Source organism: Streptomyces sp. NPDC055239 (genome assembly GCF_053606205.1).
On the sequence record NZ_JBSGRD010000002.1, the window covers coordinates 227,758 to 457,471 of the forward strand.

The window sequence follows — 229,714 nt, forward strand, 5'->3', positions numbered from 1 at the left end:
CGTATGCGGCTGGTCAGGGCGCCCTGGAGCTGTGTGGCGAGGATCCGGTACTCCGTGTAGGCGCGGTGGTTGTGCAGACCTACCGCGGCCGCGTCGGCGATGGTCTGTGCCAGGCTCAACTCACCGTCGTTGTGCGGGATCCGGGGGGTCTCGGGCATGAAGACGTTGAGCGCGCCGAGCAGGGTCTCGCGCTGCCGCAGCGGTACCGCGTACGTCATTCCGATTCCATGGCGCAGGGCGAGCGAGGTGAACTCCGGCCAGCGGCCCGCGGGTTCGGCCGCCGCGAGCTGAACCGGAGGCACGGGGAGCCCCGTGCCGATGCTCTCCACGCAGGGGCCGCCGCTCTGTTGGACCGCGAGCAGGGCGAGCGCCAGCTCCCTGGGGTGGCCGCCTGCCGCGACCGCGGGCGCGCCCTTGCCCTCGAAGACGACTCCGGCGGCGGACGCGTCGAGAAGCTCCACGGCATGACCCGCGACCCGGCTCAGATAGTGCTCCGGATCGAAGTCGTCGTCCAGGGTGTTCGTGGTCTCCACCAGGACCTGGGCCAGCCGTAATGCAGAGGTGTGATCCCGCATGGTCTCCTCCCCATGAGCACGGCCCCGCGCCCTGCTCGTCTACCCCCGGGTGCGGCGCTGTAACAGCTCTCCAACAGGTATCCGTCCCGGGCGGGCGGGCCTCGTGAGCCGAGAGTACGTATGTCAGGATTGAGAAATCGGACAGTGCACCCAAGGGGGAGTGGATGTACCACAAAAACACCGGCCCCGGTCATCGGATCGCGGCCCGGGGGGTGAAGGTTGCGGCGGCGTTCGCGGGGGCGGCGCTGCTTCTTTCGGGGTGCTCCTCCGATGACGGCAAGGACACGTCGGGGCAGCCGGTCAAGCAGCAGCCGAAGGGATCCGACCCGTACTGGGTCAACCCCGAGGGCAACGCCGCCAAGCAGGTCGCCTCGTACGAGAAGGACGGCAAGAAGGACGACGCCGAACTGATCCGCAAGATCGCCGAACAGCCGGTCCCCGAATGGATCATCCCGGAGAACGCGGAGGATCAGGCACGCGGCTTCACCGAGGCCGCCCAGAAGGCCGACAGGGACGCCCTGTTGGTCCTCTACAACATCCCGCACCGTGACTGCGGTCAGTACTCGGGCGGCGGCGCGGCCGACGGCAACGAGTACAGGAAGTTCATCGACCAGGTCGCCACGGGCATCGGCGACCGCGGTGCCACGGTCATCCTGGAGCCGGACGCGGTCCTCCACATGGTCGACAACTGCACGCCGGAACAGTTCCACGAGGAGCGGTACGACCTTCTCAAGGGCGCCATCGCGAAGCTCAAGTCCCTGAAGAACACCAAGGTGTACCTGGACGCGGGCAACGCGGGCTGGAAGAACCCCGACTCGCTCTGGGAGCCCCTGAAGTGGTCGGGCGTCGAGCAGGCCGACGGCTTCTCGGTCAATGTCTCCAACTTCCAGACCACCGAGGCCAGCACGGAGTTCGGCAAGAAGCTCTCGGCGAAGATCGGCAACAAGCCGTTCGTCATCGACACCGCGCGCAACGGCAACGGGCCTTACACCAAGGGCGAGGACACCTGGTGCAACCCGCCCGGCCGCGCGCTCGGTGAGGCGCCCACCACCAAGACGGACGATCCGCTGGTCGACGCGTATCTCTGGATCAAGCGGCCGGGTGAGTCCGACGGCACCTGTCGCGGTGGGCCCAAGGCGGGGGCCTGGTGGCCGGAGTACGCGCTCAAGCTGGCGCAGGCCGCCAAGTAGAGCCCCTTTAGGGGCGCGAGGAACGGCGCGCTCAGCGCGCGAAAAGCCGCAGTCGCAACTGCCGAGATCCCGGCAGTTGCGACTGCGGCTTCCTTGTGGTTGCTCGCGCCGTTCCCCGCGCCCCTTACGGGGCGCAGTCACCCGCACCGCGCCCACGCGAGCTACGGCACGTGGACCCACTGAGCCTTGCTCGGGGTGCCCTGATCATCCGTGACGAAGAGCATGTACCAGCCGGACTCCACCAGGCTCCGCTTGTCGGGAATCGTCACCGTGACCCCGTCCGCGGACTTCTTCAGGTCGAGGGCGACGGACGTCTGGTCGATGTCGGTGACGTGCGTCGAGGCGCTCGGCCTGATCAGGCGGGCCGTCTTGATGGACGAGGCGTGCTGGGTCTTGTACGTTCCGGACCCGCCGCGCTTGATCTCCTTGGGCCCGTCGGAGAGCTTGGGCTGCGACCCCTGGTACAGATACGGCGGGGTGTAGATCTCGATGCGCTGCTCGAACTCGCCGGGCTTGGTGTTGGCCTTGTCGGCGTAGAGCGAGTCGGAGCCGAAGAACATCACGCGGCCGTCGGGCAGCAGGATCGAGCCCGAGTGGTAGTTGCGGCCGACCTCGGGGTCCGCGACCCGCCGCATGTTGCCGGTCTTGGCGTCGTAGATCCGCGCCTGTTTGATGTTCGAGTCACCGCGTCCGCGGTAGTCCTCCGAGCCGCCGGATATGAGCACCGTGTCGTCGGGCAGGGTCGAGGCCTGCGGGTAACGGGTGCCCTTCTCGAGCTCGGGGCCGTCCTCGAACTTCGGGTTGTCGTCCAGGAGGTCGACGATGCGGGTCTTCTTGCTGGAGTTCTTGGACTCGCCGACACCGCCGCCGCCGACCACCATGTACTTCTGGTCCTGTGCGGGCGGCAGTTCGACCGTGTTGGAGGTCTCGAGGAGCTTCGGGTCGCTCAGCCCCGGAATCCCCTTCCAGCTGCCCTTCTCGTCCAGGTCCCAGGTGCCGGGCTTGCGGCCGACGTCGTCGGGGCCGTAGCCCGCGTTCGATCCCGAGTAGAAGAGCCTGCCGCTCTCCAGCTGGAAGACGGCGGGGTACGTGGGGAACTGGCGGACCTGCTTGGTGTACGTCCACTTCTTGGTCTTGGGGTCGTACAGCTCGTTCTTGCCCGGGACCAGCTGGCCGATCTCGTCGAGGCCGGAGAGGCTGAGCACCTTGCCGTCCGAGAGCGTGGTCAGCGTGGGGTACCAGCGGGCCTCGTTCATCGGGTCGACCTTGATGTACTTCTCGGCGACCGGGTCGAACTCGAAGGCGTCCTTGATCCCCTGGAAGTCCTTCTTGTCCAGGGCGAGCTTCTGCGCGATGCCGTACGTGTTGCGCGTCGCGGCGCCCTTGAGGCCCTGCACGCGGTAGTTGTCCTGCGTGCCCGTCTCGTGCTTGGTGCCGCTCTTCTGCGCTTCCACGTACACCCGGCCGAGGCCCGGTTCGTTGCGCACGAACGCGCCGGTCGCCTTGTCGAAGACCTTCTTCGCGCGCTCGACGACGACCGGGTCCTTGGACACGAACGTTTTGCCGTTCTTCTTGCCGGTGAACCTCGTGCCCGACGGCAGCGTGATCGGATTGTCCGGGTCTTCGTTGTGCACCACCATCAGGCCCCCCGCCTTGGTGGTGTCGCCCTTGAGCTTCTCGTAGCGCTGGGTGCCGCCCGCGATCAGGAGATTGCCGTTCGCCAGCTGGGTGTGGCCGGTGCAGAAGAGGTCGACGGGCGTCTTGATCTTCTTGATGGTGTTCTTGACCGGGTCCCACAGGCGGGTGTCGAACTTCTTGGCGTCGAAGTTCTTCTGGTTGTTGCCGGAGCCGGCGACCAGGAGGATCTTGCCGGTGTGCAGGAGCGCCGCGTGGATCGTGTTCTGGCGGTACTCCTCGGGGAAGTTCACGACCTGCCAGTGGCCGTTGTCGGCCTTGTACTCCGGCTTGTTGATCTTGTAGTCGTGGTACTTCTCCGAACCCACGCGCCACAGCCACGGGCCGTTCATCCCGGCCAGCGCTATGACCACCGCCGCGCCTATCGCGATGCGGCGGGCGCGGCGGCGGCTGGAGCGGTCTTTCATTTCTTACGTCCCCCAAGGGCGATCTGCATGGTCTGGTCGTTCGCCGCCCAGCTGGGTTTCTGCTGCGGGGCGTGCGGCGCCTGCGGAGCCTCTGGGGCATCGTGCGCCTGCGGCAGCTGCGCTGTGGCGTCGAAGCCGTCGCGCTGCTGCGGAACCTTCGCGTGTTGGCCGGTCTGCGGACCCGAAGGACCTGCCCTGTGCTGCGACTTGCGCTTCTTCTTGTCCTGCCGCATGCCCCACCGCCACGCGAAGATCGGCGCGGCCGTGATCAGCAGGGCGAACGTGGCCCAGGTGATCATCGCCGGGTGGACATGGCCGAACACGAACGCGGCGGCCATCGAGCCGCAGAAGACCAGGATGAAGAACAGGTGGATCCGGAACGTGCCGAACAGGGTGTCCGGGCTCGCCGAATCGCCCTTGGGAGTCACCACGAACTTGCTCTTGCGGCGCAGCACGGCGTCGAGCAGGGAGCGTGCGTAGACCGGCGCGGAGAGGGCCGACATCACCATGCCCGCGATACCGCCCGAGCCCTCGGGCTCGTGCGGCGAGACGTTGTGGCGGCGGTTCCAGATGTAGAGGCCGATCTGCAGCGCCGACGCGTTGCCGTACAGCATCAGCCATATCGTCGGGTCGATGTTCACGCCCGATGCGCCCATGCCGAGGAACAGCGCGCAGGAGAGCGCGGCCAGGATCCAGTTCATGGCGGACATCGGGTAGAAGATGACCATCATGGTGTAGTTGAAGAGCCGCCCGGGCGGCAGCGAGAACGGCGCCTTCCAGAACTGCTTGAGGATGGTCTCGTACGTTCCCCGCGACCACCGCAGCTGCTGCGTGAAGAAGTCCGTCCAGGCGTTGGGGCCCTCACCCACCGCGAGCACGTCGGGCGTGTAGACCGACTTCCACTTCTTGCCGGTCCGCGGGTTCGTGGCGCGGTGGATCTCGAAGCCCGTCGCCATGTCCTCGGTGATCGAGTCGTACAGACCGCCGATCTGCTTCAGGGCGCTGATGCGTACGGCGTTGCTCGTGCCGACGAACATCGGGGAGCCGTAGGCGTTGCCGGCGCGCTGGATCAGGGCGTGGAAGAGGAACTGCTGGGACTCGGCGGCCTTGGTGATGAAGTTGTCGTAGTTGCCGTAGACCTGCGGGCCGATGACGAAGCCGACGTTCTCGTCGCGGAAGAAGCCGAGCATCCGCTCGAGGTAGTTGGGCATCGGGACGTGGTCGGTGTCGACCGATGCGAAGAAGTCGTAGTCGTCGCCGTGCGCGTCGAGCCAGGCGTTGTAGTTGCCGTGCTTGGTCTTGGCGCGGTGCGGGCCCTTGCTCATGTTCCACTTCGCCACGCCCTTGCGGGAGAAGTGGTGCACGCCGAGCCGCAGGCAGACTTCCTTGACGGCGGGGTCGTCGCCCTCGTCGAGGAGCCAGACGTGCATCAGGCCACGGTGCCGGATGCGGACCGCGGCCTCCAGGGTCTTCGTCACCATCTCAAGCGGCTCCTTGCCGGGCACGAAGGAGGTGAGGAAGGCGACTCTGGTGCCGGTCTCGGGGACGACGGGAATCGGGTCTCGGGCGACGAGCGTGGCGTGCGCGTTCGAGAGCACGTTCATGCAGCGGAAGAACTCGATCAGACCGATGGATATGAGCATGACTATGTCAAGCGTCGGCAGCCAGTCGTTCGAGACGTAGTCCCGCTTGGTCCAGTGCGTCGGCTGCAGCAGCCAGGCGAGCAGCACAAGGGAGAGCAGCGGCGCCGCGCCCAGCATCAGGGCGGCTCTGATCCGGTGCGGCTCCTGCGAGAGCAGCGAGCGGTACTGCACCTTGTACGGCTTGCTCGGATCAGGCTGCGTGAGCGGCCCCGCGAGACGGCTGTAGTGCTCGTAGTCGTACTTCGGCAGCGCCTTCTTGATACGCCTGAACCCGCCCGTACGATGCGACGGCAACCGCAGTTGGGTCGTCTCTGACGGGTCGTTCGGCCGGGCGCCCGTCGGCGTCGACGTCATGAGTCATCCCCCCGCACGCGGTCGCCCGCGTGTTCGTAGGTCCTTCCGTCCGACCCGGTCCCCCGGCCTTCACGGACGCATCAATGAGAGGCCACCGTCCCCTTAGACATGGAACGGCTACCTTCCGGTTGCATGATGCCCCCCTCGGCATCTATTCGTGAACGGGGCCCCCGCCCCTTCCCCGCAGACTCCGGGCGGGTCCCCCAACTGCCCCGCACCGCACGCCTCATGAGAGCCAATGGCTCCTGCACCAGGTTCTACGGACCTAGCCATGATCGCAAGAGCGAATCATGGTGTTTACCGTTCATACGAGCGATTTGGGTTATCTGTTGCTAACCGTTGCTACCTGTTGAGACGGGAGCGTTCAATCGCGTTCGAATATTACCGAAGTGTTCCCGTATCGCCCGCTCGGCTCGGAGCACATCGCCGGATCGGACCGCGTCAAGGATCTCGCGGTGCTGCCGGCAGGTCACCTTCGGGTCTTGCGGCACGTCCACCAGGTCCGTACGCACCTTGTGGAAGGCGTCCCAGAACGCTTCGAGGACCTCGCCGAGCAGGGGATTGCGCAGACAGCGGTAGAGAGTGGCGTGAAATGCGCGGTCGGTTTCGGTATGGACCGCCCCCGAATGACCGATCCGGTCAATCTGGCCGATCTGCCCGTCATTCTCTGCCGCCTCGGTGTCCATCCGGTTGACGAGGGCGTCCAGTTCGGCCAGATCCGCGTCCGGGATACGGCCCGCGAGACGGGCGATGAGCCCGGTCTCCACGGCCTCCCTCAGCTCGAGGAGCTGAAGCAGGCTGTCCTCGCCGCGGTAGTGGCCCGCCACCGTGCGGAAGGTGAGGCCCTCGATCATGGGGGCCATCGACATGGGTCCGACATATGTGCCGAAACCGTGCCGGATTTCTACGATGCCCATCGCCTGCAGCGCCTTGAGGGCTTCTCGCACGGAGTTCCGACTGACGCCGAGGCGTTCCATCAGTTCGGGCTCGGTGGGCAGAGAGGCTCCGGAGGGCAGCCGCTGGTCGATGATGAGCTTCTTGATCCGCTCCTGTATGTCGCGCGCCATGGCGCAACGGTAGCGGTACGGAGATGGGCGTCGACCCGGCGTGCGACGTGGGTATCGACCCTGCGCGGGAAACACGAAAGCCCCCCGCGTGAACGGAGGGCTTTCGCTGTCTGTGCGCCGTCAGGGACTCGAACCCCGGACCCGCTGATTAAGAGTCAGCTGCTCTAACCAACTGAGCTAACGGCGCCTGCTGACCTGGAGAACTCTACCGGACGCGGGCGGGTGCTCCGGACCACCGGGGGTCCGTGCCCGGGCCTTCGCGGGGGTCTCGCGGGGGCGGCTGCCGGGAGCCGCGGGGCCGTGAATGCGGGGCGGATCCATCATTCGGACCGTCAACATGCGATATCGCGCGACAGTTGAGAAGCTGACGACTGTGCAGATGCGACGCAGACATTCTTTCCTGGAGTGTGAGGGGAATCGCATGGAGGGTGCTTCGGCGGGTGCTCCGGTGGGTGCTCCGGAATTCGAGGAATTCGACCCCGAGAGCGACTGCGACTGTCCCGGATGCATTCACTGGCGACGGACCATGACCCACGCGCTTCCCGTAAGAGAGGGCGGCCACCCGGCGGCGCACGGCGCGCGGCGCGCCCTCGTCATCGCCGCGGCGGCGGGCACGGTGCTCGGTGGCGGCCAGGTGCTTCCGGCGGCGGCGGCCCCCGATGCCGTGCCGGGCGGCCACCACCCCGTGCGACCACCGGGGGCTCCGTCGGACGAGGGCCCGGGGCCCGGCAGTCCCCAGGGCGGCGCGAGTGCGCTGCACGGAGCGCCGGGCACGCCGGGTACGCCGGGTCCCGTGTCGTCGGTGGCGCGGACCACGACGCGGGCCGAGATCCTGGCCCGCGCCCAGAAGTGGGTCACGGCGCAGGTGCCGTACAGCATGAGCAAGTACTGGCCCGACGGTTACCGGCAGGATTGCTCGGGCTTTGTCTCGATGGCCTGGAATCTCGGCGGCAATGAATGGACGGGGAGCCTCTCCTCGTACGCGGTGCGCATTACGAAGAGCCAGCTGCAGCCCGGCGACATGCTTCTCTTCCACAATCCCGCGAACCCCGAGAAGGGGTCGCACGTGACGATTTTCGGCGGCTGGGCGAACGCCGCGCACACGCAATACACCGCGTACGAACAGACGCGTCCGCACGCTCGTAAGCAGACGACTCCCTATGCCTATTGGAGCAATGGGACCCGCTATCTGGCGTACCGCTACAAGGGAGTGAGCGGTGGCGCTCCTGGCGGCGCGGGGCCGAGCACGGGGACGCGCTACCCGGGTGCGGGGTCGTTCGGCCCCGGGGCCGACAACAAGTACGTGACGCAGCTCGGCAAGGCCCTGGTCGGCCGGGGCGGCGCCCGCTACTACAAGTCAGGACCGGGCCCGCGCTGGAGCGACGCCGACCGCCGGGCCACGCAGGCGTTCCAGCGGGCGCAGGGCTGGACCGGCGGGGACGCGGACGGTCTGCCGGGTCGCACGACCTGGTCGTACCTGATGACGGGCAAGGGCCGCGACATCCCGGGCGCCGGAGCGGGCGCGGGCGCGGGCGGGGGCGGGGGCGGCAGCCAGGGCAAGGCACCGGCGTACCCGGGCAGGGGAGTGTTCCGCGCCGGCCAGTCGAGCCCGTCCATCGAGAAGCTGGGCAGGCAACTGGTGAAGAAGGGCTTCGGCAAGTACTACGCCCAGGGTCCTGGCCCCCGCTGGAGCGAGAGCGACCGCCGCAACGTCGAGGCGTTCCAGCGTGCGCAGGGCTGGCGCGGGGCGGCGGCGGACGGATATCCGGGGCCCGAGACCTGGCGGCGGCTGTTCGCGTGAGGTGGCGGTTCGGATGAGACCGAGGCACACATGTGACCAGGTCGCGGATGAGATTGAGGCACGTATGACGCGGAGGCAAGGATGAGTGCGACAGCGGCATCACGGTCACAGACCCCCCAGCCCGAGGAGCCGCAGTTCACCGGCGGCGCCCCGGACACGACCGCCGCCCGTCCGCCGCGCCTGATCCAGAGCGAGGCCACCACCGAGATCCCCATCCACCTGCTCTTCCGCGACGACCCGGCCGACCCCGGGGTGTCCCTTGCGCCCGCCGTGGTGCGGCGCCGCCAGGGCACGGGGGAGCAGCCGCGCACCGCCCGGCGGCCCGCATCGGCATCTGCATCGGCATCTGGATCGACGTCGGTGTCGGCGTATGCGGCCCGGCCCATGCCCGAGGTCGACCCGGCGCTCGGCGAGCGCCCCGCGCGCGTGCTGCCCGGCGCCGTCGGGGCGCTCGGCGGGGCCGCGGGCGTCGCCGGATGCGCGGCAGCGCTGTGGTGGGCGGGGCTGCTGCCCGAGCCGGTGGCGCAAGCGGCCGGGCTGCCCTGGCCGGACGGACACGGCGGAAGCGGGGTAGGCGGAGCGACCGGCGGGACCGGCGGGTACGACGCGTACGCCGGGCTCGGGCTCGCGCAGTGGGCCTCGCTCGCGGGTTCGGGCGCGCTCGCGCTGTTCGGGTTCGGGGGCCTGGCCCGGGGCCGGGTCGGCACGGCGTGGGTGCTCACGCTCTTCGGGCGGTACCGCGGCAGCGTCCGCCGGACCGGCCTGATGTGGGTCAACCCGCTCCTCCTGCGCCGCCGCGTCGACGTACGCCTGCGGCACTGGCGCAGTGAGCCGATGCCCGCGGTCGACCGGGGCGGGGTCGCGCTGCGGGTCGTCGTCCTCGTCGTCTGGCGGGTCAAGGACGCGGCGCGGGCGACGCTCGGGGTCGCCGACCACCAGGAGTATCTGCGCGAGTGCGTCGAGGCGGCGACGGCGCGGGTCCTGTCCCGGCTGCCCGCCGACGCCTTCCACGACGAGACGCCGACCCTGCGCGACGCGGACGCCGTGGGCGACGCGCTGACCCGGATGCTCGCGGCCGAGGCGGAGCCGGTCGGCATCGAGATCTTCTCGGCCCAGCCGACCCGCATCGAGTACGCCCCCGAGATCGCCGACACCATGCGTCTGCGCCGGGTAGCCGCCCTGGACGCGCGGCACCGCGACAGCGTGCTCACCTCGGTGGTGGACTCCGTCGAGGACACGGTGACCCGGCTGACCACCCGCGGCCTCGTCGAGCTCGACGACTACGAGCGCAAGGCCTTGGTCAAGGACCTGACGGTGGCGTTCTATACGGGCCATGGAGACCGATGAGACCGATGAGACCGATGACAGCACCCCCGACCACCACGCCCCCACCCTCGCGTCCCTCGCCGCGGACGCCTGGAAGCTGACCGCTGACCGGCCCCGCACCCTCCTGGGGATCGCGGGGCCGCCGGGCGCGGGCAAGTCGACGTTCGCGCGGGCGTTGGTGGAGGCGGTCGGCGAGGGCGCCGCGTATCTGCCGCTCGACGGGTTCCATCTCTCGAACGATCAGCTGGAGCGCCTCTCCCTGACCTCCCGCAAGGGCTCTGAGCCGAGTTTCGACGTCCGGGGATACGTCGCGCTCCTCACCCGCGTCCTCGAGGACACCGGCCACGACATCTACGTACCGGATTACGACCGCACTCTCCACGAGCCGGTGGCCGCCCGGCACCGCGTCCCGCCGACCGCCCGGCTCGTCGTCACCGAGGGGAACTACCTGGCCTGCGATCTGCCGGGCTGGCGCGACGCGCGGCGGTTGATGGGGGAGTGCTGGTACGTGCGGGCACCTGCGGAGGTACGTCAACTGCGTCTCGTCGAGCGTCAGTTGGCGGGCGGCAGAACGGCCGAAGGGGCGGCAGCGTGGGTGGCGACGAATGACAGCCCCAACGGTGAACTCGTGGAGAAGTCGCGCCGACGCTGCGATCGGATCGTCTCCACTATTGGTATGGACATGTTCAACTACCGCCCATAATCTGGGCTTGGTCTAGACCGCAGTTCCCGCAGTTCCCACTGCATTCACCGCACCACCGCACCCGCGGTGATGCGGTGCCGCGGCGCGCGCACGGCTCACGGAATCCCCACGTTTCCCCTGGAGCGGCAGCATGCGAAACAAGAAGATGTACGCGGCCATGCTCGGCGCCACCACCGTCGGGGCGCTCGCGCTCTCGTCCGGTGGCGCGAGCGGTCACGGTTACACCGACCTGCCCGCCAGCCGCCAGATCAACTGTTCCAACGGCACGGTGAGCGGCTGCGGTTCCATCCAGTACGAGCCGCAGAGCGTCGAGGGCCCCAAGGGCTTCCCGGCTGCGGGTCCGGCCGACGGCAAGATCTGCTCGGCGGGTGTCAGCGGCTTCGACACGCTCAACCAGCCGAAGGCGCCGGGCGGCGGCGCCTGGCCGACGACCAGTGTCAGCGCCGGTCAGAACTACACCTTCCGCTGGCAGTTCACGGCACGTCACCGCACCACCGACTTCAAGTACTACATCACCAAGCAGGGCTGGGACGAGAGCAAGCCGGTGACCCGGGCCGCCCTCGACGCCACCCCGTTCCTCGACGTCCCCTACAACGGCCAGCAGCCGCCCGCCACGCTCTCGCACTCCGGGACGATCCCCGGCGGCAGAAGCGGACACCACGTGATCGTCGCGGTGTGGACGGTCCACGACACGGCGAACGCGTTCTACGCCTGCTCCGACGTCAAGTTCTGAGCAGGGCTTGAGGCTCCGCGGCTCTTCCCCTGGGTAGGTTCTGCGCACACCGTCCGAGACCAGGACGGTGTGCGCAGGACGGCAGTACTGGGGGGATAGCCATGGAGTTCATGTTCTACGCGGTGCCCACGCTCATCGCCGCGGCGATGATCGCGATGGCGGTCAAGGTGGTCAGGCGCTCCCTGGAGCTGCGGCAGGCGTGGTCGAGCGGTCTGACGGCGGAGGCGCGCTGCCTGCGTACGTACACCACGACGAGCCGCAACAGCGACAGTGGCCACACCTCCACGACGCTGCACCACGTCTACGAGTTCACGCCGTCCGCGGGCAGTCCCGTCCGGTTCGAGGAGGGGAACGGCCCCGCGACGACCATCGAGGGCGACTTCGTCACCGTGCACTACGCGGCCGAACGCCCCGAGAAGGCGACGGCGCACGCGCCGAGCCCCGTCAAGAACGCGGTGGGCGCGGTCGGTCTGCTCTGCTTCCTCGGCGTCGCGCTCGTCTTCTGCGTCTTCTTCGTGGTGACGGCGAACGACTTGTTCGGGTCGGATCTCCCGTAGTCGCTCTCCCTATCTGACGGTCCATCAATTATGGTGCGCGGCCATGAAGGCCACCGGGAGTACCGTCGCGGAACTCGTACAGGCTCGCTGGGGCGATCACCGTCCCGGGCTGCGTTTCGATCAGCAGGAGCTGAGCCACCACCAGGTCGCGGCGGGCGCGGCGGCGCGGGCTGCGCTCCTCGCCGATCTGCTGCCGAGAGGCGGCGAACCGCACGTCGGTGTTCTGCTCGACAACACCCCGGAGTACCCCCTGTGGTTGAGCGCGGCGGCGCTCGCGGGTGCGGCGGTGGCGGGCATCAACCCCACGCGCCGGGGCGCGGAACTGGCCCGCGACATCGTGCACACGGACTGCCGGGTCCTGGTCACGGAACGGGCGCACCTGGCGCTCCTCGACGGCCTCGAACTCCCGGGCGTACGCATCCTGGTGACGGACACCGCCGCGTACGCCGAACTGCTCGCGCCCTACGCGGACGCGCGCCCGGAGATATCGAGCGCGGCGACTCCGGCGAGCCGCATGCTCCTCTACTTCACCTCCGGTTCGACCGGAGCGCCCAAGGCCGCGATCTGCAGCCAGGGCCGCCTTGCCGCGGCCGGTCAGTCCCTGGTCAGCCACTTCCGGCTCGGCCCGGACGGCGTCCACTACATCTGCATGCCCATGTTCCACGGCAACGCGGTGATCGCGGACTGGGCGCCCGCGCTCGCGGCCGGGGCCGGGGTGGCGCTGCGGCGTCGCTTCTCGGCTTCCGCGTTCCTGGACGACGTACGGGCGCATGGGGCGACGTACTTCACGTACGTGGGCCGGGCGGTGCAGTACGTCCTGGCCACGCCCGAGCGTCCCGACGACACGGAGAATCCCCTCCTGATGGGCTTCGGCACGGAGGCCGGGGCGGTGGACGCGGCGCGGTTCGAGAAGCGGTTCGGGGTGCGGCTCGTGGAGGGGTACGGGTCCTCGGAGGGCGGGGCCGCGATACAGCGGACGCCGGGGACGCCAGCCGGGGCGATCGGGCGGGCGGCGCCGGGGGACGAGCTCGTGGTGGTGGATCCCGGTACGCGGGAGGAGTGCCCGCCCGCCTCCTTCGCGGCGGACGGGCGTCTGCTGAACGGGGACGCGGCGATAGGGGAGTTGGTGAACAAGGGGCGCACGCCCTTCGAGGGGTACTGGCGCAACACGGAGGCGGACGCGGCACGGCTGCGGGACGGCTGGTACTGGACGGGGGATCTCTTCTACCGGGACGGGGAGGGGTTCCTCTATTTCGCCGGGCGTACGGATGACCGGCTCCGCGTGGACAGCGAGAATCTGGCGGCGGCGGTGATCGAGAACATCCTGGCGCGGTGGGAGGAGGCGGCGGCGGTGGCGGTGTACGCGGTGCCCGACCCCGTGGCGGGGGATCAGGTGATGGCGGCGGTCGCCCCGCGCGAGGGGGTTTCCTTCGACCCCCTGGCCTTCGCCGAGTTCCTGCTCTCCCAGCCTGACCTTGGCACGAAGATGGCGCCTCGCTTTGTGCGGGTGGTGGGGCGGATGCCGGTGACCGCCACCAACAAGGTGGCGCGGGCTGTTCTGCGCGGGGAGGGGTTCCGGTGCGGGGACCCGGTGTGGTGGCGGCCCCGGCCGGGCTCGGGTGGCTATCGCCGCTTCGGGGCGGCGGACGTCGAGACTCTCCTTGACCAGTACCGGGCGCAGGAGCGCGACGGGCTGCTGTGAGCAGCGGGGCGACTCCCCGCGCGCCTCCGCATACCGTGGCCCCATGGTCAGGGAGAGCGTCTGGGTGGGGCTTCGGCGGCGTACGTATCTGGGGAGCAGCGCGCCTTGGCGGGGCGCGGCCTACCTCGCCGGGGGTGTGGTGCTCGGAGTGTTCGTCCTTGTGGGCGGCCTTTTGGCAGCCGTACTCGGTGCCGCCCTCGCCGTCGTCCTCGTAGGGCTCCCGCTCCTCGTCCTCCTGGCCTTCGCAGGTCTTCCCGTCGCCGCACTCGAACGCCGCCGCCTCCTCCTCGTGGACCCCGCGCCTCCCGCCCCCACACCCCACCGCACTCCCGAAGTCCCCGGCATCCCGGCCTGGTTCAAGCTCCGCGTCAAGGAACAGGCCACCTGGCGCGAGCTCGCGTACACCGCGCTGCTCGCCCTCGTCCTGTGGCCCCTGGACCTTCTGATCCTCGCCTGCACCCTGGGCGCCCCCGCCCTCCTCATCGGCGCCCCCGCCCAACTCGCCCTAGACGGCGGCGAGATACGCGCGGCCAAGCTCTGGCTGGTCAGCGACTACCCGCACGCCTTCGCCACGGCCCTGCTCGGCCTTGCCCTGCTCGCCCCGCTCCTCTACCCCCTCGGCGCCTACGCCACCGCCCGAGCAGCCCTCGCCCGACTCCTCCTGGCCCCGCGCGAGGCAGAGTTGACGACCCAGTTGGCGGAAGTGACCCGCTCCAGGGCCCGCCTTGTCGACGCCTTCGAAGCCGAACGGCGCCGGATCGAGCGGGACTTGCACGACGGGGCCCAGCAGCGTCTGGTCGCCCTGACCATGACCCTGGGCCTCGCCCGGCTCGACGTCGCCCCCGAAAGCCCCCTCGCCGCCCAGCTCGCCACGGCACACGACGAGGCGGGGAACGTACTGACGGAACTGCGCGAGCTCATTCGCGGCATCCACCCCCAGGTCCTCGCCGACTACGGCCTCGCCGCCGCCATCGAGGACGCGGCCGACCGCTCCCCGATCCCCGTCGACACCGACCTGGACGGCTTGCCCCGCCTCCCCGAACCTGTCGAAGCCGCCGGGTACTTCACCATCCGCGAGGCGCTCACCAACATCGCCCGCCACAGCGGCGCGCCCCGCGCCCACATCCGGGCCCGCCACGAGCACGAGGTCCTGCGCATCGAGGTGCGCGACGACGGTGAGGGAGGCGCGGACCCCGCCCGAGGCAGCGGTCTGACCGGCCTCGCGGACCGGATCGCGGTACTCGATGGCACACTGACGGTCGCCAGCCCGCCCGGCGGCCCGACCGTCCTGTCCGTGGAGATCCCGTGCCGAGCCCAGCACCGCCCAGCTCTGACCGACTGAGGATCGTCCTCGCCGAGGACAGCGTGCTGCTCCGGGAAGGGCTCGTCGGCCTGCTCACCCGCTTCGGCCACGAAGTGGCAGCCGCGCTCGGTGACGCCGACGGCCTTCGCGCCGCCGTCGAGACGCACGCACCGGACCTCGTCCTCACCGACGTACGCATGCCGCCCTCCTTCCAGGACGAGGGCCTGCGCGCCGCACTCGCCCTGCGCGCCGAGCGACCGGAGCTGCCGGTCCTTGTGCTCAGCCAGTACGTGCAGCGTTCGTACGCCGCCGAGCTCCTGGACACCGGAGACGGCACCGGCGTCGGCTATCTGCTCAAGGACCGGGTGGGCCAGGTCGAGCAGTTCGCCGACGCGGTGAGGCAGGTGGCGAGCGGTGGCACGGTCGTGGACCCGGAGGTCGTACGGCAGTTGATCAGGCGCCGCCGCGACCCCCTCGAACAGCTCACGCCGCGCGAGCGCGAGGTGCTCGGCCTGGTGGCCGAGGGCAGGTCGAACGGCGCGATCGCCGCCGAACTCGTCGTCAGCGAGGCGGCGGTGGGCAAACACATCGGCAACATCCTCGGCAAACTGGACCTGCCGCCCGGGGACGGAACCCACCGCAGGGTGCTCGCGGTCCTCGCGTACCTGCGGGCCTGAGCGGCGCCGGCCCCCCGAACAGGCCGACCTGACGATCCTGACGATCCGTGCAATGGCCATCGGTCGGGTCGATTACGATCCTGAACCATGAGCACGTCAGACCAGACAGAGGCAGGCGACACGCCGGGCTTCACGCCGCGCTTCACCCCGCGCCAGGCCCGGCGCATACGGATCGCCGCGGCCTCGGTGCTTATGGCAGCGGCGGCCGTGGTGCTCGCCGTACGCATGGCGAGCCGGTCGTCCGTCCTGGTCGTGGGGGTGTACGGGCTGCTGCTCGTCCTCTGCGGCCTGGTGATCGAACTCAGCAGGCGCGGAAGGACCAGGCTCGGCAGCTATCTCCTCGCCGCAGGCCTGGTGGCGGCCCTCGTCATGGACTGGGTGGTGCTTGCCTGACCGCAGAACGTGCAAGAAGCCCCTCGCTCGCGCGAGGGGCTTCTCACTGTCTGTGCGCCGTCAGGGACTCGAACCCCGGACCCGCTGATTAAGAGTCAGCTGCTCTAACCAACTGAGCTAACGGCGCCTGGTGACAAGAAAATAATACCTGGTCCCGGAGGGTGCTCAGGACCGTGCCCAGACCGGCGCCCGGGACCGCTGACCTGCGCCCCTAGATCGCCAGCGAGAGCAGCACCGGCGCCGCCCCGCGATTGAGCGTCTCGGCCGCCTCCCGCAGCCGGTGCGCGTGCTCCACCGGCAGGGAGAGGGCCAGGCAGCCGACGGCGGAGCCCGCGGTGATGGGGACGGCGGCGCAGACCGTGCCGACCGCGTACTCCTGGAGGTCGAGGACCGGGACCGTCGCGGGCTGGGCGGCGAGGCGGTTCAGAAGGACTCGTTCGTTCGTGATCGTCCGCGAGGTGAGGCGGGCCATCTTGTGGCGGGAGAGGTGATCCCTGCGCCCGTTCAGGTCCAGCTGGGTCAGCAGGCTCTTGCCGACCGCGCTGGCGTGCGCGGAGGAGCGGAAGTCCACCCACTCGTTGACCGCCGGGGTGGCGGGCCCTTCGGCGCAGTCGGTGATCTTGACTTCGCCGTCTTCGTACCGGCTGATGTAGACGGCCGCGCCGATCGAGTCGCGCAGGCCGTCGAGCGTCACCTGGAGCTTCTCCCGCAACACCTGGTCGCGACGCTGGGCGGCGCCTAGGTGGGTGAGGGAGGGGCCTGTGATGTACGCGCCGTCGGCATTCTGTTCGACGTACGCCTCGCGGCGCAGCATGCGGAGCAGAGTGGTGAGCCGGGGTGCGGGCAGCTTGGTCTGCCGGGCGAGCTCGGCGTCGGTCACGCCGGTGTCGTGCCGGGCGACGATCTCGAGCACTCGCAGAGCGTTCTGCACCGAGTGCTGCGGCGTGGTCGGCTCGTGTTTCAGCGCCACGACTTCCCCCTGCGTGGAACGGTTCCGGACAGTTGGGCTCCGTCCACGATAGCCGCCAAGAGGTCAACATGGAGCGGTTGTTGGCGAGATTCATGCCCCATCTCGGCCCTGTCAGCAGCGACGCGCCACTCTGGCATATGCCAGAGTCATGCCCCCGGATTGAAGTCGGGAGAAAACCTACTCTCGCGTAGCGGTTCGGCCAGGACTGGGTCTCGTGAAAAACGAGGCGGGACCGTGGCCTGACGCCACGGTCCCGCCTCGAACTGATCTTCCCCGCCGCTTACAGCACCGCGGAGAGGAACTCCCTGGTCCGCTCGTGCTCCGGCTCCGTGAAGATCTTCTCCGGTGTCCCGGATTCGATGACCCGGCCCGAGTCGAACATCAGGACCTGGTCCGAGATGTCCCGGGCGAAGTTCATCTCGTGGGTCACACAGAGCATCGTGATGTCCGTGGTGTGTGCGATGTCTCTGAGGACGTCGAGGACGCCGGCCACCAGCTCGGGGTCCAGCGCGGACGTGACCTCGTCAAGGAGCAGCACCTGCGGGCGCATCGCGAGGGCGCGCGCGATCGCGACGCGCTGCTGCTGACCGCCGGAGAGCTGGGTCGGGTACTTGTCGATGTGCTCGGTGAGCCCGACCAGGTCGAGCAGCTCGCGGGCACGCTGCTCCGCCTCGTCCTTGGAGAGGCCGAGCACCTGGACCGGCGCCTCGGTGATGTTGCGCAGGACCTTCATGTTCGGGAAGAGGTTGAACTGCTGGAAGACCATCCCGATGTTCTTGCGGACCTCGCGTATGTACTTCTCGCTCGCCGGCACGAGCTTGCCGTTCTTGCTCTCGTGCGTGAGGTACTCGCCGCCGACCTTGATCGTGCCCTCCTCGGGCTTCATCAAGGTCATCAGGAGCCGCAGGATCGTCGTCTTGCCCGATCCGGATGGCCCGATCAGCGTGACGTGTTTGCCGGACGCGACGGAGAAGTCGAGTTCGTCGAGGACGACATGGCTGCCGAAGCGCTTGGTGACCTTGTCGAAGCGGATCAGCTCGCTGCCGTCCACCGTGGGATTGACGGTTTCGTTGGTGGTGCTGCTGTCAGCGGACAAGGCGACGCTCCAGGACTCGGAGAAGGACGGAAGCCGGGTAGGCAATGAGGATGAAGGCGATACCGACGATGCTGATCGCCTCGTAGGTGAAGGTCGTCTGGGTGAATCCCTTGGCCTCGCCCAGCATGTCCAGGGCGCCGATGGCGGCGATCTGCGGGGAGTCCTTGAGCATGGACACCACGTAGTTGCCGAGGGCGGGGATCACGCGGCGGATGGCCTGCGGCAGGATGATCGCGGTCCAGGTGCGGCGCTTGGGCAGGCTGAGCGCCGTGGCCGCCTCCCACTGGCCGACGGGAACGCCTTCGATGCCCGCTCGGTAGACCTCGGCGGTGTACGTCGAGTAGTGCAGGCCGAGGCCGACGATGCCCGTGGTGAGCGGGGACATCGTGGGGCCGAACTCGGGGACCACGGTGAACAGGAAGAACAGCTGCACCAGCAGCGGAGTGTTCCTGATGAACTCGGTGACGGCCGTCACCGGCCAGCGGATCCACGCCTGGTCGGAGCGCTGTGCGATCGCCCAGACCAAGCCGAGGGAGAACGCGATCAGGGTGCCCCAGGCGAGAGCCTGGAGGGTGACCAGCAGTCCGTCCCAGAAGTGCGGCATGAAGTCTTCGACATTGGACCAGTCCCACTTCACTTGGCACCCCCGGTACCGGTCACGGCGTCGATCGACGACTTGGAGCGCAGCCCGCTGAAGAGGCCGAGCTTCTCGGGCGCCAGGCCGACCCTCGTCTTCGCGTGCCGCTCAAGGAGCCGCATCCCGCGCGTCAGGATGAAGGCGAGGATGAAGTAGACCACCAGCAGCACGGTGTAGACCGGAGCGCTCTCGGCGGTGACGAGCCGCCACAGGTTGCCCGCGAAGGTCATGTCGGCCACCGAGATGAGCGTGACGAGAGAAGTGCCCTTGAGCAGCTCGATCAACAGGTTGTTGAACGGAGGCAGCATCTCGGGCCAGGCCTGCGGGAGCTCGATCTTCCACAGACGCTGTGCCTTGGTGAAGTTCAGCGCGACCCCCGCCTCGCGCTGCGCGACCGGCACGGCGGCAAGGGCGCCACGCACGATCTCTGAGCCGTACGCTCCGTACGTGATCCCGAGGGCCAGCACACCGGCGGCCATCGGCAGGAAGCTGTAGCCGAACAGCATCGGCACCGTGAAGGCCATCCAGAACATGAAGACCAGGGCCGACGTGCCGCGGAAGATCTCGAAGTAGGTCCCGGACAGGAAACGCACGATCCAGAGCGGCGACGTACGCAGCACACCGATCGGGAAGGCGATCACGAAGGCCAGGGCCGCGCTGTAGACCGTGATCTGCACGGTGATCCAGAGACCGGGAAGGAACCACGCCGTGATGAAGTCCGCCGTCATCATCAGGAGGCTCCCTTCACCGGCGGGCACAGATCGTCGAGCGTCAGATCGGTCATCTCGTCCTTGGTGAAGCCGAACTTGCCGACGACCCGCAGCAGTTCGCCGCTCTTCTTCATCTTGTGCAGCTCTTTGTTGAAGGCGTCACGGAGGTTCTTCTCGGAGAGCCGGAAGGCGAATCCGCCCGCGCCGTAGGCGGGCTTGCCGCCCACCTTCGGCTGGAAGGCCTCGGTCACCTCGGCGCGCTTGCTGCCCTTCACCACGTCACGGGTGGTGATGGCGGTGCCCGCGAAGGCGTCGACCCGGCCCTGCTCCACCGCGGCGAGGCCCGCCACGGGGTCCGGCAGGATGAGGATGTCCTTCACTCCCGCGTCCTCCGCGTAGGCGATCTCCGCGTACGCGGTGCCGCTGGCCAGTTTGAGCTTCTTCTTGACGATGTCCTCGTACCGCTTGATCCCGTGCGGATTGCCCTTCTTCACGATGAAGGCATCGAGCATCAGGTAGTCGGGGTCGGAGAACAGCACGCGCGCGCAGCGGTCCGGGTTGATGTACATCCCCGCGGACACGACATCGAACTGCTGCGCCTGGGTGAGCCCCGGTATCAGCGCGCCGAACTCGGTCGGTACGGCCGTCACATGCGGCACACCGAGCCTCGGGAAGATCACCTTGGCGATTTCCGGCGCCTCGCCGGTGACCTCGCCCTGCTTGTCGATATAGCCGAACGGGAGTTCTCCCGCAACGCCGATCCTCACGGTCCCCTTGTCGCGGAGCCGACTCAGCAGATCCCCGCCCTCAACTTTGCCCTCCTCCGGGACCTTGACGCACCCCGCAGCCCCCATAGCTCCGAGCGCCGCTGCTCCTGCGAGCAGGGAGCGGCGGCGAAGCCTGCTGCCTGTGAATCCCTCGTTGTTCTCATGTGGTGGAGCCATGGGCGCGCGGCTACCCGACTCGAAGCAAAATATGCGGGCCAATTTCGGCCCCTGATGCAATCGTTGTGGTCTTGACCCAGGGAGGAGCATGGGACACATGGCAGACCGATTCATCGAAGTCTCCCTCGCCAAGCGGGGAGTTCAGTGCACGGCAAAGCTGCTCGACGACCGGGCCCCTGTGACCTGCGCGGCGGTGTGGGAGGCGCTTCCGCTCAGCGAGGACGTCTATCACGCGAAGTACGCCCGCAATGAGATCTACGCCCTCTTTCCGGCTTTCGCGGACCGCGAGCCGCCCTTGGAGAATCCGACAGTCACCCCCATTCCCGGCGACCTCTGCTATTTCTCCTTCAACGGGACACAGCTGGGCACGCAGTCCTACGGGTACGAACCGGCCGCGGACGTCAAGGCGGGCGCCACGGTCGTGGACCTCGCCCTCTTCTACGAGCGCAACAACCTGCTGCTCAACGGGGACGTCGGCTGGGTCCCCGGCATCGTCTGGGGGCAGGTCGTCGACGGCCTCGACCGGATGGCCGAGGCCTGCAACGACCTGTGGCGCGGTGGCGCGCAGGGCGAGACGCTGAACTTCCGCAGAGCGTAGAGCCCGCCCGTAGCGGCAGGCGGTAGTCAGCCAACGGCGGGCGGCGCGATCTCCGCGCTGCCCGCTTCGTACAGCGCGTGCGCGGCCCGCAGGACGAGCGCGTCGGCGTGCCGCGCCCCCACGATCTGCACCCCGATGGGCAGCCCGTCGCGGTCCACCCCGCAGGGAACGGTCGCGGCCGGCTGCTGCGTCATGTTGAAGGGGTACGTGAACGGAGTCCATCCCGTCCACCGACGATGGCCTGAACCCTTCGGAACCTCCGCCCCCGCCTCGAAAGCGGTGATCGGCAACGTCGGAGTGATCAGGAGGTCGTACGTCTCATGGAAGCGGCCCATGCGACGGCCGAGCTCCATGCGTACGTCAACTGCAGCGAGGTAGTCGAGCGCACTTGACCGGGCGCCCTGCGCACAGATCTCCTGCAGCCCCGCGTCGAGCAGCTTCCGCCGGGCGGCCGGCAGGTGCTGGACCACCCGCGCCGCGCCGCTGAACCACAGGGTGTGGAAGGCCTCCACCGGGTCCGTGAAGTCCGGGTCGGCCTCCTCGACGTACGCCCCCTGCGCCGCGAGGGACTCCACCGCCTGCCGCACCGCGGCGGCGACCGCGGGCCGCACCGCCACCTGGTTGCCCAGCGAGGGCGAATAGGCGATGCGCAGACCGCGTACGCCTCCTTCGATACCCGCGCGGAAGCTGCCCTCCACAGGACCCAGCTGTGACCAGTCGCGCCAGTCCGGGCCGCTGATGACATCCATCAGGAGCGCCGCGTCCGCCGCGTCCCGCGTCATCGGGCCCACGTGCGCCAGCGTGCCGAACGCGGACGCGGGATACAGCGGCACACGGCCGTACGTCGGCTTCAGCGCGAAGATGCCGCAGAAGGAGCCCGGGATCCGCACCGAGCCGCCGCCGTCCGTGCCAAGGGACACCGGCGCCGCGCCGAGCGCCACGGCCGCCGCGCCGCCGCCGCTCGAACCGCCTGCGGTGCGCGAGGGGTCGTACGGATTGCGCGTGATCCCGCTCTGCGGACTGTCCGTGACGCCCTTCCAGCCGAACTCGGGCGTCGTCGTCTTGCCGATGAACACCGCGCCGTGCTCGCGCAGCCGCGCCACCGACGGCGCGTCCTCGTCCCAGGCCCCCGCCGCACTCACGGTCTTCGAGCCCCGCAGCGTCGGCCCGCCGCGCTGCAACAGGATGTCCTTGACCGAGACCGGCACCCCGTCCACAAGCCCCTGCGGCTCACCGCGCCGCCACCGCTCCGTACTCGCCTCGGCCTGGGCGAGTGCCTCGTCGGAGTCGATGCGCACGAACGCGTTCACCGTCGGCTGCACGTCCTGCGCCCTGCGCAGTGCGGCCCGTGTCGCGTCCACCGGACTGAATTCGCCCTTGGAATAGGCGTCGACGAGTTGTACCGCGGTGAGATCCGTGAGCTCGGTCATGCACGCTCCTCAGGGGGAGGGAAGTGGCCCGGAAATGATCAGTGCCCGCATCAGTGCCCGCACGCCCGGGGAATGATCAATTCCCCGGTACATACCCACGTTTCTTGTCGACCACGTTGGACAGGGGCCGACCGGCCGCCCACTCCTCGTACAACTCGACGAACTGCGCGCCCAGTTCATCGCGCCAGCCGACCACGTCGCCGCTCATGTGCGGGGACACGAGAAGTCCCGGCGCCGTCCACAGGGGGCTGTCGTCCGGCAGGGGCTCGTGCTCGAAGACGTCGAGCGCCGCCCCCGCGATCCAACGCTTCGACAGTGCGGCCGCGAGAGCGTCCTCCACGACGAGCGCGCCGCGCCCGATGTTGATGAAGCGCGCCGACGGCTGCATCATGCCGAAGCGCCGCTCGTCGAACATGCCGCGCGTGTCGTCCGTGAGCGGCGCCGCGCAGATCACCCAGTCGGCCCTCGCCATGAGCCGATCGAGTTCGTCGGGGCCGTGGACGCCGTTCCGCGCGCTGCGCCCCACGAGGGCGGTGATGATCCCGAGCCCCTTCAGCATGCGGACGATGGCGTGTCCGATCGGGCCCGAGCCCACGACACACGCGCGCGTGCGGGCAATTCGCTGGGTCTCGCGGTGCTGCCAGGTGCGCTCGTCCTGGAGCTTCAGGGTGCGCGGCAGATCCTTGGCCATGGCCAGGACGAGAGCGGCCACGTACTCGGCGATGGGCTGGTCGAAGACGCCGCGGGCGTTGGTGACCAGCGTGTCGGACTCGGCGAGTTCGGGGCACATCAGGCGGTCCACGCCCGCGCTCGCGGTGTGCACCCAGCGGGGCCTGGGCCCCTCGCCGGGCCAGGCCTGACGCACCGCGTCCGAGAGGAAGTTCCACACCAACAGCACGTCGGCGTGCGGGAGTTGGTCCGCCAGGCTGTCCGCGTCCGCGTGCAGGATCCGGGCGCGCCCTGTGAGGCTGCCGAGGCGGGGCGGCGGGGCGGGGGACGGGGCGTCAAGGACCAGAACGGTTGTATCGGACATCGGATCAGAGGTCGATTCGGACATCGGGGAGAAACCGTTTCGCAATGAGAGTCCGCTTCCCTGAGTTTTGTGTCGGCCAGAGCCGTCTGAGATGCGCGGATTGACCACGCTCGCACCTGAAACTACCTTCGTCAACAGAGGTGCTCTATCACAAGCACCCCACGACTGAGTACGCTCCGTGCGAGGTCGTAGCACACTCTGTAGCGCTTTCTTCGCGCCTTTTGCCCCATCCCGACGTCCCGGCGCGTCGCCGGTTCCGCATCATCTCCCGGCCCCCGGCCGGTCCCTCAAATGCACGCACGCACGAACTTGGGGCCTGCTCATGGACGTCTCCTTCCTTGGCGGACCACACCCTCAACGCGGTGTAGGTGTCGTCGCACCCTTCGATTTCGCACTCGATCGGGAGCTCTGGCGCTGGGTGCCGGACGAGGTCTCCCTCCACCTGACACGAACTCCGTACGTGCCCGTCGAGGTGAGCCTCGACCTGGCACGGCTCGTCAGCGAGCACGAAACGCTCGCCGAGGCGGTGCGTGCTCTGAGCGCCGCCGAACCCGAAGTCCTGGCCTATGCCTGCACGTCGGGCAGCTTCGTCGGCGGCATCGCGGGCGAGCGCGCGATGTGTGAGGCCATGAACCGCGAAGGCGCGGTTTCCGCCGTCACCACATCGGGCGCGCTGCTCGAGGCGCTCGACGATCTGGGCGCGCGGCGCATCGCGCTCGTCACGCCCTACACCTGGTCCGTGACCCAGTCCCTGGAGCACTACCTGGCCGAATCGGGTGTGTCCGTGACCGGGCGCGCCTACCTGGGCCTGACCAGGCACATCTGGAAAGTGCCCTACAAGGACGTGGCCGAGATGGCGCGCAGGGCGGTGCTCGGCGGCGCCGACGCGCTGTTCATCAGCTGCACCAACCTGGCGACGTACGACGTCATCCCGCAGCTGGAAGCAGAGCTGCGGATGCCGGTGATCTCAGCGAACCAGGTGACCATGTGGTCCGCCCTGCGTCGGCTGGGTACCCATGCCGTAGGGCCGTACCAGGCGCTGATCAATCCGAGTGCCAGGCCGGGCGCGGGCCCGGTCGCGGGGCCGGGCGAGCTGCCCGGCGTGGTGCCGGTCGATCCGCCCCAGGGCCTGCCCGAAGGACCACCACCGCTGCCTTGAAGGAGGCTGGAAGTGACGGCACTTGGATTCCTCTATCCGGGTCACTCGGCTGAGGACGACTACCCCCGTATGGAGCAGATGCTGGGGAGCGATGTCCGGCTGCAGGTTGTCCACACCGACATCGGCGAGGACGCGCACCGGGTCGACGCGCTCCTGGAGATGGGATCGACGGCACGGCTCGCCGCCGGGGTCGAGGAGCTGCGCATGTCGGGCGCGGAGGCGGTGGTGTGGGCCTGCACCAGCGCGAGCTTCGTCTTCGGCTGGGAGGGCGCGCACGACCAGGTCCGCGCCCTGGCCAGGGCGGCGGGCCTGCCGGCGTCCAGCACGTCCTTCGCGTTCGCCCACGCGGCACGTGAGGTGGGCGCGGGCAGGGTCGCGGTCGCGGCGACCTATCCGGAGGACGTGGCCGCGCTCTTCGCCACGTTCCTGAAGGCGTCCGGCACGGAGGTCGTCTCGACGCGGGGCAGCGGCATCATCACGGCGGCGGAGGTGGGCACGTGGGGCTGGGAGGAGGTCAGGGCCATGGCCCGCGCGGGCGACCATCCCGACGCCGACGCGGTCCTGCTCCCCGACACGGCACTGCACACGGCGGCGTACGTCCAGGAGCTTGAGCGGGACCTCGGCAAACCGGTCCTGACGGCGAACCAGGTGACGGTCTGGGAGGCCCTGCGCCTGTCCACGCGCAGGGTGAACGCGCCGTCACTGGGCGCACTGTTCACCAAGGAGCCGGTGGTGCAGGTGAGGGAGTAGCCGGGCGCCCGCCCGCAGCGCGGGACGCCCCCGATCCCCGGGAATAAAACGGAGCCACCCTCCTGTTGCCCCCTGCGGAGCAAGAAGACCCGCAAAAGTACGCGCAGCAGGAGGCAGGCCCCCGTGACAGTGGACCCGAGCGACGACATCCGCGGCGACCGGCACGGCACCGCGCCGGTCCCGCTCTCCGTACTGGACCTGGTGACCGTGGGAGCGGGCCGGACAGCCACCGACGCCCTGCGCAAGAGCGTGGAGATCGCCAAGCTGGCCGAGGGCCGCGGCTACCACCGCTACTGGGTGGCCGAGCACCACTCCATGCCGGGCGTGGCCTCCTCGTCCCCGGCGGTCATCCTCGCCCACCTGGCCGCCCACACGGACCGCATCCGCCTGGGCTCGGGCGGCGTCATGCTGCCCAACCACGCCCCCCTCGTCATCGCGGAGCAGTTCGGCACCCTGGAGGCGATGGCCCCGGGCCGCGTCGACCTGGGCCTTGGCCGCGCCCCGGGCACGGACGGCGCGACCGCCGCCGCCCTGCGCAGGACGGACCGCCTGAACGAAGGCGCCGACGACTTCCCGCAGCAGCTCGCCGAGCTGACCCGCTTCCTGGACGACGATTTCCCCGACGGTCACCCGTACGGCCGTATCCACGCCGTCCCCGGTCCCGTCCAGGCCACCTCGCCCGGCGGCGTCCAGTCATCGCACCGCCCGCCCCTGTGGCTGCTGGGCTCGTCCGGTTTCAGCGCCCGCCTTGCCGGAGTCCTCGGACTGCCCTTCGCCTTCGCGCACCACTTCTCCGCGCAGAACACGATCCCGGCGCTCGACCTCTACCGGGAGTCGTTCAAGCCGTCCGCGGTCCTCGACGAGCCGTACGCCCTCATCGGCGTATCGGCGCTCGCGACCGACGAGGAGGGCGAGGCCCGGCGCCAGGTGCTCGCCGCGGCCCTGAACATGGTCCGCCTCAGGACCGGGAAGCCGGGGCTCGTCCCGACTCCTGAGGAGGCGGAGGCGTACGAATTCAGCGAGATGGAGCGGGAGTTCGTCAACAGCTGGAACTCCAACGTCATCTACGGCACCGCCGACCAGGTCCGCACCGGCCTCGACGACCTCGCCAAGCGCACGGGCGCCGACGAGCTGATGATCACGGCCAACGCGCACAGCGGCGAAGTGCGGCTGCGTTCGTACGAGTTGATCGCGGACGCGTACGGCCTGCCGGGCGCGTAGCCGTCACGCCCAGCTCTCACTCGCAATCCTCAACCGGCGGCGAGCAGCGCGGAGATACGATCCGGCGCCACCGGGCGGGAGTACAGCCACCCCTGCCCGGTGTCGCACCCGATCCGCCGCAACCGCGCCGCCTGTGACGTGGTCTCCACGCACTCCGCGGTGACCGTGAGCCCGAGCCGGTGCGCGAGTTGCACCAACGCCTCGACGATGACCTCGTCGGCGGGGTTGATGTGCGCCTCGCCCGCCTCCGCGTCGTACTGGAACCCGCGTACGAACGAGCCGTCCAGCTTCAGGACGGACACCGGAAGCCTGCTCAGGTACGCGAGGTTCGAGTACCCCGTGCCGAAGTCGTCGATGGCGATCCGCACCCCCATGTCGCTGAGCGACTGAAGGGCTTGCAGCGGGCGGCCCGCCGAGCCCATCACCGCCGACTCGGTGAGCTCGAGCTGGAGCAGCTCCGGGGCGAGGCCCGTCTCGGCGAGGATCTCCGCGACATCGGTGACCAGGTCCGAGTCCCACACCTGCCGCACCGCGACGTTGACGCTCATGAAGACCGGCGGCCGCTCCGGGTGGTCCAGCTGCCACTGCCGGGCCTGGCGGCACGCCGTGCGAAGGACCCAGCGGCCCAGCTGCACGATCGAACCGTCCTCCTCGGCAAGGCCGATGAACCGATTCGGCGTGAGAAGCCCGAACTGCGGATGCTGCCACCGCACCAGCGCCTCGACCCCGCGCACCCCGCCGTCCTCCAGACGCACCAACGGCTGGTAGTCGAGGACGAATTCACCCCGGTCGACGGCCGGACGCAGTGAACTCGACAGCGTCTGGCGTGTCATGCGGTGGGCGTTGCGCTCGGGGTCGAAGAGCGTCCAGCGGGCCTTGCCGTCCGACTTCGCCCAGTAGAGCGTCGTGTCGGCGGCCTGCATCAGACACGTCGTCGTGGTCCCGGCGGCGCGCCGCTCCACGACGCCGATCGACGCCGAGACGGAGAGCCGCTGGCCCGACAGGTCGAAGGGCTCCTGCAGTGCCTTGAGCGCCGCGTCGGCGAGGTCGGCCAGCTGGTCCGTGCCCGTCGAGTCCTCCACGAGCAGCGCGAACTCGTCGCCGCCGAGCCGCGCCACCAGGGGCGCCGTCGCTCGGCCGTGGGCGGCCTCGTCGGCGCAGCGCGTGAGCCGCTCCGCGACTGCCGCGAGCAGCCGGTCGCCGACCCGGTGGCCGAGAGTGTCGTTGACCGCCTTGAACCCGTCGAGGTCCAGATAGCAGAGGCCGATACGGCCGGTTCCCGTGTCGTCGTACGCACCCGCTTCGAGGGCGACGGCAAGGCGTTCGAAGAACAGGCTGCGGTTGGCCAGCCGGGTCACCGGGTCGTGCATCTGCAGATGCCTCAGCCGGTCCTGGAGCTCGCGGCGCGCGCTGATGTCGGTGGCGGCGAGCAGCACCGTACGACCGCCGGGCATCGGCGAGACGGTGATCTGGACCCACAGCGAGTGCCCGTCGGGATGTTTCAGACGCCGGGTGCAGCGCAGCTTCGCCTGGCGCCCGCGCAGCACCTCGCGGTACGCGTGCCAGACGCGGGTGTCCGACGCCAGGTCCACCAGATCGGCTGCGAGGCGCCCCGCGAGATCGTCCGGGGCCGCTCCGAGCAGTTCGGCGAGCGCGTCGTTGGCGTCGATGACGAGGCCGTCGCCGTCCACGACGCCGAGGGCGAGAGGGGCGGCAGCGAACGCGGCTCGGTGATCGGGTTGCTGCCCCGGATGGCGACGCTCCGTAGTGGGCGCCTCGGCGAGTTCGGGTGCTGTGACCGCTGTGACAGCTGTGGGCGCTTGGCCTTCAGACGTTCCGTTCACCACTTGCCCCCTCAGTGCAGTTGTTCGGCGAGGCCGGGCCCGCGCAGGAAGGTGTGCCGATCATAGGGGCTGGCCCGACGGCGCTTCCAGCCGCAGCGCGGTACCGCGTGGCGGTCGCGGTCGGCATAGGACAGGCGCATGCCCGGCGTGAGTTTGGCGCCCCGACCGGTGGCAGATCGTTTCTGCTCACCCCGGTACCGCTTCCCTTGCGCCTCAATCTGCTCGGCGACCACTTGTGACGTTCGGTGAACACCCGGCGGGTCGTCGACCACCCGATCGGGTCAGATAAACAGGGCATATGTAAATAAAGCGTCACAAAATGGGTGGGATGCCCCGTAATCCCTGCCCGGAGGTGGACGTGCCGCGTCAGCTACCCCGCTGGGGACTCACCCGTGGAGGGGAGAGATCCCGGCTGCACAGCACGGCCGCCGCCCTCACGTCCTTGACCGCGCTCGCCGCCACGGGGCTCGTCGCGGGCCCCGCCATCGCCCAGACCTCGGCGGTGCCCTGCGCACTCCAGCGCACAGCGGCGCATCACTCGGAGGGCCTGGACACCTGGAACACCGCCTATACGCGCCCGAACCGGACCCTGGACGCGGCGATGGTCTTCCTCTCCTTCCCCGACTCCCCGCCCCGGAGCACCCCCGAGGACCTGGCGGGCGACTACTTCCCCGCCACCAGCCAGTTCTTCGACCGCGCCTCCTACGGCAAGTTCACGCTGCGCCCGCACCCCCAGCGCCAGTGGGTCGAGATGCCGGACTACTCCACCTCGTACGCCATACAGCGCGACTGGAACCCGGCCCGGCGCAGCGCCTATCTGCGGGACGCGGTGGCCGCGGCCGATCCGCACGTCGACTTCTCGCGGTACGACGTCGTCTACTTCGTCGCCGACCCGGACGCGCCCGGTGTCGACTCCGACGCTACGAAGGTCGTCAACTTCGATCGGCCGATGCGTGCCGACGGAGTGGACATCAGGCGCATCGTCACGGTCTTCGAGCGGCATCCGCCGGACCGCAACGTCCTCGCCCACGAGACCGGCCACGTCTTCGACCTGCCCGACCTCTACCACCGGCCGACCGACGGCAAGGGCGACTGGGACACGCACGTCGGCGACTGGGACGTCATGGGCAGCCAGTTCGGGCTCGCGCCCGACCTCTTCGGCTGGCACAAGTGGAAGCTCGGCTGGCTGGACCAGCGGCAGGTCGTGTGTGTGGAGGGCGGGGCGCGGCGGCTGACCCTGGAGCCGCTCGCGGCACGGCCCGCGCGCGGGGGCGTCGGCGGCACCAGGCTGGCGGTCGTCCGCACCGGCCTCGACAGTGCGATCGCCATCGAGGCGCGCGGCGCGGTGGGCAACGACCGGGCGACGTGCAGGGAGGGGGTGCTCGCCTACCGCGTACGCAACGAGGCGCCCTCCGGGGGCGGACCTGTCGAGGTCGTCGACGCCCACCCGGGCTCGGACGCGTGCTGGGGCGACTCGGTGTATCCGCCGCTCGCGGACGCGCCGGTGGGTGCGGGGGAGAGCTTCACGGTGCCGGGCGACGACGTACGCATCGAGGTCGAGGGCCGGACGGCCACGGGGGCGTGGACGGTGAAGGTGTCGGCGGACTGAGCCGGGCTTTCTCCGGTGCCGCCGCCGGTGCCGGTTCCGGTTCCGGTTCTGGGCATGAAAGAAGCCCCCCGCTTGCGCGAGGGGCTTCATTCTGTCTGTGCGCCGTCAGGGACTCGAACCCCGGACCCGCTGATTAAGAGTCAGCTGCTCTAACCAACTGAGCTAACGGCGCCTGCTGACGTCGTAGACCTTAGCACCCTGATCGCCGCCAGGAAAAATCGAAATCCGGACCGCTGAACCGGCCGCCGCACGGGCCGCGCGGACACAGGCCCAGAGCGCCACCTCGGGTCCCGGAAGCCAGGGATGCCGGGCGTCGGGGGCCACCAGCCAGCGCGATTCGAGGTGCCCTTCGAGGCGGCCTGGCAGCAGTGTCTCCCGGTCGTCGTCCACGGCGATCGGCGGCACCGTCACCGCGTCCCCCGTGCCGTGGCAGAGGACGCCGGGCACGGCGCGGCCCCACTCCTCCCACTCCAGGAGCGAGGGCAGCCGCTGGGCGGTGCCGGGGGCGGCGAAGAGGAGCATGCGGCCGCGGTGCGCCGCGACGGGGCCGGATCCTGGGCCTTCCTCCCACAGGCAGTCGAGCATCCGGCGGCCGAAGACCGCCGGGACGCTCACCACGTCGAAGACGGAGCCGCAGGGGAGGACGGCGGGGGCGGTGGGCCGGCTGCGCCAGTGGATGAGGGCGCTGCGCGGATACGTTTCCGCGGAGGCGAGCCAGGCGGCTCCCTCGGTGGTGACGTCGGAGCTGTTCTGGACGCCGGCGGGGGCAGGGCCGGGGTGGAGACGTGTACTGCTCATGGCGAATAGATCTACCGGGGGCCGACGTTCCGATTCTGAGAGTTGCCAGAAACCAGGACACCAGGATGTGGGGAGGAGTACCTTGCCCTCCGCGGCATATGCCCCGTGATCTTTTGGGGGCGCGCGAGGGGGCTGTAGGGAGGCCTGCGGAGGTCTCTGCGGGGGGTCGAGGTGTGGTTACGGGGGTCTTCTGCGAGGGTCCGCGATAAGGCTGCGAGGGTCTCTGTGAGAGGTCCGCGGTAAGGCTTGCGGTGGTCTCTGCGAGGGGGCCGCGAGAGTCCGCGCGGGGCTTGGCCGGGTTTCTCGCGAAGGGCCCCTGGCGGGTGTTTCGCAGGGCCCTCGCACTCCCAGTCCTCGCGTCCCTCAGGCCTCCCGCCTTGTCGGGTCCTCAGGCCTCCCGCCCCGGCGGACCCTCAGGCCTCCGGCCCCGGCAGCTCCTCAAGCCTCCCACCCCGGCAGCTCCTCAAGCCTCCCACCCCGGCAGGCCCTCAGGCCTCCGGGCCGCCGCCGCCCGCACCGGCACCGCGCAGCAGATCCCGGCCGAACTCGACCATCTTCTTCGCGTAGTCCTCGGTCCACTGCGCGCGCTCGGCGATCACGGCGGGCGTGAGGCGGTCGAAGCGTCGGGGGTCGGCGAGCTGCGCGGCCGCGATCGCCTGGAACTCGACCGCCCGGTCCGTCGCGGCCCGGAAGGCGTGGGTCAGCTCTGTGGCCCGGGACAGCAGCTCCTGCGGGTCCTCCATCGACTCCAGGTCGAAGAAGTGCTCCGGGTCGGCGACGGCTTCCGCGGGCTCGAAGAGCAGGGGCGCGGGGCGCATGCGCTGCTCGGTCCGGGACCGGTCGGGCTCCGCCATGGTTCTTCCTCCTCGTACGGTTCTCGGCCGTGGGGGGCCGTCTTCCATTCTCCCCTGCTGCGCAAGGGGGCCCTGTGCCCAGGGCTGCGGGGGCTGTGGGTGCTGCGGGCCTAAGGCCGCCAGGCCACGCGGTGTTCGGACCACTGCGCCCACGTCGACATCATTGCTTCCCAGCCGTCCGGGAACTTCACCGTCACGCCCAGCTGGACCGGTTCCGTCGAAGGGTGGTCGTCGAGCAGTTCGCTGACGCCCGCGCGGCAGACCACGATGCAGGCGTGCCGGTGGCGGGACGCGAGGACACAGAGGCGGCCCGTCTCCAGATGGAACGCGGTGGCGTCCGGGCGCCCCGAGAGCGGGTGAAGGACCACCGTCACATCGAACTCGCGGCCCTGGAGCCGGTTGGCGGTGTCCACCGTGACGTCCGTGACGCCCAGCGCCGCGAGGGACGCGCGCACCGCCGCCGCCTGGTCGCGGTGGGCGGTGCCGACGGCGATGCGGTCGGCCGTCAGGGGAGTGGGGTCCGGGTCGCGCTCCGACGTGGCGGCGCCGCCACGGTCCAGGAGACGCCGGACGACCTGGGCCACCGCGCGCACGGCCTCGGGGTCGGTCCGCGGTGTGTTCCGCGCGGGCAGTTCGAGCAGGCCCCAGCCCGACTCCGCCGCCTCGTCGATCACCCGGTCAGGACCCGAACCGTCCGACGGAACGCCGAAGCCGAGCGTCCTGTCGCCGTGGTCCGTGCCGCTGCGGAAGGGGGTGTACGGATAGAACGCGGCGGAGACCAGCGGGGCCGCCGACGCGGGGAGCCGCCAGGACACCGGCAGGCGGTGCTGGGGCAGTTCGGGGTTGTGCGCGAGCAGCGTCGTCACGGCGCTGGCCGAAGGGTCGTACGCCAGGCCCGCCCACTGTTCGGCGCCCACGATCGAGAACGGGTCGAGCTGGCCGGGATCGCCCACGAACAGGGCCCGCTCGAAGAGCCCGGCGACGGCGAGCAGCGCGTCCGAGCGCATTTGATACGCCTCGTCGACGATGGCGTGCCCCCAGGGCGCGTCGAGCTTGGCGACCTCGACGTGCGCCCACTTCGCGGCGGTCGACACGACGACGTCGAGTCCGGCGAGGTCGCCGACCTTCGTGGACGTACGGACGAAGGGCAGATCGTCCAGGGCCTTGTCGTACGCGTCCGGGTCGCTGCTGTGCAGACGGCCGACCGGCAGCTCGGGGTCCTTCTCGGCGAGCCGCAGGACCAGGTCGTCGACCTGGGCGTTCGTCTGCGCGATCACCATCAACGGGCGTCCGGCCGCCGCCAGTTCGCGGGCCGCCCTGACGACGAGGGTCGACTTGCCCGCGCCGGGCGGCGAGTCGACGACGACACCGCGGTGCGTGCCGTGCAGCGTGTCGTGCAGGATCGCGTCCGTGGCGCGGGTGGCCGCCGCGCCGGGGTCGAAGGAGGCGCGGTCGGCGGAGGCACTGTTGAAGGAGGCGCTGTCGAAGGGGGCGGTGGGACTCACAGGGTGTCCTCCGGCGTCACGGGGTCGGGGCGCTCGGCGGCTTCGCCCGGCGGGCCGCCGTGGGTCCAGGGAGTCTCGTCGGGTTCGGGGAGCTTGGGGCCGCCGCGCTGCTCGTGCTCGAAGAGCGTCCAGCAGATCCGGTCGCCCTTCTCCGGCACGGATCCTGGCTCGGGCTCCTTGCCGCGGCCCATCTTGTCGGTGACGCGGAGGATGACAGTGCCCGCACCTTCGTGGGCGACGAACTCGGCCGTCTGCGGTTTGCCCAGCAGCGAGCGGTACACTTTCGCGCGCTCGGCCAGGTGCGGGTGGTCGTCCGTGCGGACCGTGACCAGGGGGCGCGGCCTTGGACTCTTGCTCTCGCTGTACGCCATGACCACCTCGGTCACCTCGCCCGCGAACGCCTCGCCCGCGAGCCGGCGGCCCGCCATCACCAGGGGGTCGTCGAGTGCTTCCTGGGCATCGAGCCTGGACTGCTCGCGCTCGCGCGCGGCGAGCTTGTTCGCCGCCGTCACCGCGTCGTCGATGCGGGGCTGCGGGGGTTCGCCGGCCGTCACGCGGTCCCGGTGGCCGGTGAACGACCAGCGGTCGCGGGTCCAGCGGTCGGCGGCGTGCGGGGCCTCGGGGAGCGTGCAGAGCGCGTCGAGGCCCCGCCACACCGCGTCCCAGGTGGGGCGGGTCCTGCTCTCGATCAGGGAGCGGATCTCCCGCTCGGCCGCGGCCAGTTCGGCGAGGCGGGTGTCCGCCTCGATGCCGTCCTCGGCTGCGGCGAGGGTGCCGCGCGCGCGGTCGTAGCGCTCGATGGCCGGGGCGAGGAGGCGGTTGTCGAACGCCGGGTCGGTGGCGGGGCCCGCGGGCGGGCAGAGCAGCTGGCCGTCCTTGTCCCGCGCCAGCTCGGCGCGGAGTGCGGCGTCGGCCCCGGAGGTGCCTTCCGGGGCCTCGATCCAGGCGAGCAGGGCGCCCAGGTGCTGGTCCTCGATGCTCGACTGGCCGGTGGCCCAGTGCCGGGAGAGCAGTTCGGTCATGGCGACGAGGAGGGAGGAGCCGGGGACGCGGGCCCGCTCTCCGAAGTGGGTCAGCCAGCGGCCGAGCAGAGGGGCGCGGGGCGGGGCGGGATACGGGGTCTCCGGGTCCTGCTCGGCGGTGCGGCGAAAGCGGGTGGAACGGCCGATGAGCCGTACGAAGTCGATGCCGGCGCGGCTCGGGACGATCAGCTGCGGTGCGTCCGCGCAGAGTTCGACCTCCACCTTGACGCGCTTGCCGGTCTCCGGGTCCTTCTCGCTGCGTTCCGCCGCTTCGACGTCGTCCGCGAAGGTGTCGACGTACTCCAGGACGGTGTCCGCGAGTTGGGCGAGGAAGGTGAAGCGGAGGTCGCGGTCGCGCGGCTGGGGGACGAGGAGCACGCGGGGCGATGTCCGCTCGGTCCCGACGAGCGCACCGAGCGGGGCGCCCGCCTCGCCGGCGGTGATGAGGGGGACGAGGACGAGGGGGCGCTGGGAGAGGTGCCGGTGCCGTGCCGTCGCTCTCGGCTGAGCACGGCCGGTGCTCACCGCTTCCAGGCGGGCCAGGTTGTCGATCAGTGACACGGTCGGGGGGCCTCCATCGTCTGCGGGCCGTACGTGGTTGCCCCGCCGCTTCGCGGCGGGATTTCCCCACCCGCCCACCGGTTCACCCGGCACCAGCCGTTCACGAAGTGCCCCCGCCGGCCAACGCCTCTTCCCGCAGCGCCGCAGCCCTCCGCAGCGCCGCCACCGTCGGGTCAGCCGCGTCGCCCGATGTGCCGTTCGCCGCGGAGAGGACCCCCGTCACCGTCGTCAGGCCGCCCAGTTCGCCCCGCAGCGCGCGGCCCAGGGCCGTCACCGCGTCCTGTTCGCGGGAGCGTTCGCGGCAGTGGAAGGCCAGTTCGCAGGCGGCCAGGCACTCGGGGGCGTAGGTCGCGGGGACCGATTCGACCGCTGCCGTCAGGTCGGCCGCGGGGCGGGTCACGTCGAAGGTGGTGCCCTCAGGGAGCGCCGCCGCGATGTCCTCGATGCGGGTCAGGCGCGCCAACTGGCGCCTGGTCACCGAGATTTGTTTGCGCACGTCGATCGCCGACGCCGTCGGGAGGTTCGAGAAGTCCTTGGGGCAGACCAGGAGCACGTGGTGCCGGACCTGGGGCGCGGGCTCCATGCGGGCCGCCACCCGCTCGAGCGCCAGTGCGTACACCGCGGACTGGCGCGCCGCCGCGCCCACCTTCGCCGCGTCCGCCGAGCCGTCGATCATCGGGAAGGACTTGATCTCGACGACCGTCCAGGTGCCGTCGGGGTGGATCACCACCGCGTCCGGTTCGAGGAAGGCGGGTGTTCCGGCGACGTCCAGGGCCAGCATGGGGTGGTCAAGGAGGGTCCAGCCCTCCGTCGAGGTCGCCTCGCGCAGCGCGAGCGAGGTGCGGGCCGCGCGGCCTTCGGGGCCCACCGCGGCCAGGTCCGGGACGGACGATTCGCCCGGCACCGGCTCTGGACCGCCCCCGAGCCTGCCGTGCACCAGGCGCAGCAGCTCCGCGCCGCCGTCCGCCTTGACCTTCGCCTCGAAGGCATTGCCCCGCATGAACGCGAACTGCGACTGCCCGAAGGGAGCGGGGGAGCCGAGCGACTGCGCGAGGGTCGCCTTGTCCACGCCCGCGCCGTCGAGCAGCGCGCGCCTGTTGCACCCCGGATTCGCGGCGAGAGCCGCGAGGGCGCGTGCGTCGAGCGGCTGAGCGGGGACGTCAGGACCGCGCAGCTCAGCGAGACGCTGTCGCAGCGCTGTCCCCCGCGTCGGCGGATCGGGCACTCGACTCGGCGTGTGGCTCGGCGGGCCGCTGACGCGGCCGGGGAATTCGCTCACCTGTCGAAGTCTGGCACTCGGCACTGACAATTGAGGACTCTGGGGCGGACGAGGCCGAAGACGAGCCCGCGACGGACGCCGCGTTCGATCCGGCCACCACCCCCGACGACGGACGCGCGACCGCCAGCGGCAGCCGCACCCTGGCCTTCACCCGGTCCGCGAGCCGCAGCACGGGCCGTACGAGAAGCAGGCCGACGCCCATCACCACGGCGCCCGCGACCGCGTCGAGGAAGTAGTGGTTCGCGGTGCCCATCACGACGATCGTGGTGATCAGCGGATAGCCCACCGCCGCGACCTTGGCCAGCGGCGAACGCCCGTGGCGCCACAGCATCACACCGCACCACAGCGCCCAGCCCACGTGCAGACTCGGCATCGCCGCGTACTGGTTGGTCATGCCGCCGAGCCCGCGCGGCGCACTCGCCTCGCCGCCCCACCAGCCGTAGTCGCTGTACTGCGCCATGGTGTCGACGAAGCCGTGGCCCGCGCTCAGCAGGCGGGGCGGGCAGGTCGGCAGGAGCGTGAAGCCGACCAGGCCGATCAGGGTTGAGGTCATCAGCCACGCGCGTGCGGCACGGAACTGGACCGCGTGGCTGCGGAAGACCCAGACGAGGATCAGGGGCGTCACCACATAGTGCAGCGACGCGTACCAGAAGTCGGCGGGGACGCCTATCCAGGCATGCTCGGTGAAGAGACGGTTCAGGGGGCTCTCGGCGTTGAGGCGCAGGAACTTCTCCACGCGGAGGATGCCCACGCCATGGTCGACGGCGGTGGACACGTCGCCGCGCGCCAGTAGCCGTCCGGCCGAGTAGAGGGCATACACCACCAGAATCAGCGGCAGCTCCGTCCACCAACGAAGCCGAAGCCCACCGGTGCCCCCGGTGCCCGGTGTGTCCCTCTGCGGCATCCGGTCGTTCCCCCATCCGTTCTTGGTCATGCGGTGTTCGCCGCCGCCTCACCTTACGGCGTGGGCGACAGCGCCCTGAGGCGGTCCCCGGTGGTCTTAGACGCTGAGATCGACGAGCGGGTTGCTCCTTGTGGGCACGGAAGATCGCGTGGTGGGCGCGGATGATCGCGACATCGCGCGTGAGTGATGATGGAGGGTACGGACAGCTGTCTGTCCGCGGAAATCGCTCTATGACAGCTGATGGTCTCCACCGATGGCTGTCGGCTCGGAAAGGCTCGACATGGCACCGCGCATCCTGCTGGCCCGGCACGGACAGACCGAGTGGTCGCTGTCCGGAAAGCACACCGGCAGGACGGACATCCCGCTCCTCGAAGAGGGCCGCGACGGCGCGAAACTCCTGGGTGATCGCCTGCGCCAAGCCCCCTTCGACGGCCTCCCGGACGTCGAGGTGCGCACGAGCCCCCTCTCCCGCGCGCGGGAGACCTGCGAGATCGCGGGCTTCGGGGACCGCGCCACCGTCTGGGACACGCTCATGGAGTGGGACTACGGCTCCTACGAGGGAATGACGCCGGCCGAGATCCAGGACGTGCGCCCCGGCTGGTTCATCTGGCGCGACGGCGTCCCCGGTGGCGAGACCCTGGAACAGGTCACCGCCCGCGCGGACGAGGTGGTGGACTGGGCGCGCGGCGCGGACCGCGATGTCCTGGTCTTCGCGCACGGGCACATCCTGCGGTCCATCGGCGCACGCTGGCTGGGCCTCGGCATCGAATTCGCCGCCCGCATCCGCCTCAACCCGACCTCGATCTCCACCCTCGGCTGGGCCTACGGCGAACCGGCCGTCGAGTCGTGGAACGACACGGGGCACCTGTCGCAGTAGTAGCAGTACTAACTGCCTGTCTATACGACCCGCGGCAATGAAGCATGCCGCTCCAGGAAGCCGCACACCCCCGAGGCCCGCCGGTGCGGAAGCAGCACCCGGGCCGTCGTGGCGAGCATCGACTGGATGCGTGACGACTGCACCTCGTCGAGGAGACCGAGCACCCGCAGCCCCGCCGTCGCCGCCTCGTCCGGGCGGCCCGCGCGGGCCAGGTCGTCGGCGAGCTCGGCGGTGTAGAGGGCGATGTTCCGGGTGAACTGCGGGGTCTGCGCCGATGCCACGCTCACCGCGCGCCGTGCGTGCAGGGACGCCCGGTCCCACTCGCCGAGCGCCGACCAGCACTGCGCCTCCAGGCCCTCCAGCTCGGCGGGACCGTAGAAGCTCATCCACTCCGGGTCGGTTTCCGAAGTGCCGCGGTCGAAGAGGATGTGCGCGCGGGTCAGCGACTGCTCGCAGCCCAGCCGGTCGCCGAGCCCCGCCCAGCCTCCTGCCTCGCGCATCGCGAGGAGCGAGAGCAGCCGCGACGACGCGAGGTGGCGGGCGGCGCGCGCCGCGGCCTGCGACGCCCGCACCGCCTCGCGGGGCCGTCCGGCGTCGCGCGCCAGGAAGGCCGTATTACAGAAGGCGTGTGCTTCCAGAGCCGGATCGGCGGCCATCCGGGCCGTCGCGAGAGCCTCCGCGTAGTGCGAGCGCGCGTCGTCGAACCGGCCCGAGTCGTGCGCCAGCCAGCCCACGGAGATCGCCAGTTCACCGGCGCCCGCGTGCAGCCGGTCCGCCGTCGACTGGCGGGTGGTGCCCGCGTCGAGCAGGGCGTACGCGGTCCGCAGCGGGGCGGAGGCGCGGCGGTAGAGGCCGTCGGCGCCGTGCCGGTCGTCGAGCAGCCGGATCTTGCGTACGGCGGCCTCGACCGCGCTCACCTCGGCCTCGCCCACCCGGCCGCCGCGCTCCGCGGTGGCCTCGGCCGGACTCTGGGCGGCGAGCCCGAAGGGCCCCAAAGAGGCGGCGGCCACGGTGGCCGTGCCGCTCATGAATACGCGACGCCGCACGTCGCTCTCCTCATGGCTCTGGATCTCGTACGGGTCGCACTCGTGCGTTTCGGGGCCGGAAGGCCCGGACGGAGAAGACTCATACAGATGGATCGTGGTGTGTGACACGGGCGCATTGGACTCGGCGCGCGCCCCCCGCCCGCGCACTGTTGACCGGGGTGCGAACCCCAGATCCGTGAGCGTCCGGCCGGGGAACATGTGCAGAAAGACCCGCTCGTAGGCGTAGTTGGGGCAGCGGATCTCCCCTGCCTCGACGCGTCCGACGTAACGGGCGTCGCAGCTGACGCGCTCACCGATGTCGCGAGCTGCCCTGCGGATCACGGCTGCGAACTCGCTCGGCGAGCGCTGACCGCGCAGCCGCCGGAAGCGAACGTTCGCCCGTGGGGACGGAGTTGAGGATGCCATCGGTGACGACGCCATGGCCTGACCCTCTCGTGCGGATCGTGCCGGAGTGCGCCGAATCCTGCGGATACGGCGATGCTGCCCCTGTTCCGGCGAAGCAAGAACGTACCCGCTCTGATAGGGACGGCATGCGGAGTTTGGCTACAAACCGGATATCTCACCCTTGATCTGCCATGAACTGCCATCCTTTGCAGCGGCATTACGCCGTAGCTATTGACGCCGTCCCGCGTTGAACCATGTGGAGAGGGAGCGACGTGGCTTCCGCCCTTGCGAGGAGGGGTCCCCTTGTTGGAGATCGGCGTGGAGAACGGCGAATCGCGGGCATCGCTGACGACGGCACGGCACCTGCCGACCCAGGACCGCAGCGCACCACCACAGCAGGGCATCTGCACCACGGGGCCGACGGAGCCGACGGAACCCACGGACTTCTGCGATCTCGTCACCGTCCCGGCCCGCCAGGGCCTCGAAGCGGTCGACATCCTGCGCCGCGGCGCGGGTGACGCCGTCGGACCCGTCCTGCACGACGGGGGGTGCGACACCCTCGGCTTCCTGGTGCCGCCAGGCACCGCCGACGCCTGGGACCTGCCGGGCAGCGCGTGTACGCAGACCTTCGGCCGCGGCGCCCGCCTGCACGCCGAGCCGGAGCCCGTACCCCCGCCGCCCCCGGTCGCCGGGACCGGCTGGCTCCTTCCCCCCGACGAGACCGATCCGGTCACCGACCCGGCCGTCCTGCGTGCGGCGCTCGGCATGGCGGCCCGCACGATCGAGGCCGCGGACAACTGCCGCTGAGCCCGCGACGGGGGCGCTTCAAGGTGATCGGGCAAGGTCATCGGGCCGCGCCGTCCGCGTGCGCCGATAATGGTTCGATGGCAAGGAACAGGCGATCCCGGGAAGAGGCGCAAGCCGTCGTCGAGAAGGTGGACGGCGGGCTCGCCGAGCTGATGCCCGACCGGGACAGGCCGCGCGCGTGGACGCTGCTCGTGGACGGCGCCCCGCAGTCCCACGTCGACCTCGACGACCCGGCGTACCTCAACTTCGAGTACCAGCGCAGGCTCGGCCATGTCGCCGACCTGGTCGCGCCGCCCGGTAAGCCGATCCAGGCCCTGCACCTCGGCGGCGGCGCCTTCACCCTCGCCCGCTACATAGCCGCGACCCGCCCCCGCTCCACCCAGCAGGTCATCGAGCGCGACACGGCGCTCATCCAACTCGTCCGCCGCGAGCTGCCGTTGGACCCGCAGGCACGCGTGCGCGTGCGTGGCACCGACGCCCGCGAAGGACTGGCGAAGATCGCGGACGGTTGGGCGGACCTCGTCATCGCCGACGTCTTCAGCGGCGCCCGTACGCCCGCGCACCTCACCAGCGCCGAGTTCCTCGGTGACGTACGCAGGGTCCTGAAGCCCGGCGGGTACTACGCCGCGAACCTCGCCGACGGCCCTCCGCTCGCACATCTGCGCGGCCAGCTCGCCACCGCCGCCACGCTCTTCCCCGAGCTCGCGCTGATCGCCGACCCGGCGGTCCTTCGCGGCAAGCGCTTCGGCAACGCGGTGCTCGTCGGCTCCGACGGGCCGCTGCCGATCGCCGAGCTGACCCGGCGCAGCGCGGGGGACTCGCATCCGGCGCGGGTCGAGCACGGCAGGGCGCTCGTCGACTTCAGCGGGGGAGCGGCGGCGGTCACGGACGCGAGCGCGGTGGCTTCGCCGGCGCCGCCGCCGTCGGTGTTCCGCTGAGAATGGTGCTCTGCTGAGGACGCTTCGACGGGACCGGCAGCCGAATTTTCTCAACTCTGGGTCTTCTGCTGAACCAACCGGTCAGTACTCGTTGATTTCTACCGCCGGGGCGTGGTCGTGCCACGTGCAGAACACCGAGACCTTCTCGGCGCCCGACGTGAACTCCACCCGGATCCAGGTGTCCTGCTTCCACACCTGCACCGACCAGCCCGACGCCGGGGTCGCCGAGACCAGCGTCGCGGAGACCTTGCCGAGGTCGAAGACGACCCGGCCGCCGTCGGAGGAGTAGCTCTTCACGTTGCCGGGTGTGGAAGCGGGCGCGGAGGGGGTGCTCGGCTTGCCCGTCTCAGCCCTGGAAGGCTTGCCCTCGGGGGGATTCGAGGGATTCTTCGTCCCCGGCTTCGACTTCGACGGGGAAGGGGTCGGCGTCGGATCCGGGCGGTGCGTGGAGGAGGAGAGCGGCTCGGCCCGGTCGCCGCCGGCGGCCAGGGGGACGGCGCGCGGCGGGTCGTAGGCGGTGCCCGCCATGACCGTGTGGACGCCCCACCAGGAGAGCGTGACCGCCGCTCCCGTGGCCAGCGACCAAGCTATTGCGTGTACGAGTCCTCTGCGCATCGCGAGCCATACTGCACCACCGGTGCCGCCGGTGTCCCGGGAGACCGTGGTCACTCATATGGCGTACGGTGCCGCCCATGGCAAGTGTGCTCGTCGTCGAGGATGACCAGTTCGTACGCTCCGCTCTCATCCGGCATCTGACCGAGGCATCGCACACCGTGCGCAGCGTCGGCACGGCTCTCGAGGCGCTGCGCGAAGTGGCCCATTTCCGTTTCGACGTGGTGATCCTGGACCTCGGTCTGCCCGATCTCGACGGTTCCGAGGCACTGAAGATGCTGCGCGGGATCACCGACGTCCCCGTCATCATCGCCACCGCGCGTGACGACGAGACCGAGATCGTCAGGCTCCTGAACGACGGCGCCGACGACTACCTGACCAAGCCGTTCTCCGTCGAACACCTGTCGGCCCGGATGGCCGCCGTCCTGCGCCGCTCGCGCGCCACGGCGGACGAGGCGCCGCCGAGCCGGGAGATACGGGTCGGCGGGCTCGCCATAGACCCGCTGCGGCGCCAGGCGGAGCTGGACGGGGTGCGGCTCGATCTGACGAGGCGCGAGTTCGACCTGCTCGCCTTCCTCGCCGGGCGTCCCGGTGTCGTCGTACCCCGCAAGGAGCTGCTCGCCGAGGTGTGGCAGCAGAGTTACGGGGACGACCAGACCATCGACGTACATCTGTCGTGGCTGCGAAGGAAGTTGGGCGAGACGGCCGCGAGGCCGCGCTATCTGCACACGCTGCGGGGTGTCGGCGTCAAGCTGGAGCCACCGCTGTGAGGTGGGCACTCGTCAAGGTGTGCCTGGCCGTCACGACGATGGTCGTGGTGGCCTTCGCGGTACCGCTCGGCCTCGTCATCCAGGAGATGGCACGGGACCGGGCCTTCTCGAACGCGGAGCGGCACGCGGCCGGCATGGGCCCCACGCTCTCCATCACCACCGACCGCGACCAGCTGACGCGGGCCGTCGCCACGTCCGAGGCGGGCGGCGAGGGGCGGATGGCGGTGTACGTGCCCGCCATCGACGAGGCGCCCGCCCTGGAGATCGGCGACCGGCGTGCGGACGCGCACGCGGTGGAGACCACGCGCAAGGAGGGCCGGGCGCGGATGGTGACGGTCGACGGCGGCTTCGCGCTCCTCCAGCCGACGGCGCTGAGCTCCACCCAGATCGCCGTGGTCGAGATCTTCGTGCCCGAGGGCGAGGTCAGCAACGGGGTGACCACAGCGTGGCTCATGCTCGCGGGTGTCGGCGTCGCGCTGATCATCGGTTCCGTGGCGGTGGCGGACCGGCTCGGCGTACGTATGGTGCAGCCCGCCAAGCGGCTCGTGGGGGCGGCGCGGTCCCTGGGGGAGGGGAAGCTGGGTTCGAGGGTCGCGGAGGAAGGCCCGACGGAACTGCGCCTTGCCGCGGTGGCGTTCAACTCGATGGCGGACCAGGTGGTCCAACTCCTCGCAAATGAGCGCGAGTTGGCGGCGGACTTGTCTCACCGTCTGCGCACCCCGCTGACGGTCCTTCGGCTGAACGCGGCCTCCCTCGGGGACGGGCCCGCGGCCGAGCAGACCCGTATCGCGGTGGAGAAGCTGGAACGCGAGGTCGACACGATCATCCGCACCGCCCGCGACGCCAAGCCGCAGACCGTCGCGGTCGGCCCCGGCGCAGGGTGCGACGCCTCCGAGGTGATCCAGGAGCGCATGGCCTTCTGGTCGGCGCTCGCGGAGGACGAGGGGCGTGAGGTGCGGGTCGCGGGGGTGGAGCGCCCGGTATGGATACCGGTGGCCCGCCCCGAACTCGTCGCCTCCCTCGACGCGTTGCTGGGCAACGTCTTCCGGCACACGCGGGAGGGGTCGGCGTTCGCGGTGGACGTGCACAGCGGGGAGGACGCGGTGATCGTCCTTGTCTCGGACGCGGGGGCGGGGATCGCCGATCCTGAGGCTGCGTTGGCGCGAGGGGCGGGGTCGGGGGCCGACGGGTCCACTGGCCTGGGGCTCGACATCGTCCGTCAGCTCGCGGAGTCCTCCGGTGGGGATGTCCGCATCGGGCGTTCCGTGCTCGGCGGCACGGAGGTCCGCATCTGGATCCAGCTGGACGGGCGTCGGCCTGTTGCCGGGGGGCGGGGGCATGGGGGGTCTGTACGTCGGCGAAAGCGCGCGGCCAGCGTGCGGTAGCCCTTTGAGCGGCTGTCAGTGGACCCCGGGTTGGGGCTGACACCCTGAACTGCCGTTGCGTGGTGGGTCTTTCCGGCTGCTGTACGTCGTCGCCGGACCCTGAACCGCCGCTTCGCGGCGGATGTCTCCCACCCACCCACCCGATTACCCCGCATGGACTTGCGGGCGAAACCGCGCGCGGGGTGCCGGGTGGGTGGGCGGGATAGCTCCGCGCGGAGCGCGGGAAGTCGTCCGCCCAGGATCTGACTCGGGGTGCCGGGCGGGTGGGTGGGAAACACCCGCGCGGAGCGCGGAGGAGGCGTGCTCGGGGGGCGACCTTTAACCGTCCCCGATCGCTCCCTTAAGCGCACCCTAAGATCCCGTGCAGAGCCCGACTTGTCCGCAATGTCGCACCCTCGCGAGGCTAACGTGCTCAGGCACCCCCACACCCCCCGCACAGCTAAGGCAGGCACGCGATGAGCAGCACGCATCGGCGCACGGTGAGCACCAAGTCCAAGGTTATAGGCGGGCTCGCAGCCGCCGCCCTCATCGGCGGCGGCGCCTTCGCCTTCTCCGGGACGGCGCTCGCCAGCAAGGCCCCCGCCGAGCCCACCGCGCCCACCGCGAATGCTGCGGACAGCGCCAAGTTCGCCCCGTTCGTGGACACTTCACTCGCTCCCGCGTACGACCTCGTCGACACCGCGACCAAGACCGGCGTCAAGGAGTTCAACCTCGCCTTCATCACCTCCGGCGGCGGCTGCGAGCCCCTCTGGGGCGGCGTCACCGGCCTGGACGACGACAAGGTCGCCTCGCAGATCGGTGACCTGCGAGAGAAGGGCGGCGACGTACGCGTGTCCTTCGGCGGCGCCGCCGGCTCCGAACTGGGCCTCAAGTGCGACAGCGCCGACGCGCTGGCAAAGGCGTACGGCAAGGTCATCGACAAGTACAAGCTGACGAAGGTCGACTTCGACATCGAGGGCGGCGCCCTTCCCGACACCGCCGCCAACACCCGCCGCGCGCAGGCCATCGCGCAGCTGCAGAAGGACCACGAGGGCCTGGACGTCTCGTTCACGCTGCCCGTCATGCCCGAGGGCCTGACCCAGCCGGGCGTCGACCTCGTCGCCGACGCGAAGAAGAACGGCGTGAAGGTCTCCGCCGTCAACATCATGGCGATGGACTACGGACCCTCCTACAGCGACGACATGGGCCAGTACGCCATCGACGCCGCGACCGCCACGCAGAAGCAGATCAAGGGCGCCCTCGACCTCTCCGACGAGGCCGCCTGGAAGGCCGTCGCTGTCACCCCGATGATCGGCGTGAACGACGTCGCCACCGAGGTCTTCAAGGTCGACGACGCCACGCAGCTGGTGAAGTTCGCCGAGGAGAAGGGCATCGGCTGGCTGGCGATGTGGTCCTCGACCCGCGACAAGGCCTGCGAGGGCGGCGCGGGCAACAGCGCGCAGCCGACCTGTTCGTCGATCGAGCAGGAGCCGCTCGCCTTCACGAAGGCCTTCGCCGCCTACAAGTAGCCCCGCCCCTCAACGAACCCAACGAACCCACCGAACCCACCGAACCCCCTGAACCACCGCCCCCCACGGCGCCTCGACCGGTATCCCCCCACATCCCCCCACCCGGTCGGGGCGCCACCCGTATCCAGCCCGTGTCTACCCCTTGCTCGCCTTCCACTCCGACGCGTAGTCGTTGAAGATCGCCCGCAGATGGTGCCCGATCTTCAGGTAGTCGAGGTCGTCCAGGTTGGCGAGCGACACCCGCACCGACCACTCGGGCCCCTCGAACCCGCCCCCGTTCAGGAGCACCACATGGGTCTGCTCGGCGAGCCGGAACAGCGGGTCGACCGGCTCGTAGCTCTTCTCCAGGAATGCGGCGAAGTCCTTGCCGTGGACGCGTTCCGCCTCGGCGAGCAGGTCCAGCTCGATGTAGTAACCGGCCCGCTTGGGGTCGTCCGAGATCTTCATCTCGGCGCCCTCCAGGAGGAGTTCGAGCCGCTGCTGCACGATCGAGCGGATGCGCAGCTTGTACGCCTGCCCCTCGTCCAGCATGTCGAAGAGGGAGAAGAGGACCATCATCATCTGCTGGGGGAGCGAGAGCCCCGAGGTGTGGTTCAGGGCGACCTGGCGCGAGTCCGCGACCAGACGGTCGATGAACTTGATCTTCTCCGGCTCAAGGGTCAGCGTCCCGTACCGCTTGGCGAGCCGGTCCTTCTCCGCCTGCGGGAGTCCCGCGAGCAGCTCGTCGATGACGTTGTCGTCGTTCAGACCGATGACGCCGAGCCGCCAGCCGGTGCAGCCGTAGTGCTTGGAGTACGAGTAGACGAGCAGCGTGTTGCGCGGCAGGTCGGCGGCGATGGAGCGGAAGCCCTCGACGAACGTGCCGTACACGTCGTCCGTCACGATAAGGAGGTTCGGGTTCGACGTGGCGACGATCTGCTTGATCTGGTCCGCTACCCGCTGACTCAGCGCGAGCGAGGGCGGGTTGGAGGGGTTGACCAGGCAGACCATCTTGATGTCGGGGTCCGCCAGCTTCGCCACCTCCTCCTCGGGGTAGCGCCACTCCCGTACGCCCGCCTCGGCGAACATGCTGGCCTGGACGTACGTCACGTCGAACTCGTACGTGTCGAGCTCGGGAATCTCGACGTACGGCGTGAACACCGGCACCATCAGGGCGATCTTGTCGCCCTTGCGCAGGATGCCGTTCTTCATGAGCGAGTCGAAGATGTAGCACATCGCCGCCGTGCCGCCCTCGGTGGCGAACAGGCTCAGATTGCCCGCCGGGGGCTTGTGGTCGAACATCTCGTCGGCGATGTAGCCGCGCACGATCTGCTCGGCGTGCTTCATCATCCGGTCGGGCACCGGGTAGTTGTCGCCGACCGAGCAGTCCGTCAGCTCATGGACGAAGTCGTTCCTGTCGAAGCCGAAGCGCTCGACGGCGTACTCGACGCACCTCTGGAGCAGCTCGATGCCGGGCAGGTCAGGGTGCTGCCGTACGAAGGTGTCGAAGCGCGCCCCCGATCCCGTCTTCTCCGGCATGCCGCCGAGGTTGTCGGCGGTCCAGACGCGGCGGGACTCGGAGAGGGCGAAGTAGCCGAGCGCGTAGAAGGCTTCGCGAGGTCCGGTGGCGACCCAGTTGGGGTTGCCGCGGCCCGCGTTGAGCATCTGCGCGCTCGACTTCTCCTTCTGGCCCGGCTTGTCGGCCTGCACCGCCTGGGCGATCTGGATGAACTTGTCCTTCAGCTCGAACGGGCTGAGCTGCGCGAACGACTGGATTTCCTCGCGGGTGAAGGTGGTCTTGGGCACGGCTCGTTCCTCACATGCGTACGGAGTGAACAGGGGGGGGCGGAACTCAGTGGTGGAGCAGGACGATGACCGCGCCCCAGATGGTCAGGAGCACGTTGCTGATGGCGTACGGAATCGTGTAGCCGAGCGTCGGGATCTGGGACCTGGACGTTTCGTTGATCGCGCCGATCGCCGCGGTGGTCGTCTGGCCGCCCGCGAGGACTCCCATCAGGATCGGGAAGCGGATCTTCTGTACGTAGTGACCGAAGAGGAAGCCGACGATCAGCGGGATCACCGTGGCGATCGCGCCGAAGACGAGCAGTCCCCAACCCGCCGTCGAGAGACCGGAGGTGAAGCTCGGGCCCGCGTTGATGCCGACGACCGCGACGAAGAGGCAGAGCCCGAGGGTGTCCATGAACCACTGGGCGCCGGGCGGGACGTTCCCGTACGTCGGGTACTTGCCGCGGATCCAGCCGAAGACCAGACCCATGATCAGCGCGCCCCCTGACGTGGAGAGCGAGATCGGCACACCGCCCGCCGTCAGCGCCGGGATGCCGATGCAGCCGCCGAGGAAGATGCCGAGGCCCACCCAGACCATGTCGGTGGCGAACGATGTCGGCACGGGCTTGCCGAGCTCCTTGCCCGCCGGGTCCACCAGGCGTTTGGGGCCGGTCAGGATCAGGGTGTCGCCGCGCTCCAGCTTCGTGGTCAGGCGGTAGGGGAAATCGGATCCTGAGCGGTACAGCTTGTCGACGTAGACGCCGACCATGAACGGCTCGCGCCGCAAGTCGCCGATGGTCCGGCCGAGTTGGGCCTTCTCCGACGCGACGACGTGCAGGGACTCGGTCTGGTAGCCGAGGAGTTCGACGTCGTCGGTCTCGCCGCCGATGTGCGTGCGCGGATCGAACTCGACGAGCGAGCCGCGCAGCGCGCTCAGCGCGACGACATCACCCTCGCGCAGGGCGGTCCGCTGGTCGTGGTCGAGGATGTTCCCGTCCCTGCGTACGCGGGTGATGTAGACCCGGCGCCCCAGCTCGCGCTGCTGGTTCTCGAAGTCCTCGATGGTGCGTCCCGCGAGGTCGGGGCGCTGGATGGTGTAGGCGCGCAGGACGACCTCGTAGTAACCCTCGGCCAGGTCGGGGTTGTCGCCGGGGGCGTCCAACTCCTTGGCCAGGCTGGCGGATTCGGCCGCGAGATCCCTGCGGTAGAGCTTCGGCAGGACGTTGGCGAGCAGCATCGCGCAGAGGATCGTGCCCAGCGGGTACGTCACCGCGTACCCGATGGCGACCAGGTTCGACTCGCTCTTGACCTGCGCGGAGCTGAGCCCCGGCAGATTGGAGATCGCGTCGCCCGCGACACCGATGACGGCGGACTGGGTGAGCGCCCCGCCGAGCAGACCGGCCGAGAGCCCGGGACCGTATCCGAGCATCGCGGCGAAGCCCCAGCAGACGAGCAGGCCTGTCACACAGACCACGACCGCGTTGAGAACCTGCGGAAGTCCGTCCTTCTTCAGTCCGCGGAAGAACTGTGGGCCGACCTTGTAGCCGAGGGCGAACAGGAACATCGTGAAGAAGAGGTTCTTCACCGTCCCGTCGATCTCGACCTTGAACTGCGCCCCGAGCAGCAGCCCCGCGATGAGACAGCCGGTGACCGCGCCGAGCCCGATCGCCTTGTAGCGCAGCTTCCCGAAGAGGAAACCGATCGCCACAGTGATGAAGACGAGCAGCTCGGGGTGGGGCTGGAAGATGTTCCGGTTGAGGAAGTCGATCATTTTCTACGCTCCGGGTGCTGCGACGCTTCGGATGCCGGGTGAGCCGCTTCAGGTGCCCAGTACGCCGACGAGGATCGGGCCGGTCAGCGGGAGCAGGAAGTTCGAGAGGGCGTACGTGATCGTGTAGCCGAGCAACGGGACCGAGCTCTGGGCCACCTGGGTGACGGAGGTGATCGCCGGGGTCGAACACTGCTGGCCCGCGATGGCACCGATGAGGAGCGGTTTCTCGATCTTCAGGAGTTTGCGCCCGACGACGAGCGAGATCGTCGCGGGTACGAGGACCATCGCGATCCCGGCGAACGGAAGCAGCGCCCCGTACTGCTTGAGGAGCGGCCAGGCCTGCGGCCCCGAGACGAGCCCGGTACACGCGATGAAGATCGCCAGGCCCATGTCCTTGAGGGTGTTGGCGGCCTGCGGCGGGAACGCCCCGAAGGTCTGCCTGCGGGAGCGGAACCAGCCGAAGAGCAGCCCGGAGACCAGACAGCCGCCGCCCGTGCCGAGCGACATGGGTACGTCGCCGAAGTGCACGACGACCTGCCCGAGCAACGAACCGGCCGCGATGCCGAGCCCCAGATAGATGAAGTCGGTGGCGTCGTTCTTGACGACGGCGCCGATCCGCGCGACCAGCTTGTTCAGGCCGGAGCGAGCGCCCACCAGGGTCAGCACGTCACCGCGGCGCACGGTGGTGCCTCCGTCGGCGGGCAGATGCTGATCACCGCGCAGTACGTCGGTGACGTACACGCCGTCCTTGATGAACTCGGGATGCGCGCGCTGCATCGCGTCCACGCTCATGCCGTCCATCGACTTCTCCGTGACGGCGACCTGGGCGGAGGCGAGCGGGGTGTCGACGCCGGGGATGCCGGGGGTCTCGGTGCCGATGAGGCGTCCCGCCTCGATGGCGTTGGCGCGGCGGCCGACGACGAGGACCAGGTCGGAGAGCATCAGGGCGAGATCGGGGCGGGGCGTCAGGGTCTTGCTCCCGCGCTTGATCGCCTCGACCGTGATCCGCCCTTCGAGCTCGGACTCCAGGTCGCCCACGGTCCTGCCGTCGGCCGTCGTCACCAGATAGGTGCGGCCGACCATGCCCGGCAGGGCCTCTCGCTCGTCGGACTCCAGGCTGTCGCCCGAGCCGCGCATCTTCTCCCACAGCTCACGTGAGGCGTCCCGCAGGTTGATGCGCAGCATCATCGGCATGATCTGGCTGGTGTAGAGCACGATGGTGATCAGGCCGAAGAGGTAGCAGACCGTGTACGCGGTGGCGACGTGCCCCTGGTACTGGGTGATCTGGTCCGGGGTGAGGCCGTCGAGCTTGCCGATGGCCTCGGTCGCCGTACCGACGACGGCCGACTCGGTGGCGGCGCCCGCCAGGATGCCCGAAGCGGTGCCGACATCCAGGTCGAAGGCCTTGGCGAGGCCGAGCGCGATGCCAAGGACGCAGACGAGCTCGATCGCGCAGAGCACGAAGAAGCGCAGGCTCTCGCGGTTGAGGTTGGAGAAGAACTGGGGGCCCGCGAGATAGCCGAGGGCGAAGATGAAGAGCGCGAAGAAGATCGTCTTGACGTCGTCGGAGACGACGACCTTGGCCCAGGCGCCGAGCAGCAGCGAGACGATCAGGGTGCCGCAGATGCCGCCCAGGGTGATGGGGCCGACGCGCACCTTGCCGACCAGGTAGCCCAGGGCGAGGCAGATGAACAGCGCGAACTCGGGGTGGTCACGGAGTACGCCCACCGGCGCTCACCGTGCCTGATCAGTTGCGATATGTGGCATATGGGAAACCTAAGGAGCCGAGCGGCGGGCTGCCACTCGGCTCCTCGGGTCAGGGCGTGCTGTGGGGGCCGGTGGCCGGTCAGCCCGCGGCGGCCTCCCGGGGCAGCTCACCGGCTGCCGCCACCGCCGCGTACCAGTGGGCGCTGGACTTCGGGACGCGGGCCTGCGTCTCGTAGTCGACGTACACCGCGCCGAAGCGCTTGCTGTAGCCGTACGACCATTCGAAGTTGTCCATGAGGGACCAGAGGTAGTAGCCGCGGACGTCGGCGCCGTCCGTGATGGCCCGGCGGACGGCCGCCAGGTGGCCGTGGAGGTAGGCGATGCGCTCCGGGTCGTGGACGCGGCCCTCCGCGTCGGGCTTGTCGTCGTAGGCGGCGCCGTTCTCGGTGACGTACAGCGGAAGGCCCGGCGCCTCCCGGGTGTAGCGCATGATCAGGTCGTGCAGCCCCGTCGGGTCGATGGTCCAGCCCATCTCGGTGCGGTCGCCCGGCGTCTGGTGGAAGGCCACGTCGTCGGAGCCGGGCCACGGGGAGTGCTCGCTGGCGCCGTGTCCGTCGTTGCGCGCGGGCGCCGAGTCGTTCTGGGCGGCCGAGACGAGCGCGGGCGTGTAGTAGTTGAGGCCGAGCGCGTCAAGGGGCTGGTGCGCGGCGGCCAGGTCGCCGTCCTGCACGAAGGACCAGTCGGTGATGCGGGCCGTGTCGGTGAGCAGGTCCGCCGGGTAGGCGCCGTGCAGCATCGGGCCGTGGAAGACGCCGTTGGCGAGGTTGTCGATGCGGCGGCGGGCGTCCTGGTCCTCCGGGCTTTCCGAAACGGCCCTGACCACGGAGGAGTTGAGGCTCACCGCGACGCGGGCGCGGGACGGAAGGGCGGCGCGCAGTGCCTGCGTACCCAGGCCGTGCGCGAGGTTGAGGTGGTGCGCGGCCTGCAGCGCCGCCGCCGGGTCGGTGCGGCCGGGGGCGTGCACGCCGGAGCCGTAGCCCAGGAAGGCGCTGCACCACGGCTCGTTCAGGGTGATCCACGACTCGACGCGGTCGCCGAGCGCCTCGGCGACGAAGCCCGCGTACTCGGCGAACCGGTACGCGGTCTCCCGCGCCGGCCAGCCGCCCGCGTCCTCCAACTCCTGCGGCAGGTCCCAGTGGTAGAGGGTCAGGGCGGGCTTGATGCCCTTGGCGAGCAGTTCGTCGACGAGCCGCCGGTAGAAGTCGAGGCCGCGCTGGACGGCGGGGCCGCGCCCGGTGGGCTGCACCCGCGACCAGGAGACGGAGAACCGGTAGGCGTCCAGACCGAGGTCCGCCATGAGCGCCACGTCGTCGCGGTAGCGGTGGAAGTGCTCGACGGCGACGTCACCGGTGTCGCCGTCGAGCGTCTTGCCGGGCGTGTGACTGAAGGTGTCCCAGATGGAGGGGGTGCGGCCGTCTTCGCGTACGGCGCCCTCGATCTGGTAGGCGGACGTGGCCGCACCCCAGAGGAAGTCGGCCGGAAAGGTGAGGGATTCGGGCATGGAAGCGCTCCCATGGGAAGGGGGAAGAGCGGACAAAGAAGAGAAGGAGAAGGAAGGAGAAGGAAGGAGAAGAAGCGGGCCAGGGCCGAGGTGGCGGCGACTCGGCCCTGACGGGATAGGTGCGGCGGGCGGAAGGCGCAGGAGGGGCTTTTCAGGGGTTCAGCCCTTGACCGCGCCCTGCATGATGCCGCTCACGATCTGCTTGCCGAAGAGGACGAACGCCAGGAGCAGCGGCAGTGTGCCGAGCAGCGCGCCCGCCATGATCACCGCCCGGTCCGGGATGTATCCCGTGCCGAGCGAGTTGAGCGCCACCTGCACGGTGGGGTTCGACTGGTTGAGGGCGATGATCGGCCAGAGGAAGTCGTTCCAGGCCATGACGAACGTAAGAAGGCCGAGGACCGCCATCGCGGGCCGCGCCGCCGGGAACACCACGTGCCAGATGATGCGCAGGCTGCTCGCCCCGTCCATCCGGGCCGCCTCGATGAGCTCGCTCGGCAGCGCCTGGAGCAGGAACTGCCGCATGAAGAACACCCCGAAGGCGCTCACGAACGTCGGCAGGATCACCGCCTGGAGCTGGTTGGTCCACTGCAGGTCGGCGACCCACAGATAGAGCGGTACGACACTCAGCTGCGGCGGCACCATCATCGTGCCGATCGTCAGGAGGAGCAGCAGACCGCTGAACTTGAACTTCAGCTTGGCGAAGGCGAATCCGGCGATCGTGGAGAACAGGACGGTGCCGATGGTGATGCTGCCCGCCACGATCGTGGTGTTGAGCATCGCGTCGCCCAGGCTCGCTTCCGTCCAGGCCCGCTCCAGGTTCTTGAAGAGGTTCCCGCCGAACCACAGGGGCGGCGGTGTCTGGGCGAGCCTGCCGCTCGTGCGCGAGGCCGCGATCGCCGTCCAGATCAGCGGCGCCAGCGAGACGGCCATGAACAGCGTGAGCACGACGTAGGTCACGGGCCCGGCGTGCATGGTGCGACCGGCCTTGAGCCCCAGGGGGCGGCCCGGCTTCGGGCCCTTGGCGTCGGCTGCCTTCGGGCTGGCGACCACCTCGGCCGCCGCGTCCGCGGCGACGTCGGCCGTCGGGCCCGTGGTGCGGGACTTCATTGGGCCTTCCTCAGACGTCGGGCGATCAGCAGATTGACCGCGGCGATGAGCAGCAGGATCACGAGCATCAGCCAGGCGACGGCGGATGCCCGGCCCAGATGGCCGTTGATCCAGCCCTGGTCGTACAGATAGAGACCAAGCGTCTGGAACTGGTGGTCGGCGCCGCCCTTGGACCCGGACGTGCCACCGAACAGCAGCGGCTCGCCGAAGAGCTGGGTCGCCCCGATGGTGGAGACGACCACCGTGAACAGGATCGTCGGCCGCAGCATCGGGATGGTCACGTGCCGGAACTGCTGCCAGCGCGATGCGCCGTCCAGCGAGGCCGACTCGTACAGGTCGTGCGGCACGGCCTGCATCGCCGCCAGATAGATCAGCGCGTTGTAGCCCGTCCACCGCCAGATGACGATCGACGACACCGCGAACTGCGAACCCCATGACGATTCACGCCAGTTGACCGGGTCGATGCCGACGGATCCGATGATCCAGTTGACCATGCCGCCGTCCCACGCGAAGAGCAGCGTGAAGACCAGCGAGGCGCTCGCCACCGACGTGGCGTACGGAGCGAGCATCGCCACGCGCCACAGGGTGGAGCCGCGCAGCTTGTAGTTGAGCAGATGCGCGATGCCGAGTGCGATGGCGAGCTGCGGGATGGTGGAGATGACGCCGATGGTGAAGGTGTTGCCGAGCGCGTTCCAGAAGTAGTCGCTCTGCAGCAGGTTGGTGTAGTTGTCCAGGCCCAGCCAGGTGCTGCTCTCGAGGTTGGTCAGCTCCAGGCGGTGCAGCGAGGCCCAGCCGGTGTAGAGCAGCGGGAAGAGGCCGAAGGCGCCGAAGAAGAGGAAGAACGGCGCGACGAAGACGTACGGCGACGCCTTTATGTCCCAGCGGTACAGGCGACTGCGCCACGAGGACGTGGGGGAGCCCTTGCGGGTCCCGGACGCGGCCGGGGCCGCGTCCCCCTCACCGGGGGACGCGGTCTCGGCGTACTCAGTGGTCTCGGACATGCGCGTCACTGTCCCAGAACATCCTTGATCTCCTTCTGCGCGGCCTCCCAGCCCTCAGCCGGAGACTTGCCCTGCTGCTCCACCTGGAGCACACCGATGTCCGTGATGGACTGGCCGATCTGGGCGTCCTTGATGCCGTAGATGGCCGAGGGGGTGTTCTTCGCGATGTCGGCGTAGATCTCCGTGATGGGCGCGTCGTTGAAGTACGCCTTGGTCGCAGGCGACGGCTTCAGCGTGTCGTACGCCGACGGGGTGGAGGGGAAGCTCGCCTGCTTGGCGAAGACCTTCGCGAGCTGCTCGGGCTGGGTCAGCCAGACGGCGAGCTCGGTCGCCTCCTTCTTGTGCTTGCCCGCGCTCGGCACGCCCAGGAACGTTCCTCCCCAGTTGCCGTCCTCGGGCGCCTTGGCCATGTCCCACTGGCCCTTGCCCTCAGGGCCCGTCTTCTCCTGGATGTAGCCGGCCATCCACGCGGGGCAGGCGACGGTGGCGAACTTGGCGTTGGCGAAGCCCTGGTCCCACGTCGGGTCGAACTGCTTGAGCTTGGACGACATGTCGCCCTTCGCGACCTTCATCGCCGCGTTCCAGGCGTCCTTGCGGCCCTGGCTCTGCTCGTAGATCTCCTTGCCGCCCTTGTCGTAGTACCGCTCTTTCGCACCGGCGAAGACGGCGTTGTAGACACTGGAGGCGGAGTCGACGAACTTGGTGCCCTTGGGCGCCTTCTTCATGTACTTGTCGCCGAGCGCGACGTACTTGTTCCAGTCACCGGCCCACGCCTTGGCGAGCTCCTCGCGGTCGGTGGGAAGACCGGCCTTCTTGAAGAGGTCCTTGCGGTAACAGAGCGCCGTCGGGCCGATGTCGACGCCGAGGCCGATCGTCTTGCCGTCGTCGGTGGTGCCCTGCTTCCACTTCCAGTCGAGATACGTGGACTTGTCCACGCCCTCGGCCTTGCTCAGGTCCTCGAACTTGGCGCCCTGGGTCTTGACGACCTCGGTGATGTTGCTGACCTCTATGGCCGCGACGTCGTTGACACCGGCGCCGGACTGGAGCTGGGTGAGGAGCTTCGGGTAATAGGCGTCGTTGCGCTCGATCACGTTCTCTTTGATCTTGATGTTCGGGTGCGACTTCTCGTACTCGTCGTAGAGACCTGCCTGCTTCAGGCCAAGGACACCGAAGGTGCCCACGTTGAGCGTGACCTTGCCGTCGCCGCCCTCCGCGCTGTCGTCGTCGCTGGAACAACCGGCCAGCAGGCTTGTGGCCAGCGCGGTCACGGTCGCGAAGGCCACCAGCCGACCGGGTCGGCGGGAACTCGTGCGCATTACGTCCTCCTGTTGCCTGACGTGCCGACCCCCCGGCCAACTGCACTTCTTGCCCCGTTGGTTTGACTCTGCGGCTCGGGTGGGGAACGTGCGGGATGTGTACGTGTCAGGTACTGTGGGAGCGCTCCCACAAGTGATGAGTTGAAGAGTCGTGGCTGGGAGCGGGGGTGTCAAGGGACCGGACATAGAGATATGTCTTCAGTTATCGGGCTGTTACTCGGGCGGCGACTCGGCTGCGACTCGGGCTGTCACGAGGACGCTCGCGCGTTCGGCCCATCCGCCCGGCGATGATCAGGCTGTTACATTCCTCTACATTCCTCGCCGGGGGAAGTGCGACGGGAGGCGGACAATGGCAGCTCACGGTGCGCGTAGCCGCAGTGGCGGGCGACCGACTCTGGAGGAGGTCGCAGCCAGGGCGGGAGTGGGCCGCGGGACGGTCTCCCGGGTGATCAACGGATCGCCGCGGGTGAGCGAGGCGACCCGGACGGCGGTCGAGGCCGCCGTCGCGGAACTCGGTTACGTCCCGAACACGGCGGCCCGCGCGCTTGCCGCCAACCGCACCGACGCCATCGCCCTCGTCGTGCCCGAGCCCGAGACCCGCTTCTTCGCCGAGCCGTACTTCTCCGACGTCCTGCGCGGGGTCGGCGCCGAGCTCGGCGAGACCGAGATGCAGCTGCTCCTGATCTTCGCCGGGAACGACCGCAGGCGTCAGCGCCTGGCCCAGTACCTCGCGGCCCACCGCGTCGACGGCGTCCTGCTGGTCTCGGTCCACGCCGACGACCCGCTGCCCGATCTGCTCACCCAGCTGGAGATCCCCGCGGTGATCAGCGGCCGCCGCTCGGCCGACGAGGCGCTGCCCTCCGTCGACTCCGACAACTTCGCCGGGGCGCACTCGGCGGTGGAGCACCTCCTGGGGCGCGGACGCACGTGCATAGCCACCATCACGGGGCGCCTGGACGTCTACGGCGCCCAGCGCCGCCTGGACGGCTACCGCGCCGCCCTGTCGGACGCGGGCCGCCCGGTGGACGAGCGGCTCATCGCCGCCGGCGACTTCACGGAGGAGGGCGGCCGCCGGGCGATGTCGGAGCTCCTTGAGGCCTGCCCCGGGGTGGACGCGGTGTTCGCGGGCTCCGACGTGATGGCAGCGGGCGCCCGTCAGGTCCTGCGCGAGGCCGGGCGCCGCATACCCGACGACGTGGCGCTGGTGGGCTTCGACGACTCGGCGATCGCCCGCCACATGGACCCGCCGCTGACGAGCGTGCGCCAGCCCATCGAGGAGATGGGCCGGGCGATGATCGATCTGCTGCTCGCAGAGATCGCGGACGACCGCCCGGCGTCCGCCCGGCGCCTTGAACACCGCCAACTGGTGCTCCCGACGGAACTGGTGGAGCGGGCGTCCTCCTGAGCGGCCACAGGGCGGCTCCGCGGGACTACTGACGGGCCGCCGACGCGGGAGGCAACCGACGGCCCGGGCGCTCCGGCGGCCCGTACCGACACGGGCCGGGCGCAGCGCCACCCGCACTCTGCACGGCCGCCGCGAGGGGTGGGAAGGGTGTGCGCGGGGTTGGCCATAAGGGAGCTCTTCGCACCCCGTGTGATCGAAGGCGGCGGCCTCGCGCGATTACGGGAGCGGCAATCGCGACCGGCAATAGCGGACGGCATGCGAAAGGGCCCCGGTTCCTTAAGAACCGGGGCCCTTTCTTCAGGGTGAGTGACGGGACTTGAACCCGCGGCCACCTGGACCACAACCAGGTGCTCTACCAACTGAGCTACACCCACCATGTCCGGTCGTTTTTCGTTCTTCCGACCGGCCGAGAAAAAGTGTACAGGGTCCGAAGGGGTGCTCGCGCACGCGTTTTCCGGACCCCGTACAGAAGGGTTCCGCGGAGGCTACTCCGCGGGCAGCACGTACTTGGCCGCGATGGTTTTCGCGGTGTCGGAGTCCGGGCCAGGCTGCGGCACGAAGACCGCCTCGCGGTAGTACCGCAGCTCCGCGATGGATTCGCGGATGTCAGCCAGGGCCCGGTGGTTGCCGTTCTTGTCCGGGCTGTTGAAGTACGCCCGGGGGTACCACCGCCGGGCGAGCTCCTTGATCGAGGAGACGTCGACGATGCGGTAGTGGAGGAACTCCTCCAGTGTCCGCATGTCGCGCAGCAGGAAGCCCCGGTCGGTACCGACCGAGTTCCCGCAGAGCGGAGCCTTGCGGGGCTCCTTGACGTGCTCACGTACGTACGCCAGGACCTGCTCCTCGGCGTCGGCCAGCGTCGTGCCCGATGCCAGCTCGTCGAGGAGCCCCGAGGTGGTGTGCATTTTGCGCACCACCTCGGGCATGGTCTCCAGCGCCGCGTCCGGCGGGCGGATCACGATGTCCACACCTTCACCGAGCACGTTCAGTTCCGAGTCGGTGACCAGTGCGGCCACCTCGATAAGTGCGTCATCCGTCAACGAGAGCCCGGTCATCTCGCAGTCGATCCACACCATGCGATCGTTCATGCGTCTTACCCTACGGCGCGCTCCTCTGGCCGGGCAGTGGCGGACGCCCTGGCGCGTACACATCCGAGTACGGCTTTCCCGGATCCGCCGTCAGCGAGGTCGACGGAGCGAACGCACTCGCGGCCGCCGTACGCCGGGTCTGCGACGGGACAGGGCCGCTCTCCGTGTTCACCGTCGCCGTGGTGGGAACGGGCGCCGGGGATTCCAGCAGAGCCCGCTCACCCCCCTGTGGCCTGCGGGCGCGGTAAGCGGCCCGGTAGGCGGCGGGCGACGAGCCCAGCTGGCGGCGGAAGTGACCGCGCAGGGCGACCGGCGAGCGGAATCCGCAGCGGCCCGCGACCTCGTCGACGGAGTAGTCGGAGGTCTCGAGCAGCCGCTGTGCCTGCAGTACGCGCTGAGTGATCAGCCACTGCAGGGGAGCGCTCCCGGTGAGCGAGCGGAACCTGCGGTCGAACGTGCGCCTGCTCATGTAAGCGCGCGCGGCCAGGGTCTCCACGTCGAACTGCTCGTGGAGATGTTCCAGGGCCCAGGCGACGACCTCGGCGAGCGGGTCGGCGCCGATCTCCTCAGGTAAAGACCTGTCGAGATAGCGCTCCTGGCCGCCGGCCCTGCGCGGAGGCACGACAAGCCTGCGGGCGAGCGCGCCCGCCGCTTCGTTACCGTGGTCCGTCCGCACGATGTGCAGGCACAGATCAATTCCGGCCGCGGTCCCCGCGCTCGTGAGCACGTCTCCGTCGTCGACGAAGAGCTCACGCGGGTCCACATGGACGGACGGATACCGCTTGGCCAGCGTCGGTGCGTACATCCAGTGCGTGGTCGCCGGGCGGCCGTCGAGCAGACCGGCCGCGGCGAGCACGAATGCTCCGGTGCAGAGCCCCACTATGCGGGCGCCCTCTTCGTGCGCGCGGCGCAACGCGTCGAGTGCTTCCGGCGGTGGCGGCGATGTGATCGACCGCCAGGCCGGCACCACGACGGTGCCCGCGCGTCCTATCGCCTCCAGGCCATGCGGCGCGGTGAGTTCGAGCCCCCCGGTAGTACGCAGCGGGCCGTCCTCACCGGCGCAGACCAGCAGCCTGTACCGGGGAACCCCGGCGTCCTGCCGGTCGATCCCGAACACGGAGAGCGGTATGGAACTCTCGAAGATGGGGCCACCGCTGAACAGCAGCACCGCGACAATCTCCCTGCGGCGGCGTCCGGAAAGCTTCCGCGACGCGGCTTCTTGCACGGCAGTGGAGTCGTGGCTCATGGTGCTAAGCCCCCCTCGGTCGTCGCGGCTCCCTGTTCTTGGCCTTTTCTGTTTTTGCTCCGATTTCTACGGTCTCTGCGTTCCCGGCGCTCTTGGCGTTCCTGTCGGACCTGTCGCTCCTGCACGTTTCCCCTCGGTCCTCCACCAGTCCCCCGCCGTAATACAGTCATGATCGAATCTACTGTGTCCTGTGCTGCCGGGGTGACCAGTTAAGGACCCGGCACTATGTCGACATGGCAACTTGGCGTGAAGCAGTCGATCACGAAGCGTTGCACTCACGGGCGTTGCTGGGAAGTGCGCCTCACCTCCGTGGCCGGTCCCCGTAGGGTTCAGACGGCCTCTGTACGCCTTTCAGCCCTGGTGGGACCAGGGTTGGGTACCCCTTCGGCCAAGGAATGCATGGCCATAGGAAGTTGGCTGAAAAGCAACGGGGGAGTACGTGCGAATCGGTCAGTCCCCCGGCGTAGACCCACCAGCATGCCGACCGCCCCTGTGCGCCCCCGCACCCGCCCGCCCGTGCCGTCCGCGGCGGTCGTCGCCCTGCTCCTCGATCAGCCGCGCGGCCCCTCGCTCCGACTGTCGCAGAAGCAGCCGGCAGACCCCCGTCACGGCCACCAGACCCAGGGCGGACCCGGCGGCTCCGGCCAGCGACGTCCCATAGCCCACAAGGACCACGGGGACCAGGACGCAGCTGAACGCGGCCCAGCGCACGACATCGCTCACGGAGTCCTGCGCGGGAGCGGGGGGCGTTTCCTCCGCGCGCGGCGCCGGAACGCCCCCGCGCGGGCGTTCGTGCGCCCCCTGTGGCGGGCGCCGATGGCTCTGCAGCGTGACGTGTGAGTCCGTCGTGACCTGTGAGGACACGGGGGGCGGTCCAGGCACGGAGGTCTCCCTGTGGCGGTGGTGTACCGGAGTTCAACGCGTGGTCGCCCGGCCGGTCACTGGCGTGAACCCAGTGGCCGATGGCAGCCACGCGGGTGGGTGCCCAAACCGCCTGTACGAGGCAGCAACCATTGCCATACGGGCGACGCTCATGCATGCTCCGGTGAACGCCGTGAGGCTCCCGCAGGGCCGGTAACAAGCCCTGGGCAGGAGAGGAGTGTCGCCGTACCCTTGGGGGTATGGGGTTGGGAAGATGATTCCCGGACACAGCTCCGGTTCTCGTCGCCGCTCCTGCTCGTCCCTGCTCGATCCCGTCTGATCCTGTCCGTTCTGCCCGATACTGCGCTGTACGACCCGAACAAAGTCGACCCTCCCACAGAGGACTCCTTCGCCGAGACACCCATGGCCGGTCACGAATTCTCCGAACCAGCGGACCGCAAGCGGCAGGTCGCCGATCCCACGGCGACCCCCCAGGCGGCTGAAGAACTACGTCATTCCTGCGATCCGGCCTTCCGGCACGGCGTCGTCGTCGGCTTCGACGGCTCGATGTCCAGCGAGCGCGCGCTCTCGTACGCGATCGGCATGGCCCATCGCTCCGGATCCGGTCTGATCATCGTGCATGTCGCCAACAGGCTCCCCACCACGGTGTGGGCGGGCTGCGAGCCGCCGGTCTTCGTCGACGTGCCGGACCACCGCACGGAAGTGCTCGGCCTCGAACTGGCCTGTGCGGACTATCTGTCCGAGGTGCCGTGGATCCTCGTCGAGCGCGGCGGCGACATCTGCCACGAACTCGAAGAGGTCGGCCGTGAGTACTCGGCGGACGCGATCGTCGTCGGATCGACGCACGGGATCGTGGGGCGCATCTTCGGCTCGGTCGCGGGCCGGCTCGCGCGCCGCGCGCAACGCCCCGTCGTTGTCATCCCGTAGATAAATCTACTCGTGCGTAGGGGTGGGTTGCGCCCTTGTGAAGGGTACGTAGTGGTGGCACGGACAACTGCACGCCCTGCAGACCGGGGAGTGACGGCCACCGGTCGAGGCAGGCGTGGGTCGGGGGAATGGGCGCCCCCGCCCCCTGAAGAACGACCCCTCGCACGCCTGGTGGCACGCGCGAGGGGTCGTTCACACCCCTTTGCGCCTACTCCACCGTGACGGACTTTGCGAGGTTGCGGGGCTTGTCGATGTCGCGGCCAAGGGCCAATGCCGTGTGGTAGGCGAGGAGTTGGAGCGGGATGCCCATCAGGATCGGGTCCAGCTCGTTCTCGTTCTTCGGGACCAGGATGGTCTGGTCGGCCTTCTCCTGCTCCTGGTGCGCGACCGCGAGGATCTTGCCGCTGCGGGCCTTGATCTCTTCGAGGGCGGCGCGGTTCTTCTCCAGGAGGTCGTCGTTCGGGACGATCGCGACCGTCGGGAGCGCGGGCTCGATGAGCGCGAGCGGGCCGTGCTTGAGCTCGGACGCCGGGTAGGCCTCGGCGTGGATGTACGAGACCTCCTTGAGCTTCAGGGAGGCCTCGCGGGCGACGGGGTAGCCGCGTACACGCCCGATGAAGAGCATCGAGCGGGCGTCCGCGTACTGCTTGGCGATCTTCTTGATCTCGTCCTCCTGCTTGAGGATCTCCGAGATCTGGCCGGGCAGCTTGCGCAGGCCCTCGATGATCCGCTTGCCGTCGGAGACCGACAGGTCACGGATGCGGCCCAGGTGCAGGGCGAGCAGGCCGAAGGCGACCGTGGTGTTGGTGAAGCACTTGGTCGAGACGACGCAGACCTCCGGGCCCGCGTGGACGTACACGCCCGCGTCGGCCTCACGGGCGATCGCGGAACCGACGACGTTCACCACGCCGAGTACGCGGGCGCCCTTGCGCTTCAGCTCCTGGACGGCGGCGAGCACGTCGTAGGTCTCGCCGGACTGGGAGACGGCGATGTAGAGGGTGTCGGGGTCCACGACCGGGTTGCGGTAGCGGAACTCGCTCGCGGGCTCGGCGTCCGCGGGGATGCGGGCCAGCTCCTCGATCATCTGGGCGCCGATCATGCCCGCGTGGTACGAGGTGCCGCAGCCCAGGATCTTGACGCGGCGCACCTTGCGGGCGTCGTGCGCGTCGAGGTTCAGGCCGCCGAGGTGCACGGTGGAGAAGCGGTCGTCGATGCGGCCGCGCAGAACGCGGTCCACGGCCTCGGGCTGCTCGAAGATCTCCTTGTGCATGTACGTGTCGTGGCCGCCCATGTCGTACGACTCCGCCTCCCACTCCACGGTGGTCGGCGACGCGGTCGTACGCGAGCCCTCGGTGGTGTACGTGCGGTAGTCGTCGGCCTTGATGGTGGCCATCTCGCCGTCGTCGAGGGTGACGACCTGGCGGGTGTGCGAGACGAGCGCGGCGACGTCGGAGGCGACGAACATCTCCTTCTCGCCGATGCCGAGGACGACGGGGGAGCCGTTGCGGGCGACGACGATGCGGTCGTTGAAGTCGGCGTGCAGGACGGCGATGCCGTACGTGCCCTCGACGTGGCGCAGGGCCTCGCGGACCTTCTCCTCCAGCTTGTCCGCCTGTGCGCGGGCGATGAGGTGGACGAGGACCTCGGTGTCGGTCTCGGAGAGGAACTCGACGCCGTCGGCGGTGAGCTTGGCGCGCAGCTCGGAGGCGTTGTCGATGATGCCGTTGTGGACGACGGCGACCTTGTCGTCACCCGACATGTGCGGGTGGGCGTTCTCGTCGGACGGGGCGCCGTGGGTGGCCCAGCGGGTGTGGGCGATGCCGGTGGTGCCCTTGAAGCGGGCGGGGACCTTGGCCTCCAGGTCGCGGACGCGGCCCTTGGCCTTGACCATCTTCAGGCCCGAGGCCTTGGGGCTGGTGATGACGACGCCCGCGGAGTCGTAGCCGCGGTACTCCAGGCGCTGGAGGCCTTCGAGGAGGAGGGGGGCCACGTCACGCTTGCCGATATAACCGACGATTCCGCACATAAAGGGTGTCCTAGCCGTAAGAGGGTGGTCGTTCTGGCTTCTTCCGGGCCTAGCCGTAGATCATGCGGCGCAGCTGTCTGAGGGTGAGCTCAGGCGGCGAGACCGCGCGGTACTTGAGGTCCGCCGAGATCTGTTCGAAGATCGCCGCGTTCAGCAGGCCCTGACCCTGCAGTTCGCGGTGGCGGCGACGGACGAAGTCCTCGGTCGTCTCGTCGAAGTAGGCGAGCACGTCCTGGATGACCCGCAGAGCTTCGCCCCGCTGGAGCGGGGTGCTGCGGGTCAGGTGATCCACCAGGTCGTCGTGCATTCGTTGATCCTGAGGGAATAGCCCTTCGGGTGCAACAATCCTGCCCGGAATCGGGCAGGGTCGCGTCGAAAACTGGCCCCGACGGCTTACATGCGCTTCAGTACCGCCTGCTTGGCGAGCGAGAACTCCTCGTCCGTGAGTATCCCGGACTGATGCAGTTCGCCCAGCTCACGGAGGCGCCGCAGGAGGGCGTCATGATCGTCCTCGGCCGGGACGGCGGGCACAGGGGCCGGTGCTGGCTTGGTCAGGGCAGGGGGCACATCCGAGGACTCCGCAAAGGCCGCCGCCGGATGAGGCAACCGCGCCTGCACGGCCGCCGCGATCAGCGCCATCAGCGGATCCTTCTTGAAGCCCCACAGCTCGACGGAGTTCGGGTCGTACTTCGGCGGGGCCTTCGTGGGCGCGTGTCGCACGCTGAAGCGGAGGTAGCCGTTCTCCAGGCCCACCGCGGGCTGCCACTCCACCGCGGCGACCTCGGCGAGCGCCAGCGAGCGCGTACCGGACGCCGACTTCGCCTCCTCCGTCTTCCAGTTCCACTCCAGACGGACGTGCTCCCCGTCGAAGCTCACCGTGCCGTCCCCGGCCGACACCGAGAGCGGCACCGAAGGCCCCGGAAGCAGATAGCTCTCGCAGGACGCTGCGGGCACCTGTTCGATGAGCAGCGCGTTGCGGACCTCGTCGACCACGTACTCCGCGACCCCGTAGCGGTCCGATTCCACCGTCAGCTGATACGGATCCGCCGCGTCCCCGAGCTTGCCCCCGGCGGCCTGCAGCAACGGATCCGCGCCGTCCCGAAGGCGCAGCCGCAGGCGCCCCGACTTCTTGCCCTGCTCGAAGGCGATGCCCGCCAACGCGCCCAGCGGCACGGCCAGTTCTCCAAGCGACTTGCGCAGCAGAGACACGTTCTTGTCGCGTCCCGGCACCAGGCGCAGCGTCTCTCCGTCGAAGGTCCAGGTTCCGTCGCGCTGGATGATTTCCGCCATGGGACGATTCTTCCATCGGCGGGCCGCCGAAGTGGTCTACACCCTTGACCCGTCACGGGGTGCGAGGGTCCCATGGTGAGCGTTCGATTGAGATGCACCACAGTGATGGCCCGTCGAAGGGACCCGCTCGTGAGACAGCACCACAGATCGACCCGCCTGTTCGGCTCGCTGCTGCTCGTCGCGGCGGCCGGATTCTCGTCCGTGGCCGCTGTGCCGGGCGACGGCGGCGGCGTGAAGGAGGCAGCCACGGCCACCACCCCGACCCCGCTCGGCCAGGTGATCCCGGCCCCGGCGTCCGCCGCTCCCGGCGGATCCCCGTACGAGATCAACTCCAAGACCCGCATCCGGGTCGACGACTCGCGCGACGCGCAGAGGATCGGCAGCTATCTGGCGGGCGTCCTGCGTCCCTCGACCGGGTACTCCCTGAAGGTCACCGACGACGACGGCCGCGACGGCATCCGGCTGCGCCTTGACTCCAAGGACAAGTCCCTGGGGAACGAGGGCTACCGCCTCGAATCCAAGCGCGGCTCGCTCACCATCACGGCCCGCAAGTCCGCCGGTCTCTTCTACGGCGTCCAGACGCTGCGGCAGCAGCTGCCGGCCGCCGCCGAGAAGAGGACCAAGCAGAAGGGCCCGTGGCTGGTCGCGGGCGGCACCATCAAGGACTCGCCCCGCTACGAGCACCGCGGCGCGATGCTCGACGTGTCGCGGCACTTCTTCTCGGTCGACAAGGTCAAGCGCTACATCGACCAGATGTCGCTCTACAAGGTCAACAAGCTCCATCTGCACCTGAGCGACGACCAGGGCTGGCGCATCGCCATCGACTCCTGGCCCAGGCTCACGACGTACGGCGGCTCCACGCAGGTCGGCGGTGGCAAGGGCGGCTACTACACGAAGGCCCAGTACAAGGACATCGTCCGGTACGCGGCATCCCGGCAGCTCGAAGTGATCCCCGAGATCGACATGCCGGGCCACACGAACGCCGCGCTCGCCTCGTACGCCGAGCTGAACTGCGACGGCGTCGCGCCCCCGCTCTACACCGGCACCGAGGTCGGCTTCAGCTCGCTGTGCGTGAAGAAGGGCGTGACGTACGACTTCGTGGACGACGTCATCCGCGAGATCGCCGCCCTGACGCCCGGCAAGTACATCCACATCGGCGGTGACGAGGCGCACTCCACCAGCCATGAGGACTATGTGACGTTCATGAACAAGGTGCAGCCTGTGGTCGCCAAGTACGGCAAGACCGCGATCGGCTGGCACCAGCTGACCGGCGCCACGCCCGCCAAGGGCGCCATCGCCCAGTACTGGGGCTACGACGCCACCGGCGCCGCCGAGCGCGAGCAGGTCGTGAACGCGGCGAAGAACGGCACCAAGCTGGTCCTCTCGCCCGCCGACCGCTCCTACCTCGACATGAAGTACGACAAGGACACCCCGCTCGGCCTGTCCTGGGCGGGCTACGTCTCGGTCCAGCGCAGCTACGACTGGGACCCGGGTACGTACCTGAAGGGCGCCCCCGCGGACTCGATCAAGGGTGTCGAGGCGGAACTGTGGTCGGAGACGCTCTCGACCTCCGCGCACATCGAGTACATGGCGTTCCCGCGCCTGCCCGGCATCGCCGAGCTCGGCTGGTCGCCCGCGTCGACGCACGACTGGAACACGTACAAGGCACGGCTCGCCGAACAGGGGCCGCGCTGGGACGCGCTCGGCATCGGCTACTACAAGTCGCCCGAGGTGCCCTGGCCGTCGAAGTAGCGAACGGCTGAGCATGAGAGTGGGGCTCCTGGGGACCGTCCCAGGAGCCCCACTCGGCTTGTGCGTGTCCGGCTACGCGATCGGGTTCTTCAACGTCCCGACCAGCTGCAGCGCGCCCGCCGGGTCGGCGAGGTCCACCATCTGTTCGTTGTCCCGCAGCTGGAGCCGGTTCAGGCAGGACCGGGCGAACTCGGGGGCGAACATGTCGTACTGCTTGAATTTGTCGGCCAGTTGGGGCGTGGCCTCCTGGTACGTCGTGACGCACTCGGCGACGGCGCCCCAGAACGTCTCCTCGTCCACCAGGCCCTCGGTGACGAGGTCCGCGGACAGGAAGCGGAAGAAGCAGTCGAAGACGTCCGTGAAGATGGACAGGAGCTTCTGGTCGTCGGGGACCTCGACCCGCAGCCTTTCGACGGCAGGCGGGAGCACCGCGTCCGGGTCCATGACCGCGATCTCCTCGGCGATGTCCTTGAAGATCGCCCGCTGTACGACGCCGTCCTTCAGGACCAGGATGACGTTCTCGCCGTGCGGCATGTAGACGAGGTCGTACATGTAGAAGCTGTGCAGGAGCGGCGTCAGGTAGGCGTGCAGATAGCCGCGCAGCCACTCGGCGGGGGTGAGCCCGGAGCGCTCGATGAGGGCGCCCGCGAAGGACGCGCCTTCGAGGTCGGTGTGCAACAGCGAGGCCATGGTGGCAAGTTGCTCGCCCTCCGCGAGGGACGGGACGGGGCTCTCGCGCCACAGGGCCGCGAGCATTTTGCGGTACGGGGAGTAGCGGTCGGTCGCGGCCTCGTACTCCAGGTGGCGATAGCCCACGGCCGCGCGCTCGCGGATGATCGTGAGGCCCGTCTTCTTCAGAGTCTCGTCGGTGTCGATGAGGTTCGCGAGCCAGTCGTTGATCGCCGGGGTCGCCTCCATGTACGCGGCCGAGAGCCCGCGCATGAAGCCCATGTTGATGACCGACAGAGCCGTTTTGACGTAGTGCTTGGCCGGGTCGCTGGTGTTGAAGAACGTACGGATCGACTGCTGGGCCAGGTACTCGTCGTCGCCCTCGCCCAGGCAGATCAGGTGCCGCTGGGCGACCTCGGCCGCGAAGGTCACGGAGAGTTTGTTCCACCACTGCCAGGGGTGGGCGGGGATCAGGAGGTAGTCCTCGGGGTTCAGGCCCTGGTCACGGAGTTTGTGGTCGAAGCGGTCGAGGGTCTCCTGGCCGAGCTCGGCACGGAAGAACGACTCGTAGTCGATTCCCGCGCCCGCCGTGAACGCGGCGCGCTCCTTGCTCGCCGCAAGCCACACGAGCCGTACGGGGCTCGCGGTCTCGGGAGCGTACGAGAGGTACTCGTGCACGCCGAAGCCGAGCCGGCCGTTGTTGGCGACGAAGCAGGGGTGGCCCTCGGTCATGCCCGTCTCGATCTCCTGGAAGCCGGAGCGGGAGAGCTCGGCGGCCGGGATCGCGGGCTTGGTGAGCTTGTAGCAGGTGCCGGAGAGCGTGGAGGAGATCTCCTCCAGGTAGACCGGCAGGATCTCGTCGCTCAGGCCGAGCGCCGTGCGCAGCTCGATGAAGAAGTCGAGCGCGTTGAGGGGAAGTTCGGTGCCGTCGCGGTGCCGGGATATGGAATCGGCGTCGACCTGCCAGTGGTCGAGCCGCAGGCGTTTGGCGGTGAAGCGGTAGCGGGTCAGGGCGTCGTCGCTGCGGATGACGTATTTGTCGTCGCCAAGGGGCTCCGGGGTGAAGAGCCGCTCGTGCGAGAACTCGGCGATGGCTTTGCGGATGAGGAGGCGGTTGGCCTGCTCCCAGCGCTCGGGGGAGAGGTGCGCCGTTGCGTCGGACAGGGTCATATCGCCAATTCCCTTTCACGTACTGCTTCTTCGAACTGCTCGCGGGTGCAGAAGCTCAGCAGAGCTCTTTTCTCCGGCTTCTGGATGACCTCGGACGCGCGGAACCCGACGGCTTCGTTGAGGGCGTGCACGGCCGTGTTGTCGACGTCGGGTTCGACCACCACGCGCCGGACCTCCGGGTCGGCGAAGAGCGTCGCCATGACCTTGGTGATCACGTCCCGGGTGAACCCGGGGATGCGGACGTCGGACGGCGCGGTGAGGAAGTGCATGCCCACGTCGCCGGGCTCGGGGTCGTAGAGGCCGACGAGTTCGACGTATCTGGGGTCGTAGCGCTCCATCAGGAAGGCGGGAACGCCTTTGTGCAGGCCGATGAAGGCGTCGTGGTGCTCGTGGGCGGCGATCGCCATGTACTCGCGCTCGACGTCCGGGAGCGTCGCGTCCTGCATCATCCAGAACGAGGCTTTGGGGTGGGTGACCCAGCCGTGCAGGAGCTCGGCGTCCGAGATGGGGTCTCCCCTGCTCGAACGAAGTTGAGAGCTTGGGGAAGGGTCGAGGGGGCGGAGCGTGAGGTCTGAAGGGTTGGTCATACGGCGAACTCCTGGAACGCGATGGACTTCTCGACGGGGTAGTACTCCGCGCCGAGCAGCTCACCGATGATGTACGCGTTGCGGTACGGGCCCATGCCCAGGTCGGGGCTGGTCAGGGAGTGGGCGTGCACGGCACCGTTCTGCAGGAAGATGCCGCGTCCCGTGGTGTCGATCGAGTAGTTGCGGGCGACCTCGAAGCGGCCCCGGCCGTCCCAGCGGATGCGGTCGCGCACCGGCTCCAGGAAGTCGGGGGTTGCGTACTGGTAGCCGGTGGCCAGGATCAGGCCCTCGGATTCCAGCTCGAAGTCCTTGCCCTGTTCGTCCTGACGCAGGCCCAGGGTGTAGGTGCCGTTCTCGTGACGCGCGCTCTGCAGCGAGGAGTTGGTGAGCAGACGCGTCGGCACCGGGCCGCCGAGGTTCTTCTGGTAGAGGAGGTCGAAGATCTCGTTGATCAGGTCGCCGTCGATGCCCTTGAAGAGCGTCTTCTGCTGGTCCTGGAGGCGGTAGCGGGTGGCCTCCGGCAGCGCGTGGAAGTAGTCGACGTACTCCGGAGACGTCATCTCGAGCGTCAGCTTGGTGTACTCGAGCGGGAAGAAGCGCGGGGAGCGCGTGACCCAGTTGAGCTTGTAGCCGTGGACGTCGATCTCGCTCAGGAGGTCGTGGTAGATCTCGGCGGCGGACTGGCCGCTGCCGACGAGCGTGATCGACTCCTTCCGCTGGAGCCCCTGCTTGCTCTGCAGATAGCGGGAGTTGTGGATGAAGTCCCCGCCGAGGTCCGCGCACGCCTCGGGGATGTGTGGCGGGGTGCCGGTCCCCAGGACGAGGTGGCGGGCCCGGAAGGTGTCGCCGGTGGAGGTGTGGACGACGTACAGATCGTCCGCGTACGTCACCTCGGTCACCGTCGTGCTGAAGCGGATCGAGGAGAGTTTCGCGGCGGCCCAGCGGCAGTAGTCGTTGTACTCGGTGCGCAGCGGATAGAAGTTCTCGCGTATGTAGAACGAGTAGAGGCGTCCCGCTTCCTTCAAGTAGTTGAGGAAGGAGTACGGGGACGTCGGGTCCGCGAGCGTGACGAGGTCCGACATGAACGGGGTCTGGAGGTGAGCGCCCTCCAGGAACATGCCCGAGTGCCACTCGAAGTCCGGCTTGGACTCCAGGAAGAGGCCGTTGAGCTCGTCGACGGGTTCGGTCAGACAGGCGAGGCCGAGGTTGAAGGGACCAAGGCCGATACCGATGAAGTCCAGGGGTTCCAGTGGTTCTCGGTGATCAGGAAGCGCGGTCAAGGGTCTCTCCCAGGTACTGCTCGGCGTGGCCGGCGATCAGATCGAGGACGGCCGTGATGTCGGCGACGGTGGTCTCGGGGTTGAGCAGGGTGAACTTGAGGTACTGGCGGTCACCGACCTTGGTGCCCGCGACGACGGCGTCACCGGAGGCGAACAGGGCCTTGCGGGCGTACAGGTTGGCGTGGTCGATGGCGGAGGGGTCGCAGATCGACTCGGGTATGTAGCGGAAGACGAGCGTGGAGAGCTGGGGCTCCACGACGACGTCGTAGCGGGGGTCTGCGGCGAGCAGCTGCCAGGCGTTGTCCGCCATGTCGCACACGGAGTCGAAGAGTTCGCCGATGGCGTCGGCGCCCATCACCCGCAGCGTCATCCAGAGCTTCAGGGCGTCGAAGCGCCGCGTCGTCTGGAGGGACTTGTCGACCTGGTTGGGGATACGTTCCTGCACCATGCGGCGCGGGTTGAGGTACTCCGCGTGGTACGTCGCGTGGCTCAGCGTGGAGCGGTCGCGGACCAGCACGGCGGAGGAACTCACCGGCTGGAAGAAGGACTTGTGGTAGTCCACGGTGACGGAGTCGGCGCGGTCGATGCCGTCGATGAGGTGCCGGTTCTTGAGCGAGGCGAGCAGACCGCAGCCGTACGCCGCGTCGACGTGCATCCAGGTGTTGTACTGCTCGCAGAGTTCGGCGATCTCGGGGAGCGGGTCGATGGAGCCGAAGTCGGTGGTGCCCGCCGTGGCGACGACCGCCATGGGGGTGAGGTCGTTGTCGCGGCAGCGCTCCAGCTCGCGGGCGAGTGCCACGGTCTGCATGCGCTTGTTGTGATCGGTGGGGATGACGATCACGGCGTCCTCGCCGAGGCCAAGGAGGGTCGCGGCCTTCTGGATGCTGAAGTGGCCCACCTCGGAGGCGAAGATGCGCAGCTGCGCGGCTGGCTTTCCTGCCTTGGCGGCCTCCTCGCGGGCGAGCAGCATGGCCTGGAGGTTGGACTGCGAGCCGCCGCTCGTGAAGACGCCGTCGGCGGCCGGGCCGAGCCCGATGCGGTCGGCGGTCCAGTCGATGAGACGGCGTTCGATCAGTGTGCCGCCCGCGGATTGATCCCAGGTGTCGAGGGAAGAATTGACCGCGGAGAGCACTGCCTCGCCGAGCACGGCCGGAATGACGACCGGGCAGTTGAGGTGCGCGAGATAGCGGGGATGGTGGAAGTACACGGCGTCGCGCAGGTAGAGCTCGTCGAGCTCGTCCAGGGCGGCGGTGGTGTCGTGCAGGGGTTCGTCGAGGTCGACGGCTTCGATGCGTGGCGCCAGGTCGTCGACGGAGATGCCTGTGAAAGGGCGTGAGGTGGTGGCGATTCTGGCCGCCACCCGCTCGACTCCTTCGGTCACGGAACTGCGGTAACGCTCCGCGGTGGTGTCGTTGAGCAGGTGCGAGCGCATGAACTTCCTCTGGGTGAGGGGACTTGGGGGAAGTGAGGTAAGCCTAACCTAACTACCTCTGTGGATAAACCCAGGGGGGTCTGATGATCACCAAGAGGCAGGGAAGCGGAACGGCCTTCTCCGGAAAACGGAACGGGCGTCCCCGGAAAACGGAACAGCCCTCTCCGGAATGCGGAGAGGGCTGCGTTGTGTGGAAGTTAAGGGTCAGCTGACCTTCTTGGCCTTCTCGATCGCGTCGGCGAGGTCCTCGAGGATCGGGGCGCACTTGTCGTACGAGTAGATGGGCTCGGTGACGCGCGGGATGACCTGGCCCGCCTTGACCGCGGGCAGCTTCGCCCAGGTCGGCTTGGACTTGTCCAGGTCGGCGGGCTGGAGGGCGGAGGTGCGGTTGTCCATCATGATGACGTCCGCGGCGTGCGAGTTGACGTTCTCCCAGCTCAGGTTCTCGAACCAGCCGCCGCTCTCCTTCTTGGAGCTCTCGGACGGCTCGACGAAGTTCACGCCGAGGGACTTGAAGTACTCCAGGTCGGCGGAGAGGTTCGTCCCGGAGACGTAGAAGATGTCCTGACTCGCCGAGCCGACGAGGACCTTGATGTCCTTGTTCGCCTTGGCGACCTTGCGCAGCCGCTCGGCGGCGGCCTCGAAGCGCTTCTTCGCCTTGACGACCTTGTCGGCCTTCACGTCGGCGCCGAGCGACTCGGCGAGCGAGAGCAGGCGCTGGAGGGGCTGGGTCATCTGGCGGTCGTAGACGCTGATGCCGACGCTCGGGGCGAGCTTGAGGATCTTGTCCTTGCTCTCCTCGGGGACGTACCAGAGGGTGCCCGCGTCGTCGAACATCGTGGAGACGAGGAGGTCGGGGGCGAGGCCCGCGTACTTCTCGATGTTGAACTGACCCCATTCGTTGCCGAGGATCGTCAGCTTGCTGATGTCCATGTCACCGGCCTGGACGTCCGGCTTGCCGCTCTTGGTCTTCGTCGGGCCGAAGACGCCCTTGACCTCGATGCCGTAGTCGAAGAGGGCGGCGGCGACGCCGGTGAAGGCGACGATGTTCTTCGGCGCCCCCTTGGTCTTGGCGGTCGTGCCGCGGTCGTCCTTGAAGCTCCAGGGGCCGGAGTCTCCGGAGTCCGCCGCGCCCGAGCCGTCCTTCTTCTCGTCTCCGCAGGCTGCCAGCAGGGCCGTGAGGCCGAGGGCGCCGCCGGCGGCGAGAAGGCCGCGGCGGGAAGGCTGAGGGAGGCGGGCGTTGGGCATGAGGGTCTCTGCTTTCGTGAGGACGGCGGCGGGTGGCCACTGGCCGGAATCAGCGCTTAGGTTAACCTAACCTAAGCGGATGTCCAGTGGCCCTCGCGGTCGCCTTCCCACGGGCGGGGCTGTTATCCGGCGACACTTCCCTCGTGCGGCGCCGCTGTCCCGCGAAGCTCCCCGCTATCCCGCGAAGCCCAGCTCCCTGGCGATCAGCATGCGCTGGACCTCGCTTGTCCCCTCGCCGATCTCCAGGATCTTGGAGTCCCGCCACATCCGGGCCACGGGGTACTCGTTCATGAAGCCGTAGCCGCCGTGGATCTGCGTGGCCTCACGGGCGTTGTCGACGGCGACCGTGGAGGAGTAGAGCTTCGCGATCGCCGCCTCCTTCTTGAAGGGCTCCCCGCCGACGAGACGCGACGCCGCGTCCCGCCACCCGACCCTGGCCATGTGCGCCCGCGTCTCCATGTCGGCGATCTTGAACTGGATCGCCTGGTTCGCCCCGATCGGCTTCCCGAACGCGTGCCGCTCCTTGGCGTACTTCACGGACTCGTCGACGCAGCCCTGCGCGAGGCCCGTCGCAAGGGCGGAGATCGCGACCCGGCCCTCGTCGAGGATCCGCAGGAACTGGGCATAGCCGCGCCCCTCTTCACCGAGGAGGTTCGCCGCGGGAACCCGCACGTCCGAGAAGGACAGCTCACGGGTGTCCGAGGCGTTCCAGCCGACCTTCGAGTACGGAGCCGCGACCGTGAACCCGGGTGTCCCCGACGGCACGATGATCGACGAGATCAGCGGACGCCCGTCCGCCTTGCGGCCGGTGACGGCGGTGACCGTGACCAGGCCCGTGATGTCCGTACCGGAGTTGGTGATGAAGCACTTGGAGCCGTTGATCACCCACTCGTCGCCGTCCCGCACCGCGGTCGTACGGGTGCCGCCCGCGTCCGAGCCGCCGTCCGGCTCGGTCAGGCCGAAGGCGCCGAGCAGTTCACCGGAACAGAGCCGGGGCAGCCACTCGCGCTTCTGCTCGTCCGTACCGAAGAGGTGGATCGGCATCGCGCCGAGCGAGACCCCTGCCTCCAGGGTGATCGCCACGGAGGAGTCGACCCGCGCCAGCTCTTCGAGCGCGATGCCGAGGGCGAGATAGTCGCCGCCCATCCCGCCGTGCTCCTCGGGGAAGGGGAGGCCGAACAGGCCCATGCGGCCCATCTCGCGGACGATCTCGTACGGAAATTCGTGGCGTTCGTAGAGGTCGCCAATCTTCGGGGCGACGACGTCGTGCGCGAACGCCTCGACGGTGCGGCGGAGTTCCTCGTGCTCGGGGGACAGACGGTGGTCCATCGTTCTTCACTTCTCCTGGTGGGAGGTGCCCGTCAGGGCACGGACGGTGCGGGACGGGCTGGGTCGGCCCAGTTGTTCGGCCATCCACGCGCTGGTGGCGGTGAGGCGGCCGAGATCGACGCCGGTCTCGATGCCGAGGCCGTCGAGCATCCATACGAGGTCTTCGGTGGCGAGGTTGCCGGTGGCGCTCTTCGCGTACGGACAGCCGCCGAGGCCGCCCGCCGACGCGTCGACCGTGCGCACGCCGTGCTGCAGGGCGGCGAGGGTGTTGGAGAGCGCCTGGCCGTACGTGTCGTGGAAGTGCACGCCGATGCGGTCCGTCGGCACACCCTCCTCGTTCAACTCAGCGAGCAGGGACAGGACATGGCCCGGTGTGGCCACGCCGATGGTGTCGCCGAGGCTCAGCTCCTGGCAGCCCATGTCCACCAGGGCCTTCGCGGTGCGGACGACCTGGGCGATGGGCACCGGGCCCTCCCACGGGTCGCCGAAGCACATGGAGAGATAGCCCCGCACATGCACCTTCTGCTCGCGTGCGCGGGCCACGACCGGCTCCGACATCGCGAGGGCCTCGTCCATCGTGCGGTTGAGGTTGGCCTTGGCGAAGGACTCCGTGGCGCTGACGAAGACGGCCACGCTGCGGGCGCCGAGCGCGAGGGCGCGGTCAAGACCTCGGGCGTTCGGCACGAGGGCCGGGAGCTTGGCCTCCAGGTCATGGAGGAGGGGGAAGAGCTGCTCGGCGTCGGCAAGTTGGGGCACCCACTTGGGGTGCACGAAGCTGGTCGCCTCGACGGTCGTGAGGCCCGCGGCGGCGAGGCGGTGGATGAACTCCGCCTTGATCTCCGTGGGGACGACCGCTTTCTCGTTCTGCAGGCCGTCGCGGGCGCCCACTTCATAGATGCGGACGCGGGGCGGCAGGTCCTGGGTGGGGACGGCCATGGGGAGGCCGTCGGGCCGTGCGGCGGTAGTCATTTCTTGTCCTCCTCGGCCTCGTCCGGGATCACCACGGCCAGGATCTGGTCCATGGCGACGGTCGAGCCCGGTGTGACGTCGAGTTCGCTGACGGTGCCCGCGTGCGGGGCGGAGATGACGTGCTCCATCTTCATCGCCTCCACCACCAGGAGGCTCTGTCCCTGGGTCACTTGATCGCCGGTGGAGACCTTGACGACCGTGACGGTGCCGGGCATGGGGGCGGTCAGGGCGTCGGCCCCGCTGTGGGCGGCGCCGGTGAGGCTCGCCGCCACGGGGTCGTGGTCCTGGACGTGCCAGGCGTCGCCGTCCCTGCCGAGCCAGTCGGCGGCGCGGTGGAAGGTGTGGGCGACGCCGTCCACGTGGACCGTGACGCGGCCGGGCTCCACGGTGTGCGGGCCCTCGCCCGCGATGTGCCCGACGGGTTCGTGTCCCGGCACGCGCAGGTGGTGCGTAAGCGGGGCCGGGGTGCCGCCCAGACGCCAGCCCTCCGGCACCGAGAACGGGTCTCGCCAGCCGTCTCCGGCGGGTTCGAGGGCGGCGGTGCGGACGGCAGCCGCTGCTTCGTACACCTCGTCGGGCACGCCCTGGGGGACCAGGCTCTCCGCCTCGCGCTCCACGAGGCCGGTGTCCAGCTCGCCCGCCACCACGGCCGGGTGCGCGAGCAGCCTGCGCAGGAACCCGGCGTTCGTCGGCACCCCGAGCGTCACCGTGTCCGCGAGTGCCGCCCGCAGCTTGCGCAGCGCCGTCGGGCGGTCGGGTCCGTACGCGATGACCTTCGACAGCATCGGGTCGTACAGACTGCCGATCTCCGTGCCCTCGCTCAGCCCGGAGTCGGTCCGCACGCCGTCGCCCTGCGGCTCGTGCAGGGCGAGGACGGTCCCGCCCGACGGCAGGAACCCGCGTGAAGGGTCTTCGGCGCAGACGCGGGCCTCGATCGCGTGCCCGGTGAGCGTGATGTCGTCCTGCCCATACGGAAGTTCCTCGCCGGCGGCGACCCGCAGCTGCCACTCCACGAGGTCGATGCCGGTGATCAGCTCCGTCACCGGGTGCTCCACCTGGAGCCGCGTGTTCATCTCCATGAAGTAGTACGAGGACGGGTCCTTGCCCGGCACGATGAACTCCACCGTGCCCGCGCCCGCGTACCCGCAGGAGCGTGCCGCCTGGACCGCCGCCTCGCCCATCGCCGCGCGCGTGGCCTCGTCGAGGAGGACGCTCGGGGCCTCCTCGATGATCTTCTGGTGGCGGCGCTGGAGCGAGCACTCGCGCTCGCCGAGGTGGATCACATTGCCGTGGCCGTCCGCCAGGACCTGGATCTCGATGTGCCGGGGGCGGTCGATCCACCGCTCCACGAGCAGCGTGTCGTCGCCGAAGGAGGACCGGGCCTCGCGGCGCGCGGCGGCGATCTCGTCCGCGAGCAGGGAGGCGTCCCGCACGAGCCGCATGCCCTTGCCGCCGCCGCCCGCAGAGGGCTTGAGCAGCACCGGCATGCCGATCTCCCGCGCCGCGTCGGCCAGTTGGGCGTCGGTCAGGCCGCTGCCCGACGATCCGGGGACCACCGGGACACCGGCCGCCTCGACGGTCTCCTTGGCGCGGATCTTGTCGCCCATCAGGTCGATCGCCGACGCGGGAGGGCCGATGAAGACGAGGCCCGCGTCCGTACAGGCCCGTGCGAACTCCGCGTTCTCCGCGAGGAAGCCGTACCCCGGGTGGACCGCCTGGGCGCCGCTGCGGGCCGCCGCGTCGAGCAGCCGCTCGGCCGACAGATAGCTCTCGGCGGCCGGGGGCGGACCCAGGCGCACGGCCGTGTCGGCCTCGCGCACATGCCGGGCGTCCGCGTCCGCGTCGCTGAACACGGCGACCGAGCGCACGCCGAGCGCCCGCAGTGTCCGGATCACGCGGACCGCGATCTCGCCCCTGTTGGCGACCAGAACGGTGTCGAACATCGTCCCTCTCCTGCTGAAGCTCCTGCTGAAGTCAGTCATCGTCCGCCCCTCACATCCGGAAGACGCCGAAGCCGGGCTCGCCCAAGGGCGCCTCGGCACAGGCGGTCAGGGCGAGGCCGAGGACCTGCCGGGTCTCCATGGGGTCGATCACGCCGTCGTCCCAGAGGCGCGCGGTGGCGTAATAGGCGTTGCCCTGCTGTTCGTACTGGGCGCGGACCGGGTCCTTGAAGGCCTGTTCGTCCGCGTCCGACCACTCCTCGCCCCGCGCCTCCAACTGGTCGCGCTTGACGGTCGCGAGGACCGACGCGGCCTGCTCGCCGCCCATCACGGAGATCTTGGCGTTCGGCCACATCCACAGGAAGCGGGGGGAGTAGGCGCGCCCGCACATCGAGTAGTTCCCCGCGCCGTACGAACCGCCGATCACGACCGTCAGCTTCGGCACGCGCGTGCAGGCCACCGCCGTCACCATCTTGGCGCCGTGCTTGGCGATGCCGCCCGCCTCATAGTCCCGGCCGACCATGAAGCCGGAGATGTTCTGCAGGAAGACGAGGGGGATGCCGCGCTGGTCGCACAGCTCGATGAAGTGGGCGCCCTTCTGGGCGGACTCGGAGAAGAGGATGCCGTTGTTCGCGATGATGCCGACCGGGTGGCCGTGGACGTGGGCGAAGCCGGTCACCAGGGTCTGGCCGTACTCCGCCTTGAACTCGGCGAAGCGCGAGCCGTCGACCACGCGCGCGATGACCTCGCGGACGTCATAGGGGGTGCGGGAGTCCGTCGGCACCGCCCCGTAAAGACCGAGGGGGTCGGCCTTGGGCTCCTCGACCGGGCGGACGGACCACGGGGGTGCGGCGCGGTCGGGGAGCGTGGAGACGATCGTCCGCACGATCCGCAGCGCGTGCGCGTCGTCCTCCGCGAGGTGGTCCGTCACTCCGGAGACCCGGGAGTGGACCTCGCCGCCGCCCAGCTCCTCGGCCGTCACGACCTCGCCGGTCGCCGCCTTCACCAGGGGCGGGCCGCCGAGGAAGATCGTGCCCTGATTGCGGACGATCACCGCTTCGTCGCTCATCGCGGGGACATACGCGCCGCCCGCCGTGCACGAGCCGAGCACGGCCGCGATCTGTGGGACGCCCGCTCCGGACATCCGCGCCTGGTTGTAGAAGATCCGCCCGAAGTGCTCGCGGTCCGGGAAGACGTCGTCCTGCATCGGCAGGAAGGCGCCGCCGGAGTCCACCAGATACAGGCAGGGGAGGCGGTTCTCCAGCGCGACCTCCTGGGCGCGCAGATGCTTCTTCACCGTCATGGGGTAATACGTGCCGCCCTTGACGGTGGCGTCATTGGCGACGATCACGCAGGTGCGCCCGGAGACCCGGCCGATTCCGGCGATGACTCCGGCGGCCGGTGCGTCCCCGCCGTACAACCCGTCGGCCGCGAGCGGTGCCAGTTCCAGGAAGGGCGAACCGGGGTCGAGCAGCGCGTCCACGCGGTCGCGGGGCAGCAGCTTGCCGCGCGCGACATGGCGGGCGCGGGACCGCTCGCCGCCGCCGAGCCTGGCCACCGCGAGCTTGGCCCGCAGCTCTTCGACGAGGGCGGTGTGCGCCGCCTCGTTCGTCCGCCATGCTTCGGACGCGGGATCAGCCGCGCTCGCGAGGACTGGTGCCTGCAGCATCAGTCGAGCCCCCTTGCTCGGTTAATGAGCGTTAACGTATTGCGTTCAGGTTAACGACCGCTAACCGTCCTGTCTAGAATTGATTCCATGGCCACCAGAACCGACGCCCCCACCCGTCGCGAACAGATCCTCAGAGAAGCCGCCAGGCTCTTCGCCGAGCGCGGCTTCCACGGAGTCGGAGTGGACGAGATAGGAGCCGCCGTCGGCATCAGCGGCCCCGGTCTCTACCGCCACTTCGCGGGCAAGGACGCGATGCTCGCCGAGCTGCTCGTCGGCATCAGTGGGCAGCTCCTGACCGGCGGCAAGCGATGTGTCGCCGACGCGGACGGGGCGCCGGAGCGGGTGCTCGACGCGCTCATCGAGGGGCACATCGACTTCGCCCTGGACGACCGCTCCCTGATCACCCTGCACGACCGCGAGCTCGACCGGCTGCGGGACACCGACCGCAAGCTGGTCCGCCAGCTCCAGCGGCAGTACGTGGAGATCTGGGTCGACGTGGTGCGCAAGGTCTATCCGGACCTCGCCGAGAACGAGGCCCGCGTCTGTGTGCACGCGGTCTTCGGGCTGCTCAACTCCACGCCGCACCTGAGCCGGCGCGACGCGCTGCCCAGCCGCAGCGCCATGGCGCGGCTGCTGCACGGCCTGGCGCGCGGGGCGTTCGCGGCGGCGGTGGCGTGACGGGAGCGACAGGGCTTATCTCTGGACGGTCCGGTGACCGGCGGGTAACGTTGATCTGAGCAAGCGCTTAGTCGTGTTGCGCTCAGCCGAGCCTGGTGCCGTATCGAAGGAGTTCTCCGTGCGCCGTACCGTTTTCAATGAGGACCACGAGGCGTTCCGGGAGACCCTGCGCGCCTTCATCGAGGCCGAGGTCGTCCCGGTCCACGAGGAGTGGTTCGCCGCGGGTCAGGTGCCGCGCGAGTTCTACTACAAGCTCGCCGAGCTCGGTCTCTTCGGCATCAGCGTCCCCGAGGAGTTCGGCGGCGCGGGCATGGAGTCGCACAAGTTCGAGGCCATCCAGTACGAGGAGACGGCCCGCGCGGGCGTCAGCTTCGGCGGCTCCGGCGTGCACGTCCTGCTCGCCCTGCCCTACATCAAGGCGCTCGGCACCGACGAGCAGAAGAAGCGCTACCTCGAGAAGTTCGTCTCCGCCGAGGAGATGTGGGCCCTCGCGATGACCGAGCCGGGCACCGGCTCCGACCTCGCGGGCATGAAGACCACGGCCAAGCTCTCCGAGGACGGCACGCACTACGTCCTCAACGGCTCCAAGACCTTCATCACCGGCGGTGTGCACGCCGACCGCGTGATCGTCTGCGCCCGTACGTCCGCGCCCACCGCCGACGACCGCCGCTTCGGCATCTCCCTCTTCGCCGTCGACACCAAGTCCGACGGCTACTCCGTCGGCCGCAAGCTCGACAAGCTGGGCCTGAAGACCTCCGACACCGCCGAGCTGGCGTTCGTCGACGTCAAGGTCCCCGTCGAGGACCTCCTCGGCGAGGAGAACAAGGGCTTCTACTACCTCGGAAGCAACCTGCCCTCCGAGCGCTGGGGCATCGCCTACGGCGCGTACGCGCAGGCCAAGGCCGCCGTCCGGTTCGCCAAGGAGTACGTGCAGGACCGCACCGTGTTCGGCAAGACGGTCGCCTCCTTCCAGAACACCAAGTTCGAGCTCGCCGCCTGCCAGGCCGAGGTGGACGCCGCAGAGGCCGTCGCCGACCGCGCCCTTGAGGCCCTGGACGCGGGCGAGCTGACCGCCGCCGAGGCCGCGTCCGCGAAGCTGTTCACCACCGAGGTCGCGCACCGCGTCATCGACAAGTGCCTCCAGCTGCACGGCGGCTACGGCTTCATGAACGAGTACCCCATCGCCCGCCTGTACGCGGACAACCGCGTCAACCGCATCTACGGCGGCACCAGCGAGGTCATGAAGATGATCATCGCCAAGGACATGGGCCTGTAAAGATCCCCCTGTAGAACTGATTCATGAACAAGGCACTTGAAGACCTCCTCGATCTGCTCGACCTCGAGCAGATCGAGGAGGACATATTCCGGGGCGAGAGCCGCTCGGCGCTCGTCCCGCGCGTCTTCGGCGGCCAGGTGGCCGCCCAGGCGCTGGTGGCGGCAGGACGCACCGTCCCCGCCGACAGGCCCGCCCACTCCCTGCACGCGTACTTCCTGCGTGCGGGGGACCCGGGCGCGCCGATCGTCTACACCGTCGACCGGATCCGCGACGGCCGCTCCTTCACCACGCGCCGCGTCGTCGCCGTCCAGCACGGGCAGCCGATATTCCACCTCTCCGCGTCCTTCCAGACGTACGAGGAGGGCCTGGAACACCAGACGGGGATGCCGTCGGCGCCGGACCCGGAGACGCTGCCGACCGCCGCCGAGATGCTGCCGCGCCATCTGCCGTCACACGTCGCCGAGCGCCTGGTCGAGGCCCGCGCGGCTGTCGACCTGCGCTACGTGGACGCGCCCCCCTGGGCCACCGTCGGGCAGCCGCGCGAGCCGCGCTCCCAGGTGTGGTTCCGCACGAACGGCAAACTCGACGGCGGTATCGACGCGTCTCTGCTGCACGTCTGCCTCGCCACGTACGTCTCCGACATGACGCTGCTCGACTCGGTGCTGCTCGCGCACGGCCGGGGCGGCTGGGCGGTCGGTGACGTCGTCGGCGCCTCGCTCGACCACGCCATGTGGTTCCACCGCCCGTTCCGGGCGGACGAATGGCTCCTGTACGACCAGGAGTCGCCGTCGGCGTCCGGCGGGCGTGGCCTGGGCCAGGCGCGGATCTGGACGCAGGACGGACAGCTCGCGGTGACGGTGATTCAGGAAGGTGTCGTGCGCGTTCCGCGCTGATCGACATGCCTCTGCTCCCCTGACCGACGTATCGCGTTCGGCGGTGATCGGACATACCGTCCGATACATGAGTGAGCAGGTCGACAGCAGCAGGACCGAGCCGCCCCAGCCACCCGAACCGCCCGAGGGCGGCGGCGAGAGCACCTTCACCGTCGTCGTCGCCGCCGTCGCCAACCTCGGGATCGCCGTCGCCAAGGCCGTCGCCGGTGTCATCAGCGGATCGAGCGCGATGCTCTCCGAAGCGGCGCACTCCCTGGCCGACACCGTCACCGAGCTGCTGCTCCTCACCGCCCTGAAGCGGAGCGAGAAGCCCGCCGACGAGGAGCACCCCCTCGGCTACGGTCCCGAGCGCTACATCTGGGCGATGCTCGCGGCCGTCGCCACCTTCGTCGGCGGCGCCGTCTTCTCGATCTACGACGGCATCCACACGCTGGTGGCGGGCGAGGAGCTCGGCGACCCGCTCATCTCGTACATCGTGCTCGCCGTCGCCTTCCTCCTGGAGGGCTACTCACTGCGCACCGCCATCAAGCAGGCACGCGGTGAGGCGGCACGCTTCGGGGCGTCCTTCGGGCGCTACATGCGCTACACGCCCGACACCGCGGTGAAGGCCGTCGTCATGGAGGACTCCGCCGCCCTGGCCGGACTCGCCCTTGCCGCCCTCGGACTGCTCGGCGGGCAGCTCACCGGTTCCGGAGTGTGGGACGGCGTGGCCTCGCTCTGCATCGGCGCCTTGCTCCTGTACGTCGCCTGGGTGCTCGGGCGCAGCAACGCCCAGCTCCTCATCGGGCGCCCGCTGCCCAAGCCGATGCGCAAGGAGATCCGCGACGAACTCCTCGCCTCCGAGCACGTCGAGGCCGTACTCGAACTGACGACGCTGCTCCAGGGGCCGCGCGAGGCCCTCGTCGCCGCCAAGGTCGACTTCCGTGACGCCTCGACGGCGGCGCAGATCGAGTGGGCCTGCGAACAGGCCGAGCGCCGGGTGCGGGAGCGGTTTCCCGGCGTGCGACGGGTCTATCTGGACCCGACGCCGGGATACGCCCAGCGGCGCGAGGAAGGGCTCAACCCGTGGCCGTGAGGCCCGCAGCGTCGAGCAGGTATGCCGTCATCGGGTCGTAGAAGCGCGGGCTCGTGACGTGGTCGTCCAGCGGGATCGTCACCTGGAGGGTGCCCTCGGCCTCGCCGATGAACAGCGCCGGGTCGTTGCAGTCCGCGTACCCCATGGAGTCGATGCCGCGCTGGCCCGCCCGTCCGGCCCAGCCGTGGTCGGCGACGACCAGGTTCGGCAGCGGACGCCCCTCGCGCTCCAGGCCGTCAAGGATCGCGTTCATCGGCTCGGGGGAGTGCGTGTGCCACAAGGTCGCGCCGCGCTCCAGCATCGCCACGTCCGCGAACTGGAAGACCATGCCCTCGTCGGCGGTGAGGCCCTCCGGGATGACGACGATCTCGCAGCCCGCCGCGCGCAGAGCCGCCGCCGTGGCGCGGTGCACGTCGAGCAGGCCCCCCGGGTGCCCTGTGGCGAAAAGGACCCTCTCCTTGCCGGCCGCCGCCTTGCGCAGACGCGCCGCCATGCGCTCCAGGGCGTCGACCGTCAGCTCCGGGTCGATGGTGTCCTGCCCCTGCCGGAACGCGTCGTCGTCGATCACGCCGCACCGCTCGGCCATCACCGCCAGGACGTCCTGCTCGTCGGTCCAGCGGTCGCCGAGCTCAAGGCCGAGCCAGTAGTGGCGGTCGCCGTTCGCGAGCTTCCTGTAATGGCTGAGGTTGTTCTCGCGTGGCGTGGCGACGTCGCCAGCGATGCGGGAGCGTACGAGGTGGTCGACGAGCGCGGCACGGCTGGGTATTGGCATGGTCCCATTGTGCCGCCGGTCACCGGCTGGTGGCGGGCAGTCCCGAACCCTGGACCTGTGACCTGCGCCCCTCTGTGCCGGCTCCCGGTTCACCTGCCGAGCGCGAACCACAGCTCCATCCGTACGTCCGGGTCGTCCAGGTCCGCCCCCAGGAGCGCCGCGCACCGCGTCACGCGCTGGCGCACCGTGTTGCGGTGGACGCCGAGCGCGGTCGCCGTGCGGTCCCAGCTGCCGTGCAGGGAGAGCCACGTGCGTAGGGTCTCGGTGAGTGCCGCGCTGTCGCCGAGCGGGGCGAGCAGCACGCGCGCGTGGGCCGCTGCCTCGGCGGGCGCGACCAGAGAGGCGATGCCCGCCTCGCGGTGCCGGACGAGCGGCGCGCGCGTGGCCTCGGCGCGGCGCAGGGCGCGGTCCGCCTGGGCGTCGGCCGCGGGCAGGTCGCCGGGCGATGCGGGGGCGGAGGCGCCCAGGGTCCAGCCCGGCTGTCCGGTGAGCTCGCGGTCGCCGGGGAGCAGGAGCCGTACGAGATCCTGGTCCGGGTCCGTGTCGACCAGGCCGCTGCCAAGGGCGGCGGCGAGCGCGGAAGCGGCGACGGAGTGGGCCACCGGGTCGTTCCCGACATCCCCGCGCGCGTGCACCACGGTCCACTCCTCGGCCCCCAGGAGAGGCGCGACATCGCCCGCCGCCGAGCCCAGAAGCAGCCGTACGAGCGCCGCGGAGCGCACGGAATCGGCGGCCCCCTGGTGCTTCCCTGTAAGAAGCGAGAGCAGCACGACGGCCACCCCGGTGATGGTGTGATCCCCCGGCTCGCGCTGCTCGGCGGCGACCCCGAGCGCGAACCCCTGCCCGCCGCCGAGCGCGTACGCGGTGAGGTGGGTACCGCCCACGGAGTCGGTGGCCGACGCGGGGACGGGGCCGGTCCGCCCCGCCGGACGTACGACTTCGGAGAGGTCACGCACTGCCTGCCGCACGCCCGCTCCCGGAGCTGTCCCCGCCGTGTGGAGCACCGTGCCGTCCGGCGCGTAGAGCACCGCCCAGCCGCCCAGGCGCGCCGCGAGCTGCCGAAGGACCGCGGGCACCGGGTCCGGGCGCGCGGCGGCCGTGGCGAGGCCCTGCTGGGCCTCTGTCACGCGGCGCAGCTCGGCGTGCCTGGCCTCCGCCACCAGCTGCCACACCGCGCGGGCGACCCCGCTGAACGTCGTGCGCGGCGGCACTTCCAGGAGCGGCAGGCCGTAGCGGTCGCAGGCGGTCACCAGGGCGCGCGGCACCGTGTCGTGCACGGGCGCGACGCCGAAGCCCAGGGCCGCGCCGCCCGCCTCGACGATCCGCGCCACGTAGTCGTCGAGGTAAACGCCCGCCCCCACCGGCTCCGTGATGTGCACGCCCGCCGTCAGCAGCAGCTCGCCGCCCAGGAGGTACGGATACGGGTCCGCCATCTCCGAGGTGTGCACCCACTGGACGGCCGCGCCGCTCTCCCCGGCGTCGGGACCCGCGATCTGGCGCAGGCCCAGATCCTCCCGGGCGAGGAGCGCGGTGAGAGGAACCGGCGGAGTCGGGGGAGTAATGGGTGAGGCGGCAGGGTCCGGCACGGTGGACGATCCATCCATCTTGGTCGTGAAGAGTGGATGAAACGTACACTTCAGCGTTGCTTTCCGGCCACCTAAGGTCGTGCCGACCCCAGGCCACGGGTACGGGCGGATGTCCCCGCGGCCGGTCGTTGCCACCCCCCTCACCCCCATCTGCACGACACGCCACCGAGGTGCGCGAAGGAGGGCCCCCTATGGCCGTCGACTACACAGTGATCGTCGTCTATCTCGCCGGCATGCTCGCGATGGGCTGGTGGGGCATGCGCCGCGCCAAGTCCAAGAGCGAGTTCCTGGTCGCGGGACGCCGCCTCGGACCCTGGATGTACTCCGGGACCATGGCCGCCATCGTCCTCGGCGGCGCGTCCACCATCGGCGGTGTCGGCCTCGGCTACCAGTACGGGCTCTCCGGCGCCTGGATGGTCTTCACGATCGGCCTCGGCCTGCTCGCCCTGAGCGTCTTCTTCTCGGCGCGCATCGCACGCCTGAAGGTCTACACGGTCTCCGAGATGCTCGACCTCCGCTACGGCGGACGCGCGGGCATCATCTCCGGAGTCGTCATGTGGTCGTACACGCTGATGCTCGCGGTCACCTCGACCATCGCGTACGCCACGATCTTCGACGTCATCTTCGACATGAACCGCACGATCGCGATCATCCTCGGCGGCTCGATCGTCGTCGCGTACTCGACGCTCGGCGGCATGTGGTCGATCACGCTCACCGACATGGTGCAGTTCGTGGTGAAGACCATCGGCGTGCTGCTCCTGCTGCTGCCCATCGCCGTCGTCAAGGCCGGTGGCTTCAGCGAGATGAAGGCCAAGCTGCCCACCGAGTACTTCGACCCGCTGGGCATCGGCGGCGAGACGATCTTCACGTACGTCCTGATCTATACGTTCGGCATGCTCATCGGGCAGGACATCTGGCAGCGCGTCTTCACCGCGCGCAGCGACAAGGTCGCCCGCTACGGCGGAACCGTCGCCGGTACTTACTGTCTGGTGTACGCGATCGCGGGTGCCGTCATCGGCACGGCCGCCAAGGTCATGTACCCGAAGCTGCCGAGCGCCGACGCGGCCTTCGCGACCATGGTCAAGGACGAACTGCCCATGGGCGTACGGGGTCTGGTGCTCGCCGCGGCGCTCGCCGCCGTGATGTCCACGTCCTCCGGAGCGCTCATCGCCTGTGCGACCGTCGCCAACAACGACATCTGGTCGCGCCTACGCGGGGCTGTCGCTCCGAAGGGGGACGGCGAGGAGCACGACGAGGTGAAGGGCAACCGCCTCTTCATCCTGATCATGGGCGTCGCCGTCGTCCTCATCGCCATCGCCCTCAACGACGTCGTCCAGGCGCTCACCGTCGCCTACAACCTGCTCGTCGCCGGTCTTCTCGTGCCGATCCTCGGCGGACTGCTGTGGAAGCGCGGCACCGCGGAGGGCGCGCTCGCGGCCATCGTCGCCGGTGGGCTCTCCGTCGTCGGGCTCATGTGGGGGTACGGAATCCTCGCGAACGAGCCCATCTACTACGGCCTGTTGATCTCCCTCGGCGTGTACGTCGTCGTCTCCCTCGCCACGAAGCCGACGGACGCCCATGTCCTCGCGGCCTGGCGAGAGCGGCTCGCGGGCCGGGGGTCCGAAGAAGCGGAACCGGAATCGCCGGTGGCCGTCTAGCCCTGCGCGCGGCCCGCTGCCGACGTCACTGTCAGGCTGACGGCGTCACTGTCAGTGGGCCGCGCGACACTTGTCCCAGCAGCACAGCACCACTCGTACCAGCAGGAGGAAACCGACCATGAGCAGCGCCGAGACCCCGACCCCCCGCGGCCCGGTCGACTCCTCCCGCGTTCCTCGGTACGCGGGCCCGGCGACCTACGCCAGGCTGCCCCGCCTCGACGAGGTGGGCGGCAAGACGGACATCGCCGTGGTCGGCGTGCCCTTCGACACGGGTGTCTCGTACCGCCCCGGCGCACGCTTCGGCGGCAACGCGATCCGCGAGGCCTCACGCCTCCTGCGCCCGTACAACCCCGCTCAGGACGCCTCCCCCTTCGCGCTCGCGCAGGTCGCGGACGCGGGCGACATAGCCGCCAACCCGTTCAACATCAACGAGGCCGTGGAGACGATCGAGGCCGCGGCGGACGACCTCCTCGGCTCGGGCGCCCGCATGATGACGCTCGGCGGCGACCACACCATCGCCCTGCCGCTGCTCCGTTCGGTCGCCAAGAAGCACGGCCCGGTCGCCCTGCTGCACTTCGACGCGCACCTGGACACCTGGGACACGTACTTCGGCGCCGAGTACACCCACGGCACGCCGTTCCGCCGGGCCGTCGAGGAGGGCATCCTCGACACCGAGGCGCTCAGCCACGTCGGCACGCGCGGCCCGCTCTACGGCAAGCAGGACCTCACCGACGACGAGAAGATGGGCTTCGGCATCGTCACGTCGGCCGACATCTACCGCCGTGGCGCCGACGAGGTCGCCGACCAGCTGCGCCAGCGCATCGGCGACCGCCCGCTGTACATCTCCATCGACATCGACTGCCTGGACCCGGCCCACGCGCCCGGCACCGGCACCCCGGAGGCGGGCGGCATGACGTCGCGCGAGCTCCTGGAGATCCTGCGGGGGCTCTCCTCCTGCAACCTCGTATCGGCGGACGTCGTCGAGGTCGCCCCCGCCTACGACCACGCGGAGATCACGGCCGTCGCCGCCTCGCACACCGCGTACGAGCTGACGACGATCATGTCCCGCCAGATCGCCGAGGGGCGGGCGGCCAAGTGACGCACGACCACGACGTAGTACTGCGCCCCACGGACGCGCAGCAGGAGGCGGCCCTCAACCCGCCTCCCGGACGCAACGGCGGCGACCTCGTCGTGGAGACCCTCCAGGGCCTCGGCGCGACGACGGTCTTCGGTCTCCCCGGCCAGCACGCGCTCGGCATGTTCGACGCCCTGCGGCGCTCGTCCCTGTCGTACGTGGGCCTCCGTGTCGAGAACAACACGGGCTTCGCGGCGGACGCGTACGGCCGGATCACCGGCGAGGTGGCCCCGCTGCTGCTCTCCACCGGCCCCGGCGCGCTGACCTCGCTCGCCGCGCTCCAGGAGGCGGCGGCCGGATCATCGCCCGTGCTCGCGATCGGCAGCCAGATCCCGGTGGCGGGGCTCGGCGGCGGCCGGCACGGCTACCTCCACGAGCTGCGCGACCAGCAGGCCTCCTTCCGCGACATCGTGAAGTCCGTCCACACGGTCCGCACGGCCTCGCAGATCCCGTCCGCGATCGCGGCGGCCTGGGAGTCGGCGCTCACCGCCCCGCACGGTCCGGTGTGGGTGGAGATCCCGCAGGACGTGCTGCTCGCGGAGACGACCCTGCCCGTCGTCACGGCCATGGACGCGACCCCGGACGAGGTCGTCCCGCGCCCCGAGCTGACCGCGGTGGCGGCCGACCTGCTGTCCCGGGCCGAGCGCCCGGCGATCATCGCGGGCGGCGGAGTCGTGCGTTCGGATGCCACCGGAAAGCTGCTCGCTCTCGCCGAGCTGGTGAACGCGCCCGTCGTCACGACCTTCGGCGGCAAGGGGGCGTTCCCCTGGGAGCACCCGCTCTCGCTCCAGTCGTGGCTGGAGGACCGGTACACGACGGACTTCCTTGAGGACGCCGACGTCCTCCTGGTGGTCGGTTCCGGCCTCGGTGAGCTCTCCTCGAACTACCACACGTTCAAGCCGCGCGGCCGGGTCGTCCAGATCGAGGCGGACGCCGGAAAGCTGGAGTCCAACCACCCGGCGCTCGGCATCCACGCGGACGCGCGCCTCGCGCTCTCCGCGCTCCTGGAGACGATCGACGCCCCTCGCGAGGACCACTCGGCCCCCGAGCGGGTGCGGTCCGTGCTCACGAAGGTCAAGGAGCGGATCGCCGCCCAGGAGCTCACCCTGGAACAGCAGATCCTCGCCTCGGTCCGCGAGGCACTCCCCGACGCGGCACCGTCCTTCTGGGACATGACGATCCTCGCGTACTGGGCCTGGTCGGCCTTCGACGCGCGGCGCCCCAACACCATGCACTCGGCGCAGGGCGCGGGCGGCCTCGGGTACGGCTTCCCTGCGGCGCTCGGAGCGGCGGCGGCCGACCCGACCAAGCCGGTGCTCGCCGTATCGGGCGACGGCGGCGCGATGTACTCGATCGCGGAGCTGGCCACGGCGCGGCAGTACGACCTCCCCGTGACCTGGCTGATCGTCGACGACGGCGGCTACGGAATCCTCCGCGAGTACATGGCCGACGCCTTCGGCGAGGCGAGCGCCACGGAGCTCTCCCGCCCGGACTTCGTCGCCCTCGCCGAGTCCTTCGGCGTACCGGGCGTCCGCACGACCCCGGAAACCCTCTGCGACGACCTCACGAAGGCCCTGGCAGCCCCGGGTCCGTCGGTGGTCGTGCTCCCGGCCCTCCTCCGCATGTTCGAGCCGACGCACCTCTAGAGCTTGCGGCGATTGCAGAAAAGTCCCGGCCTCACCCCGCGAAAAGCGGGTGACGCCGGGACTTCTTTGCAACCGCCTTGTCACAGGTCGGCTGTCGGACCCGAAGGTGTGCAACCTCGTGGTGTTTTCGTTAGTCATGAGGGGCGAGTGCGCCGGGGGGCGCACTTGTACGGGCCCCGAGGGTCTTGTACGGACCCAAGGGGATGGGAAGAATCCGATGACTCACCCGATATCCGGGATATCCAGGCGTGCCCGCGTGCTCTCGGCGGGCCTCGCCGCCGGGGTGCTCGTGCCGCTCGGCGCGGTCGCGACCGCCACGCCCGCCGCCGCTGCCGCCGCACCGAAGGTCACCTGCACCTCCGCGCAGGCCGGCCTGGCCGCCAAGCTCACGAAGGACATCACGGCGGCGCTGAAGAACCGCAAGGGCACCGTCGCGATCGGCCTCCGCGACCGCACCACGGACACCACCTGCACCCTGCGCTCGACCACCTCGTTCGACTCGGCGAGCGTCGTCAAGGCGACCGTCCTCGCCACGCTCCTGTGGGACGCGAAGAAGACCGAGCGGAAGCTGACCGCCCGTGAGTCGGACCTCGCGTCCGCCATGATCACCAAGTCGGACAACGCGGCGACCAGCAAGCTCTGGAGCCAGCTCGGCACGGGCAAGATCAAGGCGTTCCTCAAGGCCGCCAAGATGACGAAGACGGTGCCGGGAACCGGCGGCTACTGGGGACTGACCCAGATCAACGCGGCCGACGAGCAGAAGCTCCTCGCCCTGATCACCGCCAAGAACTCCGTCCTGAGCGACAACGCGCGCGCCTACATCCTCAAGCTGATGGGCAAGGTCGTCTCCTCGCAGCGCTGGGGCACCCCCGCGGGCGCGCCGTCCGGCGTCTCGATCCACGTCAAGAACGGCTGGCTGCAGCGGTCGACCCACGGCTGGCGGGTGCACAGCATCGGCGCGTTCAAGGGCGGCGGCCACGACTACACCCTCTCCGTGCTCACTCACGGCAACAGCACCATGAACTACGGCGTCGCCACCATCCAGGGCGTGGCCAAGGCCGTCCACAAGGACCTGGCGCCCACGGCCTCCGCGGCCGCGCGCTTCGTCCCGACGGACACGCCGCGGGAGGCGTTCGTGGCGGTCCCCGGCAACTGAGTGGCCGCGTCCTGCTGCGCGTGTTCGACTCCACCCACCTCTGAGTGGTCCTAGGTCCAATGACCTGTCTTTGTTGCGGTGGGATGAAATCCTCATCCCACCGCGTTGGGGCTCTCGGCAGGTCAGGTCGACGGAAGGCAGCACGTGGTGGAGCAACGGGGCGGGGCCGAGCAGGAGAAATCCGGCTGGGCGAAACGGCTGACCGGGTACGCGTGGCGGCACCCGAAGGACGTCTTGCTCGCGCTCGGCTCCTCGCTCGGCGGCATGGCCGTCATGGCGCTCGTCCCGCTCATCACCAAGGTGATCATCGACGACGTCATCGGGGACGAGACGCGCTCCATGGGCCCCTGGGTGGGCGCCCTCGTCGGCGCCGCCCTCCTCGTCTACGTCTTCACCTACATCCGCCGCTACTACGGCGGCCGCCTCGCCCTCGACGTCCAGCACGACCTGCGGACGGAGATGTTCGGGACGATCACCAGGCTCGACGGGCGGCGGCAGGACGAGCTGTCCACCGGGCAGGTCGTCGGTCGGGCCACCAGCGACCTCCAGCTCATCCAGGGTCTGCTCTTCATGCTGCCGATGACCATCGGCAACGTCCTCCTCTTCGTCATGTCCCTCGTGATCATGGCGTGGCTCTCCGTGCCGCTCACCCTCGTCGCGCTCGCCGTCGCCCCCGCCCTCTGGTTCATCGCCAAGCGCAGCCGCAGCCGCCTGCACCCCTCCACCTGGTACGCGCAGGCCCAGGCCGCCGCCGTCGCCGGAGTCGTGGACGGCTCCGTCTCCGGCGTACGCGTCGTGAAGGGGTTCGGCCAGGAGGAGCAGGAGACCGGGAAGCTCAGGGAGGTCGGCCGCAAGCTCTTCGCGGGCCGCCTTCGCACCATCCGCCTGAACTCCAAGTACACGCCCGCCCTCCAGGCCGTGCCCGCGCTCGGGCAGGTCGCGATGCTCGCGCTCGGCGGCTGGCTCGCGGTGCGCGGGCAGATCACGCTCGGTACGTTCGTCGCCTTCTCCAGCTATCTCGCCCAGCTCGTCGGGCCCGTACGCATGCTCGCCATGGTGCTCACCGTCGGCCAGCAGGCCCGCGCGGGCGCCGAGCGCGTCCTTGAGCTCATCGACACCGAGCCGACGCTGAAGGACGGCACCAAGGAGCTGCCCGCCGACGCCCCGGCCACGGTCGAGTTCGACGACGTCTCCTTCGCCTACGAGGACAACCGCCCCGTCCTTGACGGGCTCTCCTTCGAGATCCGGCCCGGCGAGACCCTCGCCGTCGTCGGCACGTCGGGCAGCGGCAAGTCCACCGTCTCGCTGCTGCTTCCCCGCTTCTACGACGTGACGCGCGGCGCCGTCCTCATCGGCGGGCACGACGTGCGCGAGCTGACGGCCGACTCGCTGCGGGCCGCGATCGGCCTCGTGCCCGAGGACTCCTTCCTCTTCTCCGACACGATCCGCGCCAACATCGCGTACGGACATCCGGACGCCACCCAGGAGGAGATCGAGACCGCGGCCCGCGCCGCCCAGGCCGACCGCTTCATCTCCGAGCTGCCCGAGGGGTACGACACCACCGTCGGCGAGCACGGACTCACCCTCTCCGGCGGCCAGCGCCAGCGCGTGGCCCTCGCCCGCGCCATCCTCACCGACCCCCGCCTCCTCGTCCTTGACGACGCGACCTCGGCGGTGGACGCGCGCGTCGAGCACGAGATCCACGAAGCCCTGCGCGACGTCATGGCGGGCCGCACCACCCTCCTCATCGCCCACCGCCGCTCCACCCTGAACCTCGCCGACCGCATCGCCGTGCTCGACGGCGGAAAGCTCGCCGCGATCGGCACGCACGAGGAACTGACGAAGAGCTCCTCCCTCTACCGGCGCCTGCTGACCGACCCCGACGAGCTCGGCGGCGTCTCGCCGGGACACGCGGTCCCTGTCGAACTCCCCGAGGACACCTCCGTACGCGCTGAGCTGGACGCCGAGTTCGACGCCGAGCGCGGCATCACGCCGCAGCTCTGGGTCGGCGACCGCGAGCCCAAGGACACCGCGATGTCCGGGATGCCCGCGACGCCCGAACTCCTCGCGCAGGTCGACGCGTTGCCCCCGGCCACCGACACCCCCGGCATCGACGAGGCGCGCGCGGTCAGCACGGAGGATTCGTACGGGCTCCGCCGTCTGCTCGCCGGATTCGGCAAGCCCCTGCTGCTCGCACTGCTCCTGGTCACCGTCGACGCGGGCATGGGCCTGCTGCTCCCCATCCTGATCCGGCACGGCATCGACGAGGGCGTCTCGCAGCTCGCGATCGGCGCCGTGTGGGCCGCATCCGGCCTCGCGCTGCTCGCCGTGCTCGTCCAGTGGACGGCGCAGATCGGCGAGACGCGGATGACGGGACGGACCGGCGAGCGAGTGCTCTACTCCCTCCGCCTGAAGATCTTCGCCCAGCTCCAGCGGCTCGGACTCGACTACTACGAGCGCGAGTTGACCGGGCGCATCATGACCCGGATGACGACGGACGTGGACGCCCTGTCCACCTTCCTGCAGACGGGTCTTGTCACCGCCTTCGTCTCCGTCGTCACCTTCTTCGGCATCATGGTCGCGCTCGTCGTCATCGACCTGGAGCTGGCACTCGTCGTCTTCGCGACGCTGCCGCCGCTGATCATCGGCACGTTCTTCTTCCGCCGCTCCAGCGTCAAGGCGTACGAACTGGCGCGTGAGCGGGTCTCGGTGGTCAACGCCGACCTCCAGGAGTCCGTCGCCGGGCTCCGCATCGTGCAGGCCTTCCGGCGCGAGCGCTCGGGCCGCGAGAAGTTCGCCAAGGGCAGCGCCGACTACCGCAGCGCCCGCATCCGCGGGCAGTGGCTGATCTCCATCTACTTCCCCTTCGTGCAACTGCTCTCGGCGGTCGCGGCGGCGGCGGTCCTGATGGTCGGCGCGGGCCGCGTGGAGGCGGGGACGCTGACGACCGGCGCCCTGGTCGCCTACCTCCTCTACATCGACCTGTTCTTCGCGCCCGTACAGCAGCTCTCCCAGGTCTTCGACGGCTACCAGCAGGCCACCGTCTCGCTCGGCCGCATCCAGGAGCTGCTCCAGGAGCCGACATCGACCGAGGCCGCGGACGAGCCCCTCGACGTCCTGTCCCTGCGCGGCGAGATCGCCTTCGAGGACGTCGACTTCGCGTACGGCTCCGACGACGAACCGGAGGAGGCGCTGAGCGACGTGGCCCTTCACATCCCCGCGGGCCAGACCGTCGCCTTCGTCGGCGAGACGGGCGCGGGCAAGTCGACGCTCGTCAAGCTCGTCGCCCGGTTCTACGACCCGACAGGCGGCCGGGTGACGGTGGACGGCACGGACCTGCGCTCCCTGGACATCACCGCCTACCGCCACCGCCTCGGCGTCGTACCGCAGGAGGCCTATCTCTTCGCGGGGACGGTGCGCGACGCGATCGCCTACGGGCGGCCCGACGCCACCGACGCCGACGTGGAGGCCGCGGCCCGCGCGGTCGGCGCGCACGACATGATCGCCACGCTGGACGGCGGCTACCTCCACGAGGTCTCCGAGCGCGGCCGAAACCTCTCCGCAGGACAGCGCCAGCTGATCGCCCTGGCCCGCGCGGAGCTCGTCGACCCGGACATCCTGCTCCTCGACGAGGCGACCGCGGCCCTCGACCTCGCCACGGAAGCGCAGGTCAACCAGGCCACCGACCGCATCGCGGGCAAGCGCACCACGCTGGTCGTCGCCCACCGCCTCACCACGGCGGCCCGCGCGGACCGCGTGATCCTGATGGACCACGGCCGGGTCGCGGAGGACGGCACGCACGAGGAACTGCTCGCGCTCGACGGGCGGTACGCGACACTGTGGCGGACGTTCGTGGGGGAGGCCGAGCCGTCGACCGCGTAACCGGTCGAACACATCGGGTCAGTCACCGAACACATCTGGTCGGCCCGTCGAACGAATCGGAGCGGTCACGCAACCAGAGGCACCACGGTCCGCGTCCGTACATCAGTACGCTGAGGCGGAAGTGTCGGGAGGGAAACTGGTGAGCAGTGGTCGAATACGGCGGAGCCTCGCGCTCGGCGCGGCCGTCCTTGCGGCTGCCGTCCTGCTCGGTGCCGCGGGCGCCGGCGCGGCGCAGGCACAGGCGTCAGCGGGCCGCTGCGCCGGACACAAGGTGCGCACGCTCTCCTTCAGCACCGGCAAGGTCGTCGTCTACAAGAACCGCGGCTACGTCTGCGCCGTCACTCTCGCCAAGCGCCCCGGCGCCCGCAAGACGATGTCTGTCAGCGTCCAGGCCCGCGGCAACCGCCCGGCCAGGGACAAGGGCAGCTACACGCATCACGCGGGCCCGGTGACGGTGCACGCGGGGCATCGGTGCGTGTGGGTGAAGGGGAAGGTGGGCCGGGGGAGCGTCAGCTCGGGCTGGACCCTGTGCTGAGACCGATGCCCCTTTTTGTACCGTACTGCGACTTGATCTGACGTGACCTGACCCGACCTGACGCAAGAGCCCCTAGTGGTGAGCGAGTTGCTCCGATAAGTTCCGGCGGACGCAATCGCGAAACCTAGGGGAGAGTGCATGCGCAAGGCGCTCAGATGGCTGCTGTCGCTCGTGGTGCTGATAGGCACCGCGGGCACACTGAGCACGGCAGGGGCGGCCACCGCCGCCGAGCCGCGGGCCATCGACACACAGGCCGCCGACACACGGGCCGCGGACATCAAGGACCGGCTCCTCGCGATACCGGGCATGAGCCTGATAGAGGAGAAGCCGTACGCCGGCTACCGCTACTTCGTCCTCAATTACACCCAGCCGGTCGACCACCGGCACCCCTCCAAGGGCACCTTCAAGCAGCGCCTGGCGGTTCTGCACAAGGACACCGCCCGCCCCACGGCCTTCTTCACCAGCGGCTACGGAGTCTCGACGACCCCCAGCCGCAGCGAGCCGACGCGGATCATCGACGGCAACCAGATCTCCTTGGAGTACCGCTACTTCACGCCGTCACGCCCCGAGCCCGCCGACTGGTCCAAGCTCGACATCTGGCAGGCCGCGAGCGACCAGCACCGCATCTTCAAGGCGCTCAAGCCCATCTACGACAAGAAGTGGCTGACGACCGGCGCCTCGAAGGGCGGCATGACGGCCACGTACTACGAGCGCTTCTACCCGCGTGACATGGACGGCGTCGTCGCGTACGTCGCCCCCAACGACGTGGTGAACAAGGAGGACTCGCGCTACGACGAGTTCTTCAAGACGGTCGGCACCAAGGAGTGCCGCGCCGCGCTGGAGGCGGTGCAGCGCGAGGCGCTGGTGCGCCGCGAGCCGCTGGAGAAGAAGTACGCCGCGTTCGCCGCTGAGGGCAACTACACCTTCAAGACGATCGGCAACCTGGACAAGGCGTACGAGGCCGTCGTACTCGACCTGGTGTGGGGCTTCTGGCAGTACCAGCCGGAGTCCGCGTGCGCCGACGTCCCCGACGCCAAGACCGCCTCCGACCAGGTGATCTTCGACTACGTCGACAAGGTCGGCGGCTGGACCTCCTACACGGACCAGGGCCTCACCCCGTACACGCCGTACTACTACCAGGCCGGTACGCAGCTGGGCTCGCCCGACATCTCCCAGCCCTGGCTCGGGAACCTGAGCCGCTACGGCTACCAGCCGCCGCGCAACTTCGTGCCGCGTGACATCCCGATGAAGTTCAAGTCCGGTGCCATGGCGGACGTGGACCGCTGGGTGCACCGCAACTCGCAGCGGATGCTGTACGTCTACGGCGAGAACGACCCGTGGGGCGCGGAGCCGTTCCGCCCCGCGAAGGGCGCGAAGCACGACTCGTACGTCTTCACCGCCCCGGGCGCCAACCACGGCGCGAACGTGGCCGGCCTCGTCCCCGCGGAGAAGGCCAAGGCGACGGAGCGGATCCAGGCGTGGGCCGGGGTCTCCACTTCGACGTCCCCGAAGCCGCTGGCTCCGTACGACGCGAAGCTTGACCGCAAGGATGAGCAGAAGGGCCTGACCCTGCGTCCGTAGGGAATCGCCGGACGGCTGAGAGCTTTCAGCCGTCCGGCGTTTGAGGGCGCCCCCGCGCAGCGGCCCGCGGCGGAGCCGCGAATGTCACAGCCGGGAAGGGGCGGGGTCGGGGAAGAGAACCCTGCGCTCACACCCGCACCGCACACCCCACCGGCCGCGCACCTCCCAGCGCCACGTACAGCTGCGTAGCAGCAGGACACAGGGCCCGCTGCGAGACCGCCACCGTCACCCGGTACTCCGGCGCCTTCGCCCCAGACCCGTCGCAGGCGGTCTCCCGGACCTCCGTCCGCCCCGCGCTGTAGACACAGTCCCCGACGACGGTCCGGGGCCCACCCCCACCCCCGGGATCCCCGGGATGCGGCGACTCGAGGTTCCGCATGCAGGCGTACCCCCGCGGCACCTTCCCGTTCCCGTCCTCGTCCCCGGCGGGCCGGTTCTCACTGATGTGGAGCACGAAGTCCGTGCGGGCAGGACATGGCGGGCCCTCGGCGACCTTGCCGTCGTAGCGGGCGATGACCCGCGCCGCCGCCCGCTCGCTCGTACAGGGCACTTCAGTGAAGGACTCGCGCCCCCGCGAACTGCACTCGTCCACGGCGAGAAACACGGCCCCGTAGCCGGACGACGACACCGACGAGGACGGATTCCGGTCGTCAAGCCGCCCCGGAACCCCCGACCCCGCCTCCGACCCCGATCCCGCCCCCGGATCCGAGGACTTCTGGCAGCCGGTCACGGCGGCGAACACCGCAAGCACCGCCACCACCGCGATGTTCCTGCCAAGCATGGTGAGCAGCATGGCAAACCCCCCGATATGTGCACCCAGCGTGACCCGCGGGAGCGGGCGCACGCCAGGCGCGTGGGGTGCTTTGGGCCAGGTGGAGGTGGCGCGCCGGTGGCGGGGCGTACGCCTCAGTACGTCAGGCCGTACCCGACCGGATACAGCACCTGCGCCGGATCATCCGCCCGCTGCACCGGCACGGGCAGCCGCCCCTGCGGCTCCGTGCGCCCCGCGATCACCCGTACCGCGGCCCGCAGTTCGACGTCCGTCCAGCAGTACGCGGCAAGGGACGCGCCCACGGCCGGCACCCACGCCACGTCGTACGGATTGCGGATCGCGACGGCGATGACCGGGACCCCGGTCGCCACAAGGGCCTTCACCAGGGCGATCTGAGCGCTCCCCGCCCCCACGTTGTACGTGCCCACGAGCACCGCGTCCTTGCCCGCGGCAGCCGCCACCGCCTCAGCGATCTTCGACGCGGAGGGAGCCGTGCCCGTCGGCAGCACGGTCGGCGAGAAGCCGAGGTCCGTCAGTTCGCGCCCGATGACGGTCGTCGGCGGCCCCGTCGTCCCCGACGGCGACGCCGGATCCGCGCCCACGACGAGTACGTCACGCTGCGTACGCCGCGACAGCGGAAGCAGCCCGCCCTCGTTGAGCAGCAGCGTCGTCGTCTCGTCGGCGATCCGGTCGGCCGCGGTGAGATGCGCGCGCGTACCGACCGTCCGGTCGACGCCGCGCGAGGTGACGTACGGGTCGGAGAACAGGTCCAGTTTCGACTTGAGGCGCAGGATCCGCAGCAGCGACACGTCGATGCGTGCCTCCTCCAACTCGCCGTCCCGTACCGCCTGGAGCACCGCGTTCCAGGCGATCTCCGGCTTCGGCGGGTTCAGGAGCTGGTCGACGCCCGCCTTCAGGGCGAGCACGGGCACGCGGTCGTCGCCGTACTTCGTGCGGACGCCCTGCATGCCGAGCGAGTCCGTCACCACGACCCCGTCGTAGCCGAGTTCCTCGCGCAGGATGCCGGTGAGGATGGGGTGCGAGAGCGTCGCCGGGTCCTCTGCGGGGTCGAGCGCCGGGACCACGATGTGCGCGGTCATGATCGAGTCGATGCCCGCGGCCACCGCCGCCTGGAACGGCGGGGCGTCCAGGGTCTCCCACTGCTCACGGGTGTGGTGGATGTACGGCAGTTGGGAGTGGCTGTCGTCCTTGGTGTCGCCGTGCCCGGGGAAGTGTTTGGACGTCGACGCGATGTCCGTGCCCTGGTACCCCTTGACCTGGGCGGCGACCAGACCGGCGACCGCTTCGGGGTCCGAGCCGAAGGAGCGTACGCCGATGACGGGGTTGGCCGGATTGACGTTCACGTCGGCCACCGGGGCGTAGTTCTGGCGGATGCCGAGCGCGCGGAGTTCGGCGCCCGCGATCCGGGCCGCCTTGCGCGCGGTGGAGTGCGAGCCCGCGGCGCCCAGGGCCATCGCGCCGGGCAGGAGCGTGGCGGGGATGCCCACGCGGGCCACGGCGCCGTGCTCCTGGTCGGTGGAGATGAGCAGCGGGACGCGGGAGGTGGGGGACCGCGCCGGGTCCTGTGGAGTGAGGGCCGCGCGCTGGATGCCGTTCGAGAGGTCGGCGATCTGGTGCGGGGCACGGGTGTTGTGGGCCCAGCCGAAGTAGATGATGCCGCCGAGGTGGTACTTGGCGACCGCTTCGGCGGCAGTGCGTACGCCCAGCTCATCGAGGTTGGCGTCGATGTCCGCCTGGTCGGGCTCGGTGGCGGAGTGGCCGTACACATGCATCACGAAGAGCTGGCCGACCTTCTCCTCGAGGCTCATGCGGGAAATGATCTCCCGCAGCTTCCGGTCACGGCCGCGGTCTCCGCTGCCCGCCGCATGGGCCCCTGTGGGCGCGGCGAGGGCCGTCGCCGCGACGGCCGTGGCGGTGAGCAGAGTACGTCTGGAGGCGTTTCGGTGGGACATGAGCGCTCCTTCGGAGACGGAAGCCGGACCGGAGCCGGACTGGGGAAACCGGCTGAAGGAAACTTTCCGAGTGCCACGGATATCCCGAAGATTTCTGCCGGTCAAGACAGTCGGCAGCCACTGTGGAGGAGAGGGGCCGTCACCGGCGCTGTTGGAGGGGGGCGCGCCGGTGACGGCATGCTGTCGGCCACGGGCGGCAGAGAGGGTGGTCAGCGTTCGCAGCCAGCAGCGATGCCGACACCGCCTCGCGGAGACTCACCCGACAGCACGTCATTTGGACGGAGGCGTCCGCGCGGGGGTTCCCGGCAGAGGCCGATTTCCGGAAAGTGGTGCGGAGGTGAATGGTGAGGTTCAGGAGGCGGCGAGTCCTGTGAATTCCGTGGTCTCGGGTGCTGAGTCGTCGCCGCGCCATTGGCTCTGCAATGTCCGTACCGTCTCGGCGATCGCGGGGCGCCGCGACGCCCCGGCCCGCCACAGTGCGTACAGCCGCCGCACCGGCAGCGGATCGAGCCGTACGGTGACCGCGCCGTCCGGGACAGGGCCGCGGCCGAGGCGGGGGATCAGGGCGATGCCGAGCCCCGCCGCGGCAAGCGCGACCAGGGTGGGGTTCTCCTCCGCCGTGTGCGCGATGTCGGGCTCGCAGCCCGCCTCGCGCAACGTGCGTACCAGCCACTCGTGGCAGACGAGCCCCGGCGGCTGGGTGATCCAGCGCTCGCCCTTCAGCTCCTCGCGGCGCACGAAATCGCGGCCCGCGAGCCGGTGGCCGACGGGCACGACCAGGTCGCAGAGGTCGTCCCCGATGACGGCCTGTTCGACGCCCGGCGGTGTCGGCAGCGGCGCGATGTCCCAGTCGTGCACGACGGCCATGTCCACCGCGCCCTTGGCCACCAGGTCGATGGAGAGGTGCGGGTCGATCTCCGACATCCGGGCGTCGAGCGCGGGATGCCGCCGGGCGAGGTCCGCGAGGACGCCGGGCAGCAGGCCGCGCGCCGCCGAGGCGAACGCGGCGATGGTCAGCCGCCCCGCAGGCAGCCCGCGACGCTCTTCGAGCTCGGTCTCGGCGCGCTCCACGATCGCCATCAACTCCTGTGCGGTGGCGGCGAGATGGCGTGCTTCCTCGGTGAGTGCGACGCCCCTGCCCTGTCGTTCGAGGAGAGTGGTGCGGGTCTCGCGCTCCAGCTTGGAGATCTGCTGGGAGATCGCGGACGGGGTGTAGCCGAGCGCGGTGGCGGCGGCGCCGACGGTGCCGTGCACGGAGACGGCGTGCAGGGCGCGCAGCCGGGCGAGATCGAGCACGGGAAGCCCTCCCATTCATTAGCGTTGCTTCATCCCATCATGCAGAGTTGTGCGCTGGTCCTACATGGTTGTGCCGGGTGATCCTCGCCGCATGCGCCCCGCTCATGTCCTCCTCGCCGTCCTCGTCACCGCCGTGTGGGGCGTCAATTTCGTCGTCGAGGTGGGCCTCGACCACTTCCCGCCGCTGCTCTTCTCGGCCCTGCGCTTCCTGGTGGCGGCGCTGCCCGCGGTCTTCTTCGTGGGGCGGCCGAAGGTGGCATGGGATGGGGCCTCCCCTGCTCGAACGAAGTTGAGAGCTTGGGGACGGATCGTGGGGGTGTTCACGACCCTCTTCGCCTTCGTGGCAGCCTTCGTGGCACTCGGCGAACGACCAGGGCGCGTACGCCTGCTCGGCATGGTCATCGCGCTCGCGGGCATTGGTGTCGCGGCGGTCGACGAGGGGGACGCGGGGCCGCTCACTGCCTTCGCGCTGCTGCTCGGCGCCGCGGCCTGCTGGGGTGCGTCGAACGTCCTGACCCGCAAGGCGTCCCCGCCCGACTCCCTCAACTTCATGGTGTGGGTGAGTACGGTGCCGGTCCTGCCGCTGCTCGGGCTCTCGCTGTTCTTCGAGGGCCCGACGGCCGACCTCGCTGCCCTGCGGTCACTGGACTGGCAGGGCGCGGGCATCATCGTCTACGTCGCGTGGATCACGACCGTCTTCGGCTTCGGCGCGTGGGGCCACCTGCTGCGCCGCCACCCCGCGTCGACCGTGGCTCCCTTCTCGCTCCTGGTCCCGATGTTCGGCATGTCCGCCGCCGGTCTAGTCCTGGGCGAGTCGGTGAGCGCGCTCGGGTGGTGCGCGGCGGCGCTCCTGGTGGGCGGAGTGGGCCTGACGTCCCTGGCCGGTGCCAGAGGGACCGCTCCCGGTGTCAGAGGGACTGCTCCCGGTATCAGGCGGCGGGCCGGTTCAGGAGCCGCGACAGGAAATCCCGCCCCGGACCGAGAAGTTCGGGAAGCGGCGCCGCACCCTCGTACCACCGCTTCTCGTACTCCCAGCACAGCCAGCCGTCCCGCTGCTCCCCGCTGAGCAGCGTGTCCACGCACTCGGCGAGCGGCAGCACCCCCTCGCCGAGCGCCAGCGGCGTCGTGTCGTCGGCCGACGCGATGTCCTTCACCTGTACGTAGCCGAGGTACGGGGAGAGCGCGGCGTGGCTGTCGATGGGCGACTCGCCGCCGAGCCAGGTGTGCATCACGTCCCACAGGGCGCCCACGTGACGGTGGCCGACCGCGCCGAGCACGCGGGTCGCGGCGGCGCCCGTGCGGTGCGAGTCGTGCGTCTCCAGGAGGATGCGTACGCCGAAGTCGGCGGCGTACTCGGCCGCGGTACCGAGCCGCCGGGCGGCCGTCGCGTCGGCCTCGTCGGGGCTCTGTTCGGTGCCGCCGCCGGGGAAGACGCGGATGAAGGGGGCGCCGAGGTCGCGGGCGAGGGTGAGCAGGGAACGTATGTCGTCGAGGACGGGCTCGTCGGCGCCGGGCGCCGCCACGCGCGCGTACCCGGAGATTCCGAGGATCTCGACGCCCGCGGTCTTGAACTGGGCCGCCACATCGGCCCGTTCGGTGAGGCCGATCCCCGGGTGGACCGGCTCCTCGGGGTGGGCGCGCAGCTCGACGCCTTGATAGCCGTGGGTGGTGGCCAGGTTCAGCACGTCGGCGATGGGGAGCCCGGGCACGCCGAGGGTGGAGAAGGCGAGTTTCATGACGCCGACCCTAGGGGGTTTCTCCCAGACTCAGTTGCCAGTCCTGCCCCATCAGGTCGACACCGAACGAGCGGTGCGGCTTCTCGTCGACGAGGACGAAGCCGTGCCTCTGATAGATGGCGCGGGCGGAGCCGAGGATGTCATTGGTCCACAGGACCATCTCGCGATAGCCGACACTCCGGGCGAACTCGACGCACGCGCCGACGAGTTGAGCCCCGATGCGGTGCCCCCGCGCGTCCGGCTCGACGAGAAGCAGCCGCAGCCTGGCGGTCCCCGGCGCGTCGTCGCGCACGCACATCACGCACCCCACGCGCCGTCCGTCGAGCTCGGCGATCCACACCCGCTCCAGGTGAGGGTCGTGATCCTCCGCGAAGTCGGCGACGATCCTGGCGACAAGACCCTCGTAGTCGATGTTGAACCCGTACTCGGCGGCGTACAGGGCGGCATTGCGCTCGACGACCCACCCGAGATCACCAGGACCGGGCTCACGCAGGAGAGGCCGCGAGGCAGTCGCCCGCCCCTGACCCCCGCTCAGGATCTGCCGCACGGTACGCATCGCTTCCGCCAGACGTGGCCGCTCGGCGGCAGGAACGTCCGAGAGCAGCGAACCGACGGCCTCGCTGGACCGCTCGTCCAGCAGGGCGGCGGTCTCGCGCCCCCGCGCGGTGAGCGTGATGCGCTGGCGCCGCGGATCACGCGCGGAGGGCTCACGCTCGACGATCCCTGCCTTCTCCAGCTTGCCGAGCAGACGGCTCAAGTACCCGGCGTCCAAAGACAGTTCACCGCGCAGATCGGCGGCGTCGAGGTGCGGGGCGTGATTGAGCTCGTACAGGACGCGTGCCTCGGTGAGGGTGTACGGGACGTAGAGCTGACGGCTGTAGTCGAGGGCGCCGATGAGGTTCGTATAGAAGCGGTTGAAGGCGCGGATCTCTTGGATCGGCTGCGGCGGCGCGTCGGAGGCATGCGGCATCACGGATCACTCCTGGGGGCATCGAGGCGGCTTACCCTTGACTGAGTCAACGGTACGCCGAGTCGAATCCCACGGCTATGCGTCCGGCGATGTCAACGCCATCGAACGCTCACCGGCACGGCGGCGCCGTCGACCCCCGCACCATCAGCTCCGCCGCGATCGTCGCCACGCCCCCGGGCGGTGCCTCCTCCACGCCCGTGGCGAGGCGGCCCGCGCGGGCGCCCGCCTCGTACAGCGGCAGTCGTACGGTCGTCAGGGCGGGGACGGCGTCCACCGAGAAGGGCAGGTCGTCGAAGCCCGCCACCGAGATGTCCTGCGGGATGCGCAGGCCGCGGTCGCGCAGGGCGGCTGACGCGCCCAGGGCGACCGTGTCGTTGGCGGCCACGACGGCGGTCAGGTCCGGGTCGCGGCGCAGGAGTTCGAGGGTGGCCTCGTAGCCGGAGCGGCGGGTGTAGGGGCCGTGGACGGTCAGCTCGTCATGGGCGGCACTCCCGCTGTTCCCGGCGCTCCCGCCGTTCCCGGCCCGCCCGCCGTCGAACGCCGCGAGCGCCTCCCGGTGGCCTTCGAGCCGGTGCCGGGTGGTCGTCCGTTCCAGCGGGCCCGCCACGTAGCCGATCCTGCGGTGCCCCAGCGTCAGTAGATGCTCCGTGAGCCGCCGCCCGCCGCTGCGGTTGTCGAAGGTGAGCGTGGCCACCGCCGCGTCCGAGTCGTCCAGCGGCGGTCGCCCGCAGAGCACGATCCGGGTGCCCGTGTCCGCGAGGCGCGCCAGCTTCGCGGACATCGCGGCGGCGTGGGCGGGGTCCTCCAGGGCGCCGCCGGTCAGGATGACCGCGGCGGCGCGCTGGCGCTGGAGCAGGGTGAGGTAGGTCAGCTCGCGCTCCGGGGAGCCCCCCGTGTTGCAGACCACGGCCATCCGCTCGCCGCCCGCGCGCCCGCCGGGACCGCCGATCTCGGACTGGACGGCGCCCGCCATGATCCCGAAGAAGGGGTCGGCGATGTCGTTCACGAGGATGCCGACCAGGTCGGACGTGGCCGCGGCGAGTGAGCTCGCGGGCCCGTTGAGTACGTAGTCGAGATCGTCCACGGCGCGCAGGACGCGCTCGCGGGTGGCCGCCGCCACGGGGTAGTTGCCGTTCAGTACGCGGGAGACGGTAGCGGGGGAGACCTGGGCGCGGGCCGCCACGTCCGCCAGGGTCACGGTCATCTCGTCGTCCTCCGGTCACGGCTCTGGTCCGAAGCCCTTGTCCGAACCTTGTGCGGCAGGCTAGCTTCTTCTTGGATAGAAAGCGCTTGCTATGCGCTTACCTGCGTACGGAGGGACCCCTGTGACTCGCAAGACGGTGCGCATCGCCATGAACGGCGTGACGGGACGGATGGGCTACCGCCAGCACCTCATCCGCTCCCTGCTCGCCCTGCGCGAGCAGGGCGGACTCCCCCTGGGCGACGCCGAGGGCACGGTGCTGTGGCCCGAGCCGGTCCTGGTGGGCCGCAGAGAGCACGCACTGCGGGAGATCGCCCGGCGCCACGGACTTGACGCCGAATCGAGCGTCTCGACGGACCTGGACGCGGTCCTCGCCGACCCCACCATCGACATCTACTTCGACGCGCAGGTCACGTCCGCGCGCGAGGAGGCCATCAAGCGGGCCATCGCGGCGGGCAAGCACATCTACACGGAGAAGCCGTCGGCGACGGGCCTCGCCGGAGCCCTGGAACTGGCCCGCCTCGCCCAGGCCGCCGGCATCAAGCACGGCGTGGTCCAGGACAAGCTCTTTCTACCGGGACTGCTCAAGCTGAAGCGCCTGATCGACGGCGGCTTCTTCGGCAAGATCCTGTCCATCCGGGGCGAGTTCGGCTACTGGGTCTTCGAGGGCGACTGGCAGAGCGCCCAGCGCCCCTCCTGGAACTACCGCACGGAGGACGGCGGCGGCATCGTGGTCGACATGTTCCCGCACTGGGAGTACGTCCTGCACGAGCTGTTCGGCCGCGTGCGCAGCGTCCAGGCCCTTGCCGCGACCCACGTCCCGCAGCGCTGGGACGAGCAGGACAAGCCCTACGACGCCACGGCGGACGACGCCGCCTACGGCATCTTCGAACTCGAGGGCGGCGCGATCGCGCAGATCAACTCCTCCTGGACGGTCCGCGTGAACCGCGACGAGCTCGTCGAGTTCCAGGTGGACGGCACGGAGGGCTCGGCGGTCGCCGGCCTGCGCAACTGCCGCGTACAGCACCGCAGTACGACCCCCAAGCCGGTCTGGAACCCGGACCTGCCCGTCACCCACTCCTTCCGGGACCAGTGGCAGGAGATCCCCGACAACCAGGAGTTCGACAACGGCTTCAAGGCGCAGTGGGAACTGTTCCTGAAGCACGTGTACGCGGACGCGCCCTACCACTGGGACCTGCACGCGGGCGCGCGCGGCGTGCAGCTCGCGGAGCTGGGCCTGAAATCCTCCGCTGAGGGCCGCCGCATCGAGGTGCCGGAGATCGCACAGTGACGCTTCTGCTCCCGCGCGCGGACGGCACCACGCGCCCGTACGAGCCCCGGAAGGCCCCCGCGCAGGCGGCGTCCGGGGTCGGCTCCCCCCTCACCTCCCGCACGGTGTTCTCCGCGGCCCACGTGGTCGCGGACCCCTACGCCGATGTCTCCCCGGACTCCCCGGCGGCCGTCGACTGGGACGCGACCCTCGCCTTCCGCCGCCACCTGTGGGCGCAGGGCCTTGGCGTGGCCGAGGCGATGGACACGGCGCAACGCGGAATGGGCCTGGACTGGAAGGGCGCGGCGGAACTGATCACGCGTTCCGCGGCGGAGGCGAAGTCGGTGGGCGGCGCGATCGCCTGCGGCGTAGGCACGGACCAACTCACCACGGCCCCGGACCTGCTGACGGTCCGTTCCGCGTACGAGGAACAACTCGCCCTCGTCGAATCGAGCGGCGCACAGGTGATCCTGATGGCGTCCCGGGCGCTCGCCGCGGTGGCGAAGTCACCGGACGACTACCTGGAGACGTACGGCCACCTCCTGCGCCAGGCGAGCGAGCCGGTGATCCTGCACTGGCTCGGCCCGATGTTCGACCCGGCGCTCACCGGCTACTGGGGCAGCGAGGACCTGGACGCGGCGACCGAGACCTTCTTGGAGGTCATCGCCGCGCACCCGGACAAGGTCGACGGCATCAAGATCTCCCTGCTCGACCCCAAGCGGGAGATCGCCCTGCGCCGCCGCCTCCCGGACGGCGTCCGCTGCTACACGGGCGACGACTTCAACTACCCCGAGCTGATCGCGGGCGACGAGCAGGGCTTCAGCCACGCCCTCCTCGGCATCTTCGACCCGCTTGCTCCGCTGGCGGCAGAGGCGGTACGCCGTCTCGACACCGGCGACAGAGAAGCCTTCCGCGCCTGCCTGGACCCCACGGTCGACCTGTCCCGCCACCTCTTCCAACCCCCCACCCGCTTCTACAAGACGGGCGTGGTGTTCCTGGCCTGGCTTGCGGGCCACCAGAGCCACTTCACGATGGTGGGAGGCCTCCAGTCGGCACGCTCGCTGCCGCACCTGTCCTACGCCTACGAGCTCGCGGATGAACTGGACCTGTTCCCGGACCCGCTCCTCGCCGAGTCCCGCATGAAATCCCTGCTCAACGTGTATGGAGTCCAGCAATGAGCGACGAGGCCTTGGCGCGCTTCTCCATCAACCAGATGACGGTCAAGCAGCTCTCGCTGCCCGAACTGGTCACCGCGTGCACGGACTTGGGTGTCACCGGGGTGGGCCTCTGGCGCGAACCGGTCCAGTCTTACGGCCTTGAGCGGACCGCCAAGCTGATGCGCGACGCGGGCCTGACGGTCACCACGCTCTGCCGAGGAGGCTTCCTCACGGCCATCGACGCCGACGCGCGCGCGGCCGCGGTCGCCGACAACAAGTCGGCGATCGACGAGGCGGTGACCCTCGGCACGGACACGCTGGTCCTGGTATCCGGCGGATTGCCCGCCGGAGACAAGGACCTGCACGGGGCGCGTGCGCGGATCGCCGACGCGCTGGCGGAACTCGCCCCGTACGCGGCGTCCCGTGGCATCCGCCTGGCCATCGAACCCCTCCACCCCATGTTCGCCTCGGACCGCTGCGTGGTCTCCACGCTGGCCCAGGCCCTCGACCTGGCGGAGCTCTTCCCCGCCGCGCAGGTCGGGGTCTGCGTGGACACGTACCACGTGTGGTGGGACGACCAGGCGCCCGCGCAGATCGCCCGCGCGGGCGGTGGCGGGCGCCTGCACGCGTTCCAACTGGCGGACTGGATCACCCCGTTGCCCGAGGGCGTGCTGAACGGGCGTGGCCAGCTGGGGGAGGGCTCGGTCGACCTGCGATCGTGGCGCGCCCTTGTCGAGGAGGCGGGCTACGAGGGCCCCATCGAGGTCGAGCTCTTCAACGAGGAGCTGTGGTCGGGAGACGGCCACGAGCTCCTGTCGGAAACGACCAGGGGGTACGTGCGGCACGCTTGTTAGCCACCCGGGGCTACCCCACCCACCCGTTCACCCCGCATCTAGGCGGGTGGGGCAGCAGGCCCAGGGAGATACGTACAGGCCGGCCTGGGCGGCGAGTTGAGCTGCCCACGCGACGCACCCCCAGCCACGGCCCCCGCCAGGCCCACGCACCCGCAGTCGGCAGTGAGACGTGAGGGGACGTGCCGGTATTTCCGCCCGGAGCACGGTACACAGCACTCCCCAGCCGAAGCAGTCGAACGTCCGCTGGCGGATGGCGAGGACGGACATACCGGCGCGGCCCCGCCCCCAACCGGCCGGATCCGCCGCCCCCCGCCAGAGCTACTTCTTCTTGCCGCCACCCAGGATCTGGCCCAGCAAGTCACCGAGCCCACCCCCGCCCCCAGCGCCCCCGGCGCCCGGCTTCGATGACGTACGCGCGCGCTTCGTCAGCACCGTGAGCAACACCGGAATCAGCAGCTCGATCACACGGGTCACAGAAGCCGCGGGCAACCCCGTCTTCTTCGCCACCGCGTTCGCCACCGGCCTGCTCATCTTCGCAAGCACCCCGGACAGCATCCCGCCCGCGGCAAGCCCCCCGAACCCTCCGAACCCGGCGATCCCCTGCGGAGGCGACGCCTCGGCGATGGCCTGTTCGACCTCCTCCGCCCCAGCGGGATCCTCCGCCTTCTCCTGAAGGTTCCCCGAAAGAGCGGTCACCGCGGTGCCCACCACGTCCTGCGCCCCCGCGGCGTCCGTACCGAGCAGCCCCGCGATCTCCTGGAGCTTGTCGTCGCCGAGTTCCTCGAGGACGTCCTTCTCCAGCGAGGTTTCGGGCGAGGTTCCAGGCGAAGTACCGGGCGAGGTTTCGGAAGATTCTTCACTCATGCGTAAAAAGCTACTTCCGCCCCGGTTCGTCGGCACCCCGAAAATTCGTGGCCTTGCCCGTGCAACCCTTCCCGCTCTACGCGGGTCGTACTGTGCGTCGGGGCTTCCGGAGGGGGATCTGGGGGGATCGCGGAGTGCCGACAGGGGAGGGGAGACCCGAAGGGGCCCGGTCGAAAGACCGGGCCCCTTCGAAGCGTTATCCACCGGCCCCCTCGAAGCGTTATCCACAGACGAAGCGTTGTCCACAGGCTTCCCACGCTGTCAGCGGCGAGCGATAGCGTCGGCTCATGTCGAGTCCAGCAGCGGCAGCGTCCGCACCGTCCGCAGCGGTGGTCGAAGGGGTCCTTGAGCGGATCACCTACGCCAACGAGGAGAACGGGTACACGGTCGCCCGCGTGGACACGGGCCGCGGCGCCGGTGACCTGCTCACCGTCGTGGGCGCACTCCTTGGCGCGCAAGTGGGGGAGTCCCTCCGCATGGAGGGCCGCTGGGGCTCCCACGCGCAGTACGGCAAGCAGTTCACGGTGGAGAACTACACGACCATTCTCCCCGCCACCATCCAAGGCATCCGCCGCTATCTGGGCTCGGGCCTCATCAAGGGCATCGGCCCCGTCATGGCCGACCGCATCACCACCCACTTCGGCGTGGACACCCTCGACATCATCGAGAAGGAACCGAAGCGTCTCGTCGAAGTCCCCGGCCTCGGCCCCAAACGCACCAAGATGATCGCCGCGGCCTGGGAGGAACAGAAGGCCATCAAGGAAGTGATGGTCTTCCTGCAAGGCGTGGGCGTCTCCACGTCCATCGCCGTCCGCATCTACAAGAAGTACGCGGACGCCTCCATCTCCATAGTGAAGAACGAGCCCTACCGCCTCGCCGCAGACGTCTGGGGCATCGGCTTCCTCACCGCGGACCGCATCGCCCAGTCAGTGGGCATCCCGCACGACAGCCCGGAACGGGTCAAGGCAGGCCTGCAGTACGCACTCTCCCAGTCCACCGACCAGGGCAACTGCTATCTGCCGGAGGAGCGCCTCATCGCGGACGCGGTGAAGCTGCTCCAGGTGGACACGGGCCTGGTCATCGACTGCCTCGCGGAGCTCGCCACGGAAGACGAAGGCGTCGTGCGCGAGACGGTGCCGGGTCCCCACAGCGGCCCCGACGGCGAAGAGGACGTCACCGCCGTCTACCTGGTCCCCTTCCACCGCGCGGAGATCTCCCTCTCGGCCCAGCTCCTGCGCCTCCTGCGGACCCCCGAGGACCGCATGCCCGCCTTCCAGGACGTCGACTGGGACAAGGCCCTCTCCTGGCTCGCCACCCGTACGGGCGCCGACCTCGCCCCCGAGCAGCAGGAGGCCGTCAGGCTCGCGCTGACGCAGAAGGCCGCCGTCCTCACCGGAGGCCCCGGCTGCGGCAAGTCCTTCACCGTCCGGTCCATCGTGGAGCTGGCCCGCGCCAAGAAGGCCAAGGTCGTCCTTGCCGCCCCCACGGGCCGAGCCGCCAAGCGCCTTGCCGAGCTCACCGGAGCCGAGGCCTCCACCGTCCACCGCCTCCTGGAGCTCAAGCCGGGAGGAGACGCCGCCTACGACAAGGACCGGCCGCTCGACGCCGACCTCGTGGTGGTCGACGAGGCATCCATGCTGGACCTGCTCCTGGCCAACAAGCTGGTGAAGGCCGTCGCACCCGGCGCCCACCTCCTGTTCGTCGGAGACGTGGACCAGCTGCCCAGCGTCGGCGCCGGCGAGGTCCTGCGCGACATGCTCAGCGAACAGAGCCCCGTCCCCGCTGTCCGGCTCACCCACATCTTCCGCCAGGCCAAACAGTCCGGCGTCGTCACGAACGCCCACCGGATCAACTCCGGGGTGCCGCCCATCACGCAGGGGCTCAAGGATTTCTTCCTCTTCGTGGAGGACGAGACCGAGGACGCCGGGCGGGTCACGGTGGACGTGGCCGCGCACCGCATCCCGGCGAAGTTCGGCCTCGACCCGCGCCGCGACATCCAGGTGCTCGCGCCCATGCACCGCGGCCCCGCGGGCGCGGGGAACCTGAACGGACTGCTCCAGCAGGCCATCACCCCCAGCAGACCGGACGTACCGGAGAAGCGCTTCGGCGGCCGGGTGTTCCGCGTCGGCGACAAGGTCACCCAGATCCGCAACAACTACGAGAAGGGGCAGAACGGCGTCTTCAATGGCACCGTCGGAGTTGTCACCTCGCTTGACTCCGACGAGCAGCGGCTCACGGTCCTGACGGACGAGGACGAGGAGATTCCGTACGACTTCGACGAACTGGACGAACTGGCTCATGCGTACGCGGTCACCATCCACCGCTCCCAGGGCAGCGAGTACCCGGCCGTGGTGATCCCCGTGACCACGGGGGCGTGGATGATGCTGCAACGGAACCTGCTCTACACGGCGGTCACGCGTGCCAAGAAGCTGGTCGTCCTGGTCGGTTCGCGCAAGGCTCTGGGACAAGCGGTGCGCACGGTATCCGCGGGCAGACGCTGTACGGCCCTGGACTTCCGGCTCGCCGGAGGCCGCGGTTCCACTCCAGCCAGATCCACCTCCCGAAATTTTGATCGATCAAACGAGTAGGAAAGGTCACACACCACTTCCGCAACCGGGGCGAAGAGGGGCAGGATGAGTAGGTTGGCGGCACTGAGTGCCGCCAATAGGCCCAATGGTCGACCCCGAGTGCACTCTCCAGGGCCAAATGGGGGATGGTAGAGACAGTCAGGGCACCTCGAAGAAGAGGCACAACGTCGGTGAGGGATGACGTGAGCGACAACTCTGTAGTACTGCGGTACGGCGATGGCGACGAGTACACCTACCCGGTGATCGACTCAACTGTCGGCGACAAGGGCTTCGACATCGGGAAGCTCCGCGCCCAGACCGGTCTGGTGACCCTGGACAGCGGATATGGCAACACCGCCGCCTATAAATCCGCCATCACCTACCTCGACGGCGAGCAGGGAATCCTCCGGTACCGCGGCTATCCGATCGAGCAGCTGGCCGAGCGCTCCACCTTCACCGAGGTGGCGTACCTGCTGATCAACGGTGAACTGCCCAAGGTCGACGAGCTCGCCAGTTTCAAGAACGACATCACGCAGCACACCCTGCTGCACGAGGACGTCAAGCGGTTCTACGACGGCTTCCCGCGCGACGCCCACCCGATGGCGATGCTGTCCTCGGTGGTCAGTGCGCTGTCGACGTTCTACCAGGACAGCCACAACCCGTTCGACGAGGAGCAGCGCGACCTCTCGACGATCCGCCTGCTCGCCAAGCTTCCGACGATCGCGGCGTACGCCTACAAGAAGTCCGTGGGCCACCCGGTCGTCTACCCGCGCAACGACCTCGGCTATGTCGAGAACTTCCTGCGCATGACCTTCTCGGTGCCGGCCGCCGAGTACGACCTCGACCCGGTCGTCGTCTCCGCGCTCGACAAGCTCCTGATCCTGCACGCGGACCACGAGCAGAACTGTTCGACCTCCACCGTGCGTCTGGTGGGCTCGTCGCAGGCGAACATGTTCGCCTCGATCTCCGCCGGTATCTCGGCCCTCTGGGGCCCGCTGCACGGTGGCGCCAACCAGTCCGTCCTGGAGATGCTCGAGGGCATCAAGCAGGACGGCGGCGACGTCGACAACTTCATCCGCAAGGTGAAGAACAAGGAAGACGGCGTGAAGCTCATGGGCTTCGGGCACCGCGTCTACAAGAACTTCGACCCCCGGGCGAAGATCATCAAGGCGGCGGCGCACGACGTCCTCTCGGCTCTCGGCAAGGACGACGAGCTGCTCGACATCGCGCTCAAGCTGGAAGAGCACGCGCTGGCCGACGACTACTTCGTCGAGCGCAAGCTTTACCCGAACGTGGACTTCTACACGGGCCTCATCTACCGCGCGATGGGCTTCCCGACCGAGATGTTCACGGTTCTCTTCGCGCTGGGCCGTCTCCCGGGCTGGATCGCCCAGTGGCACGAGATGATCAAGGAGCCCGGATCCCGCATCGGGCGTCCGCGCCAGATCTACACCGGTGAGGTTCTTCGGGACTTCGTCCCGGTCGAGGGTCGCTGACCCGCACGCCGTAGGCGCGAACAGGAACTCAGCAAGCGAAAAGCGCCCCGCCGCCGATCCCCCCACGGGTCGACGGTCGGGGCGCTTTCCTGTTTCCCGGTGCGGATTCCCCCCACGGGATCCGGCCGGGCGTCTGTGGTGGCAGCGCGCCAGTTGTACTGCTGGTACTGCCTGTACTGCCCGTACTTCCTGAACTTCTCGTACTGCCTGTACTGCTCGTGCTGCGATCTGCCGGGACGCGTACGGATCGGGAGGGCCGCTCAAAGCTCCCCGGTGCACGTGCCCCGGCCAACGCATTCCTAGGAACATCCCCCAAGATGTCCCCGATGTCTAGAGACGTCCCCCAAGACGTCCCTGGCATCGCTTCTTAGACTCGCGAACCCCCTGAATGGTTACGTTCGTTTGCCTGTGATCTGCGTCTCTTGCATATGTCCTGTACATGCGCAAGCGGCCCGATATGCCGATCGGGCCTCATGAGTGAGAATACTGCAACCAGGATGTGAAGGGACTATGTAAAAGCTCTGAGACGAAGGCTGTTGGTCACGACGAAGACCGACGAGAACGCCATCGCGGCCCCCGCGATCATCGGATTCAGCAGCCCGGCCGCCGCCAACGGCAGCGCGGCGACGTTGTAGCCGAAGGCCCAGAAGAGGTTGCCCTTGATCGTGGAGAGCGTCTTACGGGAGAGCCTGATCGCGTCTGCGGCTCCGCGCAAGTCCCCGCGCACCAGCGTCAGATCGCTCGCCTCGATGGCCGCGTCCGTGCCCGTGCCCATCGCGAGACCCAGATCGGCCGTGGCGAGCGCCGCGGCGTCGTTCACTCCGTCCCCGACCATCGCGACGACCTTGCCCTCGCCCCGCAGCCGTCGTACGACATCGACCTTCTCCTCGGGCAGGACCTCGGCGTACACGGCGTCCGCGTCGATGCCGACGGCCTTTGCCACCGCCCGGGCGACGGCCTGGTTGTCCCCGGTGAGCAGCACCGGCGTCAGACCCAGGGCGCGCAACTCCCGCACCGCTTCGGCGCTGGTGTCCTTGACCGTGTCGGCGACGGCGAGGACGCCGCGTGCCACGCCGTCCCAGGCGACCAGGACGGCCGTACGTCCCGCCTCCTCCGCCTCCGCCCTGAGCGCGGCCACCGCGGCGAGCCCCTCGACTCCCGCGTCCGCGAGGAGCCGCTCACGCCCCGCGAGGACGAAGTGCCCCTCCACCGTGCCGCGTACGCCGGACCCCGCCACGTTCTCGAACCCCTCCACGGCGGGCAGGGCGCCCACTGGGAGCCCCAACTCGGCTGCGGCACCCGCGGTGACCGCCCGCGCCACAGGATGCTCTGAGGCGTGCTCCAGGGCCCCTGTGAGGCGCAGCAGCTGTTTCTCCTCGGTCTCCCCGGCGGCGTACACGTCCCGCAGCGTCATACGCCCCGTCGTCACCGTCCCTGTCTTGTCCAGGACGACGGTGTCCACCCGGCGTGTGGACTCCAGGACTTCGGGGCCCTTGATGAGGATGCCGAGCTGCGCGCCGCGCCCCGTGCCGACCATCAGGGCCGTCGGCGTCGCCAGGCCCAGTGCGCACGGGCAGGCGATGATCAGGACGGCGACGGCCGCCGTGAAGGCCGCGGTCACATCGCCGGTGACGCCCAGCCAGGCGCCGAGCGTGGCGGCTGCGATCAGCAGGACCACCGGCACGAAGATCCCGGCGATCCGGTCGGCGAGGCGCTGCACCTGGGCCTTGCCGGTCTGCGCGTCCTCGACGAGCTTGGCCATCCTGGCCAGTTGCGTGTCGGCGCCGACACGCGTGGCGTCCACGACCAGCCGCCCCGAGACGTTCGTGGTCGCCCCGGTCACCGCGTCGCCCGCGGCCACGTCCACCGGGACGGACTCACCTGTCAGCATCGAGGCGTCGACCGCCGACGCTCCGTCGACGACGGTGCCGTCGGTCGCGACGGTCTCCCCGGGACGTACGACGAAACGGTCGCCGACCACGAGACGCGCGACCGGAACACGGACCTCCGAGCCGCCACGCAGTACGGCCGCGTCCTTGGCGCCCAGTTCGAGCAGCGCGCGCAGGGCCGCGCCGGCCTTCCGCTTCGAGCGGGCCTCCAGCCAGCGCCCGAGCAGGATGAACGTGACGACACCGGCGGCGACTTCGAGATAGATGGTCGAGGCCGCGTCGGCGCGCGAGACGGTGAACTCGAACCCGTGCCGCATCCCCGGCATCCCCGCGTCCCCGAGGAAGAGCGCCCACAGCGACCAGCCGAACGCGGCGAGCGTGCCCACCGACACCAGCGTGTCCATGGTCGCCGCGCCGTGCCGCAGGTTCGTGAAAGCGGCCCGGTGGAAGGGGAATCCGCCCCATACGACGACGGGAGCGGCCAGGGTCAGCGAGAGCCACTGCCAGTTGTCGAACTGCGACGAGGGGATCATCGCGAGCAGGACCACGGGCAGCGAGAGCACCGCCGAGCCGATGAGGCGCCGGCGCAGGGTGTCGGGCTCGGTGATGTCGGCGGTCGTGGCGGGCGCGCCCGACCCCTGCGCATCCGGTTCCGACGCGTCCGGTTCCGACGAGTCCGGCTCCGGGGGAGCGGGGACGATCTCCTGCGCGGTGTAGCCCAGCTTCTCGACCGTTGCGATCAGCGATGCGACCTCGACCTCTTCCCCGTACGAGACTTTGGCCTTCTCCGTGGCGAGGTTGACCGACGCGGTCACGCCCTCTACACGGTTCAGCTTCTTCTCGATGCGGGCGGAGCAGGAGGCGCAGGTCATCCCGCCGAGGGCGAGTTCGACTTCGTTCATGGCTCTCTCGTACGTGCGGTGTGAAGCGGCTGCGGGCCCTGTGACGGTGTCACAGGGCCCGGGGTACCCGGCAGGGGATGGGTCAGGCCTTGCTGACACCGGTGAGTTCGTAGCCCGCCTCGTCGACCGCGGCGCGGACGGCGGCCTCGTCGAGCGGGGCCTCGGAGACCACGGTCACCTGGCCGGTGGCGGCCACCGCCTTGACGGAGCTGACGCCCGCGATCTCCGAGATCTCACTGGAGACAGCACCCTCGCAGTGACCGCAGGTCATGCCGGTCACCTCGTACACGGCCGTCACGGCACCCTGCGGCGTCTCGGCGGCGCCGTCGGAGTGGCAGGAACCGCTGGGGGAGCAGCAGGAGCCGGAGGTCTCGGCCTGCGGGAGCTCGGTCTGGGCGCTCATGTCGTTCTCCTCGATGAGGGTGCGGCGTGTGTGCGTACTTATGCGTCGTAATGTGCAGGAGTGGTCCCGATGTTCCCGGAGACCCCCTGACACTCACCACACTATACCCCTAGGGGGTACACCTCAATGAGGGGGTGAAGAGGCCGAGGGCGGCGATCCGCCGGGGCGGTCAGCTGTCGCGCCCGCGGTTGCGCGGCCTCGCGGCCACCCAGGCGCGGACGGTGTCGGCGTACCAGTAGGGCTTCCCGGACTCCACGTGATCGGGGTCGGGGAGCAGGCCGTGCTTGCGATAGGAGCGCACGGTGTCGGGCTGCACGCGGATGTGTGCGGCGATCTCTTTGTACGACCAGAGCCTTCGGTCGGTCATCTGTGGCACCTCCCTGCGTGCGCCGCAGGGGCGGCTCGGGGAGAGCCGTCGGGGGAGCTGCGGCGCGACGCTGGCGATCACTCAGCCTGTGCCCGGTGAACGACACGGAGTGAGCGCTGGAGGGTGGCTGTCGACTGCCTGTGACGGAAGACCCGCGTATACGGGACATGTGTGACACGGAGAGGTTGTTTGTGACGCTTGTGATGCATTCCGGGCACACCGGTCCGGCGCGGAGGGGGGCGCACGGGCCTCGGAACGCCGTCAAGGAGGGCGGTACGGGCCCTCCTGAGGGGGCGCGCCGAGCGCGTCCGGGTAGCGCCCGAAGGGGCGCGGGGAACTGCGTGACCAGCCCCCCATCAGCCCGCGGACGGATCCCTCACCGCACCTTCAGCGCTCCAGCGCGGCGTCACGCCCCGCAGGAGCGCAGGTACGAGCGTGTCCGGCGGGCGATGGGCAGTGGCTTGTCCGGCGGGCAGGGGTACATGTCCTGCTCGACGATGGCGAAGAGGTCGACGCCCAGCTTCTGGGCCGCCGTGAGGACCGGCTCGATCGCGGGCACCCCGGTCGGCGGCTCGCACATCACCCCGCGCGCCACGGCGGGCCCGAACGGCATTTCCTGGTCGCGTACTTCGGCGAGAACGGCCGGGTCGACCTGCTTGAGGTGCAGGTAGCCGATGCGTTCGCCGTACGTCTCGATCAGCTTGACGTTGTCGCCGCCGCAGTAGGCGTAATGGCCCGTGTCCAGGCAGAGCGATACGAGATCGGAGTCGGTCGCGTCGAGGAAGCGCGTGACGCTCTCCTCGTCGTCGATGTGCGTGTCGGCATGGGGGTGGACGACCACGCGCAGGCCGTAGCGCTCGCGCACCTCGTGCGCCAACCGCTCGGTCTGGAGCGTGAGCTGACGCCACTGCTCCGGTGTGAGCGTGCGGTCTTCAAGGACCTCGCCGGTCTTGTCGTCGCGCCAGAAGGACGGGATGACGACGAGGTGCTCGGCGCCCATCGCCTGGGCGAGCGCGGCGTTGTCGGCCACATGGGCCCACGTCTTGTCCCATACGGACGGCCCGTGGTGCAGGCCGGTGAAGACCGTGCCGGCCGAGACGCGCAGGCCACGGCGCTGGGTCTCGGCGGTCAGTTCGGCCGGATCCGTGGGCAGGTAGCCGTAAGGGCCGAGCTCGATCCACTCGTATCCGGAGTCCGCCACCTCGTCGAGGAAGCGGCTCCAGGGGACCTGGCCCGGATCCTCGGGGAACCACACGCCCCACGAGTCGGGTGCCGAGCCGATCCGGATGCGTGACAGCGTCGTCATGCCCGCCAGCTTTCAGGGCGCCGCGGAACGATGTCAAGGAGTGGTCCGAATGTAAGGACAATGTGTTGACAGGGTTCGTGGGGCGGCATAGACCTAGGGGAGGACTCAGGGGGCGATGTCGATAAGGAGCGCAGGGTGACCGATCCGTACGACGTCATCACGATGGGCCGGATCGGGGTGGATCTGTATCCCCTGCAGGCCGGGGTGTCCCTCGCCGATGTCAGCACGTTCGGCAAGTTCCTCGGCGGCTCGGCGTCGAACGTCGCCGTCGCCGCGTCCCGCCTCGGCCACCGGGTCGCGGTCGTCACGCGCACCGGAGAGGATCCCTTCGGGGAGTATCTGCACCGGGAACTGCGGCAGTTCGGGGTCGACGACCGATGGGTGAGCGGGGTCGCGGGGCTTCCGACCCCGGTGACGTTCTGCGAGGTCTTCCCGCCGGACGACTTCCCGCTGTACTTCTACCGGCAGCCGAAAGCCCCTGACCTGGAGATGCACGAGAAGGAACTCGACCTCGGCGCGATCGCCTCCGCACGGGTGTTCTGGATGACGGGTACGGGGCTGTGCGCCGAGCCGAGCAGGTCAGCGACGCTGGCCGCGCTCCGAGGGCGGGCCAAGGCCGGGCTCACCGTCTTCGACCTCGACTGGCGGCCGATGTTCTGGGAGCGGACCGAGGACGCGCGCGGCTTCTACGCGCAGGCGCTCGCGCAGGCCACCGTCGCGGTGGGCAACATCGACGAGGTGGAGGTGGCCACGGGAGAGCGCGAACCCCGCGCCGCCGCCTGTGCGTTGCTGGCCGCCGGCGTCGAACTCGCCGTGGTCAAACAAGGCCCCAAGGGGGTGCTCGCGATGAACAGCTCGGGCGAGGCCGCCGAGGTGCCTCCGCTGCCCGTGACGGTGCTCAACGGCCTCGGGGCCGGTGACGCCTTCGGCGGCGCGCTCTGTCACGGGCTGCTCGAAGGCTGGGAGTTGGAGCGGATCATGCGGTACGCCAACGCGACGGGCGCGATCGTCGCGTCGCGCCTGGAGTGTTCGTCAGCGATGCCGTTCCCGGACGAGGTCGAGGCGGCGCTCGCCGCGGGAGCCGTGACACATGAGTGACGAGAGGGGTGACGAGAGGGGTGGCCTCAGAGGCGATCGCATGGTCGACGTCGCCGAACTCGTCCGGATCCGGGCCCGGCACCCCGAAGCCATCGCGGAGGCCGCCGCCCGTCGCCCCCGGCGCCCGCTCCTCGGCGGCAGCGGGCGGCTGATGATCATTGCTGCCGACCACCCCGCCCGGGGCTCCCTCTCCGTCGGCGGGGACAAGCTGGCGATGGCCAACCGCGCGGACCTGCTCGAACGGCTCTGCCTCGCGCTCTCGCGCCCCCGCGTGGACGGCGTGCTCGCCACCGCCGACATCCTCGAAGACCTGCTCCTGCTCGGCGCCCTCGACGGCAAGATCGTCATGGGGTCGATGAACAGGGGCGGGCTCGCGGGGGCCTCGTTCGAGCTGGACGACCGGTTCACGGGGTACCGGGCCGAGGACATCGACCGGCTCGGCTTCGACGCGGGCAAGCTCCTGCTGCGGGTCGACTACGAAGACGCCGGTTCCCTCGCGACCCTGCACTCCAGCGCCCGCGCCATCGACGCCATGGCCGCGAAGAAGCTGCCCGTCTTCGTCGAGCCCTTCCTCAGTAGACGCCCGCCCGACGGCGGTCCGCCGCGCAACGACCTGAGCGCCGAGGCCGTCACCACGTCCATCGCCATCGCGTCGGGGCTCGCCGGGACATCGGCGTACACCTGGTTGAAGGTCCCCGTGACCGAGAATCCGGACGACATGGCGCGTGTCATGGAGGCCTCGACGCTGCCCGCCGTCCTCCTCGGAGGCGACCTGGGTGACGACAGCGACGCCGCGTACGAGAAGTGGCGGGGCGCGCTCCAACTGCCCACCGTGCACGGGCTCGTCGCGGGGCGCACGCTGCTGTACCCGGCGGACGGCGATGTGTCGGGCGCCGTCGACACCGCTGTCGGACTGCTGTAGGAGGGCCGCATGAGCAGGAAGGCCACATGAGCAGGAGGGACACATGACGTACGTACCGAAGGGCAGCGCGGCCGAGGGGCCGTACGCCCTGGAACTCGACCCGAAACGGTCCGGTCTTGTCTATTCCGCGCTGCGTGTGGTCGACATAGAACCCGGCGCCACGCACTCCTTCGCCACCGGAGAGAGTGAATGGATCGTGCTCCCGCTGACCGGCGGCTGTACGGTGCACGCGGAAGACGAGATCATCGAACTAATGGGCCGGGAGAGCGTGTTCAGCGGAGTGAGCGACTTCGCTTACGTGCCCCGTGACGCCCACATCCAGATCGCCTCCGGCGCGGGAGGCCGCTTCGCCCTGGCAGGAGCGAAGTGCGAGCGTCGACTCCCCGCCCGCTACGGCTCCGCGCCGGAGGTTTCCGTCGAGCAGCGCGGCAGCGGCACGTGCGCCCGCGAGGTCCGCAACTTCGCGTCCGCCGACGCCTTCGACTGCGACCGCCTCATCGCCGTCGAGGTGATCACACCCGGCGGCAACTGGTCCTCGTACCCGCCGCACAAGCACGACGAGCACCGCCCGGGAGTCGAGGCCGAACTCGAAGAGATCTACTACTTCGAGATCGAGGCCGCGCCGGACGGCGGGCCCGAGGGCTTCGGCTATCAGCGGGTGTTCCCGTCAAGGCCCGGCGGTACGGATGTCCTTGCCGAGGTCCGTACGGGCGACGCCGTGCTCGTCCCCGACGGCTGGCACGGCCCGTCGATCGCCCAGCCGGGGCACAGCATGTACTACCTGAATGTGATGGCCGGTCCCGGGGACGAGCGGGAGTGGCGGATCTGCTTCCATCCCGATCACGCGGAGGGGTACCGATGACGGCGGAGGTACACCGATGACGGCGGAGGGAAAACGATGACCACGACGAGGCTCACCACCGCGCAGGCCCTCGTCCGCTTCCTGTCTCGGCAGTTCACCGAACGCGACGGCGAGCGGCAGCGGCTCATCGGCGCCACCTGGGGCATCTTCGGGCACGGCAATGTCGCCGGAATCGGCCAGGCACTCGTGGAGTACGGCGACGACATGCCCTACCACCAGGGCCGTAACGAACAGGCCATGGTGCACGCCGCCGTCGGGTACGCCCGTCAGTCGGGCCGCCTGTCCACGCACGCCGTCACCACGTCCATCGGGCCCGGCGCGACCAACCTCGTCACCGGCGCCGCGCTCGCGACCATCAACCACCTCCCGGTGCTCCTGCTGCCGGGCGACACCTTCGCGACGCGCCCCGCCGACCCGGTGCTCCAGCAGCTCGAAGTCCCGTACGCGGGCGATGTGTCGGTCAACGACTGTCTACGCCCGGTGTCGAAGTACTTCGACCGGATCACCCGTCCCGAGGCGCTGATCCCGGCCGCGCTCGCCGCGATGCGCGTGCTCACCGACCCGGCGGAGACCGGCGCCGTCACCCTCGCGCTTCCGCAGGACGTGCAGGCGGAAGGCTTCGACTGGCCGGAGGAGTTCTTCGAGGAGCGGGTGTGGGGCGTACGCCGTCAGGCCCCCGACCCGCGTGAACTGGCCGCCGCCGCGCGGGCCGTGCGCGAGGCGCGGCGCCCGCTGATCGTCGCGGGCGGCGGAGTCCACCACAGCGCCGCCGAGGAGGCGCTGCGGGAGCTCGCGGATGCGACCGGCATTCCCGTGGCCTCCACCCAGGCGGGCAAGGGTTCTCTGCGCTTCGACCATCCGGCGGACGTCGGCGCCATCGGGCACACGGGCACGGCCACGGCCGACGAACTGGCCCGCACCGCCGACCTGGTGATCGGCGTCGGCACCCGCTACAGCGACTTCACCACCGCGTCCCACACACTCTTCGCCGAGCCCGGCGTCCGCTTCCTCAACCTCAACATCACGGCGTTCGACGGCCACAAGATGGCGGGCGCGCCCCTGATCGCGGACGCGCGCGCGGGCCTGGAGGCGCTGACCGGCGCCCTTGAGGGGTGGCGGGTGCCGCCCGCGTACGTCGCCGAGTACACCGAGGACAAGGTGCGCTGGGAGCAGCGCGTCGACGCGGCTTACGCAACCGACGAACCCGACGTGCGGCCCACACAGCTCCAAGTCCTCGGCCTGCTCGACGCGCTTGTCACGGACGAGGACGTGATCATCAACGCGGCCGGATCCCTCCCCGGAGATCTCCACAAGCTGTGGAGGACGCGCTCGCCCTGGCAGTACCACGTCGAGTACGGCTACTCCTGCATGGGATACGAGATCCCCGCCTCGATCGGCGTCGCGATGGCCGCGCCGGAGCGTCCGGTCTGGGCGCTGGTCGGCGACGGAACGTATCTGATGATGCCCACCGAGATCGTGACGGCGGTCCAGGAGAACATCCCGATCAAGGTCGTGATCCTGCAGAACCACGGGTACGCGTCCATCGGCGGGCTCTCCGAGTCCGTGGGCGCCGAGCGGTTCGGGACCGCCTACCGCTTCCGGGCGCCCGACGGTACGTACACGGGTGCCCCGCTGCCCGTCGATCTCGCGGCCAACGCGGCCTCGCTCGGGATGCGGGTGATTCGCGCCAAAACAGTGGCTGACCTGCGCGATGCTCTTGCGGAGGCGCGGGTGGCCGACGGTCCCACATGTGTCTACGTGGAGACGGAAACGGCAGACACAGTGTCGCCCCCGCCTCCGGCGCAGGCGTGGTGGGATGTGCCCGTGGCCGAGACCGCGGACCGGCCGTCCGCGATCAAGGCCAGGAAAGAGTACGACCGGCACGTCTCAGCCCGACGCCGCCACCTGTGAGAGTAGGGATGCTTGTCATGACGAAGACCGTCAATCACTGGATCGGCGGGAAGTCCGTCGAGGGTGTGTCGGGTACGTACGGCCCGGTCACCGACCCCGCGACCGGCGCCGTCACCACGCAGGTCGCCTTCGCGTCCGTGGACGAGGTGGACGCCGCCGTCGGCTCCGCGCGCGAGGCGTACGCCACGTGGGGCAAGTCGTCCCTCGCCAAGCGCACCTCGGTGCTCTTCGCCTTCCGCGCGCTGCTCGACGCCAACCGTGACGCGATCGCCGAGCTGATCACCGCCGAGCACGGCAAGGTGCACTCGGACGCGCTCGGTGAGGTCGCCCGCGGCCTGGAGATCGTGGACCTCGCCTGCGGGATCACGGTCCAGCTGAAGGGCGAGCTGTCGACGGAGGTCGCCTCGCGCGTGGACGTCTCGTCCATCCGCCAGCCCCTCGGCGTCGTCGCGGGCATCACGCCGTTCAACTTCCCGGCCATGGTGCCGATGTGGATGTTCCCGCTCGCCATCGCGTGCGGCAACACCTTCGTACTGAAGCCGTCGGAGAAGGACCCGTCGGCGGCGCTGAAGATCGCCGAACTGCTGTCCGAGGCCGGGCTCCCGGACGGCGTCTTCAACGTCGTGCACGGCGACAAGGTGGCCGTGGACCGGCTGCTCGCGCACCCGGACGTGGCGGCCGTCTCCTTCGTCGGCTCCACGCCGATCGCCCGCCACATCCACACCACAGCGACCGCCAACGGCAAGCGCGTGCAGGCGCTCGGCGGCGCCAAGAACCACATGCTGGTCCTGCCGGACGCGGACCTCGACGCGGCGGCCGACGCGGCCGTCTCGGCGGCGTACGGCTCGGCGGGCGAGCGCTGCATGGCCATCTCGGCCGTCGTCGCGGTCGGGTCGATCGCCGACGAGCTCGTCGCGAAGATCAAGGAGCGCGCCGAGAAGATCAAGATCGGCCCCGGCAACGACCCGGCCTCGGAGATGGGCCCGCTCATCACGGCGGCGCACCGCGACAAGGTCGCGTCGTACGTGACGGGTGCGGCCGCCGAGGGCTGCGAGGTCGTCCTGGACGGCACCGGCCACACGGTCGAGGGCTTCGAGGACGGCCACTGGATCGGCCTCTCGCTCCTGGACCGCGTACCCGTGAAGGCCGCCGCGTACAAGGACGAGATCTTCGGCCCTGTCCTTTGCGTCCTTCGAGTCGACACGTACGAGGAGGGCGTGGCGCTGATGAACGCGTCGCCCTTCGGCAACGGCACGGCGATCTTCACCCGCGACGGCGGCGCCGCGCGGCGCTTCCAGCTGGAGATCGAGGCCGGGATGGTGGGCGTGAACGTCCCGATTCCGGTGCCGGTCGGCTACCACTCCTTCGGTGGCTGGAAGGACTCGCTCTTCGGAGATCACCACATCTACGGAAATGACGGGACGCACTTCTACACCCGGGGCAAGGTCGTCACCACGCGCTGGCCGGACCCGTCGGACGCGCCGGAGGGCGTGGACCTGGGGTTCCCGCGGAATCACTGAGCTCGATCTTGAGCCGACGTAATCGTCGAGCTTGAGCTGATGGTGCCGCGGGGCCGGAACTCCCGCCCCGCGGCACCCGGCTCGCGGCGTACCGCAGCCGCTGTACGCAGGCCCCTTCACGTACTCCCCAGGGAGACAACCGGGTTCACACCACCGGCTGCCCCGGTTGTCAGCCCCCGCCCGTACGGTTGACGCATGGATCTACGACTGCCGAAGCTGCCCAAGCGCAGACTGCTCGCCGCGGTGGCCGCCCTCGCGGTGCTCGCGGGCGCAGGCACCTGGACGGCGGCGGCGTCGGACGACGGGCCCGCCGTGCACCGCGAGGACCGCGTCATGCAGATGACGGGCGCGGGCGGCGCGAAGATCGACACGTCGTACTTCACCGCGGGTGACGCGTCGAAGAAGCGCCCCGCCGTCCTCATCGGCCACGGCTTCGGCGCCAACAAGGACGAGCTGCGCGCACAGGCGGAAGACCTCGCCAGTAAGGGGTACGCGGTCCTGACCTGGTCGGCCCGCGGCTTCGGCAAGTCCACCGGCAAGATCGGCCTCAACGACCCGAAGGGCGAGGTCGCCGACGCCTCCCATCTGATCGACTGGCTGGCGAAGCAGCCCGAGGTGCAGCTGGACAAGAAGGGCGACCCGCGTGTCGGCATGACCGGCGCTTCGTACGGAGGCGCGATCTCCCTCCTCACCGCCGGGTACGACGACCGCGTGGACGCCATCGCCCCCCAGATCACGTACTGGAACCTCAGCGACGCCCTCTTCCCCAACGGCGTCTTCAAGAAGCTCTGGGCAGGCCTCTTCATCAACACCGGAGGCGGCTGCGAGCGGTTCGAGAAGCAGCTCTGCGACATGTACAACCGGGTCGCGGAAGCCGGAAAGCCGGATGCCGCGGCGCGCAAGATCCTCGCCGAGCGCAGCCCCGTCGCCGTGGGCGACCGCATCAAGGTGCCCGCCCTGCTCTTCCAGGGGCAGACCGACTCCCTCTTCCCGCTCGGCCAGGCCGACGCCACCGCCAAGGCGCTCCGCGCCAATCACGCGCCCGTGTCCGTCGACTGGATCTCCGGCGGCCATGACGGCGGCGACCGCGAGACGGGCCGCGTGAACGGCCGCATCGGATCGTGGTTCGACCGCTACCTGAAGGACGACAAGAGCGCGGACACCGGCCCGGGATTCCGGGTCACCCGCACCGGAGGCATGGACTCCACCAACGGGTCCGCGACGACGCGGGGAGCCAGCGGCGACCGCTATCCCGGCCTGGAGAGCGGGCAGCGGGAGATCGCGCTCACCGGGCGCGAGCAGCGCTTCGAGAACCCCGCGGGCGCTGCCCCGCCCGCCATCTCCGCGCTCCCGGGCGCGGGCGGCGGCGGACTCAACCAGCTGTCCTCGCTCGGTGTCGGAGTCTCCCTCGACTTCCCGGGCCAGAACGCGAGCTTCGAGTCGGCGCCGTTCAAGGACGACCTGCGCATCACCGGATCGCCGCAGGCGCGGGTGCACGTCAAGTCCAGCAGCGAGGACGCCGTGCTCTTCGGGAAGGTGTACGACGTCGGTCCTGGCGGCACTCAGAAAGTCCTGCCCTCCCAACTGGTCTCGCCGATCCGCGTGGAGGGCGCGAAGGCGGGCAAGGACGTCACCGTCACCCTGCCCGCCGTCGACCACGACGTACAGAAGGGCCACCGCCTCCGCCTCGTCCTCGCCTCGACGGACCTGGGCTACGCCTCTCCGACGCAGCCCGCCACGTACAGCGTCGCCTTGAAGGGCGACCTGGCGGTCCCCACCGCGCCCGGCGTGAAGACGGCCGCGACACCGCTGCCCGCCTGGGTGTGGTGGCTCCCGGCGTCCGGCGCGGTGATCGCGGTGCTGCTCCTGCTCACCGCGCGGCGGAGGACGACGGCGCCCGCGCCGGACCCGGAGCTCGCTGAAGTACCGCTGCGGATAACTGACTTGAGCAAGCGGTACGCCAAGTCGGTGGACCGTTACGCGGTCCGTGACCTCTCCTTCAGCGTCGAGAAGGGCCAGGTGCTCGGCCTCCTCGGCCCGAACGGCGCGGGCAAGACGACGACCCTGCGCATGCTCATGGGCCTCATCCGGCCCGACGCGGGCGAGATCCGCGTCTTCGGGCAGGCGATCCGTCCTGGCGCACCCGTCCTCTCCCGGGTCGGCGCGTTCGTCGAGGGCGCGGGCTTCCTGCCGCACCTCTCCGGTCGCGAGAACCTGGAGCTGTACTGGAAGGCCACCGGGCGCCCCGCTGAAGACGCCCGCATGGACGAGGCGTTGGAGATCGCCGGGCTCGGCGACGCGCTTGCCCGCGCGGTGCGGACGTACTCGCAGGGCATGCGGCAGCGGCTCGCGATCGCCCAGGCCATGCTCGGCATGCCGGACCTGCTGATCCTCGACGAACCGACCAACGGCCTCGACCCGCCACAGATCCGCGAGATGCGCGAGGTCATGATCCAGTACGCGCGGGGTGGCCGCACGGTCATAGTCTCCAGCCACCTCCTCGCCGAGGTCGAGCAGTCCTGCACGCATCTGGTGGTCATGGACCGCGGCCGCCTCATCCAGGCGGGCCCGGTCTCCGAGATCGTCGGCTCCGGCGACACGCTCCTGGTGGGCCTCGCGGAGGACGTCTCCGATCCACTCGTCGAGAAGGTGGCCGCGCTGCCGGGCGTCGCATCGGCGGTTCGCGCGGACAGCGGTCTCCTGGTACGCCTCGACGGTACGGAGGAGGCGAGCGCCGCACGCCTCCTCGCCGAACTGGTGCGCCTGGAACTGCCCGTGGAGTCCATGGGCCCGCACCGCCGCCTCGAAGACGCGTTCCTGACCCTGATCGACGGAGGCACCGCATGAGCGCCACAGCCACGGGGCCCGGCACGGGGCCGGGCACGGATCCGAGTACAGAGCCGGGCACGGAACGCGTCACGGCCCCCGGATACCGCCCCGGCCGCACACTGCCGCTGCGGGTCGAGGCGATGCGCCAGCTGAAGCGGCGCCGGACCCTGGTGATGGCCGGGGTGATGGGCCTGCTGCCCTTCGTCCTCGTCCTCGCGTTCACCATCGCGGGCTCCCCGGAGTCCAGAAGCGGCCGAGTGACGCTGATGGACACGGCCACGGCATCCGGCGCGAACTTCGCGGCGACGTGCCTGTTCGTCTCGGCGGGCTTCCTCCTGGTCATCCCCGTCGCACTGTTCTGCGGGGACACGGTCGCCTCGGAGGCGAGCTGGTCGTCCCTGCGCTACCTCCTGGCAGCTCCGGTGCCACGGGCCCGCCTGCTGTGGTCGAAGCTGGCCGTGGCGCTCGGCCTCAGCGCGGCGGCGATGGTACTGCTCCCCCTGATCGCCCTGGCGGTCGGAACAGTGACGTACGGCTGGGGCCCACTGGAGATCCCGACGGGCGGCACCCTCCCCGCCGGAACAGCGGCCCAACGCCTCGTGATCGTCGTGGCGTACATCTTCATCTCCCAACTGGTCACGGCAGCGCTCGCGTTCTGGCTCTCCACCAAGACGGACGCGCCGCTGGGCGCGGTGGGCGGCGCGGTGGGCCTGACGATCGTCGGCAACGTCCTGGACGCGGTGACGGCACTGGGCAGCTGGCGCGACTTCCTGCCGGCGCACTGGCAGTTCGCCTGGGCAGACGCGATCCAGCCCCGCCCTGAGTGGGGCGGCATGATCCAGGGCTCGGCCGTCTCGGTGGCGTACGCACTGGTGCTGTTCGCGCTGGCGTTCAGGGGGTTCGCGCGGAAGGACGTGGTTAGTTGAGAGGCGGGGGGCTTTGCCTCCCTTTTATGCCTTTCGTGACTTCACGCTGCGTATGAGGGCGGCGAGTTGTTTGGGGGAGGCGGACAGCTCCGTGCTGGGGGCTTCGCTCTCGCGGAGCAGGATGGCTCCAGGGGTTGCGGTGAGTTCTACGCAGTTCGGCGCGTCTTCGTCGCCGGAGTACGAGGACTTCTGCCATGCGAGGGCCGGTGTCATGGCGGGACCTTTCAGGGGCGTTTTGCCAGTTCGTGCAAGAAGTCCTTCGACTCTACGACGCCCAGCGCCGCCCCTTCCACGTCGTCGATCACCCTTCGATACCGGCTGAGCTGTGCCTCCGCATCCATGTACGTGGCGCCGTGCGCGGTGTCCAAGAGCACTGTGTCCAACTGTGGGATAGAGCCACCGGGGATCAGCATCGGGTTGCCGATCCGGGTGAAGCCATCCACATCGAACGGAACCACCCGGACCGTGACTTGCGGATGCTCGGACTGCTCCAGGATGTGCAGCAATTGCCTTCGGGCAACTTCGCGATTCGCGACCCTGACACGCAGCGCCGCCTCGTGGATCACCACTTCGAAGCGGAACGGCTCCTCCTTGCCGAGAACATTCTGCCGTTCCCGGCGGAAGCGCATGCGCGCTTCCAACTGCTCCTTGGGGAGCCGAGCCGCGGATGAGGAGTAGATCGCCCGCACGTGCTCCTCGGTCTGGAACAGGCCGGGGATCTGCACGTTCTCGAATGACCTCAAGTACGTGGCGTGGTGCTCCAGTTCTGCCAGGTCCAGGAAGCCTTGCGGGAGCATGCGGCGGTGCGCGTCCCACCAGCCGCGTGCACGTTCGCCGGTCATGGCTGCCAGAGCATCGATCAACGCGGGGTCGTCGCATGCGTACTGCCCGGCCAGGAGTCGGACGCGGTCAGCGCTCGTTGCGACACGCCCTGATTCCATGGCGGAGAACTTGCCCTCGTTGATCCCCGTAGCGCGAGCCGCCTCCCGGAGGGACAGCCCCGCCCGCTCCCTGAGCCTGCGAAGTTCTTTACCCAGACGCTCCTGTCGCGCCGTGATGGTCACCCTCGCTGCCATTTGCCCCTGCTTTCAGGCTAGTTGAGAGGCACCATAGTAGGGGGAAGACTTGACCCTGGTACAGCTATACCCCTACTGTCGGTGATGTAGCGCACACGCTGCGAGACTGTCGGGATCCCGGAAGCGCACCGCCCCGTCCTGCCATGACGGCCGTGAAACTGCCACCGCTCACCCGCCGCAGCGATCCAGCCCCCTCATGCCACCCGGAGTTCCGCCATGCCGAAAACGCCGGAAGACCCCGCTCCCGCTCCCGATCCCGCACCCGCACCCGAGCCGTGGGAGTACACCCTCTACATCCCCCACGACCCCCGCGCCGTCACGATCTGCCGACGCACCCTGCGCCTGATCCTCGCCGCGCACGGCCTGCCTCACCTCTCCGAAGCCGCTGAACTCGTGGCCACCGAACTGGTCAGCAACGCCCTGTGTCACACCAAGGGCCCCGCGGCCCTGCGCCTGCGCTGGACGGGTCTGCTTCTCCGCATCGGCGTCTGGGACGCCGACCCCACACCACCGGCGCCACCGTCGAGCACCGCCCTGGATGCTGAGCGTGGCCGGGGTCTGGCCCTAGTCCGCACCTGTGCCGACGGCTGGGGCTGGTATCCGCTCACGAGCACGGGGGACTCCGGAAAGTACGTCTGGTGCGAACTCTCGGCCGCGTGAGCGGGGCGGGGCGGGGTTGTGGTGGACCGGCGATTGGATGGGCGCCGGGGCCGCCCGGTTGCCGTGAGTCTGGTGGTTCCGGGCCGGGAGTAAAGGGCGCTCCTACGTCGCGTCGGCTACGCCGATTCCGCTGCGCTCCACCCTTGACACCCACCCCTGCACCACGTGAAGGAATGCGACCGGGCGGCCCGAGAGGCGGGACTCTCGACCACGCACGCAGAGTTGTTCGGTTTTAACGCCGGGCGCGGACTGGTTCGTCGGGGTGGCCGCCAAAGGGGCGTAAGGGGGGCGCGGGGGCACCCAAGCCCACAAGAGCGGCCACCGGCAGTCAATTGCAGGAAAGTCCCACGACACGCCACGCTGTGCCGAGGGTAGGGTGGGATTTTTTTGCAAGCCACCCCTCACGCTCGATATACCCCCGCCAGCCACAGCATTCGCCTCGGCCCGCTGCCGATTCGCGCACCTCACCGTCAGCAACCGCCGCAACAGCTACTCACGACACGTACGCGGTGGTGTTGCCTCCGTTCTGTGACTTCACGTTGCGTATAAGCACAACGCGTCTCCATGGAGACAGAGTTTGAGGCTCTTCACGGGGGTGCAGCATTTTGTCGATGCGTGGTCGGTGAGAGGGGGGGAGAGATGGCGCGCGCGGGGAGAAGGTCCCAGGTCTTGCCTGGGCATCGGGTGCGGGAGGTGCCGCGTCCCGCGGAGCCTGACTCCGGTCGGTCGTGGATGCTTGGCCTCTTCGTGGCCGTCGCGAGCGTGATCCTCGTCGTTCTGATCGTCGTCGTGGCGCCACGCCATCTGCTGGACTGGGACACCGCAGGAACCCGCGTCCCGGATCGGGCGAAGGCGATCAATGACATACGGACCACGCTGCTTCAGGGGCTGGCCGGGCTGGCCTTGCTGGTGGGAGCGTTCTTCACTTGGAGGCAGTTACAGGTGAGCCGCCATGGGCAGCTCACTGGCCGATTCGCCGCCGCAGTAGAGCAGTTGGGTCACCAGAGTGCGGGTGTGCGCATCGGTGCGATCTTCGCGCTGGAGAGAATTGCTGTCGACTCCCGAGATGACCGCGGCGCCGTCGCTGAGGTGCTCTGCCTTTTTGCGCAACGCAACGCGCTCGCAGTACCGCTCGATGCCCGTCCATCCCCCCGCGACATCGCGCACAGCGCTGAAGTGGCACTGGCGCACGCGGGTGAGACCTTGCTGGTCATACGCTCTCCGGATGTGCACACGGCGGTCACCGTGCTCGGACGTGCCCCGAGACCCAAGGGGATGGAACTGCGTCTTCAGCGAGTGGATCTACGGCGCACGATGCTGGATTTCGCGAATCTCGAGGATGCGGACCTGCACTATGCCGATCTGACAAACGTGCACCTACGGGGCGCCAATCTGAAGCGCGTCGATCTGTCCGGAACGTGGCTGGTCAGAGCCGTACTCGTGAAAGCTGACATGCGCCAGGCCTCCCTGCGGTCCGTACTGTTGTGTTACGCCCGGCTCGACGGCACCGATCTGCGCGCGACGGACCTCAGCAACGCCGACTTGACGGCCGCAGTCGTCGAGGGCGCGCGGTTCGAGCTGGCCGATCTGCGTGGTGCTGTTCTGACCGGCACCAACCTGGCCGAGGCCACGCTCACCGGGGCCGTAGCCGACACCACAACGATCTGGCCCCATGGCTTCGACGCGGCAGCTGCGGGAGTGCTGGCCGCGGACAACGCGCCGCCACTGCAACCCTTGAGCTTCTTCCCTCAGGACCCCTCGTAGCAGGGCCGTGGCGGCTCCCCGTGCCCGCATCGAGACTCTTCCGCAATGCTTTCGAGTGAGCGTTCGCGTTGCCTCGCGCGTCACAGTCATGTGAAGCGACGACGCGAGGGGGCCAGGATGGGGACCTGGAAAGTACGGCGGGGGCTGCTCGCCGCGGCTGTGGCGAGTGGGCTGCTGCTCACCGGGTGCAGTTCCGGTGGAGGCCAGAACACGGAACGGGCCAGTGACAACAGCGGGAAGGAGCGGCGCGGCACCGCGCCCCTGCCCGCGCCGGGCCCCGCCTCGCCCGGCACCGGGGGCGACGCGGGCACCCCTGGTGAGCAACAGGACGGCAAGCAGCGGGACTTCGCGCCGCCGCCCGACTACCTCTCCACCTTCGCCCTGGACGTGGACACCGCCTCCTACGGCTTTGCCCGCCGTACCCTCGCCGAAGGCCGCCTCCCGGACCCGGCGACCGTACGCCCCGAAGAGTTCGTCAACAGCTTCCGTCAGGACTACCCGCGCCCCGAGGGCGACGGCTTCTCCGTGAACGTGGACGGTGGCCGTACGGAGGCGGAGGGCTGGTCCCTGATGCGGGTGGGGCTCGCCACCCGTGGGGAAGGGGTGGACAGCGAACGTCCGCCCGCTGCCCTCACCTTCGTGATCGACGTCTCCGGCTCGATGGCGGAGCCCGGCCGCCTCGACCTGGTCAAGGAGTCGCTCGCGATCATGACCGACAAGCTGCGCGACGACGACTCCATCGCGCTCGTCACCTTCAGCGACAGCGCCAAGACGGTGCTGCCCATGACCCGCCTCGGGGACCACCGCGGCAAGGTGCACTCGGCCGTCAACGAGATGGAGCCGACCCAGTCCACCAACCTTGAGGCGGGCATCCGCACGGGGTACGACACCGCGGTGGGCGCACGGCGCGATGGCGCCACCAACCGCGTAGTGCTCCTCTCCGACGCCCTCGCCAACACCGGCGAGACCAGCGCCGACGGCATCCTGGAGCGCATCTCCGACGCCCGGCGCGAACACGGCATCACCCTCTTCGGAGTGGGCGTCGGCAGCGACTACGGGGACGCCTTGATGGAACGCCTCGCCGACAAGGGCGACGGCCACACCACGTACGTGTCGGACAGCGAGGAGGCCAGGAAGGTCTTCTGCGAGCAGCTACCGGCCAACATCGAACTGCGCGCCCGCGACGCGAAGGCGCAGGTCGCCTTCGACCCGAAGACCGTCAAGCAGTTCCGGCTCATCGGCTACGACAACCGCGCGGTCGCCGACGACGACTTCCGCGACGACAGCGTGGACGGCGGCGAGGTCGGGCCCGGACATACGGTGACGGCGCTGTACGCGGTGCGGTTGAGGCCCGCCACCAGCGGTCACGTGGCGACGGCCAGCGTCCGCTGGCTCGACCCCGACAGCCGTGCCCCGCACGAGGAGTCGAACCAGATCGAGTCGGGCGACCTGGAGGGCGAGCTGTGGAACGCCGACCGCGGGCTGCGGACCACGGCGGTCGCCGCGTACTTCGCGGACGCGCTGCGGCAGGGGACCTCCGCCACGGCTCCGGAGCCGATGTCCACCGCCACCGGCTCTTCCGATCAGCAGTCCCTCCCCGGCGCGCCCTCGCTGGCCGAACTGGCCAGGAGCGCGGATGAGTTGTCATCGGACGGCGACAACGACAAGTCCCTCCGCGACCTCGCGACCGCCGTCCGGCAGGCGGACCGCCTCACCGGTGGATACGGAAGCGGGGGAGAGGACGAGGGGGAAGGCGAGATGACCGGCTAGCGGTTACCCACCGCAGAGCTTCCGTTCGGCCCGTACCGGGTCGTTCGGGAAGCGGAACGACGTCCGTTCCCACACCCCGGTGACATTGCGCAGGAACCGCCCCGGCGTCATCGGATCCCGCGTAGCCGCCCGCAGCTCGGCCAGCGGACCGCAGCCGAGTGCCCGCCGGGCGGCGGCGACACCCGCCGGGTCGAGGCCCTCAGGGAGAGGGCCGCGCCCACGGTCGGCGAAGATCCACGTGTCGGGCAGCCGCTTGTCGTGGCCCACGCGGCCGTCGATGCGCTCGGAGTGGGCGGCCAGCGGATAGGCGAGGCCGATCGGATCGAGGGCGGCGCCGTTCAGGGGGACCACGGTGCCGCTGAAGCCGAGGGTGCTGTAGACGCCGGTGACGGTGGGGGAGTTGGCGGTGGCCGGGGTTCTGGCGAGGAACAGGCTCGGAGTTCCCGCGCGACCGGCGTCGCGTACGAGACGTGCGTACGCGACGTTGCTCGGATAGCCCGCGAAGTAGTGGTGGAGGGGGTGAGCGGCGGCGTTCTGCTGGACGTACACACCGCGTTCGTCCGCCACCCCGTCGGGCCCGATCCGCCCCTCGTACGGACTCCGCAGCAAGCTCGCGCAGGCCACGGCCCAGACCCCGATGCCCACCGCCGCGATGGTCCACGCGCGCGTGAGCGGCACCAGGAAGACCGGCAGGAGCATGAGAAGCAGACCCGGCAGGAACATCCGGCCGTGCATGAAGTCGCCGCCGACCTTGATGACGTAGAGCCAGCAGAGGAGCCCCGCGACCACGGGCGCGAGCGCGGGGATCAGCGGTGCGGCGTCACGCCTCTCCGCAGCCGACGGAAGCAGGGCGGCGAGCAGGAACAGCGCGGGCATCCAGAGCAGATAGGGCCCCCCGAAGTCCACGAGATAGTCGAACCCGCGCCCCCACAGACTCTGCGAGGCCTCCTTGGTCACGCCGGGCAGCGGCATCAGCTGTCCGTAGTACCCGATCCGGAAGATCTCGTACGCGACCGGCAGCGCGAGGGCCGCTCCAAGTCCGCCGAAGGTGGCCCGCCGCGAGGGCTGCGCCATCAGCCACTGCGCCCCGAGGAAGACCGCGGACACCAGCGCCAGGTCGGGCCGTACGAGCGGGCCGAGCCCGATGACCACGCACGTGACGGGCGAGTGCGCGCGCGTCACGAGCAGCAGCCACGCCCCCGCGATCCAGCAGGTGGCGAGGCCGGTCTCCAGGCCGGAGGTGGCGAAGTCCCAGACGGGCGGCAGGGCGAGCAGGACGAGGCAGCCGAGAGGGAGGACCGCCTTGTCCGCGTACAGCCGCAGCGCCCCGAGCGAGGCGAGCGCGAACCCGGCGGCGGTCAGCAGCAGCCCCCCGTACATCGCCGCCCTCGCGATGTCGATGCCCGGCAGTCCCGCAAGCACGAGCAGCCACTGCCACAGGGTGCCGGTGGAGGACTCGGCGCGCTCGCCCGCGTTGAAGACGGGGCCGTTGCCGGCCAGGATCTGGCGGACCGTACGGACGTAGATGTGCCCGTCGTCGGACATCCAGCGCCGCTGGAACCCGGCGAACGCGATGACGCAGGCCGGGAGCAGACAGAGGACGCCGCGCCGGACACTGCGCCCGACGTCGCGGCGGCTGTTGAGCAGCCCGAGGACGGCGTCGGGCTCACGGAGGGAGAGTTGCGTCGACGTCATGATCTTTTTATCGGCGCAGGTCAGTGGGTACTTTAGGTTATTTTGTACATAATCTCCCCGGGGCCCCTCAGCTTCTCCCCCAGGCCTCTCGGCTTCTCCCCGAGCCCCTCAGCTCCCCAAGCTCCCCAAGCTTTTACAGAGCAGAGTCGCTCACGGCGGGCCGAATGTTCAGCGAATCTGCCGTCCGGAAATCGCCCGAGCGATCACGAGCCGCTGAATCTCACTCGTCCCCTCGAAGATCGTGTAGATCTTCGCGTCCCGGTACATCCGCTCCACCGGATGCTCCCTGCTGTACCCCGCGCCCCCCAGCACCTGCACGGCCTTCTCCGTGGCCGCCACCGCGAGTTCCCCGGCACGCAGCTTGGACATGGAGCCCTGCCCCGCGTCGAACGCCTTGTCGTTCCGCGCCATCCACGACGCCTGCCAGATCAGCAGCCGCACCGCCTCGATCTCGGTCCGCAGATCGGCGAGCGCGAAGGCGATGGACTGGTTCTCGATGATGGGGCGGCCGAAGGCGACCCGGGAGCCCGCGTAGTCGAGGGCGTACTCGTACGCGGCCCGCGCGATGCCGAGCGCCTGCGCCCCCACTGTCGGCCGGCTCACCTCGAAGGTCGCCATGGCGGCTTGCCCGCGGCCGCCTCCGGAACCCGCGTTCGCGCCTCCGGCACCCGCCTTCGTGCCGCCCCCGGAACCCGCCTTGCTCCCTTCACGGGCCCGGGCGAGCCGCGCGTCGAGCCGCTCCTTGCCGCCGAGCAGACAGTGCCCCGGCACGCGTACGTCGTCCAGGAAGACATCCGCGGTGTGCGAGGCCCGCAGCCCCAGCTTCTTTATCTTCTTGGCGCCTTCGAGGCCCTGCGTGCCGGGCGGCACGATGAACGCCGCCTGCCCCCGCGAGCCAAGTTCCGGATCGACGGACGCGACCACCACATGGACGTTCGCGATACCGCCGTTCGTGATCCACGCCTTCTGGCCCGACAGGGTCCACTCGTCACGTGCCTCGTCATACGTCGCACGGGTCCGCATCGCCGACACGTCCGAGCCCGCGTCGGGCTCGGAGACGCAGAACGCCGCGACCTTGGGCTCGTCCTCGTCACCGAAGCACTGGGGTACCCACTCGGCGAGCTGGTCGGGCGTGCCCGCGGAGAAGATCCCGGCCACCGCGAGCGACGTGCCGAACAGGGCCATCCCGATGCCCGCGTCGCCCCAGAACAGCTCCTCGTTGGCGATCTGCAGCGAGAGCCCGGTGGGGTCGCCGAACAGATCGGCCAGGGACTCGAATCCGTACAGGCCGATCTTCGCGGCCTCCTGGATGACGGGCCAGGGCGTCTCCTCGCGCTCGTCCCACTCGGCGGCCGCAGGCCGCACCACGTCGGCCGCGAAGCCGTGCACCCAGCCGCGCAGGTCCCGCTGTTCCTCGGTCAGTTCGAGCGAGAAGGCCATGACGATCTCATTTCGGTAGGGCGGTGCCGGACGTCAGGCCTTCGGGATGTCGAAGTAGCGGGTGAGCCCGGCGGCGAGCGCCACATCGCCCGCGACCTTGAGCTTGCGCATCATGAACATCGTCACGGGGTTGGCGTTGCCGGAGACCAGCTTGAGGAACTCGGCGTCGGCCAGGACGAGCGTGACGCGCGGCTCGGCGTTCGAGCGGCCTTCGCGGACGGTGCAGGTGCCCTCCGAGATGTCCGTCTCGTAGACCGTCTCGGCCGATTCGGCCCCCTCGTCGACTCCCGTGATCTTCCAGCGGATCAGGGCCTTGAGCGTGCCCGCGGCCTCCGGCTTGAACTGGCGGCCCATCCGCCCGAACACCTCCTGCAGAACGCGGGCGCGCAGCTCGGCGTCCCGGGCGATCTCGGTGATCTCCTTGCCGGACAGGCCCTTCACGATCTTCGCGAACTCCTCGGGAGTGACGCTCGCGAAGTCCAGACCGGCCACACCTTCCGCACCGCTGACACCGCCGACACCGTCCGTCATGGCAATCTCCTTACTCAACAGTAAACTTACTAAAGGGTAAGGTAGCCCCGAGTCTGGGAGGCTGCAAGGGTGACGGTCAACGGGAGAACTGAGGGACGGCGGAAGCGCGTTCCGCGCCAGGAACGCGAGCAGCAGATCATCGATGTGGCGGTGGCGGTCTTCGCCAAGCGCGGCTACCACGCCGCGTCCGTGGACGAGATCGCCGAACTGGCCGGGATCTCCAAGCCGATGGTCTATCTCTACCTCGACTCGAAGGAGGGGCTCTTCCTCGCCTGCCTGCGCCGCGAGGCCGACCGCCTCGTGGCCGCCTTCCAGGGCGCCGCGCAGGCGGTGGGGGGCGCGCAGGTCGGTGGCGGCGCGCCCGAACTGCGCCTGCACGCGGGCCTCTCGGCGTTCTTCGCCTTTGTCGCCGAGCACCGCGACAGCTGGGTCGTGCTGCACCGCCAGGCGTCGGAACTGAGCGAGGCGATCGCGTCCGCGGTCGCCGACGCGCGGCGCGCGGTGATGGCAGAGGTCGCGGGCCTGGTCCGGGACGGCATCACGGAGAGCGCGGGCGGCTCGCAACTCGACGACGAGGACGCCGACTTCGTCGCGTACGCGCTGGTCGGCGCGGCGGACTCGCTCACCGACTGGATGAGCGGCCACCCGGGCCAGTCGCCGGAGGGTGTCACGCTGCGGTTGATGAACATGGTGTGGGTGGGGATGGGGCGGGTGCTGGAGGGGGAGGTCTGGGTGCCGGGCGAGGGTGCCGCGCCAGGCGCCGCACCGGAGCCCTCATAGACCTCCGCACCGGACTTGGCGCCAGCCTCCCGGTAGGCATCCGTTCCGGACTTGGCGCCAGCCCCCCGGTAGACCTCCGCACCGGGCTTGGCGTCAGCCTCCCGGTAGACCTCCGCACCGGGCTTGGCGTCAGCCCCCCGGCAGACCTCCGCACCGGGCTTGGCGCCAGCCTCCCGGTAGACCTCCGCACCGGGCTTGGCGCCAGCCTCCCGGTAGACCTCCGCACCGGGCTTGGCGTCAGCCCCCGTAGGTATCCGCACCAGGCTGGCGCCAGCCTCCCGGTGGGCAGCCGCGTCAGACTTGGCGCAAGCCCCCGTAGCTGTCTGCAGCGGACTTGGCGCAAGCCCCCCCCGTAGCTGTCTGCACCGGACTTAGCGCCAGCCTCCCCGTAGGCATCCGCGCCGGAGTCCGCGCCGGCCGCCCGCCACCCGGCCTCCTCGCCCCTCCCGCCCGGCCTCCTCGCCCACCCCCGGCCTCCTCGCCGACTTCCTCACCTCAGTGAGCACTTATGTCACCGAAGTGACGACCGCCCACTGATTTCTTCGCTGTCCGCCCCATTGAACTTTCCTTACGCATGAGTAAGTTGACCTCCCAGTAAGTACGACCCCGCACCACGCACACCGCACCACCTCTGCACGCACCACGCACCACGCACCACCTCTGCACGTCAGCTGGTAGCCGCCGGGAGCCGGGAGTCGTCATGGGCGTACGCAAGGATCTGAAACGGGCACGACGCCACGGCGAGCTGGCGGAGCGCGCCACGGTGGAGCTTGTCCGGGACGAGCACGGCACCGTGCGCGAGGCGAGTACCGCCCGGCTCGCGGCGAAGGCCACCGCGGGCAGCACCGCCGACATCCCCTTCACCAACGCCGCCGAGGCCCCCGACGCGGTCGTCATGCGCCGCAAGCAGGGCGCCCAGTGGCGTCCGGTCACCGCGGCGGCCTTCGCGCACGAAGTCACGGCCACGGCAAAGGGGTTGATGGCCGCCGGGCTCGAACCGGGCGGCCGGGTCGCACTGATGTCCCGCACCCGGTACGAGTGGGCCGTACTGGACTTCGCGATCTGGGCGGCGGGCGGGCAGACCGTGCCCGTGTACGCGACATCGGCGGCGGAACAGATCGAGTGGATCGTACGGGACTCCGGCGCGACGCTGCTGATCACGGAGACGGCGGAGAACGTCGCGACGGCCGAATCGGCGGTAGGCGGCCTCGCCGAGCCGCCGCGCATCCTGTGCATCGACGACGCCGCTCTGAGCGAACTCGAAGCCGGTGGACGGGATCTGTCGGACGAGGAAGTGACCAAGCGAAGGTCCGCCCTCACCCCGGACTCCGTCGCCACCATCTGCTACACGTCGGGCACGACCGGCAAGCCCAAGGGCTGCGTCCTGACCCACGGCAATCTGCACGCCGAGGCCGCGAACACGGTCGACCTGCTGCACCCCATCTTCCAGGAGATCACGGGCCAGGTCGCCTCCACGCTCCTCTTCCTGCCGCTCGCCCACATCCTGGGCCGCACCATCCAGATCGCCTGCATGCTCGCCCGCATCGAACTCGCGCACTGCCCGAGCATCAAGCCGGACGACCTGCGTCCCGAACTGCGTTCGTTCAAACCGACGTTCGTCGTCGGCGTCCCGTACCTCTTCGAGAAGATCCACGAAACGGGCCGCGCGACCGCCGAGAAGATCGGGCGCGGCGCGTCCTTCGACCGGGCCGAGGGGATCGCGGTGCGGTTCGGGGATGCGTATCTGAACAAGTTCCTCGACGAGCGCGGCCCCGGCCCGTCGATCGGGCTCCGCCTCGGCTGGGCGCTGTACGAAATGCTCGTCTACCGCCGCATCCGCAAGGAGGTCGGCGGCAGGCTGCGGTACGCGATCAGCGGCGGCTCACCTCTCGACCGCCGCCTCAACCTCTTCTTCTTCGCCGCAGGGATCGTCATCTACGAGGGCTACGGCCTGACGGAGACCACGGCCGCCGCGACCATCACGCCTCCGCTGAAGCCACGCCCTGGCACGGTGGGCCTTCCGGTGCCGGGCACGGCGGTGCGCATCGCGGACGACGGCGAGGTGCTCATCAAGGGCGGCATCGTCTTCGGCTCGTACTTGAACAACCCGGCCGCGACGGACGCCGTACTGCGGGACGAGTGGTTCGCGACCGGTGACCTGGGGGCGCTCGACGACGACGGCTATCTCACGATCACCGGGCGCAAGAAGGACATCATCGTCACGTCCGGGGGCAAGAACGTCTCCCCGGCGATCCTGGAGGACCGGCTGCGCAGCCGGACGCCGGTCGGACAGTGCATCGTCGTCGGCGACAACCGTTCGTACGTCGGGGCGCTCATCACGCTGGACCCGGAGGCCGTCGAACACTGGCTCGCCGTACGAAAGCGCCCGAAGAACACCCCGCTCGCCGAACTGTGCCGGGATCCCAAGATGATCGCGGAGGTCCAGAAGGCGGTGGACTACGCCAACACGGCGGTGTCACGGGCCGAGTCCATCCGTAAATTCTCCCTGATCGAGGGCGAGTTCACAGAGGACAACGGACTGCTCACTCCGTCGCTGAAGATCAAGCGGCATGCGGTGGCAGCGACGTACGAGGCCGAGATCGAGGCGCTCTACGGTGAGTGAGGCGACGGGGGCACCCTGGCCCTCTCAAGAGACGTACGACTCCGAGCCCGGCTCAGAGCCTGAGCCCAACCCCGACCCCGCCCCCGACCCCGACCCCGACCCCGACTTCGACGTGCTGGTGGTGGGGTCCGGCTTCGGAGGCTCGGTCGCTGCCCTGCGCCTGACCGAGAAGGGCTACCGCGTCGGCGTCCTGGAGGCGGGGCGCCGCTTCACCCGAGAGTCACTGCCCAGCGACTCCTGGGACCTGAAGAACTACCTGTGGGCACCGGCCCTGGGTCTCTACGGCATCCAGCGCATCCATCTCCTTCGCAACGTCATGGTCCTCGCGGGCGCGGGGGTGGGCGGCGGTTCGCTGAACTACGCGAACACCCTTTACGTGCCGCCGCCCGCCTTCTTCCAGGACAAGCAGTGGGCGGGCATCACGGACTGGCAGGCGGAACTAGCCCCGTACTACGACCAGGCCCGGCGCATGCTCGGCGTACGGCAGAACCCGACCACGACCGAGGCGGACGAGCATCTGCGGGCGGCGGCGGACCGGATGGGTGTGGCGGACACCTTCCGGCTGACGCCCGTGGGTGTGTTCTTCGGCGACGGGGCGGACGCGGACGGTGATGGCGCGTGCGGCAATGGCATGGGCGATGGCGTGGGTGATGGCGGTGCCGGTGGCGCCACCGGTTCCAGTCCTTCAACGCCCGGCACGCACCCGGAAGTTCCGGATCGCCGGGAAGTTCCCGATCGCCGGGAAGTTCCCGATCGCCGGGAAGTTCCCGATCCGTACTTCGGCGGGGCGGGTCCCGCGCGAAGGGCCTGCACCGAGTGCGGCTCGTGCATGACGGGCTGCAAGGTGGGCGCCAAGAACACCCTCACCGAGAACTACCTGTACCTGGCCGAGCGGGCGGGCGCGGAGATCCGCGCGATGACGACGGTGGTGTCGGTGCGGGAGATCGCCGGGGGCCACGAGGTGGTGACCGTCCCCACCAACAAGCGCCGCAGGGGCCGCCGCACGGTCCTGCGCGCCCGCCACGTAGTCCTGGCAGCAGGTACGTACGGCACTCAGACGCTCCTGCACCGCATGAAGGAGGAGCGAGCCCTTCCGTACATCTCCTCCCGGCTCGGCGGACTCACCCGAACCAACTCCGAGGCGCTGGTGGGCGCGGTGACGTTCCCGCGCCGCTACCGCAAGAAGCACGGTGACGGCCGCCCCCTGGACTTCACCCGAGGCGTCGCCATCACGTCCTCCATCCACCCGAACCCCACCACTCACATCGAGAACGTCCGCTACGGCAAGGGCTCCAACCTGATGGCGCTGATCTGCGTCCCGCAGTACCGCCGCAACCTCCCCAAGCCGCTGGCCGCCGTACTGGCCTTCCTCACCCACCCCGTACTCGTGGCGCGAGTCGCATCGACGCACCGCTGGTCGGAGCGCACGATCATCGGCCTCGTCATGCAGACCCACGACAACTCCCTCACGACCCGCCTGGGACGCCGCCGCCTGCTGACGGCGGAGCAGGGCCACGGCGCACCCAACCCCGTGCACATCGCCGAGGGCTGGGAGGCGGCGGGCCTGGTCGCCGAACGCATCAACGGCTTCGCGGGAACGAACCTGGGCGAACTGCTCAACAAGCCACTCACGGCCCACTTCCTTGGCGGCTGCCCGATAGGCGCCTCTACGGAGGCGGGAGTAATAGACCCGTACCACCGCCTCTACGGCCACCCCGGCATCTCGGTGGTGGACGGTTCGGCGATCTCGGCGAACCTCGGCGTGAACCCGTCCCTCACCATCACGGCCCAGGCCGAGCGGGCGATGGCGCACTGGCCGAACAAGGGCGAGACGGACGGGCGCCCGGAGCAGACCATGGACACGGGGTACGCGCGCGTGCGGCCCGTCGCACCGCGGAAGCCGGCGGTTCCGACGGGGGCATACGGGGAACTGCGCCTACCGGAGTAGAGCCCCCCGAGCAGGCAGACCGCTCGGGGAGCCGCATGACGTAGAGGAAATGCGCCGGTCTCCGCCGTTCTGCGCCCGGTTGGGGGAGGACGGTGGAGGCAGGGCGTACCGCCCGCGCCGAGCTCCCCTCCACGGCCGGTACTGCCCGACCACGGGCGCCGGTACTGCGGGAACGGAACGCACCGGCGCCTGTGGGGACCCTGGCGGGACTCGAACCTGTGGTCGAAAGCCTGCGAGCGCCTGCGAACGCCCGGCCGGCAGGCCACGCCCGATGCGTACTTCACGACGCGGCCACTGTCATGTCACGAACGTGTCTTGAGAACGATCAAGAGGCAACTGAGGCAACCACACTGGCTATCTGAGAGGACAGAAAGCGACGCGGTCGAACGGTCGCCCAGCTTGATCGCCCGCTCGCCCGCTCGCCAGCTTGCCCGCCCGCCCGCTCCTCAGGAGCGACACCCCCACACGAAGAGGACAGAACCAGCATGCGCACTCGGAAGATCTCGGTACTGACCATGACCGCAGTGGCCCTCAGCCTGGCGCTGACGGCATGCAACAACGACGGCGCGGACAACGGGTCCTCTTCCTCGAGCAGCTCGTCGTCGTCGGCCACGAGCACCCCGAAGTCGGACTCCTCGAAGTCCGACACCGCGGACGGCAAGTCGTCGGGCACGCCCGCCAAGTCCGGCACGAAGTGCACGGACCAGGTCGACTACGCGGGCGACTCGCGCTCCAATGCCGAGATCAACTCGATCGGCGAGGACACGGGCACGTGTCCTCCGGTCCAGAAGTCGCCGTCCGACACGAAGTGCACGGACCAGCTCGATTACGCCGGTGACTCCCGCTCCAACGCCGAGATCAACTCCATCGGGGCGGACACGGGCACGTGCCCCGCGCCCCAGAAGGCCGAAGCGGCGTCGGGCGCGCCCAAGGACGCCGACACGAAGTGCACGGACCAGGTCGACTACGCGGGCGACTCGCGCTCCAACGCGGAGATCAACTCGATCGGCGAGGACACGGGCACGTGCCCGCCGGTCAAGAAGTAGTGAATCACTGACCACCCTGAGAGAAAGAGCGCCGGACCCTCCCCACGCTGACCTGGGGGCGGTCCGGCGTTTGCGTGCGCTGGTACATCCGGATGAATCCCACCTGAGGCGCGATCCGAGATTTTTCGGGGTCGGGCGGCCTGGGGATGTCGAGAACGCGTCACCGGCTCCGTCCCAGGGACATCAGCGGCCACCACCGGCCGTACGAGGATGAACCGTACGAGGAAGAACCGTACGAGGAAGAAGGAGAAGCCAGCATGGCGATTCAGCGGATGGACAACGTAGGCATCGTCGTCGAGGACATGGATGCCGCCATCGCGTTCTTTGTGGAACTCGGTATGGAGCTGGAGGGCAGGGCAGAGGTCAAGGGCCCCGTCGCCGACCAGTGCACCGGACTCGAAGGCGTCCACTGCGACATCGCGATGGTCCGGACCCCGGACGGTCACAGCCGACTCGAGCTGGCGAGGTACCGCAGCCCCGCGGCGATCAGCCCCGAGCCGCGCAACAAGCCGCACAACATCCTGGGCACGCACCGCGTCATGTTCGCCGTCGACGACATCGAGGACACCGTTGCCCGCCTGCGCCCTCACGGCGCAGAACTCGTCGGCGAGCTCGCCCGCTTCGAAGACAGCTATCTGCTCTGCTACGTCCGCGGCCCGGAGGGCATCATCGTCGGCCTGGCCGAGCAGCTGGGCTGAGGCCGAGCAGCCGGACCGCCCCCACGCTGACCTGGGGCCGTTCCGGCGCTTACGCGTCCGCTACGCGTCGCTCGCTACGTTGCCCTGACCAGTAAAAAGGCCCTCCGTGACGGAGGGCCGAACAAGGATGGACTGAAGCGCCCCCGGCAGGACTCGAACCTGCGGCCAAGCGCTTAGAAGGCGCCTGCTCTATCCACTGAGCTACGGGGGCCGGATGGTGGCCGGTGGCCTGGAGCCCGGGTGGGGACGAGCCGTGACCTTGCCGGGGACAAGGATAGGGCTCCCGGGTCCTTGTCCCTGGTGCTTCGCCTCCGAGGCGCTATGTGGAGGTTCAGTGAAGCGGTCCTGATAATCGCAGGCAGGTGCGAATCTCGCATCGCTTTTGGCGTCTCACGCCCCGGGTGTTGTGCACTCGTTATGCCTGCGCCCCAGTCGCCCCTTCCGTCCCATGTGTCCGATCGGCGCGCAGGTAGTGCCCATATGCTTCAGAATGCCGTCAAAATTGGGCATTCTTCGCATGTGGTGACCTTGGACGTACGGCCTCAACTGCTCGACGCACTCTCCGCCCTGCGCGAGCGTGTCGCCGCCGCACGCTTTCCGCTCCCCTTGGTGGGGGCGCCACGCGCGCGTGCCAACCGCGACGAGCTCCTTGCCCAGCTCGACGACTATTTGGTGCCCCGCCTGCGGGCCCCCGAAGCACCGCTGCTCGCCGTGATCGGGGGATCCACCGGGGCGGGCAAGTCGACCCTGGTGAACTCCCTGATCGGGCGGCAGGTCAGTGAGGCGGGGGTGCTGCGCCCGACGACACGGACGCCGGTCCTTGTGTGCCATCCGGAGGATCATCACTGGTTCGCCGACATGCGCGTACTGCCCGACCTCACGCGCGTATGGGTGCCGCGTCCTGAGCCCTCGCACGCGGACGACGACGGGGACGACGGGAGCGAGGACCTGCTGCCGATCGGGCCCGACGGTGAGCGCGCGCTGCGCATCGAGACCGCGGAGACCCTGCCGCGCGGGCTCGCGCTCCTGGACGCCCCCGACGTCGACTCGCTCCTCTCCGACAACCGGATCCTCGCCGCCGAGCTGATCTCCGCGGCCGATGTCTGGGTCATGGTGACCACCGCGTCCCGGTACGCGGACGCCGTGCCCTGGCATCTGCTGCGTACCGCCAAGGAGCACGACGCCACCCTCGTCACCGTTCTCGACCGGGTGCCGCACCAGTTGGTGGCCGAGGTGTCCCGGCAGTACGGAGCGCTGCTCGACAAGGCGGGTCTGGGCGATGTGCCGCGCTTCACCGTGCCCGAGCTGCCCGAGTCCGCGGGCGGCGGCGGGCTGCTTCCGTCCACCGCCGTCGCGCCGCTGCGGGCCTGGCTCACCCACCGGTCCCAGGAGCCCACGGCCCGTGCGCAGGCCATCGCGCGGACGGCGTACGGAGTCATCCAGTCCCTCAATGTGCGGGTGCCGGAGCTCGCGGGTGCCGTCGCCATGCAGTACGCGGCCGCGCTGCGTCTCACCTCCGCCGTGGACGACGCGTACGGACACGAGCACGCGCGCGTGCGGGACCGTCTGCAGACAGGGGCCGTCCTCGCGGGCGACGCGCTGAAGCGCTGGCGCAGCTACCCCCTGGACTGCGGCGCCGGCGAGCTCCTCGATGCCGTCGCCGAGAGCCTGGAGGCGCTGCTGCTGTGCGCGGTGACCGCCGCCGACGAGCGGATCGACGAGGCGTGGCGGCGTGAACCGGCCGCCGACGCCCCCGGGCTCGGCGACCGCGACCGGGACGCGGAGAGCGCCGAGCACCGCATCGGGATGGCGGTACGACGCTGGCGGCGCGTCCTGGAGGAGTACGCCGAGGACGAGATCCGCGGGCTCGACAGGATCGAGAAGAACTTCCTCCCCGACCCCGAGATGGTGGCCGCCCTGCTCGCCACGGCCCTCCTCGGCGGGGACCGCGGGCGCTCGGCGGGCGAGACGCTCGCCGAGCGGATCGGCGCCCATGGAGCGCTCCGGCTGCGGGACCGGGGCGGATCCCTGCTCACCACGTACCTGGACAACGTCCTGGACACGGAGCGAGAGCGACGCCTCGCCCCTCTCGACGCCCTCGACGTGAACCCCGAACCCCAGGCCGACCTGATCGCCGCGCTGTCCGTACTGCAGAAGGAGAGGTGACCGCGGTGACTGCCATCACTGATCACACCGAACACGAACGTGAGCGCGAGCCGAGAGAGCCGAGAGAGCCGAGCGGTGCTGAGTCGGTCGCCGTAGACACCCGTGACGGCTCTGAAGGCGTCTGGGACGACGGGCTGATCGCGCGGCGTGGCGGTGGCGGCATGCGCGGTGGTGGCGGCGTGCGCGGTGGTGACGCTCAAGGGGCGGGAGGCGGCGCTGACGCGTTTGCCCCGGGGGAGACTCCGTCCGGGGCACCGTCCAGTACGCCATCCGGTTCTCCCTCCGGCACCGGCACCGGCACCCCGCCCGGCATCTCGACCGCGTACGAAGGGCCCCTGCGCGCCCGGCTCGACGCCCTGCGTGAACTCGTCGGGCTCTCCCGCACCCGGCTCGACAGCGCCACGCTCGCCGAGGCGGGCCGGGTCCTCGACGAGGCCGCGGCCCGGCGCAGGCTCTCCGGACGGCACACCGTCGTCGCCATCGCGGGCGCCACGGGGAGCGGCAAGTCGACGCTGTTCAACGCCCTGGCCGGGGTGACGATCTCGGAGACCGGCGTCCGCCGGCCGACCACGGCGGCCCCCATCGGCTGCAGCTGGACCGACGGCGCCGCGGGGCTCCTGGACCGGCTCGGCATCCCGGGGCGGCTGCGCAGGCGCCCGCTCCAGGGCCCGGACACGAGCACGCTGGAGGGGCTCGTCCTGATCGACCTGCCCGACCACGACTCGGCGGTCGGCGAGCACCGCGCGCACGTGGACCGGATCCTCACGCTCGTCGACGCGGTCATCTGGGTCGTCGACCCCGAGAAGTACGCCGACGCGATGCTGCACGAGCGCTATCTGCGGCCCATGGCGGGCCACGCCGAGGTCACGTTCGTCGTGCTCAACCAGGTGGACCGGCTCCCGGGCGACGCCGCCGACCAGGTGCTCGACGACCTGCGGCGGCTGCTCGACGAGGACGGTATCGCCCTCGGCGAGCACGGCGAACCCGGTGCCACCGTGCTTGCCCTCTCCGCGCTCACCGGCGACGGAGTCGGCGAACTTCGCGAGTCACTCGGTCAATTCACCAAGGAGCGGGGCGCAGCGGCCCGACGGGTCTCGGCCGACCTGGACGCCGCCGCCGACCGGCTGTGGCCCGTGTACGCGGCCGGGGCGAACGGAGGCCGGGGCGGGGCGCGGATCGGGCTCAGCGAAGAGGCACGCGAGGAGTTCGCCGACCGGCTCGCGGACGCCGTGGGCGCTGCGGCGGCCGGGCAGGCCGCTGAGCGTGCCTGGCGACGCCACGCGGGCAAGGCGTGCGGGACTCCCTGGCTACGGCTGTGGCGTTGGTACGAGGCCCAGCGCTCGCCGCAAAGTCTCGGCTGGCCCGTGTCGCAGGTACCGGCCGACGAGGAGGCCACGGCTCGCCAGCGCGTCGAGCACGCGGTGCGCACGGTGGCCGACGAGGCTGCTTCCGGGCTGCCCCAGCCCTGGGGGCAGGCCGTGCGGGAGGCTGCGGTGCGTGGTGCGGAGGGTCTGCCGGAGGCGCTCGATCAGCTGACGGTGACGGCCGGGGTACCGGAGGGAAAGCCGCCGCGACCCGGGTGGTGGCCGGTGGCGGTGCTCGCCCAGGCGGCGATGACGTTGCTGCAAGTCGTGGGCGGGCTGTGGTTGGTGGCACAGATCATCGGGGTCGCCGTACCGAACCTGGGTGTGCCGGTGCTGTTGATGCTGGCCGGGATCGTGGGCGGCCCTTGCGTGGAGTGGGGGAGCCGGATGGCGGCACGGGGTCCTGCGAGACGCTACGGCCTGGACGCGGAACGGCGGCTGCGGGAGGCGGCTGCCGGGTGCGGACGGGCGAGGGTCCTGGATCCGGTGGCGGCGGAGCTGCTGCGTTACCGGGAGGTTCGGGAGCAGTACGTGCGGGTGACGGGGGCGTCGGTGGGCTGAATGGGACCGGTCGCCCCCTCCGATTGGGTGTCCGATTGGGTGGGGGAGTTTTCCACAACCGCCCGGTAGACCACAGGGCTCAGCGAGATCTTGCCGACCGGTCCACTCTGAGATCGAAGCCGCGGGACTGAAGCCGCGGAACCGACCGCCGAGGCGGCGGAAGCGGAGTGGATGGGGGAGGGGTTCGGCATGAACGAGACCTTGGTGACGGTGGTGGGGAACGTCGCGACGACGCCGGTGTTCAGGGAGCTGGCATCCGGGCCGGTGGCGCGGTTCCGGCTCGCGGTGACCGCGCGGTACTACGACGCCGTGCAGAACGTCTGGACGGACGGGCACACCAATTTCTTCACGGTGTGGGCGAAGCGATCGCTCGGATCGAATGTGCAGGGCTCTTTGACCATCGGTGAACCGGTGATCGTGCAGGGGAGGTTGAAGGTGCGCGACGAGGAGCGGGGCGGCCAGCACTGGACGTCGGCGGACATCGACGCGATCACCGTGGGCCACGATCTCTCGCGCGGTACGGCGGCGTTCCGGCGCGTGTTCAAGGCGAACGCGGCACTGACGGAACCAGCGACGGCGCGCGAGCAGGAGCCCGAGCCGGTCCCTGAGCCGATGCCCGAGCCAGTGGGGTGACCAGTGGGGTTGACCAGTGAGTGATGGGCCATCAGGGTGTGGCGACCGATGTGCGGCTTATCGGCGAATGGGTGCCGTTGATTTGTCGATAAGCCCAGTTCGGAAAGGTTGTTGGCGATAACGATTCCGAGTCGGATCGGTTATCGAACGGTCGTACTGGGGACCGTGGTCTGCCGCTTCCCTAGGATGCCGAACGTAGCTAGCGGGGCAGTTGGTAGTGGATGCCACGCAGGTGGCAGGTGATTCTGCCCCTTTTCGATCTGCTGGCGGGATCACCCCCCTCGAAGTGAACGGGTCCCGTCCGGAGGGGAATTCTGTGTCTTTTGCGCGTTCTGTGTTCTCTGCGTTCTCTGCTCTCTCCGGGGGGCGTGCGTGCTCTGCGCCGTCCCGGCGGAGACGGGGCGCCGCGCGCCTCGCCGCGGTGACGCTGGCAACCGGGGCCGTCGCTGCGGGCGCGATAGCCACCGCGGTTCCCGCCGCGGCGGAAGAGGTTCCTCAGCACCGGGGCGGAGCCGTCGCGACGCTGGGCGGGCTCCAGACCTACGACCAGGCAGTCATCCGTGACAACGGGTCGAGCCAGCAGGTGCCCGCCGGACTCTTCGAGATGTCCGTGGACGGCGGCGGCACCCTGCAGACGTACTGCATCGACATCCTCAACCCCACGCAGAAGGACGCGAAGTACCAGGAGACCCCCTGGAGCGGCACCTCGCTGAACGGCAACAAGGACGCGAGCAGGATCGGCTGGATCCTGCAGAACTCCTACCCTCAGGTGAACGACCTCGCCGCGCTGGCCCACAAGGCGGGCGCGCGAGCGCTCACCGAGCAGACGGCGGCAGCCGGCACGCAGGTGGCGATCTGGCGGTACTCGGACGGCGCCGACGTGGAGGCGGCCGACCCGCAGGCCGAGAAGCTCGCGGACTACCTCTACAAGAGCGCCCGCGGCGCGGCGGAGCCCAAGGCCTCGCTGACGCTCGACCCGCCCGCGGTCTCAGGGCGCGCGGGGGAGCGGCTCGGTCCGGTCACCGTGCGGACGGACGCGGACACCGTGTCCGTGACCCCGCCCGCCGACTCGGCGGCGAGCGGAGTGAAGGTCGTAGGCAAGGACGGCAAGCCCGTCACCACCGCGGCCAACGGCAGCCAGCTGTTCTTCGATGTCCCCGAGGACGCTGCGGACGGCTCGGCGACACTCGCCGTACAGGCGTCGACCACGGTGCCGGTCGGCCGGGCCTTCGCCTCCGAGACCCGGAGCCAGACGCAGATCCTCGCGGGCTCCAGCGAGTCCATGGTCTCCGCGACGGCGAGCGCCACCTGGGCCAAGAAGGGCGCGATACCGGCGCTCTCAGCAGAGAAGAACTGCGCCAAGAGCGGCGTGGACATCACGGCGAGCAACAAGGGCGACGAGCCGTTCACCTTCAGCCTCATGGGCCTCAAGCACACGATCGAGGCCGACGAGTCGCGAACGGTGACGATCCCGCTGCAGGAGGACCAGGCCTACGACTTCACGATCAACGGGCCGAACGGTTTCCAGAAGCGGTTCAAGGGCGTGCTCGACTGCAAGACCGAGGGCAGCACGATCGGCAACAAGACAGAGCCCGTCGCCGCCCCCAGCCCCGCATCAGCAGGCGGCACCGGAACCAGCGGCGGCGACCTCGCGGAAACGGGCGGCTCCAGCGCGACGCCGATGATCGCCGGAATAGCGGTCGTCATGGTCGTGGTCGGAGCGGCGGCAATGTTCTTCCTCCGCAAGAAGAAGGACCCGACGCCTACGGCGGAGACGCCGATCGAGGACTGAGCCGGGAGGCACGCCGAGAAGCGAACCGGAGCGCGCCCGCACGGTAGTTGTGCCACTGCCGTGCGGCGGTCCGGCGGCTTGAGTGTCGACCGCCCAGACCATTCGTGGCGCCTTCACGACTCCTCCGGACGCCCCCGTCGGCGAGCTGCTGCGCGTATGGCCTCTGTGTACGGAGCATCAAGGGCGCGCGTCTCGGTATCAAGATCACTGAAGGGAACCAGCGCCTTGTGTGCGCTGTCTGCCGACTGCATCCAGGCGGACCAGGCATTGTGGACATCTTCATTGCTGACCTGCTCCCCCTTGGCCAGCAGCAGCACGGCGTAAATGCGGAACAGATCGTCCGAGTCCGCGGGAGGCTCAGCGTCAGAGGGGAGGCAGGACCGGATCAGGTCGGCGAGGGGGTCGAGGTAGGTCATGCAGCCAGTGTGCCCACGAACAAGATCAGATGGGCCACCGTAAACACCAGTGGGACGACGCGCTCGGAGGTGCCCAACTCGGCGTAGCGCTTGCGCCAACCCGCAATCGGATCCCTTTTCAGTGCGTCCCACTCGTCAGCGAAGACCCTTACCGGTAGGTGCTCCTCCAGCTTGTTGATGACCTGGAACTTGGCGGTATTGAGGTCTCGGTAGCTACGGAGTTGCATCCACCAGGTGGCCGACAGAGTGGTGCCGGCCAGGGCTACGGCCAACGACACCCACCAGGGGGACTCGGCGAGCTTGGGTGTGCCGAATCCGACCAGGGTGACGAGTGCGGACTGCACTGATAGGAAAAAAGCGTTCGCAGCCCCCCGGCGCGCGGAGATGCGATCGGCCATCTCCACGGCAAGTTTGTAGAGCTCGAGTACCTCTGGCGACTGGTTCGGTCCGGGGGGCGGGGTCACCGTTCCCCACAGACGAGACGCTCGGCGTTCTTCGCCTGCCCGATCAGGAAGTCCTTCAGAGGTCTCTCGTAGTCGAAGCTGACGAACACGCGCTTCGGCATGACGCTCCTTACTTCGAGTTGAGGTGTGCTTGCCTGAGTCAAGACCACTATTACGCAACTAAGGTTGCAGAGCAGCTGAGTTGGCGCCTAACTTCGTGTTTCACCAGCAGTGATGGGCTGTGGTTGATGTATGCCTCTAGGGCCTGCTGGATGTGACGCTGGGGGCGCGTTGGACCGCGACGGCCTCATCGATGTGGGCATGCAAAGGGCGGAGCCGCGATGTTCGGCCCGGTGGCGTCCGATCCGACCGTCTCCCGTCGACCGACACCTTCGGTACGACGGGCACGTGGCCAGGTGGGTAGGTGGTCCGTTCCGTATGGTTTCGGGGACTGCGGTGGGGAGATAAGCAGCGAGTGCCTTCTGTCCCTCACGTCGTCACGTGGATAGCTGTTGCTGCTGCGTTGATCCAGACGACCACAGCAGTTATCCACATCCGTAAAGGCGAGGCAGCGAGTGGGTCCAGCTCGCGTACCTCAGTGACGAACGCACTAGCTAAGCGCGGTCTGTTCATCTCAGTGTTCGTCGGAATGTGGGTAGCGGCGGTCAGCTACACGCGGGAACGAAGGCAATTAGGGGAACTGTCCTACTCTGTTTTCCGCGACGAGCTGGAAAACTCCAAATTCCTGGCGTACGCGCTTGCCCTTGGTGACGTGGCGAGCCATTCGATCATCGCTATTCTGGCATGTGCGACGCTTGTTGCCGCCATCAGAAGCTTAGTCGTTGGGCGCCTGAACAGGCCACAGATTCTCATTCACATCGTGACGATAGGCGCCACGGTCACGGCAGGTGTGTCGGTTGCCATCACTGATATCTACTTCAAGGATCCCTTCATTCCCTTGCGGATCCCCTGGCAATTGATCGCTCTCGGTATCCTCGTTGGCCTTAGGAAGGACGTTGGTGATCCGGTAGAGGGATCGAGTGATCGCAGCAGTCAGTTCGACTCCACAATCGATCCCGAAACGGAAGTGTTGAATGTGGGATACGTTGGCAGATGGATAAATCAAAAACCTGGCCGGGGGCGTGCATTGACCGTTCTGGCGTGGGCAATGGGCGCCCTGGGGTTATTGATAGTATTCAGTGGCAACGCGCTGTACAAGGGCTTTTTATCAGAGGCAGATGGCGCCGTGCTGCGTATCCCCTTGTGGATGCGCCTGGTGATCGTGGGTGCGATATTGCTGTTTGGGGCCCTGCTCTTCGGTGGCAGCAGCGTTCTGTTGAAACGGGGAAGGCAGCACCGCCACCGGATCATCCCCTCATTCGAGGAGCTCACTGGAGAGCGTTATCTACTCTACCTGCGGCCATTCGCTCTTGATCCGGTAATGGCCTTGCCGCCTGCCGAGGCCCCGGGAGGGCTCTTCCGCTCGCCATTCGAGCTTCCGGGGTTGACGCAGGAGGAATTCATCGTGCGTCAGTTTCAAGGGCTCGGCCGTATCGTTGCGATCGGGCAACCCGGCGAGCGTCTGCCGGAAATCGGGGCGCAGCGTGGCTATCTGCCCGTTGACGACTGGCAGGAAACGGTGAGTCGGCTGCTCCAGGGCGCACACGCAACGATCATGACAGCAGCCCCCGGCCCCGGGACGGTATGGGAATTCACAGAGGCTCTACGGACTGTCGCACCTACCCGGCTGCTATTACTCGTACATGGAGAAACGGACTACGACGCCTTCCGGGAAGCTGCCGCACGGGAGTACGCTACGCGTGCGTCCATCGAATCAGCTGATGCCGAGTGGCCGCCACTGCCGCAATTACCAGGCATCCTGCCGCCCGTTCTGAATGGCAAGGGGCTCCCTTGGGATTTCCCCCTCAAGGGAATCCTTTCCTTCGACTGTCACTGGCGTCCACAGTTCACGCGATTCCCGCCGACCGTGCCGCGAGTGAGGCACGTCTGGACCATTCGAAGACTGGTTCGGCGCGAACTGAAACCAGTTCTGGACCCAGTTTCTAGGTTGCCCCCACTGTCACCTCTCGCGTAGCAGTGGCGATTTGATTCTTCCGGGGCTGCAGGCATGAGTAGTTTCCCCGCCCCGCCGCCTGCTCCGTATTTGTTGCAGTGGAGAAGCTCAACCGATGCCGTCGACACCAACGGTTGTGTTCGGCCCGGTCTCCCAGGACTCATGCGCACAGCGGGGCAAGACTTCGCACCGGTTCACCGCGACCCTCAAGTGCAAGAGCGCCGTCTAGCCGCTTGGCCCTCAGCAGCCCATTGGCCCTAGCGCAAGGAGTCCAGGTCGGCTTTCATGCGGGCGCGGAGTGCCCTTCGTGCCTCGTTGAAGGCCTCCTCGACCGGCTGCAATTCCGCATCGCCGTCGCGCGCTCCCTCGATGACGGCGTTCCTGTATTCGGTCAAGCGCTTGATGGCCTGGTGCGACAGCACACCTATCTCCGGCGGCCCCACCAAGGAGACCCGATGGCGGACGGGATAGACCTCGAAGTCCCGGAGGGAGTCCCGCGCCATGGCGACGCGCTCGTCTCTCGGCAGCTCATGCCACCGGCTCGCATGCCATATCTGCTCGCGAGCAGAGAGAAGCGCGGCGAGGTAGTCGGCGTACAGAGCTGTGCGCCGGTCTCTCTCGTGCCGTTGCTCCTCACGCTTCCAGCGGCTTCGCTCCACGGTCCAGCCGGAAGCAACGGCGATGCCTCCGCCGATCAGTGCACTCACGGGAGCAGCCCATTCCACCCGGTGACCGTATCCACCGCAGCAGCAGTTGTAGAGGGATCCCGTCAGGCCGTCCCTGGGCCGCCCCTGGGCCGTGCGAGGTTGCTCAGCAACGACCAATGGTGACAGTCAGTGGCAGGTCAACTACCCAATCAGGTGGTGAACGTCCAGGTCACGGGCCCCCGGCCATACTGGTTTCCCCCGGTAGCTAGCCGTCAGGCAAGATGGGGTGTATCTGCCCACTCACTGATTGCCGGACGGTTTCTCTTGGCTGAGTACATCTACACCATGCGCAAGACGCGCAAGGCGCACGGCGACAAGGTGATTCTTGATGACGTCACCCTGAGCTTCCTGCCTGGCGCCAAGATCGGTGTCGTGGGCCCCAACGGCGCCGGTAAGTCCACGGTGCTGAAGATCATGGCCGGGCTGGAGCAGCCGTCCAACGGTGACGCGTTCCTCGCGCCCGGGTACAGCGTCGGCATCCTCATGCAGGAGCCGCAGCTCGACGAGACGAAGACCGTTCTGGAGAACGTCCAGGACGGCGCCGCCGAGATCATGGGCAAGCTCAAGCGCTTCAACGAGGTCGCCGAGCTCATGGCGACCGACTACTCCGACGCGCTCATGGACGAGATGGGCAAGCTCCAGGAGGACCTGGACCACTCCAACGCGTGGGACCTCGACGCCCAGCTCGAGCAGGCCATGGACGCCCTCGGCTGCCCGCCCGGCGACTGGCCCGTCACCACCCTCTCCGGTGGCGAGAAGCGCCGCGTCGCGCTCTGCAAGCTCCTCATCGAGGCGCCCGACCTGCTCCTCCTCGACGAGCCCACCAACCACCTCGACGCCGAGTCCGTGAACTGGCTTGAGCAGCACCTCGCGCAGTACGCGGGCTGCGTCATCGCCGTCACCCACGACCGGTACTTCCTGGACAACGTCGCCCAGTGGATCCTCGAGCTCGACCGTGGGCGTGCCATCGCCTACGAGGGCAACTACTCCACCTACCTGGAGAAGAAGCAGACCCGCCTCAAGGTCGAGGGTCGCAAGGACGAGAAGCGTGCCAAGCGGCTCAAGGAAGAGCTCGAGTGGGTGCGGTCCAACGCCAAGGGGCGTCAGGCCAAGTCCAAGGCTCGCCTTGCCCGTTACGAGGAAATGGCCGCCGAGGCCGACAAGATGCGGAAGCTGGACTTCGAGGAGATCCAGATTCCGCCGGGCCCGCGGCTCGGTTCGATCGTCGTCGAGGTCGAGAATCTCTCGAAGGCCTTCGGCGACAAGGTGCTCATCGATGACCTGAGCTTCACGCTGCCGCGCAACGGCATCGTCGGCATCATCGGTCCGAACGGCGCGGGCAAGACCACGCTGTTCAAGATGCTCCAGGGCCTGGAGACGCCGGACTCCGGCGCGATCAAGGTCGGCGACACGGTCAAGATCAGTTACGTCGACCAGAGCCGTGCCAACATCGATCCGAAGAAGACGTTGTGGGCCGTCGTGAGTGACGAGCTCGACTACATCAATGTCGGGCAGGTCGAGATGCCCTCGCGGGCCTATGTGAGCGCGTTCGGGTTCAAGGGGCCCGACCAGCAGAAGCCTGCCGGTGTGCTCTCCGGTGGTGAGCGCAACCGCCTCAACCTGGCGCTGACCCTCAAGGAGGGCGGCAACCTGCTCCTTCTTGACGAACCGACGAACGACCTCGACGTCGAGACCCTCTCCTCGCTCGAGAACGCGCTCCTGGAGTTCCCGGGTGCGGCCGTCGTGATTTCCCACGACCGGTGGTTCCTGGACAGGGTCGCCACGCACATCCTTGCCTACGAGGGCAACTCCAGCTGGTACTGGTTCGAGGGCAACTTCGAGTCGTACGAGAAGAACAAGATCGAGCGCCTCGGTGCCGACGCGGCCCGTCCGCACCGCGCCACCTACAAGAAGCTCACCCGAGGCTGAGACTGACATGAGTCGCCATATCTACAGTTGCCCCCTCCGGTGGTCGGACATGGATGCCTTCGGGCACGTCAACAACGTCGTCTTCCTGCGGTACTTGGAAGAGGCGCGGATCGACTTCATGTTCCGCCTCGCACCGGGGGACGGCAGCCCGTCGTTCTCGGGCGGGTCCGTCGTGGCCCGCCATGAGATCGACTACGTACGGCCGTTGGTCCATCGGCACTCGCCGGTGACCATCGAGTCGTGGGTGACGAAGATAAGCGCTGCCTCGCTCACCATCTCGTACGAGGTCAAGGATCCCGAGCAGGTGTACGTGCGGGCCACGACGGTCGTCGTCCCGTTCAACCTGGAGGCGCAGCGCCCGCGGCGGATCACCGCCGACGAGAAGGCCATGCTCCTGACGTACATGGACGACGACGGCGATGTCGCCGGAAGCCCGGAGGCGCTCGTCGCATGACGGCGCAGCTGCACTTCGCCGACGCCGGGGAGGCGGGGGATCTCGCCGCCTTCCTGGCCCGGCTCATCCACTACGACAAGGCCGCCGCGGTCCGGTTGCAGGCGGCGGGCGACACGCTCGCCGTGTTCGGCCGACCGCCGTCCTTCGAAGTGCTCGCCATCCGTACGGCCCGGCTCGCGAAGCCGTACGAGCACGGGCTCGACTCCTCCCTCGACGTCACCGTCTCCGCCGGTGAACTCCTCGAATCCGTGGGGGAGTCGGTCGAGTCCGCGGAGGTGACGGGTGTGGCCTCTGTGCCGCAGGCCGTCACCGGGCCGCCCTGGGCCGGGATCCTGCCGCCGCGCGGCGGCTGGCAGCCGTCGGAGCGAGGGCTTCCGTCGGTGGATGCTCTGCGAGCGCTTGTGGCGGCCGGCGTCGCCGAATTCAAGTCCCGCGTAGAGGAGTTGCCGCAGGAGCAGCGGGTCCGGGCTGAGCTTGACCGCGTGGGGCGGGAAATCTGGTCCCGGACCATTGGGGACACGGGTCTGCCCGTACGGGCCGCCCATGCTGCGCAGGCCCTGGGGTTCTTGCGAGGGGACTCGTTCGACCTGCTGTCCTCCGGGGCGTGGCTGCGGCTGCGTACGGACTATGGGTCCATTGCCGTGCGTCGGGCCGGAGTTGGCGGGCTCTCCGTTACACCGGCCTAGTCGGCTGACTTACCGGTTTGCGGCAGCTCTTCAGATGTCGAGGGTCAGCCGGGGCGATCGCGCCCGGGACACGCACGCGTACATCCTGCCCTCGGGGGCGCCGATGTCGTCCCGGTGCTCCGGTACGCCGTCCAGGACGGTGAGTTCGCAACTGCCGCACACGCCTTCGCGGCAGCCGGACGGGAGGGGGAGTCCTGCGTGGGCGAGGGCGTCCAGGAGTGACTCTTCGGGCGGTACGGCGACGGTCTTCCCTGATCGGGTGCAGACCGCCTCGAACGCCGTGTCGGAGCCGAACGTTCTGGCCACCGGCTGGAACCGCTCCGCGTGCAGCCGCTCGGCGGGGAACGCCGCCTCGGCCGCCGCCAGCATGGCCGCTGGGCCGCAGCAGTAGACGAGGGTGCCGGCATCCAGTGTCGCCGCGAGGGCGGCGAGGTCCGGCCTGCTCTGACCTCTGGTCCTGGTTTCCGCGATGCGTACCCGATCGCCGTACGAGCTGCGCAGTTCGTCGGCGAACGGCATGCTGTCCGCCGACTGCCCCACGTACAGCAGTTTCGCCGGGAGTCCCGCGGACGCCACCGCGCGCAGCATCGGCAGCAAGGGCGTGATGCCGATCCCGCCCGCGAGGAACAGGTAGCTCGGTGCGGGGACGAGCGGAAAGTGGTTGCGGGGCAGGGAGACGTCGAGGGTGCGGCCCGGGCGCAGGAAACGGTGGACGTACTCCGAGCCGCCCCGGCTGAGGGGGTCGTACCGAACGGCGACGCGGTAGGCGTCGCGGTCGGCGGGGTTTCCGCACAACGAGTACTGCCTGGTCAGCCAGTTGGGCAGGGACAGGTCGATGTGGGCGCCGGGGGCCCAGGGCGCGAGATCCCCGGCGGAGGCGGAGGCGGTGCGCAGGGTGAGGGTTACGACGTCCTCGGCGACCCGGTCGATGCGGTCGACGACCGTCTGTTGCGTCACTGTCTGCCGCGTCGCTGTCTGTTGCTTCGCTGTCTGTTGCATCGGTGGTTCCCCTGTCGGACTGTGATGTCTGGTCAGTAGAGCTTTCGGTAGCCGTCCTCCAGGGACTGTTCGAGCAGCCTCGGGTCCACGTCGACGCCGAACTGCGCGGCCGCGATCTCACCGAACGAGGGCATCCCCTCGGCGAGCGCCTGGCTTGCGGGGTCCCACAGCCGGGAGCGGATCAGCGCCCGCCCGCAGTGGAAGTACGCCTCGGCCACCTCGATGACGATCGCAAGATCCGGCTGCTTGGCCTCCGTGCGCATCCTGACCAGCACATCGGGTTCGTCGGTGACGTAGCCGCTGCCGTTGACGCGCAGGACCTCGCGTATGCCGGGGACGAAGAAGCACAGGCCGACGCCGTCGTTCTCGGCGAGGTTGCGGAAGGAGTCGGCGATCTTGTTGCCGGGGCGGTCGGGGAGGGCGATGGTCTGCTCGTCGAGGACCTTCACGAAGCCCGGGTAGTCGCCGCGGGGCGAGCAGTCGGCGCGTCCGGCCGCGTCCGCCGTGGCCATCGTCAGGAACGGCGAGTGGGCGATGAAGTAGCGGAAGTAGTCGTCGATGCGGTCCTTCAGCTTCGCTTTGACCATCGCGTCCGGCTGTCCGAGCCGTGCCATCACCTCCTGCGGGGAGACCCTGCGAGGGCGCGTGGGGGCGGTGACGGGGACGGTGGTGGGGGCGGTGGGGGCATGCGTCATGGCGCCTTCCTTAAGACTTGTCAGACTCATCGCCGCAGTTCATGGCACTATTGTGAGCAATTACTCAGGTCGTGCGCTACTCGCTTTTACGGCCCGTCGCGGGAGGTGTCATGACGGCTGATCGCCGTGGACTTCAGCCACGTAAACAGCCCCGTCAGGTCCGGGCCGAGCTGACCCGGCAGCGCGTCCTCGACGCCGCTGCTCGCGTTTTCGCCGAGTACGGGTATGCGGCGGGGACCACCAACCGGATCGCGGAGCGGGCCCGGGTCTCGATCGGTTCGCTGTATCAGTACTACCCGAACAAGGACGCGATCCTGGTCGAGTTGCTGACCCGGCATCTCGACGCAGGGATGGCCGCGGCCCCGCTGGACCAGGACGAACTGCTGCCGGAGTCCATCGAGGGCATCATGCGCTTCTATGTGCGCGGCGCGATCGAGAACCACCGCGAGGACCCGCAGTTGCTCCGCGTGATGATGGAACAAGGGCCCCGCGCGCCGGAGTTGCTCGAGCGGATCGCGGACAGCGAGCGGAGACGGATCGCCTACACCCGCGAGCTGCTACGGAACCATCCGGAGGTGCGGGTCGCGGACGTCGACATCGCCGCCCGGCTCGTCGTCTCCACGGTGGAGATGGTGGTGCACAGGGTGATGGCCGGGTCCGGACACGTGTCTGAATCCGGGCCCGGGGCCGGTCAGGTCGACATCGCGCGGTTCGAGGACGAACTCGTCACCATGCTCACCCGCTATCTGAGCCCACCCTCACTCTGAGCCCACCCGCTATCTGACGGCCGACCCGGCCTGATAACCCGGCCCCCTGTGCGTCAGCCCTCGGAGTTCACCATGGACGCCGCCGCATACGTCATGTAGTTCCACAGCGTCCGCTCATGCTCCTCGGAGAGCTTCAGCTCCTCGACGGCGGCCCGCATGTGCTTCAGCCAGGCGTCGTGCGCGGCCCTGTCGACCGTGAACGGGGCGTGGCGCATGCGCAGCCTGGGGTGGCCGCGGTTGTCGCTGTACGTGCGGGGGCCGCCCCAGTACTGCATGAGGAACAGCGCGAGGCGCTCCTCGGCGGGGCCCAGATCCTCCTCCGGGTACATCGGTCGCAGCAGCGGGTCCTCCGCGACCCCCTGGTAGAAGTGGTGCACCAGGCGCCTGAAGGTCTCCTCGCCGCCGACCTGTTCGTAGAAGGTCTGCTCCTGAAGCGTGCCGCGCGGGATCTCTATCACACGGTCCATGGTCTCAGACGGGGCGACCGAGGACGGAAGACTTAGGACCGATCTCCTCCGGATCGGTACGTCCTGCCGCTCGCATCGCGGGCAATACCGCAGCACAGTGGCTCTATGGGACCCACAGTCGACCCCCTTCTCGCCGCCGAGGCCGGATCCGCTCTGGTCCGCGAGATCGAGGCCAGCGGTGCCTGGACGCGGGACCCGGAGCTGCGTGCGGCGTTCGAACAGGTTCCGCGGCACCTGTTCGTGCCGTACTACTACGTCACCTCGCCGGTCGGCGGCTACGAACGTCTCTGGGGCCAGGACCCCGATCCCGTGCGCCGGGCACGCTGGCTGCAAGGGGCCTACGCGGACGCCCCGCTCGCCACCCGCGTACGCGACGGAGAGCTGATCTCGTCCAGCAGCCAGCCCTCCCTGATGGCGAAGATGCTGGACGAGCTCGATCTGCGCGACGGGGACTGCGACGTCCTGGAGATCGGCGCGGGCACCGGTTACAACGCCGCCCTGCTCGCCCACCGGCTCGGCGACGAGCACGTCACCACCGTCGACCTGGACCCGGAGATCACCGAGTCCGCGCGGCGCCATCTCACGGCCGCCGGCTACCACCCGGCCGTCGTCACCGGCGACGGCGCCGCGGGGTGCGCCGAGCACGCCCCGTACGACCGGATCATCGCGACCTGCACCCTGAACTCCGTGCCGCGCCCCTGGCTGGCCCAGAGCCGCCCCGGTGCCCGCATCCTGGCCCCGCTGGCCACCGGCCTGATCGCGCTCACGGTGCGGGACGCCGAGCACGCCGAGGGCCGCTTCCTGCACACCCCCGCGTACTTCGTGCCGCTGCGGGGCGGCAGCGGAAGAGCCCCGCACGGGCAGCACCTCGGGGGGCTGCCGCGCGGGGCTCTGCAGAACCAGCTCTTCCGCTTCTTGCTCGAACTGACCGAAGGCAGTCTCGACCCCTATGAAGCCCTCGCCCTGTGGGAGCGCGAGGGGCGGCCGGTGCGCGAGCGCTTCGGGATCACCGCCAGCGGACCGCACGAGTGGGCCTGGCTGGACGACCCCGAAGGGCCGTATGCCTGGCCACTCGCCTGAACCCGCGTCGAGCTCGAGCGATCCATCCTCACGATCCTCAGCTGTGCCGGATCGTGATCGTCGTCCAGGCGCCCACGTGCACCCGGTCGCCGTCCTGGAGCGGCACGGGGACGAACGGCTGGATGGGCTCCTCGCCGTTGTTGACCGTGGTGCCGTTCGTCGAGTTCTGGTCGACGACCGCCCAGGTGCCGTCCGGCTGCTGGACCAGGACCGCGTGCTGGTGCGATACGCCCGGGTCCTCCGGCGGCACCGACAGGTCGATGTCCGGGGTGTCGCCGGTGGAGTGCCTGCGGCGGCCGATGGTGATCTGGTTGCCGGCCAGCGGGCGCTGCTGTTCGGGCGAGTACGCGGGCAGGTTCAGGCCCGACGCCTCGGGACCGCTGCGGTGCATCATCGCCATGAAGTACTCACGGTCGGGACCGATCGTCGCCGACCAGGAGACCGTGCCGGTGCCGGGACCAGGCACGGCCTGGAAGCCGGGAGGGCCCTGCGGTGCCTGCGTCTGCTGCGGCGGCTGGCCCGGCTGCGGCTGCCGGACCCACTCGCCCTGCTCGGGAGCCTGCGGAGCGCCACCCGGAGCGCCAGGCCCCGGAGCGGCCGACGAGGGCGGCGAAATCACCCAGTCGTCGTCACCGCCACCGAAGGACGGGCCGCCAGGACCGGGCTGACCCGGGCCAGGCTGCTGCGGAGTCCCCGTCTCCTGCGGGAACGCGGGCGGCGCCTGCTGCTGGAAGCCTTGCGGCGGCCCCGACTGCTCACCACCGCTGTACGGCGGCGGCACCTGCCCGGGCGGGTTGCCATTGCCGTACGGCGAAGGCGGCGGAGGCGCCTGACCGGAAGACGGGCTGCCGTTGCCGAACGGCGGGATCGGCTCGGCGGGCCGGTTCATCTGCGAGGGCCGCGAGCCCTGGTACCCGAACGGGTCCTGGCCCGGCTGCGTGCCGGGGGGCTGCTGGGACTGCTGGGGCTGCTGGAACTGCTGTGCCGGGTTCGACACGGGCGGGTGCGGGGCGGCCGGGGTGTACGAGGTCGCCGTGTTCGTCAGGAAGTTCCAGCGGCACTCCTCGCAGAACGGCGCGTTCGCCTCACGGGGCGTGCGGCACTGCGGGCAGAGCTGCGGCTCGGCGGGCTGGTCCGGCACGGCCGACAGGTGCGGGCGGCCGGGGGCCTGCTGGGGGTAGCCGTATCCGGCGTCCTGGCCGGGGCCGGAACCGGGGCTGGGCGGCGGATAGCCGTACCCAGGGTTCTGGCCGGGTCCGGGCGGCGGCGGATAGCCGTATCCGGGAGCGGCCGGTGGCGGCGGCGGGGGCGGCGGTACGGCACCGGCCATGCGGTGACCGCAGACCTCGCACCAGTCGTCGGAACCCGACTGGTGTCCGTTCGGGCAGGTCGGCATGTCGGCGCTTCCCCCTCTCCTTCTCCGGCCCTGGGGCCGTACGTGCTGCTGTGGACCCACTCACTGTGCACCCACTCGCTGTGGAGCCACTGAATGAGTGAATGAGTACCGATGAGTATGCGCGGTGCTTGCTACTTCTGCATGCTGCTACTTCTTCACGCGAACAGTCTTCGTGGACCGCGTCTCGAGTGTCATCTCGTCGGCCTCGGCGACCCTCGCCTTCAATCGAACAGTACCCGCCACGGCATCGACCACGTCGACCACCTTCGAAAGCAGCTTCGCGGTGTCCTCGTTGCCCGAGGCGCTCGCGAGCTGAACGGCACGGCCCAGTTTGGCCGTCGCTCCGTCCATATCTCCCGACTTGCGCGCATCGAGGCCCTGTTGGATCACTTGTGCCAGTTCCGCCTGGCCGGTGTAGTGCGCCACCTGCGGATTGATCGACGTGGAAGCGGACATGTCATCCGTCCACACGGCCCGCACCAGGCCCTGCGAGAGCGTCTGGGCACTGCCGTCCGGCTGCGGCACGATCAGTGAGACGCGGGCCGCGAGCATCTCCTGGCCGAGCTCGGCGTTCGGCACCTCGACACAGATGTGGTAGTCGCGGGATTCGTCACCCCAGGACCCGGTGGGGTAGTCGCCCGCGCGCGGTCCGGCCTCCGTCCGACGCCCCGTCAACTCCTCTACCGTGGGCGCCACTTGCTTGACGAACTTGATCTCCGCGCCCATCGGCGTCCACACCCGCAGGCTGACGTCGGCGACCTCCTTGCCCATCGCCGCCTCCATCATCTGCGTGAAGTCGGCGGACAGTCCCGCGGGGTCGGCGACGATGTCGGCGGTGCCGAGAAGGGCGGAGGCGATGCCGGTGACCTCCTTGACCTCCCAGTCGGTGCCGACACCGCGGGCGTCGCAGGTGAAGCGGCCCGCGCAGGCGTCGAGGGAGGCCTGGAGGTCCTCGGGCGACTCGTGTTCGTTGCGGCCGTCCGTCAGGACGATTCCGTGCCGGATGGAGACATCGGCCGAGGAGAGCAGCCGGTCCGCCAGGCGCAGCCAGGTGCCGATCGCCGTGCCGCCGCCCGCGCTGAGCTTGCGCAGGGCCTGCTTGGCCTGCCCCCGGGTCTGAGCGTCGGCGACGGCGAGACGGCCGTTGCCCGGGTAGACCTCTTTGGCTACATGGGTGCCGCCGATCACCGCGAAGTGGACTCCGTCACGTACGGCGTCGATCGCGGCGGACGTGGCGTCGCGGGCGCCGCGCATCTTCGTCGGCGGGTAGTCCATCGATCCCGAACAGTCGACCATGATCGCCACGGCCGCGTCCGGGGTCTGCCCCGCCGAGTAGAGGTGCGGAGCGCTCACCGCGGACCCCACCGTGCCACCGCCGGTCGAGGTGACCGTGGCGATGGCGTTGACCTCGCGGCCGCCCTCCGGGAGGTACTCGTTCTGGTACACGTCGACCGAGAACTGCGGCACGTTCGATTTCGAGAAGTTGGCCATGGAATTCTGCTCCCCCTAAATGTTCCCACCGGCTTCCCCAAGCCGGTGGGTGACAAGTACGCGTGTTCGACCCCGTCGCGGGGGCCCTTCACTAGGCGGATCCTGCCCCTTGCGGCACGACACGGAACGGCAGAATCGCCACTGTTACGTTGTCGTGGCCCCCGCCGTCCAGTGCGTGGCCGACCAGAACCTGGGCGCTGTGCAGCGGGCGCACGGCGGAATCGACCGGCACGGCCCGCGCCATTTCCTCCACCGCTTCCGCGTAGTTCCAGAGCCCGTCCGTGCATACCACCACTACACCCGCGCGGTCCGGCTTGAAGGAAGCGGTGTGCGGCTCCAGTTCGTACGCGTCGGCGCCGAGCCAGCCCGTGATGGCGTGCGCGCGTTCGTCGGCGTACGCCTCCGCCTCGTTCATCAGGCCCGCGGCCACCATCTGAGCGGCCCACGAGTCGTCCTCGGTGAGCCGGACGGTGGGGCCGCTGCGGTCGTCGGGGACCCAGTAGGCACGGCTGTCGCCGACCCAGCCGACGACCAGGAGGCCACCGGCGATGATCGAGCCGACGAGGGTGCACGCGGGGGCGTTCTGGTGCGGGGAGTGCTCCCTGGCCTGAGTGGGCTCCGCGGCAAGGGCGTTGACGGCGTCGGCCGCCGAGAGGATCGCGTCGTGCATGGCCTGCTGCGGGTGCGTACCGCGCGGCAGGGCGTCCAGGAGCGACTCGTTGGCCGCGCGTGACGCGGCGAGCGACGCCTCGTCGGGGCGGGTCGCGGACGAGACACCGTCGCAGACGATCGCGACGACGGCGGGGGAACCGTCCGGCAGTGCGGCCGACGAGATCGCGAACGCGTCCTCGTTGCGGTGGTGGCGCAGGCCACGGTCGCTGACCGCGGCGACCGCGTCGAGCTCCTGCTCCATGTGGTCGCGCTCGCGGGGCTGGGCGTGCCCGCAGTTCTCGCAGTAGCCGTCGGGGTCGACGCGGCCCGAACGGCACGCCACGCAGAGCTTGGTGCCCGCGGGCGGGGTGGGCTCGGACAGGACCGTCCGGGGATCTGCGGCGGGCTCGGCAGACCCGGCCTCCGGCGCGGCGCCGGGCGCGGGCAGCGGGTACTCGTCCGGCTCGGAGGGCGCCCCGACGGACTGCGCGACGGACTGCTCGGCGGGCCGCTCGAAGGGGGCGTCCGTCCGTACGTCCCGTGCGCCCCGCGCGTTCGGCGAGAGCTCGCCGCCCGACGACTCCGTGACCGGCAGGTCGGTGGGCAGGTGCGCGGGCACCGGCACGTCGGAGCTGTCCACGTCCGGGGCGATGGGCCACTGCGACGACGCGTCGGACCGCGGCGCGGGCGACGAGCCGTTCATCGCGACGGTGGGGCGGTCGTCCGACCCGGCCGGCTGCACCGACAGGTCGAACCCGCACGCGCCGCAGAACAGGTCACCCGATTCCAGCGGCTCCTGGCAGCCGGGGCACGTGGAACCTGCTGCCCCGGCAGTCTGCTGGTGAATCTGCGACATCTTCACACCCACGTCCGAGGGCGGAAACGGTTGGCCCGCTCCACCAGTTCGATCCTTTCCTCGCCACCCTGTGCGAGCCGGGCAAGCGTTCGGTAAGAGCGCTCCAGGCCGTAGCGGAGGCCACGCTCGTCCAGATCGTTGCCGAGCAGCACGGTCCGCGAGCCGCTCGCCGGTGCAGCGGGTGCTGTCGGCGGAGCGGATGCGTGACCAGAGTGCCTACCGGAGAGTACCCAGTCCAACGCGGTGCCAAGGACCTCGGTGGAGAGTCGCTCGCGGCGCACCGCGTCGAGGCCGAAGCCCGCGAGGGCCTCCACCTGGCCCGCCGCAGCCGTCAGGTCGTCCAGGACATCGAGGAAGGGCGCGCCGGGCGACGGCGCGGTGTCCAACGTCATACGGTGCCGCAGCCTCGCCCGCACCGCCGCGACGCGGGCCGCGGTGTAGTGGATGGAGGACTCGGGCACCGACTCCAGAGTGCGCACGGCGCCGCGCCTGTCGTCCGACGCGAGCTGTACGCGGGCCAGGCCGAACGCGGCGCTGACATAGCTCGGGTCGGTGGCCCACACGAGGCGGTAGTACTCGGCCGCGTTGTCCAGCTGCTCCAGGACCTCCGCGCAGACCCCGAGGGCCAGCTTGGGCGCGGGCTCGCCGGGGAACGCGTCGTACACGGCGTCGAAGGACAGCGCCGCGTTCTCGTGGTCGCCGATCGCGAGCGAGGCGACGCCGCGGTACCAGACCACCCGCCAGTCGTCCGGGTGCCGTAGCTCCAGGTCGGACAAGGCCTGTGCGGCGGGCTTGAGTTCGCCCATCGCAAGGCGGGCGCGGAGGCCGCGCAGCTGGAGCTCCACGGAGTCGGTCGTCGCGGCGTCGAGGGCGGTGATCAGCTCGGCGGGCGCGGACGCGATGAGCCCGGCGAGGAACCCGGCGTTCGGGTCGTTCGGGTCGACGCGCGGCACCGGCAGGGCGAGGGCCGTCGCGGGGGCGTCGAGGGAGCGGACGATCCGGGCGTGCGGGGCGGCCGGAGGCACGGGCGGCGCGATCGCCGGGGTGCCGTTGCCCTGAGCGTTGCCCTGACCGGATGCGGATGCGGATGCGGCGCCATGGCCATTGCCCGCCGTCAGTTCCGGGCGCCCCTTCCGCCGCCCCGTCGGCAGCACGCGTACCCCGAAGTGCGAGACGTCCCCGGTCAGCTCCGCGAACAGCTCGGTGTCCGTGACCTTCACCTCGGGCCCGAACAGCGTGGAGAGCGCGGGGCGCGGCCGACCCGTCTGGAGGGCCACGACCTCCCGCAGGACGCCCGTGAGCTGCTCCGCCATCTCCTGCGCCGAGGCGAACCTGCGGGCCGGGTCGGGGTCGGTGGCGCGTACGAGGAGGCGGTAGAACGACTCGTACTTGCGGAAGACCTCGATGTTGTCGGGGTCGGGCAGGGAGTCCACGAAGACGTTCGTGTATCCCTGGAAGTCGAAGGTCAGCACGGCCAGGGTGCGTGCCACCGTGTAGAGGTCGGAGGCCACCGACGGGCCCAACTCGGCCACTTCGGGGCCCTGATAGCCGACCGTGCCGTAGATCGCCGACTCGTCGTCGTCCATGCGGCGGACCGCGCCCATGTCGATCAGCTTGAGCTGGTCCTCGGTCTGGATCGCGTTGTCGACCTTGAAGTCGCAGTACAGGAGATTGCGGCTGTGCAGATGCCCGAGGGCTTCGAGCGCCTCGATGCCGAACGCGCAGGCCTGTTCGACCGGCAGCGGGTCGCGCTTGCCCTGCGGCGTACGGCGTTCGTTGGCGATCTCCTTGAGGGACTTGCCGCCGACGTACTCCATGACGATGTAGCCGTCCATGGAGCCCGTGCGCTGGTCGAGGTGCTCGACGAAGTTGTAGATGCGCACGATGTTGCTGTGCTCGATCTCGGCGAGGAAGCGGCGCTCGGAGATCGCGGCGGCCATCGCGTCCTGGTCGCCCGTGTCGAGCAGGCCCTTGAGGACCACCCAGCGGTCGGAGACGGCGCGGTCGACGGCGAGATAGACCCAGCCGAGCCCGCCGTGCGCCAGACAGCCCACGACCTCGTACTGACCGTGCACGATGTCGCCGGCTGCCAGCTTCGGCACGAACGAGTACGGGTGACCGCACTTGGTGCAGAACCCCTCGGTGCGGCCGGGGCGCTCACCCCGGGCGCGGCCCACCGGGGCACCGCAGTCGGAGCGCGAGCAGAATCGCTTCCGCTCGGGAACCTCGGGGTTCTCCTGCACCGCCTGGCGCGGATCGGGGCGCGGTACCTCGGGCACGAGGACCAGGCCCACGCCCAGCCTGCTGCGGGCCGACGAACTCGCCGCGGCACCGGAGCTGCGCACCGAGACGGACCGGGACGTCGAGGCGCCGGACAGCGAGCGCGAGAGCCGCCCCGACACCGACCTGCGCGAGGACTGGGAGCGCGCCGAGCGGGACGAGGAGCGCGAACTGGACCGGGAGCTGCTGCTGCCCGAACCCCTTCCGCCGCCGGTGATGCCGGTCGGGGGAGAGGACACCATGCCCGTCGGAGAGACGACCGGGGCCAGGCCGCAGGTGTCGCAGTACAGCTCGCCGCCGCCCACGTCCTCGTACGACCCTGTGCATCCGGGTCGCTGGCACTTCCGCTGCTCACTCATGCTTCCCCCCTCCGGTCGGTGGGTCCGCCTTGTTGCGGCACCCTCGGTGCTAGGACTTCGGCGGCCGCCTGCTGGTAGCGGAGCACGGCCTGTTCGGCGACGCGCAGATCGCAGGGCGCGCTCCAGAGCATCCGGCGCGCCGCGTCGTACCGCTCGACGAGGAAGGGGTCCTCCGCGTGGCCGAGCCGGGCGACCTTCGCCTTGTACGCGTCCAGGCGCCCGCGCAGCTCCGCACGGACCGCGAGTGGCTGCGTGACGGCGCTCAACGACTCGCGGGCCCGCAGGAGTTCGTCCTCGGCCTTCTCTTCGAGTGACTCCAGGAGTGGCGAAAGGCGGTGCCACTGGGCGTGCCTGCGGTAGTCGGACGCCATGGCCAGCTGCTCCTGCAGCGCGGTCGAGGGGCCGCTGACGGCGGGCACTTCGGACGCGGCGATCTTGGCGAGCACCTCGCCGCGCGCCGAGCGTGCCTCTGCCAGGGTGCGGTCCGCGCGCGAGAGCACGTCACGCAGCCTGCCCAGGCGCAGCTCCGCGTCCTGCCGGACGGTGAGCACCGCGTCTATCTCGCGGCGCACGTCTTCAAGCGCGCGGGCCTCGCGGTCGTACCGCTCGGTGTGCGGGCGTCCGCCACCAGGGGCCGAACTGCCCTTCGCGGGCTGCCAGAAGGCCAGCGGATCGGACACCACCTGCTCACGGAGCAGTGTCAGCTCCGCTGTGATCCGCTCCAGGTCGTCGCCCGCCGGATGTTCGCCGGGGCGTACTCCCACGGAGTGTGCGAGCTGGCGGGTGCGGTGCAGCTCGGCGGCCAGGAGGTCTATCCGGGCGGGCAGCGCGGACCAGACCGCGTCGGCGGCGACGACCATGTCGAGCGAGTGCGCGTACAGGTCGTTCATCCGCGCGACGAGCTCGACGAGGGTGAAGCGTTCGGTGAGCTTGGCAGGACCGGTGATCGAGGCCGACGGCGCGGGGGCGGCGCCGCCGGCGACGGTGATGCTCTCACCGCGCAGCAGCTCGGTCAGCTCCACCAGGTCGTCCCTGTTGGGCCATCGTCTGCGGACCCGCACGTCGTGCGCGGTGCGCAGGGCGGCGGCGTACGCGTCGAAGTACGCCCAGAGAAGGGTGATCCGCTGCTCGGTGGACTGCCAGCGCTCCTGTGTGGTGCCGGTGAGACCGGCGCCTTCGAGGAGTCGGCGGCCCGCGTGATCCTGAAGGGCGAGGAGTGAGGTCTCGATCGCCTCGTGCTCGGCGTCGAGCCGCGCCAGCGCACGGTCCACCTCGTCCCGGTCCATCACAGGACCGGGGGGTCCCGCGACGCTCATCGATCACCTCTCCGCTCTGCGTTGCTGTTCACGTCCGGCTCAGTCGCTGTACTTCGGCGCGGGCGGTCCGGCCGATGTGCCGAGGGCCGGCTTCAGCCAGTGGTCGTACGACTTCTGCCAGCCGCTCTTGCGATAGTCCTCCAGGACCTGGTTGACCCGCCGCACCAGGTCGTCGTCGCCGTTCTCCGGCTTCTTCATCGCCACGCCGTAGTACTCGGTGTTGAGCGGCGCGTCGCCCTTCAGCTCCACCGTCGGATCCTGCGCGGCCTGGCTCGCGGCGAGCGCGCTGTCGGTCACGACGGCGTCCACCTCACCGAGCTGGAGCCTCACCAGGCAGTCGAGTTGGTTGGGGACCGTAGTACCGATGTCGGCACCGAGGCCCTTCTTCTTGAGCTCCTCCAGCTTGGTGAGTGCCGTGGAACCCTTGGCCGAGCAGACCTTCTTGCCGTCCAGTGTGTCGTTGAACCCGGTGATGTCCGAGGACTTGGGTGCGAGGACCTGCTGGCCGGTCTTGAAGTAGGCGGTGGAGAAGGAGACGTCCTTCTCGCGTTCGCAGGTGATCGTCATCGTCCGTACGACCATGTCGACCTGGCCGCTCTGTATGGCCTTGACGCGCTGGTTGGTGGGGATGGCGCGGAAGAGCACGGCGTCGCGGTCGCCGAGGATGTCCTCGGCGATCTTGTGCGCGAGGTCGATGTCGAAGCCTTCGAGCGTCGCCGTCTTCTTGTTCGGGTCGCGATATCCCCAGCGGTAGCTGTTCTGGTCGACGCCGACGATGAGCTTCTTGACCTTGCGGTTGCGGATGGCCTCGATCGTCGGGCCGTCCTTGCCGGAGGGCGACAGGCTCGCCTCGGGGGCCTCGCACTCCTCGGCGCGCGCGGGAGCGGCCTCGGCGGAACGCTGGGACGCACCGCTCGCACCGGCGTCCCCGCCCGACTTGGCCGCACCGCCCGCCTCCGGCAGCACCAGGACGAGGGAGCCCGTGAGCGCGCAGGCCACCGCCATGGCGGCAGCTCCGCCCCAGCCGCGCAGCCTCGCCAGTCCTCGCGTACGCATCGTCCGCTCGCCCCCTCTCACCTGTACTCCGACAGCCTGCGCCCGATGCCGAGCAGGGCGCCCGCGGCGGCGAGCACCGCGAGCACGGCGGCGCCCTGCGGGAGCCCGGTCATGGCTCCCTTGCCGTCCTTGGCCGCCTGCTGGAACTCACCCTGCTCGTGCTTCAGCGCGACATCGAGTGCCGCGTCGACATTGTCGAAGCACTCGCCGGTGGGCTTGTCCTTCTTGTCGCCGACGACCTTGGCGAGCGCTCCCTTGTAGTCACCCGCGTCGTCGCTGTCGCGCGCGGTCTTGTGCCGGTCCTTCCAGACCGCCACGTTGTCCGCTGCGGCCTTGACCGGGTTCCTGCCCGCTGCGTTGTCGGCGATGGCCGCGGCCTTGCCGAGGAGCCCGCTGTCGGCGCTGCCGAGCTGCTTCATCTGCGCCTGGTAGTCGACGTCGAACTTGTCCTTGATCTCCTTGTCCGCACCGACCTCGACGGTCTCCGCGCCCCGGCTGACCAGCGTGAGGTTCTCGTTGCTGCGGGCCTTGAGCGAGCTGATGCGGGCGTCGTTCAGGACGTTCAGGGACTGCACACCGTGGTCGTACGAGTCATTGAGCCCCGAGCGCGCGAAGGTGTGCCCGGCGACCAGCCAGAGCAGCACGATCGTGGAGGCGGCGGTCGCGGCGACCAGACCGTGGTTCAACACCCGGTTCGTACGGTGGTAGTTGCGGCGCTGGGCCCAGAAGAGGGCGCCGAGCGCGACCACGCCGAGGGCGATGGCGAACCACGGATACGGCTTCGCGTCGGCGTAGTCCGACTTCAGGCGCTGCTTCTCCGCGGTGTAGAGCTCCTCGGCCGCCGGGAGCATCTGGGTCTGCATCTTGTCGTTGGCGTACCGCAGATAGGCGCCGCCGAGGGGGAGGCCCTGGCGGTTGTTCGCGCGGGCCCGCTCGATCAGGCCGGTGTACTCCGGGAGGAGTTTGTTCAGCTTGCTCACCGATGCGGCGGCCGTCGAACCCGCGCCCGCGTTCGACGCGGCGTTGGCCAGCTTCTCGGATGCGCGGTCGATGTCGCGGTTGTACCGGTCGCGCACGGCGGCGGGCTCCTGACCGCCCGCCAAGAAACCGCTGGAGGCGGCCGTGTTGGCGTCCGCGAGGGAGCGGTAGATGGCCGCCGCGTCGTCGCTCAGCGGCTGGCTGCGGTTCAGGACGCTGTTCGCTGCGTCCGAGCGGTCGGTCATCTGCCAGGTGGTGACCGCGCCGAAGGCCACGACGAGCAGCGCGAGGACGGCGCCGATGATCCGCAGCCTGCCCGGCTCGGTCGTCGCCGCGGCGCGCAGCCGGTCGCGGCCTTCTATCCAGGCGGGGCGGCGGGGTTCCGCGCTCTGCACGGTCTCCGAGGGCGCCGCGGAGCCCCCTCCCGCCTGAGGCGGGACGGTGGGCATCGTCGGCGCAGCCTGTCCCGGCGGCGCGGCACTGCCGTTAGGCGGGTATGTCACCTCGACCTCGACCTCCCCCTTGGTCATCGGACGTTCACTTCCGCCCGGAGTGCGCTGAGCGGGAAGAAGTGCACGGCCGCAAGTATCGCCGCAGGGACCGACATCCGCACAGGCATTGACTCGATCTTGTGCTGATCATCGTGTCCGCATCACCGTGTACGGATCCTCCTGCACAAGTCCCCGTGTCCAGTTCACGCGCCCCCTCTGCCCGGGTCACGCGAAGATCGCAGAGCACCCCTGCCCTTGAATACGCGATTCAGTACGGTTCGGTTCCCTGCCGGGCCTGTGAACTCCGCCGCTTCAGGCTCCCACGCCACTCTCGTAGTGCCCCCGCACGCGCGCGTGCACCTCGGTGGGCGCCCCGATCTGGTCAAGACCGAGCAGCGCGGCGCCGAGCACGGGACGGGCGACGACCACCCGGGGCACCGCCTTGGGCGCCCGGTCGGCGAGCAACGTACGGATGCGGTCGTCCAGTTGCGGGTGGCGGGCGGCGAGGACGCCGCCGCCGAGCAGAACCGGGGCCTCCTCGCCGAGCAGGCCGAGCCGGTCGAGGGCCACGGTCGACATGACGACGACCTCGTCGGCCATCCGGTCCACCAGCGAACGCGCCACCGCGTCGCCCGCCGCCGCCGTGGCGAAGAGCACCGGCGTCAGCTCGTGCCGCCGTACCGGAGCGATGCCCCCCAGATGCAGCGCCTCTATCAGCGCGTACATGGAGGGCAGGCCGAAGTGCGCGGGCAGTGCCTCGCGCAGCGCGGTCGCTTCGCCGCGGCCGTCCTCGGCCCGCGCCGCGAACCACAGCGCCTCCTCGGCGAGGGCGCCGCCCCCGCCCCAGTCGCCGGAGATCCGGCCGATGGCGGGGAAGCGGGCGGTGCGCCCGTCGGGCAGCATGCCCACGCAGTTGATGCCCGCCCCGCACACCACCGCGACGCCCCGCGGCTCGGCGTCCTCCAGGAGACCGGCCCGCAGGATCGCGAAGGTGTCGTTGCGTACGTCGACCGATCGGCCCCACGCGCGGCGGCGCAGGGCATCGGCCAACTCCCTCTCCTCCACCGGCAGATCGGCGTTGGCGAGACAGGCGGACACATGCCCGACGGAGTCCACGCCCGCCTCGGCGAAGGCCCGCGTCACCGCCTCCTCCAAGATGTCCACCGCGGCCTCGACGCCGACCTGGGGCGGCTGGAACCCGCCGCCGCGTGCCGCGCCGACGACCTCGCCGTCGGCCGCGACCACCGCGACGTCGGTCTTGCTGTTGCCCGCGTCGATCGCGAGCACACTCGTGCCTACGCCCACGCCAGGTGCTCCCGGTTGTGCGCGATGAGGCTGTCGGTGAGCTGCTCGGCGTACGCGTACTGCCCGACAAGCGGGTGGGCGAGCAGCGCCTTGAAGACCCGCTCGCGCCCACCGTGCACCGCCGCCTGGAGGGCGAGGTCCTCGTACGCGGTGACGTTCGAGATCAGCCCCGCGTACAGCGGGTCGAGCTTCGGCACCGCGAGGGGCGTGGCGCCCGAGCCGTCCACCGAGGCCTGTACCTCGATGACGGCGTCGTCCGGCAGGAACGGCAGTGTGCCGTTGTTGACGGTGTTCACCACCTGGAAGGGGCTGCCGCCGTTGCCGAGCAGCGAGGCCGCCAGATCCACGGCCGCCTCCGAGTAGAAGGCACCGCCGCGCTTGCCGAGCAGGGCCGGCTTCTCGTCGAGGGTGGGGTCGCCGTACATCTTCAGGAGCTCGCGCTCCATCTCGGCCACCTCGGCGGCCCGCGACGGCTTGGTCTTCAACTCCTCCACCACGGCGTCGTGCTGGTAGAAGTAGCGCAGGTAGTACGAGGGCACGACGCCGAGCCGGTCGACGATCTCGCGCGGCATGCGCAGGTCCGCGGCGACCGCGTCCCCGTGCTCGGCGAGCAGCTTGGGCAGGATGTCGTCGCCGTCAGGCCCCCCGAGACGTACGCCCGTCTCCCACGTCAGGTGGTTGAGCCCCACGTGATCGAGGTGCACGTCGCCCGGGGTGACGTCGAGCAGCTTGGCGAACTTGCGCTGGAAGCCGATCGCCACGTTGCACAGGCCGACGGCCTTGTGACCGGCCTGGAGCAGCGCCCGCGTGACGATCCCGACCGGGTTGGTGAAGTCGATGATCCAGGCGTTCGGGTTGGTGCGCCGTACGCGCTCGGCGATGTCGAGGACGACCGGCACGGTGCGCAGGGCCTTCGCGAGGCCTCCCGCGCCCGTGGTCTCCTGGCCGACGCAGCCGCACTCAAGGGGCCACGTCTCGTCCTGGTTGCGGGCCGCCTGCCCGCCGACGCGCAGCTGGAGCAGGACCGCGTCGGCGTCCGCGACGCCCGCGTCCACGTCGGACGTGGTGACGATGCGGCCGGGGTGCCCCTGCTTGGCGAAGATGCGCCGGGCGAGGCCGCCCACCAGCTCAAGGCGGTCGGCTGCCGGGTCCACGAGGACGAGTTCCTCGATCGGCAGGGTGTCCCTCAACCGCGCGAATCCGTCGATCAGTTCGGGTGTGTAGGTCGACCCTCCGCCGACCACTGCGAGCTTCATATCGGTTCTCAGCCCTTTACTCCGGTGAGGGTGACGCCTTCTACGAAGGCCTTTTGTGCGAAGAAGAAGATGATGATGACGGGAGCCATGACAAGCAGGGTCGCGGCCATGGTCATGTTCCAGTTCACGGCGTGCGCGCTCTTGAACGATTCCAGGCCGTAACTCAGCGTCCAGGCGCCGGGGTTCTGGGCGGCGTAGATCTGCGGCCCGAAGTAGTCGTTCCAACAGTAGAAGAACTGGAAGAGCGCGATGGCGGTGATGCCGGGCTTGGCCATCGGGACGACGATCTTGATCATGGTACGGAACTCGCCGCAGCCGTCGACCTTCGCCGACTCGATGTACTCCTTGGGGATGGTGAGGAGGAACTGGCGGAGCAGGAAGATCGAGTACGCGTCACCGAACGCCATCGGGATGATCAGCGGCCACAGCGTGCCCGACAGATGGAACTGCTGGGCCCAGACCAGGTACATCGGGATCACGATGACCTGCGGCGGCAGCATCATCGTCGAGATGACGAGCAGCATCGCCGTGCGGCGCCCGCGGAAGCGGAACTTGGCGAGCGCGTATGCCACGGGGATCGCCGAGCAGACGGTGAAGAGGGTGCCCAGACCCGCGTACATCAGCGAGTTGCGCCACCAGTCCAGGAAGCCCGGCGTCTCGAAGACGGCCTTGTAGTTCGACCAGTGCCAGGAGTCGGGCCACAGGTCGCCGCTCATCGCCTGCGAGTCGCTCATCACCGACGTCAGGAAGACGAAGACGAACGGCAGGATGAAGAGCAGCGCGACGCCTATCGCCACGCTGTGCACGGCGATCCAGTGCAGGATCCGCTTGCGGCGGGCGCGGGCGGCGGCGGGGCCTCTGGCCGGGGCGGTGCGTTCGGGCGCCGACGCGGGCGCGCTGAGAGTCGTGGAAGTCATCGAAGTCCTCAGTCCTCCGCCGCGAGCAGCCCGGAGCGCTTGCGCATCAGGAGCAGCGTGACGGCCATGGCGATGGCGAAGAGCACGAGCGAGAGCACGCACGCGGCACCGGTGTTGAAGTTCTGGAAGCCCATTTGGTAGACGAGCTGGGGGACCGTGAGGGTCGAGTGGTCCGGATAGCCGGGCTGGATCACTGATCCCGGGCCGATGTTGACGCCGGACGCGACCTTCCCCGCGACCAGGGCCTGCGTGTAGTACTGCATGGTCTGTACGACGCCCGTGACCACCGCGAACATCACGATCGGCGTGATCGCGGGCCAGGTCACGTAGCGGAACTTGGCGAACGCCCCGGCGCCGTCCAGGTCCGCGGCCTCGTACTGCTCCTTCGGTACGTCGAGCAGTGACGCCATGAAGATGACCATAAGATCGCCGATGCCCCAAAGGGACAACAGTACGAGCGAGGGCTTGGCGGTGGCCGGGTCGTTGAACCAGTTGGGCCCCGATATCCCGACCGCGTCGAGGATCTCGTTCACCGGTCCCGTGCCCGGGTTGAGCAGGAAGACGAAGGCGACGGTGGCGGCCACCGGCGGGGCGAGGTAGGGGAGGTAGAAGGCCGTGCGGAAGAACCCGGCGCCCGTCTTGATCTTCGTGATGAGCAGCCCGAGCGAGAGCCCGAAGACGACGCGCACCGCCACCATGATCACGACAAGCCACAGTGTGTTCCACAGGGCCGGGCCGAACAGGGGCATCTGCTCGAACACGTACTTCCAGTTCCGAAGCCCCACGAAAGTGGGCTCCTTGATCTGGTTGTAGTGCATGAACGAGAAGTAGACGGTGGCGAGCAGCGGATACGCGAAGAAGACGCTGAAGCCGACGAGCCAGGGGGAGAGGAAGCCGAGCGTACGCAGTCTGCGGCGCGCGGGGTTGGAGAGGGAGAGTGCCATGGCGGGGTCCTCAGCTCTTCGACTGGAGGGTGTCGGCGTCGATCTGCTCGTCGAGCTTCTTCAGGCTCTTGCGCAGGTCGGGGACGCGCCCGGCCTCGACGCCGTAGGCGAAGTCCTGGAGCGAGACGACATAGGCGCCGCCGTTCACGGAGGGCGGCAGGGCCTTGCTGTGCTTGTTCTGAAGGATGTCGAAGAAGGTCCGGAAGGTCGGATCGGCGTCCAGGTCGGGGGACTTGAGCGCCGCGAACGTGGAGGGCACGTTGTGGATGGCGTTCGCGAAGTTCACGACCTGCTTGGTGTCGGCGGTCAGGAACCGCACCAGCTCCCACGCGGCGTTCTGGTGCTTGCTGCTGTGCGCGATCCCCGCGACGGTGCCGGTGATGAAGCCGCGCCCGTACGTGTCGGCCTGGTCGTCGGGGACGGGCAGCGGGGCCACACCCCAGTCGAACTTCGCCTTCGCCTCGTCCAGCATCAGACCGCGCCACTCACCGTCCAGGTGCATGGCGACCTTGCCGGTCAGGAAGGCGTTCTGGCTGGACATCTCGTCGCCGAAGGTCAGCCGGAACCGCTCAAGATCGTTGAACCCGCCCTGTGCGTCCGCGAGTTGGCGTGCGGTCTTGAAGAACTTGTACGTCTTCGGGTCGTCGGTGAGGCTCGCGTTGCCCTTGGCGTCGAAGTACTGGGGGCCCCACTGGGCGAAGAGGCGGTCAGGGCTGTTCTGGTAGAAGCGGAAGTTGGGCAGGTACCCGACCCGCTTGTACGAGTTCTTGCCGCTGCGCACGGTCAGCTTCTTGGAGACCTTCTCGAACTCGGACATCGTGCGCGGCGGACGCTTGATGCCCGCCTCCTTGTAGGCGTCCTTGTTGTAGTACATCCCGAAGGCGTCCGCGAGCAGCGGCAGCGCGCACTGGTTGCCCCGGTAACTCGTGTAGTCGAGCAGCGTCTTGGGGAAGGTCTTGCGCTTGTCCAGGCCGGTCTTCTCCATGAACGGATCGAGGTTCGCCCACATCCCGGAGTCGCAGTACTGCCCCACGTTGTTGGTGGTGAACGAGGAAACGACATCAGGGGCCTTGTCGCCGCCCGCCCGCAGGGCCTGGTTGACCGTCTCGTCGGAGACGTTCCCCGTGGCCTTCACCTTGATGTTCGGGTGCAGCTTCTCGAAGCGGTCGATGCTTTCGTTGACGGCCTTGACCTCGCCGGGCGTCGACCAGCCGTGCCAGAACTTCAGGGTGACCGGCTCGGTCGGGTCGTCGTTCGCGCTGCCGACGCTCGGATTGGCGCAGCCGGAGAGCAAGAGACCGGCTGCGGCGAGCGCCGCGGACGCGCAGGTGGGCATGCGCCATCGCGGCATGGCGGACTTCCTTTACGGGGGAGGGAGTTGAGGTGCGGGGAGGTACGGGGAGGTACGGAGAGGCGCGGTCCGGCGTCAGGCCGTGTCGAAGACCTGGTCGCGGGCCTGGGTGAGGGCGGAGCGCAGGGCGCCGGTGAGGATCGGGTCGCCGTCGAGTTCGCTGATGCGGATCTGGGGGCGCGGCAGTGCGAGCCCGGTCAGCTCCTCCTCGACCCTGACGCGCAGCTTGTCGCCGCCCGCCTGGGCCACGGAGCCGGAGAGTACGACGAGTTCGGGGTCGACGACGGCGACGACCGCGGCGATGCCGGTGGCGAGGCGGCGTGCGACCTCGTCGAGCACGGTGTCGTCGGCGAAGGCGTCCGCCAACGTGGCCGCGCCGCCCGCGAGTTGCTTGACGACCGGCGCGGAGACGAGGCTCTGGAATCCGCCACCCCCGTCGGGGCCGCGGGTCGCCTCGGGGCCGCCGTGCGCCAGGGGAGCGCCGGGCAGCGGCATGTAGCCGATCTCGCCCGCGCCGCCTGTCGCGCCGCGCAGCAGGGTGCCGCCGAGCACGATGGCGGCGCCGACGCCGTCGTCGAGCCAGGTGAGCACGTAGTTGTCGTTGTCCTGGGCGGCGCCCTCGTACTGCTCGGCGACGGCGGCCAGGTTCACGTCGTTCTCGATGTCGACGGGCGTGCCGAGGACGGCGGCGAGATCGTCGCGCAGCGTCCGCGAATGCCAGCCCGGGAGGTGCGGGGCGTACCGCAGCTCTCCGGTGTGCGGGTCGAGGGCGCCGGGCGTGCCGATCACCGCGGCCCGCAGATCGTCGTGGCCGAGGCCCGCCTGGCGCAGCGCCTCGTCGACGGCCTCCGTGACCAGTTGCGCCGTGCGGTGGCGCACGTCCTCGGCCACGGCTTCCGCCTCGACGCGCGCCTGACCGATGACGGTGCCGGTGATGTCGGCGACGAGCGCGGTGATCCCGGTGGGGTCGGCGGACAGGGCGGCGACATGTGCGGCGCCCGGGTCGATCTCGTACAGCAGGGCGTTGGGTCCGGGGCGCCCGCTGAGGCTGCCGGTGGTGTGCACGAGGCCGGCGGCTTCGAGGCGCCCGAGCAGCTGTGAGGTGGTGGGTTTGGAGAGGCCGGTCAGCTCACCGATGCGGGTGCGGGTGAGCGGCCCGTGCACGACAAGCAGGTCGAGCACCGCCCGGTCGTTCATGGCGCGCAGGACGCTGGGCGTGCCGGGGGTTCCCGGGGTGCTGCTTGCTGCTGCCATGACGACACCTGCCTATCGGCTGCCCGAAGGTTAGCGGCCGTGCGCCGGTCGGCGCTTGCCCGCTAACTGTTAGGAAACTTTCCAATTCGTGAGGACCGTACGACTGGCGTGAATGAGGCGTCAATAGCGCACGCCCCCGCGGCAACCAAGTCGTTACCTGCGGGGGCGGGGCGTTGCACGGGGTGCTTCTTGCCCGTGTCTCGCTCATGCCTCGCCCGTGCCTCGCCCGTGCCTCGCCCGTGCCTCGCCCGTGCCTCGCTCATGCCATGGACGAAAGTCATGGGCCGCTCCGCACTTTCGCCGGTGCCGGGCGCCCACCCGCGATTCCTACGCTCACCGGCATGAACAGCAACCGCGCTCACCGCCGCACTCGCAGCCGATGCAGGGCCGCAGCAGCCCTGGTGGCACTCACCTTCCTCGCGCCGACAGCCGTGGCCTGCGCCGACGGCGGCGGCTCGTCATCGCACCGCCCCGCTTCCACGTCGAAACGCGAAGCCGGACCGTCCCTGCCGCGCCCGTCGGGACCCCACAGCATCGGACGGGACACCCTCCACCTCGTGGACGCGAGCCGCCGCGACCTGTGGGTGCCCTCGTCAGGGGCCCGCGAGCTGATGGTGTCGGTCTTCTATCCGGCCCAGCGCGGCGGCGGTGGCGCCGGTGCGCCGTATCTGTCGGTCAAGGAAGCCGGACTGCTCCTGAAGGGGCAGAAGTTGGACAAGCGGATCGACGCCGAGCAGGTCGCGTCCACCCGGACGAACGCCAGGCCCGCCGCCCGCCCGGCCAAGGGAAAGCATCCGCTCGTGGTCCTCTCCCCGGGCTTCACGCTGCACCGCGCCACGCTGACCGGCCTCGCGGAGGAACTGGCATCGCAGGGCTACCTCGTAGCGCTCGTCGACCACGCGTACGAGTCCTTCGGAACGGAATTTCCCGGCAAGGGGGAGTCTTCCCGGGCGCAGTCTTCCCGGACGCTCACCTGCGTCGCCTGCGAGAAGGTCGAGGAGGCGCCGCACGGCGACGCGGGAGAGAAGGAAATGCTGGCCGAGGCCGCCAGGAACCGGGCGGCGGACATCTCCTACGTCATCGACGCGCTGACCGGACGAGCCCGCACCGGCGACGGGCGACACCCCGACTACCGGGCTCTGATCGACCCCCGGCGGATCGGCGCCGCGGGCCACTCGCTCGGCGGAAACGCGGCGACCGCGGCCGCCGGGACCGACCACCGAATCCGTGCGGCGGCCAACCTGGACGGCACCTTCTTCGCCCCGGTCCCGGCTGCCGCCACCGGCCGCCCCGTCCTCATGCTCGGCACCCGAAGCGGCCACAGCCCCCGCACCGATGATGTCACCTGGCCGCGCGAGTGGCAGCGCCTGCACGGCTGGAAGCGCTGGCTCACGGTCGCCGACTCCGGCCACCTCACCTTTACCGACATGCCGGTGCTCGGCGGTCAGCTGGGGATGACCGACCCCTCGGCCCCGCTGTCCGGCGAACGCTCGGGCGAGATCACCAACGAGTACGTCACCGCCTTCTTCGACCAGCACATCCGGTCCCGAGACCGGTCTCTCCTGGACGGCCCGTCGAACGCCAACCCGGAGGTCGCCTTCCACTCCCCATGACCCTCTGACTATGCGGCGCGGTCGTCTCGCAGAGCCTGGGCGAGCCAGGGGTACACCGGGTTCAGGTCCGGCACCACCTGCCAGCCGTTGACGATCCACACCAGCCGCCAGTACCGGTCCACCCCGGGATCGTGCGCCTCTTCGAACTGCTGCGCCATCCAGTCCCGGAATTCCGTGTCAGGAGTGCGCGCGAACACCGCGGCGAAGCGGTGCACGAGGTCATCGATGACGGGTGCGGCCCTGTCGCCGAGCGGGTCGATGCCCGCCTCCCTGGCCTCGGCCACCTTCTGACGGGTGAACTCCATCAGCTCCTCGCCGGCATCGCGCTCGATGCCGAGCGGGCGCCCGGCGGCCTGGCGTACGGCCGTCCGGCGCATCCGGGTACGGAAATCCTCGTCGCCGACCAGCTCGGCGAGTTCCATCCACGCGGCGACCTGCTCGCCGGTCGGGTCGTCGGGGAGGTCGGGAGTGGCGGCGCGGACCATGGCCACTGCGGCCGGGTCGGCATCCACCGTGCCGAAGGTGCCCTCCACGAAATCGTCGATCAAACGTCGGCGTTCCTCGCCGGACAGCTGCGTGAGCCTGTGCATGAGCTTGGTCTCCTCGGGGCTTGACCCGCGTCTTGCCACGACTCGCAGAACACTCCGACGCAGTTGCAGCACCCGGATCTGGACGTCCACGGCGTCGGCGTGCGCCGCGGCGACTTCCGCCACCGAGAGCTCACGGTCCAGTACCCGTTGGATCGTGGCCAGGTCCATGCCCAGCTCGCGCAGTGTGCGCAGGAGTTCCAGACGGAGCAGTGCGTCGAGGTCGTAGAGCCGATAGCCGGCGGGACTACGGGTGGTCGGCGCTACCACCCCCGAATCGGAGTAGAACCGGATGGTCCTCACGGACAAGCCGGTCCGCCGGGAGAGCTCCCCGATCGAGTAGAGGGTCGTAACGTCCATGTCCCCCACTCTGCTGTCTCCAGTCACTGGAGACTCAAGGGCATTCCCAGCGGGCCGCCCCGACCGCGACCTACTTCGCCAGGTTCGGCGGCGGTGCTATCGGGGACGCCGCCAGGGACTGCGGGGAGGTCGCGGACGCGTACGCCGAGGGGGCCGCGACTCCCGCCGACGGGTCGGGTGCCTCCTCCGTCGCCTGGAGGGGGAGGCCGCCCACGATGCGGATGCCCGCCGCGTCGAAGGCCCGCTTGATGCGCCAGCGCAGTTCGCGCTCCACGCCCAGGGCGTTGCCCGGCATCGTCTTCGCGGAGACCCGCACGACCATCGAGTCAAGGAGCACGCTGTCCAGGCCGAGCACCTCGACCGGGCCCCAGAGGCGCTCGTTCCACGGCTCGTCCTTCGCCATGGACTCGCCGACCTCGATCAGCGTCGCCTGCACCTTCTCCAGGTCCTCGTCCGGGCGGACGGTGACGTCCACACCCGCCGTCGACCAGCCCTGGCTGAGGTTGCCGATGCGCTTGACCTCGCCGTTTCGGACGTACCAGATCTCGCCGTTGTCGCCGCGCAGCTTCGTGACGCGCAGGCCGACCTCGATCACCTCGCCGGAGGCCACGCCCGCGTCGATCGAGTCGCCGACGCCGTACTGGTCCTCGAGGATCATGAAAACGCCGGAGAGGAAGTCCGTGACCAGGTTGCGGGCGCCGAAACCGATCGCCACACCCGCGACACCCGCCGACGCGAGCAGCGGGGCGAGGTTGATCTGGAACGTGCCGAGGATCATCAGCGCGGCGGTGCCCAGGATCAGGAACGACGCCACCGAGCGCAGCACCGAGCCGATGGCCTGCGAGCGCTGGCGGCGGCGCTCCACGTTGACCAGGAGGCCGCCGAGCGCCGAACCGTTCACGGACTGCGCCGTGCGGTTCATGCGCTCTATGAGCTTGGTGATCGAGCGCCGGATGACCACACGGAGGACGACGGCGACGGCGATGATCAGCAGGATGCGGAGCCCGATGCCCAGCCACGCCGACCAGTTCTGCTCCACCCAGCTCGCGGCGTTCGTCGCGTGCTCCTGGGCGTCTTCCAAGGTCGGGGGCTTCGGCGTCGTCTTGTCGTCCGGGTCCGTTCCGGCTGCTGACAGGACGGACAGGAACACGGCAGGTACCTCCAGGCATAGCGGCCTGCCCAGGAGGAGCACCGGGCAGAGTCACCACACTAACGGGGCATTGTGTGTGGATCGTTGTGATGTTCGAGGGAGAGACAGTGCTCACTTGGGGAAGATGAGGGTGTTGTACATCTGTGGTCGAAAACACTCCGAGCCCGTTACCGGTACATGGTGGCGCTTGGACCAGGCATGAGGGGAGACTGGCTACAGATCGTCCCGGCGCGAGCCACGCGCCGCCGGCGTAATAGGAGGCATCCGTGCCGCACGTCCTGGTCCTCAATGCGTCGTACGAGCCTCTAGGCGTCGTACCGCTCCGCCGCGCGCTCGTCCTCGTCCTGGAGAACAAGGCTCTCTGCCTCGAGGAATCCGGCGCCTTCATGCACAGCGCAACGCGCACTGTCCCCGCACCCAGCGTGGTCCGCCTCAAGCGGTTCGTCCGGGTCCCCTACCGGGGGCCCGTTCCTCTGACCAGGCGGGCGCTCTTCGCCCGCGACGGCGGTCGGTGCATGTACTGCGGTGGCGTCGCAACCAGCGTCGACCACGTCATTCCGAAGAGCCGTGGCGGTCAGCACGCCTGGGAGAACGTGGTGGCGTCCTGCCGCCGCTGCAACCACACCAAGGCGGACCGTCACCTCCTGGAGCTGGGGTGGCGCCTGCGTCACAAGCCCGCGCCGCCCTCAGGGCTCGCGTGGCGCATCATCGGGACCGGGCATAGGGATCCGCGCTGGCTGCCGTACTTGCAGCCGTTCGGCGCGGACGACGCGATGGCCCGGATCGATGGCATTTCTGCCTGAGAGATCCGGGCTTTTACGTGTGACCGGGGCGGCCGGGGCGTCGGCGTCTTCACCGCTCCGGTCACCGTCATGAACCGTCGCGTCATGAGCTGTCGCGTCATGAGCCGTTACGCCGCTGTACGGCCGTGATCACGGCTGCCAGCGCCGCGACACCGCCGCCGAGCAGCCCGGCGCCCGCGCCCGCCGCTCCGTGGTCGACGCAGTACTTGGCGATCCAGAGGTAGCCCACGATCCCGCCCGCGCCGAGGACCACGCCGGTCACCAGGCCCGCCGCCCGGAACCACACGTTGACCAGGTCGAGACGGCGGTTGTGCTCGGCGTCCCGTATCCGCTGGTCGACGAGCCTGTTCTTCATCTGGAACTCCTGCTCGACGAGCGACAGCATGCGCTCGGCCGAATCCGACACAAGATCGTTCCAGATCCGCATCTGCTCGCCGGACGGCAGCTCGCGGTACTCGGCGGGTGCGGGTTGGGCTGCGGGCTCCGGGGATTTCTCCGGCTCCGGTGGGTTCTCCGGCTCCGGTGATCTGGGTGGGACGGGGGCGGTCATGGAGTGGTCCCGTTGTTGTCGGGCGAGGGGGACGGGGGAGGCGCGGGCGGGTCCGGGGCTCGCAGTTGGGGCACCGGCAGCCTGGAGTACAAGGCGTTCAGGGATCGTTCGACCTCGGCCCGTGCCTCCTCACGGGTGGGGCGCGGGGGGGCAGGGGCCGGCTGTCGGGGGCGCCCGGCCGTGTCCGTCAGCGGTCCTGAGAATCCCCATGCCGCCCATACGCCGTCCATGAAGGCGCGGCGTCGGGGCACGGGAGACGCCGTGGACGCGGTGTCGGGCGGGCGGGCGCGGGCGGGCGGCCTCCGCAGCCGGGCGCCGACGATCCCGATGACGACGAGCACCGCCCACAGGCCGAGCAGCGCGGCCGCCCCCCACGTCCCCCGCATCGGCGGCAACGCCCTGAGCAGGGCGTAGAGGCCGCCCGCGATCACCGCGAAGGCCAGAAGCAGGAGGGCGGGCAGTGCGGTGGCGGACAGCGCGGACGCGGTGTACTCGCGGGCCTTGGTGAGTGCGGAGCGGGTGACGGCGAGTGCGTGGTCGCGGGTGTGGTGGTTCAGCAGCGGGGCCCGGCCGCCGCGCCGTCCGGGGCCCGACAGCCGTACGTCGGGGCCGTCCGCCCGCATCAGGGCCCGTGCCCGCGGGTGGGCGGTGAGCATGCGCACGGAGAGCGGTCCATCGATGCCGAGCGCGTCGGTCAGGAACGGGCGGGGCGACCAACGGTCCGGGGTGGTGACGATCAGCGTGAGACGGCCCTGGAAGTGACGCATCAGGAACGCGTACGGACGGGGGAATTCCGCCACCGGCGGGACCTGGTCCGGCCGCTCCGGTTCCAGGACCATGACGATGTGCCGGGCCGGGGTCAGATCGACCAGATCGAACAACGAGTCGAGCGGTAGGCCGCTCCGGCCCGAGCTCCGGTCACCCGGGTCGCTGACGTCCAGGACGCCCGTGTAGTGGACGAGCAGCAGATCGCTCGTGTCGCGGGCGACTTCGTGGAGCCTGTACGAGCTGTCCGGGAAGGTGATGTCGAGCGCGACGACGCGGCCCGGCTCGGCGCGGAAGAGGCTGTTGGGCCAGCGGGTCAGGGAGTCCCGGAGGGCCCGCGTGGCAGGGGGAGAGGGGCGAGGCCTGTACGGGCGTCGCCCGCTGCCCGTCTGGTGGTGCCGCTCCCGTTCGTACCACTCGCGCTCACGGCGCTCCCGCTCGTACGGATCGTTCTCGTGACCGGGCCGGTGACGGTAGGCGTCCGGCCAGCCGACGTCGCCCTCGTACAGCAGAACGGCAGACGAGCGCCGCGCATCCGGTCGGTGCGCCAGTCTTCGCATGTCGATCCCCCCCGATGAGGCCTCGCCTCCATCATCGCGCGCCCGACCGCCCAACTGGCAAGTCCCGCAGGCGCGTTGCTGACGCCCCGCTCGTCTACCTGGCGTCGGTCACCGGATCGGCCACCGCGTACGCCTCCAACGACCAGAGGGAGTAGCCGAAGCGCGTGGCCCGCCTGTCGCCCTGCACCCGGACGTAGCGGGTGTCGCGGGCATCCATGCGGACCGCCTCGCGGCCGCCCCTGCCGTCCTTCACGGTCGCCGCCGTGCGCCAGGTCCTGCCGTCGGCGGACGTCTGCACGCGGTAGCCCGCCGCGTACGCGTCCTGCCAGCGCAGGACGACCTGACCGAGCCTGACCGGCTCCGCGAGCTCCATCTGCCACCAGGCGCCGTCCTCGTACCGCGACGACCAACGGGTCCTGGGGTCACCGTCGTTGGCGCCGGACGCCGGGAAGTCCTCCGTCTCGTCGCCCGACGACGACGCCTTCGCGCCGCGCGCCAGGTCGGGTCCCGCGGTGCGCGGGTAGGCGCGGACCGAGACCGTTCTGCTCCGGCCGTCGAAGGCGAGCGGAATCTCGTACGTTCCCGAGCGCGTGCCCGCCGGGACGGTGACGTCGACGGGGACGTCCACCTGCGTGCCGCGCGGCAGCGTGGACTTCTCGGGGGTGCGCACCTCGATGCCCTCGGGGGCCTTCGCCGTGACCTTGCCCTGTACGTCGCCGGGGCGCAGGGACGTCAGCTTCGCCGTGACCCGGTGCGGGCCGCCGCCGATCTCCACGTCGGCCTCGGTGTGGGCCAGGGAGAAGCGGGCGGCGGGGGAGTCGGCGTACCAGGGGACCAGGTGGCGGACCGTGCCCTCGGTGATCTTGACGCGGACGGCGTCGGCGCGCAGGCCCGTCCTCCTGGGCCCGGCCTCGGTGAAGCCCGTGCCGGACAGGGCGGCGACGCGGCGCCAGCCCTCGCCGGGGACGTGGGCCTCGATGCTGCCCTTGGTGCCGGGGTCGGTCAGCGCGGTCACCGCCGTGAGGGGGCGGGCGCGGGGGACGCGGACCGTCGCGCGGTCCGACGCCTGCTCGTTGTCGAGCCCCGCCCATGCCTCGTACGCCTTCTGCGACCGCGTGAGGAAGGGGGCCAGGACGCCCTTGCCGACGGTGACTTGACCGGCCGCCTTCAGCTCCTTCTGGAGTGCGGCCAGGGTGCGCGATGCGCGCCAGGCGGCAGAGCCGTCGCCGGTGGACTGCGCGCGCAGCATGTCGACCGCCGTCTCGCCCGCTTTCCCGTAGCGCGCCAACTGCGTCAACCAGGGCTGTACTTCGCGGGCGATCCCGCTGCCGTTGTCGCTGTCGGTGAGCCGCTGTGGTGCCTCCCTCATGACGGTGAAGGCATTCCGCAGGTCCTGCCCGGACTTCTTGACGCGGGCGGTGTCCGTCGTCGTACGCGCGCGCCAGAAGTCGTCGATGAGCGGGCGCAGATACGCTGATTCGTCGGCGCCGAGCACGGAGGACGCGTCATTGCCCGCGAGGGCGCGCAGGGCGCCCCGCGTCCTCCTGTCGCCGCCCGAGAGGTCGTCGATCGCGGCGAGCCAGGACTCGTGCGGGCGGTAGGCGCGCGGGTTCCAGGCGTAGTCGGCGGCGGTGAACAGCGGGATGCGGGACGCGGACGGCTGCTCCATGGCGTTGCCGAGCAGCGCCGCCGAGCCGGTGGCGACGGCGGGTTCGCGGCCGGTGTAGGGGCCGAGGAAGATGCGGTCCTGGGCGAAGTCGTTGACGGGGTAGTTGTCCATCGTCACGAGCGGGTGATCGCCGAACGCCGCGCGGGCGCCCGCGAGTTCACGCCCGGTGATGGTCTTGGGGACCACGCCGACGCCGGTCCACGCCACCTCGATGCGGTGGTCGAGGCGGCCCGCGATGGCGTCGCGGTACTTCGTCGAGCCGTTCTGGTAGTACTCCGTGGGCATGAGGGAGAGCGGCTTCGCGTCCGGATGGCGCTCGGCGAGGTGCGCGGAGACGGCGTTGGCGACGCGGGACTGCGCTCTCGCGGCGGCCTCGGGCCCCGAACCGAAGGCGTCGGCGTCCGCCCCGCAGTGCCACTCGCTGTAACTGACGTCCTGGAACTGCAGCTGGAAGGCTCGTACGCCCAGGGCCCACATCGCGTCGATCTTGCGGTTCAGGGCGTTGATGTCCTTCTCGGACGACATGCACATGGCCTGGCCGGGGGCGATGGACCAGGCGAGCGTGACGTGGTTGCGCCGCGCCCGCTCGGCGAGGGCGCGGAAGTCGGCGCGCTGGTCGGCGGGGTACGGCTCGCGCCAGCGTGCCTGGCGGTACAGGTCGTCGCCGGGGGCGTAGAGATAGCGGTTCTGCTTCGTGCGGCCCATGAAGTCCAGCTGGTCCAGGCGCTGCGCGCGGGTCCACGGGGTGCCGTAGAAGCCCTCCGTCATGCCGCGGACCGCGGTGCCCGGCCAGTCGCGGATCTGGACGCCGGGGATGGTCTGCCGGGTGCCGCCGGTGTTCTTCTCGCCGCTCCTGGTGACCAGCTGGCGGAGGGTCTGTACGCCGTGGAAGAGGCCGTCGTCGCCCACGCCCGCGAGGGCGACGGTGTCCCGGCCGCCGATCCGGCCCACCGCGAGGCGGTAGCCGCCGGACGGGAGGTCGCGCCGGTCGCGGGCGCCGAGGGTGCGCAGCGCCTGGTCCGCACTGACGCCTTCAGTACGGATGACGAGGTTTCCGCTGCCCGCGGGGAGCGGTTCGCCGTCCCTCACCTCGGTGATTCTGCGGGCGCCCGCGTCACTGAGGAGGGAGCGGAGGGCATCCATGGCGTACGGGTCCGGGGCCCGCCCTGTGACCAGGACGACCTCGTCGGTGACGGTGACCGGAGCCCCGGCCGTGCTCATGCTCATCGACTGGGGGCGGGGCCAGACCGGCGGGAGGGTGCCGTCGGTCTCCCGGTCGTCGTCCGGGGACGCGGCCGGGGTGCCGGGCTTTCCGGGGGTGCCGGGGGCGCCTGGGGCGGCGGCAGCGCCCGGAGCGCCGCCGAGCGTGCCGGCGATGACGGCGACGGCGATGGCCACCGCGCCCTTCCTGCGCCGCAGCTGCACGGCACTCTCCTCGAATCGGCTCGGCGCGGTCCCTCGTCCTGGGTTCTGGGCCCTGGGTCCTGATGATCACTTGCGGTGCATGAGTCGTCTCAGGGTGTCACTGAGCCCATCACCCGCATGGCTCGGGTGTCAACGGGCGCGGAGTTCGCACGCGCGTGCCGGAGGGGCGAAGGGGAGGGTGAAGGAGGGGTGGAGGAGGGGGGTGGAGCAGGGAGAAAGGAAGATCTTGCGTCTATGCCCCCGCTCGGGGAAACGAATGTGAGTACGCGCACGTTCATACAACGGATATGTCTGCGATCCCGCTTTCGGGGTAGGGCTGCTGCCGAAGACCCGTCCCCTGACAATGGAGCCCTACGTGCCCGCTTCCACGATGCTTCTCTCCGCTCTCTCCAAACAGGTCTCCGGTCCTGACTCCGGACTCGACGGCTCCTGCTCCTGCGGCTGCCTGGAGCCGCCCCTGACCAGCGAGCCCCCGCTGGCCGACGCCGCACCCCTGACCAGCGAGCCGCCGCTCGCCGACGCCGCCCCGCTGACCAGCGAGCCGACCTCCACCGGCACCGCGTCGGGCCTGGACTACATGGGGGTCTAGATGGCCCCACCCGAAGCCACCGATCCCATCGGCCCCACTTCGACCGGCGCCACCGGACTTTCCCGCCTTGCCGCCCTGCACGGCGTGGCGACTTCTTACTCCCCGTCACCGGACCGAACGGTTCCGGCCACCGACGCCGCGGTGATCGCGGCCCTGGCCGCCCTCGACGTGGACGCGAGCACACCCGAGACGGTGCGCCGCGCCCTCACGGACCGTGAGACGGAGCTGAGCGCCCGGCTGCTGCCGCCGACGGTGGTGGTGTGGCTGGGCGGCCCTGACGTGCCCCCGCCCTGGTCGGGCCTGCCGCCGGGCACGAGGCTCTCCGTGGAGACGGAGCAGGGGGAGCGGGTGGAGTGGGAGACGCCGGGTGATGATCGGGCGCAGGGGCTGCCGCCGGGTGATCAAGCACAGGGGCTGTCGCCGAGTGACCGGGTGCAGGCGCTGCCGCCGGGCGTTCATCAGCTTCGAGCCGAGACCCCGGACGCCCGCACGGCCACCGCCCACCTCGTCGTCGCCCCGAACCGCTTGCCGCCCCCGCGCGCGAACACGTACGGGATGCTCGTCCAGCTCTACTCCCTCCTCTCCCGCCGCTCCTGGGGCATGGGCGACCTCGGTGACCTCGCCGAGCTCGCCGCCTGGTCCGGGCGCGCCCTGGGTGCGGGATTCGTGCAGGTCAACCCGTTGCACGCGGCGGTGCCTAAGCCACCGGACGGGCCGTCCGACCCCTCTCCCTACCGCCCTTCCTCGCGTCGCTTCCCCGACCCCGTCCATCTGAGGGTCGAGGACGTTCCCGAGTACGCGCACCTGGCGGGCGAGGCCCGCGACCGGGCGGCCGACCTCACGCGCCGGGCCGCCGCACTGCGCGAGTCCGTGCTCCAGCAGGGCCAGTTGATCGACCGCGACGCGGTCTGGGAGCTCAAGCTCGAGGCCCTGGAGCTGATCCACGAGGTCCCGCTCGGCCCCGGACGGCGCGCCGCCTACAACGACTTCATCGCCGAGCACGGCGAAGCCCTCGAGGACCACGCCACCTGGTACGCGCTCGCCGAGCGGTACGGCCCCGACTGGCACACCTGGCCCGCGCCCCTGCGCGACCCCGCGTCGCCCCGATCCGCCCGCGCCCGCCGCGAGTTGATGGACCGCGTCGACTTCCACTGCCGTCTCGCCTGGCTCACCGACGCCCAGCTCGCGGCCGCGCAGCGCTCCGCGCGCGACGCGGGCATGGACATCGGCCTGGTGCACGACCTCGCGGTCGGCGTACATCCGGCCGGGGCCGATGCCTGGGCGCAGCAGCGGCACTTCGCCGCGGGCATGTCGGCCGGTGCCCCGCCGGACGCGTTCAACGCGCGCGGCCAGGACTGGGGCCTTCCGCCCTGGCGCCCCGACCGCCTCGCCGAGTCCGGATACGCCCCCTACCGCGCCCTCCTGCGCGGACTGCTCCGGCACGCGGGCGCGATCCGCATCGACCATGTGATGGGGCTCTTCCGGCTCTGGTGGGTCCCGGAGGGCCGCGCGCCCACCGAGGGAACGTACGTCCAGTACGACGCCGAAGCGATGCTCGCCGTCCTCGCCCTGGAGGCGCACCGCGCGGGCGCCCTCGTCATCGGCGAGGACCTCGGCACCGTAGAGCCGGGTGTCCGCGAGACCCTGCAGCGGCACGGCGTGCTCGGCACGTCCGTGCTCTGGTTCGAGCGGGACTGGGCCGGTACGGGACGGCCGCTGCCGCCCGAGCGGTGGCGCGCGGACTGCCTGGCCACCGCCACCACCCACGACCTGCCGTCCACAGCGGCCCGGCTCAGCGGCGAGCACGTCCAACTCCGCGACCGGCTCGGTCTGCTGACCCGCCCGGCGGCCGTGGAGCAGGCCGAGGCGGCGGCCGACGTGTCGGAGTGGCTCGGGCTGCTCTCCCGGCTCGGGCTGCTGCCCGGTGGCGGTGGCAACGAGCAGGAGGAGATCCGCGCCGTCCACCGCTTCCTGCGCGCCACCCCGGCCCGCATGATCGGCGTATGGCTGCCGGACGCGGTCGGCGACAGGCGCCCGCAGAATCTGCCCGGCACCTGGGAGCAGTACCCCAATTGGCGGCTGCCGATCGCCGACGCCGAAGGGCGCCCCGTCACCCTGGAGGAACTCGCCGCGTCGCCGCGCCTGCACGCGTTCATGGACGTGTTCACGGACGGGTTCCGCTCGCGCCGAAAGCCCCGTACGGCACCCCCGGGCGCGCGGCCCGTTTAGCCATTCGCTACGTTGGCACCGTGGACAAGAAGAACGCTCTGCGCGCCGGTGCCCTGGCTTCCGGTACGACGCTGATGATGCTGCTCATGTCGTCCCCCGCGCTCGCGTACATGCAGGACGACGGTGATGACCCGGGTCCGGGCCTGAGCGTGGTCGAGACGCTGGGTCTCTATGTCGTGGCGCCCATCGTGCTGTTCCTGGTGATCGCGGGCCTCGTCATGGTCGGTGACAAGTCCCGCAAGCAGGAGAAGCAGGGCTGACGCTTCACTTTCCGAGTTCTCCGTAGGGGGCTCTTCGTCGGCGCGTACGCGACACACGCGTACGTGCCGACGAAGAGCCCCCTACGCATGTCGTGGCACGTACGTCACGTACGTCACGGCCGCTCGGCCGTGAGATAACGCTGGACCGTCGGCCCGACCCATTCCGCGATCTCCTCGCCGGACAGCGCGACCGTCGGCGGGAAGCGCAGCACATAGCGGGTCAGCGCCATGCCGAGGATCTGCGAGGCGCAGAGCCCGGCCCGTTTCGGCGCGTCGGCGGGATCGGGGCAGACGCGGCGCGCGACCGGCAGCAGCTGGTCCCTGAAGATGCCCTGCATGCGCTCGGCGCCCGCCGTGTTCGTGATGCCGACGCGGAGCATCGCGGTCAGCACCCCGTCGTTCTCCCAGATGTCGAAGAAGTGGCTCACCAGGGCGCGCCCGACGTCCTCACGCGGCACCGCGGTGAGATCGGGCAGGCGCAGATCGATGGAGCAGGCCGCGGCGAACAGGCCCTCCTTGTTGCCGTAATAGCGCATCACCATCGACGGGTCGATCCGCGCGTCCTTGGCGATGGCGCGGATGGTGGCCCGTTCATAGCCGTCAGCGGCGAACCGCTCGCGGGCGGCGGCGAGGATCGCGCCGCGGGTCGCGTCGGAGCGGCGGGGCGGTGCCGCGACTTCCTCGGTCGCCCTGCTCGCCCTGCTCGTCTTGCTCGCCGCGGTCACTGGATCGGGTGCGCTTTCGGTCATGCCAACAAGCGTAGGCCAACATGTGTTGACAGTCCATGACGGCGGTTCTACGTTGGCCAACAAGCGTTGACCAACAGTTGTTGGCACAAGGAGGCCGCCATGAACGGAACCCAGACCCAGGACACCGTGATCGTCGTCGGCGCCGGCCCCACCGGGCTGCTGCTCGCCGGAGACCTGGCGGCCGCGGGCGTCCCCGTCACCCTCCTCGAAAAGCGGCCGCACGGGATCAGCAACCTCTCGCGCGCCCTGGTGCTGCACGCCCGCACCCTCGAACAACTCGACGCGCGCGGCCTCGCCGACGAACTGGAGGCCATGGGCAGGACGCTCGGCAGTCTGCGGTTCTTCGCCCGCCTCGACGTGGACTTCGGCGAGTTGCCCTCGCGCTACAACCACATCCTCGTCCTGCCGCAGTACGAGGTGGAGCGAGTCCTCGAACGGAGGGCGATCGCGGCCGGTGTCGACTTCCGGTACGGGAGCGAGGTCACCGGACTCACCCAGGACACGGATGGCGTGACCCTCGAAGTCCGGGGCCCCGGCGGCGGGTCGAGCACACTACGGGCGGCGTACGTCGTCGGCGCCGACGGGCTGCACAGCCCGGTCCGCGAGGCGATCGGCCTGCCCTTCCCCGGGAAGTCCGTGATCCGCTCGCTCGTCCTCGCCGACGTGAAGCTCGCCGAGAAGCCCGCGTCGATGCTCACCGTGAACGCCGCCGGTGACGCCTTCGCCTTCATCGCGCCCTTCGCCGACGGCTATTACCGCGTCATCGGCTGGAACCGCGCCCACGACGTCCCCGACAGCGAGCCCCTCGGCCTCGAAGAGGTCAAGGAGATCGCCCGGCTCGCGCTCGGCCGCGACTACGGCATGCATGACGCCCGCTGGATGTCCCGCTTCCACAGCGACGAGCGCCAGGCGCCCGCGTACCGGGTCGGCCGGGTCTTCCTCGCCGGGGACGCCGCGCATGTCCACACCCCGGCGGGCGGTCAGGGCATGAACACCGGCCTCCAGGACGCCGTGAACCTGAGCTGGAAGCTGGCGGCGGTGGTCAACGGCCGTGCGCCGGAAGGCCTGTTGGACACCTATCAGTCGGAGCGGCACCCCATCGGCAAGGCGGTCCTGCGCAGCAGCGGCGGGATCGTGCGGCTCGCGATGGTCAAGCGCCCGTGGTCGCGCGCGGGCCGTGCCGTGCTCGCGTCCTTCATCGGCGCCGTGCGCCCGGTCCGCGACAAGGCGATCGGCCAGATCAGCGGCATCGGCTACACCTACCCCGCCCCGAAGGGCGCCCACCGCATGGCCGGACACCGCGCTCCGGACATCGCGCTCAAGGAGGGGCGGCTCTACGAGGTCCTGCGCGAGGGCGAGTTCGTACTGATCGTCCCGGAGGGCGCTGACGCGGAGTACGGCGCGGGGCGTGCCGTCGTGACGCACTGGACGAGCGGGCGGCGTACGACCGTTCTCGTCCGTCCTGACGGGTACGTGGCGTGGGCTGCGGACGAGGTGGACGCGGGTGCGGGTGCGGTGCGGGCGGCGCTGGGGGAGTGGGGCGCGGCGGCGTGACGGCGGCGCACGAGGCGTACCGTTCAGTCAATTGTTCAGTCCACCTTCAAAGAACCCTCGAAAAGATTCGATGGACCTGATGGGTGAGGAGGTGTGACGGTAGCCCCACAACCAACCAAGAGATCCCCGCCGGGTGGTGGAGAGAGACCAGGGATATCAGTGACGGTCCTGGACCGGACGACCTCCATCCATGCCGCGTCGACGCCGAGCAAGGCGCCGCACCGGGCCGCACGCCCCATAGGCACCGGCCTCGCCCTCGCGGCGCTCGCCACCGTCGTCTGGTCGGGCAGCTTCGTCACCTCGCGGGCCCTGGCCGACAGCGTGCCGCCCATTCAGCACGCGTTCTGGCGCTGGATCATCGCGATCGCGGTGGTGGCGCCGTTCGCCGCGCGGCAGACATGGCGGCAGCGGGCCCTGCTCCGGGGGCACCTGCGCTTCCTGCTCCTCGCCTCCCTCCTCGGCGTCACCATCTACAACACCCTGGTCAACCAGGCGGGCGTCACCACCACCGCGGGCAACATGGGCATGATCATGGCGGCGTCGCCGGTCCTGATGGCGGTGTACGAACGACTCGGCGGCGCGAAGCTCGGGGCGCGGCGCGTGACGGGCATGCTGATCGCCTGCGCGGGCGTCCTGGTCCTGGTCTCCGGGGGATCTCTCGCCATGGACTTCGCGGTGGGTGACCTGTGGGTGATCGCGGGCGCCGTCGCCTTCGGCTCGTACAGCGCGCTGCTCAAGCGCAAGCCGACGGAGATCGGCGGACTGCCGTTCCTCTTCGCGACGTTCACGCTCGGCGCGCTGATGCTGCTTCCGGTGTTCGTGGCCAGCTATGTGCTCCAGGGCGGCTTCGAGCCCACCCTCGGGACGGTGTCCCCGCTCCTGTACGTCGGTGTCGTCTCGTCCGCGATCGCCTTCTTCGCCTGGAACAAGGCCATCTCGATCATCGGCGCCGCCCGCGCGGGGGTCATCTACTACCTCCAGCCGGTGTGCGTCGCCCTGCTCTCCTTCGCGCTGCTCGGCGAGGCGATGGGGTGGCTCCAGGTGATGTGCATGGGGCTGATCCTGGGCGGGGTCGTGCTCGGCTCGGCGCGTACGAAGTAGGGGGCGCGTCCGGTGGGATCACCTCTCCTGACCAGTCGGTACGTTGACTCCATGAGCGAGTGGGACATCAAGAAACTGCAGATCCTGCGTACGTTGAGCGAGCGGGGCACGGTCACCGCGACGGCGCGGACGCTGCAGATGACGCCGTCGGCGGTGTCGCAGCAGCTGTCCAACCTCGCGAAGCAGCTGGGGGTGCCGCTCCTGGAGGCGCACGGGCGGCGGGTCCGCCTGACGGACGCGGCACATCTGGTGCTCCGGCACGCGGAAGCGGTCTTCGCCCAGCTGGAGCGTGCGGACGCGGAGTTGGCGGCGTACGCGCAGGGCGAGGCGGGGGAGGTGCGGGTCGGCGCCTTCTCGACCGCGGTGCCCGCACTCGTGGTCCCCGCGGTGCGGGAGCTGCGGGCCGCGGCGCCCGGGATCTCGGTGCGGGTCCGTGAGGCGGAGGCGGCACAGGCGTACGAGCTCCTTGCCGCGGGCGAGGTGGACGTCGCCCTCTCCCTGGCGGTGACGGCGCCGGCGCCCGGGGACGCGGACACGCGCTTCACGCGGGAGTCGCTCCTCGCGGATCCGCTGGACGTGGCGCTGCCCGGCGACCATCCGCTGGCGGCGGCCGAGGGGCTCCGGCTCGCGGATCTGGCCGGGGAGCCGTGGATCTTCGGGGGCAGCGGTCCCTGGTCGGAGATCACGCGTGCGGCGTGCGAGGGAGCCGGATTCACGCCGGAGCAGGCGCATTCAGCCTCCGGCTGGACGGCGATCCTCGCGATGGTGGAGGCGGGGATGGGGGTGGCCCTCGTCCCGCGCATGGCGGCGGTCCGCCGCGACGACGTGGCGATGCGCGAGCTGACCGCGGACCGGCCGCGGCGGCATGTGGTGGCGGCGGTGCGCCGCGGGGCGGCGGGGGGCGCCGCGGTGAGCAGGGTGCTTGGGGCGTTGCGGGGGGCGGCGGACCCTGGCTGAGAGCCTCCGCACGGCCGCGTGCGGTCTCGAAGTCGGAAGGAGCTGCTCAACCACCTTTCGGCGAGGCGTCATTGAGTCGTATCCATCCGAAAATGCCCGCCGGGCGCCCATGGCAAAATCAGCGGGTGCAGATAGGGATGCTGGGCCCATTCGAGGTGCGTACCGACGACGGTGGCCTGGCCGACGTGCCGGGTGCGCGGCTGCGCGGGCTGTTGATCGCCCTCGCGCTCAGGCCGGGGCAGGCCGTGCCGAAGGCGTCGCTCGTCGACTGGATCTGGGGAGAGCACCCGCCCGCCGACGCGGCGAACTCCTTGCAGCGCTTGGTTTCCCGGCTGCGCAAGGTCCTGCCGGGTGGCGTGGTCGAGGGGCAGACCGACGGCTACCGGCTGAGGGTCGAGCCCGACGCCGTCGACGCCGTGCGGTTCGAACGTCTCGTCGTCGCGGGCCGGGCTACCGGCACCGAGGACGGTCCCCGGCGGGTGCGGCTGCTGCACGAGGCCATCGGGCTCTGGCGCGGTGCGGCGATGCAGGACGTCGGTCTGCAGGACAGCGCCGCGTTCGACGCCGCGATCGTCCGCCTCGAAGGGCTGCGCCTGACCGCCACGGAGGATCGGGCCGACGCTGAGGTCGCTCTCGGGCGCGGCGCGGAGATGGTCACGGAGCTGACCGACCTGGTGGCCGCGCATCCACTGCGGGAACGGCTCGTCGCCGCGCTGATACGCGCCCTCGCCGCGGCCGGTCGTGACAGCGAGGCGCTCCTTGTCCACCAGCGTGCCCGGGAGGCCCTGTCCGACGCACTGGGCGTCGACCCCTCGCCGGAGCTCGCCGCCCTGCACGTCGCCCTGTTGCGGGGCGAGTTGGGGCAGAGGCAGGAGAGCCGTAAGACCAACCTGCGTGCCGAGCTGACCACCTTCGTCGGCAAGGAGGCCGATGTCGCCGCCGTCCGCGAGCTGATCGCCGAGCACCGGCTCACCACCGTGATCGGACCCGGCGGCTCGGGCAAGACCAGGCTGGCCACGGAGACCGCGCGCACGCTGCTCGGCGACCTGCCGGACGGGGTCTGGCTCGTGGAACTCGCGGCCATCGGCGCGGACGGCGACGTGGCACAGTCGACGCTCGCCGGTCTCGGCCTGCGGGACGCCCTGCTCGGCGGCGCCCCGAACGCGGAGCTGACGGACCGGCTCATCGCCGCGATCCGCGAACGGGACACGCTGCTGATCCTGGACAACTGCGAGCACGTGATCGAGTCGGCTGCGGTGTTCGCCCACCGGATGCTGGGGGAGTGCAGAGGGCTGCGGATCCTGGCGACGAGCCGGGAGCCGCTCGGCATCACCGGGGAGGCGCTGTGGCCGGTCGAGCCGCTCGCCCTGCCCGAGGAGGGCGCGGGCCCGGCGGAGATCGAGTCCTCACCCGCCGTGCAGCTCCTTCGGGACAGGGCCGGGGCGGTGCGCAGGGACCTCGCGGCCGACGCCCGCACGCTGTCGACGATGGTGCGCGTCTGCCGGGCCCTCGACGGGATGCCGCTGGCGATCGAACTGGCCGCGGCCAGCCTGCGCACGATGTCCGTCGATCAGCTCGCCCACCGGCTCGACGACCGGTTCCGCCTCCTCACCAGCGGCAGCCGGACCGCGCTGCCCCGGCACAAGACGCTGCGTGCGGTGGTCGACTGGAGCTGGGACCTGCTCACCGACGCCGAACGGACGGTGCTGCGCAGGCTCTCGGTGTTCTCCGGCGGGGCGAGCCCGGAAGCGGCCGAACGGGTCTGCGCGGGCCGTGCGGGTGAGGGCGTCGAGCGGGAGCAGGTGCTCGAACTGCTCACCGCGCTGACCGAGAAGTCGCTCCTGGTCGCCGATGCCGGAAGCACCCCGCGCTACCGCATGATCGGCACGATCAAGGAGTACGCCGGGCACCGGCTCGCGGAGGCGGGGGAGTCGGAGTCGGCGCGCCACGCGCATCTCGCCCACTTCACCGAACTCACCGAGACCGCGGAGCCGCATCTTCGCCGAGCCGAGCAACTGGAGTGGCTCGCCGCGCTCGACGCCGAGCACGACAACATCAACGCGGCGATGCGCGGCGCGCTCGCGGCGGGCGAGGCGCAGGCTGCGATGCGCCTCGCGGCGAGCACGGGCTGGTACTGGTGGCTCGCGGGGCACAGAACAGAGGGCATCGAGCTGATCACCGCGGCCACCAGGACGCCGGGCGAGGTGACCGACGAGGTCAGGGCCATGGCGTACCTGCTGGTCGTGCTGTTCGTGAGCTCCGGCCGTGGCGACGCGCAGGAGGCCGCGGAGTCCATCAACAAGGCGCACCGGTTCAGCCGGCTCAGCCGGAACGGCTCCCCGCTGCTCGAGCTCGTGACCGCGATGGAACGCATGCTGCACGGGACCGACGCGGCCCTGTCCGCGTTCGAACCGCTGCTCGACAGCGAGGACCCATGGGTGCGTGCCCTCGCCCGGCTGCACATGGGCAAGTCGCGCATCATGCTCGGCCACGGCGGAAGGGACGCGGACGCACACCTTGAGACGGCGCTCGCCGAGTTCCGGGAGCTCGGCGAACGGTTCGGGATCTCCTTCGCCCTGAGCGAGCTGGCGGACCGGATCGCCGTGCGCGGTGAGTTCACCGGTGCGTGCGCGTACTACGAGCAGGCAGTCGCGGTCGTCACCGAGGTCGGTGCCACCGAGGACGTCATCAGGTTGCGGTCGTTGCAGGCGCGGCTGTACCGGCTGCTCGGCGACGAGGACGCCTGCGCGGCGGCCATCGCCGAGGCGCAGCGGTGCGCGGAGCGGGTCACCTGGCCGAACGCGCTGGCCGAGCTCGCCCTCGCGAGGATGGACATCGCCCGGTGGGGCGGCGACACCGAGGAGGCGCGCCGCCAACTCGGTGTCGTAACGGCCCTGCTGGGCGACGAAGCGGAGGGGGCGAACATCCGCGTGATCACGCAGGACGTGCTCGGCTACCTCGCCGACGACCTGGGCGAGGCCCGGGATCACCGCGCCGCGGCCTGCGAGGCGGCGTCCGACGCGGGGCACGAGATGCTGATCGCCCATGTGCTCGTGGGGGTCGCGGACCTGGCACTGCGCCGCGACGAGCCCGAGCAGGCCGCGCGTCTCCTCGCGGCGAGCGCGGGCGTACGAGGCCTGCGGGACCGTTCGAGTCCCGACGTGGCCCGGATCGAGCAGACCGCGCGGAGCCGCCTCGGCGACGCGCGGTACGCCGAGGCGGCGGAGGAGGGGACGCGGACCAACTGGTCCCGTCTTGTCGAGATCACGCTCGCTCCCTGAGAGCCGAACGTGTGGTCACGCCCGCTTCTTGAACGTGGAGACCGCCCACACGTACCCGACGAGGGCGAGCCCGACGCACCAGACGACGGCCGTGATCGCGTCGCCGCTCGACGGGTTGCCCGCAAGCAGCCCGCGAAGCGTCTCGATGATCGGGGTGAAGGGCTGGTACTCCGCGAACTGCCGCACGCCGGCCCCCATCGTGTCCGCGGGGACGAACGCGCTGCTCAGGAAGGGCAGCATGATCAGCGGCACGGTGGCGAAGCCCGCCGACTCCACCGACTTCGCGGCGAGACCGAGGGCGACGGTGAGCCAGCTGGTCGAGAAGCTGAGCAGCAGGACGAGACCGAGTACGCCGAGCCAGTCGAGGGCGCTCGCCGCCGGGTCGAACCCCATCGCGAAGGCCACCGCGACGATGGCCGCGCAGGCCACCAGGCAGCGCACGGTGGTGACGACGACGTGCCCGGTCATCATGGCGCCGCGGGACACGTCCATGGTCTTGAACCGGTTGATGATGCCCTTCGTCATGTCGTCGTTCACGGCCGCCGACGTGGCCCCGAGGCCGTAGCTGATGGCCATCACGAGCAGACCCGGCGTGGCGTAGTCGATGTAGTTCTCACCGACGCTGAACGCGCCGCCGAACACCTTGACGAACATCAGCATCATCACGATCGGGAACAGGACCGCGTTGAACACCGTGGTCGGGTTCCGCATGGTGTGCTTCAGATTGCGGCGCAACATGATCGCCGAATCGGCCAGTGAGGTCGAGAAAGCAGCTGTCCGGACAGTACTCACAGTGCGGCCGCCTTCGTGCTCGTGTTCGTGCTCGGGCTCGTGCTTGTGCTCGGGCCCGTGTTCTCGGTCAGGGCGAGGAAGACGTCGTCGAGGTCCGGTGTCTGCACGGAGAACTCCGCCGCGTTGAGCTCATGTTCGTCGAGCCGGTCGAGGAGGGCCTTCAGCGACCTCGACTCACCGTCGCTCGGCACCCGCAGGGTCAGCTCCTCGTCGTCCCGCGTGGACCCGGCCAGAATCCGCGCCGCGACGTCGAGTTCGTGGAGCTCGGCGAACCGGAGCCGGACATGGGTGCCGGGGATCTGCCGCTTGAGCTCCTCGGGGGTGCCCTCGGCGACGAGGCGGCCCCGGTCGAGTACCGCGATCCGGTCGGCGAGCTGGTCGGCCTCGTCGAGGTACTGGGTGGTGAGGAAGATGGTGGTGCCCTCGGCGACGAGCTCGCGGACGATTCCCCACATCGTGCGCCTGCTGCGCGGGTCGAGGCCCGTCGTCGGCTCGTCCAGGAAGATGATCTGCGGGTTGCCGACCAGCGTCATCGCCAGGTCCAGCTTGCGGCGCATACCGCCGGAGTAGGTCGCCGTCATCTTGTCCGCCGACTCCGCCAGGTCGAACCGTTCGAGGAGCCCCGCGACCACCCGGTCGCCGGAGCGCACGCGCTTGAGGTCCGCCATGAGGCGCAGGTTCTCCCGGCCCGAAAGGAGCTCGTCCACCGCGGCGAACTGACCGGTCACGCCGATGGACGCGCGCACCTGCCTGGTCGCGGTCGCCACGTCGTGCCCGGCGACGCGCACCGTCCCGGCGTCGGCCTTGAGCAACGTCGCCAGGACGTTCACCGTGGTCGTCTTGCCCGCCCCGTTCGGGCCGAGCATCGAATAGACCGACCCCGCGGCGACTTCGAAGTCGATGCCGTCGAGGACGACCTTGTCGCCGTATGCCTTGCGCAGTCCCGCGACTGCGATTGCGCTTGCCGAATTCTTCATGTCCCCACCGTGGCCACGGGCGCTGTCACGCACCTGTCACCCCGCTGACATGGCCCCTGACACGGCCACTGGCAGGGCTACTGACACGGCCCACCCGATTGCCTCAGGGCAATCGGGTGGGCCGCGTCCTGCGACTACGGGAGCGCTACGCGTCCGCCGCCTGCGCCCGCAGCGCCCGCTCCACGCCCGCACGGGATTCCGTGATCAAGCGGCGCAGGGCCGCCGACGGGTCCGCGGAGGCGAGCCACGCGTCCGTCGCGTCCAGGGTCGCCTGCGACACCTGGAGCGAGGGGTAGAGGCCCACCGCGATCTGCTGCGCCATCTCGTGCGAGCGCGAGTCCCACGCGCCCTTGACCGCCGCGAAGAACTTCTCCGTGTACGGGGCGAGGAGTTCGCGCTGGTCGGTCTGGATGAAGCCGCTGATCACGGACTCCTGGATCGAGTTCGGGAGCTTGTCGGACTCCACGACCGAGGCCCAGGCCTCCGCCTTCGCCTCCGCCGTGGGCCGCGCAGCGCGCGCCGCCGCCACGTGCCGCTCGCCCGCGGACGTCTTGTCGCGCTCCAGCTCCGCCGCGATCCCGGCCTCGTCGAGCCGTCCCGTCGCCGCGAGCCGGTGCACGAAGGCCCAGCGCAGCTCCGTGTCCACGGCGAGGCCCTCGATCGACTGCTTCCCGGAGAGCAGCCCCTCCAGGAGGTCGAGCTGCTCGTCCGTACGCGCCGCCGAAGCGAACGCACGCGCCCACGCCAGCTGGTGGTCGCCGCCGGGCTCCGCCGAGCGCAGGTGCGAGAGCGTCGCGTCCGTCCAGCGGGAGAGCGCCTCCTCGCGACCGGACGGGGCCGCGTACAGCTCGAGGGCCATCTTCACCTGGCGGTGCAGGGACTGGACGACCCCGATGTCCGACTCCTTGGCGATACCGGACAGGACGAGGGACAGATACTCCCGCGTGGGGAGTTCCGCGTCCCGCGTCATGTCCCACGCCGACGCCCACGAAAGGGCGCGCGGCAGCGACGCCTCGAAGTCACCGATGTGCTCGGTGACGAACGCGAGCGACTCCGCGTCGAGACGGACCTTCGCGTACGAGAGGTCGTCGTCGTTCAGGAGGATCACCGCGGGACGCGCGCGGCCCACAAGATCGTCCACCGACGTCAGTTCGCCGTCCACGTCCAGCTCCACGCGGTCCGTGCGGAGGAGCTTGCCGCTGTCGTCGTCGAGGTCGTACAGGCCGATCGCGATCCGGTGCGGGCGCAGCGTCGGCTCGCCCTTCGCGCCCGTCGGGAGGGCAGGGGCCTCCTGCTTCACGGCGAACGACGTGATCTTGCCGGAGGTGTCGACGTCCACGACAGGGCGCAGGACGTTGATGCCCGCCGTCTGAAGCCACTTCTTCGACCAGGTCTTGAGGTCGCGCCCGCTGGTCTCCTCAAGGGCGCCGAGCAGGTCGGACAGGCGCGTGTTCCCGAACGCGTGCGCCTTGAAGTAGGCCTGCACGCCCCGGAAGAACTCGTCGTCGCCGACGTACGCCACGAGCTGCTTGAGGACGCTCGCGCCCTTCGCGTACGTGATGCCGTCGAAGTTGACCAGGACGTCGTCCAGGTCCTGGATGTCGGCCATGATCGGGTGCGTGGACGGCAGCTGGTCCTGGCGGTACGCCCATGTCTTCATGGAGTTGGCGAACGTCGTCCAGGACTGCGGCCAGCGCGAGTTCTCCGCGTACGCCTGGCAGGCGATGGACGTGTACGTGGCGAACGACTCGTTCAGCCAGAGGTCGTTCCACCACTCCATCGTCACCAGGTCGCCGAACCACATGTGGGCCAGCTCGTGGAGGATGGTCTCCGCGCGCGTCTCGTACGCCGCGTCCGTCACCTTCGAACGGAACACGTACTGGTCGCGGATGGTCACCGCGCCCGCGTTCTCCATCGCGCCCGCGTTGAACTCCGGCACGAAGAGCTGGTCGTACTTGGCGAAGGGGTACGCGTAGTCGAACTTCTCCTGGAACCAGTCGAAGCCCTGCCGCGTGACCTCGAAGATCGCGTCCGAGTCGAGGAACTCCGCGAGCGAGGGGCGGCAGTAGATGCCGAGCGGAACCGACTGGCCGCCAGGACCCTCGTACGAGCTGTGGACCGAGTGATACGGACCGACGATGAGCGCCGTGATGTACGTCGAGATGCGCGGCGTGGGCTCGAAGACCCAGACGTCACCGCTGGGCTCGGGCGTCGGCGAATTCGAGATGACCGTCCAGCCGGACGGCGCCTTCACGGTGAACCGGAACGTCGCCTTGAGATCGGGCTGTTCGAAGGACGCGAAAACGCGGCGCGCGTCAGGGACCTCGAACTGCGTGTAGAGATAGGCCTGTTGGTCGACCGGGTCGACGAACCGGTGCAGTCCCTCACCCGTGTTGGTGTAGTCGCAGTCGGCGACCACCCGCAGCTCGTTCGGCCCCGCCTCCAGGTGCTTCAGCGCGATGCGCGAGTCACGGAAGACGGCGGCCACGTCCAGCGAGTGGCCGTTCAGGACGGCCTCGTGGACCGCGGGGGCCACCAGGTCGATGAAGGTCTCGGCGCCCGCCTCCGCGGAGTCGAAGCGCACCGTGGTCACCGACCGGTAGGTGCCGCCCTCCTGGGCGCCGGAGAGATCGAGGTCGATCTCGTACGAGTCAACGGTGAGCAGCTTCGCCCGCTGCTGCGCCTCTTCGCGGGTCAGATTCGTGCCGGGCACGCGGTCATCTCCTCAGGAACGTCAGGTACGACTTGTGGCGTTTCCAGCCATCCTTCCACGTGGGTCCACGGGCATGGCGAGGCATCGGCCACCGGCCGCCGGGCGGGATTGTTCGCAGGCTGCCGTGCCGCTAACATCCGCGCGTCGGCTCACGCCCCGGGGGGAGCGTTCATGAGACCCAGACCATTGCCGCGATTACCAGGATTGCGACGATTACCCGGCGCGGGGTGTGCCCCGTGATCGACGTGCTCATCGTGGGAGCCGGGATCGGCGGGCTCACCACCGCGCTCAGTCTGCACGCGGCGGGGATCGGGGTGCGGGTCGTGGACGCGGTCGACTCGCTGCGGCCCGTCGGGGTCGGCATCAACCTTCTCCCGCACGCGGTGGGCGAGCTGACGGAACTCGGCCTGGGCGCCGAACTGGCCGCCACGGGCATACCGACCGCCGGGGTGCTCCACTTCGACCGGCACGGCAACCACATCTGGGGCGAGCCGTTCGGGCTCGCCCGCGGCCACCACTGGCCGCAGTACTCCTTGCACCGGGGCGCGCTCCAGCTGATCCTCCTCGAAGCGGTGCGCGAACGCCTCGGCGACAACGCTGTCCAGACCGGTACGGCGTACGTACGGCACTCCGACGGGGAGGGGGCCGGGGTGGTGCGGGTGACCCTGCGGGACGTGTGGCGAGGGCGGGAGTTCGTCGTGCCGGTGCGGGCCCTGGTCGGGGCCGACGGCCTGTACTCGGCGGTGCGGTCCTGCCTGCATCCCGGGGAGGGGCCGCCGCTGTGGAACGGCGTCCGCATGTGGCGGGGCGTCACCGAGTGGGAGCCGGTGCTCGGCGGCAGGACGATGGCGATCGCGGGCAGCAACGCGGCCACGAAGCTCGTCGTCTACCCGATCTCGCGGGAGGCGGAGGTACGGGGGCGGGCGCTGCTCAACTGGGTGGCCGAGGTGCGGTATCCGGTGCACCACCACGGGGCGCAGGGCCCAGCGGACTGGAACCGTTCGGGACGCCTGTCCGACGTGCTTCCGCACTTCTCCGGATGGCGGATCGGGGACCTGGACGTGCCCGCGCTGCTCGCGGCGACCGGATCGACGGGGCGGATCCTGGAGTACCCGATGGTGGACCGGGACCCACTGCCCTGGTGGGGCCGCGGCCCCGTGACCCTGCTCGGCGACGCGGCCCATCCGATGTACCCCGTGGGGTCGAGCGGCGGCTCGGAGGCGGTGCTCGACGCGCGGGTGCTCGCGCGCTGCTTGGCCCTTGCCGGGGTGGACCGGGTGGCTGGGCTGCGGGCCTATGAGGCGCAGCGGTGGGGGCCGGCCAATGCGGTTGCCCTCGCCAATCGGGCGATGCCGGTGGACGAGGTGTTGCGGGTGGTGGCCGAGCGGGCCCCTGAGGGGTTCGCTCGGGTGGAGGACGTTTTGACGAGGGAGGAGTTGGCGGGGTTGGGGGAGGGGTATCGGCGGATGCGGGGGTATTGGTAGCGGTTCTTTCCCCAACCCCGCCCCTTCCCGCGAACCCGCTCGGCGCGGGGGCCAAAACCCAGCCCCTCCGGCGTTTGAGGAGCGGGGTCTGGGGCGGAGCCCCAGGTAGGCCCGGGGCGCAGGCACGGTTTTCGGGAAGGGGCGGGGTTGGGGAAAGCAACGTCTGAATTCCGCCAGCCCCCACCCACCCGCACGCGCGAAGCTCGGCACATGAACACGACCACGAACCTGGCTTACACCCCCCGCCCCATCACCCCCACCACCCTCAAGCAACTCCGCGACACAGACGACGCAGGCCGCCCCTGCGCCCCCTACGTCGACAGCGAAGGAGGCGACCCCCTCCGCTGCTGCCTGCGCCCCATCGCCCCCGGCGACCACGTCGCCCTCGTCTCGTACGCCCCCCTGCGCCGCTGGGCCGAGGAGACCGGCGCCACCCCCGGCGCCTACGACGAGCAGGGGCCCGTCTTCATCCACGCCGAGGAGTGCGAGGGCCCGGCGCAGAGCAGCGAGGAGTACCCCTTCGCGCGCCCCGGCGCCCTGCGCACCCTCCGCCGCTACAACGCCCAAGGCCACATCACCGGCGGCCGCCTGCTGGAGATCCCGGACCCGGCGACGGAAGGCTTCGACGCCGCCTTCGCGGAGGCCTTCGCCGACCCGGAGGTCGCCCTCGTGCACGTCAGAGCAGTCGAGTACGGCTGCTTCCTCTTCGAGGTCCGCCGCCCTTAGGCAACCGCCCCCACCGCCCGCGCGAACGCCCGCACCCGCTCCGTCTCCGCGTCCCCGCGCCACACCATCCCGAGCACCGAATCCGGCAGCCCCTCCACCGGCACGAACGTGACGTCACGCCGCCCGTGGTACTCCGCCGTGGGGCGGCACAGCAGCATCGCCCCGCGCTCGGCGGCGACCAGCGTCAGCCCCTCCTGGAGGGTGCGCACTCGCGGCGCGGTCGTGGGCGCGGCCGACGTCGACGGAGCCTGCGCCGCGCGCCAGTACGCGGGCGCGGGAGCCGTCGCGGAGATCAGCGGGGTCCCGGCCAGCTCGTCCGCGTGCAGCGCCGCACGGCCCGCGAAGGGATGACGTACCGAGACCGCGACCGTCTGCTGCTGGCGGGAGAAGAGCGGGCCGAGCACCAGATCCGGTTCCTCGACGGGCAGCAGCACGATCGCCGCGTCCACGTCCCCGTGCCGTACCGCCCCGAAGGGATCCGCGAACGGCACCTCCACGATCTCCGTCACACAGCCCGGATGCCGCTCCTGGAAATCGGTGATCGCCCCCATCAACCGTGCGTCCACCGTCCCCTGGAAGCCGATCCGCAGCCGCCCCGTGACTCCCCGCGCCGACTCCCGCGCCGCGTCCACCGTGGCGCTCAACGTCTCGTACGCCGGGCGCAGTTCGGCCAGAAATCGCATCCCCGCCGGAGTCAGCCGCACCCGCCGGCTCGACCGCTCCACGAGCCTCGTGCCGATCCGCCGCTCCAGATCCCGCAGCAACTGGCTTACGCGGCTCTGCGAGACGTAGAGCCGCTCGCCCGCACGGCCGAAGTGCAGTTCGTCGGCGAGCGCGATGAAGCATTCCAGCTCCCGAATCTCCAGCACCTGCGCCCCCTCATCCATGAGCCATCCATGAGCCTCGCTCATTCAAGGATGAGATCTTCGCCGTTGTTCCCCAGGGGCGCCCGGCGAAGGCTTGACCTCATGAAAGACCTCGTGAAAGACCTCCCCCAGCGCTCCCTGCCCCTACCCCTGTCCGTCCTCACCGTCGCCGCCACCACCTTCTCCGTCGTCACCACGGAAATGCTGCCGGTCGGCCTCCTCACCTCGCTCTCCTCCGGGCTCGGAGTGTCCGACGGCACCGCGGGCCTGACCGTCACGCTTCCCGGAGTGGTCGCGGCACTCGCAGCGCTGCTGCTTCCGGTCGCCGTGCGGCGCGCCGACCGGCGGACGGTGCTGTGCGTCCTGATGGTCCTGCTCGCCGCCGCCAACCTCCTCTCCGCGCTCGCGCCCGCCTTCGGCGTGCTGCTCGCCGCGCGGGTCCTTGTGGGGGTCTGCATCGGGGGCGTGTGGGCGATCGCGGCCGGGCTCGGCGTACGGCTCGTGCGTGAGGAGTCGGCGGGGCGGGCCACCACGGTGATCTTCAGCGGGATCGCGGTGGCGTCCGTGCTCGGCGTCCCCGCCGGTACGTTCCTCGGCGAACTCGCGGGCTGGCGCTGGGCGTTCGCGGTGATGGGCGCGTTCGCGCTCGCGGTCACCGGGCTGCTCGCGGCGGCGCTTCCCGCGCTGCCCGCTTCGGCGGCCGTACGGCTCACCGCGTTCCCCGAGCTGCTGCGGAACGTCCGGCTGCGGGCGGGCCTCGTTGTGGTGCTGCTCCTGGTGACCGGGCACTTCGCCGCGTACACCTACGTCCGCCCCGTCCTGGAGCGCGTTCCCGACCTGGGCGCCGGGCTGATCAGCGGCCTGCTCCTCGTGTACGGGATCGCGGGCATCGTCGGCAACTTCGCGGGCGGCGCGTTCGCGGCCCGCGATCCGCGCCGTGCGCTGCTCGCCATCTCCGCCACGCTTGCCGCCGTGGTCCTGCTGCTCGGCCCCGCGGGCGGCTCGCTCCTCGCGTCGGTGGCGCTGCTCGTCGCGTGGGGCCTGGCTTACGGCGGGGTCTCCGTCTCGGCACAGGCCTTGATACTCGCCGCCGCGCCCCACGCCCGTGAGGCGGCGTCGGCGCTCTTCGCCGGGGCGTTCAACGCGGCGATCGCCCTGGGCGCGCTGACCGGCGGCCTGGTGGCGGACGGCTTCGGGACGACGGAGGTCCTGTGGCTCGGGGGCGGTCTCGCCGCCCTTGCCCTGCTCGTCGTGGGGTATGCGAAGGGGGCGGGCACCGAACAACGGTGCCCGCCCCCATCCGCGTAAGACCTCAGCTCATGAACTTCAGCCCTTGAGCTCGGCCGCCACCAGCTCCGCGATCTGCACCGCGTTCAGGGCGGCGCCCTTGCGGAGGTTGTCGTCGGAGATGAAGAAGGCCAGGGCGTTCTCCGCGGTCTCGTCGTTGCGGATACGGCCCACGAAGGCGTCGTCCTTGCCCGCTGCGACCAGCGGGGTCGGGACGTCCGTGAGGACGACGCCCTCGGCCGACGCGAGGATCTCGGTGGCGCGCTCGGCGCTCAGCGGACGCTCGAAACGGGCGTTGACCTGGAGGGAGTGACCGGTGAAGACCGGCACGCGGACGCAGGTGCCGGAGACCTTGAGGTCCGGGACCTCGAGGATCTTGCGGGATTCGTTGCGGAGCTTCTGCTCCTCGTCGGTCTCGTTCAGACCGTCGTCGACGATGGAGCCCGCCATCGGAAGGACGTTGTACGCGATCGGCGCGACGTACTTGTTCGACGCGGGGAACTCGGTGGCCGAGCCGTCGTGCGTGAGCTTGGGCGCGTCGTCGCCGACCTTCTTGACCTGCTCGAAGAGCTCGTCGACACCGGCGAGGCCCGAGCCGGACACGGCCTGGTACGTCGCCACGACGAGCGCGGTGAGACCGGCCTCAGCGTGCAGCGGCTTCAGGACCGGCATGGCAGCCATCGTCGTGCAGTTCGGGTTGGCGATGATGCCCTTGGGGCGGTCCGCGATCGCGTGCGGGTTGACCTCGGAGACGACCAGCGGGACCTGGGGGTCCATCCGCCAGGCCGACGAGTTGTCGATCACGACGGGACCCTGCGACGCGACCTTCTCGGCGAGCGCCTTCGATGTGGCGCCACCCGCCGAGAACAGGACGATGTCAAGGCCGCTGTAGTCGGCCGTGGAGGCGTCCTCGACCGTCACACCGTCGAGGGTCGAGCCGGCCGAGCGGGCCGATGCGAACAGGCGCAGCTCGTCGATCGGGAAGTCCCGCTCGACGAGGATCTTGCGCATGACCGTGCCGACCTGACCGGTGGCTCCGACGATTCCGACCTTCACAGGGATGTCCTCCGTATGTGCATGGGCATAGGCGTTGGCCTGTGCGTTCCATCATGCGTCTGTCCACGGTCACCTTGTCCAATCCATTGTCCGGAGTTCGGGATGTCACATTTCCGCGCACCTTGATCGAACCCGGATCGGACCTGGATCGAACGTTCCGGGCGCCCCCTGCGTCGTAGAAGAAACGCGGGGACGGGAGGGGTGTCTTGCTGCGCGGAAGAACGCGACGGGACAGGCAGGACCATCGGGACCACATAGAACGGCCGGATCCGCTCGACGCGGCCCAGGAGGACCGGGTGCGGGCGGTGCTCGCGCTCGGCGGAGTGCCGTACGCCGATCTGCCCGACGGCGTCCAGCAGGTCAGGCTCAAACTCCTGGAGCGGGCGGCGGACGGGCACGACGCGCCACGTGACGTGTCCGCCTGGGCGGCGGTCGTCGCCTCCAACCTCGCCATGGACTGGCACCGGGCGCGCCGCAGGCAGGAGCGGCTCGGGGAGCGGCTCGCCGTGCTGTGGCGGGAGGCCACGGACGAGGACGGGGCGGAGTCGAGGGCGCTGTCCATGGCGGTGACCCAGGGTCTCGACGCGCTGCCCGACACCCAGCGGCAGGTCGTCGTCCTGCGTTTCTACGCCGATCTGCCGGTGCGGGCGATAGCCGACGAGCTCGGCATCCCGGAGGGCACGGTCAAGAGCAGGCTGCATACGGCGGTACGGGTGCTGCGGACGCGGCTGCACGAGGGCGAGGTGGTGTGACGGTGGCGAAGGACAAGCTGGCCAAGGACGAGTACGACGCGCACGACCCGCTGATGCTCGCCCTCACGGACGAGCCCGCGCCCGCGGCCTTCGGCCGTGACCCGGAGCTCGCCGCGGAGCATGCCGCGGCTGTGGCGGACGTCGCACTGCTCCGGGAGCACATCGGGGCGGCGGGCCGGGCGCTTGCGGCTCCGGAGCCGGAGCCGGTACCGGCGTTCGAGCGGGTGGTCGCCGTACGCCCTGCCGGTGTCCGGCGGCGGCGGCGCCTGGCGATCTCGCTCGGCGTGGCCGCGGTCTCGGCGGCCGCCTCGCTGGTGGGCGGGCTCGCCTGGCTCGCTCTGGACGGCGGGGGCGGGATGAACAAGAGCGGCGACTCCGACACGGCCAAGGGAGCGGCGCCGGATGCGGGGGACCACAGGGAGGACGGCGGCGCCTCGGACCAGAAATCCGGGGTGTACGTGGCCTGCGCCCGGCTCGTCGTGGAAGGCACGGTGAAACGGGTGGAGCCGGTCTCCGGCGGCGTCCAGGACCGGATCGTCCTGGACGTGACCCGCTACTACAAGCCGACCAAGGGGGCGAAGCAGGTCACGTTCGTGATGGACGTGAACGTGGACCCGCGCCTGCGGCCGGGCGACCGCACCCTGATCGGCATCCCGAAGGGGGAGGCCTCGCCGGACATCTGGTCCAAGGGCGAGAAGGACCTCGCCGAGAACCGGGCGTGGATCGAGCGGGACCTGCGGAAGGGGAAGGGGACGGGGAACGAGAAGGGGATGAAGTGCTGAGCGGCGCGGACACACGCCGGGCGTAGAACACCGGCCGGGCTGGAATCATCCAGCCCGGCCGGTGCGTGCGATCGGCTACGTGTGATCGGCTGCTACGGAGCCGTCACCTTCTCGATCAGGACACTGCCGGTACCGGCAACCGTGCCCCGCCCGTTCAGGAGAGCCACCTCACCGAACAGCTGACGCCCCTCGGCCGCGGGTGCGTCCGCCGCGACCTCGGCGGTGACCTGGGCGGAAGCCCCGTTCGCCAGCTTCACCGGCGCCGACCCGTCGACCTTGACGGAGCCGAGCGCGCCCGAGAAGAAGACGTCGCGATAGTCGTACGCGGTGGTGCCGGACGGTACCGAGTAGCCCGCCACCTCGATCTCGTACGTCCCCGCCGCGGGCTTCGTGAGGCTGACCGACTCCTCGGAGTCGCCCTCCGCCGACGAGCCCACGACCTTGCCGTCCTTCAGGACCGACAGGTCGAGGTCGGCCGCGACGTCCGCCGTCGACCCGATGGCGACGTCGAGCCGCTCCGCGCCCTCGGGCACGACCACGGTCGTCGTCTGCGTCTCACCCTGCTTGATCGACGGCCGCGCCGCCTTCGCCGAGCCGAGCGAACCGCCCTTCAACTTGCCTTCCACCGCGGCGAAGTTGTTCGTCACCTTCCAGGAGACGGGCGTCGGCGTACCGACCTTCGCCTCCGGAACCGTCTGCACGGCCGGGTCGAAGGCGACACCCAGAGCGGAGACGTCCAGCTTGTAGGGGTTGTCCAGGAGCGGGGACGTCCTGCGCGACTCGACCTCGATCTCCCACACGCCCGCCTGCGGCTCGGGGTACGAACGCAGGTCGGGGCGGCAGGTGTTGGCCGGGTTGTCGTAGTTCGCGTAGCAGACGAGCGACGACGTCGAGTCGATCGGAACGCCGTACGGGTGCACCGCGATGAACCGCGTCTGGCTCTTGCCCTTCAGGCCGCCGAGCGCGACCTCCAGGGACTTGGCGCCCTTGGGGACCGTCACGAAGTACGACTGGGTGCTGTTGCGCTGCACCGAACCGGACTTCGAGAACGTGAACGCGGGCTTCGCGAGCGGCGAGGAGATGACGACCGTCGACATGATCTGCTGGTCGACGCCCTCGGTGCGCTCGTCGTCGACGGTCAGGATCGCGCTGTGCAGCCCGGCCGACCCGGCCTTCGCCTGCACCTTCACGGTGACCGGCTTGTTCAGCGGTAGCTTCACCTCGTCGTCGCCGAGCAGGCGGAAGGTGCCCTCGTGGTTGTTGACCAGGTCGAGCTCGTGACGGACGGAGCGGTCCGGGCCCGAGGTGCGGGTGATCGTGACGTCGTACGTCCGCTTCTCGCCGGTCTTCAGGCCGCCCTCGCGGTCGTAGATGCCGGTGCCGGGATTCTTCAGCTCCTGGTCGAGCGCGGTGTCGACCGGGGCCTTCACCGTGTACGAGTACGCCTTCGCGTCGTCCTTGATGGCCTTCCAGGCGTCGACGATGTCGATCAGGCCCGTGCCCTGGGCGTACGCCTGCTCACCGCGGATGTGGCTCGCCGTCGAGGTGAGCGCCGTGCGCAGCTTCGCCGGGGGCAGGGCGATGTGCTCGCGCTTGGCGGCGGAGAGCAGGAGCGCCGATGCGCCTGCCGCCTGCGGGGACGCCATCGATGTGCCCTGAAGCATCGAGTACCCGGCCGGGAGCTTGTAGCCGGCCTCGGCGACCGGGGCGCCCGGCAGCCAGGTCTGCGTGGTGTTGATGGCCGAGCCCGGCGCCGAGATGATCGGCGCGAAGCCGCCGTCCTCGCGCGGACCGCGCGAGGAGAACGGCATCATCGCGTACGACTTCTTCACCGCGGAGCCGTAGTTGGCGGCCCAGGTCTCCTTGGAGATGGAGGCGCCGACGGAGATGACCTTGTCGGCGAGGCCGGGGTCACCGATGGTGTTCGCGCCGGGGCCGCTGTTGCCCGCGGAGATCACCAGCTGCACGCCGTACTCGTCGATGAGGCGCTTGTAGAGCAGGGCGCGCGCGTTGTTGCCGTCGTTCAGCGCAGGGAGGCCGCCGATCGACATGTTCACGATGTCGACGCCGCGCTTCGTGACGAGGTCGATCATGCCCTCGGTGAGCGCGATGTTCGTGCAGCCGCCGGACCAGGTGCAGGCGCGCGACGAGACCAGCTTGGCGCCGGGCGCAGCGCCGTTCATCTTCTTGCCGCCGAACAGGCCGTTGGCCGCGGTGATGCCCGCGACGTGCGTGCCGTGCTCGGACTCGATGACGCCGATGTTGACGAAGTCGGCCTTCTTGCCGACCCAGTCACCGCCGTACGGGTCGGTCGGCACGTCCTTGCGGATCTCGACGACGAAGGGGACGCGCTCGACGACGTCGGTCGCCGGGTCGTCCTTGCCGAAGTAGGCGACCTGGTGGTCTTCCTTGTACGGCTTGAGCACCTCGTCGTCGGTGAAGTCGTTGTTGTCGTTCAGGTCGACGCGGACTGTCCCGGCCGCCGGGTCGTAGAGCACGCCCCAGCTGTCGGTGGTGTCGCCGTCGCGGTTGATGTCGCCGTTGGCGTCACCGCCGATGGTGGCCGACTCGCGGAAGCGGTTGACCTGGTAGGAGCCCGCGGGGGCCTTCCACGTCTCGCTGTCCCAGGTGAAGACGGGGCCTGTGACGGGGTTGGTCATCCGGCGCCAGGTGCCGTCCGCGTCCACGATCGGGTCGGTCGCGGTCACCCAGTCGGTGATCTTCCGCTCGCCCGTGGTGGTCTTCTGGAGCGCGGGGTGACCGAGGTCGACGCCGGAGTCCAGGATGCCGATGGTGGTGCCGCGGCCGTCCGCCTTCGGGTTCTTCTTCACGAAGTCGACGGCGCCCGTCTCGAAGGACGGGTTGTACGGGTTCTTCGCCGGGGTGTTCTTGCCGGGTCCGGCGTACGTCCCCTTGGCGGCGGGCTTCGCGCCCTTGGCCCGGTCGGCGGCGGGCGTCGGGTCGTCGAGCTCGATCTCGTGCCGCAGATCGATGCCGCGCACGGACGACAGCTTCCCGGCCGCCTTGATGGCCGCTTCGGCCTTCGCGGTGGGCACGGTGGCGCGTACGTAGCCGAGCTTGTCGTACGTCCGGCCGACCGAGCCGCCCTTGACGGCGTCGAGCTGGTCGGTGACCTGCTCGGTGGCGCCGGGTGCGGTGGCGACCATCATCGTGACGGTCTTCTCGCCGTCCGCCTTCGCGGCGGCGAGCAGCTCGGCGTCGGCCGAACCGAGCTTCTCCTCGGCGGACTTGGGTGTGGCCTGCTGGCCCCCGGGGTCGCCGTCGGCCGCGAGGGCCATGGGTATGGGCCCGGCGGCGGAGAGCGCGGCGGTCAGGCCGACGGCTATCGCGAGACGGGTCGTGCGTCTAGCACTGGATCTGTGCATCAGCGTCCCTGTACGTAAAGGTCGAAAAGGTCCGGAATCCGGAACCGGATGACCGCTCAGCCTTACGTAAGTGACTGCTGTTTGGGGAGAGTTGTCCGAGCTGTGATCAGGGCATGACGCAATTCCGCCACCCGCCATGACGGACAAGGCAGTGGATAGGGGGACTTGCTCCGGGAACTTTCCGGCGAGGTCAGCTCTCGCTGTCGTTCCCGCGCGAGCGCGCGTAGTGCCGCGACGCCTTCGCGCGGTTGCCGCAGGCCGCCATGGAGCACCAGCGGCGCGTGCCGTTGCGCGAGGTGTCGAAGAAGTGCAGGACGCAGGCGTCGTGGGCGCAGCCGCGGATCCGGTCGGGCGCGGTGGCGAGGAGGTTCAGGTAGTCGCGCGCCGCGAGCCAGGCCGCGCCCCACGCGGGGTCCTCGAACTCGGGCTCCTCGCCGGGGCCTTCCGGGGTGAGGGTCGCGCGGATGCGGCCGCGTCCGAGGACCTCGTCGACGCGCGCGACGCCCGCCGGGTCGCCGGGCGATTCCACGACGGAGGCGAGCGCGTCGCGGGCGCGCAGCACGTTCGCCAGGGTCGGCCCGTCGGCGGCGAAGCGCGTGTCGAGGCCGTTCGCCGCGAGCCAGAGCGCGAGCCCTCCGGTGTCCGTGAGCAGGTCCTGCCGTACGCCGTCGTACATCCAGACGGTGTTGAGCAGGTCGAGGGAGAGCGGCTCGCCGATGAGCGGGCGGGGGTCGTGCGGGGTTCTGGCGACGGGCATGGGCGTTCCCTTCAGCGCTAACCGGTCAAGAGTACGTGACCGGTTGACGAGTTTGGGTCTAACCCTTAATCTCATTTTCAACGGTTAGCGACCAAAGGGAGAGCCATGACGACGTCCACCGCTCCGCGCACCGGCCACATCGGCTTGAACGTCACCGACCTGGAGCGCTCGCTCGCCTTCTACCGGGACGTGCTCGGCTACGGCCTGCTCGCCGAGGGCAAGGAGGAGGGGCGCCGCTACGCCTTCCTGGGGGAGGGGGGCAGCCCCATGCTGACGCTCTGGCAGCAGGCCGACTCCGCGTACTCCGCGCGGAACGCGGGCCTGCACCACCTCGCGATCGAGGTCGACACGATCGAGCGGGTCAGGGAGTACGAGAGTGCTCTGCGGGCGTACGGGGTGGAGTTCGCGTACGAAGGGGTCGTCCCGCACGGCGAGGGCGCGGCGTCCGGCGGGATCTTCTTCCACGACCCTGACGGCACGCGCCTGGAGATCTACAGTCCGTCCGGCGCCGGGGAGTCTGAAGCGCCGATGGCGTCGGCGCCGACGTGCGGCTTCTTCTAGTTTCCGACTGGTTCCGAGAAATGTCCCCCGGCACTTAGGAGAGGCATGACCACCCCGCACGCCCCGTACCACCACGGCTCCCGCACCGTGCAGGACAAGGTAGGCGTGAGAGACCTCGCCGACCACGTGGGCCGCTCCATAGGCCAGGGCATCCGTCCCGTCGCCGCCGCCTTCCTGGAGATCCAGCCCATGCTGGTGATCGGCGGCGCGGACGGGGCGGGCGCCGTGTGGGCCTCGCTGCTCACCGGCGAACCCGGGTTCGTGCGGGCCACAGGGCCGAACCAGATATCGATCGCGGGCGGCGTTCGCCGTGCCGACCCCCTCGCGCGGGCCCTCGCCAAGGAGGGCACCCCCGTGGGCACCATCGCCCTGGATCCCCGCACCCGGCGCCGCATGCGCCTGAACGGCCGGTCGAGGCCCACGCCCCGGGGTCTTGCGATCGAGGCCGATCAGGTCTTCTCGAACTGCCCGAAGTACATCCAGAAGCGGCAGCTTCCGCCCGGTGCCATGCCCGGCCGCCCGTCAGCGCCCCGCCACGGAGTGAAGCTCACCGGCGACCAGCGCGCGTTCCTGGCCGATGCGGACACCTTCTTCCTCGCCACCGTCCACGCGGAAGGCGCCGACGCCAGCCACCGGGGCGGCAACCCCGGCTTCGTCCGTGTCACCTCGCCGTACACGCTGGAGTGGGACGACTTCCCGGGCAACTCCATGTTCCTGTCCCTCGGCAACCTCGCCACCGACCCCCGCGCCGGGCTCCTCTTCCTCGACTGGGTGACCGGCATCAGCCTCCAGCTCACCGGCACGGCCCGCACCGAGTACGGCGACGACGGGGCACGCACCGTCCGCTTCACCCTCACCGAGGTGGTCCAGACCCTCGGCGCGAGCCCCTGGAGCTGGACCTCTCCGGAGTACTCCCCTGCCAATCCCCGCCAGGAGGACTAGCGTCACTCTGTGCATAAAGAACTCCGGGTGGCGGCCTACGCCGTATGCGTGCAGGACGGGCAGCTGCTGCTCGCCCGGTGGGTGGCGGGCGACGGCAGCAAGCGCTGGACGCTGCCCGGCGGCGGGATGGACCACGGTGAGGATCCGTACGACACGGTGATCCGCGAGGCCGACGAGGAGACGGGGTACGCCGTCGAGCCCGTGGCGCTGCTCGGCGTCGACTCGCTGCGTCGGCGCTACCCGCGCAAGCTCGGCGCCGTCGCCGACTTCCACGGCCTGCGGATCGTCTACGAGGCGCGGATCACCGGCGGCGAGCTGCGGCACGAGCGGGACGGTTCCACCGATCTCGCCGCCTGGCACGCCCTTGACGCCGTCCCCGGACTCGACCGGGTCGGGCTCGTCGACATCGGGCTCGACCTGTGGCGCACCCGGCCCGACGACGGACACCTGGCGGTGCCCTCCTGAGGCTCCGCGGCGCCTCGCCTTCCCCGAAAGGTGAACGTGGAGTGACCGCTTCCTCTCCGCCCGGAGAGGGGTGTGTGACCGCGCAGGGTGCCTGATGATCCACGTACGGTGATCGGCGTTGCCCGTTGCTTTCTCGTTAACGCGCAGGTCATCCCGGATGTCAACGATCCAGTACGAGCGGGAAACTCGCCTACTGCGGAGCTCCCCGCGACCACTGCCGACGCGTTCGCAACCGGGGAGACCGCGCCATGTCGCGCATACGCAACGTCGCCACCGCCGCCCAGACCGCCACCCACTCCGCCGTCCGTGCCGTGGACCGCCGGGCCTTCCTCGCGACCACAGCGGCCGTCTCCCTCTCCGCCGGTATCGGATACGCGATGCGGCCCGCGAGCAGCCACGCCGCCACCGCCGGGCCCGCCCCCGTCGCGCTCTCCCGGCAGGCGCCCGCCGCGCCCCTGACGCCCTACCGTGACGGCACCACCCTGCGCACCGTCGCCGCCCCGCGCGGCACCTCCGGCTACCGGCGCCTCGGCGACGGGCCCGCCTGGGACCGGGTGGTCCGCGGTGACCTCGCCGCCGCCAGGAGCGGCCGCGAGGGACGGCGTACCTCGCTCGCCGCGTTCGTCCAGTTCACCGACCTGCACCTGGTCGACGTGCAGCACCCGCTGCGGTACGAGTACCTGCGCGCCCAGACCGCGAGTGCCTGGCGCCCGCAGGAGGCCCTCTCGGTGGCCGGCGCCGTCGCGCTCGTCGAGCGGGTCAACGCGCTGCGCGGCGCGCCCGCCACCGGATCGCCGCTGCACTGCGTGGTGACGACGGGCGACAACACCGACAACAACTCCCGCTCCGAGCTCGACTGGTTCCTCAAGGCCATGAGCGGCGGGCGCATCAACCCCAACACCGGTGATCCGCGCCGCTACGAAGGCGTCCAGGACAGCGGCCTGAAGCTTTACTGGCACCCGGACGACGACCTCCGCGACTCCGACAAGGCCCTCGGCTTCCCGGAGATCGACGGCTTCCTGGACGCGGCGCTCCGCGAGGTCAACAGCCCCGGCCTCGGGCTCCCCTGGTACTCCACCGTCGGCAACCACGACGCACTGCCCGGCGGCTGCTGGGGGCCGGGGGACCCGTACTTCACCGAATTCGCCGTCGGCGGGAAGAAGCTGATGTCCCTCGACGAGTCGCGCGGCGCCGCCCTGTGGAAGGCCGTCAAGAAGGGCCGCGACCCCAAGGGCGCGCAGTTCAAGGAGCTCCTGAAGAGCGAGGCGCGGCGGATGCGCTCGGTCACCCCGGACGAGAGCCGCGCGCCCTTCACCCCCGCCGAGTACGTCAAGGCGCACCTCGACCCGGCGTACAAGGGCCACGGTCCCGCGGGCCACGGCTACACGCAGGAGAACCTCGACGCGGGCACCCAGTACTACTCCTTCCGCATCAGCGAGGACGTACTCGGCATCAGCCTGGACTCGACGGACCCCGGCGGCCACTACGAAGGCTCGCTGGGCAAGGCCCAGATGGACTGGCTTGAGCGGGAGCTGAAGGCGAACGAGGAGAAGGACGGCGGCGGTTCGTACGTCATCGTCTTCAGCCACCACACCAGCAAGACCATGCGCAATCTGCGCCAGGACCCGCAGCGCCCGCGCGAGGCCAGGCACGGAGGCGACGAGGTCGTCGCCCTCCTCGCCCGCCACCGTTCCGTGCTCGCCTGGGTCAACGGCCACAGCCACAAGAACGACATCACCGCGCACCAGACCCCGCAGGGCTCCTTCTGGGAGGTCTCCACGGCCTCGCACATCGACTTCCCGCAGCTGGCCCGCGTGGTGGAACTGAGCGACAACCACGACGGCACGCTCTCCCTCTTCACCACCCTCATCGAGTCGTCGGCTCCGCACCGCACGGATTACGCCGATCTCTCGCAGACCGGCCTCGCCGGGCTCTACCGCGAACTCTCCTTCAACGCCCCTGGTGCCAAGCCCACGCTGGGCGGCGAGCCGGGCGACCGGAACACGGAACTGATCCTCAAGAAGGGCTGAAAACCGCTCAACCCGCGCGAGGCGGTCAACCTCCCCATCGGACCCGCGAGTCCCCCCGGACGTCCGTAAGCAGTGAACAAGGGGGAGAGACATGTCAGGGCGCAAGAGAGGCCTGATGGGTGTGGCCGCGGCAGTGGCCATGACGGTGACGGCGGGAGCGTTCGCGGCCCCGGCACTGGCCGGGACGTCCGGCGGAGGGGGCGGCCACGGGGATCGGCATCGGGCGACGCAGAAGGCCATGGAGGCCGCCGTCAACGAGGACGCCCCCGGCGTGACCGTCCAGGCCAGGGACAAGCGCGGGGCCTGGAACTCGGCCGCGGGCATCGGCGACCTCGAACGGCAGAGCCCGCGCGGCGCCCATGACCGATACCGCGTCGGCAGCATCACCAAGACCTTCGTCTCGACGGTGGTGCTCCAGCTGGTGGCCGAGGGGGAGCTGAGCCTCGACGACAAGGTGGGGCGGTGGCTGCCGGGCGTGGTCGAGGGCCACGGCCACGACGGCGACCGCATCACGGTCCGCCAGCTCCTCAACCACACGAGTGGCATCTTCGACGTGACGGCCGACAAGGGCTTCCAGGACAAGGTGTTCAGCGAGAAGTTCCTCGCGCACCGCTACGACACCTGGACCGCCCAGCAGCAGGTCGCGATCGCCATGCGCCACAAGCCGGACTTCGCGCCGGGCACGGACTGGAACTACTCCAACACCAATTACCTCCTCGCGGGCATGATCATCAAGAAGGTGACGGGGAAGTCGTACGCGCACGAGATCGATCGGCGCATCATCAAGCCGCTCGGTCTGGGCGCCACCAGCGTGCCGTTGACGGACTCCTCGATGCCGAAGCCGAGTTCACGGGCGTACACGAAACTGTCCGACGCCCCGGACGCCAAGAACCACGACGTCACGGAGCTCAACCCGTCGGTGGCGGGCTCGGCGGGCGGGATGATCTCCGACTCGGCTGACCTGAACCGCTTCTACACGGCCCTGCTGCGCGGCAAGCTCCTGCCGAAGAAGCAGCTCGCCGAGATGAGGACAACCGTCGCCAAGGGCGAGGACAACCCCGGCGAGCGGTACGGGCTCGGCCTGGAGAGCCTCAAGACCTCCTGCGGCAAGGTGATCTGGGGGCACGGCGGCGACATCCACGGCTCGTCGTCGATGGCCCTTGCGACTCAGAACGGCCGCCATGCGATCGCCGCGAACTTCAACGGCCCTGACGGCGACCGCCAGGCGATCCTGAACGCGGAGTTCTGCGGGAAGTGACGTAGCGGGAAGTGACGTAGCGCGAAGTGGCATAAGAGGTGCGGGAGTTGCGTACTCGCGTACGAGAAGGGGGCGGGGCCCGTCGTGCGGGTCCCGCCCCCTTCGCTCCCCTCCTGCTCCCCCTGCTCCCCTCCTGCCCCGCTTGCGCGGGTTATCGCGGCAGTACCACCACATACGCCGCCGGATCGCGGTCGGCCGATGCCATCAGGGCGGTCCGCATGACGGTCGCCTGCTGTTCGAGGGACTCGCGCAGTTTCTTGGGCGTCAGGTGGACGACCGTGATGCCGAGCCGCTCCAGGTGCTCGCGCTTGCGGGCGTATGCGGACCACTGCGCGTCGTCGTCCTGCCGGAGGCCGTGGCGGGGGGCCCGTGTGTCCAGCTCCACCGCGACGGCCAGATCGGGCCAGTAGGCGTCGACGCCCCCGAGGTGCGGCCCGCCGGGCAATCGCAGGTCGACGTTCCACAGCGGATCGGGCAGGCCGTGCTCGGCGACCATCTGGTAGAGACGGTCCTCGGCGATGGCACGGCCTTCGGCGAGCAGTGAGTCCACCGCGTCGACGACGTGCGGCCGGGTGAGCAGCTTCGCCTGGTTCAACTCCCGCACGATGGCTGCCGGTTCGCAGTGTCCGCCGCGCACCGCCTCGGTGAGCAGCCTGCGCACCGCGCTCGCCTCGGAGAGTCCGGCGACGGCGTCGGCAAGGGCGCGCGGCACCGGTGCCACCGGAACTCCGGCGATCTGTACGGCGGTCGGCAGCGCCTGGGTCCGCACGAGGCGGACGAACCCGGTGGACCGCAGCCGCCGGGTGCGGGGGATCAGGACGTCGATGCGGTCCAGGGAGAGCAGCGGGGGAGCCGACGAGAAGCGGTGCAGGGTGAGCGCCGCGAGTCCCGTGATCAGGGCGTCGGCGTACGGGGCGTGCGGGGTGCCCGCGCAGGGCTGTGCGGGCACGGTCTTCGCCACCTTGGCCGGTGGCCGCCCCGCGAACAACAGGGCACCGTGCAGGCGCTCTTCACTGGTCGGCGGCCCCGGGTGCAATAGGCAGACCCCCGGGAGCATCTGCTGCCAGGGCCCTTCCGGGCGGCAGTGGGCCGCGACACCGGCGGCGGTGATGCCGCGGGCGCGGAGCTGGGCGGTGCTCATCACGCGGCGCTGGACGTCGGCGAGGTGGTGGAGGGGGCGGGGGGAGAGCGGGGTGTTGTGGTTCATGACCGGGCCATTCCCGCTGCTTATCCATCCCCTAACCGCTGTTACACGCCCGTCGACATAACCGGACAACTCCGCACTAAAGTGCAGACGTTCGACTGCCGAAAAGGTCCGTTTGCGTTGGTTACGTTCCAGGGGTGGCCCTCCCTGTGGTGGGCGCGACGCCGAAGCTGTCGAGCAGCGTTCGACGAGGCGCCCACCAGGGCCGGCCTAGGAGGACGCGGCAGCCGCATCGCAACCCTGCGCCCGCAGCGACCGGGCGAGGTCGTCCCGGGCCTCGAGCACGAGCCGCCGCAGCGCCGGCGCGGCCGGCTCATGGGAGGCGAGCCACGCGTCCGCCGCCTCCAGCGTCCCCTGATCGTCCTGGAGGTGCGGGAAGAGACCCTTCACCACGTCCATTCCGATCTGGATGGACCGCTCGGCCCACACCCGCTCGATGGCGGCGAAGTACTTGGGCGCGTACGGAGCGATCAGCTCACGCTGCGACGACCGTGCGAACCCCGAGATCGTCGCCCCCACCAACGCGTTGGACAGCGAGTCGGACTCCACCACGGAGGCCCACGCCTGCGCCTTGACCGCCTCGGAGGGCCGCGCGGCAAGCAGCCGCACCTGGTGCCGCTTGCCCGAAGCCGTGTCGTCCCGGGTCAGTTCGGCGGCGAGCGTCTGCTCGTCGGCGACGCCGGCCGCGGCCAGCGTCCCGAGGAAGGACCAGCGCAGCTCCTGGTCGACGTCCAGGCCGTCGATCTTCGCCGTCCCTTCGAGGAGGCCCCGCAGCAGCTGGAGATCGGCCTCCGAAGAGGCCACCGCGGCGAAGAACCTCGCCCACGTCAGCTGGTGCTGGCTGCCGGGCTCCGAAACCCGCAGCTCCCGCAGCGCACCCTCGGCGAGCGCGCGCCCGCCCTCCTCGCGCCACTCGGGAGCCGCGTAGAAGGTGAGGGCCGAGTCCGCCCAGGTGTGCAGCATCTGAAGGACGCCGATGTCGCTCTCGCGCCCCGCGAACCGCAGCACGAGCCCGATGAAGTCCCGCGCGGGCATGAGCCCGTCCCGGGTGAGGTTCCACAGCGCCGACCAGCACAGGGCGCGGGCGAGCGGGTCGGTGATGTCGCCCAGGTGCTGCCGCAGCGTGTCGAGGGAGTTCTCGTCGAAGCGGATCTTGCAGTACGTCAGGTCGTCGTCGTTGACCAGGACAAGGTCGGGCGCCTCGGCACCGGCGAGATCGTCGACGGTCGTACGGGGGCCTTCGACGTCGACCTCCGCGCGCGCGTACCGCGCCAGGTCGCCCTCGGGCGTGCGGCGGTAGAGGCCCACGGCCACGCGGTGCGGACGCAGTTCGGGGTGCGACTCGGCGGCTTCCTGGACCACGGAGAGCTCGGTGATCCGTCCCTCCGCGTTCAGGATGACCTGAGGCGTGAGGGAGTTGACGCCCGCCGTCTGGAGCCACGACTGCGACCAGGACGCCATGTCGCGCCCGGAGGTCTCCTCGAGGACCGAGAGGAGGTCGCCGAGCCGGGTGTTCCCGTACGCGTGCCGCTTGAAGTAACGCCGCGCGCCCTCGAGGAACGCGTCACGCCCGACGTAGGCGACGAGCTGCTTCAGGACGCTCGCGCCCTTGGCGTACGTGATCCCGTCGAAGTTGAGCTTGGCGTCCTCCAGGTCGCGGATGTCGGCCGTGACCGGGTGGGTGGAGGGCAGCTGGTCGGCGCGGTAGGCCCACGCCTTGCGGTTGTTGGCGAAGGTGATCCAGCCGTTGGTGAAGCGCGTCGCCTCGACCATCGAGAAGGAGCCCATGAAGTCGGCGAAGGACTCCTTGAGCCACAGGTCGTCCCACCAGCGCATGGTGACGAGGTCGCCGAACCACATGTGCGCCATCTCGTGCAGGATGACGTTGGCCCGGCGCTCGTACGACGCCGTGGTCACCTTGCCGCGGAAGATGAACTCCTCGCGGAAGGTCACGAGGCCGGGGTTCTCCATCGCGCCCAGGTTGTACTCAGGGACGAAGGCCTGGTCGTACTTCCCGAAGGGGTAGGGGTAGTCGAAGTTGTCGTGGAAGAAGTCGAGCCCCTGCTTGGTGACCAGGAAGACGTCGTCCGCGTCGAAGTGCTTGGCGAGCCCCTTCCTGCACAGGGCGCCGAGCGGGATGTCCAGCGTCGTGCCGTCGTCGAAGGTGCGGCTGTAGGAGTCCGTCACATAGTGGTACGGGCCCGCGACGACCGCGGTGATGTAGGTCGAGATCGCCTTCGTCTCGGCGAACTTCCACACCCCGTCGACCAGTTCACCGGAGCCGTTGGACCAGGCGGTCCACCCCTCGGGAGCCTGCACCTCGAAGCGGAAAGGCGCCTTCAGGTCGGGCTGCTCGAAGTTGGCGAAGACGCGGCGCGAGTCCGCGGGCTCGTACTGCGTGTAGAGATAGACCTCGCCGTCCTCCGGGTCGACGAAGCGGTGCATGCCCTCGCCGGTGCGGCTGTAGGCGCACTGGGCGTCCACCACCAGTTCGTTCTCCGCGGCCAGGTCCTCGAGGGTGACCCGGGTGCCGTCGAAGACCTCGGAGGGGTCCAGGTCCTTGCCGTTGAGGGACACCGCGGTGACGCTCGGGGCGATCAGGTCGGCGAAGCTCGTGGCGCCGGGTTCGGCGGAGCGGAAGCGGATGCTGGTGACGGAGCGGAACGTGCGCGGCTCCTGGTCGCTCTCGCCGATCGCGGAGCGCAGGTCGAGAAAGACCTCGTACCCGTCGACGGACAACAGCGCGGCCCTCTCCTGGGCCTCGTCGCGGGAAAGATTCTCACCGGGCACGGGCGGCACTCCTTTGTACTCGCAAGGGAAAGTCGTGGATCGCACGACCTGTACGAATGTCTACGATCCTCGCATGTGCCCCCAGCGCGCGGTATCCGGGAATGCCCAGGTAGATCACTGACGTTCCCCTGGCCAAGCGCGCACGCATTCCCCTAGGGAGAGACATGTCCGAGAACGGCAAGCCCGGCAAGACCCCTGTGGACTTCTGGTTCGACCCGCTGTGCCCGTGGGCCTGGATGACCTCGCGCTGGATGCTGGAGGTGGAGAAGGTCCGTGACGTCGAGGTCCGCTGGCACGTCATGAGCCTCGCCGTACTGAACGAGGACCGGCTCGACGAGCTGCCCGAGGAGTACCGCGACATGCTGGAGACGAAGGCCTGGGGCCCCGTCCGCGTGGTCATCGCCGCCCAGCAGAAGCACGGGGAGGAGCGCATCGGCGAGCTCTACACCGCCCTCGGCACCCGTTTCCACAACCTCGGCGAGGGCCCGACCCGTGAGGCGGTCGTCTCCGCGCTCAAGGACGTCGGCCTGCCCGAGGAGCTCGCGGACTACGCGGACTCGGACGAGTACGACACCGAGCTGCGCGCCTCCCACAAGGAGGGCATCGACAAGGTGGGCCAGGACGTGGGCACGCCCGTCATCGCCGTCCCCGGCGCGGACGGCGAGCAGGTCGCCTTCTTCGGCCCCGTCGTGACGCCCGCGCCCAAGGGCGAGGCGGCGGCGAAGCTGTGGGACGGCACGCTGCTCGTGGCGTCGACGCCGGGCTTCTACGAGATCAAGCGGACGCGTACGCAGGGGCCGATCTTCGACTGAGGCCGTCGGCTAGCGGAACCTCTCGGGCAGGTCCCCGCCGACGCCGGCGTTGCGCGACCGCTGGTAGCGCACGCAGCCTTTGTGGGCGCAGCGTATGTAGTTGTCGACGTTGGTCTCTTCGGTGAGGTTGCGGACTTCGTCCTTCTCCTCGCCGGTGAGGAAACGAAATTCCCGCATCGTGTCGCAGTTCGGGCACTCCCTGTAGGTCATGAACCATCATTCGCCCGGAACCGCACCTACCGAAAGACCCCCGTGAGTCATGTCCTCACGGGGGTCTTTCGTCCATCCGCCCGCCCCGGCGAAAGTTGAGAAGACGATCACGAGGCAGGACGATTCAGAGGGCGATGCGCCTCACGGGCTGAGCAGCAGGCTGTTCACGCGCTGCTTGGCGGCCGCGTAACGCTTCGACACGTCCTGCCAGTTGACGACCTGCCACATGGCCTCGATGAAGTCGACCTTCTGGTTCTTGTACTGCAGGTAGAAGGCGTGCTCCCAGGCGTCGAAGACCAGGATCGGCGTCGAGCCCTGGCCGACGTTGCCCTGGTGGTCGTAGACCTGCTCGACGATGAGGCGGTTGCTCAGCGGCTCGTAGGCGAGCACGCCCCAGCCCGAGCCCTGCGTGGTCGCCGAGGCCTTGGTCAGCTGGGCCTTGAACTTGGCGAAGGAGCCGAAGGACTCGGTGATCGCGTCCGCGAGGTCACCGACACCGTCCGCGGCCAGCGGCTCACCGCCGCCGCCGTCCTTCGGGCTGTTCATGTTGTGCCAGTAAATGCTGTGCAGGATGTGGCCGGAGAGGTGGAAGGCCAGGTTCTTCTCCAGGCCGTTGATCGCGCCCCAGGTCTCCTTGTCGCGCGCCTCCTCCAACTGCTCAAGGGTGTCGTTCGCGCCCTTCACGTACGCAGCGTGGTGCTTGTCGTGGTGCAGCTCGACGATCTGGGGGTTGATGACCGGCTCGAGCGCCGCGTAGTCGTACGGAAGTTCTGGAAGCGTGTAAATGGCCATGTCCGAGCCCTCCGACTGCTGCTCTGCTGGTGCTGCTCTTCTTTAGTGCAACGCTTATTGCAACCTATATGCAAGTGCAGGCTAGCAGCAGGAGGGGTCCGGAGTTGATCAGCCCTTCGTCCTAGGACCGGGGTTGCGGGCAATGCCGGACACAACGCGAGAGGGCCCCGAGTCCGTCGACTCGGGGCCCTCTCGCGCAACAAGGCATCGCTACTCGGCGGCGACCGCCGCGCGCTCCGCGATCTTCTGCCGCGCGAATCCGATCGCGGCCAGGATCAAGGTGAGGACGCCCGTCGCGAGCAACTGCTTGCGCGTGTCGGGCTGCTGCGTCATCAGGTAGAAGATGTACGCCATCGCTACGAGCGCCACCCACGTCAGGACCGGGTAGCCCCACATCTTCACGACCAGCTTCTCGGGCTCCTCGCGCTCCGTCCTGCGGCGCAGGATCAGCTGGGATGCGGCGATGAAGATCCAGACGACCAGGATCATCGCGCCGATCATGTTCAGGAGCCACGGGAAGACGTCGTCGGGGCGCCAGTAGCTGAGCAGCACGCAGACGAAGCCGAAGACCGAGGACGCGAGGACCGCGAGGCGCGGGACGCCGCTGTAGATACGGCCGAGCGCCTTGGGGCCCTGGCCGCGTGCGATCAGGGAGTACGACATGCGCGACGCACCGTAGATATTGGCGTTCATCGCGGAGAGCAGGGCGATCAGGACGATGACGTTCATGATCTGACCGGCGCCGGGGATACCCAGGTGGTCGAGCGTGGCGACGTACGGGCCCTTCGCCACGACCTCCTCGTTGTCCCACGGGAGCAGCGTGACGACGACGAGCATCGAGCCGACGTAGAAGACGGCGATGCGCCACATCGCCGTGCGCACGGCCTTGGCGATGCTCTTGACCGGATTCTCGGACTCCGCGGCCGCGATGGTGACGGTTTCCAGACCGCCGTACGCGAAGACGGACGCGAGGAGGCCGATGATCAGGCCGTCCGTGCCGTTCGGCATGAAGCCGCCCGCGCCGGTGAGGTTGTCCGTGCCGGGAGCCGAGACGTCCGAGCCGGGCAGCAGGCCGAGGATCGCCAGGACGCCGATGCCCAGGAAGAGCGCGATCGCGCCGACCTTCAACGCGGCGAACCAGAACTCGAACTCGCCGAAGTTCTTCACGGCGGCGAGGTTGGCCCCGCAGAACACCAGCATGAAGAGGGCGACCCAGGCCCACTCGGGGCTGTCGGGGAACCAGCCCACCATGATCTTCGCGGCGCCGATGCCCTCGAGGCCGACGGCGACGCAGAGCAGGAACCAGAAGCCCCAGCCCGCCGTGAAGCCCGCCCAGGGGCCGATCGCCCGCTCGGCGTGGACCGAGAAGGAGCCGGACGCCGGGTTGGCCGCCGACATCTCGCCGAGCATGCGCATCACGAGCATGACGAGCGCGCCGGATATCGCGTAGGCGAGGACGATCGAGGGACCGGCCGCGGCGATGCCCGCTCCGGAGCCCACGAAGAGTCCGGCGCCGATCACGCCGCCGAGGGCGATCATGGACAGATGCCGCTGCTTGAGGCCGTGGACGAGCGGCGAATCGACGTGGTGAGCCGGGTCGTGTGCTGCGTCCTTGGGGGTGTCCTGGGGAGCGGACATCCGTGACATGGGCGTGCCCTGTTCAGTAGCTGAAGTGGGGGGAGCGAGCGGCCCACAGTCTGAAGTCCTACGCCGCTGACAGGGAACACCCGACCGCTATACGGACACGACGCTCACACGTTGTGAAGAGACGGGCACGAAATGTTCACGCCCGTTTCCCCCGCGCCTCGCGCCACTCCCGCAGCCCCGCGACCGCGAGCACGAGCCCCGTCGCACCCGCCGACCACAGCAGCTGCGGCCGAGCCCCGTCATCGGTCAGCATCAGCCCGAGCACGGCGGCCATCGCCGCGAGCGCCGCCCACGTCAGATAGGGGAACGCCCACATCCGCAGGACGAGCCGCTCCGGTGCCTCACGCTCGATGCGGCGGCGAAGGCGCAGCTGCGAGACCGCGATCAGCGCCCACACGAAGAGGAGCACCGCGCCGACCGAGTTGAGCATGTAGAGGAAGACCGAGTCGGGCCACTTCAGATTGAGTACGACGGACACGAAGCCGAAGGCCACCGAGGCGAGCACGGCCCGCCGGGGCACTCCGCCGCCCGACACCTTCAGGAGGGCCTTGGGGCCCTCGCCGCGCTCGGCGAGCGAGAAGATCATCCGGGACGAGCCGTAGAGGTTGGCGTTCAGCGCCGAGAGCAGCGCCACGAACACCACGATGTTCATGATCGTGCCCGCGGACGGCACACCGATCGAGTCGAGGACCTTCACATACGGACTGACGCCCGCCTTCTGCGCCGTCCACGGCAGCACCGTCACGATGACCAGCATCGACCCGACGTAGAAGAAGAGGATGCGGTAGACGGCGCTGCGCACCGCGCGGGCCACCGAGCGCACCGGGTCGTCGGACTCGGCGGCGGCGATCGTCACGACCTCAAGACCGCCGAAGGCGAAGACCACGGCGAGCACCCCGGAGATGACGCCCTCCCAGCCGTTCGGCAGGAACCCGCCGTGCCCGGTGAGGTTGGTGAGGCCCGCGGGCTCCCCAGAGGAATTCGACGCAGCGGGCAGCACCCCGAAGATCGCGAGCAGCCCGAGGACCAGGAACGCGACGATCGCGAAGACCTTCAGCGTGGCGAACCAGAACTCGAACTCGCCGAAGTTCTTCACGGCGGCGAGGTTGGCCGCCGTGAACACCAGCATGAAGATGAGCACCCAGGCCCACTGCGGAACGCCCGGCGCCCAGCCGTTGGCGATCTGCGCGGCGCCGGTCGCCTCCACGGCGAGCACGACCACGAGCAGGAACCAGTAGAGCCACCCGACGCTGAACCCCGCCCAGCGGCCCATCGCGCGCTCGGCGTGCACGGAGAAGGACCCGGACGCGGGCATCGCGGCCGACATCTCGCCCAGCATCCGCATCACGCACATCGCGAGCGCACCGGCGATGAGATACGAGACGACGATGCCGGGCCCGGCGACGGCGATCCCGGCTCCGGAGCCGACGAAAAGGCCCGCTCCGATGACTCCGCCGAGCCCGAGCATGGTCAGATGCCGCTGCTTCAGGCCTCCGCCGAGGGGTTCGGTTCCCCCTGCCGCGCCCACGCCTGAGGGAGCCGATTCATCGGGGGGTGCTTCGTGCATGGTGCTCAGGCTGCTCTCGGGATCACAAAGGCTTGGCGGGAACCTACAGTGTCGCCGGGCCAGGACCTCCCGCGCAAAGCAGGCCCACATCGCCGCTCACCTCAGTGACGAGCATCACGCCCCCCGCAGGGGTACACCCCGCACTTTGTACAGAGCCCACCACTGGAGCCCCCGGCACCTTGTAACCCGTCACCGATGTTGGGCGCCCCCGCCTGAGATAGCGTCGCTGGGTCCCATCTGCCCGTCCCATACCCCGCGGAGTCCCGATGAGCATCGCCGCCGTCTCTTCCCGTCCCGGCCAGGTCCTCGCGGACCTGCTCCCCGCGTCCCGCGCGAAGGACGCGGCCTTCGTCCTCGGCGGCGCCGCCCTCACCGGCATAGCGGCCCAGATCGCCCTGCCCGTCCCGGGCTCCCCCGTACCGGTGACGGGGCAGACCTTCGCCGCCCTCCTCGTCGGTACCGCGCTCGGCGCCCGCCGCGGCTTCCTCTCCCTCGCCGTGTACGCCCTCGTCGGCATGGCGGGCATGCCCTGGTTCGCGGAGGCGGGCTCCGGCGTCGCCGCGCCGTCCCTCGGCTACGTTCTGGGCATGCTGCTCGCCGCCACCGTGGTCGGCGCCCTCGCGCGCCGCGGCGGCGACCGTTCGGTCCTGCGCACGGCGGGCACGATGGTGCTCGGCTCCGCGATCATCTACGCGGTCGGCGTCCCCTACCTCGCCGCCGCGACCGGCATGTCGCTGACCCAGGCCGTCGCCGCCGGATTCACGCCCTTCCTGATCGGCGACGTCCTCAAGGCCGCGCTCGCGATGGGCGCGCTGCCCACCGCGTGGAAGCTGCTCGACCGCTAGGGCCTCTCACCGATGCCGTAGTTCCGCCTGAAGAGGTTCGCCGGGTCGTACGTGGCCTTCAGTTCGGCGAGCCTCTTCTGCGTACCGGCGTCGTACAGTCCGTCGGGCCGGTCGCCCGCGCCGAAGGCGAAGTTGAGCAACCGCCCCGCCGTATCCGGCGCGAAAAGAC

At 69.8% G+C, this 229,714-nt stretch carries 185 protein-coding genes, 5 tRNA genes and 2 pseudogenes (2 of these 192 running past the window's edge); 87 read left to right on the forward strand and 105 right to left on the reverse strand.

Going from position 1 to position 229,714, the window contains the following annotated elements:
* Positions 1–575, reverse strand: partial view of an ANTAR domain-containing protein gene (locus tag ACWFRJ_RS07270; protein ID WP_453525290.1) — the 5' portion only. It extends 166 nt beyond the left edge of the window; the window shows 575 of its 741 coding nt (coding positions 1–575); it begins with the start codon at positions 573–575; the stop codon falls past the left edge of the window.
* A 164-nt stretch (positions 576–739) separates the two neighbouring features.
* Here ACWFRJ_RS07270 and ACWFRJ_RS07275 point away from each other — a divergent pair, with 164 nt between their 5' ends.
* Positions 740–1,765 (forward strand): glycoside hydrolase family 6 protein, encoded by a 1,026-nt coding sequence (locus ACWFRJ_RS07275; RefSeq protein WP_453525292.1) that lies wholly within the window; start codon positions 740–742, stop codon positions 1,763–1,765.
* A gap of 161 nt (positions 1,766–1,926) precedes the next feature.
* On the opposite strand, the gene ACWFRJ_RS07280 is transcribed toward ACWFRJ_RS07275, so the two are convergent.
* The 4 genes from ACWFRJ_RS07280 to ACWFRJ_RS07295 all read right to left on the reverse strand — a co-directional run bounded on the left by ACWFRJ_RS07280 (position 1,927) and on the right by ACWFRJ_RS07295 (position 7,118).
* Complete coding sequence (locus ACWFRJ_RS07280) at positions 1,927–3,867, reverse strand: galactose oxidase-like domain-containing protein (RefSeq protein WP_453525294.1); 1,941 nt, start codon at positions 3,865–3,867, stop codon at positions 1,927–1,929.
* A complete protein-coding gene (locus ACWFRJ_RS07285; RefSeq protein WP_453525296.1) occupies positions 3,864–5,864 on the reverse strand; it encodes a glycosyltransferase family 2 protein in 2,001 nt (666 codons plus the stop codon). Before ACWFRJ_RS07285 ends, ACWFRJ_RS07280 begins: the two co-directional genes overlap by 4 nt.
* 332 nt (positions 5,865–6,196) lie before the next feature.
* Positions 6,197–6,931, reverse strand: coding sequence for a FadR/GntR family transcriptional regulator (locus tag ACWFRJ_RS07290; protein ID WP_453525298.1), 735 nt, complete (start codon positions 6,929–6,931; stop codon positions 6,197–6,199).
* A gap of 113 nt (positions 6,932–7,044) precedes the next feature.
* Positions 7,045–7,118 (reverse strand) — tRNA-Lys (locus ACWFRJ_RS07295).
* 261 nt (positions 7,119–7,379) lie between these two features.
* On the opposite strand from ACWFRJ_RS07295, the gene ACWFRJ_RS07300 reads away from it, so the two are divergent.
* The 9 genes from ACWFRJ_RS07300 to ACWFRJ_RS07340 all read left to right on the forward strand — a co-directional run bounded on the left by ACWFRJ_RS07300 (position 7,380) and on the right by ACWFRJ_RS07340 (position 16,126).
* Positions 7,380–8,732, forward strand: a complete 1,353-nt coding sequence (locus tag ACWFRJ_RS07300; RefSeq protein WP_453527092.1) for a peptidoglycan-binding protein — start codon at positions 7,380–7,382, stop codon at positions 8,730–8,732.
* Positions 8,733–8,813: 81 nt separating this feature from the next.
* Entirely contained in the window at positions 8,814–10,079 is a 1,266-nt protein-coding gene (locus ACWFRJ_RS07305) for an SPFH domain-containing protein (RefSeq protein WP_453525300.1), read from the forward strand.
* Positions 10,066–10,761, forward strand: coding sequence for a nucleoside/nucleotide kinase family protein (locus tag ACWFRJ_RS07310; protein WP_453525301.1), 696 nt, complete (start codon positions 10,066–10,068; stop codon positions 10,759–10,761). Before ACWFRJ_RS07305 ends, ACWFRJ_RS07310 begins: the two co-directional genes overlap by 14 nt.
* A gap of 130 nt (positions 10,762–10,891) precedes the next feature.
* A complete protein-coding gene (locus tag ACWFRJ_RS07315) occupies positions 10,892–11,494 on the forward strand; it encodes a lytic polysaccharide monooxygenase auxiliary activity family 9 protein (protein ID WP_453525303.1) in 603 nt (200 codons plus the stop codon).
* A 101-nt stretch (positions 11,495–11,595) separates the two neighbouring features.
* A complete protein-coding gene (locus ACWFRJ_RS07320; RefSeq protein ID WP_453525305.1) occupies positions 11,596–12,051 on the forward strand; it encodes a hypothetical protein in 456 nt (151 codons plus the stop codon).
* Positions 12,052–12,094: 43 nt separating this feature from the next.
* On the forward strand, positions 12,095–13,753 hold the full coding sequence (locus tag ACWFRJ_RS07325) for an AMP-binding protein (RefSeq protein ID WP_453525307.1): 1,659 nt from the start codon (positions 12,095–12,097) through the stop codon (positions 13,751–13,753).
* A 43-nt stretch (positions 13,754–13,796) separates the two neighbouring features.
* Positions 13,797–15,095 (forward strand): sensor domain-containing protein, encoded by a 1,299-nt coding sequence (locus ACWFRJ_RS07330; RefSeq protein ID WP_453525309.1) that lies wholly within the window; start codon positions 13,797–13,799, stop codon positions 15,093–15,095.
* Complete coding sequence (locus ACWFRJ_RS07335; RefSeq protein ID WP_453525311.1) at positions 15,059–15,733, forward strand: response regulator; 675 nt, start codon at positions 15,059–15,061, stop codon at positions 15,731–15,733. Before ACWFRJ_RS07330 ends, ACWFRJ_RS07335 begins: the two co-directional genes overlap by 37 nt.
* 87 nt (positions 15,734–15,820) lie before the next feature.
* Entirely contained in the window at positions 15,821–16,126 is a 306-nt protein-coding gene (locus tag ACWFRJ_RS07340) for a hypothetical protein (protein ID WP_389908211.1), read from the forward strand.
* 53 nt (positions 16,127–16,179) lie between these two features.
* Here ACWFRJ_RS07340 and ACWFRJ_RS07345 read toward each other — a convergent pair.
* From ACWFRJ_RS07345 to ehuB, 6 genes are all read right to left on the reverse strand, one after another.
* A tRNA-Lys gene (locus tag ACWFRJ_RS07345) sits at positions 16,180–16,253 on the reverse strand.
* Between the two features lie 84 nt (positions 16,254–16,337).
* The gene (locus ACWFRJ_RS07350) at positions 16,338–17,096 is read right to left on the reverse strand and encodes an IclR family transcriptional regulator (protein WP_453525312.1); all 759 of its coding nucleotides are present in this window, start codon (positions 17,094–17,096) and stop codon (positions 16,338–16,340) included.
* 280 nt (positions 17,097–17,376) lie between these two features.
* On the reverse strand, positions 17,377–18,147 hold the full coding sequence (ehuA, locus tag ACWFRJ_RS07355) for an ectoine/hydroxyectoine ABC transporter ATP-binding protein EhuA (RefSeq protein ID WP_453527095.1): 771 nt from the start codon (positions 18,145–18,147) through the stop codon (positions 17,377–17,379).
* A gap of 34 nt (positions 18,148–18,181) precedes the next feature.
* Complete coding sequence (gene ehuD / locus ACWFRJ_RS07360; protein WP_453525314.1) at positions 18,182–18,829, reverse strand: ectoine/hydroxyectoine ABC transporter permease subunit EhuD; 648 nt, start codon at positions 18,827–18,829, stop codon at positions 18,182–18,184.
* Positions 18,826–19,560: an ectoine/hydroxyectoine ABC transporter permease subunit EhuC gene (gene ehuC / locus ACWFRJ_RS07365; protein ID WP_453525316.1), complete on the reverse strand. Its 735-nt coding sequence runs from the start codon at positions 19,558–19,560 to the stop codon at positions 18,826–18,828. The genes ehuD and ehuC overlap by 4 nt, the downstream gene beginning before the upstream one ends.
* Positions 19,560–20,483 carry an ectoine/hydroxyectoine ABC transporter substrate-binding protein EhuB gene (ehuB, locus tag ACWFRJ_RS07370; protein ID WP_453525318.1) on the reverse strand — a complete coding sequence of 308 codons (924 nt, stop codon included), beginning with the start codon at positions 20,481–20,483 and terminating at the stop codon, positions 19,560–19,562. Before ehuB ends, ehuC begins: the two co-directional genes overlap by 1 nt.
* Positions 20,484–20,580: 97 nt before the next feature.
* Here ehuB and ACWFRJ_RS07375 point away from each other — a divergent pair, with 97 nt between their 5' ends.
* Positions 20,581–21,081 (forward strand): DUF3830 family protein, encoded by a 501-nt coding sequence (locus ACWFRJ_RS07375; RefSeq protein ID WP_383280216.1) that lies wholly within the window; start codon positions 20,581–20,583, stop codon positions 21,079–21,081.
* A 26-nt stretch (positions 21,082–21,107) separates the two neighbouring features.
* On the opposite strand, the gene ACWFRJ_RS07380 is transcribed toward ACWFRJ_RS07375, so the two are convergent.
* Both ACWFRJ_RS07380 and ACWFRJ_RS07385 read right to left on the reverse strand, forming a co-directional pair.
* Positions 21,108–22,511 (reverse strand): amidase, encoded by a 1,404-nt coding sequence (locus ACWFRJ_RS07380; RefSeq protein WP_453525320.1) that lies wholly within the window; start codon positions 22,509–22,511, stop codon positions 21,108–21,110.
* 76 nt (positions 22,512–22,587) lie between these two features.
* Positions 22,588–23,544, reverse strand: coding sequence for a D-2-hydroxyacid dehydrogenase (locus ACWFRJ_RS07385; RefSeq protein ID WP_453525322.1), 957 nt, complete (start codon positions 23,542–23,544; stop codon positions 22,588–22,590).
* Positions 23,545–23,866: 322 nt separating this feature from the next.
* On the opposite strand from ACWFRJ_RS07385, the gene ACWFRJ_RS07390 reads away from it, so the two are divergent.
* The 3 genes from ACWFRJ_RS07390 (at position 23,867) to ACWFRJ_RS07400 (ending at position 26,674) form a co-directional block, all read left to right on the forward strand.
* Complete coding sequence (locus ACWFRJ_RS07390; RefSeq protein ID WP_453525324.1) at positions 23,867–24,703, forward strand: maleate cis-trans isomerase family protein; 837 nt, start codon at positions 23,867–23,869, stop codon at positions 24,701–24,703.
* A 12-nt stretch (positions 24,704–24,715) separates the two neighbouring features.
* Entirely contained in the window at positions 24,716–25,453 is a 738-nt protein-coding gene (locus ACWFRJ_RS07395; protein ID WP_453525326.1) for a maleate cis-trans isomerase family protein, read from the forward strand.
* Positions 25,454–25,576: 123 nt separating this feature from the next.
* Positions 25,577–26,674, forward strand: coding sequence for an LLM class flavin-dependent oxidoreductase (locus ACWFRJ_RS07400; RefSeq protein ID WP_453525328.1), 1,098 nt, complete (start codon positions 25,577–25,579; stop codon positions 26,672–26,674).
* A gap of 29 nt (positions 26,675–26,703) precedes the next feature.
* Here ACWFRJ_RS07400 and ACWFRJ_RS07405 read toward each other — a convergent pair whose 3' ends face one another.
* Together ACWFRJ_RS07405 and ACWFRJ_RS07410 are read right to left on the reverse strand one after the other, a co-directional pair.
* Positions 26,704–28,518: a putative bifunctional diguanylate cyclase/phosphodiesterase gene (locus tag ACWFRJ_RS07405; protein ID WP_453525330.1), complete on the reverse strand. Its 1,815-nt coding sequence runs from the start codon at positions 28,516–28,518 to the stop codon at positions 26,704–26,706.
* 11 nt (positions 28,519–28,529) lie between these two features.
* Entirely contained in the window at positions 28,530–28,658 is a 129-nt protein-coding gene (locus ACWFRJ_RS07410; protein ID WP_453525332.1) for a hypothetical protein, read from the reverse strand.
* Positions 28,659–28,846: 188 nt separating this feature from the next.
* Between ACWFRJ_RS07410 and ACWFRJ_RS07415 the strand changes: the two genes are divergently transcribed.
* Complete coding sequence (locus ACWFRJ_RS07415; RefSeq protein ID WP_453525334.1) at positions 28,847–30,127, forward strand: M6 family metalloprotease domain-containing protein; 1,281 nt, start codon at positions 28,847–28,849, stop codon at positions 30,125–30,127.
* 98 nt (positions 30,128–30,225) lie between these two features.
* Here the strand turns inward: ACWFRJ_RS07415 and ACWFRJ_RS07420 are convergent.
* The 7 genes and pseudogenes from ACWFRJ_RS07420 to ACWFRJ_RS07450 form a co-directional block, all read right to left on the reverse strand.
* Positions 30,226–30,299 (reverse strand) — tRNA-Lys (locus ACWFRJ_RS07420).
* A pseudogene (locus ACWFRJ_RS07425) lies at positions 30,290–30,964 on the reverse strand (bifunctional DNA primase/polymerase); the annotation flags it as partial. The pseudogene ACWFRJ_RS07425 and the gene ACWFRJ_RS07420, both read right to left, overlap by 10 nt.
* Before the next feature lie 449 nt (positions 30,965–31,413).
* Positions 31,414–31,779: a hypothetical protein gene (locus ACWFRJ_RS07430; RefSeq protein ID WP_453525336.1), complete on the reverse strand. Its 366-nt coding sequence runs from the start codon at positions 31,777–31,779 to the stop codon at positions 31,414–31,416.
* 110 nt (positions 31,780–31,889) lie between these two features.
* On the reverse strand, positions 31,890–33,284 hold the full coding sequence (locus ACWFRJ_RS07435) for an AAA domain-containing protein (RefSeq protein ID WP_453525338.1): 1,395 nt from the start codon (positions 33,282–33,284) through the stop codon (positions 31,890–31,892).
* Positions 33,281–34,867: a hypothetical protein gene (locus ACWFRJ_RS07440; RefSeq protein ID WP_453525340.1), complete on the reverse strand. Its 1,587-nt coding sequence runs from the start codon at positions 34,865–34,867 to the stop codon at positions 33,281–33,283. The genes ACWFRJ_RS07435 and ACWFRJ_RS07440 overlap by 4 nt, the downstream gene beginning before the upstream one ends.
* A 100-nt stretch (positions 34,868–34,967) precedes the next feature.
* On the reverse strand, positions 34,968–36,092 hold the full coding sequence (locus ACWFRJ_RS07445) for a hypothetical protein (protein ID WP_453527098.1): 1,125 nt from the start codon (positions 36,090–36,092) through the stop codon (positions 34,968–34,970).
* The gene (locus tag ACWFRJ_RS07450) at positions 36,043–37,050 is read right to left on the reverse strand and encodes a phosphatase PAP2 family protein (protein ID WP_453527101.1); all 1,008 of its coding nucleotides are present in this window, start codon (positions 37,048–37,050) and stop codon (positions 36,043–36,045) included. Before ACWFRJ_RS07450 ends, ACWFRJ_RS07445 begins: the two co-directional genes overlap by 50 nt.
* Positions 37,051–37,330: 280 nt before the next feature.
* Here ACWFRJ_RS07450 and ACWFRJ_RS07455 point away from each other — a divergent pair, with 280 nt between their 5' ends.
* Entirely contained in the window at positions 37,331–37,927 is a 597-nt protein-coding gene (locus ACWFRJ_RS07455; RefSeq protein WP_453525342.1) for a histidine phosphatase family protein, read from the forward strand.
* Positions 37,928–37,947: 20 nt separating this feature from the next.
* Here ACWFRJ_RS07455 and ACWFRJ_RS07460 read toward each other — a convergent pair whose 3' ends face one another.
* Entirely contained in the window at positions 37,948–39,393 is a 1,446-nt protein-coding gene (locus tag ACWFRJ_RS07460) for a tetratricopeptide repeat protein (RefSeq protein WP_453525344.1), read from the reverse strand.
* Positions 39,394–39,660: 267 nt separating this feature from the next.
* Between ACWFRJ_RS07460 and ACWFRJ_RS07465 the strand changes: the two genes are divergently transcribed.
* Both ACWFRJ_RS07465 and ACWFRJ_RS07470 read left to right on the forward strand, forming a co-directional pair.
* Positions 39,661–40,164 carry a hypothetical protein gene (locus ACWFRJ_RS07465; RefSeq protein WP_453525346.1) on the forward strand — a complete coding sequence of 168 codons (504 nt, stop codon included), beginning with the start codon at positions 39,661–39,663 and terminating at the stop codon, positions 40,162–40,164.
* A 77-nt stretch (positions 40,165–40,241) separates the two neighbouring features.
* Positions 40,242–41,102 (forward strand): spermidine synthase, encoded by an 861-nt coding sequence (locus ACWFRJ_RS07470; RefSeq protein ID WP_453525347.1) that lies wholly within the window; start codon positions 40,242–40,244, stop codon positions 41,100–41,102.
* 81 nt (positions 41,103–41,183) lie between these two features.
* Here ACWFRJ_RS07470 and ACWFRJ_RS07475 read toward each other — a convergent pair whose 3' ends face one another.
* Positions 41,184–41,717: a hypothetical protein gene (locus ACWFRJ_RS07475; protein WP_453527104.1), complete on the reverse strand. Its 534-nt coding sequence runs from the start codon at positions 41,715–41,717 to the stop codon at positions 41,184–41,186.
* A 77-nt stretch (positions 41,718–41,794) separates the two neighbouring features.
* Between ACWFRJ_RS07475 and ACWFRJ_RS07480 the strand changes: the two genes are divergently transcribed.
* The 3 genes from ACWFRJ_RS07480 (at position 41,795) to ACWFRJ_RS07490 (ending at position 45,377) form a co-directional block, all read left to right on the forward strand.
* The gene (locus ACWFRJ_RS07480; protein ID WP_453525349.1) at positions 41,795–42,484 is read left to right on the forward strand and encodes a response regulator transcription factor; all 690 of its coding nucleotides are present in this window, start codon (positions 41,795–41,797) and stop codon (positions 42,482–42,484) included.
* Positions 42,481–43,869, forward strand: a complete 1,389-nt coding sequence (locus ACWFRJ_RS07485) for a HAMP domain-containing sensor histidine kinase (RefSeq protein ID WP_453525351.1) — start codon at positions 42,481–42,483, stop codon at positions 43,867–43,869. The genes ACWFRJ_RS07480 and ACWFRJ_RS07485 overlap by 4 nt, the downstream gene beginning before the upstream one ends.
* Positions 43,870–44,324: 455 nt before the next feature.
* Positions 44,325–45,377, forward strand: a complete 1,053-nt coding sequence (locus ACWFRJ_RS07490; RefSeq protein ID WP_453525353.1) for a chitinase — start codon at positions 44,325–44,327, stop codon at positions 45,375–45,377.
* A 135-nt stretch (positions 45,378–45,512) separates the two neighbouring features.
* Here ACWFRJ_RS07490 and ACWFRJ_RS07495 read toward each other — a convergent pair whose 3' ends face one another.
* From ACWFRJ_RS07495 to ACWFRJ_RS07525, 7 genes are all read right to left on the reverse strand, one after another.
* Complete coding sequence (locus tag ACWFRJ_RS07495; protein WP_453525355.1) at positions 45,513–47,162, reverse strand: bifunctional aspartate transaminase/aspartate 4-decarboxylase; 1,650 nt, start codon at positions 47,160–47,162, stop codon at positions 45,513–45,515.
* Positions 47,163–47,208: 46 nt separating this feature from the next.
* On the reverse strand, positions 47,209–48,912 hold the full coding sequence (gene aspT, locus ACWFRJ_RS07500) for an aspartate-alanine antiporter (RefSeq protein WP_453525357.1): 1,704 nt from the start codon (positions 48,910–48,912) through the stop codon (positions 47,209–47,211).
* 48 nt (positions 48,913–48,960) lie between these two features.
* Entirely contained in the window at positions 48,961–50,640 is a 1,680-nt protein-coding gene (aspT, locus tag ACWFRJ_RS07505) for an aspartate-alanine antiporter (protein WP_453525359.1), read from the reverse strand.
* Between the two features lie 118 nt (positions 50,641–50,758).
* Positions 50,759–52,180: a GH1 family beta-glucosidase gene (locus tag ACWFRJ_RS07510; RefSeq protein ID WP_453525361.1), complete on the reverse strand. Its 1,422-nt coding sequence runs from the start codon at positions 52,178–52,180 to the stop codon at positions 50,759–50,761.
* A gap of 159 nt (positions 52,181–52,339) precedes the next feature.
* Positions 52,340–53,152, reverse strand: a complete 813-nt coding sequence (locus tag ACWFRJ_RS07515) for a carbohydrate ABC transporter permease (RefSeq protein ID WP_453527107.1) — start codon at positions 53,150–53,152, stop codon at positions 52,340–52,342.
* Positions 53,153–53,283: 131 nt separating this feature from the next.
* Positions 53,284–54,288: a carbohydrate ABC transporter permease gene (locus tag ACWFRJ_RS07520; protein ID WP_453525363.1), complete on the reverse strand. Its 1,005-nt coding sequence runs from the start codon at positions 54,286–54,288 to the stop codon at positions 53,284–53,286.
* Between the two features lie 5 nt (positions 54,289–54,293).
* Positions 54,294–55,604 (reverse strand): ABC transporter substrate-binding protein, encoded by a 1,311-nt coding sequence (locus ACWFRJ_RS07525; protein WP_453525364.1) that lies wholly within the window; start codon positions 55,602–55,604, stop codon positions 54,294–54,296.
* A 349-nt stretch (positions 55,605–55,953) separates the two neighbouring features.
* Here ACWFRJ_RS07525 and ACWFRJ_RS07530 point away from each other — a divergent pair, with 349 nt between their 5' ends.
* Complete coding sequence (locus ACWFRJ_RS07530) at positions 55,954–57,009, forward strand: LacI family DNA-binding transcriptional regulator (protein WP_453525366.1); 1,056 nt, start codon at positions 55,954–55,956, stop codon at positions 57,007–57,009.
* Positions 57,010–57,310: 301 nt separating this feature from the next.
* On the opposite strand, the gene ACWFRJ_RS07535 is transcribed toward ACWFRJ_RS07530, so the two are convergent.
* The 4 genes from ACWFRJ_RS07535 to ACWFRJ_RS07550 form a co-directional block, all read right to left on the reverse strand.
* Positions 57,311–57,383 (reverse strand) — tRNA-His (locus ACWFRJ_RS07535).
* Between the two features lie 111 nt (positions 57,384–57,494).
* Positions 57,495–58,097 carry an oligoribonuclease gene (gene orn / locus ACWFRJ_RS07540; protein WP_249589784.1) on the reverse strand — a complete coding sequence of 201 codons (603 nt, stop codon included), beginning with the start codon at positions 58,095–58,097 and terminating at the stop codon, positions 57,495–57,497.
* A gap of 10 nt (positions 58,098–58,107) precedes the next feature.
* Positions 58,108–59,343, reverse strand: coding sequence for a helix-turn-helix domain-containing protein (locus ACWFRJ_RS07545; RefSeq protein WP_453525368.1), 1,236 nt, complete (start codon positions 59,341–59,343; stop codon positions 58,108–58,110).
* A 450-nt stretch (positions 59,344–59,793) separates the two neighbouring features.
* On the reverse strand, positions 59,794–60,066 hold the full coding sequence (locus ACWFRJ_RS07550) for a hypothetical protein (RefSeq protein ID WP_453525370.1): 273 nt from the start codon (positions 60,064–60,066) through the stop codon (positions 59,794–59,796).
* Positions 60,067–60,627: 561 nt separating this feature from the next.
* Here ACWFRJ_RS07550 and ACWFRJ_RS07555 point away from each other — a divergent pair.
* A complete protein-coding gene (locus ACWFRJ_RS07555; protein ID WP_389908143.1) occupies positions 60,628–61,152 on the forward strand; it encodes a universal stress protein in 525 nt (174 codons plus the stop codon).
* Between the two features lie 208 nt (positions 61,153–61,360).
* Here ACWFRJ_RS07555 and glmS read toward each other — a convergent pair whose 3' ends face one another.
* The 3 genes from glmS to ACWFRJ_RS07570 form a co-directional block, all read right to left on the reverse strand.
* Positions 61,361–63,178: a glutamine--fructose-6-phosphate transaminase (isomerizing) gene (gene glmS / locus ACWFRJ_RS07560; protein WP_453525372.1), complete on the reverse strand. Its 1,818-nt coding sequence runs from the start codon at positions 63,176–63,178 to the stop codon at positions 61,361–61,363.
* A gap of 49 nt (positions 63,179–63,227) precedes the next feature.
* Positions 63,228–63,485: a hypothetical protein gene (locus ACWFRJ_RS07565; protein WP_453525373.1), complete on the reverse strand. Its 258-nt coding sequence runs from the start codon at positions 63,483–63,485 to the stop codon at positions 63,228–63,230.
* 86 nt (positions 63,486–63,571) lie between these two features.
* Positions 63,572–64,468: a DUF4429 domain-containing protein gene (locus ACWFRJ_RS07570; RefSeq protein WP_453525375.1), complete on the reverse strand. Its 897-nt coding sequence runs from the start codon at positions 64,466–64,468 to the stop codon at positions 63,572–63,574.
* Positions 64,469–64,597: 129 nt separating this feature from the next.
* On the opposite strand from ACWFRJ_RS07570, the gene ACWFRJ_RS07575 reads away from it, so the two are divergent.
* Positions 64,598–66,220: a beta-N-acetylhexosaminidase gene (locus ACWFRJ_RS07575; RefSeq protein ID WP_453525377.1), complete on the forward strand. Its 1,623-nt coding sequence runs from the start codon at positions 64,598–64,600 to the stop codon at positions 66,218–66,220.
* A gap of 72 nt (positions 66,221–66,292) precedes the next feature.
* On the opposite strand, the gene ACWFRJ_RS07580 is transcribed toward ACWFRJ_RS07575, so the two are convergent.
* The 9 genes from ACWFRJ_RS07580 to ACWFRJ_RS07620 all read right to left on the reverse strand — a co-directional run bounded on the left by ACWFRJ_RS07580 (position 66,293) and on the right by ACWFRJ_RS07620 (position 78,513).
* Positions 66,293–68,059: an IucA/IucC family protein gene (locus tag ACWFRJ_RS07580; protein ID WP_453525379.1), complete on the reverse strand. Its 1,767-nt coding sequence runs from the start codon at positions 68,057–68,059 to the stop codon at positions 66,293–66,295.
* A complete protein-coding gene (locus ACWFRJ_RS07585) occupies positions 68,056–68,646 on the reverse strand; it encodes a GNAT family N-acetyltransferase (protein ID WP_453525381.1) in 591 nt (196 codons plus the stop codon). Before ACWFRJ_RS07585 ends, ACWFRJ_RS07580 begins: the two co-directional genes overlap by 4 nt.
* A complete protein-coding gene (locus ACWFRJ_RS07590) occupies positions 68,643–69,926 on the reverse strand; it encodes a lysine N(6)-hydroxylase/L-ornithine N(5)-oxygenase family protein (protein ID WP_453525383.1) in 1,284 nt (427 codons plus the stop codon). Before ACWFRJ_RS07590 ends, ACWFRJ_RS07585 begins: the two co-directional genes overlap by 4 nt.
* The gene (locus tag ACWFRJ_RS07595; RefSeq protein ID WP_453525385.1) at positions 69,910–71,358 is read right to left on the reverse strand and encodes a pyridoxal phosphate-dependent decarboxylase family protein; all 1,449 of its coding nucleotides are present in this window, start codon (positions 71,356–71,358) and stop codon (positions 69,910–69,912) included. The genes ACWFRJ_RS07590 and ACWFRJ_RS07595 overlap by 17 nt, the downstream gene beginning before the upstream one ends.
* Before the next feature lie 204 nt (positions 71,359–71,562).
* On the reverse strand, positions 71,563–72,606 hold the full coding sequence (locus ACWFRJ_RS07600; RefSeq protein WP_453525387.1) for an ABC transporter substrate-binding protein: 1,044 nt from the start codon (positions 72,604–72,606) through the stop codon (positions 71,563–71,565).
* Positions 72,607–72,780: 174 nt separating this feature from the next.
* The gene (locus ACWFRJ_RS07605) at positions 72,781–73,935 is read right to left on the reverse strand and encodes an acyl-CoA dehydrogenase family protein (protein WP_453525389.1); all 1,155 of its coding nucleotides are present in this window, start codon (positions 73,933–73,935) and stop codon (positions 72,781–72,783) included.
* Positions 73,936–73,941: 6 nt separating this feature from the next.
* Positions 73,942–74,904, reverse strand: coding sequence for a hydroxymethylglutaryl-CoA lyase (locus tag ACWFRJ_RS07610; RefSeq protein ID WP_453525391.1), 963 nt, complete (start codon positions 74,902–74,904; stop codon positions 73,942–73,944).
* A complete protein-coding gene (locus ACWFRJ_RS07615) occupies positions 74,901–76,847 on the reverse strand; it encodes an ATP-binding protein (RefSeq protein WP_453525393.1) in 1,947 nt (648 codons plus the stop codon). Before ACWFRJ_RS07615 ends, ACWFRJ_RS07610 begins: the two co-directional genes overlap by 4 nt.
* A 49-nt stretch (positions 76,848–76,896) precedes the next feature.
* Positions 76,897–78,513, reverse strand: coding sequence for a carboxyl transferase domain-containing protein (locus ACWFRJ_RS07620; RefSeq protein ID WP_453525395.1), 1,617 nt, complete (start codon positions 78,511–78,513; stop codon positions 76,897–76,899).
* 87 nt (positions 78,514–78,600) lie between these two features.
* Between ACWFRJ_RS07620 and ACWFRJ_RS07625 the strand changes: the two genes are divergently transcribed.
* The 4 genes from ACWFRJ_RS07625 to ACWFRJ_RS07640 all read left to right on the forward strand — a co-directional run bounded on the left by ACWFRJ_RS07625 (position 78,601) and on the right by ACWFRJ_RS07640 (position 82,435).
* Positions 78,601–79,191: an SACE_7040 family transcriptional regulator gene (locus ACWFRJ_RS07625; RefSeq protein ID WP_453525397.1), complete on the forward strand. Its 591-nt coding sequence runs from the start codon at positions 78,601–78,603 to the stop codon at positions 79,189–79,191.
* A gap of 118 nt (positions 79,192–79,309) precedes the next feature.
* Entirely contained in the window at positions 79,310–80,467 is a 1,158-nt protein-coding gene (locus ACWFRJ_RS07630) for an acyl-CoA dehydrogenase family protein (RefSeq protein WP_453525399.1), read from the forward strand.
* Positions 80,468–80,490: 23 nt separating this feature from the next.
* On the forward strand, positions 80,491–81,360 hold the full coding sequence (locus tag ACWFRJ_RS07635; RefSeq protein ID WP_453525400.1) for an acyl-CoA thioesterase: 870 nt from the start codon (positions 80,491–80,493) through the stop codon (positions 81,358–81,360).
* 67 nt (positions 81,361–81,427) lie between these two features.
* Positions 81,428–82,435, forward strand: coding sequence for a cation diffusion facilitator family transporter (locus ACWFRJ_RS07640; RefSeq protein WP_453525402.1), 1,008 nt, complete (start codon positions 81,428–81,430; stop codon positions 82,433–82,435).
* On the opposite strand, the gene ACWFRJ_RS07645 is transcribed toward ACWFRJ_RS07640, so the two are convergent.
* Both ACWFRJ_RS07645 and ACWFRJ_RS07650 read right to left on the reverse strand, forming a co-directional pair.
* The gene (locus tag ACWFRJ_RS07645; protein ID WP_453525403.1) at positions 82,419–83,207 is read right to left on the reverse strand and encodes a phosphatase; all 789 of its coding nucleotides are present in this window, start codon (positions 83,205–83,207) and stop codon (positions 82,419–82,421) included. The genes ACWFRJ_RS07640 and ACWFRJ_RS07645 overlap by 17 nt on opposite strands.
* Positions 83,208–83,296: 89 nt before the next feature.
* Positions 83,297–84,811, reverse strand: a complete 1,515-nt coding sequence (locus tag ACWFRJ_RS07650) for a PucR family transcriptional regulator (protein ID WP_453525405.1) — start codon at positions 84,809–84,811, stop codon at positions 83,297–83,299.
* 173 nt (positions 84,812–84,984) lie between these two features.
* Between ACWFRJ_RS07650 and ACWFRJ_RS07655 the strand changes: the two genes are divergently transcribed.
* From ACWFRJ_RS07655 to ACWFRJ_RS07685, 7 genes are all read left to right on the forward strand, one after another.
* Entirely contained in the window at positions 84,985–86,451 is a 1,467-nt protein-coding gene (locus ACWFRJ_RS07655) for a sodium:solute symporter (RefSeq protein ID WP_453525407.1), read from the forward strand.
* A gap of 118 nt (positions 86,452–86,569) precedes the next feature.
* Positions 86,570–87,550, forward strand: coding sequence for an agmatinase (gene speB / locus ACWFRJ_RS07660; RefSeq protein WP_344528986.1), 981 nt, complete (start codon positions 86,570–86,572; stop codon positions 87,548–87,550).
* Entirely contained in the window at positions 87,547–89,232 is a 1,686-nt protein-coding gene (locus tag ACWFRJ_RS07665) for a thiamine pyrophosphate-binding protein (RefSeq protein WP_453525410.1), read from the forward strand. Before speB ends, ACWFRJ_RS07665 begins: the two co-directional genes overlap by 4 nt.
* A 217-nt stretch (positions 89,233–89,449) precedes the next feature.
* Positions 89,450–90,388, forward strand: coding sequence for a serine hydrolase (locus ACWFRJ_RS07670; RefSeq protein WP_453525412.1), 939 nt, complete (start codon positions 89,450–89,452; stop codon positions 90,386–90,388).
* 144 nt (positions 90,389–90,532) lie between these two features.
* Complete coding sequence (locus ACWFRJ_RS07675) at positions 90,533–94,270, forward strand: ABC transporter ATP-binding protein (protein ID WP_453525414.1); 3,738 nt, start codon at positions 90,533–90,535, stop codon at positions 94,268–94,270.
* Positions 94,271–94,409: 139 nt separating this feature from the next.
* A complete protein-coding gene (locus ACWFRJ_RS07680; RefSeq protein WP_453525415.1) occupies positions 94,410–94,805 on the forward strand; it encodes a hypothetical protein in 396 nt (131 codons plus the stop codon).
* 138 nt (positions 94,806–94,943) lie between these two features.
* Positions 94,944–96,386, forward strand: a complete 1,443-nt coding sequence (locus ACWFRJ_RS07685; protein WP_453525417.1) for a S28 family serine protease — start codon at positions 94,944–94,946, stop codon at positions 96,384–96,386.
* 127 nt (positions 96,387–96,513) lie between these two features.
* Here the strand turns inward: ACWFRJ_RS07685 and ACWFRJ_RS07690 are convergent, their stop codons facing one another.
* The 3 genes from ACWFRJ_RS07690 to ACWFRJ_RS07700 form a co-directional block, all read right to left on the reverse strand.
* Complete coding sequence (locus ACWFRJ_RS07690; protein WP_453525419.1) at positions 96,514–97,167, reverse strand: hypothetical protein; 654 nt, start codon at positions 97,165–97,167, stop codon at positions 96,514–96,516.
* Positions 97,168–97,292: 125 nt separating this feature from the next.
* Positions 97,293–99,131 (reverse strand): glycoside hydrolase family 3 protein, encoded by a 1,839-nt coding sequence (locus ACWFRJ_RS07695; RefSeq protein ID WP_453525421.1) that lies wholly within the window; start codon positions 99,129–99,131, stop codon positions 97,293–97,295.
* A gap of 351 nt (positions 99,132–99,482) precedes the next feature.
* Positions 99,483–100,427 carry a LysR family transcriptional regulator gene (locus ACWFRJ_RS07700; RefSeq protein ID WP_453525423.1) on the reverse strand — a complete coding sequence of 315 codons (945 nt, stop codon included), beginning with the start codon at positions 100,425–100,427 and terminating at the stop codon, positions 99,483–99,485.
* 91 nt (positions 100,428–100,518) lie between these two features.
* On the opposite strand from ACWFRJ_RS07700, the gene ACWFRJ_RS07705 reads away from it, so the two are divergent.
* Positions 100,519–101,493, forward strand: a complete 975-nt coding sequence (locus ACWFRJ_RS07705) for an EamA family transporter (RefSeq protein ID WP_453525425.1) — start codon at positions 100,519–100,521, stop codon at positions 101,491–101,493.
* Here the strand turns inward: ACWFRJ_RS07705 and ACWFRJ_RS07710 are convergent.
* The 3 genes and pseudogenes from ACWFRJ_RS07710 to ACWFRJ_RS07720 all read right to left on the reverse strand — a co-directional run.
* Positions 101,447–102,163 (reverse strand): annotated as a pseudogene (locus ACWFRJ_RS07710) (sugar phosphate isomerase/epimerase family protein); the annotation flags it as partial. The gene ACWFRJ_RS07705 and the pseudogene ACWFRJ_RS07710 sit on opposite strands and share 47 nt — an antisense overlap.
* A gap of 10 nt (positions 102,164–102,173) precedes the next feature.
* The gene (locus ACWFRJ_RS07715) at positions 102,174–103,133 is read right to left on the reverse strand and encodes a bifunctional helix-turn-helix transcriptional regulator/GNAT family N-acetyltransferase (protein WP_453525427.1); all 960 of its coding nucleotides are present in this window, start codon (positions 103,131–103,133) and stop codon (positions 102,174–102,176) included.
* A 109-nt stretch (positions 103,134–103,242) separates the two neighbouring features.
* Complete coding sequence (locus ACWFRJ_RS07720; RefSeq protein ID WP_453525429.1) at positions 103,243–104,337, reverse strand: LacI family DNA-binding transcriptional regulator; 1,095 nt, start codon at positions 104,335–104,337, stop codon at positions 103,243–103,245.
* A gap of 121 nt (positions 104,338–104,458) precedes the next feature.
* On the opposite strand from ACWFRJ_RS07720, the gene ACWFRJ_RS07725 reads away from it, so the two are divergent.
* From ACWFRJ_RS07725 to ACWFRJ_RS07735, 3 genes are read left to right on the forward strand one after another with little or no spacing between them, the layout of a single operon-like run.
* On the forward strand, positions 104,459–105,625 hold the full coding sequence (locus ACWFRJ_RS07725; protein WP_453525431.1) for a Gfo/Idh/MocA family protein: 1,167 nt from the start codon (positions 104,459–104,461) through the stop codon (positions 105,623–105,625).
* Positions 105,622–106,782, forward strand: a complete 1,161-nt coding sequence (locus ACWFRJ_RS07730; protein ID WP_453525433.1) for a dihydrodipicolinate synthase family protein — start codon at positions 105,622–105,624, stop codon at positions 106,780–106,782. The genes ACWFRJ_RS07725 and ACWFRJ_RS07730 overlap by 4 nt, the downstream gene beginning before the upstream one ends.
* Positions 106,779–107,615 carry a sugar phosphate isomerase/epimerase family protein gene (locus tag ACWFRJ_RS07735; protein ID WP_453525435.1) on the forward strand — a complete coding sequence of 279 codons (837 nt, stop codon included), beginning with the start codon at positions 106,779–106,781 and terminating at the stop codon, positions 107,613–107,615. Before ACWFRJ_RS07730 ends, ACWFRJ_RS07735 begins: the two co-directional genes overlap by 4 nt.
* Positions 107,616–107,933: 318 nt before the next feature.
* Here ACWFRJ_RS07735 and ACWFRJ_RS07740 read toward each other — a convergent pair whose 3' ends face one another.
* Positions 107,934–108,479 carry a DUF937 domain-containing protein gene (locus ACWFRJ_RS07740; protein WP_453525437.1) on the reverse strand — a complete coding sequence of 182 codons (546 nt, stop codon included), beginning with the start codon at positions 108,477–108,479 and terminating at the stop codon, positions 107,934–107,936.
* 287 nt (positions 108,480–108,766) lie between these two features.
* Between ACWFRJ_RS07740 and recD2 the strand changes: the two genes are divergently transcribed.
* The gene (gene recD2 / locus ACWFRJ_RS07745) at positions 108,767–111,067 is read left to right on the forward strand and encodes an SF1B family DNA helicase RecD2 (RefSeq protein ID WP_453525439.1); all 2,301 of its coding nucleotides are present in this window, start codon (positions 108,767–108,769) and stop codon (positions 111,065–111,067) included.
* Between the two features lie 182 nt (positions 111,068–111,249).
* Positions 111,250–112,542: a citrate synthase gene (locus ACWFRJ_RS07750; RefSeq protein ID WP_363211302.1), complete on the forward strand. Its 1,293-nt coding sequence runs from the start codon at positions 111,250–111,252 to the stop codon at positions 112,540–112,542.
* Positions 112,543–113,050: 508 nt separating this feature from the next.
* On the opposite strand, the gene ACWFRJ_RS07755 is transcribed toward ACWFRJ_RS07750, so the two are convergent.
* The 4 genes from ACWFRJ_RS07755 to ACWFRJ_RS07770 form a co-directional block, all read right to left on the reverse strand.
* Positions 113,051–115,333 carry a heavy metal translocating P-type ATPase gene (locus ACWFRJ_RS07755; protein ID WP_453525441.1) on the reverse strand — a complete coding sequence of 761 codons (2,283 nt, stop codon included), beginning with the start codon at positions 115,331–115,333 and terminating at the stop codon, positions 113,051–113,053.
* Positions 115,334–115,415: 82 nt separating this feature from the next.
* Positions 115,416–115,736 carry a heavy-metal-associated domain-containing protein gene (locus ACWFRJ_RS07760; RefSeq protein WP_453525443.1) on the reverse strand — a complete coding sequence of 107 codons (321 nt, stop codon included), beginning with the start codon at positions 115,734–115,736 and terminating at the stop codon, positions 115,416–115,418.
* Between the two features lie 169 nt (positions 115,737–115,905).
* Entirely contained in the window at positions 115,906–116,103 is a 198-nt protein-coding gene (locus tag ACWFRJ_RS07765; RefSeq protein WP_453525445.1) for a MarR family transcriptional regulator, read from the reverse strand.
* Positions 116,104–116,509: 406 nt separating this feature from the next.
* The gene (locus ACWFRJ_RS07770; protein ID WP_453525447.1) at positions 116,510–117,409 is read right to left on the reverse strand and encodes a sugar phosphate isomerase/epimerase family protein; all 900 of its coding nucleotides are present in this window, start codon (positions 117,407–117,409) and stop codon (positions 116,510–116,512) included.
* Positions 117,410–117,544: 135 nt separating this feature from the next.
* Between ACWFRJ_RS07770 and iolC the strand changes: the two genes are divergently transcribed.
* The 7 genes from iolC to ACWFRJ_RS07805 all read left to right on the forward strand — a co-directional run bounded on the left by iolC (position 117,545) and on the right by ACWFRJ_RS07805 (position 127,477).
* Positions 117,545–118,507 (forward strand): 5-dehydro-2-deoxygluconokinase, encoded by a 963-nt coding sequence (iolC, locus tag ACWFRJ_RS07775; RefSeq protein ID WP_453525450.1) that lies wholly within the window; start codon positions 117,545–117,547, stop codon positions 118,505–118,507.
* A 40-nt stretch (positions 118,508–118,547) separates the two neighbouring features.
* Complete coding sequence (locus ACWFRJ_RS07780; protein ID WP_453527110.1) at positions 118,548–119,429, forward strand: Cgl0159 family (beta/alpha)8-fold protein; 882 nt, start codon at positions 118,548–118,550, stop codon at positions 119,427–119,429.
* A 43-nt stretch (positions 119,430–119,472) separates the two neighbouring features.
* Positions 119,473–120,291: a 5-deoxy-glucuronate isomerase gene (gene iolB, locus ACWFRJ_RS07785; protein WP_453525453.1), complete on the forward strand. Its 819-nt coding sequence runs from the start codon at positions 119,473–119,475 to the stop codon at positions 120,289–120,291.
* A gap of 36 nt (positions 120,292–120,327) precedes the next feature.
* Positions 120,328–122,202 (forward strand): 3D-(3,5/4)-trihydroxycyclohexane-1,2-dione acylhydrolase (decyclizing), encoded by a 1,875-nt coding sequence (iolD, locus tag ACWFRJ_RS07790; protein WP_453525456.1) that lies wholly within the window; start codon positions 120,328–120,330, stop codon positions 122,200–122,202.
* A 17-nt stretch (positions 122,203–122,219) separates the two neighbouring features.
* Positions 122,220–123,722, forward strand: coding sequence for a CoA-acylating methylmalonate-semialdehyde dehydrogenase (gene mmsA, locus ACWFRJ_RS07795; RefSeq protein WP_453525459.1), 1,503 nt, complete (start codon positions 122,220–122,222; stop codon positions 123,720–123,722).
* A gap of 195 nt (positions 123,723–123,917) precedes the next feature.
* Positions 123,918–126,569, forward strand: coding sequence for an alpha/beta fold hydrolase (locus tag ACWFRJ_RS07800; RefSeq protein ID WP_453525462.1), 2,652 nt, complete (start codon positions 123,918–123,920; stop codon positions 126,567–126,569).
* Between the two features lie 122 nt (positions 126,570–126,691).
* Positions 126,692–127,477 (forward strand): ABC transporter permease, encoded by a 786-nt coding sequence (locus ACWFRJ_RS07805; RefSeq protein ID WP_453527113.1) that lies wholly within the window; start codon positions 126,692–126,694, stop codon positions 127,475–127,477.
* A 24-nt stretch (positions 127,478–127,501) separates the two neighbouring features.
* Here ACWFRJ_RS07805 and ACWFRJ_RS07810 read toward each other — a convergent pair whose 3' ends face one another.
* Both ACWFRJ_RS07810 and ACWFRJ_RS07815 read right to left on the reverse strand, forming a co-directional pair.
* Positions 127,502–127,690, reverse strand: a complete 189-nt coding sequence (locus ACWFRJ_RS07810; RefSeq protein WP_453525465.1) for a DUF397 domain-containing protein — start codon at positions 127,688–127,690, stop codon at positions 127,502–127,504.
* Positions 127,691–127,701: 11 nt separating this feature from the next.
* Entirely contained in the window at positions 127,702–128,541 is an 840-nt protein-coding gene (locus ACWFRJ_RS07815; protein ID WP_453525468.1) for a helix-turn-helix domain-containing protein, read from the reverse strand.
* A 228-nt stretch (positions 128,542–128,769) separates the two neighbouring features.
* Here ACWFRJ_RS07815 and ACWFRJ_RS07820 point away from each other — a divergent pair, with 228 nt between their 5' ends.
* From ACWFRJ_RS07820 to ACWFRJ_RS07830, 3 genes are all read left to right on the forward strand, one after another.
* Positions 128,770–129,213, forward strand: a complete 444-nt coding sequence (locus ACWFRJ_RS07820; protein WP_453525471.1) for an ATP-binding protein — start codon at positions 128,770–128,772, stop codon at positions 129,211–129,213.
* Positions 129,214–129,960: 747 nt separating this feature from the next.
* A complete protein-coding gene (locus ACWFRJ_RS07825; RefSeq protein ID WP_453525474.1) occupies positions 129,961–130,977 on the forward strand; it encodes a pentapeptide repeat-containing protein in 1,017 nt (338 codons plus the stop codon).
* Positions 130,978–131,094: 117 nt separating this feature from the next.
* Positions 131,095–132,747, forward strand: coding sequence for a YfbK domain-containing protein (locus tag ACWFRJ_RS07830; protein ID WP_453525477.1), 1,653 nt, complete (start codon positions 131,095–131,097; stop codon positions 132,745–132,747).
* A gap of 3 nt (positions 132,748–132,750) precedes the next feature.
* Here ACWFRJ_RS07830 and ACWFRJ_RS07835 read toward each other — a convergent pair whose 3' ends face one another.
* The 3 genes from ACWFRJ_RS07835 to ACWFRJ_RS07845 all read right to left on the reverse strand — a co-directional run bounded on the left by ACWFRJ_RS07835 (position 132,751) and on the right by ACWFRJ_RS07845 (position 136,413).
* Complete coding sequence (locus ACWFRJ_RS07835) at positions 132,751–134,442, reverse strand: hypothetical protein (protein ID WP_453525480.1); 1,692 nt, start codon at positions 134,440–134,442, stop codon at positions 132,751–132,753.
* Positions 134,443–134,610: 168 nt separating this feature from the next.
* The gene (locus ACWFRJ_RS07840; protein WP_453525483.1) at positions 134,611–135,882 is read right to left on the reverse strand and encodes an acyl-CoA dehydrogenase family protein; all 1,272 of its coding nucleotides are present in this window, start codon (positions 135,880–135,882) and stop codon (positions 134,611–134,613) included.
* 33 nt (positions 135,883–135,915) lie between these two features.
* Entirely contained in the window at positions 135,916–136,413 is a 498-nt protein-coding gene (locus ACWFRJ_RS07845) for an SCP2 sterol-binding domain-containing protein (protein ID WP_453525486.1), read from the reverse strand.
* A 69-nt stretch (positions 136,414–136,482) separates the two neighbouring features.
* On the opposite strand from ACWFRJ_RS07845, the gene ACWFRJ_RS07850 reads away from it, so the two are divergent.
* From ACWFRJ_RS07850 to ACWFRJ_RS07870, 5 genes are all read left to right on the forward strand, one after another.
* Positions 136,483–137,193 (forward strand): TetR/AcrR family transcriptional regulator, encoded by a 711-nt coding sequence (locus ACWFRJ_RS07850; protein ID WP_453525489.1) that lies wholly within the window; start codon positions 136,483–136,485, stop codon positions 137,191–137,193.
* A 700-nt stretch (positions 137,194–137,893) separates the two neighbouring features.
* Positions 137,894–139,816 carry an AMP-dependent synthetase/ligase gene (locus ACWFRJ_RS07855; RefSeq protein ID WP_453525492.1) on the forward strand — a complete coding sequence of 641 codons (1,923 nt, stop codon included), beginning with the start codon at positions 137,894–137,896 and terminating at the stop codon, positions 139,814–139,816.
* On the forward strand, positions 139,809–141,764 hold the full coding sequence (locus ACWFRJ_RS07860; RefSeq protein WP_453525495.1) for a GMC family oxidoreductase N-terminal domain-containing protein: 1,956 nt from the start codon (positions 139,809–139,811) through the stop codon (positions 141,762–141,764). Before ACWFRJ_RS07855 ends, ACWFRJ_RS07860 begins: the two co-directional genes overlap by 8 nt.
* A 485-nt stretch (positions 141,765–142,249) precedes the next feature.
* The gene (locus ACWFRJ_RS07865; protein WP_453525498.1) at positions 142,250–142,810 is read left to right on the forward strand and encodes a hypothetical protein; all 561 of its coding nucleotides are present in this window, start codon (positions 142,250–142,252) and stop codon (positions 142,808–142,810) included.
* A 257-nt stretch (positions 142,811–143,067) separates the two neighbouring features.
* Positions 143,068–143,508 carry a VOC family protein gene (locus tag ACWFRJ_RS07870; protein WP_453525501.1) on the forward strand — a complete coding sequence of 147 codons (441 nt, stop codon included), beginning with the start codon at positions 143,068–143,070 and terminating at the stop codon, positions 143,506–143,508.
* Between the two features lie 138 nt (positions 143,509–143,646).
* Here ACWFRJ_RS07870 and ACWFRJ_RS07875 read toward each other — a convergent pair.
* Positions 143,647–143,719, reverse strand: a tRNA-Arg gene (locus tag ACWFRJ_RS07875).
* A 308-nt stretch (positions 143,720–144,027) separates the two neighbouring features.
* Between ACWFRJ_RS07875 and ACWFRJ_RS07880 the strand changes: the two genes are divergently transcribed.
* The 4 genes from ACWFRJ_RS07880 (at position 144,028) to ACWFRJ_RS07895 (ending at position 150,024) form a co-directional block, all read left to right on the forward strand.
* Positions 144,028–145,674, forward strand: a complete 1,647-nt coding sequence (locus ACWFRJ_RS07880; RefSeq protein WP_453525504.1) for a dynamin family protein — start codon at positions 144,028–144,030, stop codon at positions 145,672–145,674.
* 5 nt (positions 145,675–145,679) lie between these two features.
* Complete coding sequence (locus tag ACWFRJ_RS07885; protein WP_453525507.1) at positions 145,680–147,599, forward strand: GTPase; 1,920 nt, start codon at positions 145,680–145,682, stop codon at positions 147,597–147,599.
* 189 nt (positions 147,600–147,788) lie between these two features.
* The gene (locus ACWFRJ_RS07890; RefSeq protein WP_453525510.1) at positions 147,789–148,232 is read left to right on the forward strand and encodes a single-stranded DNA-binding protein; all 444 of its coding nucleotides are present in this window, start codon (positions 147,789–147,791) and stop codon (positions 148,230–148,232) included.
* Between the two features lie 334 nt (positions 148,233–148,566).
* Complete coding sequence (locus ACWFRJ_RS07895) at positions 148,567–150,024, forward strand: LAETG motif-containing sortase-dependent surface protein (protein ID WP_453525513.1); 1,458 nt, start codon at positions 148,567–148,569, stop codon at positions 150,022–150,024.
* Between the two features lie 113 nt (positions 150,025–150,137).
* On the opposite strand, the gene ACWFRJ_RS07900 is transcribed toward ACWFRJ_RS07895, so the two are convergent.
* Both ACWFRJ_RS07900 and ACWFRJ_RS07905 read right to left on the reverse strand, forming a co-directional pair.
* Complete coding sequence (locus ACWFRJ_RS07900) at positions 150,138–150,440, reverse strand: DUF7701 domain-containing protein (protein WP_453525516.1); 303 nt, start codon at positions 150,438–150,440, stop codon at positions 150,138–150,140.
* Positions 150,437–150,904, reverse strand: coding sequence for a RipA family octameric membrane protein (locus ACWFRJ_RS07905; protein WP_453525519.1), 468 nt, complete (start codon positions 150,902–150,904; stop codon positions 150,437–150,439). Before ACWFRJ_RS07905 ends, ACWFRJ_RS07900 begins: the two co-directional genes overlap by 4 nt.
* A gap of 577 nt (positions 150,905–151,481) precedes the next feature.
* On the opposite strand from ACWFRJ_RS07905, the gene ACWFRJ_RS07910 reads away from it, so the two are divergent.
* A complete protein-coding gene (locus ACWFRJ_RS07910; RefSeq protein WP_453525522.1) occupies positions 151,482–152,978 on the forward strand; it encodes a hypothetical protein in 1,497 nt (498 codons plus the stop codon).
* Positions 152,979–153,214: 236 nt separating this feature from the next.
* On the opposite strand, the gene ACWFRJ_RS07915 is transcribed toward ACWFRJ_RS07910, so the two are convergent.
* Positions 153,215–153,664, reverse strand: a complete 450-nt coding sequence (locus ACWFRJ_RS07915; RefSeq protein ID WP_453525525.1) for a hypothetical protein — start codon at positions 153,662–153,664, stop codon at positions 153,215–153,217.
* A gap of 264 nt (positions 153,665–153,928) precedes the next feature.
* Between ACWFRJ_RS07915 and ettA the strand changes: the two genes are divergently transcribed.
* Genes ettA through ACWFRJ_RS07930 form a run of 3 tightly spaced genes read left to right on the forward strand, consistent with a single transcriptional unit; the run spans position 153,929 to position 156,733 of the window.
* On the forward strand, positions 153,929–155,593 hold the full coding sequence (ettA, locus tag ACWFRJ_RS07920) for an energy-dependent translational throttle protein EttA (protein WP_453525527.1): 1,665 nt from the start codon (positions 153,929–153,931) through the stop codon (positions 155,591–155,593).
* Positions 155,594–155,600: 7 nt separating this feature from the next.
* Entirely contained in the window at positions 155,601–156,047 is a 447-nt protein-coding gene (locus ACWFRJ_RS07925; RefSeq protein WP_453525530.1) for an acyl-CoA thioesterase, read from the forward strand.
* Positions 156,044–156,733, forward strand: coding sequence for a hypothetical protein (locus ACWFRJ_RS07930; protein WP_453525533.1), 690 nt, complete (start codon positions 156,044–156,046; stop codon positions 156,731–156,733). The genes ACWFRJ_RS07925 and ACWFRJ_RS07930 overlap by 4 nt, the downstream gene beginning before the upstream one ends.
* Positions 156,734–156,763: 30 nt before the next feature.
* On the opposite strand, the gene ACWFRJ_RS07935 is transcribed toward ACWFRJ_RS07930, so the two are convergent.
* Both ACWFRJ_RS07935 and ACWFRJ_RS07940 read right to left on the reverse strand, forming a co-directional pair.
* Positions 156,764–157,732, reverse strand: a complete 969-nt coding sequence (locus ACWFRJ_RS07935; RefSeq protein WP_453525536.1) for a PDR/VanB family oxidoreductase — start codon at positions 157,730–157,732, stop codon at positions 156,764–156,766.
* A 32-nt stretch (positions 157,733–157,764) separates the two neighbouring features.
* Positions 157,765–158,427 (reverse strand): MSMEG_1061 family FMN-dependent PPOX-type flavoprotein, encoded by a 663-nt coding sequence (locus ACWFRJ_RS07940; protein WP_453525539.1) that lies wholly within the window; start codon positions 158,425–158,427, stop codon positions 157,765–157,767.
* A 110-nt stretch (positions 158,428–158,537) separates the two neighbouring features.
* On the opposite strand from ACWFRJ_RS07940, the gene ACWFRJ_RS07945 reads away from it, so the two are divergent.
* A complete protein-coding gene (locus ACWFRJ_RS07945; RefSeq protein WP_453525541.1) occupies positions 158,538–159,194 on the forward strand; it encodes a TetR/AcrR family transcriptional regulator in 657 nt (218 codons plus the stop codon).
* Positions 159,195–159,247: 53 nt separating this feature from the next.
* Here the strand turns inward: ACWFRJ_RS07945 and ACWFRJ_RS07950 are convergent, their stop codons facing one another.
* Positions 159,248–159,661 (reverse strand): globin, encoded by a 414-nt coding sequence (locus ACWFRJ_RS07950; RefSeq protein WP_453525544.1) that lies wholly within the window; start codon positions 159,659–159,661, stop codon positions 159,248–159,250.
* 105 nt (positions 159,662–159,766) lie between these two features.
* Between ACWFRJ_RS07950 and ACWFRJ_RS07955 the strand changes: the two genes are divergently transcribed.
* Positions 159,767–160,741, forward strand: a complete 975-nt coding sequence (locus ACWFRJ_RS07955; protein WP_453525547.1) for a methyltransferase domain-containing protein — start codon at positions 159,767–159,769, stop codon at positions 160,739–160,741.
* Between the two features lie 37 nt (positions 160,742–160,778).
* On the opposite strand, the gene ACWFRJ_RS07960 is transcribed toward ACWFRJ_RS07955, so the two are convergent.
* The 13 genes from ACWFRJ_RS07960 to ACWFRJ_RS08020 all read right to left on the reverse strand — a co-directional run bounded on the left by ACWFRJ_RS07960 (position 160,779) and on the right by ACWFRJ_RS08020 (position 178,642).
* Complete coding sequence (locus ACWFRJ_RS07960) at positions 160,779–162,137, reverse strand: FHA domain-containing protein (RefSeq protein ID WP_453525549.1); 1,359 nt, start codon at positions 162,135–162,137, stop codon at positions 160,779–160,781.
* 147 nt (positions 162,138–162,284) lie between these two features.
* Entirely contained in the window at positions 162,285–163,628 is a 1,344-nt protein-coding gene (locus ACWFRJ_RS07965; RefSeq protein ID WP_453525551.1) for a VWA domain-containing protein, read from the reverse strand.
* A gap of 91 nt (positions 163,629–163,719) precedes the next feature.
* Positions 163,720–165,135, reverse strand: coding sequence for a protein phosphatase 2C domain-containing protein (locus tag ACWFRJ_RS07970; protein WP_453525554.1), 1,416 nt, complete (start codon positions 165,133–165,135; stop codon positions 163,720–163,722).
* Between the two features lie 2 nt (positions 165,136–165,137).
* Positions 165,138–167,774 carry a tetratricopeptide repeat protein gene (locus tag ACWFRJ_RS07975; protein ID WP_453525557.1) on the reverse strand — a complete coding sequence of 879 codons (2,637 nt, stop codon included), beginning with the start codon at positions 167,772–167,774 and terminating at the stop codon, positions 165,138–165,140.
* Positions 167,771–169,090, reverse strand: a complete 1,320-nt coding sequence (locus tag ACWFRJ_RS07980; protein WP_453525560.1) for a hypothetical protein — start codon at positions 169,088–169,090, stop codon at positions 167,771–167,773. Before ACWFRJ_RS07980 ends, ACWFRJ_RS07975 begins: the two co-directional genes overlap by 4 nt.
* Positions 169,091–169,129: 39 nt before the next feature.
* Positions 169,130–170,146, reverse strand: coding sequence for a glutamate ABC transporter substrate-binding protein (locus ACWFRJ_RS07985; RefSeq protein ID WP_453525563.1), 1,017 nt, complete (start codon positions 170,144–170,146; stop codon positions 169,130–169,132).
* A 17-nt stretch (positions 170,147–170,163) separates the two neighbouring features.
* Positions 170,164–171,654, reverse strand: coding sequence for a hypothetical protein (locus ACWFRJ_RS07990; protein ID WP_453525565.1), 1,491 nt, complete (start codon positions 171,652–171,654; stop codon positions 170,164–170,166).
* Positions 171,655–171,927: 273 nt separating this feature from the next.
* On the reverse strand, positions 171,928–172,920 hold the full coding sequence (locus ACWFRJ_RS07995; RefSeq protein WP_453525568.1) for an N-acetylglucosamine kinase: 993 nt from the start codon (positions 172,918–172,920) through the stop codon (positions 171,928–171,930).
* A complete protein-coding gene (locus ACWFRJ_RS08000) occupies positions 172,911–174,176 on the reverse strand; it encodes a 6-phospho-beta-glucosidase (RefSeq protein WP_453525571.1) in 1,266 nt (421 codons plus the stop codon). Before ACWFRJ_RS08000 ends, ACWFRJ_RS07995 begins: the two co-directional genes overlap by 10 nt.
* A gap of 8 nt (positions 174,177–174,184) precedes the next feature.
* Entirely contained in the window at positions 174,185–175,093 is a 909-nt protein-coding gene (locus ACWFRJ_RS08005; protein ID WP_453525573.1) for a carbohydrate ABC transporter permease, read from the reverse strand.
* An 8-nt stretch (positions 175,094–175,101) separates the two neighbouring features.
* A complete protein-coding gene (locus tag ACWFRJ_RS08010) occupies positions 175,102–176,037 on the reverse strand; it encodes a carbohydrate ABC transporter permease (protein ID WP_453525576.1) in 936 nt (311 codons plus the stop codon).
* Positions 176,038–176,047: 10 nt separating this feature from the next.
* Positions 176,048–177,388: an ABC transporter substrate-binding protein gene (locus ACWFRJ_RS08015; protein ID WP_453525579.1), complete on the reverse strand. Its 1,341-nt coding sequence runs from the start codon at positions 177,386–177,388 to the stop codon at positions 176,048–176,050.
* 75 nt (positions 177,389–177,463) lie between these two features.
* Complete coding sequence (locus tag ACWFRJ_RS08020) at positions 177,464–178,642, reverse strand: ROK family transcriptional regulator (RefSeq protein ID WP_453525582.1); 1,179 nt, start codon at positions 178,640–178,642, stop codon at positions 177,464–177,466.
* A gap of 341 nt (positions 178,643–178,983) precedes the next feature.
* Here ACWFRJ_RS08020 and ACWFRJ_RS08025 point away from each other — a divergent pair, with 341 nt between their 5' ends.
* On the forward strand, positions 178,984–180,255 hold the full coding sequence (locus tag ACWFRJ_RS08025; protein ID WP_453525585.1) for an alpha/beta hydrolase family protein: 1,272 nt from the start codon (positions 178,984–178,986) through the stop codon (positions 180,253–180,255).
* Positions 180,256–180,263: 8 nt separating this feature from the next.
* Here the strand turns inward: ACWFRJ_RS08025 and ACWFRJ_RS08030 are convergent, their stop codons facing one another.
* Complete coding sequence (locus ACWFRJ_RS08030) at positions 180,264–181,202, reverse strand: MerR family transcriptional regulator (RefSeq protein WP_453525588.1); 939 nt, start codon at positions 181,200–181,202, stop codon at positions 180,264–180,266.
* Between the two features lie 70 nt (positions 181,203–181,272).
* Complete coding sequence (locus ACWFRJ_RS08035) at positions 181,273–182,352, reverse strand: mechanosensitive ion channel family protein (RefSeq protein WP_453525590.1); 1,080 nt, start codon at positions 182,350–182,352, stop codon at positions 181,273–181,275.
* A gap of 266 nt (positions 182,353–182,618) precedes the next feature.
* Here ACWFRJ_RS08035 and ACWFRJ_RS08040 point away from each other — a divergent pair, with 266 nt between their 5' ends.
* On the forward strand, positions 182,619–183,155 hold the full coding sequence (locus tag ACWFRJ_RS08040; protein ID WP_190080400.1) for an HNH endonuclease: 537 nt from the start codon (positions 182,619–182,621) through the stop codon (positions 183,153–183,155).
* 97 nt (positions 183,156–183,252) lie between these two features.
* Here the strand turns inward: ACWFRJ_RS08040 and ACWFRJ_RS08045 are convergent, their stop codons facing one another.
* From ACWFRJ_RS08045 to ACWFRJ_RS08055, 3 genes are all read right to left on the reverse strand, one after another.
* Positions 183,253–183,705: a hypothetical protein gene (locus ACWFRJ_RS08045; RefSeq protein ID WP_453525593.1), complete on the reverse strand. Its 453-nt coding sequence runs from the start codon at positions 183,703–183,705 to the stop codon at positions 183,253–183,255.
* Positions 183,702–185,030, reverse strand: coding sequence for a hypothetical protein (locus tag ACWFRJ_RS08050; RefSeq protein ID WP_453525596.1), 1,329 nt, complete (start codon positions 185,028–185,030; stop codon positions 183,702–183,704). Before ACWFRJ_RS08050 ends, ACWFRJ_RS08045 begins: the two co-directional genes overlap by 4 nt.
* Positions 185,031–185,124: 94 nt before the next feature.
* Positions 185,125–188,124 (reverse strand): beta-N-acetylglucosaminidase domain-containing protein, encoded by a 3,000-nt coding sequence (locus ACWFRJ_RS08055; protein ID WP_453525599.1) that lies wholly within the window; start codon positions 188,122–188,124, stop codon positions 185,125–185,127.
* 343 nt (positions 188,125–188,467) lie between these two features.
* On the opposite strand from ACWFRJ_RS08055, the gene ACWFRJ_RS08060 reads away from it, so the two are divergent.
* From ACWFRJ_RS08060 to ACWFRJ_RS08070, 3 genes are read left to right on the forward strand one after another with little or no spacing between them, the layout of a single operon-like run.
* Positions 188,468–188,713, forward strand: coding sequence for a hypothetical protein (locus ACWFRJ_RS08060; protein WP_453525602.1), 246 nt, complete (start codon positions 188,468–188,470; stop codon positions 188,711–188,713).
* The gene (gene malQ / locus ACWFRJ_RS08065; RefSeq protein ID WP_453525605.1) at positions 188,714–190,942 is read left to right on the forward strand and encodes a 4-alpha-glucanotransferase; all 2,229 of its coding nucleotides are present in this window, start codon (positions 188,714–188,716) and stop codon (positions 190,940–190,942) included.
* 20 nt (positions 190,943–190,962) lie between these two features.
* Complete coding sequence (locus tag ACWFRJ_RS08070; RefSeq protein ID WP_453525608.1) at positions 190,963–191,202, forward strand: hypothetical protein; 240 nt, start codon at positions 190,963–190,965, stop codon at positions 191,200–191,202.
* Positions 191,203–191,315: 113 nt separating this feature from the next.
* Here ACWFRJ_RS08070 and ACWFRJ_RS08075 read toward each other — a convergent pair whose 3' ends face one another.
* On the reverse strand, positions 191,316–191,951 hold the full coding sequence (locus tag ACWFRJ_RS08075) for a TetR/AcrR family transcriptional regulator (protein ID WP_453525611.1): 636 nt from the start codon (positions 191,949–191,951) through the stop codon (positions 191,316–191,318).
* 99 nt (positions 191,952–192,050) lie between these two features.
* Here ACWFRJ_RS08075 and ACWFRJ_RS08080 point away from each other — a divergent pair, with 99 nt between their 5' ends.
* The 4 genes from ACWFRJ_RS08080 (at position 192,051) to ACWFRJ_RS08095 (ending at position 198,844) form a co-directional block, all read left to right on the forward strand.
* Positions 192,051–193,505: an FAD-dependent monooxygenase gene (locus ACWFRJ_RS08080; RefSeq protein WP_453525614.1), complete on the forward strand. Its 1,455-nt coding sequence runs from the start codon at positions 192,051–192,053 to the stop codon at positions 193,503–193,505.
* A gap of 159 nt (positions 193,506–193,664) precedes the next feature.
* On the forward strand, positions 193,665–194,606 hold the full coding sequence (locus ACWFRJ_RS08085) for a DMT family transporter (protein ID WP_453525617.1): 942 nt from the start codon (positions 193,665–193,667) through the stop codon (positions 194,604–194,606).
* 51 nt (positions 194,607–194,657) lie between these two features.
* Entirely contained in the window at positions 194,658–195,563 is a 906-nt protein-coding gene (locus tag ACWFRJ_RS08090; protein WP_453525620.1) for a LysR family transcriptional regulator, read from the forward strand.
* Positions 195,564–195,688: 125 nt separating this feature from the next.
* Positions 195,689–198,844 (forward strand): BTAD domain-containing putative transcriptional regulator, encoded by a 3,156-nt coding sequence (locus tag ACWFRJ_RS08095; protein WP_453525623.1) that lies wholly within the window; start codon positions 195,689–195,691, stop codon positions 198,842–198,844.
* A gap of 15 nt (positions 198,845–198,859) precedes the next feature.
* Here the strand turns inward: ACWFRJ_RS08095 and ACWFRJ_RS08100 are convergent, their stop codons facing one another.
* The 3 genes from ACWFRJ_RS08100 to pepN (ACWFRJ_RS08110) form a co-directional block, all read right to left on the reverse strand.
* Positions 198,860–199,582 carry an ABC transporter permease gene (locus ACWFRJ_RS08100; protein ID WP_453527116.1) on the reverse strand — a complete coding sequence of 241 codons (723 nt, stop codon included), beginning with the start codon at positions 199,580–199,582 and terminating at the stop codon, positions 198,860–198,862.
* A 50-nt stretch (positions 199,583–199,632) separates the two neighbouring features.
* Positions 199,633–200,613 carry an ATP-binding cassette domain-containing protein gene (locus tag ACWFRJ_RS08105; protein ID WP_453525626.1) on the reverse strand — a complete coding sequence of 327 codons (981 nt, stop codon included), beginning with the start codon at positions 200,611–200,613 and terminating at the stop codon, positions 199,633–199,635.
* Positions 200,614–200,758: 145 nt separating this feature from the next.
* Entirely contained in the window at positions 200,759–203,326 is a 2,568-nt protein-coding gene (gene pepN / locus ACWFRJ_RS08110) for an aminopeptidase N (RefSeq protein ID WP_453525628.1), read from the reverse strand.
* Positions 203,327–203,562: 236 nt separating this feature from the next.
* On the opposite strand from pepN (ACWFRJ_RS08110), the gene ACWFRJ_RS08115 reads away from it, so the two are divergent.
* Both ACWFRJ_RS08115 and ACWFRJ_RS08120 read left to right on the forward strand, forming a co-directional pair.
* A complete protein-coding gene (locus ACWFRJ_RS08115) occupies positions 203,563–204,810 on the forward strand; it encodes a flavin-dependent oxidoreductase (protein WP_453525631.1) in 1,248 nt (415 codons plus the stop codon).
* A 210-nt stretch (positions 204,811–205,020) separates the two neighbouring features.
* On the forward strand, positions 205,021–205,536 hold the full coding sequence (locus ACWFRJ_RS08120) for a DUF1203 domain-containing protein (protein WP_453525634.1): 516 nt from the start codon (positions 205,021–205,023) through the stop codon (positions 205,534–205,536).
* Here ACWFRJ_RS08120 and ACWFRJ_RS08125 read toward each other — a convergent pair.
* Positions 205,533–206,447 carry a LysR family transcriptional regulator gene (locus ACWFRJ_RS08125; RefSeq protein ID WP_453525637.1) on the reverse strand — a complete coding sequence of 305 codons (915 nt, stop codon included), beginning with the start codon at positions 206,445–206,447 and terminating at the stop codon, positions 205,533–205,535. The two genes, ACWFRJ_RS08120 and ACWFRJ_RS08125, sit on opposite strands and share 4 nt — an antisense overlap.
* Before the next feature lie 57 nt (positions 206,448–206,504).
* On the opposite strand from ACWFRJ_RS08125, the gene ACWFRJ_RS08130 reads away from it, so the two are divergent.
* Entirely contained in the window at positions 206,505–207,710 is a 1,206-nt protein-coding gene (locus ACWFRJ_RS08130) for an MFS transporter (RefSeq protein ID WP_453525640.1), read from the forward strand.
* An 18-nt stretch (positions 207,711–207,728) separates the two neighbouring features.
* Here ACWFRJ_RS08130 and ACWFRJ_RS08135 read toward each other — a convergent pair whose 3' ends face one another.
* Entirely contained in the window at positions 207,729–208,745 is a 1,017-nt protein-coding gene (locus ACWFRJ_RS08135; protein ID WP_453525643.1) for an aspartate-semialdehyde dehydrogenase, read from the reverse strand.
* Between the two features lie 206 nt (positions 208,746–208,951).
* Here ACWFRJ_RS08135 and ACWFRJ_RS08140 point away from each other — a divergent pair, with 206 nt between their 5' ends.
* Positions 208,952–209,497 carry a sigma-70 family RNA polymerase sigma factor gene (locus ACWFRJ_RS08140; protein WP_453525646.1) on the forward strand — a complete coding sequence of 182 codons (546 nt, stop codon included), beginning with the start codon at positions 208,952–208,954 and terminating at the stop codon, positions 209,495–209,497.
* A gap of 2 nt (positions 209,498–209,499) precedes the next feature.
* Positions 209,500–210,279, forward strand: coding sequence for a hypothetical protein (locus tag ACWFRJ_RS08145; protein ID WP_453525649.1), 780 nt, complete (start codon positions 209,500–209,502; stop codon positions 210,277–210,279).
* Positions 210,280–210,371: 92 nt separating this feature from the next.
* On the opposite strand, the gene ACWFRJ_RS08150 is transcribed toward ACWFRJ_RS08145, so the two are convergent.
* Together ACWFRJ_RS08150 and ACWFRJ_RS08155 are read right to left on the reverse strand one after the other, a co-directional pair.
* Positions 210,372–213,665, reverse strand: a complete 3,294-nt coding sequence (locus tag ACWFRJ_RS08150; protein ID WP_453525652.1) for a S8 family serine peptidase — start codon at positions 213,663–213,665, stop codon at positions 210,372–210,374.
* 190 nt (positions 213,666–213,855) lie between these two features.
* Positions 213,856–214,422, reverse strand: coding sequence for a CGNR zinc finger domain-containing protein (locus ACWFRJ_RS08155; RefSeq protein WP_453525655.1), 567 nt, complete (start codon positions 214,420–214,422; stop codon positions 213,856–213,858).
* Between the two features lie 105 nt (positions 214,423–214,527).
* Here ACWFRJ_RS08155 and ACWFRJ_RS08160 point away from each other — a divergent pair, with 105 nt between their 5' ends.
* From ACWFRJ_RS08160 to ACWFRJ_RS08180, 5 genes are all read left to right on the forward strand, one after another.
* Positions 214,528–214,983 carry a VOC family protein gene (locus tag ACWFRJ_RS08160; protein ID WP_453525658.1) on the forward strand — a complete coding sequence of 152 codons (456 nt, stop codon included), beginning with the start codon at positions 214,528–214,530 and terminating at the stop codon, positions 214,981–214,983.
* A 45-nt stretch (positions 214,984–215,028) separates the two neighbouring features.
* A complete protein-coding gene (locus tag ACWFRJ_RS08165) occupies positions 215,029–215,925 on the forward strand; it encodes a pyridoxamine 5'-phosphate oxidase family protein (protein WP_453525661.1) in 897 nt (298 codons plus the stop codon).
* 9 nt (positions 215,926–215,934) lie between these two features.
* Positions 215,935–216,390: an NUDIX hydrolase gene (locus tag ACWFRJ_RS08170; protein WP_453525664.1), complete on the forward strand. Its 456-nt coding sequence runs from the start codon at positions 215,935–215,937 to the stop codon at positions 216,388–216,390.
* A gap of 248 nt (positions 216,391–216,638) precedes the next feature.
* On the forward strand, positions 216,639–218,420 hold the full coding sequence (locus ACWFRJ_RS08175) for a TIGR03767 family metallophosphoesterase (RefSeq protein ID WP_453525667.1): 1,782 nt from the start codon (positions 216,639–216,641) through the stop codon (positions 218,418–218,420).
* Between the two features lie 91 nt (positions 218,421–218,511).
* Positions 218,512–219,678: a serine hydrolase domain-containing protein gene (locus tag ACWFRJ_RS08180; protein WP_453525670.1), complete on the forward strand. Its 1,167-nt coding sequence runs from the start codon at positions 218,512–218,514 to the stop codon at positions 219,676–219,678.
* Between the two features lie 151 nt (positions 219,679–219,829).
* Here ACWFRJ_RS08180 and ACWFRJ_RS08185 read toward each other — a convergent pair whose 3' ends face one another.
* Both ACWFRJ_RS08185 and pepN (ACWFRJ_RS08190) read right to left on the reverse strand, forming a co-directional pair.
* Positions 219,830–220,885, reverse strand: a complete 1,056-nt coding sequence (locus tag ACWFRJ_RS08185) for a hypothetical protein (RefSeq protein ID WP_453525673.1) — start codon at positions 220,883–220,885, stop codon at positions 219,830–219,832.
* Between the two features lie 207 nt (positions 220,886–221,092).
* The gene (gene pepN / locus ACWFRJ_RS08190) at positions 221,093–223,672 is read right to left on the reverse strand and encodes an aminopeptidase N (protein WP_453525675.1); all 2,580 of its coding nucleotides are present in this window, start codon (positions 223,670–223,672) and stop codon (positions 221,093–221,095) included.
* A 164-nt stretch (positions 223,673–223,836) separates the two neighbouring features.
* Here pepN (ACWFRJ_RS08190) and ACWFRJ_RS08195 point away from each other — a divergent pair, with 164 nt between their 5' ends.
* Entirely contained in the window at positions 223,837–224,484 is a 648-nt protein-coding gene (locus ACWFRJ_RS08195) for a mycothiol-dependent nitroreductase Rv2466c family protein (RefSeq protein WP_453525678.1), read from the forward strand.
* Between the two features lie 9 nt (positions 224,485–224,493).
* On the opposite strand, the gene ACWFRJ_RS08200 is transcribed toward ACWFRJ_RS08195, so the two are convergent.
* The 4 genes from ACWFRJ_RS08200 to ACWFRJ_RS08215 all read right to left on the reverse strand — a co-directional run bounded on the left by ACWFRJ_RS08200 (position 224,494) and on the right by ACWFRJ_RS08215 (position 228,700).
* A complete protein-coding gene (locus ACWFRJ_RS08200) occupies positions 224,494–224,694 on the reverse strand; it encodes a hypothetical protein (protein WP_453525681.1) in 201 nt (66 codons plus the stop codon).
* A gap of 141 nt (positions 224,695–224,835) precedes the next feature.
* Positions 224,836–225,486, reverse strand: coding sequence for a superoxide dismutase (locus tag ACWFRJ_RS08205; protein ID WP_383281529.1), 651 nt, complete (start codon positions 225,484–225,486; stop codon positions 224,836–224,838).
* Positions 225,487–225,696: 210 nt separating this feature from the next.
* Positions 225,697–227,133 (reverse strand): amino acid permease, encoded by a 1,437-nt coding sequence (locus tag ACWFRJ_RS08210; protein ID WP_453525684.1) that lies wholly within the window; start codon positions 227,131–227,133, stop codon positions 225,697–225,699.
* Positions 227,134–227,269: 136 nt separating this feature from the next.
* A complete protein-coding gene (locus tag ACWFRJ_RS08215; RefSeq protein ID WP_453525687.1) occupies positions 227,270–228,700 on the reverse strand; it encodes an amino acid permease in 1,431 nt (476 codons plus the stop codon).
* A 266-nt stretch (positions 228,701–228,966) separates the two neighbouring features.
* Between ACWFRJ_RS08215 and ACWFRJ_RS08220 the strand changes: the two genes are divergently transcribed.
* The gene (locus ACWFRJ_RS08220) at positions 228,967–229,545 is read left to right on the forward strand and encodes a biotin transporter BioY (RefSeq protein WP_453525690.1); all 579 of its coding nucleotides are present in this window, start codon (positions 228,967–228,969) and stop codon (positions 229,543–229,545) included.
* Here ACWFRJ_RS08220 and ACWFRJ_RS08225 read toward each other — a convergent pair.
* Positions 229,542–229,714, reverse strand: partial view of an FAD-binding oxidoreductase gene (locus tag ACWFRJ_RS08225; protein ID WP_453525693.1) — the end only. 1,174 nt of this gene lie beyond the right edge of the window; the window shows 173 of its 1,347 coding nt (coding positions 1,175–1,347); the start codon falls outside the window, past its right edge; it ends in the stop codon at positions 229,542–229,544. The two genes, ACWFRJ_RS08220 and ACWFRJ_RS08225, sit on opposite strands and share 4 nt — an antisense overlap.

Coding starts and splice junctions, on each gene's coding strand:
- ACWFRJ_RS07275 (WP_453525292.1), top strand. CDS start 740: ATGTACCACAAAAACACCGGCCCCGGTCATCGGATCGCGGCCCGGGGG.
- ACWFRJ_RS07280 (WP_453525294.1), bottom strand. CDS start 3,867: ATGAAAGACCGCTCCAGCCGCCGCCGCGCCCGCCGCATCGCGATAGGC.
- ACWFRJ_RS07285 (WP_453525296.1), bottom strand. CDS start 5,864: ATGACGTCGACGCCGACGGGCGCCCGGCCGAACGACCCGTCAGAGACG.
- ACWFRJ_RS07290 (WP_453525298.1), bottom strand. CDS start 6,931: ATGGCGCGCGACATACAGGAGCGGATCAAGAAGCTCATCATCGACCAG.
- ACWFRJ_RS07305 (WP_453525300.1), top strand. CDS start 8,814: ATGAGTGCGACAGCGGCATCACGGTCACAGACCCCCCAGCCCGAGGAG.
- ACWFRJ_RS07310 (WP_453525301.1), top strand. CDS start 10,066: ATGGAGACCGATGAGACCGATGAGACCGATGACAGCACCCCCGACCAC.
- ACWFRJ_RS07315 (WP_453525303.1), top strand. CDS start 10,892: ATGCGAAACAAGAAGATGTACGCGGCCATGCTCGGCGCCACCACCGTC.
- ACWFRJ_RS07320 (WP_453525305.1), top strand. CDS start 11,596: ATGGAGTTCATGTTCTACGCGGTGCCCACGCTCATCGCCGCGGCGATG.
- ACWFRJ_RS07325 (WP_453525307.1), top strand. CDS start 12,095: ATGAAGGCCACCGGGAGTACCGTCGCGGAACTCGTACAGGCTCGCTGG.
- ACWFRJ_RS07330 (WP_453525309.1), top strand. CDS start 13,797: ATGGTCAGGGAGAGCGTCTGGGTGGGGCTTCGGCGGCGTACGTATCTG.
- ACWFRJ_RS07340 (WP_389908211.1), top strand. CDS start 15,821: ATGAGCACGTCAGACCAGACAGAGGCAGGCGACACGCCGGGCTTCACG.
- ehuC (WP_453525316.1), bottom strand. CDS start 19,560: ATGATGACGGCGGACTTCATCACGGCGTGGTTCCTTCCCGGTCTCTGG.
- ehuB (WP_453525318.1), bottom strand. CDS start 20,483: ATGGCTCCACCACATGAGAACAACGAGGGATTCACAGGCAGCAGGCTT.
- ACWFRJ_RS07375 (WP_383280216.1), top strand. CDS start 20,581: ATGGCAGACCGATTCATCGAAGTCTCCCTCGCCAAGCGGGGAGTTCAG.
- ACWFRJ_RS07380 (WP_453525320.1), bottom strand. CDS start 22,511: ATGACCGAGCTCACGGATCTCACCGCGGTACAACTCGTCGACGCCTAT.
- ACWFRJ_RS07385 (WP_453525322.1), bottom strand. CDS start 23,544: ATGTCCGATACAACCGTTCTGGTCCTTGACGCCCCGTCCCCCGCCCCG.
- ACWFRJ_RS07390 (WP_453525324.1), top strand. CDS start 23,867: ATGGACGTCTCCTTCCTTGGCGGACCACACCCTCAACGCGGTGTAGGT.
- ACWFRJ_RS07410 (WP_453525332.1), bottom strand. CDS start 28,658: ATGCGCCTGTCCTATGCCGACCGCGACCGCCACGCGGTACCGCGCTGC.
- ACWFRJ_RS07415 (WP_453525334.1), top strand. CDS start 28,847: ATGCCCCGTAATCCCTGCCCGGAGGTGGACGTGCCGCGTCAGCTACCC.
- ACWFRJ_RS07430 (WP_453525336.1), bottom strand. CDS start 31,779: ATGGCGGAGCCCGACCGGTCCCGGACCGAGCAGCGCATGCGCCCCGCG.
- ACWFRJ_RS07450 (WP_453527101.1), bottom strand. CDS start 37,050: ATGCCGCAGAGGGACACACCGGGCACCGGGGGCACCGGTGGGCTTCGG.
- ACWFRJ_RS07455 (WP_453525342.1), top strand. CDS start 37,331: ATGGCACCGCGCATCCTGCTGGCCCGGCACGGACAGACCGAGTGGTCG.
- ACWFRJ_RS07460 (WP_453525344.1), bottom strand. CDS start 39,393: ATGGCGTCGTCACCGATGGCATCCTCAACTCCGTCCCCACGGGCGAAC.
- ACWFRJ_RS07470 (WP_453525347.1), top strand. CDS start 40,242: ATGGCAAGGAACAGGCGATCCCGGGAAGAGGCGCAAGCCGTCGTCGAG.
- ACWFRJ_RS07475 (WP_453527104.1), bottom strand. CDS start 41,717: ATGCGCAGAGGACTCGTACACGCAATAGCTTGGTCGCTGGCCACGGGA.
- ACWFRJ_RS07480 (WP_453525349.1), top strand. CDS start 41,795: ATGGCAAGTGTGCTCGTCGTCGAGGATGACCAGTTCGTACGCTCCGCT.
- ACWFRJ_RS07490 (WP_453525353.1), top strand. CDS start 44,325: ATGAGCAGCACGCATCGGCGCACGGTGAGCACCAAGTCCAAGGTTATA.
- aspT (WP_453525357.1), bottom strand. CDS start 48,912: ATGATCGACTTCCTCAACCGGAACATCTTCCAGCCCCACCCCGAGCTG.
- ACWFRJ_RS07510 (WP_453525361.1), bottom strand. CDS start 52,180: ATGCCCGAATCCCTCACCTTTCCGGCCGACTTCCTCTGGGGTGCGGCC.
- ACWFRJ_RS07515 (WP_453527107.1), bottom strand. CDS start 53,152: ATGCACGCCGGGCCCGTGACCTACGTCGTGCTCACGCTGTTCATGGCC.
- ACWFRJ_RS07520 (WP_453525363.1), bottom strand. CDS start 54,288: ATGTCCGAGACCACTGAGTACGCCGAGACCGCGTCCCCCGGTGAGGGG.
- ACWFRJ_RS07525 (WP_453525364.1), bottom strand. CDS start 55,604: ATGCGCACGAGTTCCCGCCGACCCGGTCGGCTGGTGGCCTTCGCGACC.
- ACWFRJ_RS07530 (WP_453525366.1), top strand. CDS start 55,954: ATGGCAGCTCACGGTGCGCGTAGCCGCAGTGGCGGGCGACCGACTCTG.
- orn (WP_249589784.1), bottom strand. CDS start 58,097: ATGAACGATCGCATGGTGTGGATCGACTGCGAGATGACCGGGCTCTCG.
- ACWFRJ_RS07545 (WP_453525368.1), bottom strand. CDS start 59,343: ATGAGCCACGACTCCACTGCCGTGCAAGAAGCCGCGTCGCGGAAGCTT.
- ACWFRJ_RS07555 (WP_389908143.1), top strand. CDS start 60,628: ATGGCCGGTCACGAATTCTCCGAACCAGCGGACCGCAAGCGGCAGGTC.
- glmS (WP_453525372.1), bottom strand. CDS start 63,178: ATGTGCGGAATCGTCGGTTATATCGGCAAGCGTGACGTGGCCCCCCTC.
- ACWFRJ_RS07565 (WP_453525373.1), bottom strand. CDS start 63,485: ATGCACGACGACCTGGTGGATCACCTGACCCGCAGCACCCCGCTCCAG.
- ACWFRJ_RS07570 (WP_453525375.1), bottom strand. CDS start 64,468: ATGGCGGAAATCATCCAGCGCGACGGAACCTGGACCTTCGACGGAGAG.
- ACWFRJ_RS07580 (WP_453525379.1), bottom strand. CDS start 68,059: ATGACCCTGTCCGACGCAACGGCGCACCTCTCCCCCGAGCGCTGGGAG.
- ACWFRJ_RS07585 (WP_453525381.1), bottom strand. CDS start 68,646: ATGACCAACCCTTCAGACCTCACGCTCCGCCCCCTCGACCCTTCCCCA.
- ACWFRJ_RS07595 (WP_453525385.1), bottom strand. CDS start 71,358: ATGCGCTCGCACCTGCTCAACGACACCACCGCGGAGCGTTACCGCAGT.
- ACWFRJ_RS07600 (WP_453525387.1), bottom strand. CDS start 72,606: ATGCCCAACGCCCGCCTCCCTCAGCCTTCCCGCCGCGGCCTTCTCGCC.
- ACWFRJ_RS07605 (WP_453525389.1), bottom strand. CDS start 73,935: ATGGACCACCGTCTGTCCCCCGAGCACGAGGAACTCCGCCGCACCGTC.
- ACWFRJ_RS07610 (WP_453525391.1), bottom strand. CDS start 74,904: ATGACTACCGCCGCACGGCCCGACGGCCTCCCCATGGCCGTCCCCACC.
- ACWFRJ_RS07615 (WP_453525393.1), bottom strand. CDS start 76,847: ATGTTCGACACCGTTCTGGTCGCCAACAGGGGCGAGATCGCGGTCCGC.
- ACWFRJ_RS07620 (WP_453525395.1), bottom strand. CDS start 78,513: ATGCTGCAGGCACCAGTCCTCGCGAGCGCGGCTGATCCCGCGTCCGAA.
- ACWFRJ_RS07625 (WP_453525397.1), top strand. CDS start 78,601: ATGGCCACCAGAACCGACGCCCCCACCCGTCGCGAACAGATCCTCAGA.
- ACWFRJ_RS07635 (WP_453525400.1), top strand. CDS start 80,491: ATGAACAAGGCACTTGAAGACCTCCTCGATCTGCTCGACCTCGAGCAG.
- ACWFRJ_RS07640 (WP_453525402.1), top strand. CDS start 81,428: ATGAGTGAGCAGGTCGACAGCAGCAGGACCGAGCCGCCCCAGCCACCC.
- ACWFRJ_RS07645 (WP_453525403.1), bottom strand. CDS start 83,207: ATGCCAATACCCAGCCGTGCCGCGCTCGTCGACCACCTCGTACGCTCC.
- ACWFRJ_RS07650 (WP_453525405.1), bottom strand. CDS start 84,811: ATGGATGGATCGTCCACCGTGCCGGACCCTGCCGCCTCACCCATTACT.
- ACWFRJ_RS07655 (WP_453525407.1), top strand. CDS start 84,985: ATGGCCGTCGACTACACAGTGATCGTCGTCTATCTCGCCGGCATGCTC.
- speB (WP_344528986.1), top strand. CDS start 86,570: ATGAGCAGCGCCGAGACCCCGACCCCCCGCGGCCCGGTCGACTCCTCC.
- ACWFRJ_RS07670 (WP_453525412.1), top strand. CDS start 89,450: ATGACTCACCCGATATCCGGGATATCCAGGCGTGCCCGCGTGCTCTCG.
- ACWFRJ_RS07685 (WP_453525417.1), top strand. CDS start 94,944: ATGCGCAAGGCGCTCAGATGGCTGCTGTCGCTCGTGGTGCTGATAGGC.
- ACWFRJ_RS07690 (WP_453525419.1), bottom strand. CDS start 97,167: ATGCTTGGCAGGAACATCGCGGTGGTGGCGGTGCTTGCGGTGTTCGCC.
- ACWFRJ_RS07695 (WP_453525421.1), bottom strand. CDS start 99,131: ATGTCCCACCGAAACGCCTCCAGACGTACTCTGCTCACCGCCACGGCC.
- ACWFRJ_RS07705 (WP_453525425.1), top strand. CDS start 100,519: ATGCGCCCCGCTCATGTCCTCCTCGCCGTCCTCGTCACCGCCGTGTGG.
- ACWFRJ_RS07715 (WP_453525427.1), bottom strand. CDS start 103,133: ATGCCGCATGCCTCCGACGCGCCGCCGCAGCCGATCCAAGAGATCCGC.
- ACWFRJ_RS07720 (WP_453525429.1), bottom strand. CDS start 104,337: ATGACCGTGACCCTGGCGGACGTGGCGGCCCGCGCCCAGGTCTCCCCC.
- ACWFRJ_RS07735 (WP_453525435.1), top strand. CDS start 106,779: ATGAGCGACGAGGCCTTGGCGCGCTTCTCCATCAACCAGATGACGGTC.
- ACWFRJ_RS07740 (WP_453525437.1), bottom strand. CDS start 108,479: ATGAGTGAAGAATCTTCCGAAACCTCGCCCGGTACTTCGCCTGGAACC.
- recD2 (WP_453525439.1), top strand. CDS start 108,767: ATGTCGAGTCCAGCAGCGGCAGCGTCCGCACCGTCCGCAGCGGTGGTC.
- ACWFRJ_RS07755 (WP_453525441.1), bottom strand. CDS start 115,333: ATGAACGAAGTCGAACTCGCCCTCGGCGGGATGACCTGCGCCTCCTGC.
- ACWFRJ_RS07760 (WP_453525443.1), bottom strand. CDS start 115,736: ATGAGCGCCCAGACCGAGCTCCCGCAGGCCGAGACCTCCGGCTCCTGC.
- ACWFRJ_RS07765 (WP_453525445.1), bottom strand. CDS start 116,103: ATGACCGACCGAAGGCTCTGGTCGTACAAAGAGATCGCCGCACACATC.
- ACWFRJ_RS07770 (WP_453525447.1), bottom strand. CDS start 117,409: ATGACGACGCTGTCACGCATCCGGATCGGCTCGGCACCCGACTCGTGG.
- ACWFRJ_RS07780 (WP_453527110.1), top strand. CDS start 118,548: ATGGTCGACGTCGCCGAACTCGTCCGGATCCGGGCCCGGCACCCCGAA.
- iolB (WP_453525453.1), top strand. CDS start 119,473: ATGACGTACGTACCGAAGGGCAGCGCGGCCGAGGGGCCGTACGCCCTG.
- iolD (WP_453525456.1), top strand. CDS start 120,328: ATGACCACGACGAGGCTCACCACCGCGCAGGCCCTCGTCCGCTTCCTG.
- mmsA (WP_453525459.1), top strand. CDS start 122,220: ATGACGAAGACCGTCAATCACTGGATCGGCGGGAAGTCCGTCGAGGGT.
- ACWFRJ_RS07800 (WP_453525462.1), top strand. CDS start 123,918: ATGGATCTACGACTGCCGAAGCTGCCCAAGCGCAGACTGCTCGCCGCG.
- ACWFRJ_RS07805 (WP_453527113.1), top strand. CDS start 126,692: ATGCGCCAGCTGAAGCGGCGCCGGACCCTGGTGATGGCCGGGGTGATG.
- ACWFRJ_RS07810 (WP_453525465.1), bottom strand. CDS start 127,690: ATGACACCGGCCCTCGCATGGCAGAAGTCCTCGTACTCCGGCGACGAA.
- ACWFRJ_RS07820 (WP_453525471.1), top strand. CDS start 128,770: ATGCCGAAAACGCCGGAAGACCCCGCTCCCGCTCCCGATCCCGCACCC.
- ACWFRJ_RS07830 (WP_453525477.1), top strand. CDS start 131,095: ATGGGGACCTGGAAAGTACGGCGGGGGCTGCTCGCCGCGGCTGTGGCG.
- ACWFRJ_RS07835 (WP_453525480.1), bottom strand. CDS start 134,442: ATGACGTCGACGCAACTCTCCCTCCGTGAGCCCGACGCCGTCCTCGGG.
- ACWFRJ_RS07840 (WP_453525483.1), bottom strand. CDS start 135,882: ATGGCCTTCTCGCTCGAACTGACCGAGGAACAGCGGGACCTGCGCGGC.
- ACWFRJ_RS07845 (WP_453525486.1), bottom strand. CDS start 136,413: ATGACGGACGGTGTCGGCGGTGTCAGCGGTGCGGAAGGTGTGGCCGGT.
- ACWFRJ_RS07855 (WP_453525492.1), top strand. CDS start 137,894: ATGGGCGTACGCAAGGATCTGAAACGGGCACGACGCCACGGCGAGCTG.
- ACWFRJ_RS07865 (WP_453525498.1), top strand. CDS start 142,250: ATGCGCACTCGGAAGATCTCGGTACTGACCATGACCGCAGTGGCCCTC.
- ACWFRJ_RS07870 (WP_453525501.1), top strand. CDS start 143,068: ATGGCGATTCAGCGGATGGACAACGTAGGCATCGTCGTCGAGGACATG.
- ACWFRJ_RS07890 (WP_453525510.1), top strand. CDS start 147,789: ATGAACGAGACCTTGGTGACGGTGGTGGGGAACGTCGCGACGACGCCG.
- ACWFRJ_RS07900 (WP_453525516.1), bottom strand. CDS start 150,440: ATGACCTACCTCGACCCCCTCGCCGACCTGATCCGGTCCTGCCTCCCC.
- ACWFRJ_RS07925 (WP_453525530.1), top strand. CDS start 155,601: ATGAGTCGCCATATCTACAGTTGCCCCCTCCGGTGGTCGGACATGGAT.
- ACWFRJ_RS07930 (WP_453525533.1), top strand. CDS start 156,044: ATGACGGCGCAGCTGCACTTCGCCGACGCCGGGGAGGCGGGGGATCTC.
- ACWFRJ_RS07935 (WP_453525536.1), bottom strand. CDS start 157,732: ATGCAACAGACAGCGAAGCAACAGACAGCGACGCGGCAGACAGTGACG.
- ACWFRJ_RS07940 (WP_453525539.1), bottom strand. CDS start 158,427: ATGACGCATGCCCCCACCGCCCCCACCACCGTCCCCGTCACCGCCCCC.
- ACWFRJ_RS07945 (WP_453525541.1), top strand. CDS start 158,538: ATGACGGCTGATCGCCGTGGACTTCAGCCACGTAAACAGCCCCGTCAG.
- ACWFRJ_RS07950 (WP_453525544.1), bottom strand. CDS start 159,661: ATGGACCGTGTGATAGAGATCCCGCGCGGCACGCTTCAGGAGCAGACC.
- ACWFRJ_RS07955 (WP_453525547.1), top strand. CDS start 159,767: ATGGGACCCACAGTCGACCCCCTTCTCGCCGCCGAGGCCGGATCCGCT.
- ACWFRJ_RS07960 (WP_453525549.1), bottom strand. CDS start 162,137: ATGCCGACCTGCCCGAACGGACACCAGTCGGGTTCCGACGACTGGTGC.
- ACWFRJ_RS07965 (WP_453525551.1), bottom strand. CDS start 163,628: ATGGCCAACTTCTCGAAATCGAACGTGCCGCAGTTCTCGGTCGACGTG.
- ACWFRJ_RS07970 (WP_453525554.1), bottom strand. CDS start 165,135: ATGTCGCAGATTCACCAGCAGACTGCCGGGGCAGCAGGTTCCACGTGC.
- ACWFRJ_RS07975 (WP_453525557.1), bottom strand. CDS start 167,774: ATGAGTGAGCAGCGGAAGTGCCAGCGACCCGGATGCACAGGGTCGTAC.
- ACWFRJ_RS07980 (WP_453525560.1), bottom strand. CDS start 169,090: ATGAGCGTCGCGGGACCCCCCGGTCCTGTGATGGACCGGGACGAGGTG.
- ACWFRJ_RS07985 (WP_453525563.1), bottom strand. CDS start 170,146: ATGCGTACGCGAGGACTGGCGAGGCTGCGCGGCTGGGGCGGAGCTGCC.
- ACWFRJ_RS07990 (WP_453525565.1), bottom strand. CDS start 171,654: ATGACCAAGGGGGAGGTCGAGGTCGAGGTGACATACCCGCCTAACGGC.
- ACWFRJ_RS08000 (WP_453525571.1), bottom strand. CDS start 174,176: ATGAAGCTCGCAGTGGTCGGCGGAGGGTCGACCTACACACCCGAACTG.
- ACWFRJ_RS08005 (WP_453525573.1), bottom strand. CDS start 175,093: ATGACTTCCACGACTCTCAGCGCGCCCGCGTCGGCGCCCGAACGCACC.
- ACWFRJ_RS08010 (WP_453525576.1), bottom strand. CDS start 176,037: ATGGCACTCTCCCTCTCCAACCCCGCGCGCCGCAGACTGCGTACGCTC.
- ACWFRJ_RS08015 (WP_453525579.1), bottom strand. CDS start 177,388: ATGCCGCGATGGCGCATGCCCACCTGCGCGTCCGCGGCGCTCGCCGCA.
- ACWFRJ_RS08020 (WP_453525582.1), bottom strand. CDS start 178,642: ATGGCAGCAGCAAGCAGCACCCCGGGAACCCCCGGCACGCCCAGCGTC.
- ACWFRJ_RS08025 (WP_453525585.1), top strand. CDS start 178,984: ATGAACAGCAACCGCGCTCACCGCCGCACTCGCAGCCGATGCAGGGCC.
- ACWFRJ_RS08030 (WP_453525588.1), bottom strand. CDS start 181,202: ATGGACGTTACGACCCTCTACTCGATCGGGGAGCTCTCCCGGCGGACC.
- ACWFRJ_RS08045 (WP_453525593.1), bottom strand. CDS start 183,705: ATGACCGCCCCCGTCCCACCCAGATCACCGGAGCCGGAGAACCCACCG.
- ACWFRJ_RS08050 (WP_453525596.1), bottom strand. CDS start 185,030: ATGCGAAGACTGGCGCACCGACCGGATGCGCGGCGCTCGTCTGCCGTT.
- ACWFRJ_RS08060 (WP_453525602.1), top strand. CDS start 188,468: ATGGAGCCCTACGTGCCCGCTTCCACGATGCTTCTCTCCGCTCTCTCC.
- malQ (WP_453525605.1), top strand. CDS start 188,714: ATGGCCCCACCCGAAGCCACCGATCCCATCGGCCCCACTTCGACCGGC.
- ACWFRJ_RS08075 (WP_453525611.1), bottom strand. CDS start 191,951: ATGACCGAAAGCGCACCCGATCCAGTGACCGCGGCGAGCAAGACGAGC.
- ACWFRJ_RS08080 (WP_453525614.1), top strand. CDS start 192,051: ATGAACGGAACCCAGACCCAGGACACCGTGATCGTCGTCGGCGCCGGC.
- ACWFRJ_RS08090 (WP_453525620.1), top strand. CDS start 194,658: ATGAGCGAGTGGGACATCAAGAAACTGCAGATCCTGCGTACGTTGAGC.
- ACWFRJ_RS08100 (WP_453527116.1), bottom strand. CDS start 199,582: ATGTTGCGCCGCAATCTGAAGCACACCATGCGGAACCCGACCACGGTG.
- ACWFRJ_RS08105 (WP_453525626.1), bottom strand. CDS start 200,613: ATGAAGAATTCGGCAAGCGCAATCGCAGTCGCGGGACTGCGCAAGGCA.
- ACWFRJ_RS08120 (WP_453525634.1), top strand. CDS start 205,021: ATGAACACGACCACGAACCTGGCTTACACCCCCCGCCCCATCACCCCC.
- ACWFRJ_RS08125 (WP_453525637.1), bottom strand. CDS start 206,447: ATGAGCGAGGCTCATGGATGGCTCATGGATGAGGGGGCGCAGGTGCTG.
- ACWFRJ_RS08130 (WP_453525640.1), top strand. CDS start 206,505: ATGAAAGACCTCGTGAAAGACCTCCCCCAGCGCTCCCTGCCCCTACCC.
- ACWFRJ_RS08150 (WP_453525652.1), bottom strand. CDS start 213,665: ATGCACAGATCCAGTGCTAGACGCACGACCCGTCTCGCGATAGCCGTC.
- ACWFRJ_RS08155 (WP_453525655.1), bottom strand. CDS start 214,422: ATGCCCGTCGCCAGAACCCCGCACGACCCCCGCCCGCTCATCGGCGAG.
- ACWFRJ_RS08160 (WP_453525658.1), top strand. CDS start 214,528: ATGACGACGTCCACCGCTCCGCGCACCGGCCACATCGGCTTGAACGTC.
- ACWFRJ_RS08165 (WP_453525661.1), top strand. CDS start 215,029: ATGACCACCCCGCACGCCCCGTACCACCACGGCTCCCGCACCGTGCAG.
- ACWFRJ_RS08175 (WP_453525667.1), top strand. CDS start 216,639: ATGTCGCGCATACGCAACGTCGCCACCGCCGCCCAGACCGCCACCCAC.
- ACWFRJ_RS08180 (WP_453525670.1), top strand. CDS start 218,512: ATGTCAGGGCGCAAGAGAGGCCTGATGGGTGTGGCCGCGGCAGTGGCC.
- ACWFRJ_RS08185 (WP_453525673.1), bottom strand. CDS start 220,885: ATGAACCACAACACCCCGCTCTCCCCCCGCCCCCTCCACCACCTCGCC.
- ACWFRJ_RS08195 (WP_453525678.1), top strand. CDS start 223,837: ATGTCCGAGAACGGCAAGCCCGGCAAGACCCCTGTGGACTTCTGGTTC.
- ACWFRJ_RS08200 (WP_453525681.1), bottom strand. CDS start 224,694: ATGACCTACAGGGAGTGCCCGAACTGCGACACGATGCGGGAATTTCGT.
- ACWFRJ_RS08205 (WP_383281529.1), bottom strand. CDS start 225,486: ATGGCCATTTACACGCTTCCAGAACTTCCGTACGACTACGCGGCGCTC.
- ACWFRJ_RS08210 (WP_453525684.1), bottom strand. CDS start 227,133: ATGTCACGGATGTCCGCTCCCCAGGACACCCCCAAGGACGCAGCACAC.
- ACWFRJ_RS08215 (WP_453525687.1), bottom strand. CDS start 228,700: ATGCACGAAGCACCCCCCGATGAATCGGCTCCCTCAGGCGTGGGCGCG.
- ACWFRJ_RS08220 (WP_453525690.1), top strand. CDS start 228,967: ATGAGCATCGCCGCCGTCTCTTCCCGTCCCGGCCAGGTCCTCGCGGAC.